The organism is Streptomyces sp. DH10, assembly GCF_029813805.1.
GTDB lineage: Bacteria > Actinomycetota > Actinomycetes > Streptomycetales > Streptomycetaceae > Streptomyces > Streptomyces coeruleofuscus.
In genome coordinates this window covers 57,672-288,357 of record NZ_JARVKU010000009.1, presented here as the reverse complement: position 1 = coordinate 288,357, position 230,686 = coordinate 57,672, and the positions used below count along the sequence as shown (strand labels likewise).

The following is a 230,686-nucleotide window of genomic DNA, read 5'->3' as shown; positions in this document are numbered from 1 at the left end:
TGGCGGCCACGCGATCCTGCGGTTCACACTGCGCCAGCCGCCGCCAACAGCGCCACCGGGAACAGCAGTGTCCATTGCGGCAGGCGCAGCAGTGGTTTCGACCAGCTGGCCGCCAGGGACACGATGAGAAACACGCCGGAGTAGGCCAGGAAGTGGGCGGCCAGGAGCCAGGCGATGGTGTCACCGCCCGAGCGGTTGCCCAGGGCCAGCCAGATCAGGGCAGCGGCGGCCAGAATCAGGTCGGCCGTGACCATGTGCCAGACGGCGTGCAGCACACGGCGGGGCTCATCGGGCAGGTTGCCGGCCAGCAGTGGCCGGACGACATCCCGACCGCCCGCCATGGCATGGATGGCTGCGACCGTGCCGGCCGTTGTGCCAGCGGCGAGGAACCAAGCGTTCATCGGGTCTCGATTCCGCGGCCGACGATGGCCGCCAGTTGCGTGGCCAGCCGCCGGCTGGGCTGCTCGCCCACCAGGCCGACGTGGAAGAAGACAGCGCCTGCCAGCGTGTCCAACACCAGGTCGACCGGCAGCCCGGGGTTGACCTCCCCGCGCTGGACAGCTCGATCGAACACCGGTACCAGGCCGTACTTGGCCGGGGCCAGGAAGTCGGAGCGAATGCGGACCTGCAACTCCGGGCTGGCGGCGAAGTCGGCCAGCAGGCCCGGCAGGGCAGCGGCCGCGGCCGGGGTGGAGAACTCCTGGATCAGTGCCTCCAGCAGGGCGGTGAGATCGCCGGTCAGGCTGCCGGTATCCGGTGCTGGAGCTGCTTCGGTCTGGGTGAAGACCGCCTCGTACACCAACTCGGCCTTGCCCGGCCAACGGCGGTAGATGGTGTCCTTGCCAACGCCGGCCCGAGCCGCCACCGCACCGATGGAGGTGGCGGCGTAGCCGAGTTCAGCCACCAACTCGGCCGTGGCCGTCAAGATCGCCTGATGGGCCCGGCTGTCCCGGGGGCGCCCACGCGGGGCACTGCGAAGCGTCATGCGATTAACGATACAGGACGACCCGTTTGGTTAATGCGCCAGGTCCAGCTAGCCGAGAGGAGGCCGCCCCCCTTCAGCAGGTCGCCGACGCGGCGATCCAGGTGACCGGAGCCTCGGGCCGCGGCCCGGAAACGGCGCTGTCCGCCCTGCTTCCGCACCGGCAGAGCGGACCGGATCCTCGAGCTGCACATCACGTCGGTCGCGCGACGGGCCCTGCGCACGACGCAACTGAACAGGCAACGTTTCTGCTGTCGGCCACGGCACGCGGTCGCTGGTCGCGTCGTGCCGTGACCAGCAGGTGATCTTGTAAGCGGATCACGCGGGAGCTCAGAGCTACAGAACTGATCCGATCAGGACGCCTGCCAGACGGTGCCCCGTGCCTCGTACTCCAGCATGTTCTCCACACCTGTCACGGCATCCGAGCCGAGTTCGCGTTTCACCAGCCACAAGCCCCGCCGGTTCAGACGGTGTCCTCGAACGTCACCCCCTTGGTCCGGTAGTCGTTGACGACGCCCTGCACTTGGGCGGGAGTCAGCACCTGGTCCTTGAGGTGGTACACGTAGTCGACCCTCTGGTCGTAAGCGCGCGACCGCTTGCTGTTGGTGCCCAGAAGGTCGAGCAGCCAGTGGTTGAAACGGATGTCCATCGACGTCTCGGGCAGGTATGGCTCCGTGTGGGAGGCGAAGAGCCTGCCGTCGATGTAGTAGTTGATGCGTTCAGTGTCAACCGTGATGACCAGGTCGTGCCAGCCGGCGAAGCTGGCGCGCTCCTGGGTGGTGACGGCGACGGACTGCCAGGGGTCCTCCTGGTACGTCTCCCACGAGGTGGCAAGCAGGGCGCTGCCTGGGATGCCCCATCCACCGTTGGGCAGGTACTCGAAGTCGAGCTCGCCGTAGTCCGGGTCCATGGGGTAGTTCAGCGGCGCGATGGTGAAGAACGTCTGCACCATGCGGTCGCCGTCCGGTCCGAACGCCGGGGCGTCGCTGAACTGGACGCGTGCGGCATAGGTGCCGCGGTGGAACTTGCGCTGGTGGTAGATCTCCGTCTGCGTCGTGCCGACGGCCGTGCCGTTGCTGCCGGAGCGGAGCCTCATGATCGAGTTGCCGGACTCGGTGGCGAAGGTGATGTCCTGCGGTCGCCAGGTGGCGCCCGGAACACCGGGCCCGCCCTGACCGGACTTCAGGGTCCAGCCGCGCTGGGTGATCAGCGGATCGGTGTAGCCGGTGTAGTTGAAGTCGTCGAACAGCGCCTGCCCGACGACGGGTTGCGTGACTGCCGCGCTTTGGGCGGCATCGGCTCGCCCGGGGAGGGCGGCAAGACCTGCGCAGACCAGTCCGGTCGCGGCAAGCAGAGCGGTCTTTTGGCGCAGGGGCACGGCGAATCCGGTCATGGGTGGACTGCCTTTCGTGGGGGGCGGCAACGCGCGTGGTGGCCGCAGTCCGCATGCGCAAACAACATGCGGCCCAGATGCGGGTTGAAACGCGCCGAGCGTTGCACATGACAACTGAACCGCTGTCAGGAGACTGGCACAGGAAAACCTACGCAGAACAGGGCCTGGTGGCCGGATCACCCGAATGCCTGACGCGCCGTCACACCACGAACATGTGAATTATGAGTCTTCCTTGTCGTCTTCAGCAGGTCGTCTTGTTCGACATGCTGGCTGAGCGCACCCCGTACTCCAGGAGTCGGGTCAGCCCTCTGCGAAGCAATTGCCAGATAGGGGGCAGGTCAGGAGGTAGGGACCTGGCTGGCCAACCTTCGCAGGCCCGGCGCCCTGGACGGCCACCCCGAGTGGAAAGCCGCGCTGGAGGCCATGGATGAGCACTGGAACCCCCAGTGGCCTGCTGACTGGCAGCGCCACTACGCCGCAGAGGGCAACAGTCATGCCGGGCCCGGAGGCCAGCGGCACCATTGCGGAACCGCGAAGAAGATAACCGAGGGGGGAGGCCTCAGGCGGCACCTCGAACCCGGCCGCCGGCCTCTCCACCACGGTTTGAGCACAGCCCGGAGCGCTGGCAAGTTCGGCTATGAGGATTGCCGTGTTACGGCGAAGAGTGCCCGGTCGGTCGGCAGGCCGGCGGCGTCGAAAGCACGATGCCGCCCGAGGTGCTCAACGTGCCCCCCGCTACAGGTCTCCCGCAGATACTCGGTGAGCCAGGCGTCCGGCGTCGGCAGCATGGCCGGAAGACCGAACGACTCTGGCATCTCGTTCTCGCCGCTGTCGAAGAACATCACTTTGCCGGTTCGGGCCCAGATTCCCCGCACCAGCTGTGCAGCGGTGGTCAGGCCCTGTTGTCGGACCAGGTGATGCCACAGGGACAGCATGAGTGTGCAATCGGTCGCCGGCAGGAGGCAGAGAGTGTCAAGCCGAAGCTCGAGCTCCATCACTGCGACGTTGTCCAGCTGGTTGCGTCGCACGGCTGTCGTCGTCGTCCGGACATACTTCGGTACGGATTCAACCGCGACGGTCGGCACTCCACGGCTGGCCAGTTTGATCGGGTAATAGCCGACGTTCGCGCCGACATCCATCGCGCTCTGTACGCCCAGCCGCTCGATGACCGGCTCCATGGCCACCCAACGCGACCTGCAGCCCACCGCTCGCTTCGCCTTTCGAACCGGAAGGCCGGGCACTGGCTGATACAGCCCATCGGGCAGACAGTCGAGCCCGAGGCGGACCACATCGATCACGCCATTAATTCTGCGGCGGGCACGGTGCATCAACCCGGACACCGGGATCCCCTGATGGATGCGCACAATGCGCGTCGAAACCTGAGTCCTGTCCGTTTGGCCCATGGTCACCTCGACTCAGCCTATGAAATGCCCTGCGTCCGATCCATTGGGTGGACGACACGGACATCAATCGAATCACCCCAAACAGTAGCGAGTGAACCGTATCGCACCATAACTGAAGGAGAGGGACAGCGACGGCATCAAGAAGCCGCTGTGGCGCACCCGCTGACGACCGCTGCTCCCCAGCGTTCGTCAAGGCTCGTGCGAAGTCCGCACACCCGCTTCACGCACAGCAACCTGGACCGCTCCGTTCCCGGCGAAACCGCACGCCCGTAAACGCCACGGATCGCAAAGCAGCGTCGAAGCCCCCCGGGCGCGGCGATGATTCGAATGCGGTCAGAGGCGGAAGATCCGTCGGGCTTTGCCGGACAGGAACAGCTCGGTGGCTTCCTCGTCTGAGGGCTGCCCCCTAAATGATCTTTTGACGTGTTGGGTGACCAGCTGGTTTCTGCGTCACCCGGCAAGGACGAGGTTGTGCAGGCGGGCGATGCCGAGCATGGCGTGGTGAACGCCGTCGCCTTTCAGCCGGCAGTCGCGAAGGATCTTCCAGCCCTTCATCGGGCGAAGACGTGCTCCACGCGGGCGCGGACTTCCAGGCCGGGAGGGTCTGGCCGCGCTCGCGGCGGTGCGGGGTGACCAGGCCGGTGCCCCGGTAGCCGCCGTCCGCGATGACCGTGGTCTTGCCGACGGCGTCTTTCGCGCCGGACAGCTCCCATGCCTTGCAGTCGTTGCGGTTGCCGGGCAGCGGCCGGCCGACGGCAATGACGAGCCGGGTATCGGCGTCGATGACGACCTGGTGGTTGGTGGAGTACCGGTAGTTCTTGGACTACTCGGCGATGGTGTGGTCGCGGGTGGGGACCAGGGTGCCGTCCACGATCAGCACGGTGTCCTTGCGGAACCGCTTGCGCTGCTGGAGCGCGAGCGCGGGCCCGAGGTGGTCGATGATGCGGTCGGCGGCCGACTTGGACACCCCGAACAGCGGAGCCAGTTGGCGCAGGGTCAGGTTCGTCCGCCAGTACGCGGCGGCCAGGAGCACACGGTCCTCCAGCGGCAGACTCCAGGGCCGGCCCTTGCGCACCGCCGGGGTCCGCGCCCTCACGCCGCAGAGCGGTGATCAGCTTGCCGAACTGGCGCGGGCTCAGCCCGGTGAACGGGGCTATCCAGGAGGGCTCCGACGCCGTGATCACACCAGACACCGCAAGATCATCTCACCCGTCACCAGCAGTTACGGGACAGCCCTTAGGAGGCGAAATGAGTCTGGCAATGCGATTCGTGACATCTGCCCTCGGTACGGCTGTCATTGCAGCGATCATCGGGGCGGTGGCCACTGCAAGTGGCCACCGTGAACGTTCGCGGTCACGGCATGAGGAACTCGGCACGGCAGGCACTTGAACCGCAGCGGCGCCGGGACAGAACATGTACGCCACAAGAAGGCGTCGGAACATCGAACACGAGGTGGGTCACCGGAGATGAACAGCACTGGATCGGTGACCGACCTGGCGCCCGGGGCGTTCGCCGTGGATTCCAGGGTCCCGGGTGCCGCACCGCGAGGATTCGATGCCTTCCGTCGTGGATGGCAGACGCAGATCGGCGATGTCTTCCCCCTGCCGGCCTTCAGCCCGGCCACGATCGCCGACTTCCGGCTCAAGGGATCCGTCGCCCGGGTGCGCGATGTGGTGATCGCTGATCTCCACATGGCGTCGGCCACCCGGATCGCGGACCCCGCGGGCGGCGATCGGGACCTGGTGGAGATCCACGTATTGCGGCGCGGCGCATGGACGTTGGGCGGCCTGCCCGATCGCGACGAGCACACCGTATCGACCGGGCAGTTCCTTTTCCGGCACTTTGGGCGGCAGATGCCCTTCGAGACGGCGCCGCACACCACGGCGCAGTTCCTTTTCCTGCCCTCCGCGACGCTCAGATCCCTGCTCGGGAACCGGACTGTCATCGGGCCGGCGGACTCGGCCGAGATGCGCCTGCTGACGGCCCACACGCGCATGATCCAGAAGACGGCCACCGATCTCGGCCCGGCCGGTGTGCACGCCGCCCACAGCACCCTGATCGAACTGGCCAAGGCCGTGGCGGTGCGCCGCTTCGACGACGTGGAACCACAGTTGGCTCCCGCACTCACCCGGGCCGCGAAGGACCTCGCCAACAGCCATCTCGCCCATCCCGAGCTGTCCCCGACGATGCTGGCACGCGAGCTCAACGTCTCCGTACGCACCCTGCAGCGGGCATTCGCCACGGTAGGAGAGTCGGTGACCGCCTACATCCGCCACCGGCGGCTGGAAGAAGCCCGGCTCGCCCTCACATCGCCATCCGGCCGGTGGAGCGTCTCGGAGCTCGCCGCCCACTGGCACTTCGTCGACAGCAGCCACTTCATCCGCGCCTTCAAGAAACACTACGGCCAAACGCCCACCGAATATGCCCGCTCGACCGGATCGGCCGCACGCTGAACCGACCTGAAGCAGCGCCTGACACATGAACTGACCGAGGACGATCATGAACGAAGACCCCGCCCGCTTCTTCGGACAGTCAAAGTACTACGGAGCGGCTTTGCCATCTTGGTCACCATGGGTCAACGAGACCGCTCCAGTCCCCTGGCTGTGCACCACAACTTCAGCGACGATGAAATCGAGCACGGACTCAAAGCTGTTCGCCGCTACGCCAGTTTGGCACTTGGCGTTCGCGACGCGTCCCAGCCCAATGAGCACTGTGCATCGTGAAGTTGCAGGTCACGGGGCTGGCGTGCGCCGGGCTCGGGATGCTGTCGCGGGCGGATGACTTCGGGGAAGATCGCCGGTCAGCGGGAGACTTCGCGGTTCGTCAGGACCAGCATGGCCCTCACCAGGCGGTCGCCCACTTCGGGTCGGTGCGGACCTTCCGGAGGACCCGCCGGTTCTTCAGGTGTGCGAAGCCGTGCTCGACCGGCGCCCGGACCGCGGCCAGCGCCGTGCTGGACAACTTCTGACCACGTGTCAGAGGAGGGTTCCGGGCGGCCTTGTAGCCGGTGTGCAGTGTTCACTCGGGCTCAGCACGGCCCACACCGATAACGCCGACGTTCTCGGCTGACTGGACACGCGCGGGTGGATGGCTGTTTCCACGTGCCCCTTCTGTGCTCGACTGATCAAGCATCGCGTGAACCAGGAACCGGATGAAGGCCGTACTTATCCACGGACAAGTTGTCCGTGGCAACCGTGCGATGCAGGAGAGATGACCTGCCTGTCGTCATACAGCACCGGATGTTCGTTCCATGTCATCCACAGCGCTGCGGTGCTCCGAGGCGACGCCTCGCGCTGCGAGCAGGGCGTCAGACTGGGCAGCGTCAAGCGGCCGCACGACGATTTCGGCGACGAGCGGCGCTCAACAGGGATCCAGTGACCATGCGGCATCGGGGCGATCCTGCCTGCGATGACAACGAGTGCACCTGCGCGAGCTGCAGCATGAAGGTGTTGCGCAGCCACGGTTCGAGCTGCTGACAGTGCTCGAAGGAGTCAAGGAGCAGGACAGTGCCGGATTGCACGCACGCCGGAGCGGCGGGCCTCCTCGACGCAGCGCGACTCCGCGCCGAGGAAGCGGACGTCGAGATGCACCACGTTGCGGCCGGCGAGTTCCGCCTGACCGGGCGGCATGACGCAGCAACGTGGACTTACCGATACCTCCCGGGTGTACAGGTACGCAACAAGGGGAGCGTCTGCCGCTGCCGACAGCATCCGGTCGAACATGGCTCGCTCCGGTTACCGGGCCACCGGCGCATCGGCTCGTGTCTGCCGCCAGCCTGTCCGCCAGTCCCCTCACACCCAACGCCGCTTTCCTCAAACAGGTCGCGGTTTTCCAGTCCGGTCAGATGCGCCCGGCGGGCCGGGGCGGGGCAGACAGGAAGGGGAGCAGCTTGCGGGCAAAGGCATCCGGACGTTCCTCGGGCACGAAGTGGCCACTGCCCGGGATCACTGCGCCGGTCAGGTGCGGCGCGGCCGTGTTCAGACTGTCGGCGAGTCGGGCACCTGTGCTGTGCTCGCCGCCGACCGCGAGTACGGGCATGGGAAGGGTTCCTCCGGTTTCGTGCCAGGCCCGGTTGACGCGGCCGTCGTCAAGGAGGGTGCGGTAGTGCGCGAAGCCGGCGCGCAGTGCCTCGTATCCGCGGTAGGAGGAGGCGATGGTGTCGACCTCTTCCGGCGGGAAGGTTCCGGGTACCGCGGACAACCAGTCGAACCACCAGGTGAGGAAGTCGCTCTCCCGGCCTTCGAGGAGCAGCTCGGGCAGTTCTTCGGTCATGAAGAGGCCGAAGTGGAACAGACCGCCGGAGGCCACGTCCATCGCCTGCTCCAAGCCGAAGCCGGGGAGGGCGAGTTCGACGAGGACGAGGTGTTCGACTTCCTCGGGGTGACGGCGGGCGTAGGCGAAGGCCACCATGCCACCGATGTCGTGCCCGACGATGCGCACGCCGCCGTGGATGCCGAGCTGGGCGAGGAGTTCGCGCATGTCCTCTGCTTGTGTGTCCTTGTCGTATCCGTTCGGGGGACGGTCAGAGGCACCCATGCCGCGCAGTTCGGGTACGACGACGCGGTAACCGTGCGCGGCGAGGGCTGGCATGAGGTGTCGCCAGGCCCGCCATGTCTGGGGCCAGCCGTGCAGAAGGAGTACGGGTGCACCGGACCCGCCGACCACGGCATGCAGCCGGGTGCCGTTCGCCCTGACGGTGATGCTCTCGAATCCGTCGGGGAGGGGTGTTTCGTCGCTCATGGGATCACCTGGGGCTGGGGCGAAGAGAAAGACCAGGAATTTCTGTCCGTCAGGGCCGGCCGAGCCAGCGGCGAGCTTGGTCAGTACCTGGTCGGTGGAGGTGACGCGGGCTCCGGTGCGCTCGACGGCGCAGCGGATGCGGGCATCGTTGGGTGGTCGGCGTTGTTGAGGGCAGGGTGGACGGGGGCAGTTCACCGTGCCGCCCTTGTGGCCGGTGAGAAGCAAGACGCTGCTCTGAAGGAAGGAAGGACCCTGACGGGTACAGCCGGTGCCGTTGTGCCAGGAGTGCTGCCCGGCCCGAGGACACGGAGTGGTCAGGTCTTCCGTGCGAGGGCTTCGCGGACTGCGGGTACGACTTCGGCGGCGAACGCGCGGATCTGCTGGCCGTGGTCTCGTTCGGGCCAGATGACGAAACCGTTCATTCCGACGGTGCGCACGAGTGTGACTAGGTGCTCGGTCCACTGGACGGCGGGCCCCTGGAACGGGCCGGCCGACTCCGGTTGGATGACACCGGCGATGTTGTAGACCCGGCGGATCGTGTCCGGATCGCGGCCCGCCGCCAGAGCTGCGTCGTCGATGCGGCGGACGGCCGTGGGCAGTGCGTCGAGTCCGAGGTAGGCATGCGAGGGAAGCCAGCCGTCCGCTTTTGCACCGGTCAGGGCCAGCATGCGGGGTCCGTACGAGCCCAGCCACAGCCCCAGACCGGGGGCCCGGCGCCGGCCCGGGGTGGACGCCGGCGAGCGAGTAGTGCGCGCCGTGCGTCCGCACACTGCGCTCGCCACTCCACATGGCCCGGATGACGGTGATCGCCTCGTCAACTGCGTCGACGGCCTCCTTCGGCGTGCGACGGGAGCCGCCCATGGCCTCGATGGCTTCCCAGAAGGCGCCGGCACCCAGGCCGAGCTGGACCCGGGAGCCGGTCAGTCTGTCCAAGGTCGCTACAGCCTTCGCCAGCACCGCCGGCGGACGCAACGGCAGGGAACTGACCGTCGGGACGAGCGTGACATGTCGCGTCCGCGCGGCCAGGAAGGTGAGCAGTGTCCAGGCGTCGTCGAACGCCGCTTGGTACGGGTGGTCCTGGACGGTGAGAAGGTCGAGGCCGAGACTGTCGATGAGTAGTGCCTGCTCACTGGAGCGGCCGACGGGGAGGGCCTTCGGCTCTACGTTCGCGCCGAACAGGACAGGGAGGGGCATGAAAGTCTCCTGAGCGACCGGCGCTTGCTCGATGTCGGCCGCGGTGGTCGGGAGCGGGAAAGGGAACGGGCTCGCCGTCGGCTCGGAGGCAGTGCCTTCGAGACCGGGCGGCAGTCAGGAATGGCGGCTGTTCCGGCACGGGCACTCGGGTCCGTGAGCGGTTCAGCGCGGCGGGCCGAGGATGCACCGCCGTAGAGTTCTGATGCTTCCGCCACGAGGGATGTGGGGATGTCCGTTCTCTTGGAGGTCGGCGGGGGAAACTGGTTCCTGAAGGCCGGGGGGCGGGCCCCGCAGGGTGGGGCGGGCCCGGAGCCCGCCCCCAGGGGTTCAGACGGCCGTGGCGGCGCGCTTGCCCAGTTCGAGGGCGTGAAAGAAGGTCCGGGCACTCATGCCCATGGACGGCACGTTCTCCTGCATCAGCCGCATACGGTGCGGGGCGTCGTGGAACTTGGGGTCGAGCTGGAACTCGGCGGCCAGGGAGAACCAGGTGACCGGTACTGCGCCGGCTTGGACCATTCGCTGCACCGCCGCGTTGTGTGCCTCGAGCGAGGGGCTGGCGGAGGCGTCGACGGCCACGTGCACGCGGTAGCCCTCGCGCAGGCCGCCCAGCACCGTCTGCAGCACGCATCCGTCCGTGGCGATGCCGCCGACCACCAGGTTCTCCCGGCCTTCCTGCCGGACCGCCTGGGCGAACGACTCGTCCAAAAAGGAGTTGAAGTCGACGGCACGCTCGATGACCGGCTGGTCACCGATGGCCTCCAACAGCTCCGGGTACAGCGGGCCGGACGGCTTGCTCGACTGGCCGTTGGTCACGACCAGACCGCTTTCGTACCACTTCGCCGTCTTCGCCAGGCCCACGACGTTGTTGATGTGTTCAGCGAGGTTGTGGGAGCGCAGAAGGTTTGCGAAACCGACTGCGTAGTCGACGAGAACGACGGTGGTGTTGGCGGGGGTGAGGGGCTCAGGAGTCATGACATGACTTCTTTCTGATCAAAGAGGAGGACAGCGGCGCGTTGCCGGCGATTCCAAGTCGTTGCCGACGCGCGGCGCCCGGTCATACGTCCGACGCATGACCCTCAGCGGCGGCAACGACTCCTTGTGGCTTGTGGGCCGTTCAGCTACGGGGCATTCAGCGGCCGATGTCGTCCAGCTCGGTCAAGTCCTCATGCGAGAGGGACAGTCCCGCGCCGGTGATGTTCTCGCGCAGGTGCGCTGTCGATGACGTGCCGGGGATGAGCAGGATGTTCGGTGATCGCTGCAGCAGCCAGGCCAGTGCGACGGACATCGGTGTCGCCTTCAATCGAGCGGCGACCGTCGAGAGCGCCGAGGACTGGAGCGGGGTGAAGCCCCCGAGGGGGAAGAAGGGCACGTACGCGACGCCTTCGGTGGCGAGCCGGTCGATGAGCTTGTCGTCGTGGCGGTGGGCAAGGTTGTACATGTTCTGTACGCACACGACCGGCGCGATGCTCTGTGCCTCGGTGACCTGTTCCTCGGTGGCGTTGCTGACCCCTAGGTGGCGGATCAGGCCCTGCTGCTGGAGTTCCACGAGCGTCTCGAACGCCTCGGCGAGCGAGCCGGGCTGGGGACCTTCGGCGTTGCCGAGTCGGAGGTTGACCAGGTCGAGTACGTCGAGCCGGAGGGACGTGAGGTTGTCGTGGACCTGGCGGCGCAGATCTTCGGGTCGCCGGGCCGTGGGCCAGCCACCCTGTTCGTCGCGGGTTGCGCCCACCTTGGTCACGATGTGCAGCGACTCGGGATAGGGGTGCAGTGCCTCGCGGATCAACTCGTTGGTGACGCGCGGCCCGTAGGCGTCGCTGGTGTCGATGTGGGTGATACCGAGGTCGACCACCGCTTCGCGCAGAACGGCCAGGGCGCCCTCGCGATCGGTGGGCGGCCCCATGACCCACGGGCCGGCCAGTTGCATGGCGCCGTAGCCGAACCGGGTGACGGTCAGGTCACCCAGAGTCCAGGTGCCGCCGGGAAGAGAGAGGGAGGGTGTGCTCATGCCGCTGCCTTTCGTCGTGCACGTGGGGGTGCCCCTATGTGGTTCGTCAAGGAAATCGGGCTGCATCAGAGGCCGAGGCGCTTCAGGGGCGACCGCTTCAAGTTCCGTATTGCGCGGCTTGTCGCCGCCACCTGAAACGGAGGCGTCTCCTCATCACCCCTGTGTAGGCGTGCGGTGGTGCAGCAGCGATCGTTTTTACTGAGAGTCGTCGAGGAAGTGCAGCGATATGTGGCTGGAGATGTGGGTTGGTGAGTGACAGCAGGCCGCTGGTCACGGCTCAGATCGACTTGAGCACCCGGACCCGATCGGCGATGGCACGTCGCGCGACGTCGGCGCCGAAGGCGATGGAGTCGAACTCGTGCGGGACGCCGGGGTGGAGGTGGAACTCCACCGGCACGCCGGCGCGGCTGAGCTTGGTCGCGTAGGCGGTGTCCTCGTCGCGGAACACGTCGAGTTGGCCGACCTCGATGTAGGCCGGCGGCAGGCCGGTCGCATCCTCGAGACGGGCGGGAGCTGCCGTGGGCGGGACATCGGGGCCGCCGGCGGCCCCGCCGAGCAGTGCCGGCCATGCGGTGCGGCTGTCGTCGTAGGACCACAGCAGGTAGGGCTCAATGTGCGGGTCGGGCGTGGTGGTGCGGTCGTCGAGCATCGGCATGAGCAGGATCTGCCGGGCGATCCGCGGGCCGCCGCGCTCGCGGGCGAGGATCGCCAGGGCCGCTGCCATGCCGCCTCCGGCGCTGTCGCCCATCACGCCGATGCGGTTGGCGTCGACATCCAGCTCGGCGGCGTGTTCGTGCAACCAGCGCAGTGCGGCGTAGGCGTCTTCGAGCGGTGTCGGGAAAGGGTGCTCGGGGGCGCGTCGGTACTCGACCGACAGCATCGGCACGCCGCTGGAGGACACGTAGCGGGAGATCGGGCCGTCGAACAGGTCGATGTGGCCGAAGATGTATCCGCCGCCGTGGAAGAACATCACGGCCGGGCCGGGCTTGGCGCCGTCCTTGACGTACCAGCGCATTTTGATGTGTGCGCCGTCGTCTGCGGTCGCGTAGTGCTCCTGAGTCGTCACGTCGGCCGGGATCGGCTGCGCGGCTCCCGCGGCCCCGATGATCGGTTCCCACATGGCGCGGCGGCCCGCGATGTCGCCCACAGCCGGCGGCTTGGCCTCGGCCATCGCGCCGGCCATCGGGGCCATCGCCTCGGCGATCTCGGGATCCAGGGACAGTGTCATGGTCGTTTCCTTTCGAGGCTGGTCGGCCGGTGTCAGGCGGCGGGCGCGACGATGACGGCCTTGCCGTGCAGCTCGCCCGTGGCGGCCTGGGCGTGGACTGCCGGCAGCTCCGCCAGCGGCACTCGCTGCGCGACGTCGACGCGCAGCTCGCCGGAGTCGATCAGTGCCACCAGCCGCGACAGCTGGTCGGCGTCGCTGCGGACGAACAGGTCGATGCCGCGCACGCCGCGCTGTTCGTCGCTGGGTGCGGGCATCCACACCGTGGTGTTCACCAGCGCTCCACCGGGACGGATCAGGGCGGGCAGCGCGGCCAGCTGCGACGGGTCGATCGGCGCGAGGTTGAGCACGACGTCGACCGGCTCGGTCACGGCCTCGTTCACTTCGGTGGTGGTGTGATCGATGATCTCGTCGGCGCCCGCCGTCTTGACCTGCTGGCTGCTGCGCGGGCCGGCGGTGGCCATGACGTACGCGCCGGCGTTCTTGGCCAGCTGCACGGCGTAGCCGCCGACGGCTCCGCCCGCGCCGTTGATCAGCACGCGCTGACCCCCCGTCAGCTTGGCGTGGTCGAACAGCGCCTGGTACGCGGTCAGGCCCACCAGCGGCAGCGCTGCGGCGTCGGCCAGCGGGACGCTCTTCGGCGCCGCCGCGAGGGCCTCGGCCGGGGCGATGACGTACTGCGCTGCGGCGCCGGGCTTGTCCATCGACAGGAAGCCGACAACCTGGTCGCCGACCGCGATGCCGTCGACACCCTCGCCCAGCGCGTCGACCGTGCCGGCGACGTCGATGCCGGGAGTGTGCGGCAGCACCACCGGGATGGGGCCTTGCATGAAGCCCCCGCGGATGTTGCCGTCGACGCCGTTGAACGACGTCGCGGCGACGCGGATCCGGACCTCACCGGCACCGGGGACGGGCTGCTCCACGTCCTCGTAGCTCAGGACGTCGGGGTCGCCGTACTCGTGGAAACGTACTGCCTTCATGTCGGTTCTCGCCTTCACTGCGATCGATGTTGCTTCGAATTCGAAGCAACTGTTGACGACGGTACCTCTGCTTCGAATTCGAAGCAAGTGTTTGTCGGTCACTGCCGGTGCGAGCTCATCGCCACGGCGAGTTCGGCGGCGGCCTGGTCGATGCACGCGCGCAGCCGCGCCGCGTCGCGGCGCGCCGTGGCCTGCCAGTCGGCGGGGTCGGCGACGACGATCGTGGGCACGGGTTCGGCGTGCACGTCGGTCAGGCCTCTGCGCATCACCTGCGTGAGGTCGGGCGGCTGCCGGCGGGAGCCGCTGTTGAGCGCCAGCAGCACCGGCATGCCGGAGAGGATTCCGTCCCCTAGGACGGCGAAGAACGAGTCGAATACCTCGCTCGGGGATGCGGCGAGAACCGGGGTCGCCACCACGAGCCCGTCGGCCGCCACGACCGCCGCGATCGCCTCCCGCAGGTCGAGGCTGGCGCGGTGCTGGGCAAAGTGCCGAGCGAGGTCGGGCGCCAGCCGGTGCAGCTCCAGCACCTCCACCTCGGCGCGCGCACCTCCGGCCGCCAGTGACCGGCACACAGCCTCCGCCACCCAGTCCGCGAGCCGGCGAGTCGGACGCGGACAGCCGGCACCGGCGCTCACCACAGCCAAGGACACCGGGCTCCACGCGGCGGTGCTCATCTCGGCATCGTGTTCTCGGCTGCTTCCCCGCGGCCGGGCTGTGGTGCCGTCACCGGGGAGGGCCGAGGACGACGTTGCCGGACAGTTCCGCGGCTTCGGCAAGCAGCTGAGCAGGGATCTCGAAGCCCTCTGAAGCGATGCGGCAGCCGTGCGGAATGCGCCGGGGCAGGAAGACGATGCCGCCCTCCCGCAACTCGTGCTCCTCCTCGCCGGCCCCCACCAGCGCCGAACCGGACAGCAGGAAGACCTCATCCTCGTTGTCGTGCACGTGGAACGGCGGCGCCTCGCCCTTGCTGAGGTCGAAGCCGCCGACGGTCAGCTGCCCACCGGTCGCCTCGGCGTCGAGAAGGAAGCTGAAGACACTCCCGCCGATCCACTCGAGCTGCTGCTGGGCCTCACGTTGCGCGAGATAGGAGATACTCATGGCCGGTCCTCGGGATCCGTGGGCGGCGGCGCCGTCCTCCCTTCCGCAACCCTGCACCGCACCACTGCCCGATCTCCACCTTCCGCGGTGCTCACTCGGGCCCAACACTGCCCACACCGTGCGCTCACGAGGCCACCGCATCGGACCGGTGAGACCGCCAAGGTGGCTGGAACGGCGGCACTCCACACTCTTCGAATTCGAAGCAGTAGACTCCAGACATGCCTGATTCACCGCCGTCGCTCGACCGTGTGCAACTCGGCGCCTACTTCGACCTCGTCGAGGTGAGCAGCCTGCTCCGGCATGCGGTCGAGCAGCAGCTGCGCGAGACCGGTGATCTCAGCTATGTGCAGTTCCAGCTGCTGGCCCGCCTCGGAGACTCGCCGACGGGCAGCCACCGCATGACCGACCTCGCCGACGGCGTCGTCTACAGCCGCAGCGGCCTGACGTACCAGGTAGGTCTACTCGAAAAGGAGGGCCTGGTCGTCCGCGCTCCCTCGCTGGACGACGAGCGGAGCATCACCGTCACCATCACCGATGCCGGGCGTGAGCTGCTTGCGAAGGTGCTGCCGGGGCATGTCGAGGTGGTCAGCGGCCTGTTGTTCGAGCCGCTTTCGCGCGACGACGTCAAGGCTCTCGCGAGCCTGCTGGCGCCGGTACGCGACCACATGCGCTCCACACCGCCCCGCTCGGCCACGCCTCGCCGCCGCAAAGGCGGGGCATAAGGACTCGGCAGGCTTCGGAGCCCCGCAGACCGCAGCGGAACAGGACGCGGCGAGACGCCGGGCCGGCCGCGGCAGTCGCCGGTCAACCGACCGGGACGGGGGAAGCCGAGGCGTCAGGTTGGTCGGCGGGTGAACTGGGCGGGTGCTTCTTGAATGCGCGGATGAAGTGGCTGCTGTCGGTGAAGTGCCGGCGCGCGGCGGCTTCGGAGACAGCCAAGGGCGAAGAGCCCGGAGCTCGTTGACAGCGGTGTGCTGCGGGGTCACCCAGCGCATCGTTCCCTGGAAGCCGTCGATCGTGGAAGCGCTGAATTCCGGCCGAGGGTACAGGTCCCCCAAGCGGTGTTCCATGCGTCGATGAACGGCTCCCCCCTCCCCCGGCCGGTGCCGGTGGAGTCGGCGTCGACAGTGAACGTACCCATCGTGTCGCCCGGGCCGAGGAAACGGGCCCTGCTGCTCATGTGTCCTCCGCGCCGACGAAGATGTCGCCGCAATCCCATCCGGTGTCGCACACGTACACGCTTACTACGCACAGCCGTTCCTACTCTTGGCTGCACTTCCTCTTGGCTGCACTTCAACCGTCAACAATCAACCGCCCGCGGGTGCACCCGGCTGAGCCGTCGCCCCTGCACGCCGACGCCGCGGGCGCTCTGCCCAGCGGCAAGGTCGTCGTCGCGCCAGGCGACCGACTCCCACCTGACCGACATCTGAGGAGACGACCACGATGATCCCCGACGACGATCCGTCCCGGTCGCTGACCGTCGCGAACCCCGACGACCCCGGCACGACGTACATCTCGCTGGTGGGCAACACGTACGCCATGCTGGTCACCGGCGAGCAGACCAACGGCCAATACTGCCTGATCGACATGCGCATCCCCGACGGCGGCGGCCCACCGCCGCACCGGCATGACTTCGAGGAGATGTTCACGATCCTCGAAGGCGAGATCGAGTTCACCTTCCGCGGCGAGAAGCACACCGTAAGGGCCGGGTCCACGATCAACATCCCGGCCAACGCGCCGCACTACTTCCGCAACGCCTCGGGTGCGCCGGCCCGCATGCTGTGCATGTGCACCCCCGCCGGCCAGGACGAGTACTTCCTGCGCATCGGCGATGTTGTCGCGGGCAGGGACGCACCGCCGCCGCAGCTGTCGGAGGACGAGCTCGCGGAACGCCGCCGCCGCGCGGCCGAGCTGGCCTTGACCTACCGAAGCGAGTTCCTGTAGCCCGCAGGGGCCGACAGGCCCGGCCGTCGGCCGAAGCTCAGCGAGCCTGGGCAGCCTCGCCGACAGCCTTGGCGAGGTGTGATCGCGCCAGTGACGCCGGGCCGCGCCGAGTTCTGTGGTCGCCATGCCCCTGAGCGTGCCAAGAGCGGCGATTGCCCTCTCCTAGTACGGGACTGGCTTCCACGAAAAATGCTTTCCCCTGACCATCCATCTCCTGCCGACCGTGGAGGCGGGACAAAACCAATGGAGCGCGGATTGGAAGCGGTGGGCCTGGCGGGCCGGTTGGCGGAAGCTCGAGCCGGTGCGCTGGTGGGCAGGGAGCCGGAGCGGGCGGTGCTCGACCGGATGCTGTCGGGCGCGGCGGACGCTCCGCTCGTGGCGTACATGCACGGTCCCGGCGGCATTGGCAAGTCCTCGCTGGTGCGCTACGCCGCCCGGCAGGCCGAGCTCACCGGCCGCCGCGTGGTGCACGTGGACGGACGGTTCCTCGACGCTGATCCGCGCCGGCTCGAGGAGACTGCGGCCCCGGCGTGTGCCGAACCCGGTGCGGTGCTGCTCATCGACACCTTCGAGCAGTGTCAGTCACTCGAAGCATGGCTGCGCGAGACCTTTCTACTGCGGCTCGCCGACCACGCGATCGTGGTGGTAGCCAGCAGGGTCGCCCCCGACGCCGAATGGTCGCTGGACCCTGGATGGGCGCAGTTGTTCACCGCACTGGCCGTGCGGCCGCTCGACGCCGCTCAGTCCCACGCCCTGCTCGCTGCCCGGGGTGTCCCCGCAGAGCAGCGCGGCGCCTTCGTCGCCTTCGCCGGAGGCAGCCCGCTCGCCCTCTCGCTGGCCGCCTCCGTCCCGGCCGCACCCGGCGCACCGTGGGAGCCGACCGGCGACGTCCTGAGGACCCTCGTCGAGCGGCTGGTGGGCGACCTGCCCAGCGCCGTCCACCGGCGCGCCCTCGAGGTGGTCGCGCAGGCCTACGTCACCCGCGAGCCCCTGCTGCGCGCACTGCTGGGTGACGAGGAAACCGACAAGGTGTTCTCCTGGCTGCGCCAGCTGCCCTACATCGAGGCCACACCCGAAGGGCTGCACCCGCACGACGCGGTGCGGGCGACCCTTGAGGCCGACCTGCGCTGGCGGGACCCCGAGCGCTACGACGACGTCCGCGCCCGCATATCGCTCGCGGGCCTGCAGGCCGTGCGCGGCGCCGCCGAGGAGGACGTGCTGCTGCGGGTCGCGGAGTGGATGTTCCTCTTCCGCAACCGGGGCGCACCGGATGATCTGTACAACTACCGAACGCACCCGCACATCGAAGACACTCCGCTCCGGGCCGAAGACGTCCCCGGTGTGCTGCGCATGGCCGAGGAAGCGGAGGGCCCGGCATCAGCGGCAGCGGTCGCGCACTGGGTGCGCCGCCAACCGGAGGCCTTCCGCGTCCATCGCTATGCGGGCTCCTTCGCACCAGCGTCGTTCATGGCCATTCTGCGGCTGGACTCACCGCTGCCCGAGGACCGCGCTGAGGACCCGGTGATCGCGGCAGTATGGGACCTTGTGGAGGCGGCCGCTCCCCTGGGGCCGGGCGAGCACTTGGGCATCCGCCGCTTCGCGGTGCAACCCTGCGGGCACCAGAGGCCCTCGCCCCTGATGGAGCTCACCAGCCGGCGCGCCATCGGCGAGGAGATGCGGACCCACAATCGCGCGGTGACCTTCACCGTCTTCGAAGACGCCGACCGGTGGGGGCGCTACCTCGCCGAGGCCGGGATGCCGGAGGTCGCGGCCGTGGACGTCGACGGCCTGCGACAGCACGTCTTCGGCCGGGACTGGCGACGGCAAACAGTGGAACAGTGGGTGCAACACCGGGCTCGCACCGCGGTCATGCCCGTAGCAACATGGCCCGCGACTGCCACCGCGAGTGACCCGGGCGACCAGCCGGCGCGCGCCGCGTTCGCGGAAGGCGTGCTCGAGGCACTGCGCACCTGGCACACCCCACGCGAATTCGCCACCAGCGTCCTGCTGTACTCCCATCTCGTGCCGCCGGGCTCACCCGACCCGGCCACGGATCTGCGCGGCGCCATCATCACCGCCCTCGACGCACTGCAGATCGATCCCGCGGGCGTCAAAGCCCACGAGGCTCTCACCGCCACCTACATCACTGCCTCCCGCACCCACAAGGCCGCCGCCCGGCGCCTCGGGATTCCCTACGGCACCTACCGTCGCCACCTCGCAATGGCTAAGGAACGCCTCATCGAACAACTGCTGCGACAACCAAACACGACAATCACCCCGGCCCCGCCACACTCGCGAAGCTCCGCCACACCAGCCTGTGTGGCGTCTGTCCAGTGAACTTTGCATTCTCCAACGTGGCTATCACAATTCAACGTCCTGGGTGACAACACGGAATGGCAGAAGACGATTTTTTATGCAGCCGAAGAATTCACAGTGGCCAGCACCAAGCACCTCCTTGCGTCACGGTAGCGCCGAGGACTGACACCGGACGCTTCTCCCCAACCCCGAACACCCGACGACTACGGGATCGAGTTCGCCAGGCGCTCGGCATCGCCAACGAGGAACTGGCTCACCCCGTTACTCACCACAGTGAGTTCTGCTCGGCAACGTGACGGTTGCGGTGTGTGATGGGGGTCGGTGCCCGCTCGCGGTCTAGGTCTGCGGTGCCAGGGTGCGTAGGACGCAGAACTCGTTGCCCTCCGGGTCTGCCATGACCACCCAGTTTCGGTCTGACCCCTGACCCACATCCGTCTTGGTGGCGCCGAGGCCGAGTAACGTCGATCTGCCGCAGCGTGTGGTCCGCGTGGATCTGGTCGTCCATGCCGACGGGCGTCGGCCAGGGTGAGCGAGTTGACCTGACCCGTGCGGGTTCACGCCGCTCGGGTCTGTCTACCGAGCCGGCTCGGCCGCGTCGGCCGACCCGGCGTGCCCGCCGCCGAACACCTCCTTGACGAGTTTTTGCGTCGCCTTCTGGAACGCCTCTGCCATGGACAGTGCGGCGTCGTCGACATAGTTCAGCGCGGCGGTCAGGGTCTTGCTGCCGTCGGGCGTGCCGTACATCAGCGCCGCGTGGCCCGCCATGCCGCCGTTGTGGGTGATGACGGTGCCGCCGTTGTCGCCCGCGTCCTGCACGAACACCCCCAGGCCGTAGCCGACCTTGGGATGCGGCGTGCACATCTCGGCCAGCAGCGGGGCAGGCAGGAGCTTGCCGCCCGTCAGCGCGGAGATGAACGTGTGGAGGTCCTGGGTGGTCGAGATCATGTCTCCGCCGGTCGAGATCCAGGAGGGGTCCTGGCGGGTGACGTCGACAGTCTTCTGCCGGCCGGCGTCCTCGTACCGGTAGTAGGCGTGGGCGTGCGGCTCCGGGACGTCCTGCTGGGTGTACGGCGCCACCGTGCCCGACAGCCCGAGCGGGTCCAGGATCAGCCGCTGCATCTCCTCGGCCAGTGAGCGGCCGGTGACCTTCTCGATCAGCAGCCTGGCCAGCACGTAGTTGGTGTTGGAGTAGCTCCAGTCCGTCCCCGGCTCGAACCGCGCCGGCTTGGACAACGCCAGCCGTACCAGCTCTTCCGGCCGGTAGGTCTTGAACCGGTTGTCCACCCACTCCTGGCCCGCTGTCGTGGCGGGGATCCCCGGTGCGAACGTCCCGTCGTCGTAGTACTCACCGGTGAAGTTGAACACGCCGCTGGTGTGCTGCAGCAGCATCCGCACCGTGATCTTCGTGTCCAGCCCGAACTCGGGCAGGTAGTCGGCCACCGGGGCGTCCAGCCCTAACGTGCCCTCGTCCACGAGTTGCAGCACCACGGTCGCGGTGAAGGTCTTGGTGTTGCTGCCTATCCGGACGTGCCCGTTCGTCGGCGGCTTCGCGGTCTCGCCCAGCTTGCGCACCCCGGCGCTGCCGACCCACTCGCCCCGCTCATCGTGCACGCGCATCGTCACCCCGGTGAACCCGGACTCGACCATCTCCTCGATGGCCTTCTGCAGCTCCGGGCGGTCCTGGTCGGTAAGAGTGATGGACATGGTGGTGTGCTCCTTGAGAACTGTTGTGGGATTCAACTGCACGGACATCGCCGCGGGGTGCCCCTGTTAGAGGCTGCCGGCGCTGATGTCGCCGTAGGCGGTGGTCGCATGGATGTTCAGGACGGCGTCGGCGCCGTCGGTGTTCTTGAGCGCGTTGTGGATCCGGCCGTAGGAGGCGCTGGCGTCCAGGGATGCGGAGACCCCGCGGGCGGCACCGACCGAGATCTCGCCGTGCTCGGTGCGCAGCGTGACCGTGCCGCGCACGGCCTCCGTGACGCGGAGGTCGCCCTTTTGGGTGCTGATCTGTGCGGGGCCGCCCAGGCGGCCGACCGAGAGGTCGCCAGACTGCAGGGTCAGGTGGGCGCTTGCGGCCTCGTCGAGCTTGACCGCGCCCTGCGCGCCCTCGAAGGAGACGTCGCCGAGCTGCCCGACGCCCCGGAACTCGGCGAGGGCCGCCTTCACCTCGACGCGGGAGCCGGCGGGCAGTTGGACCGTCACCTCGAGGGATCCGGCAGGGCCGAGGCTCTGGTTCTTGGCCTCCGGGGCCTTGATCCGCAGGACGCCGTCGCCGTATACGACCTCGGTCTGCTCCGCAGCCTTCACGTCGCGGCTCTTGGAGGCGTTCGCGGGGAGGACCTCGACTGTGGTGTCGGCTCGGTCGGCGGCGATGCAACGGATGTGGCCGACGGGTATGTCGAGGACAACGGTCATCGGTGTGGGGGTGTCGAACTTCTGCATCATGCTCTCCTTCGGCTCGTTGTTTCCGACGATGGAAAAGCTACGTTGCATTTCTTGATGTGGCAATCGTTTCGTTGCGCATGGTTGGCGTCACCGCAGGTAGATGTAGCAATTTCGTTGCAATGGCTTGGAAATTCAACGCAACGAGCCTCACCTCGTTCGTTGCAATGAGTCGGCGGTGAACGCTATCCCGCAGACACCACAGACCCCGAAGGAGACCTCGACGCCGGGAGGCAGACTCACCCAGCAGGAACGCCAGCAGATCGCGCTGGGACTGGCCGACAGCCTCCCCTACGCGGAGATCGCCAGACGCCTCGACCGCCCGACCTCCCGGGACCCCAACACTCCCCCACAGGACCACGGACGCGATGCCGAAGCCGTACGCGAGTACGAGGAGACGTTCACCACCGTCTTCATGCAATCGGGCCTGCCCAAGATGACGGCCCGAGTCCTGGCCAGCCTCTACACCACCGACGCCGGCAGCCTCACCGCCTCCGAACTCGCCGGGCGCCTCCAGATCAGCCCGGCATCCGTCTCCAAAGCGGTCACGTTCCTCGAAAGCCAGGGCCTCATCCGCCGGGAACGCGACGAACGCCGCCGCGAACGCTACGTCGTCGACGACGACGTCATGTACCAATCCACGATGGCCAGCGCCCGATCCACCGCCCACCTCGGCGAGGTCGCCCGGCAGGGCGTCGGCATCCTCGGCCCCAACACCCCGGCCGCCGCCCGCCTGGAGAACATCGCCCGCTTCGTCGACTTCATCTCCGAGAACATCGCCCGCGCCGCCGACCAGGCCCGCGAGGTCCTCCACACGAAACCCGACAGAACCTCGGACAGCGATACCTGAGTGAGTGTTTTGAACTCTGGTCGTGAGGTGCGTACGGCTGGATGATCTGGTTCGTGGCGGATGGCGGGACGGCTCGGCGGTACTGCCGGGAGTGCAGTGATCCGCTGCCAGTGTCGATGGCGGCGGAGACGGTGTTCGGCTCGGGCCGGTGCAGGTCACGGCGGTGGCGGAGGCTGCGGCGGACCCAACAGCGAGTGATCGCGATGCAGCGGGGAACGGATCGGATCTGCTGACCACGAGGATGGTTGCCACTTCAAAACGCACCCGATGTGGACCTCTTTGCCAGAGCTGCTCGACATGACGGCCACGGCAATCGAGACCGGCGGTCTTCTGGACTGCTACGAACGAGTCGTCATCGATGAGCGAGAGCTGGCATGGGAGTTTTGACCGGACAGCCCGGGACGGCCCCAGAATCAGTACCCCAGTTCACGGACACACGACTGGAAATTCAGCCTTAGCCCAAAGAGCTCGGACAGCGGCGGCGGGCTTGTCGTCGGTGTCGGCGTCGGCGTGGTTGTCGGTACTCCACATCTTGACCTCGGTGGTGGAGCCGCAGACCGGTGGCCACCCCGGGCTTCCGGTGGCGGCGAAGTCGGCCCAGGCGCGCACCATACGGCGTGCCAGTCCCTGGTCCGCAGTGGTGGGTGCGCCGCCGATGAGAAATGCCAGGCGCTCGTCGTCCAGGTTGCCGAAGGCGAAAGGAACGTCCGCACAGTGCCAGGCGCGCACGACTCCGTGCGGGTCGGTGCGCCGCCGGTCGAAGCGGGACAGGAACGCCCGGCCGCCAGCCTGGGCGTGGAGTTCGGCGAGTCGGTTGCCGTACTCACCGAACAGCAGATCGCTGTAGATGGCGAGGTAGACGTCGAGCACCGTGGCCTGGGGCATCGCGGCGCGGTAGCCGGCCACCAGGCCGTCGGGGAGGCCGAAGTCCTCGGCGAAGCGGGCAAGCTGCTCGTCGGTGGTGACCTTTGCGCTACTGCCGACGGCGTCGAGCAGCCAGTACTCCTCCGTGGTGTGGCAGACCAGCAGGTCCACGTCCCGGGTCGCACCGGCCGCCATGCCCGTGAGGGGGTCGGTGGGCAGGACATCGCCGTCGAGGACGGGAGCGTAGAGCGAGGGGTCGTAGTGGCGGGATCCGGAGGCGGGGTCACGCCGGTAGTGGTCGACCACCTGGTCGGCGGCGACGACCAGGGCCTGCGGAGTCGCGGAGGCCAGGCCCTCGGACGTGGCTGGACAGCCCGCCGCGGCGGCGACCTCGCGCGTGGTCGCGGCGGCGATGTCGTGCGTGTAGCAGGGGCTGGCGGGGCTGTGGGCGATGACACGGTGGAACAGGCCACGGGCGCGGTCCATCACCATGAGGCAGGCGACCGAAGCGGCCCCGGAGGACTGGCCGGCGATGGTGACGTTGTCGGGATCGCCGCCGAAGGCGGCGATGTTCTCACGTACCCAGCGCAGGGCGGCGACCTGGTCGAGCAGGCCCCGGTTGTCCGGGGAGGCGATTTCCCCGTCTGCCGGGACATGGCCGAAGCCCTCGAAACCGATTCGGTAGTTGAGAGTGACCACGACCAGCCCAGCGCGGGCAAGCACGGTGCCGTCGAAGTCGGGCTGGGCCGAGGAGCCGAAGGTGTAGGAACCGCCGTGGATCCAGACGAGGACCGGCAGGCGGCCACCATCCGGGGACGGCGTCCACAGGTTGACGGTGAGGATGTCCTCATCGCCGGGAGACCATACGGGTGCCCCGGGCAGCCGCGCCGACTGCGGGGAGATCGGACCGAATCCCGTACCCTCCCGCACTCCGGTCCACGTCGGCGCCGGAAGAGGCTCCCGGAACCGGTTGGCGCCGAACGGCGGGGCGGCATAGGGGATTCCGAGGACGGCGACGACGTCGGCGGAGGCCCGAAACCCTCGGACCGAACCGTTCTTCGTCTTGAAGGTGTCCATCGAGACAGCCTCTCGCTACATGTCAACGGGTCTTGGAGGTAGGGGGCTTCAGCTTTGCATCGCTCAGCGAGCCAAGACCAACACCAAGATCAACTTGATTGACGCGCCGGTGATGTCAATCCCCTGGTGCCGTCAGGTAGGCGGCAACGAAGACGCGCACTGTGGCGTCAGTGAAGCCGTCGAGTTCGGCGCAGGTGAGGTGTTCGCCGGAGCCGCAGAACATGACCTTGTTCACTGAGACTCCGGGGCCAGGACGCCGAGCCCTGGTTTCCACAGCGAGCGGCAACATGCCGCGGGAGGAAGAGCGAACTGAACACTTCACCTGGGACAGCGAAGAGATGGCGAGGGACGAGACACGAGCAGCCCGCCGGGTCACTCGTGAGGGATGCGACCGGCAACCCGATTGTGCCTTTGTGAATCGCGCTGAGGTTGGCCGGGCCCCGGGGGCGCCTCCCCCAGGGCCCGGGGAGCACATGCGCGGCTGCCATGTCCCTCATAGCCTGGTGTTGCTCGGGGTAGCCGCGGAGGTCTGTCATGCCCCGGAACATCTGGAGCGGCGCGATCAGCTTTGGTTTGGTCACTTCTCTGAACTAAGGCTGGCTCCCGCGCCGTGCGGGAGGCTCTCCACTGATGAACGAATGACTACCGAGTGCCCTCCCGTCGTCCCGTCAGCTGCCGCAACCCGTTGTCGACGGCGTTTCCGATCCGGTGAGCCAGGCAGTCACACTCCCAGGTGACCGAGCTGGACTGCCCGGCCGACGGCACGGAAGACTGCTGCATCAGGGCCTCCTGCTGCTCGGTGATTCGACACGAACGAGCTGTTCAGGAGGCCCTGTCCGTATGCGCCAAGCGCCCCACGATCACCCAATCGGGACTCCCGTTCGACGCGCATCTCTCAAGATCGGAAAGACAACAACTACTCAGGTCGGGGGTGGCGAGCCCGGAAGACTCTCAAACTCCTGGCGGGCGCTCATGCCGGGGGCGGCGGGGCGCCCGGGATACCGGCGCGAACGAGCGGTGATCGCTGTCTTCTCGTCGCCCGAGAGCACCACCGCGCCCTCGGGCGGGTCGAGGTAGAGGGCGCACACATCCGCCGCGCGTTCCCAGAAGTCCCGGCTGTCGCGGCGGGTGAGCCAGCCGCGGACCTTGTGCGGCTTGAGGTCCAGGTCCGCCAGGATCCGCCCGACCTGCGAGGCTGAGACTGGCGCGAAGCAGGTTCCCGCAACCTGCGCGACGATGGTCCGGTGCGACCAGGTTGCTTCCGGATGCGGTGGTGCGCTGGTGGCCGTGGCCACGATCGCCACCCGCACGTGGGGCCCGTAGGTCCTCGGCCGTCCCGACCGCTCGGCGTCCCGCAGCCCGTCCAGGCCGCCGGCGGCGAACCGGCCCCGCCACTTGCGCACCGTGTTCACGCTGACCGCCAGCTCCCGGGCTATCACACCGTTGGCCCGCCCGTCCGCCGCCGCGAGCACGATCCGGGCCCGCAGCACCGCCCGCACCTGGGACTTCGGCGAGCAGATCGTTCGCACCAGCCGCTCGCCGACCTCCTGCTCGAGCACCACCGCGACCGCCGTCCCCGCCCGTCCCTCACCATGCACGGCAGACGATCATGGCGGATGGGCCCGTGCCGAAGAACCCCCCGGAATCCATGCAGCATCACCTGCGCCAGCGCCTGAACGCCCACGCCCAGGCACGCTGGCCGCAACTGGCCCGGGTCGACGTCCGCTTCCGCGCCGGATTCGCCTCCGTAACGGCCGAACTGAAGGACGGGGAGGAACTCCCCTTGTGCCGCCTGCGCTTCACCGGCGTCCTGCACACCTGGGGCTTCGCCCTCTACCTCGCAAGCCGGGGCGGCTAACAGGAAAACTTCCTCCCCACGGGACTGCCTTCCGGCAGTCCCGAAGACTGCCTCGACTGCGTCGGCGGCCTCTACCTCGACACCCCCGCCTGACCAACCGCAGCACCCCTCCACGAACTAACGCGGAGCAGCACCAGTTGTTGCTGGCCATGACGTTGGTGACGCACCACGTCGATGTTGACCTTCAAGTTGGTTGAAGCTCAATGATGGCGGGGTGCCAAGTTCCGATCTGATGCCCATCGGGGTCTTCGCGCAGCGCAGTGGCCTAACCTCCAGCGCGTTGCGGTTCTACGCCGACTCCGGGCTGCTGCCCCCTGCCGACGTAGACCCGGTCACGGGCTACCGCTACTACGCCGCCGCCCAGCTGGAGCGGGCGACCACACTGCGCCAGCTCCGCGAGATCGCCATGCCCCTTGCTGCGGTCGAGGCGGTCCTTGCCGCCGGGGCGGACGAGGCGGCACGGCTGCTCGACGAGTATGTCGCCAAGATCGAAGGGGATGCGGCGGCGGCGCGGCGGAAGGCGGCGGTCATCAAGTCCGCGCTCGGCGGCAACGTGTCTGGTCTGCTGATTGCCACGCTGAAGGGCCCCGTGCTGGCGGATGCGGTCGAGCAGGTTCTGACTGCGACCGCGTACGAGCTGGGGATGGCGGTGCTCGCCGGCCTGCACATCGAGGCGAGTGACGAGGCGATCGTCCTGACGGCGACCGACCGGTACCGGCTCTCCACTCGGACCCTGGTGCCGGCGCGGTCGGCGGAGCAGACCTGGGCCGGCACGGTCGACGGCGACGACCTCCGGGCTGCGGTAGCCGACGTCCGGCGCAGTGCGTTGATCCGCATCGAAGCGGTGCCGCACGGGATCTGGCTGCGCATGCCCGAGCGGGAGGACCGGCACTGCCGGACGCTGCCTGTGGAGTTCCCCGACCACCGTCTGATGCTTGAGTCCCTGGACGATGTCACTACCCGCGTGACGATCTCGAAGGACCTGCTGCTGCGGGTTCTGGAAGAGCACCCCAACGAACACGTCGTACTGCACATCACCGATCACAGCGTGAACGTCCGGTCCCCGAACGACGAACACCCCGGAATCCCGCTCTCCGCCACGGTGACGGGCGAGGCCCGCCAGATCCGGTTCGAGATGACCACGCTCTATCCCGCCGTGAGCACGGCGATTGGCCCCGACGTGCTGCTCGACCTTAGGGGACACAAGCAGCCCGTCACGATCCGCTCCGCCGACCGCGGCGACCTCACCACCCTGGCCATGCCCATCAAGCTCGACCACTCAGCCTGAGAACGACGACGAGGAACCTCATGACCACCACACCTGCCAGCCCCGATCCGACCATGGAAGCCATCGGCCAAGCCGTCGTCGAAGGTCGAACGGGCGACATCCTGTCCGCCCGCCACAAACTCCTGAACCTGTGGTCGGAGATCGGCGTTACCGGGGACCCGCTGCACCGTTGCTCACTCGCCCACTATCTGGCGGACCTCTACGAAGATCCCGCCCAGGCCCTCGCCTGGGACGTCCGGGCCCTGGACGCTGCCGACGCCGTGACCGAACAGCGTGCCCAGGAGCACCACGCCAGTCTCCACATCGCCGGGTTCTACCCATCCCTACACCTCAACCTGGCCGACAACTACCGCCGCCTCGGATCCTTCAACGCGGCCACCGAGCACATCAACGCAGCCCAGGAGCACGCCCACCACCTCCCCCAGGATGCATACGGTGCCTCCCTGCGCACCGCCCTCGACGAGGTGGCAGAGGCCATCTCCCAGCGGGACATCACCAAGCGGCCCTCCGCACCTGGTCCCACTGCGTGACGCATCGGAACGCGCCCCTCACCGTCGAGGGGCGCCGTCGGCTGGTCGAGCGTTGCCGGACGAGGCCGATTGCGCATGTCGCGGCCGAGATGGGGATCTCCCGGGCGTGTGCATCAAAGTGGGTCAATCGATATCGCAGCCACGGCGAACTCGGGCTGGAGGACCGCTCTTCTACGCCGCACTACCAGCCGACCGCGACGCCGTCCGAGGCCCGAAGTCAAGGCGCGGCAAGCTCACCGCCGACAAGCTCCAGCAGCTGGCCGACCTCGGGCTGGGCTGGGCGAGCGCGTAGCGGCGTGTGCTGCGGCCCCCGGCGGATCTGTCCGGGGCCGCTTCTACTCGTCAGTGAGCCTTTCCATCCCTCAGTTGAGCTGGCCAGACGGCCGGTAGGGGAGACGGACCGTGCCGCCTGCGCCCTGGCTGTCGAACCCGAGGCGGCGTCGGCAGCCTCGTTGCGGCCCACGCGCACGTATGTGCCGGAGCTGGCCACGGGGCGGGACTCCTTCGCTCCCTCTGAAGGGTGATCTCCTACCTGTCCGCATGCAGGCAGACACCCAGCGTGAAAGGGTGAATCGTCCGGCTATGCCCGATCACCCAGAGGAGAACTGATGGCTGTCGACGTGCAGAAGTGGTTCAACGAAGACTTCGGTGCCGGTCTTGGGCGCCACGCGGACGAAGCACGCAAGGTCGACGGCAAGTTCCATGTCGTCATCACAGGCGAGGACGGCGGGGACTGGTGGGTCGACCCGTCGGCCGGGAAGGTCGTGCAAGGAGACCTGGGGGGCGCCAACCTCACGATCACGATGAACTCCTCGACCTTCGCCAAGTTCCATGACGACCCGCGCGGAACGCTTATGCAGGGTTTTTTCGCTGGCAGGATCCATCTGGTTGGCGATCAGATGGCAGGGGAGAAATTCGCCCGCCTGACCGAGCTCGCCAAGCAGTAGCCGCGACCGAGGCTGTGTGGCAAGGGTCCGCGCGGGCTCATCCGGGTGTGAGCGAAGTTGGCGGGCAGGAATCCCGGCGAGGTTGATCATGGTTCGCAGTGCCCGGCCGTAAAAAGGCGACGGCCATCTCGGGGCGGACGTCGCCGTCAAAGTTCAGACTGATCCGCGCACCCGATCCGTCGGACCATTCGTTGCCCCCTTGCCGGCCGGGCACCACTGGACGAGACCGTGGGTGAGACGGGTTGCCCGCCTCACCCACGCCCAACGGCTCTCAGAACCCTGGGCTCACCCAGTGCGCCACGACCGAGGTGCGTCCGTCGCCGCCGCTGAGAACCTTCGCGTCTCCCTCTCCGGAGTAGCGGCCGTGGAGTGTCACGTTCTCCCCGGCCTGGAGAGCGACCAGGACCGTCTGTCCGCCCGTGTCCTGGACCACTTCGTTATCCGGGCCGTTGCGGCCGCGGAGTGCTTCGCTGCCCTCAATGGGCACGCCGTCCTTGCACAGCCACGTGGAGACCCACAGGGCCTTCTGATTGCCCCCCGTGCACGCGGTGCGGACGTTGTAGGTGAGTTCCCACACCCCGGGGAAGGGAATCGTGAGTTCCGGCACCTCGGAGATGCGCTCCGCGGCGGTGGTGAGGGCGCGCCTGAAGGAGAGCGGCCCGGTCTGTACCCATTGCGAGCCGCCCTGTACGGACGTCGCAGCCGTCGTTGCTGTCATGACTGAGAAGGTAGCTTTGATCACGCAGCGTAAGGGGCGTGGTCCTGGCAAACCCATCCTTCGAGTGGTCAGGAAGCACAAACCGGCTCAGAGGCCCAGGACTTCCTTCCCCGGGCCGTAGAGGCGGCGGATCGATAGACGCCAGCCGTCGCGGTCGACCGATCGCCAAGGCGAGCGAGCCATGCACGTGGGTGTCCATGGTGACGGCCTGGTGGGCCCAGTGGTCAGCGTCGCCGAGTTCGCCGAGGCCGAGGTTGTACAGGTGGAGGCAGTGGGCGGCGGTGGCGTTGCCAGGCGCCGGCCGCGAACTGCCACCATCACTGGGCTCCTTCAGCGGAGTCGGCGAGGCTGAACAGGCAGGCGAAGTACAGGGCGCCGTCGATGTAGGCGGGCTCTTCGGCGTGGATCCGCACCCAGCAACGAGTCTGGGAACAGCTCCACCCCGCCAACGACTCCTCCTGGCCGCCCTCGGCATCCACGGGCCCACCCCCCTGCACCGCTACAACAGCCACCCAGCGAAACTGTCCGACCAACCAACAAAATTGATCAACACCTACGAGACCAACCCAGAGTGAGAAAAGCGCAGTTCACAAGCCCGCCCAGCCCTGGCCCGCCAGCAACGCCAAGCACCTCGCCAGCACCCAGCACACCGCCAGCCCTAACCAGCCAACTGATCAGCCCAGCTCAACACACCACACAGCGATCAGAAGGAACGAACCGCGACATCCGGAGAGCCTCTGACCGCTTCCCGTGCCGTGACTGGACCCAGGGCCTCTTGAAGGCCCGGGGTCCAGTGCTGTGGCCGTGCGTTGGCCAATGTCCGGGCACGTCAGGGCACGAGGAGCGGTGAGCCGACGTGCGGTCCGGGTGGGGGCGGCCGTCAGGCCGGGTCGGACGCGAGCCCCAGCGCAGTGCGTGGTGCATGGTCGCGGTCATCCAGTCCGTCGGCCGGGCTCGAAGACCGGGACGTCGACAGGAGACAGGTCCGGACGCGTCCGGTGCCAGCGCACCGGGTGACGCCAACGTCCGGCACTGTCCCGCCTCGCCATGCACATACTGCGCCGACAGACGTGTGCGCTGCGCCCACTCGTTCGAGTGAGGCGGTGGCCTACTGACGGCGAGCCCCCTTCCGTCCTCGTTGGGGGGTGTGACTCAAGAAAAAGCGCAAGGCGCTGAGGATGACTTCGTTCTGCATATGCGCGAGGTGTGCAAGAGCTATCCACGGCGGCCGGTGCTGCGGGGGGTGAGTCTGGATCTGCCCGCCGGCAGCCTTGTCGGGATCGTTGGGGAGAACGGTGCCGGCAAGAGCACTCTGCTGCGGATCCTCGTGGGCGAACTCGCCCTGGACAGCGGGACGGTCGAGTTCCGGGGACGGGTGGGCTACTGCCCGCAGAACGTCGTCCTGCACGAGGCGTTCACCGTCGACCAGCACCTGCGCTACCTGCAGGTCGCCTATGGCTTGGACAACCTCGACCGGGCCGTCGAGCTACTGGAGACGCTGCGCTTCGCCGACTACCGACATGCCCGGCTGGGCACGCTCAGCGGCGGAACGCGACAGAAGCTGAATCTGACCCTGGCCCTCATGCACGAGCCGCAGGTGCTCCTCTTGGACGAGCCGTACCAGGGCTTCGACTGGGAGATGTACCTGCGGTTCTGGGAGCTTGCTGAGTCGTTGCGGGACCGCGGCCGTTCCGTCCTGGTGGTCTCGCACCTCGCCTACGACACCGAGCGCCTGGACCGCGTGTTCCGGCTGGAGGCCGGGCAGCTGCGCGAAGCGGACCGAGTCCGTGTCGGAGCCGTCGGTGGTGGCGTATGAGGAGGTGGGGGTTGTGTCTGGGCACGGCCGTGCGCTTCGCTCTGGTGGAACAGATGCGCAACCACCTGGCGCTCGTGCTGGTGATTTTCTTCGTCCCGTCGTGGCTCACGCTGACCTACACCGTGACCGCCAAGACCCCAGTGCGGTTCTTCCTGCGCGCGGCGGACCGCTTCCTGGTGGTGGACGGGGACAACCTCATGCAGCTCTCGGGGGCCTTGCACGCCCTCGCACTGATCGTTGGCTTCATGATGTTCCTGGCTGCGAAGCGGTCGGCCGACTTCGACCACCGGCTGGTGCTGGCAGGTTATCCCCGGCTGTGCCTGGTGCTGGCCAAGTACACCGCGCTGGTCCTGACCACGGCTGCGGTCGCCGCCTACGCCACGGCCTGGGTAACGGTCTTCTGGCAGCCCGAACAGCTGGGTGTGCTGGCGGCGGCGTTGTTTGTAGGGGCACTGGTCTACGGCGGCGCCGGAATCCTGATCGCCGCTGTGCTGCGCAGCGAACTCGCCGGGATGTTCCTGGTCATCATGATCAGTTTCGCCGATCTGGCGATGCAGAACCCGATCTCCAACCCGGCAGCCGACAGCCCCGTGCTGCGCTTCCTGCCCAGTTTCGGCGCCATGCAGTCCGCGGTGGCCGCCGCGAAGCTGGAGACGGTGCCGTGGTCCTACCTCGCCCTGGGACTGTGCTGGGCGGTCGGCACTGCCGGGATCGGCATGACCGCGTTCGCTCTGCGCACCCGGCACCGTCTTCCCCTCACCGGCCACCGGACTGTCCTGCCCGCAGTGATGCCTGAGGTCCGCGCACAGGGGGGCGACGCTTCCGCGGCCGCCGGGCGCACCGTCGGCCCACGGGGCCCGGAGACCCGGAACAGGACCCGTCGCGGCCCGGTCTGGCCGACCGTCTACCGCAGGGCAGGCATCCGGGACCGGGATCTCGTCCTCGGCTACCAGAGGTGCCGGCAACTGGTCCGCAGTTCCGGTCCGGTGGAGCACGCGATCGTGCAGTTGACGCCTGTGCGCCTGCGGCCACTGCTGTGGGTGACGTACGGCTTCGGGCGGGTGCTGGACGACCTCGCCGACGTGGAGACGGACAGTCCCGAATCGAGGGCGGCCCGCATCGAGGAATGGGCTCGCGCCCTGGAGAGCGACCTGCGCCAGGGCAGCAGCAGCGACCCCGTCCGCAGGGCCCTCGTGCATGCCATGATCACCTGGGACCTGCCGGACGACGATCTGCCCGCCCTGATCGCCACCTACAGCCAAGACGCGCGCAGCCAGACAGAGTTCGCCACCTGGGACGAATGGCACGCCTATCGGCGGACGATCAGCCTCCCCTTCGGTGTCACACGTCTCGCAGCCGTCCTGTCCGGCACGTCGGCCCCCTTCGCCGCCCGCGACGTGGAGGGGTTTCAGCGATGGACCGATGCATACAACCTCATCGACTGCCTGTGGGACCTGCGTCAGGACGCCGAACGCGGGCACATCCTGCTTCCACTGGAGGCCCTGGAACGATTCGGCGTAGCAGCCGAGGACGTCCGGGCCGGCCGGCCCACCGCTCAGCTCACTGAGCTGATCAAGGACCTGGTCGCGCAGGCACACCACTGGCTTGACCAGGCCGCAACCGTCAACTGGCAGCATCCCGGCCTCGCGGCCGCCTGGCGGACCATCATCGAGCTCGCCCGACTGCAACTGCTCAGCATCGAGCGGGCGCAGGACGTCCTCCTGGAACGAACCCCCGTTCTGCCGCGCGCCTCGTTCGCATGGATGCTGATGCGGGGCCGGATGCGCACAGCCTGGGCATGGCGCCGCCAGCTCCTGCCGCCGGCACCACCCCCTCTCCATCTGCCGTCCCAGCGCACTGGTGCGGCTGAACATGAGGTGTGCGCCGACGAGGAGCCGTTGCCTCCGGTGCCGCACCCCAGCGGCGCCCGCCCGCCCGAAATGCCGCCCGAGCGCATGCCCAGGCACGTGGCGATCATCATGGACGGCAACGGCAGGTGGGCCACCGCCCGCGGCCTGCCACGCCCTGAGGGCCACCGAGCCGGCCAGCAGGCCCTACGGGAGATCGTCTACGGGGCACTCGAGATCGGGCTGCCCTACCTGAGCGTCTACGCGCTGTCCACCGAGAACTGGCAGCGACCAGCCGCCGAGATCGACTCGATCCTGCAGATCGTGCTAGGAGGGCTGGACGTGCAAAAGGAAGAGGTGATGCGCCGAAACCTCCGGCTGCGCTGGTCCGGTTCACCAGAAGGGCTTCCCGCGGAACTCATCGATGCCCTGGCCCGAGCCGAGAACGCCACCAGCCACCGGACCGGAATCACCCTCAACCTGTGCGTCAACTACGGCGGACGTGCCGAACTCACCCACGCCGCCCGCGCCCTCGCCCGCGAAGCCGCCCAAGGCCGGATCGACCCCGACCGCATCACGGCACACCACCTAGCCCGCCACCTGCACCAACCCGACCTGCCGGACGTCGATCTGCTCATCCGCACCGGCGGCGATCACCGGACCTCGAACTTCCTCCCCTGGCAGTCCATCTACGCCGAACTCGCCTTCCTGGACACGCCGTGGCCCGACATCGACCGCCGCGACCTGTGGAACACCATGACCGCCTTCACCCAACGCGAACGCCGCTACGGCACCACTCCACAGCCCACACCGGCCAAGGCGAAGCCACAGACCGGCGACCGGCCTGAAGCGCTCTCAAACTGAGCGACACCCCCCCCCGGCGCCGTTCCACCGGATGCTGCGCCGGCGGGAGGTGTTCGCGAAGAACGCCGGGGTGCCGGCAGCTTCCGTCCCGGCCTCCGCCGCCGGGCTGCCGGCGGCACGGCGCGACGGCCCCGGCCCACGCACAACCGGCTGAGCGCGCCCGGTCCCCGGCCGCAGCCACGCCGCCCAACCCGCCCGTCCCATACTCCTTCACTGTTGTACGGCGCTCGCCGGGCGATGCGCAGCCACTCGGCTGGCCGACATAGCGGGTGGAAGGGTCAGGGCCGGGCCGTGGTCGCCTCCATGGCCGGGTCGGCAACGGCGGCCGCGGTGAGCTGGCGCAGGTCCAGGTAGCAGCGCAGCCGTACGCCGGGCTGACCGGCGTCCCGCATCGTGGTTTCGTAAGCGAGAGCGGACAACGTTTGTCGACGGTTTCGGACAGCACTTTGGCGATCAACGCCGCAGAAATGTTGACGAGAACCGACAACGCTTTGGCCGCCTGCCAGGACATCCTTGTCAGCCACGTCGGCACGTGGGGGCTGGCATACCCGTTGCCGCTGCGAGAGGCTGACCCATCACGGGTTGATCTTCAGCACACGGAGGCTACGAGCTCATGGCAGCATCAGGGAACCAGCTCTTACCAGCAGCAGGTGCATACGAGATAGATCAGGCGGCATCAACGGTCCGCTTCGACACACGCGCCATGTTCGGGCTGCTCCCAGTCCGAGGTACTTTCGCCATCGGTCATGGCCGCATTACTGTGGCGGACCCGGCAGACGAGTCGTTGGTGCACGTCGTAATAGAGGCAGGAAGCTTCGAGTCGGGCAATCAGCAGCGTGACAACCACGTCAGGTCCTCCGACTACCTCGACGTGGCTCGGCATCCCGAGATCGGCTTCCGGAGCCAGCGTCTGGAACGATCCGACGCTGATGCCACTTTGTACGGCGAGTTGACCGTATGTGGGGTGACTCAGCCGATTGCCGTCACACTCGGCACGATTGCCCACGAGGGCAAGCGGATGACGGCGAGCGGCACTACCACGATCGACCGGTACGCCTTCGGCGTCACCAAGGCCAAGGGCATGACTGGTCGGCATCTCAAGATCACTTTGGAAGTCGTCGCGCACTGCTGAGCCGATCGTGGTGCCAAGCAGCGCACGGATCAGCGTGACAATGATGAGGTCAGCCTGCGGCGTCCTGCGCTCGGGCCGCCCTGGTGCTGGCGAGCCGGTAAGAGTCGGTGCCGGTCTCGATGATGTTCCCGCCGAAGGTGAGGCGGTCGACGATGGCCGCGCAGAGGCGGGTCGATGAACGTCCTGGTCCACCCGCCGAACGATTCGTTGGAGGCGATGGCGACGCTGTTCTTCTCCTCGCGTTCGGTGAGCACCTGGAACAGCAGCTCAGCGCCCCTGCGGTCCAGCTCCATGTAACCGAGTTCGTCTATGCAGAGGAGATCGACGCGTCCGTAGCGGGCGATGGTTTTGGTGAGGACCTTTTCGTCCGCGGCTTCGACCAGCTCGTTGACCAGTTTGGTGGCGAGTGTGTAGCGGACCCGGAAGCCGGCCATGGCGGCCTCGGTGCCGAGCGCGATCAGCAGGTGGGACTCCGTGCCGGAGTCGCCTATCAGGCAGAGCGGCAGGCCCTTCTAGACCCATTCGCAGGTCGCCAGGGTGTGGATGACCGCGGCGTCGATGTTCCCGTTGGCCTCGAAGTCAAAGGCCCTGATCGACTTCTCCCGCGGGAACTGCGCCACCTTGATGCGCCGTTCGGAGCGGCGGCGGGCCCGGTCGTCGCACTCGGCCATCAGCAGTTCAGCGAGGAAGCCGCGATAGGACATCTGGTCGCGGGCGGCGGCTTCGGCCAGTTCGGGGAACTGGCCCCGGATGGTCGGCAGCCGGAGCATGCGGCATGCCTGGTCGACGGCGGCGTCGACGGCCTGTTCGGTCAGCCCGCGGTGGCGTTTGAGGGTCACGGCATCTCTTTCTGGATGGCGGGGCGGTCGGCCGACTGCCGTGCTCGCAGCAGCTGGTCGTAGGCCGCGACCGAGGGCGGCGGCCGGGTGTCGGGCGGCAGCTGGGCCAGCCGCCGTTCGGTCAGCGAGGTCACGTTCGTCCGGTCCGGCTTGGCCGGCACAGGATCCGCGACCTCGTCGGCTTCGGCCGCCTTCCGCGCCTCCAGGGCGACGGCGTCCGCGGTCAGGGCGCCGGCCCTGAGCGCGGAGGCAAGCCCGGCGACCAGGTGTTCGCGGGATACGTGGCGGCCCATCAGCAGGATTTCGATCAGGGCCCGGGTGCCGTCCCGCTCGCCGTGGGCAGCCTTCGCCGCCTGCCACCACGCGTCATGGACGGGCGTGAACTTCCCTGCCGAACCCCCGGGCCTGTTCGAGGGCGGTGGCCCCGGGAAACGCCCCGGGCTTGCGGACCAGGGCTTCCAGGTAGTGGTCCAGATCCAGCCGGGCCTGCCCCTTGGCGATCAGCCGTTCGTGACGGGCGACCTCCAGCTGACCGTCGTAGACCACCAGCTCAGCGGCGTGAAGCATGGCCCGAACGGTCCGCCCGATCAGCCGCACCGGCACCGAGTAGCGATTAGTGCGGACGCTGATCTGACTGAAGCGGTCCACCCGCAGGCTGAACAGCCTCCCCGTTTCGAAGGGTTCGTCCGGTAACGGTTGCAGAAGCGGCCGTTCAACGGCGAAGTACTCGCTCACCGGCCGTGGCCGGGAGCCGATCCGGCGCCGTTCGTCCTCCTCATCCCACCGCTCGATCATCGCGTTGAGCTCGGCGAGAGAGACGACCTCGGGGACAGGGACCATGTGATTGCGGCGGAACCAGCCGATCTGCCCCTCCACCCCGCCCTTCTCATGGGCGCCCTCGATCCCGGGCAGGCAATACGCAGCCTCGATGCCGAAGTGCGACCGGAACGCGGTCCACCTCTCGTTCTCCACGCGGGACCGCGAGCTCAGCACCCGGGAGACCGCGGAGCGGAGGTTGTCGTAACGGACCTTGCCGGTCGGCACTCCGCCGAGCACGCTCAGAGCGTGGACGTGGCCCTCGAGGAACGCCTCCTGGCCGCAGGAGGCGAAGACGCGGTGCACCGCCTTGCCCGAATACGACAGGCGCATCGCGAACACGAAGCAGGTGACCTGCTCACCGGCCAGGCGTACCTTCACGTCGCCGAAGTCCGCCTCCGCTTCGGCCCCTGGCCGGTGGGACTGCGGAATGAATGCGTGCACCACCCCGCGGCCGGCCTCAACAGCGAGCCAGATCATCAGGACGAGGGCGGCCAGGGTGAAGGCCACGGTGGCGATGACGAAGAGGCCGGTGAGGCTGGGCAGGCCGAGGGCGTCTGCCAGGTCGCCGGTGGGGCCGGCGAGGGCGGGGCCGGCCACGCCGCCGAGGGTGGTGGCGACCAGGACGGTGGAGATGGCGCGGGCGCGGTGGGCCGGTGCGGCGAGGTCGACTCCGGCGTAGCGGGCCTGGAGGTTGACGGCGGTGCCGGCGCCGTAGAGGAACAGGGCGACGAAGAGCAGGGCGGGGCTGTTGGTGACTGCGGCGGCGATGACGCCAGCGGCGCCGAATGCGCCGACGAGGTATCCGGCGGCCAGTCCGGGGCGGCGGCCGCGGGCCTGGGAGAGACGGCCGACGGCGATGGCGGCCAGCGCGGAGCCTGCGGTGAGCAGGCCGCTGCTCAGGCCGGCCAGGGCGGTGGAGTGGAGCATGTCCTGCACGAGCAGGGCGGCGACGGTCGTGCCCGCGGCGAGTCCGAGGCCGCTGAGGACTTGGGAGGCGAACAGCACGATGATGACGCGCTTTTGCGTGCGGGCGTCCGGCAGGCCGCTGTCCGGTGCGGTGAGTGGAGGGGAGGGGGTGTTCGGGGCGGTCGTGTGGTGGGGCATCGCTGTTCCAGGAGGGGGCGGGCCCGGAGGTGAGCCTGGCGGATGGCGTACCTCGCGGGCGGCGGGGGGAGAGGCCGGCTTTCTCGTTGGGGTGGAGTGGTCGGCTGTCTCGATGAGGTGGATGCGCAGGGGGTGGTGCTCCATCCGTCGGCAGGAGGGGGCGTAGGCGAGGGGCACAGGACCTGTGGGGGTGTCAGGCGAGCCGGACACCCCCACGGACAGAGGGAGAGTGGTCCTGCTCAGCTCAGCTGCAGGCGGTCGGCCAGACCGGCGGCGGTGAAGGCGGCCTGCAGTTCCTCGCGGCCCTCGGTGAAGTGGGACCAGCTGTCGAAGTGGACGGGCACCACGCGGCGGGCGCCGAGGATCTGGGCGGCCTCGGCGGCCTGGGCGCTGTCCAGGACGATCAGTCCGCCGTCGAAGATTTCGGCGAAGCGGGGCGCGCCGGCGAAGAGGATCGCGGTGTCGATGGGGGCGAAGCGCTCGGCGATCTCCCTGACGGCGTCGAGGGAGGCGTTGTCGCCGCTGACGTAGACGGTGGGCAGGTCCTCGCCGGTCAGGACGAAGCCGATGACCTGTCCGGAGATCGGTTCGACTTCGTCGCGGGTGCCGGGCCCGTGGATGGCGGGGACGGCGGTCACCGTCAGCGTGCCGCCGCCGGGGCGGTCCAGCTCGATGGACTCCCAGTCGGCCAGCCCCTTGGCCTTCTGGCCGAGGCGTTCGCCGCCGCCGGTGGTGGTGAGGGTGAGCGGGACGTCGGCGAGCAGAGCGCGGCCGGCGTTGTCGAGGTTGTCGTCGTGCTCGTCGTGGGAGAGCAGGACGACGTCGACGGGGCCGAGGTCTTCGGGGGTGCCGGTGGCGGGGGCGGTCTTGGTCAGGGCCGGGGCGCCGGGGGGCGCCGGGTAGGAGCGGGGGTCATCGAAGGTCGGGTCGGTCAGAAAGCGCAGGCCGCCGTACTCGAACAGGGCCGTGGGGCCACCGAAGACGCGGACGGGGAACTGCGTGGCCGCAGGGGAAGCAGACACCAAAACCTCACGGATAGATTCGCTTGAACCGTGAGTCGACTAAGCAGGCATCACGGATGAGAGCAATCTCAACCGTGAGTCACGGTTGCGCGCAGGTCGTACCATGAGAGGTATGGAAGAGGGCGTCATCACCGAGTCCGGGCTGCCGCCGGCGCCGGGGGCCGAGCAGCACCCCTCGCTCGCCCTGGTCAACAGCGCCGTCGCGCTGCCGGGGGGCACTACGTCGACCAGCTCGGCACGCCCGCCGGGGCCGACCAGTGGCTGACACGGCAGGGCCTCACCCCCGTCGACGCGGGCATGCTCGACATGTGCGCCGCACAGCTGCGCTCCCTGCGCGAGCAGGTCCGGGCGCTGTTCGCGTCCCGTGTCGCGGGTCTGCCCGCACTGCCCGCCGCCCTCGCCGCGATCAACGACACCCTGACCCGCGTACCCACCGCCCCGCTGCTGGCCTGGGACGACAAGACCGGCCCCTACCGCGCCATGCCCAACCCCACTTCGGAGCTCGTCGATCACGCCCTCGCGGCGCTGGCCGCCGACGCCGCCGACCTCCTCATCGGCCCCGAAGCGGAGCGCCTCACCGCCTGCGCCTCCACGCCCTGCAACCGCTACCTGCTCCGCCACGGCCGCCGCCACTGGTGCTCGACGCGCTGCGGCGACCGCGCCCGCGCCGCCCGCGCCTACGCCCGCCGCACCCAGCGCACGTAACGCCTCGACCGGAGGCTCCCGGGTGACCCTCTCCAGCAATGCACATACACGGAAGTTGCTTCCGCCGTGTCCCGGACGCGGCCCTGGACGAACGGGAGCGGCTGCGGCGGCTCGCGGACGTCCGCGCCTACCTCGCCCCGACCGCGACCCGCGCCGAACGCGTCGCCCGCCGCTATCACGTGCGCTGGCTGCTGCTGACGCGCTGGCACCCGGTGCCCGAGGAGGCGGTGGTGGTGGCGTGGAGCGGGCGGACGGGGGAGGTGTTGGCGCGGGTCGGATGAGATGCCGAGGTGGTGTGGGGTGTTACTCGATGACGAGGTCGACCTCGATGTTGCCCCGGGTGGCGTTGGAGTAGGGGCAGACCTGGTGGGCCTGCTCGACCAGCTTGCGGCCGGTCGCCTCGTCCACGGTGTCGGGCAGCTCGACGCGGAGGGCGACCTTGAGGCCGAAGCCCTCGCCCTGCTTGCCTATGCCGACCTCGGCGGTGACGGCGGCGTCGCTCACGTCGGCCTTGGCCTGGCGGCCGACGAGGCCGAGGGCGCTGCCGAAGCAGGCGGCGTACCCGGCGGCGAAGAGCTGCTCTGGGTTGGTGCCCTGCCCGTTGCCGCCCAGCTCCGCCGGTATGCCGAGCGCGAGGTCGATCTTGCCGTCGGAGGAGACGGCACGGCCCTCACCACCGTGGGTGGCGGTGGCGACAGCGGTGTAAAGCGCGTCCATGGAAATCCCTCTCAAGTCACGTTCCGGCGGCCCGATCGGGCCGCCTCATTACATTGATCCGCACCTGCCGGGGGCCGGGACGGGCACCGGGAGCTCGGTTGCGGCGGGTCGTTGGCTGGACGGAGTCCATCCACTGCGGTCAGCCCAGGTGTCCCCAGTCCAGGCGGTCGGCGAGCCCCGCGGCGGTGAAAGCGGCCTGCAGGGCATCTCGGCCCTCGGTGATGTGGGCCCAGCTGTCGTAGTGGACGGGGACCACCCGGCGGGCGCCGAGTATGCGAGTGGCTTCGGCGGCCGTAGCGCTGTCGAGGACGAGGGGTGCGCCGTCGAAAAGACCTTCGAAGCGGGGTGCGCCGGCGAACAGGACGGCCGTGTCCACCGGCCCGAAACGGTCGGCCGTCTTCCTCACGGCGTCTAGGGAGGCGTTGTCGCCGCTGACGTACACCGTGGGCAGTCCGTCACCGGTCAGGACGAAACCGACGACCTGCCCGCTGAACGCCTCGACCTCCTCCCGCGGACCGGGGCCGTGGACGGCGGGGACACCGGTCACGGTGACCGTGCCGCCGCCGGGCCGGTCCAGCTCGACCGACTCCCAGTCGGCCAGCCCCCTGGCCTTGCCTCCGAGAAGCTTGCCGCCATCAGGCGTGGTGAGGGTCAGCGGCACGTCGGCGAGCAGGGCGCGGCCGGAACGGTCGAGGTGGTCGGCGTGCTCGTGGGACAGCAGGACCACGTCGACGAGACCGAGTTCGGCGGGGCTGCCGGCGGAGGGGGCGGTCTTGGTCAGGACCGCGCCGCCCGGCGCCGGGTAGTCGCCGGGGGCGTCGAAGGTGGGGTCGGTGAGAAAGCGCAGGCCGCCGTACTCGAAAAGGGCGGTCGGGCCGCCGAAGACGCGGACGGGGAACTGGTCACGGGTCGTCTCGGCAGGAGTCACGGACGAAGGAGCGTGGAAGTAGTGGCCCCTGTTGAGATCTTCCAGGAGGCCGGGGTGGGTTGGCCGCCAGTCCAGCAGCTCCCGGGTCAGGGTGCTCGACGCCGAGACGTCGAGGTTGAGGAAGGGGCCCAGCCAGGTGAAGTGCTCGGAGGCGGCCTCGGGGGTCACGGCGGTGACCGGCACGTCCAGGTGACGGCCGATCACCTCCGCGATGTCGCGGATCGGGATGCCCTCCTCTGCAACACCGTGAAGCACCGATCCGGCGGGGGCCTTCTCGACGGCCAGGCGGAACAGCCGTGCGGCGTCGAGGCGGTGGACGGCCGGCCAGAGGTTGGCGCCGTCGCCGATGTGACCGGAGACGCCCTTGGCCCGGGCGATGGCTACCAGGCCCGCCACGAAGCCGTGTTCTCCCTCGTCGTGGCAGCTCGGGGACACTCGTACCACGGATGACCGCACACCGCGCGAGGCGAGTGCGAGTACCGCTTGTTCGGTGGCCATTCGGATCGATAGCGGTGAGCCGTCGATCATGGGCATGTCCCGCTCGGTCACCAGACGTCCCGGCTTGAAGCCGGCCAGGCCGGAGGCGACGACGAAGGGGCGGTCGGTGCCGGCCAGCGTGTCGGCGAGGGTATCGACGGCGCGGCGATCGGCCTCGGAGGCGCCCTGGTAGTCGCCGGTGAAGCCGATGTCGTGCTTGAAGGCGAGGTGGATGACCGCGTCCGACGCGGCGGCCGCGTCCCGCAGGACGTCGAGGTCGTCGAGGGTGCCGCGGACGGCCTGTCCTCCGGCGGCGGTCAGGGCGGCGGCGGAGGCGTCGGACCGGGCGAGCCCGACGACCTGGTGCCCCGCGTCGATGAGTTCGGGAACGACGGCGGAGCCGATCCAGCCGGACGCGCCGGTCACAAAGATGCGCATGGGGATTCCAAACCGTTGATGTCAGTGACTGTCATCGAAGGTAACACACCTGATGTCAGCCACTGTCATCACGTACAATCTGCGCATGGGTAGATGGGAGCCGAACGCGCGCGGACGCCTGGCTAAAGCGGCGTTGGAGCTCTACAGCGAGCGCGGCTACGAGCAGACCACCGTCGCGGAGATCACCAAACGGGCCGGGCTCACGGAGCGGACCTTCTTCCGGCACTACGCCGACAAGCGCGAGGTGCTGTTCGACGGCTCCGACATCCTGAAGGAGCTGTTTGCGAGCGCAGTCGCCGGAGCTCCGGAATCCGCAGCGCCAATCGACTTGATAGCGGCCGGCCTCGAGGCAGTCTCCACCGCGTTCGTCGACCGTCGCGAACACTTCCGCCAGCGACAGGCCGTCATCGTGGCCAACGCGGAACTCCAGGAGCGTGAGCTGATCAAGCTCGCCTCGATGTCAGCCGCACTTGCCGACGCCCTGCACAGACGTGGTGTTGCGAAGCCGGCCGCGAGCCTGGCCGCCGAGGCTGGGATCGCCGTCTTCAAGGTTGGCTTCGAGCGATGGATCGCGGCGAACGAGGAACGCGAGATGTCGCAGTTGATGCGGGAATCGCTGGACGAGCTCAAGGCCGTGACCGCGGGCGGCTAGGGCGGACCGGCAGTGATGCTGGAAAGGAGCCTTCGCCCCCTTCCCCATGTAGCGTGTTGAACAGCCCCGATCCGGTCTCGGGGGATGCCCGGTATGCCTGTGATCTGCGCTGACGCCAAGCACTGTGCATTGCAGCGCCGGACATCCGACCACGACACGCACATACCCGCCTAACCCGTGTCCGTCCTCTTGCCGCTTCTCGCGTATGTCCCACGCACCTGCTTCGAGCGTCGCCCCGCGAGGGCCTGCTGCCGCCTCTGACAGCCCGCGACATCCCTTCCACACCCCTGAGCACACCAACACCCATCGGCCAGCGGATCAGAACTCACGAAACTGAGACAGCGTCACCCCTCATCCAATAACGCCCCTGGAACAGCGGTCCCCACAAAAAATCTCGCCTCCAGAACAGTGGCCCCAACCCCCTCAACCACCAATGACCAGCAGCAACACACCCAGGATCGCTGTCACTCACCCACTGTCCCAAAGCCGAGAAATCGCAACTGGAGGACGGCACGGAGGTTCGGCTTGGGGTGTGGGCCATGAACCAGAAGGGCCGCCGCGGGAAGCTCACCGCCGACAAGCTCGCCGCGCTGGCCGGCTCGGGCTGGAGTGGGCGGCAGCGGAAGGGGCGGCGTGATGGCCTCGCGCGACGAAGAGCAGCGGGTGCAGGCAGCCGTGCGAGGGCACGTCCGCACCAGGGCGTTCGCGGAGGCGGAGCGGGTCATCTCGTTGGTGCTGGCAGATTCGCAGGTGCAGGAGGCGAGGGCCGGGATCGAGGCGACGGCGACGCTGCCCGGCTCATCGGGGTCTGTCCGGGCAAGCACGGCCGTTGGGGACGGATCTGTGTCTTGGACGACGGGCACGAGACCTCGATGGAGGAACCGCACTGGGGCCACAACAGCGAGGGGAAGCCGATCGCGTGGGTGGGCAGCGCGCCCGACGACTGGTGAGTGCACCAGGTCATGCCGCCGCCCTCGGACTGGAATCGGCGGCGGCGTAAGGCCGTTGAGCAGGACCCCGGGCACGCTGGGCGGCCCGGGGTCTTTCGCTGCCTGAGGCCAGCGGCATCGCACTGGAGTGCGTGTAGGGCCTGGGCTCTCGGTCCGCTCCCCCCTGGCGGCATTTCGGGGCCCGTTCTGCGTCTGAGGAGCAGGGGTTAGGCCTTGTGGATCCTCCAGTCGGCGACGCTGGAAGCGCGGTTGTAGTAGGCGTTGGTGCAGACGTCGAGTTTGCCTCCCTGCGTGTCGCCGTCGGCGTGCTGGTTGGTCTCCAGGAAGCCGCCGTTGCCGTCGTAGGTGTTCCACAGGTGGACGATGTCCCCCGCCCGGACGTTCTGGTCGCCGGGTGTGGAGGTCTGGGCGAAGATTCGCCACTGGCCGCTGCCCGAAATACGGTTGTTGGACTCCGCGGTGGCCACGTCGTACTTGCCGCCGGCGCTCTTCTGGACGGTGCTGGCGTGGTTGGCGGTGTCGAGGTAGCCGCCGTCGCCGGCGTAGAGGTTGCGCAGGTGGATCAGGTCCCCGCTCACGACCGGATCGCCGGCTGCCTTGCCCGAGGCGGAGAGGACCTCCCACGTGCCGGGTGTCGAGGTAGCCGCCCTTGAAGTCGTCGTACCCGTTCTGCAGGTGGATCTTGTCGCCGTACTTGAGCTCGTTCGCCATGTGTCTTCCTTCGCCGCCGGAGATCCGCTGTGACCGTGCCGGGCATACATGCCGTCGGCACAGCCTCATGAGAGCGGCAGCACAGGTGCGGGCGGTAGACGGCAGGAGGGCACCCAGGCCACTTCGGCGGCGCGGGTTTATCTGGCCCTCGCGGCCCGGCTGCAAGGGGGTCGCCGCGTGCAGAAACCGTCCTCCGTACGTTCGTTCACGACTTGGCGGCACTCAACAACGACGGGAAATCAGTGCTGATCGCTTCCCCGTCACCTTTCTCGCGAGTGAGTCCCGCGGCGCCGTGTTGACGCCCGTTGTCACCGGCACAGACCGGGGCGGGTGCTGGAGGAGCCGCAGCTGCCCACGGCGTGACCCCGGGGCCGCGCTGTCGTTGGACGTGAAGCACCGAAAGGCCCGACCGGTCAACAGGCCGGAAACAACTCGTTCACCGGCCCGTCTCGGCGTCGACGATGAGGCCGAAGCTTGCCGGGCGGCCCCCACCCCACCCCTCTGACCTGGGCGGTTATCGAAACCGAGACCGCCACTGCCAACGGGTCGGCGCGGTTCGCGACCACCGACGACAGCCGATGAACTGCCGGTCGTGCCGGAGCAATTGCGCCCGGACGGTTGACGCGGAGGCCGGATTGGGCTTCATAATCGGGCACTCGCTGTCATCGATGACACAAGTCAACGATGACACCCTCGGTCGACGGCACGGAAGCCGGCATCGGCCTGGGGTGCACTTTTCGGTCCGTCGCGCAGAAGCCGCAGTCACCGCTGCGTGGACGGCCGCGGGACTAGGAGACACCATGAGCTCTGCACGCGTATCCCGGCATGCCCGCATGCGGATGATGGCGGCGGTCGCGACCGTCTGCGCCCTGTCAGCAGCCCCGCTGGCCCCCCAGGCCGTCGCCGCCGACACCCCGACCTACACCGAGACCTACAGACCCCAGTTCCACTTCACTCCGCAGAAGAACTGGATGAACGACCCCAACGGGCTCGTCTACTACAAGGGCGAGTACCACCTCTTCTACCAGTACAACCCGAACGGCAACACTTGGGGCGACATGTCCTGGGGGCACGCGGTGAGCAAGGACCTCGTGCACTGGGAGGAGTTGCCGCTGGCCCTGTCGCACGACGACGAGGAGATGGTGTTCTCCGGCAGCGCGGTCGTCGACTGGAACAACACCACCGGCTTCGGCACGAAGAAGAACCCGCCCATGGTGGCGATCTACACCAGCGCCTACAAGAACGGCGGCAAGCAGGCCCAGTCGCTCGCCTACAGCACCGACCGCGGTCGCACCTGGACCAAGTACCAGGGCAATCCCGTGATCGACATCGGCTCCGACAACTTCCGCGATCCCAAGGTCCAGTGGTACGCGCCGACCAAGAGCTGGCTGATGACGGTGTCGCTGTCCGCCGAGCACAAGGTGCGGTTCTACTCGTCGAAGAACCTCAAGGACTGGGAGTTGCAGAGCGAGTTCGGACCGGCCGGTGCGACGGGCGGCGTGTGGGAGTGCCCCGATCTGTTCCCCCTCGCCGTGGACGGGGACAAGAAGAACATCAAGTGGGTCCTGGTCGTCAACATCAACCCCGGTGGTATCGCTGGAGGTTCGGCCGCCCAGTACTTCATCGGCGACTTCGACGGCAAGAAGTTCACCGCGGACGACAAGGGCACGTACACCCCGCCCACCGGGAAGGTCGTCCAGGACTTCGAGGGCACCGGCTTCGGTACGTGGTCGACCACGGGCACCGCGTTCGGCCAGGGACCGGCAGCCGGGGCGGTGGACGGGCAGGGGGCCGTCGAGGGCTTCGACGGCAAGGGCCTCGCCAACAGCTTCCACGGCGGTGACGGCGCCACCGGCATCCTCAGCTCCCCCGCCTTCACCGTCGACAGCCCCTACCTGAACTTCAAGATCGGTGGCGGGCGGCATCCGCACGAGGCCGGGACCGTCATGGACAGCACTCCACCCGAGGGCACGGTCCTCGCCGACTTCGAAGGCGGAACGTACGGCGACTGGACGGCGACCGGGGACGCCTTCGGCACCGCGCCGGCCACCGGCACCCTCCCCGACCAGGGACAGGTCTCCGGCTTCCTGGGAGACGGGCTGGCCAACACCTTCCTCAACGGCGACTCCACCACCGGCACCCTCACCTCACCCGAGTTCACCATCGACAAGAAGCACATCAACTTCCTCATCGGCGGGGGCAACCACCCGGCCGGCTCCGCCAGCCCCACCGCCGTCGAACTCCTCGTGGACGGCCAAGTCGTCCGCAGCGCCACCGGAAAGGACGCCGAGGCACTCAACTGGGCCTCCTGGGACGTCAGCGACCTCGCCGGCAAGCAGGCGCGGATCAGGATCGTCGACGACAACACCGGCGGCTGGGGCCATATCAACGTCGACCACATCATGCTGTCCGACACCCAGGCCCAGCGCGTCTCCCAGGAGACGTCCGTCAACCTGCTCGTCGACGGCCAGGTCGTGCGCAGCGCGACCGGCGCCGACAGCGAGACTTTGGACTGGGCCTCCTTCGACATGCGCCCGTACGCCGGCGAGAAGGCGCAGATCCAGGTCGTCGACATGAACACCGGCGGCTGGGGCCACGTCATGGCCGACCAGTTCACCGCCGCCGACAAGCCCGCCAAGTCCGTCGTACAGCGCGCGGACTGGACCGACTACGGCAAGGACTACTACGCGGCGGTGTCCTGGGAAAACGCACCGGGCGGCAAGCGCTACATGATCGGCTGGATGAACAACTGGGACTACGGCCAATCCATCCCCACCTCCCCCTGGCGCAGCGCGCAGAGCGTTCCCCGGGAAATGGCACTGCGCACGATCAACGGCCATATCCGGCTGACCAGCAAGCCGGTGGGCGGTCTGGAATCCCTCCGGGATAGGCGCCCGGCGACGGCGTCCGGCGTCACCGTGAAGAGCACCTCCAAGCCGCTGATCAGCCGCGCGGCCAAGGGCAAGGCTCTCGACATCGAGGCGACCTTCTCCCTCAAGGACGCCGACCGCTTCGGCCTGAAGGTGCGCACCGGCGCCGGAGGCGAGGAGACCGTCATCGGCTACGACACCACCACCCAGGAGCTGTACGTCGACCGCACCCGCTCCGGCGTCGGCGACTTCAACAGCACCTTCCCCGGCGTCCAGACCGCACCCCTGAAGCCCAAGAACGGCAAGGTGAAGCTGCGGATCCTGGTCGACTGGTCGTCCGTCGAGGTCTTCGGCGGCAATGGCGAAGCGGTGATCACCGACCAGATCTTCCCCGACCCCTCCAGCACCGGCGTCGAGGTCTTCGCCGAAGGCGGCACCGCCACCCTCGACCACATGCAGGCGTGGCAGCTGAAGTCCATCTGGCGGTGACGAGCCGCAGGTCCGCGGGCCGGTCGCCCAGGGGCGGCGAGCGGCCCGCGGCAAGGCAGGCGCCAAGAAAGCGGCGTGGAAGCGATCCCCATCCAACCTGGCCCGCACCGATGACGCCAGCCTGTGTCTCTTCCTCCCATCGTAGGACGGCCGAGGGGGAACCAGGCGCCGACGGGCATTGCCGTGCGGTGCCCAGTTCAGGAAGTGAGGATGGTGCGCGGCACTGAGTGCTGGGCGTCCCAAAGGCCCGGGTCAGCGTCCGACTACCGTGGCTCCGCATACCCATACCGAGATCGACATCACCGCAGATCTGGTCCGGGATCTGCTGCGCGACCAGCACCCCGACCTGGCCGGTCGTCCCCTGAAGCTCGGCGCGCGTGGCTGGGACAACCAGCTGTGGCGGCTCGGCGACGACCTCGCCGTCCGGTTGCCCTGGGCGACGCAGTCGGCGGACGCCCTGCTGCGCAAGGAGCACGCCTGGCTACCCGCTCTCGCCCCGCGCCTTCCCCTGCCCGTTCCCGTCCCGCAGCGCCTCGGCGAGCCCTCCGAGCGGTTTCCGCGACCCTGGATCGTCACCACCTGGGTGCCCGGCTCGCCCGCCGACCGCGCTCCCGCCACACGTGCCGCGGAGGCGGCCGGCACCTTGGCCGCCTTCCTGACGGTGCTTCACCGACCTGCCCCCAACGGGGCGCCCGTTGGCCGTGGCCGCGGGGGGCCACTGGCCGACCTTGCCGAGCAATTCGCCGAGCAGTTCGCCGCGGCCATCGAGCTGGGGCTGCTTCCCGAACCGGATGCCGTCCGAGCGGTCTGGGAAGAAGCCGTTGCCGCGCCCGAGTGGGCGGGCCCGGCGCTGTGGCTCCATGGCGACCTGCATCCGGCCAACGTCCTCACCGCGGACGGCACCTTCTGCGGCGTGATCGACTTCGGCGACCTCTGCGCGGGCGATCCGGCCTGCGATCTCGCCGCCACCTGGATACTGCTGCCGGACGGGGCGGCCGACCGCTTCCATGACGTCTACCAGCCGGTGGTGGACGCCGCGACCCTGCGCCGGGCCCGCGGCTGGGCGGTGCTGACAGCCCTCAGCGGCATCCTCATCGGAGAGGCCGGCCTTCATGGCCGCCCAGGCGGCAAGGCCACCTGGGGCCCGCCCGCCCACGCCGCGCTGCGACGCCTCATCGCGACGATCTGCCGATGAACGCCCTGTCCACCGCGGGTGACAAACGCCTCCGAGGTTCGGCGCTGGCCCAAGTCTTGTAGAGGGAGGCGGCCGGAAGATCTTCGGCGACCCAGCGATCTGCAGCAGCTCGGGACGCCCGTCAGCTTCCTGCACTTCCCGGACGAGGACCACTGGCTCAGGGCGCCGAACCACCTTCTCCTCGCCGCCCGCGACGCCGCGGACGGCGAGGAGTTTGGTCACTTTTTCCGGGCCTTGCTGCGGACCCCGATGGTCCACATGCCGAGCGATGCCACTCCAAGGGCTGCCACGATGAGCGGTAGGGCCTTGTTCGATCCCTCTGCCGTGAGGCCTTGCAGCAGCGCGAGCACGGTGACGACCGCGACTACGGACAGAAAGATGCTCATCTTGACCTTGTTGCTCATGGTTTATCGTGCCCTTCCGTCACGGGTCAGCCGTAGCTGATGAGGTCGGCGTTGTTGTAACCGAGGAAGCCTCCGACGGCGCAGCTGCCCACGACCGCGGCCGCCGTGCCCCACGGGCCGGCCATGATGCCGGCGGTGGCGATGATGCCGGTTTCACCCGCAGCGCCGATCCCGGCAAGGCAACCCGTGGCAGTGCTGAAGATGCTCTCTCCTGCATCGAGAGCGTCGGAGAGGCTGAAAAGTCGTGTGGGGTCGCTGTTGTTGATGGGGTCGCCGGCCGCGTAGAGGTAGGGGTTGGTTTCCTGGCCGGAGGGGTCGGGCTGGGTGAAGCGGCCGAGGGCGGGGTCGTAGAAGCGGTGGCCGATCTTGTACAGCCCGGTCGGATCCAGATAGGCGCCGGTGTAGCGGTGCGGCTGGGGGATGGCTTCGGTGGTGGTGCCGCGGGGCAGGCCGGTGGGGCCGTAGGCGTAGGTGTGGGTGCGCTTGCCCGCGTCGTCGACGAGGCCGAGGACGTTGCCGGTGGCGTCGGTGAGGTAGTAGTAGGACTTCCCCCCAGTCGTCATGGAGTTCAGGGTGCCCGCCGGTTCGCGGATGAATCCGGTGTCGACGCCGTTCGTCGTCGTGGACGCCAGGCCCAGCGCGGTGTGGTGGAACCACGTCGAACCCAGCTTGGTCCGCTCGGAGTTGTCCGTGGCCGCGTGGACCAGGTCATAGGACTTGCCGCTGGTGGTGATGCCGGAGAGCTGGCTGTAGTCCGTCCACGTCTCCTTCGTGCGGGCGGTGACGCTCGCGCCGGCGGTTTCGTTGCCGAGCTTGTCGTAGGACCAGCCCGTGGTGGAGCCGTTCTTCGCGGTCAGCTGGGAGGCGTCGTTGTAGGTGTAGGTGGTGCCGCCGGGGCAGGTGTTCTTGGTGCCGTCCTGGGAGGTGAGGTTGCCGGCCTTGTCCCAGCAGTACAGCCACGACGCCTTCCGCGCGCCCGCGGAGTCGGCTTCCAGCGCGTAGCGCAGGCGGTCCTGGGAGTCGAAGTCGTAGGTGGTTTTGTTCTTGGTGAGGTTGTCGGTGCGAGTGCGGATCTTGGTGGTGTCCTTGCCCGCGGTGTTCTTGTAGCTGTAGGCCAGGTCGATCAGCGTCGTCGTGCCGGAGGTGGTTTTGATGCCTTCGGGGCGGCCGTTGTCGTCGATGGCGACGGCTTGGGTGGTGCCTCCGGGGTAGACGATCTTGGTGCGCTTGTCGTTTTCGTTGTAGTCGAAGTCGGTCTTCTTGCCGTCCGGGGCGGTCAGGTAGTCCAGGCGGCCGGCCTTGTCCCAGGTGTAGTCGGTCTTGCCGGTCGGGTCGGTGTAGTAGTCGACGTCGCCGCCCGGGGTGTAGGCGAGGGCGGTCTGGGCGCCGTTCTGCAGGGTGCGGATGCTTTCGCGGTTGAGCTTGTCGTAGTCCCAGCCTGTGGTGCCGGAGGCGTCGGTGCGGGATTTGACGTTGCCGTCGCCGTCGTAGGAGTAGGTGACCGTGGCGTTGGTGGAGGACACCTTCGTCACGCGGTCGCGGTTACCCGGGCGGCCCCCGTTGCCGAGGCGGATGGCGCGGCCCCCTGCCCGAAGGCGGCCTTCCTGCGTCTCACGGCAGATACGGCCGGAGCGCATCACCGGGCCCTCCCCGGCACCGGACCGGGCCACAGAAGAGGCCGCCGCACGCAACAGGCCAGAGCCACCGCGCCGCTCACCGGCCTGAAGCCGCCGCACCCGGCAGGTATCAGCCGTCAGTGAGGGGCTGGCGGAAGTACAAGGTGCGGGAGACGACCGAGGCGATCGTCGGCGCGGTCACCGGCGCCGCCGGCTGCGCGCCCAGCTGTTCCCTCAGCACCCCGGCCCGGCCTACAGCGGGTCGACCGTGTTGCGCGCCATCACCGAGCGCCCGGTCGAATTGGCCACCGACTTCGAGCTGACCTGGGGCAGGGGCGCCGAGTTCGGCCACATCGCGTTCGCCAACGGCCGGGCCGAGTGGCATGCGGTGCTCAACTCGCCGCCCGGGGCGCGGCACACGGACCCCCTCGCCGCGATGCGCCGCCGCTTCAGCGACTGGCACGATCCGATCCCCGAGCTGCTGGGCGCGAGTCGACCGCTGCTGGCAGTCCTTCCTCCGCCGCTTCGACATCGAGCACACATTCCGCCTGTTCAAGCAGACCCTCGGGTGGACCAAGCCCCGGCTCCGCAGCTCGGAAGCGGCCGACCGGTGGACCTGGCTCGTCATCGCCGCCTATGCCCAGCTCCGGATCGCCCGCCCGCTGGCCACCGACCTTCGCAGGCCCTGGGAAAAGCCGACCGAGCCGAACAAAATGACACCCGCCCGCGTCCGCAGAGAGTTCAGAAACCTGCACGCGAAGACCGGCTCACCCGTCGGCGCACCGAAACCCTCCCGTCCCGGCCCAGGCCGACCGCCCGGCTCGAAGAACCGCTATCCGGCTATCCGTCATGACGTGGGACGCGTCCTCGCCACCGGCGAGGCATACAGCCGTCCCGCCCACCACAAGGTGGGCACCAAACCCCGCAGAACAGGCTGACGAGCGACACAGAGGGCCAGCACACTGAGCGCATGCGCTATGAGGAGAGAGCCAAGCTCACAGTCGTGAAAGTCCTGGTCCAGCTGGCCGTCCTTGTCGCCTCACCAGTGCTGCTGATAGCAGGAGCGCCGATCCGCCGCCGCTATCTCCGCTACGTCTATCGCGATGAGGCCACGAAGATCCTGGACAAGGAGCTAGGTCGGGTCAGCGCCCACTACTTCGTGGTCACCAACCCAGTCCTGCAGTGGCTCTGCTGGCCCACAGAATCACTCGCCCGTCTCATCGAGAGCCGAGGTTAAACGACAAGCTGAGCACCCCGAGTACGCGCAGCGCATCAGCGCGGTGCCCGGTCGACGATCCCGCCTCGTTCGTCTTGCGCTTCGCCATCAGCCCCGCCCTCCTCCCGTGCAATCGCGACCGGCCACCGGCCGGGCGCCGGCTCCGCCCGGCCGCAGAGGGCACCAGGCGCGCCGGCGGTCAGCTCCAGGGCCTCCAGGTCGGTGCGCAGGGTTGCGAGGTCGACCGCCGGGCGGGCCGCCGTGGGCGGTTGCTCCTGGGCGAAGAGGAGCAACTGCTTGTACGGCGCTGTCGGTTGGTGCGCGGCCTGGCCGTACAGGGGTCGGCCGGTGCGGCGCGCGGTGCGCAGCCGGGCGGTGAGGATGCGTGCGGCGATGACGGCGCGGTCGCGGCGCAGCGGCACGCGCGGGATGTCCCACTCCCCCGGCTCCAGCGACAGGAAGGGCGCGGCCGGTTCGGCGGCCGGCTTCCGGTCCCAGCGTGGCGCGGCGGCCGGTGTCCGGGAGGGCGGCGGGTCGGTGGGTGCCCAGTGTGCTCTTAGACACCTCAGGCGTCTAACTCGTCAAGCTGTGCCTGTCTCCGGCGTCTTCAGCATCGAGCGCCTCCAAAGTGTCTCCGATCCGGATGAGGTCTTCTGCAGATAGCTTGGGTGCAGTCCAGTCGTGTGCGCGGGCCTGATCGATGAAGGTTTCGTCCAGCGGAACGTGGTAGCGCTCGACGTAGTGAGCGAGGTCTGAGTACCAGAACCACTCGCCGTCGGTGTGCAGCTCCAACGCGCAGATGAGCTCGTTGCTCAACGCGTCGTGGACTGGTGATCCAGTGACGGCAAGGGCCGATCCTGAACGGAGATAACGCACCAGCTTCTCCTCCCCCGGCGCGGCGTGGTCGCGGACCGAGTCGCGAAGTGCAGGGCCGTCGGGGCGGCCATGTGCCAGTTCCTGGAACTCACCAAGGAACCGGTCGTAGGGAAAGGATTGACTGGCCTTGCGTGGAAGCTTATTCACGCTCCGCAGCCTGGTCACGCCGACTCTAGAGCTTCGGCCGCAGTGGAAGGAAACGCGGTCTGTTCATCGAACAGCGCGTGCTGCTGGAGACAGTGGTAGAGCTGTCCGAGCATGCGGTTGAAGAGGTTCCTCTGAGCTGCTGCGTGCCAGTCCCCGGCGTCGTGACGGCGTTGATAGTGAGCCTTGGCGCCGGGCGAGGCGGTGATCGAGGAGAAGGCCCAGAGGTATCCAGCATGGTTGAGGCGGTCATTCTTGACCCGTCGGTCGAGGCCCCTCGCCCGGCAGTTCACCGCCAGACAGGCGGAGTCCGAAGGCTGGATGCGGGGTTCACGCAGCCTCATCCACCTCACGAAGGGTGAGCTGGACGCGTTCCATGACGACTATCTGGCCCTGCTCGCGTGCTATGCCCGCGGGCCCGAGGACGCCCCCGACGACGCACGACCCGTACTCCTCCGCTGGTTCGGCCTGCCCGCCGACTGACCGGCAGCAGGCCGACGAACTGTCTGATCGGCCGACTGGCCGTACGGGTGAGCTGAGGGAAGAGACCAGGTCGGGCCGACGTCCTCACGCAGCCATGGTCTCCTCATTCGGGCGACGCTTTGCGCGGACCTCGAACGAGAAGAAGATCAACAATCAGTCACGCCGCCCATCGAGACTGCGGGCCTGACCGAGATCGATCCACAGGTCTTGACAATTGCTCGTGATCCGGTCTCGGTCATCTCACTCTCGCTCTGGACCAATACACCCATTCGATCGTCGCGTTCCGTCTGACGCCGGTTGCCGACACGTCGGTGGACATCGCGATGCTGCTGCGGGAGTTCATGTGGCGCCCGCGCAGTGCCGCGACACCTGCCGCAACGCTTCCAACAACGCAGGGGGACCGTCCACGGTGAACGGCAGGCCGAGCGCGGCGAGGTAGACGGCCAGCGTCAGCGGCGTGGCGGCGCCTATGTGGAGCAGGCACCGGTGGTCGTCGAGAGGCTCGACCCTGGCTACTGGCGGTACCCGCTCGCTGACGGCCGCAGCCGGCGCTTGCACGGTCGCGACCGTGCGACAGGGTCCCAGTGTCGAGGCCACGCCTTTGGTCACGAAGTCGATGGCGTCCCCCGGCGGCAGAGACCGGCCCGGAAAGGAAGGCCCCAGGGGCGTGCGTGGCCTGAGCCGATCGATGCGGAAGGTCCGCCAGTCGTTGCGATCGACGTCCCACGCCACCAAATACCAGCGTCGCCCGGTCGACACGAGGCGGTGCGGTTCGGCGTCGCGTATGGTGGCATTCCCCTCGTGATCGCGGTAGTCGAACCGCACTCGCCGCCGGTCCCGGCAGGCGGCGGCCAGCGTGGTCAGCACGTCGCCCTCGACGGCCGGGCCGTTCCCAGGCAGGGGCACCGTGGAGGCCGCGAGCGCGGCCACACGGGGGCGCAGTCGGGCCGGCAGCACCTGTTCGAGCTTGGCCAGCGCTCGTAGAGACGTCTCCTCGATGCCGCCCACCGCCTGGGCTGTGGCCGTACGCAGGCCGATCGCCACCGCAACGGCCTCCTCGTCGTCCAGCAGTAAGGGTGGCAGCCGGGCGCCGGGCCCCAGCCGGTAGCCACCCGCGGTGCCGGAGGTGGCCGCCACCGGGTAGCCGAGGTTGCGGAGCCGTTCGATGTCGGAACGGACGGTCCTGGTGCTGACACCGAGCCGGTCGGCCAGCTCCGGTCCAGGCCAGTCGGTGCGGGCCTGGAGTAGCGACAACAGCCGCAGCAGCCGCGCCGCAGGATCTCTTTGGGTCATGTCCCCAGTCTTTCTCCCATCGCGGAAGTTCAGTTTCCGCAACGGCTGCCATGGTGAGGGCTCCTCGAACAGAAAGGGACATCCATGCAAGCGGCACTGGTGACGGGCGGGTCACGCGGGATCGGGCGGGCCGTGGTCGAACGGCTCGCGGGCGACGGCGCCACGGTGGTGTTCAGTTACGCCGCCGACGAACGGGCAGCTCGGCAGGTGGAAGAGACGTGCGGAGGGCGTGCCGTCGCCGTGCGCGCGGACGTGGCCGACCATGACCAGATCGAGCGACTGTTCACCACAGCGGACAAGGTATTCGCCGACAGAGCCGCGGGTCCGCTCTCGGCACTGGTGAACAACGCGGGTGTCATCGATCATGCGCCGATCGACGAACTGACTCCGGAGAGGTTCGAGCGGGTGATGGCGGTCAACGTACGCGGTGCATTCTTCGCAGTGCAGGCTGCGGCCCACCGAATGGCCGACGGCGGCCGGATCGTCACAATCTCCTCCACCAGCACTGCATGGCCCAGCGCGGGCGAGTCGGTCTACGCCGCGAGCAAGGCGGCAATCGAGCAGCTCACCCGGGTCGCATCCCGGGAACTGGGGCGGCGCGGGATCACGGTCAACGCGGTATCGCCTGGCCCCACCGACACCGACATGCTGCGCGCCAGCGCCCCGCCGGAAGCGGTGGCTGGGGTGGCGCACATGACGGCTCTGGGCCGGGTGGGCACTCCGGCCGACATCGCCGCCGTTGTCGCACTGCTGCTCAGCCCAGATGGCGCGTGGCTGACCGGTCAGAACCTCGTAGCCGACGGGGGCCTGGTGTGACAGCGGGCGCTCCATCGTGTCGCTCGATTCCGGCCCCCCAGAAGGACGCCGGAGCTGCCCTTCCTCGATATGGACACTCATGCATACACGTGCCGCGGCGGCTGCTTCTCGCAGCATCTGTCTGTTGGCGACTATTTCGTCCGCAGCATGAGGGCGTGTCGAGTGTTGTCCCCGTAGACGCCAATCTCGTCTCCGTGGATGCCGTATGCATTCTGAAATCGGCCCACTGCCTGCCGGACGTTCGTGTCGAAACGGCCGTTGATGGCGCCGCCGTCATAGACGTGAGGGATCTGGAGCAGCCGTACCTGCAACTCGTAAACACCGTGGCCAGTGTCACCTTGGCGCAGTAGCCCGGTGCCAGGGATCTCGGGAAGCAAGGCGTTGCCAGGAGCTGGCCGGTTCGATTCCCCGGTAGGCGGGGAGGGGACTGCAGGGGCCGGATTCTCAGGCAATGGCCGGTCCGGTTGCTCCAAGGACGCAGGCGGCGTCGCCGGTGCAGAGTCGCCGTTGCTGAGCAGCGAAGAGGCAAGGACCAATCCGCTCACGGCGCCCAGGCCGAAAACTCCGGCGAGCCGGCTGTGTCGCCGGTCGGTGAAGCGGCGATGTCGTTGGCTTCCCCTGGGCTCAGGCGGGCGGACCGGTTCTGGCCGCAGTGGCGTCTGGGAGGGCGGGGAGACGAAGCGGCTCGGCTGCGCGGCCTGCGATCGGTAAGGGGAATCCTCCGTTGAGTTGGTCCTTCGGTGGGCACGGTCCTGTAGAGCGCCTGGGGGCGTCGGGAAGGCTGCCGGCGGTTCGGCCTGCGCCGGGCCCCCGCCGCTCGCAGTGGATGGCTGTCCCGTCTTCGGTGGTGCGACCGCGCCGGGGAACGTGACCGCCTCCTGCCGCACACCGCGTGACCACAGCGGCTCGACCACGGCGTTCTCGGCGACTGGCCGGTCCCGAGCGGGTTGAGGCGGGTCGGCAGATGGTAGGAGGCCTTCCGGACGAACCGAAACCAGTTCGGGCCGGGATCCCACGCCCTGCGTCCCTGAGTGCGGTGGCGACAGGGGCGGGCCGGGATGAGTGGAGCTGCCGTATTCGACTGTTGCGCTGGGGTGGTCCAAGGACGGTAACGGGCTTCCGGACCGTTGGTGCTCCTCCATCGCGTAAAGATCGGCGCGAGCGGCATCCAGGGCTTTCAGAACTTCCTGAAATGAATCTTGGATCTCTTGCGCGGGCTCGCGCCCCCAGTTGAGCGCCCGGGGCGGTTCGGCCTCGTCAAATCCCATCGGTAGTCCTCCTCGACGAACCAGGTCCGGGGCGGGGCGCCACCACGGCCCGCCTAGCGCTGCGTGGAATCCGTGCCGGCAGACCAGTGATGTGCTGAACTGGCCGGTCTACGCGGGAGATCGGCTCGATATCGTCTGTTGGTGAGCCGGACCGCAGAGGTGTGTCTACGGTCTCCTTGTCAAGCGATACGCACTCGGCGTGGCGTTGTCTCAATCCTTTGGCAGGCGATAGCCGCATCTCTGGGTTCCGAGGCGTCCGGCAGGACCTAGGCCGACTTGACGAAAAGGAGGACTTACCGGCCATGATCACGGACTGTGACCGCTCACCTATGGCGTCCCCGCCGCGCGCACCGACCGTGTAACGCGCCTTCTTCGGGCGGTCGGGCGCGCCCAACGGCGTGCTGCTCCTGCCCTGGTGTCGGCGCCGTTGGCGGCAGGGACGATCGGCGGCTGAGAGACGGCCGTCTGGCGCCGGCGTCGCTGCGGCTGCACCTGGGAGAGAAGGAGCGGTCTACGGGCTCCTCCCGGCCATCCCCCAGCCCAACCAGACCGGCGGCCCACAGGGTGACGTCTACTTCAGCCTGGGCTCCAGCTTGGCGGACGTGCGCCTGTCCGTCGCGCTCCTCACCGTCCCGTCCCCCTCACCACCTCACCGCCTGCCCACACGGCCGAGACCGTTCCCCTCCCCGATGCCGTCGCGAGTCTGCCGCTGGCCACCGAATCCCGCGGCGGCTACACCCGCGAGGCGTTCGAGCATTGGAACTCCGGCGACGACCCGGCCGACGGATGGACGACCACGACACTGGCGGTGACCGGGCCGGGGTCGGCTGCCGGCGTTTTCGACGACGGTGCGGGCCGCTTGCACGTAAGGACACGCCTGCCGTGCTGTTGATCACCGCACCCAAGGCTGACATGTCATATTATCTGATCTTCACCTCTCCCTCCACAGGAATATCGAGGTCTGGCCGTTATGCCCGATAGACAGCTCAACAGGGCGTATGAGGAGCTCAGAAGACCCCGTCGCGTCGCTCTCCGCCCGCACGCCGTGGCGGTCTGCGCCACCGCCGCGGTCATGGCGTCGCTCACCGCCTGTTCTTCTACCCGCACGCTCGACGACGTCCAGACGTCCCCAACGCACAGTAGTGCGCCGGCCGCCGCAGTGGCGGGGCCGCCGTCAGCCAGCCTCGGCGCGGCTCTTGCGCGGTCGCTCGCGCCGGTGCTGACGGACGGTGAAACCCGGTTGGCGGTTGCCGTGCTCGACCTGAACAGCGCTGACCGGGAGATCGCGTCTTACCAGGGCGACGTGTTGTTCACCACGGCGAGCATCAGCAAGGTGGACACTCTCGCGGCGTTGCTGCTTCAGGCGCAGGATGAGGGCCGCGAACTGACGAATGAGGAGCGCCAGGCCGCCGAGGCGATGATCACGACGAGCGACAACGACGCGGCGGACCTCCTGTGGCGGGCGATCGGCGAGGGAGAAGGCCTCGACGCGGCGAACGAACGGCTGGGGCTTTCCTCGACACATGGCGGGCCCGGCGTCCACTGGGGCCTCACCCAGACGACAGCGAAGGACCAGATCCGGTTGTTGCAGTCGGTTTTCCCCCATGGGCTGGCGGACCCAGCCCGCACGCGCGAAGGGCTGAACCCGGAATCCCAGGCCTACATCCGGGAGCTGATGGGTGACATCGTGGAAGGCCAGGACTGGGGAGTGTCGGCCGCATCCTCCCGCTGGTCACTCAAGAACGGCTGGCTGCAGCGCACTGCAACCGGGCTGTGGGTCATCAACAGCATTGGACAGGTCAGGCTGCCGGGACACCGGTACCTGGTCTCGGTTCTCAGCAGCGGCAACACGTCGAAGCAAGGCGGCATCTCGCTGATCGAACGGGCGGTGAAAGCGGCGATCGACGCAGCCAGCGCCCATGCCCGTCACACGCCGACTGCCGCAGATGCCACGAGGCCAGTAGGGCTCCGTTAGGTCAGTCTTGATCCCGCCCGTGTGGGCCTCGTGGCCGGAGTAGCTTCGTTTACTTCGAGCAGCAGCTGTCTGTGCATGCGGGAGGCATCCGGCGTGTGGACGCATCAGGTCACCGCGGTCATCAGGGCCGGGATGGCGAACAGCGGGGCGAAAGCGAACCCCCGGAGGCGATTCGCGGAACCTTCCTGGTCGTGGACAACGGCAAGTCGAAGTTCACCACGCAGCCCAAGGACGGTGAGGCCGAGCTCCGGCACGCGCGCCAGCACCAGCACCGCTCCGCTCGCGTCTGCTTGGCGCCACGCTCTGAGCAGGATGTTGAGCCCGGCGGAGTCGCAGAACGACATCCCGGACAGGTCCAGCACGATGAAGCGGTCACCGCGGGCGATCAGCTCCTTGAACTGTGGGCGGAACGCCGGGGTGGTCAGGTAGTCCATGTCGCCGCTGACCCTGGCGACCACGCAGTTGTCGGAGGCGATCGTCTCGACCAAGGGATCAGCCATCACGCTCTCCAACCGTCTCGCCGGAAGAGGGCAGCGGGATCTCGACATGGGACCTACCGGCCGCCTGCCCGGTCCTTGACGTCCTACACGGCCGTTCACTCCTTCCGGGGATCCAGGCGCGTCCGCGACACACACTGGCTAAGATCCCCAGGTCTGCCGGACCGGACGGCACCGCGCTCTGGCAACGTCCGGTCCGACAGACCTACCCCGGCCCTCGCCCGCCGCTCGCTGCGGCACTCAGCCACGGTGACCAATCCCCGCCAGAGAAACGCCTGGGCACTTAAGGACGCCGTACCAGGCCGGCTGCGTCGCGGTCCCCACCCGCAGCTGAGTCACCAGCCCCGACGTCCACCATCAAGTTGACGTGACCGTGTCGTTGTCCGAGCGGTGCCCGTTGGACCGGTGACACTGGTGCAGCGTGTTACCAGCGGTCCGGAGCTGGCGCCCCTCCGAGCGTTCAGGTCAGGCCGCGCTTCTCATCCGGTTGCACCGGCCGGTGGTCGGCGGGCCCCGGGACGTCATGGCCGATAGCACCCGGGGCCCGCCCTCCAACGGCCCGCAATCCGCATGCCGTCCATCGGGGCGACTGCAGCATGGGCGGGCGGTTCAGCCTCATTGACACGGGTGAGGCCGGGCAGGCTGACAGTGTGTTCCGTGTGCTGCTCCGGGTGGGCTTCGAGGAGATCGAGGTTGAGGCCCGGCTCGGCACGTTCACCGCAGGTGGCTGGCCCAGTGGCCGCAGTGGGGTGGCATCCTGCACGACGTGCCGGCCCGACTCGCCGCTGCCGTGCACCACGGCGATGACGTGCACCACGGCGATGACGTGAGCATCCGCTTCGTTCCCCGTGGGCAGGAGCGGCGGATTCACGCTGTGGGTCGCATCACTGAGGACCAGGAGCTCTTCGATGTGCTCTTCCTCGGACGGGGACCGTCCCGTCGGACCTGGAATGACGCCCTGCCCGGGGGCCAGCGGAGGGTGCAGCGCCAGTTGTTCAGTCCCGCCGTGTGACGCCCGTGGGGCACGGCACGATGGCCGTCACGGTCTTCCCCGCCGCGTGGGCCTGCACGCGTACGTCGACCGACAGGTTCTGCACCAGGTGCCAGCCGAACCCACCCGGCCTGGTCAAGTTCATCGGCAGGGGCTGCGGCGGGAGGGGGCTGGCACCGTCCACCGCCACCGCCCCGGCATCCAGCCGGAACCCGGTCACCCCGCCGGCATTCAGCACCGCATTGGTGAACAGCTCCGACACCACCAGCAGCACCGCATCCGTTGCGCTGCCGGCCATCCGGCGCGGCCACCAACAAGAACCCACGGGCCGCATCCCTCGCCTGCTCAGCCGTGCGCATACCGCCGTCATCGCCGGGCTCGTGGTCTTTCTCAGGCGGCTGCACCATCACGGTCTCCGGCGGCTCGGTACTTTGACCACTAGCGACTGCCCCCGATGGACCGCATCATCCCGCAGCCCACTCCCCCGCCAGACTCCCCAACAACCCTGCCCGCCAGGTGGGAAGCACCGATGCCACCCGTTGAGATGGAGGCAGACATACAGCTACGGAGCCTACGAAAATCCCTTGCGGCCAAGGGCGTTGATCGCCGTACGGTTGCTCCCCGTGACCATCGAGATGCCCTACCAGCCACTTCCGATCAACCAGTCCGACGTGCGCTACATCCACGGACCCGATTCCGCCCCACAGCAGGGCGTGCCCGCTGGCGAGACGGTCGAGCTCGAGTGGAGGGACAGCGAGGTCTACCCGGGAACCTTCCGGAAGTTCTGGGTACACGTGCCTGCACAGTACGACCCAGCGGAACCGGCATCCTTGATGGTGTTCCAGGACGGATGGTGGTACCTGGACCCTGCAGGGGAGGTACGCGGCGCGATCGTCCTGGACAACCTCATTCACCGCGGCGACATCCCCGTCACCATCGGCGTGTTCGTCGATCCCGGCGTCTTCCCCGATGCGGAGAACCCGAAGAACCGCAACACCGAGTACGACGCCTTCGACGACCGGTACGTCACCTTCCTCCTCACCGAGATCATCCCGCAGGTTGCGGAGCGCTATACCATCGCCCTGTCGCCCGACAGGTGGGGTATCTGCGGTGGGAGCAGCGGCGGCAACTGCGCCTTTACCGCCGCGTGGCTGCGTCCGGACAAGTTCCGCCGCGTCATCGGATACCTGTCCAGCTTCGCGCAGATGCCGGACGGCAACCCTTACCCAGACCTCATCTCCCGCGTCCCCCGCAAGCCGCTACGCATCTTCATGCAAGGCGGCCACCGCGACCTGCACTGGAATGAGCCACAGTGGAACTGGCTCGCCGAAAACCTGCGCGTGGCAGCCGCTCTCGCTGAAGCGGGCTACGACTTCCGCCTTGTCCTGGGAGACGGCGGACACAGCCCCAACCACGGCGGCGTCCTGCTGCCGGACGCTCTGCGCTGGCTGTGGCGGCCCAACGAAGATTGATCGATACCTGCTCATCCAACCTGGCGCCGACGGCGGTGAGGTGGGCTGCACCCTGGTCACATAAAGGCGTGAAGCTCCTGGTAGGCGAGTTCCCAACTGAGATCACTCGCTTGACCAGGAGCGTCGTCGTGCTTGCCTACCCGTCCGCGATCGACCTGTCCAGCTCACACTTGCGCTTCCTGACCAGGCAGCTCGCCGAGCGCCGCCGACAGGTCGGCACCCGCTGGCGGCGCCTGCCCCCGAACCGGCAGGCCCTGCTCGTCCTGGCCCACCTGCGCTGCGGTGACACCTACACCCGGCTCGCGGCCTCCTTCGGCATAGGTGTGGCCACGGTCTACCGCTACATCCGCGAGGCCGTGGACCTCCTGGCCGCGCTGGTTCCCACGCTTCAACAGATCCTCAAACGCGCGGCAACCAAGGCGTTCGTGATCCTGGACGGCACCCTGCTGCCCATTGACCGGATCGCCGCCGACCGGCCCTTCTACTCGGGCAAGCACCGCAAGCACGGCATGAATGTCCAAGTCCTCACCGACCCATTCGGCCGCCTCCTGTGGGTCTCCGCCGCCCTGCCCGGCGCCGTGCACGACATCAAGGCGGCCCGCACCCACGGCATCATCGACGCCTTGGCCGAGGTCGGCATGGTTTGCTACGGCGACAAGGGTTACCAGAGCGCAGGCGGCACCGTGCGAGTGCCCTTCCGCGGCAAACACCGCGACCTCTCCGTCGGTCAGCAGGCCGTCAATGTCGCCCACGCGCGCATCCGCGCCGTCGTGCGAACAGGCCATGGCCACCCTGAAGAGCTGGCGTCTCCTGCGCAAACTGCGGTGCAGCACCACCCGCATCACCGGCCTCGTGCAGGCCGTCCTCGCGCTTCACATCGGATGGGCCTGAGGTTGGAAAAGGCTCAGTGACTCACTTACCGCACAGTTGCCGGGCGTGTGGCCGACTGCTGCGTCGGACGGAGTGAACGGGCGCGGGGCGGAGACGTGACCTGCACCCCATTCGGGAACACCGTCTTCATGGGACGCCGGCACCCTCGCGAGAAGGCAGCGAGGAGCGCCCAGGTGGGCTGGCCCATGCCCGTCACCACAACGCTTCCGCGACTACCTCCTCCTGGCCGAGGTCGAGGCGGGGATTCAGCCACCGGCACTGGTCGGCCGCTTGGAGAAGCGGTGCCACCAGTGGCGGCGTCTGGGGTGCACGGCGCGGCCGAGCCGACGACCGATCAGCAGGTAGCCCAGCAAGGCGCCCGCCGTGTTGAGCAGAACGTCGTCGATGTCGAAGGCCCGCCCGGTGATCAGGGCGCCTTGGACGAGTTCGACCAGCAGCATTACCAGCGCCGTGAGCCCTGCCACGCGCAGCAGCCCGCGGGCTTTGGGAACCAGCACCGGCAGCAGCACGCCGAACGGAATGCCCAGCACGATGTTGCCGCCGAGTTGCTTGATGGTGTCGCGGAAGGCGGGCTGCGCGAGATAGTTGCGGATGGAATCCCCGGGGCGCAGATTGGTGTGTGTCAACGACGCGGAGGCGGCCGACGGTTCCAGAGTCAACCGGGCCAGCAACACCGCGAAGGCCACCATTGCGGCGAAAGCCAGCAGCATGGCCACCGCCCGGCCCCACCATGGGGGGCCGGTCGTGCCATGGCCCGCCCGGCCCCCTGCCTTCTTCGCGGTTTCCTCGTGCAGAACTGTGCGCGCCATCACGGCCCCCAGTCGGTTGATTGCACGTTCCGTTACCCCCGATGAGAAGCGGCACGCGCCCCGCGGTTCACACGGGTCCCGTGCGGCCGAGCGTGAAGAGCCCACTCCGGCGGCGTTGGAGGCGCTGTTCGCAGAGCGCGGCGTGGCGGCGCCGTGGGTGCTGTGCCCGTCGACGACCGACCAGGCGAATTGCTGGCAGGTCGGCTCTACCGCTGATACGGACCCTGCCGTTCTGCGGGCCCCGGTCTCGATGGCAGCCGGAGGTCCGACGCCACGCGCCATGTTCGCCGAGGCCTTCGGGGTGGGTGCTGGCGAAGGTGCGCGAGGGGCGGGGACCGGCCCCGGGTGTGCTGCACGCGCCGGACTGCGAAGAGGCACCGCAGGGCGCACTGCTGCTCGATGTGGAGCACGTGTTGAACCTCGCGGAAGACCCGGGGACGCGGCTGTGCCGCGCTGTCCCGCCCAGCCCCCTGGTCGTCCACAGCGATGTCCAAGCGCCGACGCGCCTCGGCGGTAGCGGCCGCAGCCTCAGCAAGAGCCTGGGCGAGTTCCGGCCCGGCGCCGCCAAGGGCCTCGATGAGGGTGTCGATCGCGTCGAGGACGTCCTCAGCGGCCACCGTGCTCCAGCCACCCGGGCCCGCGAGGTCCGCGAGGTGGCACGCGGTCTCCACAGCCTGCTCGGCTGCCTTCTCCACCCCGGGCCCGGCCTGCGCCGACAACTCCATAACCACTCAACGACCGTTCCGCTCGAAAGGGACCGGTGTCCTTCGACATCGAAGATAGTCCCGTGCAGTGCGCTGATCTGGGGCGACTGGGTGGGATGTCAATGGGTGCGGCTCGTCTCGAGTGAGCCAGGCGTGCTGTCTCGTGAGGTTGGTGCCGCTAGGCGGAACTAGTGGTGCTGGTCGGCAGGGCCTGCTGATAGAGCGCCACCAACACACCGTGCACGGGCTGGCCCTCTGCATCATCGTCGGCCTCATCGACCAATTGGGCGAGGGCCTCGCCGAGTTCTCTTGCCTTCGCAGGGCTCAAACGCAGGTGGCGCAGTGTCAGGTGAGTCGCGACGGGAGAGCGGTCCAGCTCCTGGGCGACCGCGGCGAGCATCGCGGCGGTGCCTGCCGCTTGGGGTTCGGCGACGACCATCTGGCGGGCCGTGCGCTGGTAGTACTGCTCGGTGCCGCCGCGGACCTGGCGGGTCCAGGCGATGTGGACCAGCGCGGCTTCGCGGAGCACTTTGAGGTGGTGGGCCACGTTGCCCTTCTTCGCGTCGAGCTGCGCCGCAAGCTGGCTGGTGGTGGCAGGCCGGTGGCCCAGGGCGAAGAGCAACCGCTGACGCAATGGGTGAGAGAGCGCCGCGAACTGCTCAGGCGCACCGATCTCCAGGACGTCCTCAGGAGGCGGTGAATAGGGAGGCTGATCACGCATACCGAAAGCGTCTAAACTCTTTGACGCTTTCGCAAGGGCAGTGCTCTACTCCCTGCCATGACGACTCCGACGAAGCTTGCGCCGGCCCCTGTCATCGACGAGACGGCCCGGCTGCTGACCGAGCACTACGTTTTCGCCGAGATAGCTGAGCAGCTGGCCGGCCTGCTGCAACGACGCCTCACCGGGGGCGCCTACGACGTCGACGACGCCGAGGAGCTCGCCCGCCTGGTCACCGCGGACCTGCAGTCCGTCAACGGCGACCGGCACCTGAGACTGAAGCACCACGCCGCCCCGGTCTCCCCGAAGCAGGGGGCGGCCACCCGGGACGCCATGCGCCGGGACTTCGATTCCTCTCTGGGCGGTGCGCCCCGGGTGCAGTTGCTCGACGGAGGGGTCGCTCTGGTGGAGCTGGCACCGATGCTGTTTCCGCTGGAGTGGGCCGCCGAACCGCTGAGCGCCGCGCTCACCCTGGCCTCCCGCGCCCAGGCGCTGATCGTGGACCTGCGCGCCAACCGGGGCGGCGACCCGGACGCGGTCGCCTTCGTCTGCAGCTACCTGCTCGATGAGCGCACCCACCTCAACACCATGTACTGGCGCGGCGGCGAGCGCAGCGAGCAGTCCTGGAGCCTGCCGCACGTTCCCGGCGCGCGCTTCGGCGGCAGCAAGCCGTTGTATGTGCTGTCCAGCGACAGCACCTTCTCTGCCGCTGAGGAGCTGGCGTACGACCTACAGCAGCTCGGCCGCGCCGTAGTCGTCGGCGAGCCCACCCGCGGAGGCGCGCACCCGTGCCAGGGCTGGACCCTGCACCCACACCTTGAAGCCACCGTCCCCGTCGGCCGCGCCATCAACCCCGTCTCCGGCACGAACTGGGAGGGCACCGGTGTGCAGCCGGACATCCCCTGCGCCGCTGCTGACTCCCTCGACCACGCCCACGCCCTGGCCCTCGCCCGACTGGCAGGCTGACCAGTCCAGCTCATCGACAGCACTGCACGCCCCCAACGGTCGTAGGGGACGCCCTGAAGGCAGCTTTCGAGCGCCGGAAGCAGACGCATGGGGAGGTCGTCGCAACTGGCTTGGTACACAGCGGCGAGCGTGGCTTCCCACACGGAGAACTGCAGGAAGAAGCTGCTCAGCGCTTCCTGCTCGGGCACGGGGTGGCTGTCCTCGAACCATACGGTGGGGTCGGCGCGGGCCGACAGTGGGGCCCGTCCGGTGGCAGGACGGACGTTCGCCTTCAAGGGCGGAGGACCAGCTTCCCCTTCGTGTGACGGCCAAGCAGGTCCTCGTGCGCGTCGCGGGCCCGCGCCAGGTCGTACTCCGCGCCGACCAAGGGCCGCAGGCGACGCCGCGCCGTGAGGTCGAGCAGCTCCGCCAGCTCCGCACCGCCGGCGCCGTTCCTGGCGATGAGCGGGATGACCCAGAAGCCGGCGACGGTGATGTTGTCCACCGCCAGTCGGCTCGGCGCAATCGCGGAGGCTGTCTGCCGGGACGAGGCGCCGTAGGTCACCAGTCGGCCGAGGTGTCCGAGTGTGTCCAGGCCGGCGTCGAGGACGGGGCCGCCGATGGCGTCCAGGACGATGTCGACCGGGTGTCCGTGATTGGCGTCAAGGACCCGCTCTCGATAGCCTTCCGCGTCACCGTCGATCGCCGCGTCCGCGCCGAGTTCGAGAGCAAATGCGCGCTTCTCGTCGGACGACGCCGTGGCGATGATCCGTCCTGCCCCGAACTCCCGGGCCAGTTGGACGACGAGACTGCCCGTCCCGCCCGCGGCGGCATGGACCACCACGCTCTCACCGGGCCTGATACGCGCGACCGACCGCAGCAGATGCCACGCCGTCAACCCCTGTACGAGAACTGCCAGCGCTTCGCCCGCACTCACCCCCTGCGGTAACGCGACCAGGTGGCGGTCGGCGACGACCGTCTTGGCAGCGTAACCGCCCTGCGGAACATAGCCGAGGACTCGTCGGCCGGCTGGGGTCCGGCCGACAACCTCCATGCCAGGAATACGGGGCAGCGGACCTTGGGGGGCGTACGGACCGTCGGTGTGCTCGCCCGCGATCTGCTTGATGTCGCCGAAATTGACACCCGCGGCCTCCACCTGGACCAGAGTCTCGCCCGGCCCCGCCAACGGATCCGGCACATCGGCCTCCTCCAGGACCTCCGGCCCACCGAACCTCCCGAACCTCCCGAACCGCATGGCACGCATGAATGCCCTCCTGTGAGATCACTGTTTCCAGCCCGTCTGAAGAGCTGTCCCGCACTGCTGGTCAACGGCAAAGCATGTGCGGAGTGCGGTCACCGGGCCGGGAAGCGGGTGCCCCAGGGTTCCTCTTCCAGGAGGAGCCCATTGGTCATGTAGCTGATCGTGCGGTACCAGCCGGCCAGAACGAGGAGTTCGAGCAGCTGGGCATCCTCGTAGTGCACAAAGCCAACCTTCCGGCCACAAACTACGGCCGGTGTACGGAGACAACCTCGTACGGTACGAGGTCGAGCGTCGCGATCTCCAGTATTTGCTCCATGCACGCCCGCACATCGGCGTCTTCGCGCGCGGCCGCCAGATCCGCTTGCGAGCGCCACTGGTTGTAGTTGGCCACTCGAGTGCCCTCAAGACCCCGGTGAATATTGGCCTGCACATAGCCAGGCTGCTTCGGCATGACCTCCCGCGCCATGTACTGGAGCAGCTCGATGAGACGTTGCTGATTCTCGGGAGCGACAGTGAAGACATTGATGTAAGTGACCAGGTCCCCGCCCGTGCTGATCTCGGTCATGCTCAATATCTCCTCGCAGGCCCTGTGAGAGATGGTGTCTTTCACAGGAAGCAACACGGATCGGCACCGCGTTTCTTCCAGGCCCTGGCACTGCCCAACGGTTCTTAGGCAGTTGAGCAGGGCAGTGTTCCGAGTCCGCGCTATTGGGGGATGGTGACCAGGATGCGGCCGTGGCCACCGCCGGCGTCGACGTGGTCGTGGGCCTTGGCGATGTCGTCCAGCAGGTAACGGTCGCCGACGGCGACGGTAAGGGCGCCGTCGGCGGCGGCGGAGGTGAGGTCGCGGGCGGCCTGACGCTTGGCCTCGGCGGGGAAGTCGTCACTGCCGAGCAGCCGCAGGGTGACGTTGTTGAACAGCAAGGGCCAGAAGGGGATCGCAGTGCGGTCCGTGCGGGTGGCGTAGGCGGCGATGACGGCTCCCTGGGCGGCGACGGCGTTGTCGAGGTCGGCGTTGTCGGACAGCGCGACCTCGATGATCCGGTCGACGCCCCGCGGCGCGTACGAGCGGATGGCTGTGGCGGGGTCGCCGGTGTCCAGGGCGACGGCGTGGGAGACGACGGCCGGGTCGACGCGGTCGAGGTCCGCGGTCCGGCGGACGGTGGCGATCACAGTGGCGCCGACCCAGTGGGCGAGCTGGGCGGCCAGGGAACCGACGCCGCCGAGAACTCCGTGGACCAGGAACAGTTGGCCGTCGACCGGGCCGTCGGCGAAAACGGTGCGGTGGGCGGTGATGCCAGGGATGCCGAGGCTCGCGCCCAGCTCGTCACTGAGGTGGTCGGGCAGGGGTGCGGCCTGGTGGTCGGGTACGACGGTGTACTGGGCGGCGGTGCCGAAGGGGCGGTAGGACTGGGCGCCGTATACCCAGACCCGTTGTCCGACGCGGTGGGCGTCGACCTGGGCGCCCACGGCGTCGATGACTCCGGCGGCGTCGCTGTGCGGGATCACTCGCGGGTAGGGCATGGACGAGCCGAGCCAGCCGCGCCGTTTCTTGGTGTCGCCGGGGTTGACGCCCGAGACGGTGACGCGGACGCGGACCTCGCCGGGGCCGGGGACCGGATCAGGGAGTTCGCCGACGTGCAGGACGTCGGCGGCGGGGCCCTGGTCGTCGTACCAGGAAGCAAGCATGGGGGTACCTCCGTGGGCCGTCAGCTCGCGGGAGCGGCGGGCGCATGTGGATCGCTGTCGGTGCATGCGGTGTCGAATGCGGGCGGCTTCTCCCCGAGGGTCTCGCGCAGCCACGTCCGTTCGGCGCGGCTGGTGGCGCGGGCGGTGAGCAGCATGCCCCGCCGGTAGGGGTCGGCGATCTCCTCGGCACGCAGGGGCCGCTCGTTGTCGTAGAAGAAGCTCGCCGGTTCTTCCAGGAACTCCAGCCGTCTTCGCAGCACCGCGTGCTGTTCGGCCACGTCAGGCAAGTGAGAGAGGAATGCCAGAACGACGTAGAACCGGGTGAAGTCGGTGATCTCATGGTCGGCGGGCTTGCGCAGGCGCTGAAGCATTTCGGCCCGTCCGGCCGCGGTCAGGCTGAGCACGTACCGGGCCGCCCCGGCGGCCGGGTCGGCGCGCCGCTCGATCAAGCCCGCCTTGGTCAGACGGTTGATTGCCGGATACAGGCTGCCGTCACTGACCGGCCGCGTGTAGCCGGTCAGCTGTGAGAGGCGGCGGCGCAGTTCGTGTCCGGGCAGGGGAGTCTCGGCCAGGAAGCCGAGTATCGCGAGTTCCAGCATGAATTCATCTTCGCACGCAGACATCGAATCGATGTGAACATCGAATCGATGTTACGCTCGCAGGTCCCCGCTCAAACGTCTCTGGAAGGGCACAGCAAGATGCCGTCGCAGTCCACCGAGTCAGTGATGAACCGCTTCGTCGAGTTCATCAACACGGGCAACGAGGATCTCGCCCGCGAGGTCATTTCTCCGGACGCGGTGTTCCACGCACCCAGTCACCCGGAACCACTGCGGGGGCCCGATGGGTACATGGAAGTCCTCGGGATGATGCGCGGCGGCTTCTCGGATGTCGAGTGGACGCTGGAGGAGACGGTCACCGAAGGCGACACAGTGGCCGCGCGGTTCACGATGCGAGGAACCCACGACGGTGAATTCTTCGGGATCCCGGCGAGCGGCAACAAGATCTCGGTGAAGGCCATGAACTTCTACTACCTGGCCGACGGCCGGATCGTCGGCGAACGGGGCCAGCCCGACCTGCTCGGGGTGATGCAGCAGATCGGTGCCCTGCCGGCGTCGTGAACCTCGTAGCGCCGCATGAGATCGGTCTTCTTCTTGATCCGGCGCCTTCGCGCAGGCAGCGCCCGTCGCGGTGATAGCTGCATGGGGTGTCTTGTCATCGCTGACGTGACCGGACCGGGCGTGGGAGTGCTCGCCGCCCTGCGGCGAATACTGCAACCCTCGAATACCGACACTCCACCAGTGGTGCGCGAGACGACCGAGGCGATCGTCGGCGCGATCACCGGCCCCTTGGCCGCTCCCAGCAGTCTGCTGCTCGGCAGTTACGGCGACGGCGGCCGTCTGCAGTACACCGGCCGCACCACCGCCCTCGCCCAGGCAGCGAGCAGCACGGTCGCCGGGCTACTCGCCCGGGCGCGGCGCGGTCATCCGTGGACGGGCCGGTCGTTCTCCGCCGAGTGGGGCAGCCGGGAGACGCTGAACGTCACGCTGGTGGAACCCGAGCTGGTGGTGGAAGTCGGCGTCGATGTCGCCCGCGACGCCTCCGGCCGGTGGCGCCACCCCGCCCGCTTGCACCGTGCCCGCCCTGACCTCTCCCCCGGCGACGTCCCCCGCTGGTCGTCGCCGCCTCGCTGACGGTGGCGCGGGCGCGGCGGCCCCGCCGACGCGCAACCGGCTGAGCACGCCCCGATCCCCTCGCCGGCCGCCCAGCCTGCCCCACCCACCCACTTTCCTTGTTCTTCCTGCTGTGGGGCTGGTCCGGGGGGCATAGAGGGGATGTCGGGCCTCCGACCACGGCCTAACCGGCGTGGTGACCTGCACGGACACGGGGACGCTCCTGCGGGGCGCGCAACAGTAGGCGCAACCCCTGGCGCAACATCCAGCGCACCGATAGGCGCAACCTCGTGCTCGCGGTCGACCGAGGCGCCCGGTCACGCGGCCTGGACGGCTCCCCGGGCGCGGGCCAGCTGCCGCAACTCCGAACGCGCCGCCGGCACCGAGGGGGCGGGGGACCGACGGTTATGGACCGTCGGACCGCGACGTCCCACCGGCAGTCCCCGGCACTTGGGCACCGTGCACAGCTGACGGACGAATGTGGTCAGCGTGCACCGTGGTACCGCGAGTGCGGCTGCTTCTAACGTCCTACCTGATGGTCCGGCCCCCGGCCGGAAGGTTCTGCCAGAGAGGCCGTTCACTCATGTTCGCGTCCATCGGTCACAGACGGGCCGCCACCCTGGCGGGCTCGTTCCTCGCGCTCGCCGCCACCTCCGTACTGGTGGCATCTCCCGCCAGTGCAGGCGACTATGACGTCTTTGACGCAAAGTCGTGTTGCAGCAACGGATCGCTCGTCACGTTCACGGCGTACGGCGAGCACCTCTACGTCATGGACGGGTCCCGGGACGACCACGGTGCGGTCGGGCAGTGGCGTTACACCGTCAGCGGCGCCACGATCCACTCGTACTACAACGGCCGTGGCTACGGCTTCCAGGACGACAATGACCTGGACCTGGGAGAGAACCTGTCGATCCAGATTCGGGGCTGTCTCCAGGACGGCTCCGGCGGCACCCCTTGGAATTGCGGCTCCTGGGTGAACGCCCACACGTGAGCCTCCCCAGGCGGCCACGGAACGGTCACGGGCTCCGGCAGAACGCGTCTGCCCGGAGGGCGGTGTGCGGGCGGCCGGTCACGCTCAGGGCGTGAACCAGGTCGTGGATGCCCGATCCGGTGGTCAGCAGATCGCGGTTGAGCAGGCTTTCGGCGGCACGCAGATGAGCCCGGACGGTATTCCGGCTCAATCCCACGCGTGCCGCCGTCCGCCGGGCGTCGGTGTCGGCGTCAATCCATGCGCTCACGGTGATGTGGAGGGTGGAGGGCCGGGCACCGTGAAGGGGGCGCAGAAAGGACTCCGCCCAGTCGACGGCGGGTCCCGTGCGCAGCAGGTCTTCCAGGTGCGGCGGCGCGAGGTGCGGCAAGCCCGTGGCAACGGACTGGGGTCCTGCGAGGGACAGGGCCAAGTCGACGGTGGCGCGGGCGCGGACATCACTGAGGTCCACTCCCAGGGCCTCCTCCGCCCTGCGGCAGTGGGCCGCGACCGTGGTGCGGCTGATGTGCAGCAGTCGGGCCACGGCGGATCGCGGGAATGTCACAGCGAGGCGCGTGACGTCCACGGTGGTCTTCGGCAGGTCGCGCAGCGGAGCCAGGAAGGCGGTCGCCCAGGCCAGGGCCTCCTGGCGGGGCAGGAGGTGTGCCAGCGAAGGCCGGCCGCGGTAGGCGGCCATCCGCCGGGGGGAGTTGCGGGCGACGGCCAGGGCGTGCAGAGCCTCACCGTATGCCGTGGCTGTCAAGGTGAGCGGGTGGGCTCTGCTGATGCCCAGTGCATACCCGGGGTTGTCCCCTATGAGCCGGCGCAGCACCTCGGCCTGCTCCGGGCGGCCATCGGGCTCCGCATCCTCGGCGATCGGGCAGATCAGGTGGTCCTTGAAGGCCGGGCAGTGCACCATCAGGCCCGACCCGTGGTAGCCCGAAGAGTCCAGATGAGCTCTGACCAGCCGGTCCCGGTCAGCGTCCGGGCAGCTCAGCAGGTACACCCGCACCCGCTCCGCATCCAGCAGCGGCGGCACGTCGCCAGTGGTCATCCGTCTGGCCAGGGTGATATCCCCGGTCATCAGCGCCGTCAGCACGGCGAAGCGCAACTGCCGGGCCTTGTCCTCGTATTCGCGCAGGCTGCTGTCGGCCGCCGACGCTCGCCCTTGCAGCTCGAGGAGAGTGCCGACGTAGGACGCCAGCGCCGCCGACTCCCGCGACAGCGCCGAGGCTCCGACCGTGACCAGCACCGGGTGTTGTGCGCGTAGGCCGAACGCCTCGATGTGCACTGCGCGCGTACCCACGCGGAGCGTGGCCGCGGCCAACCGCCCGTCCGCCAGACGCTCCAGCTGCTCTCTCAGTGCACCCAGGATCTCCGCAGGGAACCGGGCCGTTGCGGCCTGCACCGCCAACCCGCGCCCCACCCACGCGGCATCCACGTCGATCCGGTGCTCGAGCCAGGCCAATACCTCGCGCGGGGGCGACGGCCGCCTTATCAACCGCAGCAGTTCGCCGAGGCTCTCCGAGTTCTTCTGCATGGTGAACAGAAAAGCAGGAAGAGAGGCGAAAGTTGCACGACTTCGCGTGGCGCCCTGGGGATGAGTGGGCCGTACGCCTGCCGCGCACGGAAGGTGCCCCGGATCTCCTGCGCAAGGAGTGCCGTCGGCTGCCTGTCCTGGCCCCGCGCGTCTTCCGCACGACGTCGCCATGGTGATGGAGGGGTTGGTCTTCAAAAGGCTGGACGAGGCCTACCGCCTCGGTCAGGGGCTGGCAGAAATACAAGGTCCGCGAGACGAGCGAGGCGATCGTCGCGCGATCACCGACTCTTTGGCCATTCCCCGCACGCTGCTGCTCGGCAGGTACGACACCGAAGGGCGCTTTCAGTACGTCGGCCGCACCACCTCCCTCGCCCAGGCGGCAGGTACGGCGGTCGCCGGTCTGCTCGCTGCGGGGCGGCGCGGTCATCCATGGACAGGCTGGTCGTTCTCTGCCGGGTGGGGCAGCCAGGAGAAGCTGAACGTCACGCTGATGGAACCCGAGCTGGTGGTGGAAGTCGGCGTCGACGTCGCCCGCGACGCCGCCGGCCGGTGGCGCCACCCCGCACGCCTGCACCGCCCTCTCCCAAGTCGACCCGCTCCAGCCACTGCTCGCCCACGGCCGTTCCTCCCCCTTCGCGCCCATCATCACAATCTTCGTACGCTAGAAGATCGATAGGCTCAAGATGTGACGGCAGAACGGTCTTTGGCGACCCATCAGCGCTCGCTGGGCGATCCCAAGGTCAGGTACCCGTTGTGGCCACCGATGACCAGCGGAGCCCGCGCACCAGCACCGACGAGATCTCCTACCCAGTCGAGGTCGATTACGCCTACGCCCGGGCCGACCCTGTCATGTTCGCCATTGGCGCGGGGCGGAGCGGCGGGCTGGACCGCTGGGCGCCGCTGCTGCCGCCGCTGGCCGCACCCGGGCTGAGTGAAGGCGGTACGCCGCTGATCGAGGTGGAAGCCGGTGTCTTCATCAAAGATGAATCTCGTAACCCCACTTGGAGCCACAAGGACCGGATGAACCGGTGCACCGTCAGCGCCGCCGTCGCCTCCGGGGGCCCGGGAATTGTCGTAGCGTCGTCCGACAACCATGGGGCCTCTGCGGCCGCCTACGCTGCCCGCGCCGGCCTGCGGTGCGTGGTCATCACGGGCCCCGAACTGCCGCCCGCCGTCGATTCTTTCCTGAACGCCTACGAGGCGGTGGTTCTGCCGGTGCCCTGGGAAGCGCGGTGGCCGCTGATGCGCCGGATCGTTGACCGCACGGGCCTGCACCCGGTCAGCAGCCTCACCACCACCCACACCGGTCACGCCTTCGGTCCCGAGGGATACAAGACCATCGCCTACGAGGTCTACCAGGACCTCGGCGTCCCCGCAGCTGTGTTCGTCCCCACGGCGTACGGCGAACTCCTCTTCGGCATCTGGAAGGGATTCACCGAACTTCGGCGCCTCGGCCTGACCGAGCGGCTGCCGCGGATGTATGCGTGTCAGCCGACCGCGGCAGCACCGCTCGCCGAGGCCATACGGCACGGCGTACCCGCGGCTCACGTCACGGTGGGGCAGACCGAGGCATACTCCATCGTCTCCCCGGTCAGCAGCTACCGCGGCGTGGTCACCATCCAGGACAGCGGCGGCCAGGTCCTCGAACTCAGCGACGCACAACTCGAGGCCGCTCGCCAGGAGCTCGCCCGAGCCGGCCTGTGGACCGAACTCTCCAGCGCCGCCGGACTCGCGGGACTACGCATCCTTGGCGACGTCGACGGCCCGGTGGTCTGTATCTCCACCTCCAGTGGCTTCAAGAACCGCAGCGTCGGCCTCCGCCGAACCGAGGCGATCGCCCCGGATTGGGACGACGTGCGCAGCACACTCGACGCGGCGGGAATTCGCGACTGACGCTCCGGCTCTCCTGGGCACGTAACCGAACGGCGACAGGGCTAGGTGCTGTTCGAAGTGCTGAACAAAGCCACCGCTCATTCAGGCGAACGGGTAGGTGCGATGGGACATGGCTTTCCTGGTCTGCGGTCACTACCACTCTCTCACTGACGCGAGGCCGACACATCGCAGTCCGGCTTGGGGTATTTCTGAGTAACAGCAAGAGCGGGTGCGGGAAGCTGAGCGCCGACAAGCTCCGGCAGCTGGCAGACCGCGGGGTGGAGTGGGCGACGGCATAGAGCCGCATGGGAGGCCGGCTGCGCGAGGGTCCGTGCCGGACGCAGACGGCACGGACCTTTGCTCTCCCCCGCTTACCGCGGGGGCCGTGACGCCGCCTTCCGATGACGCTCCCGGGCCCGAGCTGCTGCCGGTTCCGGTCCGTGTCGTACTGCCCCCCGACCCAGTGCTGCGGCAGCCGCAGCAGGAAGTCGTCACGCGGCTGTGGAAGCGGCGGCAGACGGAGTCTGGCCAGCCCACGGACCCGGCCCGATTGCGGCGGGCCGGGGTCCGAGTGCCACAGGCAGGGTTGTCGCAGCCCTTGGTACTCGTGGGTCAGTGGTGTTTGTCGATTACTCGGAAGCTGCCTACGAGCGCGAATGGCACCACGGCCCCGTCGAAGACCATCGTGCCGGGGATTGCGCTGCTGGAGCCTCGGGGCCCAATAGTCGCAATTGGAGCGCCAGCGTCGCAGGTAATCCCGTTAAAGAATTCGACGGTCTTGTCGCTCTCGTTCCGGACGTTGAAGCTGCTGGCGGGACTGCTGATCACAGCGGTGCACACACCCGGCTCTGCTGAATACGTTCGCTCGTTGACGTGGATCCGTCCATCGTCGTCGTTCCTGTCGTGGTGGTTCGTCCGGCCGTCGCCTCCGAAGTTCGTCTGGCCGTCGCCTCCGAGCGGAACAGACGCAGCGGCATCCTGCACCGACGGGGCGGACTTCGGAACGGAACTGGATGCCGAGGCGTAGTTCACACCGGTTGCAGCCAGGGCCGCAATTCCCACCGACACTGCGATCGCGACAACGGCACGCCTACGCGCTCCGAATCTCATTCTCTCAGACATTCCGTTTCTCCATCTCTCAGGGATGCCAGCTGAGTGGCCGAACAGAAAGGAACATACTCACGCCCTATTCATGACGCCACTTCAGAAATGACTGAGGGGGACCAAAAAGGGGCCGTTCGGGTGTTCGAAGCCCCAGGGATACTCTTGTGATGATCCATCAGGAAGCCAGAACTGAGAGCGACTTGGCATAAAGTTGAGCCACCCGAAGGGCCGGGCTGACGCTCCTTCACACTGCTGTCGGCGTGTCGTTCCTTGATAACACTCCACACAACGACTAGGACCTGTCCGGGCGATCTCGCGGCTGGGCGCTGACCTCAGTTTGCTTGCGGTATCAGAGTGATCTGCATGGACACCGAAACGGCAGATCACAAAGCATCGAACAGGTCTGGACGACCGGCCGCGGCAAGGTCCTGATCGGCTTTGACGCGATCACCGAGTTCACCCGCGCCGTGCGGCAGAGCCTGCTCGCCCGCCTGATGGAGGTGGTGCTTGAGGTGAGGGCCCGGGCCGCTCGCGCGGCGGGTTCGCCAGCAAGCTGCACCTGAGCGCGGACGGCCGCTGCCGCACAAAGCCCGGCAGCCTAGCCGCCGGGGAATACAGCAGTCCAGAATCACCCCATGACGCTCCGCCCGGGAAGCCAGCAGGAGAACCTTACGCAGCCAGTCATAAGGCAAACCGGTCTCCACACGGCCGAACACGGTATGCGGCAAGGCCAGACAGAGCTGAGCCTGCGCATCGACCAGACCGTGCCCGGCGAAGTAGACCACCAGCGTGTCGGTAGCCTCGGCGGCCGCCTGCCTCACCGCACCCACCACGGTATGCGCGGCCACCGGATGCCCCGCCGCTGTTGCCTGGCCTCGAGGAGTTCGATGGCCTCCGCCGTCGAGTCCGCCAGGCTCGGTGTGCCCGGTGGGCGGTTCGGGTTGGAAGTGACACAGCGCTGCCACTCGCTGCCGTCGCGCGTTGCCGGCTTGCCCGTCCACTCCGTCGGCAGGTTATCCCCCGCAAACAGGCCGAGCACCGGCCTGGCGGGGGTGACGGCTTTCATCGAGGCGCTGTTGGTGACCACCTGGTAGCCGAGCATGCGCGCCTGCTCGGTCACGGTCATGCCCTTGTACCTGCCAGCGGTGACCTCCTGGTCGAAGCGCTGCTGCCCGCCGCCGAAGAGGACGTCCACCTTGTGGTTGACCAACTGCTCGGCGATCGAGCCCGGCCCTTTCTCACCAAGGGTGTCGGTGGGGCACTTGGCCATGTCGGCCGGGCCCTGGCAGGAACGGTCGGTGACATGCGAGGCCATCACCGCCGGGTGGCATCGGTCAAATCGGCGGTGGTGACATTGCCGGTCGCGTAGCCGTTGTCCTGCGCCAGCTCCAAGATCGTCGGAACGGCCTGGTCGGTGTTCGGCGTCTTGGAGATCCGGCCGTTGATCGTCTTGCGGCCGGTCGCGAATGCGGTGCCGCTGGCGGCGGAGTCGGCCACATAGTCCGGGGTACCGTCCTCGTGCACGGCGTACGTGGTGTAGGTGCCGGTGAGCGGAAACTTGTCCATGTCCAGGCGGCCGCCCTCCCCGACCGTGTAGTTGCGGGCGAGTGTGATCTCCGCGTCGCCCATGCCGTCGCCGATCAGCAGGATGACATTCCTGGCCTTGCCGTCCTCGATGGCCCGCACGGCCCGCTCCCACGGCTCCACGGAATCCCCGCCGGAGATAACGCCGACGATCACCGCCGACGCGGCCAGAGCGGCGACGGCCACCGCGGCGACCGCTGCCTGCCGACGGGACGGACTGCGCATGAACGGGACTCCTCAACGCACCCGCAGGACAGATGCCGACCATGCTTCAGACCATCATCCATGGGCCAATCGACGCTGTTCCCCTGGCACGCGGGCAGCTACGCCGAACGGCCACGGGATCTCGGCCGAATGGACAGACCCCTTTGAGACGCTGCCCACCCACGACTGCATCAGGGTCCGTGCCGGTCACGCAGTCGGCACGGACCCCTCTGTGCGGTGCGCGGCCGCCTGGCCGGATCGGGCCGCAACCGGCAACGGGTGCAAGGCGGTCCTGTTGATCGTGAGACTCTCCTTGCCCCGGCGCCCGGCTGAACGGCGCGGCCTGCGCCTGTGGCACGTCTTGATCGTCCTGAGTTGCCCGGTGCCATCGAGCAGGCCACGGAGGTCTGCCGGGCCTTCGTCGCCCGCCGCGTGGCCGACGGTGGCCCCGTCTATCTCCAGGCGCTGGCCGAGCGTGGTGGATGGGAACGCTGGGACCGCATGCAGACCTGGCTGGTGCTGCCTGGACCCACAGGTCAGGCGGCCGGCCCCGGATGGCGGGCCGCCCTCTTCACGTCCGCCTCGACCTGGCGCCGCACGGTGCCCTGCGCGACGGCGTATTCGCTGACCGCCGCCTGAACGTCGCAGACAGCGTCGACCCAAGCCCTCCAGGCGGCGTGCCAGGCGGTGCCCCGATCCTCGGTCCACTCGCTCGCCGCTGTTCGGCCGTATTCGGCTTGGAGCAGCTGAACCTGGGCGTGTGCCTCATCGGCGGTGCGCTGAAGTGTCACGAGGTCATCGAAAGTGGGGGCCACGTGCCGGACCCTAAAGGGGACGAGAAGCCCCCGGGGAGCGCCGCGCCCCCCGATCGCCGTCCGCACCCGATGCACCTGGCCCCACTCCCCGCCCTGCTCGCGTTCGGCGTGCGCCTCAACTCTTCGGGGCCACGGCGGCGACGTCGTCCGGGCTGGCGAAGACGCTGTGGAGCGGGGTGAAGGGGCTTCGAGGAGGACATCGCGGGGTGCTGGGTTCGAGCTTGGCATAGGGCCAGCCGGTCTCGTCATGCCAGGTGAGCCTGACACCGTCCCGGGCGCCGGTGCGACTGACATCCCAGGTAAGGGCCTGGGCAGGCGCTACTCGGGGTTGCGCCCGGAGGGGTCACCGTCGGGGTCGTCCAGCAAGGCGATGCGGGCCGTGATGCGCTTGCCGACCGGCTCCCGCTGGACCTCGAAGCCCTGCGCGACGGCCATCACGATCTCCAGCCCGTGCTGCCCCACCCGTCCGGCATCCGCAGCCCGGGCTACCGGCAGCACAGGCTCGGAGTCCCACACCACCACCTCGACCATGTGACCGGTGATCCGCAGATCCATCAGCACCGGGCCGGGCGCGTACTTGCGGGCGTTGGTGACCAGCTCACTGACCACCAACTGCGTCAGGTCCATCGCGCGTGCGGACACCGGCAGACCGTGCTCGGCCTGGACGCGAGTGAGGAAGTCCACCGCGCGGTGACGCGCCTCGGCAATGCAGGATCCGTCGCCGTCCAGGGCGATGGTGGCCTGTATCGGAGGGGTGCCAGGCATGACCGGGTCCTCGCCATCGGGGACTGATTCCGCCAGATCCACCCTTTTCCCCCGTTCATCCGACTGCGCGTACCCCGGACTCTGCCTCGCATGCCCGTGAGCTCGGTTACGCAGAGGGCCGAACGCGTGTTCACCGTAGTATCGGGGCAGGCTGCCAACGCACATCGTGTCGAGGCCCCGAGCCCCCATCAGCAAGCGCAGTCGAGGAAAAGCGGGACAGACACCCACGGAGCAGCCCGGCCCGGCCTGTCGATCGACCACACCACCATCGACGGCAGCAGGGGTGCTCACCCTGCGCGGCGAGATCGACCATGCCGTCACGAACGAGCTCACCGAGGCCCTGTTGGCCTCTGACGGCGCGACGCGGCCGCGGACGGTGGTGGACCTCAGCGGCGTGACGTTCATGGACTCCGGTGGCATCAACGTCCTCATCACCGCCCACCAGGCCATGAGTGACGCTCAGGGGTGGCTGCGTATCGCAGGCGCCCAGGCATCGGTGCTGCGGGTCCTTGAGCTCGTCGGCCTGGACCAGGTCATCGGCTGCCATTCCACCGTCGAGCAGGCTCTGAACGCCTGACCCACGCCGTGCCCGGCGCTGCGCTCTACCCGGCCTCCGCGTCAGGAGCATCCTGCTGGTGTGAGCGCCGCTGCACGGCCGCGTCCAGTTGCCGCCCCACCGGCTCCGGCAGCGGCTGCCCCAGCGCCCAGGCGATCACCGTCTCAGCCACCGTGTGCAGCTTGATGTTGGTGTGCTGGGACACCTCACGCAGCACCTCGAACCCGGCCGCCGACGTCAGCCGGTGGATCGCGATGAGGACACCGATGGCCTGGTCCACCCTCGCGTGGGAGTCGACGGCGTGCCGCAGCTGCGCATTCTCCTGCTCCAGGCGGGCGGTCGTGGAGTCATCACGTGTGCCGTCGAGTGAGGACCGCGGCACGCGGGAAGTCGTCATGCTGGTCTCCATACAGGGGCAAGGCTTCCCCGTACGCCTGCCCCCTGCCGCAACAGCAAGACACCCCCACCGTGGCGAGAACATCACACAGGAGGACTGCTCTTCGCCGTTCCAAGAACGGCGAAGAGCCCAAGGGCTGTAGACCGAACGTGCGTGGAACTCGGCTGAAGCGACAGCCGCCCACCGGCCCGGCAGTGAGGTGAACGCCGTGGAGAAACTGGGTTCAGTGCCCGCAAGAGCAGTGGAGAAACCAGGGAAATCGACCGTGTGTTCCTGCATTCGCCGGGCACGAGGAGCGACGGAGGTTGATAACTATGGTTCCCCTGCTTCTCGTTCTTCTCCTGGCTCTGATCCTCTTCGGCGCGGGCTTCGCGGTGAAGGCACTGTGGTGGATCGCCGTCATCGTGCTGGTCGTCTGGCTGCTGGGCTTCGTCATGCGCTCCGCGGACACAGGCGGCCGCAAGGGCCGCTGGTATCGCTGGTAACAGCAGCATGCGCGTGGGCTCCGGTACATCCGGGGCCCACAGGCATGTCCCGGAACAGGACATCCCTCCGCGTAAACGGTGTAACTACCACCTTCCCGGGAACCGGGCCTCATAGCTGGGGCCCGGTGAAGCAGTGGAACCCGCGCCTCCAAACCACCGGGCCCCAGCCACCCCGACACCCCGCACCGCGCCCCACTTCAGCCGGCCACTCCTGCACTCAGCAGGCCGTTGTACCGACACCACATCTCCGGGCGGTGGGTCACCGACTAGCGCACCCCCGGAATACTGCCTCTTGGCTATGCAGGCGTCATGACGGGCGCTTGGGGAGCGGCGCTCGACCTCCCCAGGCGTTGCGCCGCTCCCGGCCAGCCCACGTCAGTTACCCGCGAACTTCCGTCCTACGCTCACTCAGCCGGCGGGCACGCCACTGCGCCACCGCTGTGGTCAGGTGTTCGTGAAGATGCGCCGGCATCGGCTCCTTCGAAGGCCATGCCGTGCACGGGCCACTGCCCCCTGTCTGGTGTCACCGCACCAGCGACCGGCGCCGGCCAGCGGCTCCGCCGCCCGGAAACGGCCGGTTGAGCAGGTCGGTTACGTGACCGGCTCGTACACGCGCGTCCAGGGCTCGTCTCAGGGTCGTTCGTTTCGGCATGCCCCGAACACCGTCATGTGGCTGCCAGGAGGATGGCGGTGTAGTGCGCGGTGAAGGCGGCGATGGTCAGGGCGTGGAAGACCTCGTGGAAGCCGAACCAGGCCGGTGAGGGGTCGGGGCGCTTGAGTGCGTAGACGACGGCTCCGGCGGTGTAGAGAAGACCGCCGGCGACGACGAGTACGACGACCGCGGTGCCCCCGGTGCGCGCGAATTCGGGCAGGTTGAAGACGGCCACCCAGCCCAGCGCGATGTAGCACGGGGTGTACAACCAGCGGGGAGCCCCGATCCACAGGACGCGGAAGGCGATGCCGGCCAGCGCGCCCGCCCACACCACGGCCAGCAGCACCCGCTGCTGTCCCGTGGGCAGCAGCAGTACCGCCAGCGCGGTGTAGGTGCCGGCGATGATCAGGAAGATGTTCGCGTGGTCCAGCCGCCGCAGGACCGCCTCGCCGCGCAGGCCCCAGGTTCCGCGGTGGTAAACGGCGCTGGTGCCGAACAGCAGGCAGGCCGACACCGCGTACACCGAGCACGCCGCCACCCCCGCAGCCGAGCGTGAGACGGCGATCAGTACGATCCCGCCGACCAGCGCCAGGGGGAACACGCCGGCGTGCAGCCAGCCGCGCATCCTCGGCTTCAGCGCAGCCGCCGCGCGCTGCACCCCGTCTTCCAGGCCGGCGGCTATCTGCCCGCCACTCAGCCGGCCGGTTGCGCCGGCAGGCGCATCTGCCGCCGGGGTGCGTAGGGCGTCGGGCGCCTGGGGCTCCCGTCCGCGTGCCGACGGCTGAGGGTCTTCGGCGATCATGCGCTCATATTCTGAATCGGCGGAGGAATTGGGGTCCGGCGCGTCGCCGTGGAGTGCGGGTCAGACACCGGCCGTGTGTCGGGCTTCGGCGCGGCGGTATTCGGCGTTGAGGCGCCGGGCTTCCTCGAGCTGGTCTTCGAGGATGATGATGCGGCAGGCGGCCTCAATGGGGGTGCCCTGGTCGACGAGTTCGCGGGCGCGGGCGGCGATGCGTAGCTGGTAACGGGAGTAGCGGCGGTGCCCGCCCGCGGAGCGCAGCGGCGTGATGAGGCGGGCGTCGCCGATGGCACGGAGGAAGCCCTGGGTGGTGCCGAGCATTTCGGCGGCCCGGCCCATGGTGTAGGCGGGGTAGTCGTCGTCGTCGAGACGCCCGAAGGAATCGTCTGCTGTCATCTGACCTCTCTGTGAAACGCGTGGAGGGCCCTGGCGCCGTACGGCGCCAGGGCCCGAAGGAACTGCTACACCATCTGCCGGCCCTACTACTGCGCCGGCCTTCTCTCACCGCACACCCGACCGGAATGCTGCCGGGGATGCTGGGATCGCGGTTGCTCGACCGGAGACCACCTCACTATCGATGTCCTGCGGTACCCGGACTCGAAAAGCCGCCCGGGCGATCCTGATGGCGTCCACTTCCTCCGTTCATTCCCTCATTGCTGGTACTGCTCTACTGCGTACTGCTGGTGATGCGAACTACTCGTGGCCTGTTACAACGCCACTCTTCGGCAGCCAGCCCCGCCGCCCGTCCTGCGTCTGCTCTGGCTTGGAACCCCACTGCCGAACCTCCCGGTGCGCGCGCCCGCAGCCGACGCCTTCACCGAGGTACTGCTCACTGACTCCACTGCTGCGTACCGCTCACGGCGGCCCCTGAACACTGCGGGCCGCCCGGTCCGGTCGTCAGTCCCGTCGCCGTCCTGCAACAGCCCTGGCTTCGGAACTCCACCACCGCACCGTCCTGCGCACTGCAACTGCGGTACTTCTCCCCGGCAGTTCGTGTCTGCCGGGCCCTGCGGTCTCTCTGGGTTACGAGAGAAACCATAACCACACCACCAAGCAATGTCTACTCTGGCCAAGATAGATTTTTGTGTGTGGGTGGTGAGGTTTAGTCTCGAGCGGCGATGGAGGGGCCGCGGGAGCGCAGCCTCAACTCGGTTCCCCTGCTGCTCGTCCTGCTTCTGGCTCTGATCCTGAGCTGCTGAGTAGGCGCCTTAACCGGTGCCTACGGTGGCGAAACGCAGAATCGGGCCTCCGGTCCCATCCGTCACCCGTGACCCGGCGGGCCCTCGATCTCCGGGTGCGGCGGGCGCCAAGGGTTGCGACCGTAGGAGTGAAGGAGGCAGGTCCGAACGGGCCAGGAAGGAGGCAGCCCGCATGCTCAGACCACATCCTTCGCTCCTGCGGGAACTCGTCGAACGCTGCGAGACGCTCAGGCAGCGAGCGGCGTCCAACGGCAGTGAGAAGACCAAACGCCAACTTGAGGACGCCTCCTACACGCTGTGCGTGGTCACCGGAACCCGCCAGTTGGACACAGCGCTGTACGTAGCCCGCCAGCACCTGGCCGACGCGATGCGACGAGAGCAGCCTCTCCATCGCTGAGCATGCCCGGGCCCCGACGACTCCCGCGCCCAGCCGTCGCACCGTCGGCGGCGGCGCGGCTGTGGTGCCGCCACGCAACACGGCGAGCGCGCCCGACTCGTCCTCCTTCCCCTCCGGGGCACACCGCCGCCGCGGTCGCCTTCACAACCACCGTTGCCCCAGCGTGGCCACTGGCCGGTGCCCTGTGCACCGTGCCGGCCGCCATGGTGGCCATCGAACGCGTGCAAACGGCGCCCACTACCCCAGCGACGTCACCGTCGGCGCCGCCATCGGCCTGACCAGCGCCTGGCTCACCCGCCGCGCCCCGCACCTGATCCTGCGCCACTGGCTCTAGCGGTGGGCACTCCCGTGCCGTGCGGCCTGCGGGTAATGCCGGTCGGTGGCGCTGCCCCGCGGCTGCTGGGCGTGGCGATCCGGCACACGGCGTGACGCAGGCTGGCACGCATGACAGTGCCGTACTGCCTGCTGAGGCAGCGTCACCAGTAGTGCCGGCGGCCGGCGACCGCGTGCCCCATGGAACCCATGATCCACAAGACCGCGCCGATGACCGCGAGGATGATCCCGATCGTCCACAGGATCGATATGCCGGTGATGAAACCGACTACCAGCAGGATGATGCCGAGGAGGAGCATGACCGCCTCCGGTGTGAAGTAGTGCTGCTTTCACTGTGGACCGCAGCACCATGCTGGGGAAGTGGCCGGTGTCCACGTATTCGGGACCGGATCGTGCGCCTATGCGCCTACAGGTGGCTGCGGACAGGCGGTCATCGCCGATGTGATCGGGTGATCGATGCAAAGCCGAGCGATGAGAGCTGTGTGCCCGTGTGGGATAGGGAAACCCGGAAGTTGCGACAGCACGTGCCGCCTCAGGAATCGCGGGCGGCATGGCTGTCCGGATCCGGCAGAGTCGGGACTGCCTCCTGATCCCCGTAGCCACCAGCCCGGTCGCGGGGGTCGTTCCTGAGGCTTCGCAAATCCTTACCCGTTCGGCTGGGCTGCTGCGGCTCCGAACACTTCCGCGCTACCGCCTTCGGCCTCCTGGGACTCGGAGGTGTCGACGAAGCTGTAGGGCGGCAGCGGGCCGTTGACACGCAGCTCGAGATGCGGGTGCTCCTGGCGGAGGTCGTCGACCGCGGCCAGGAATTGCTCCGCTGAATCGCGGTCCACCAGGAAGGAGAGGTTGGCCAGCCAGCCGGTGCTCTGCGGCCCGGAGCTGACTGCCTCGGCCCTCGGCTCCAGCGCCTGCCAGAGCAGCTCCGCATCGGTCGCCTCGCGTGCCTGGACGGCGGCGGCGATCATCTCCCCGAGCCGGATCTTCTGCTCCTGCGTACCGCCGCCGGCCTCGCGGTTCGCTTCCGCCAGGGACCGGATGTCGTCGTGGTCCGCCATGATCAGGCGGAGCACGGCCTCTTCGTCGTGGCTGGCTTTGATGTTGTACTCCGCCGCGCCGTCCAGGGCCCGCATCCGCTCGAGGAAGTGCTCAGCATGCTCGGCGAGCACCGTGGTCACCGTCTCGTCGTCCGGAGCAGCGCTACCGAACCGCATGGGCAGTACCACGCCGCCCGCTCCGGCTTCGGCCAGTACCTGCTGGTGGGCGAGCAGATCACGCCGCTTGGGCCGCAGCTGATCGGGGGCATCGCTGACGATCGCGGCCAGCTCGCCCTGGCGCAGCACGCGTACCGGCCGCGGAGGGTCGCCGATGCCGTCCAGGTCCTCACGGAGAGGGGTATGTGAGGCGGGGATGATCCCGTAGACGTAGGTGCTCATCTCTCATTCCCCTCTCCGGCGCGCGGGCCGGTCGCCCTGTCGTTGCCGACCGTCGTCACGTGCCTGCTGGAAGGCGTCCGATATCGTCTCAGCGGCGCCGGACAGGGCTCCCTTGGTCTTGCCGCGAGCCCCGGATTCGGTGAGCTGGCCTGTGAGTTCGGTAAGCCCGGCCGGCTTGCGCGGCCCGGCTTCCAGGTCGAGGCGGTTGCATGCCTCGGCGAAGCGCAGGTAGGTGTCGACGCTGGCGACCACGATCCGTATGTCGATCTTGAGTATCTCGATCCCGACAAGGGAGACCCGCACGAACGCGTCGATCACCAGCCCGCGGTCGAGAATGAGTTCCAGAACGTCGTAGAGGCCGCTGGAACCGCCCCCGCCCCCCTGCTGTGTCGCGATGGTCATCGCGACCAACTCCTTGTCGTCTGTCTCTGCACGGTCCTGTCGGCGCTGTTCCTCGCTGCGACGCAGGCTTGCAGGTGCGAGTAGCCCCCACCACCTGAGACCAAACACGTGTACGAGCTTGGCGAGGTGGACGCCATCTCCGGCCCGGGGAGTGAGAGCAGCCTCCGGAACATGCTTGTCGCTTCGCTATTCAACATGCTTATTCCTGTTTCACACCCTTTGGGATGGTGAGCCGGACATGGAGCGAGTGCCTGCACCTGCGCGCTGCCGCTCGGCGGACTTGAAGAGGGGATCCGGACAGCCGCCGGACACCCAGCCCCGGGCTTCGAGACGCGGCCCCACAGACAGCGGACTTCAGGCGGCCGGGAAAGGCGCGGGCAATCAACACAGGAACAGAAAGGGAGTCGGCCGCCATGACCCAGGTCGAGCAGCCCCTGACAGACGCCGCCATCAAAGTGCGCCAGGTCAACCACTACCAGTTCAGCTGGGTGGCCGGAGACCCCGGCCAGCGCGGCACCTTCACCCTGCAGCTGGTCCTGGACGAAGGCGCCGGGGAAGAAGTCCTCACGGTCGACGCCGACGACGCCGACGTGCTGAAGGATCTCCTGGAGCACAATCAGACGGTCCAATACGACGTCCCACGCCACACCCTGATGTTCGGCGTGACGCCCGCCGGCAGCTGACACCCAGCAGCCCACCGCAACACGCCACGACGAAGATCGGCGCGGCTTGGCCTAGTGCACGGAAAGGACCGGGCATCGGGAATGGCCGCCGGGCAGACCGTGGGCGGCTTGCACGTCATGCGGTGCATGAGGCCGATCAACGAAGCACACCTGGCGGCGCCGGGCCTCTGGCGCAGGTCCAGGTAGCAGCGCAGCCGCACGCCCGGCATGCCGGGCTCCCAGGTCGTACGGTCCGCCGACGCGGTCGCCACCGCCCGGCGAGCAGCTCTTGACGGCGAACGCGGTCTGTCGTCACCCGCCGCGACACCGCGGCGTCCCATACGACCAGCTCACCGTCCGTTCACGCTCGCCCTTCACCTGGTGGTCCGAGTCGAGTGCCGGCCAGCTCGCCTTCGAGCAGCTGCAGAACCGGCTTCAGCGGCGCGGTGCCGGGGCGGCCCCGGGGGGGCGGGCGAGTGGCCGGCTCACTTCGTCGCGTTCGATCTGCTGCGGCTGTCCGGGACCGACCACCATCTGGATCCCGTGTACGGCGAGCGCAACCGTCCCGCCTTCGACGCCGTGGACGACTACGACTGCGGCGCTGCGTTCCCCCAGGGCAAGCCATGAAGACCGTCGGCAGACCCCCCACGGCAGTGAGCCGGCCGCTGATCGGACAGGCCGGGACGGGAGCGCTGTCTGCTACTGGGGGGCGGCGTCCAGTGACGTCTCCGCCGGAGTCGTCGGGCAGGGCGATGCGGACGGTGATGCGTTTGCCGACCGGCTCCCGCTGGACCTCGAAACCCTGAGCGACGGCCATGACGATCTCCTGGTTCGGGGGCGCAGGCCTTGCGCACCCGTCGGCGCGCTTTCGTCTCCCCGACGGTGGCGAAGCTGTGCCTACCCGGCGAATCTGGTCGGCGGTCAGCGCCAGGGCCTCCAGGTCGGTGCGCAGGGCCGCGAGGTCGACCGCCGGGCGGGCCGCCGTGGGCGGCTGTTCCTGGGCGAAGAGGAGCAGCTGCTTGTGCGGCGCGGTCGGCTAGTGCGCGGACCGGGCCGTACAGGGGGCGGCCGGTGCGGCGCGCGATGCGTAGCCGGCCGGTGAGGACGCGTGTGGCGAACGGCGCGGTCGTGGCGCAGCGGCACGCGCGGGCTGTCCCACTCCCCCGGCTCCAGCGGCAGGAAAGGCGCGGCCGGGTCGGCGGCCGGCTTCCGGTCCCAGCGTGGCGCGGCGGCCGGTGTCCGGGATGGCAGCGGGCCGGCGGGTGCCCAGCGTGCGGTGTAGAGGCGGTAGCCGGGTTCCTCGCCGCGCTCGGTGCGGGCCTCGGTGATGTCGGTGCAGTGCGCCGCGAGTGCTTCGTTCATGATCCGGTTGTCCTGGCCGGGTTCGCGGCGGCGGCCGCGTTGGACCAGGACGAGGTGTCGGCGGGTTTCGGCGTGGAGGTGGATGCTGGTACGACCGCCATCTCGGCGCTTCCTGCTCCTCACTTGGCATGTGCTGCCTTCTCGCCCATCTGGTTCTTCCGCGGTTGACCCGGCGGTCCGGTCGGAGCCTTTGCCCTGCCCTTCCCTGCTGTGATGGGCGTTGCCTGCTCAGGATGGTTGGGCGTCGAGGCGGGGTGGGTGGCGGGCCGTGTGCGTGTGGGGAGTGGCTCGCTCATGGGCTGAGCGGGCGCGGAGGGGCCGCGCGAGGGCGGGGCGGCCGAGGCGGAGGGCGCGTCATGGTTGTGAGCCGGGGTGTCCGAAGGGATGGAAGGGGCGGCCTGATCAGGGGTGGATGGGGCCGCTTCTGGCCCTGCCTTGTCTGCGGCGTCGGGATGTGAGAGGCCGTCGGTGACGATCAGGCCTGCGGCGACGAGCGCGGCGAGTGCAGCTGCCGCCCCACGCGTTCGGAGGCGGCCGCGAACGGTCCCGGACCGACACCCTTCCTCATGGAGACCTGTTGAGGCGCTCGGGCTCCAGGGCGCTTTCGCGGCGGGGGACGAGCTCCGGTGTGTGGTGTCGGCGTGGTCCTCGGCTGCGGGCGGTGTGACGCTGAGCGCGGGCCGGGCACCGGGCGCGGCAGGGTTTGCCGTGCTCGTTCCGGCGAGACGGGTCAGGGCCTGAGCGCAGTGGCGCGCCATGGGGCGATCTTGTTCATCCAGACTGGTCATGTCCCGCAGGAGGGTGGCAAAACCGTCGGGCAGGAAGTCCGGGAGGGCCGGCCGGCGGTGCAGGCGCGCGATGGCGGACTCGAGAGGACCGCCGGCGTACTCGAGTCGACCGGTGAGGCTCTCGAGGAGGACCAAGCCGAGGGCATAGATGTCCGCGGGCCGGCCGACGGAGCGGCCCAAGACCTGTTCAGGAGAGAGATAGGCCGCCGTGCCGGTCAGGGTGCCTGTGGCGGTGCGGGTGGTCGCGTCCAGCAGCCGGGAGATGCCGAAGTCCGTCAGATGGGGATAGCCGGAGGAGTCCAGGATGACGTTGGACGGTTTGACATCCCGGTGGACGATCCCCGCCTCGTGGGCGTGAGCCAGGGCATCGGCCAATGCCGCGCCGAGCGCTGCGGCAGCCTCGCACGACAGGGGAGCCTCGGCGATGCGAGATTTCAGGGTGGGCCCGTCGATCAGCTGCATGACCAGGAAGGCATCGCCGTCATGGTGCCCGGCGTCGAAGGCGGTCACCAGTCCCGGATGCTGCAAGCGGGCCAGGATCACGGCCTCGCTGCGGAAAGCATCCTCCGTGTCGAAGCCGGTACCGGCGCGGAAGACCTTCACAGCGACCGGCCGCCGCAGCCGCAGGTCGAATCCGCGGTGTACGTCAGCGGCGCCACCCGAACCGATCAGCGCATCCAGACGGTAGCGGCCCGCCAGAACCCGGGTGCAGCCTTGAAAGGCCCGGGCGCCCCGCACCTCGCGCAATCCCACCTTCGATCTCCCCACTCCGCGCACTCGCACCGCTCGGACGCCCGTTCGTCGACGGGCCGCCGAACGCAGGTACCCGTCCATCCGCCGCTTGCACCACAATGAGTGGTGGCCCGCCTGACCGACCGTCGGGCCGGACGGCGAGCACTGGGTGGGACAGCGCTATGGGCGAGGACGCGGCCCACGGAGGACTGTGGTGCGGTTCGCGCAGGAGGAACACCAATCTGACACACCGTCACTGACGGCAACCTCGTGCCCCAAATCCGGCATAGCAGTCACACCAGCCTTAGCGCCACAGCGGCGACGTCCGCGTCGGGGCCCACGTCGTGACCGTGGGTGCCAGAGCCGTCGAAGGTTTCACAGGACGGCGCATGTGCCACCGGGCGGAGACACGAGTGAAAGGAGGCAGGGTGGCCAAGCAGCTGTGCCCGGCAGCGCGCCATCCGGCCCCAGCCTCCTCAGCCGCAGTGACTGATCGAAGTAGAGCTCAGCCGGCACACCCCACCCAACGGCTCGGCTGGTCCGACTGGCGACGCCGCCCGCCAGGCACGATCAACGGCCAGCCGTTACCGCTGGCAGAAGGTCGTATGTAGGCGGAATCCTGTGCCGGCATCCACAGGGCCGCGTCGGTGGCGGGAAATGCCGCCAGACACCTCCTTCGAGCCGGTCAATGCCGTGGACCTGCGGCAGAACTGGTGCACCTCAATGGAAGATCAGTGAGCGAGACGCCTGCCGCCAGGCCGCCTACCGCCGCCGCATTCACGGCGACCCGCCAGGCCGGACCCCGGTGTTCGTCGCCCCTGCGGAGGCCACGGCCGAAGCGGGGCCTGCGCCTCGGCCCCAGGCTCCCCGCCCTGCCGCGCAAGGCATGACGGCGGGCGACGAACTCCTTGTCGAGATAGCCAGGGACATCCAGGACGCTGCCCGCGACCTTGCGCGGCTCCTTCCGTCCTCGGACGGAGAAGAACCCCTCCGCCGCATCGCCCGGCTGCGCGAACGGCTCGATGGCCTGACGGCGCCGGTGGTCGGCCGGGCCCGCTACCGAGGCCTCACCTGGTCCACCATCAGCTCCATCCTGCGTGCCAGTGAGGACACCGCTCGCCACCGCTACACCGAGCGGTACATCCTGCGGCGCCTCGTACGCTTCAACCGTTCCGAGGCGGTACTCACCTCGCTCGCCAGCCTCTTCAACAGCACTCCCCCGCATGCCGCCGATCTCCGAGGGAAGCCGCCGGCGGACGCGACTCAGGTCCTGAACGAGGGGAAGGCCCCGATCAATCCGCCCCGATCGAACCATCCGGAGCGGCGCACAACCGCCTGGCACCAATCCTCTCGTGCTGATCTGCACCGCTCAGCTCACCAACAAGGAGGTCAGCAGCCGCATCGGATGCTCCGCCTTCTACTTCGGCTGGCTTCCGTACCCGGAGGAGCGCGGCACCTCAAGATCGCTAAGTGCTGCCTAGAGCCGCCGATCAAGGTTGCCCGCTCCCACCTACAGAACCATGCACTCGAACGGCGACCGTCCAGCGTGGAAGGCATGGTGCGTGACGTGGACGCTGTCGGAGCCGATGCTGAGCTCCCCGTGCCCGATCCCGTTCTGCGGCCCAGCCGGGCCGCAGAACCTCTGCACGAGGCACGCGATCACCGGGACGGTGTTCCCGCCTGCCGAGACCCAGCAGCATCATCGATCGGCGGAAACGCACCATGCTGGTGCTGCCCCGCCGCACGATCTGCTGCAGCTTCTGCTCCTCCTGCACTCAGCCTTCGGATCCTGACCGGCTCTGCCATCGTGACTCCTCGCACCGATCAGACGTGTCATCACATCCAACCGAGGTGAGGCAAGTCAGCGCCGACCCGGAGACCATGTCCCACACATGGCCTGATCTCTGCGCGCAGTTGAGGTTCAGTCCTTCCACTCACGGGCGAGCACCGCGTAGATGTACTCGCTGCCCCAGCGGTCTCCGTCAAGGTCGTTGTCGACCAGATGCGCCTCACGACGCATGCCCAGACGCTCGCACACACGCACCGAGGCGCTGTTGAGGACGTCGAGCCGGGCAAAGACCCGGTGGACCCCCAACCGGCCGAAGGCCAGCGAGCCCAGGGCGCGCGCAGCTTCGGTGGCGTAGCCCTGTCCGGAGTGCTGCGGGTTGAAGATCGTCCATCAACTGGTAGTCCACGGCGCGCAGATCGTCGCCGTGGCCGCCGACCGGGCTCGCGGTATCGACCCGCGTCCCGTCGTGTCACACTCCCTGCCCGAGTCGGTGACCGTACGCCGCGCCTTCCTCCGCCACGCCTTGGCGGGGCGGAGGTTCGCGCCGCGCTCCCCGCGCTCGTGGTTTGCCTGGGCCGGGTGCTGTGCCGGCGCGGCCAGGAGACCGCACCGCGGGCCGGGGGCCCGCCGCGAGCGGGGCCCGGGCCGGTGTCACACCGGACCGATGACCTTCTTGCGCATGTGCCCGTAAACCACTGACGTCCGTACGTCGGCGAGTTCCGGGCGCTTCGCCAGCTTCTCCAGCACCACTGCGTGCAGATGATCGGTGTCCCGGACGGCGACGTGCACGAGAAAGTCGTCGTTTCCGGTGAGGACGAAGATCGAGATGACCTCGGGCATCCCCTCCAAGAAGGTTTGGAAGGCCTCGATCACAGCACGTGTCGGCGGGCGGACCCGTACGGCGATCACCGCCTGCAACCCGCGGCCGATCGCCGCGAGGTCTGCCTCCGCATGAAATCCCGTCAGGACGCCGCTCCTGCGCAGCGACCGGATTCGCTCCAGACATGTGGACGGGGCGATACCGAGTTCCTGGGCCATGTCCCGGTTGGTGCGCCGACCGTCCTCCTGGAGCATCCGCACCAACGTCGAATCTAGTTCGTCCACGCTTGCCTCATCCCGCCGGATTCCGAAGGTAATTCGGACTCTTCACATCACCTTCGGTGATGTTGTTAGCCTCCAGCCTAGTTGACCGAGCTTTGTTCGGTCATAGCGCGATGGGCGGCAGCGGGCAGCGGAGAGGGGCGACTTGCTTTGCGCAAACGAGGACCCACGGTGTGGGCGGTGTGTGCGGTCATGGCGGCCGCGCTTTTCTGGAGCAGTTCGTACGCGGTGACCAAGCAGGTGCTGGAGGATGTCGGCCCGCTCAGTATCGGCGCCATCAGGTTCACCCTCGCGGCGTTAGTCCTGGGCGTGATGGTACGGCTGAGCAGGCACCGCCCGGCCCGTCCGGACCCCCGGCAGCGGCGCCAGCTCTACCTGAGCGGGTTCCTCGGCATCACCGTGTACTTCATCCTTGAGAACGTCGGCGTGGACCTGTCCACGGCATCCGACGCGTCGCTGATCGTGGCCACGTACCCGCTGATGACGATGCTGGTGGAACTGGTCGTCTTCCGCACCCGGATGCCGCTGCCACGTGTGACGGGTGTGCTGCTGGCCACCGTCGGCGCCTTTCTCGTCGTACGCAACGGGGCCGAGGTCGGCGGCAGTTCGCGCTGGCTGGGGGACGTCCTGTTGCTGCTCGGTGGGCTCGCCTGGGCCGGCTACAACGTGCTCGGCAAGCGCGCGAGCGCTGGCCAGGACGCCGCGAGCGTCACCTACTACCAGACCCTGGCGGGCGCGGCCGGCTTCCTGCTCGCGTCCCTGCTGGAGGCCGACGACTGGCGGATGCCGGGCGCGACCGCCTCATCACTACTGGTCTACCTGGCCGTGGCGTGCTCGGTCGGCGGCTTCCTGCTCTACAACTACGGCCTGCGCCGGATCGCGTCGAGCGTCGCGGTCAACATCCTCAACCTGGTACCGGTCTTCGGCGTCATCGGCGCCGTCGTGATCAACGGGGAGTCGATCCGGCTCGCCCAGGTGACGGGCGGCGTGATCATCATCGTCGGGGTGGCGCTGGGCATGATCGAGCGGGGGCACGAGGCCACGGCGAATCCGGGCGCGAGGGGGAGCGAGCCTTCCGGGACTGCGACCGCTCGGACTACGGCAGAAGCGGGGCCCGTGCCGGACGAGCCCGAAGCGGCTGTACCAACCGCGCGTGGAGTGATCAAGAGGGCTCGGTAGCCGCTGGGGGGTGTCGCTGCGACAGTCTCCGGTGGTGCAGCGGCGCCGTAGGTCATGGACGAACGCGACGGCTCTAGGCCACATCTGTCGCCGACACCCCGTCAGCGGCATATCAGGGGTCTCAGTCCCGAATAGCGCATCCTCGGAGTACTGCCTCTACACCAGTTGGACAGGGGCGTGGAAGCGGCGAAGTGCCGGGGCTGATGCGCGCACCGGAGCATGTGCGGCCGGTCGACGGCGCCGACTACGACCAGGTCGTCACCGAGAAGCTGGAGCCGCCGCAGCGGTCGGTCGCCCACGAGGTGCTCGGGGAGCGCCGGCCTTCGGGGCGGGTCCGGCTATCGGGGGGGACCGCTGCCAGGTGAGGGCGCCCACGCTCTGATGCTCGAGCAGGGGTTAAGGGCCGCACGCCACCTCAGCGTGCGGCCCTGCGTATGTGCTTACGAGGTCCAGCCGCCGTACGGCACGGTGATGAGTTCCATGGCGTGGCCCGCCGGGTCCATGAAGTAGACGCCGCGGCCACCGTCGTTGTGGTTGATCGCGCCGGGCTGCTTCCGGTGGGGATCGGCGTAGTGCGGCGGATCTCCCGGCTCACCGTGGACGGGCTGCGGCCGAGCTCGGCGGCCATCGCATGGACCAATGCAGCTTCTTCCCCAACCGGTCGGCGATGTAGATCCGCTCATCGACCCGGAGGTACCGGGATACATCAGAAGGCGGCGCCACCGGTCGAACCGGGGGCGCCGCCTTCTGATTGGTGTCCGCTCTGCGACGGTTGCGCCACCGGCGCCCGGTCTTGGCGTTGATGCCGACGATCCGGCACGCCTGGTTGTTACTGAAGCCCTGCTCCATGAGCCGGAAGTACGTCTGCCGCTCACGCAGCAGCTTCTTCCGCCCCTGCGCTGTCCGGATCACCCGGATCCTGAAGTCCACCGCATCCCCTGAGCCGGGGTGTTGCGACGACCACTAGAACGGAAGGCTTCGGACGGCGGCGAGGGCCTTGTTGGACAGTTTCTGACCGCAGGTCAATGGGCGGTTCCGGGCGGCCTTGTGACCAGTGATCACGGCCGGTTCGGCGTCGGGGGCGCTGTCGTCGAGGCCGACGACTCCGGCGAACCCCTGCACAGTGAGGGTCGACTTGGCGCCCGGTAACGACGCCGGCGAGCGCGGGGCCCGCGTACGCGAGGCGATCCAAGGCAGCTGCCCACGGTGCGATCGGGCCGGTCGGCGATGTGGACGGCCTCGCGCTCGGCGTAAAGCGCTGTTGCTTCGGTAGCCGCCGAAGCGTCCGAGAACCTGAATGGACGGTCGTTTCGTCTCCCTGATCGTGAAAGGGATGACAGACCTCGACGAGGCAGAACTCGTGCGTCGCGTCGCCGGTGGTGACCGGGCAGCGTTCGACGAGTTGTATCGGCGTACTTCGCCCTGGTTGGCGGTGCGGCTCCGCCGCCGCTGCGCCGACGACGACGTCGTCGCCGACGTGCTCCAGGAAACCTACCTGGCGGTCTGGCGTGCGGCCGGCAGCTATGCGGGCTCCGTGACCGAGGGCAGTGCGGTCGGCTGGCTCTGGGCGATCGCCGCGAACCGTCTCGTCGACGCGTTCCGCCGACGTGCCCGGCAGGAGCGGGTGCCGACGGTTGCCCTGCTCGATACGACCGCGCCGGCCGCCGAGGACGAGGTGATGGCGAACCGCGTCGACCAGAACTTCGAACAGGCGCTGCTGCGGCTGCCACCGGAGTTGCGGCAGGTGCTGCAGGCGATGGTGCTCGATGACCTGTCGGTCCGTCAGACGGCGGTGCTGCTCGGTATGCCGGAGGGCACGGTGAAAACCCGCGCGCGGCGGGCTCGGATCGCGTTGCGGAAGGCGCTCTCATGACTCATCCCACCACCACGATCCTGGCCCGCTACGCGGACGGCGGGCACGGACTCGACGACGCCGCGCTCTGGTCGATCGAGGTCCATCTCGACGCGTGCGCCAACTGCCGTGAGTCACTGGCCGCCAAGGCCACCCCTGCCACGACGGATCTGCTCGACCGTGTCGCCGTCTCGCTCGGCCAGGAGATCGAAGCGAGCCCGTCGCCGACCCGGCAATGCACACCAGCAGCGGCCGTGCACCGACGCTGGCTCGCGTGGACGCTGCTGCCCTGGCTCGCGGTGACCGTCGCGGTGCTGGGCTGTGGCGTACTCCTGGACTCCGCCGAGCCGAGCCTGCCGTCGCTCGTGCTGCTGCTGGCCCCGGTGGCTCCGCTGCCCGGCGTCGCGGTGGCCTGGAGCCGGCGGATCGACCCCGCCTGGGAACTGATCGCCACCACACCGGCAGCCGGCCTGGCCATGGTGCTGCGGCGGACGCTCGCGGTGCTCGTCGTCGTGCTTCCGGCATTGCTGGTGGCGGGTGTGAGCACCGGAACCTCGCTGGCCCTCACCCTGCTGCCGTGCCTGGCGTTCACCGGGGCCACCCTCGTGCTCGGCGCCCTCATCGGCGTACGGCGCGCGGCGATCGGACTCGCGGTGGTCTGGTCCGCGGCAGTCCTGCTGCCGAGTGTTGCGGCCCAGTCCCTGTCCCCGGTACTGCAGCCGGGCAGCACCACCGACTGGGTGGTGGCCACCGTGGCCCTTGCCGCGATCACACCGCTCGCCGCCACGCACTTCCGCCGCCTGACCAGTGGCAACTGACCCCCCTCCCATCAACAGGATCAACAGGAGAGACCTATGCGAGCGGTGCGTGCTGCCGAAACGGCTCCCACCCTTCATCCCTGGCTCGTCCACGCAGAAGAACTGCGTGTCCGGGCCGACCGGCACCTGGCCGTCGACGGGCTCGACTTGACGCTGACTGCCGGCGTGCACGGTGTACTCGGCCCGAACGGCGCCGGCAAGACCACGCTGATGCGCGCGCTGTCCACCGTCGTCAAGCCCGCCAGCGGCTCATTGACGCTGCTCGGCGCGCAGGTGGACGGCCGTGCCGACCTGCGCGAGGTGCGTCGCAAACTGGGTTATCTGCCGCAGCAGTTCGGCTTCTACCCGCGGTTTACCGTCCGCGAGTTCGTCGCGTACATGGCCTGGCTCAAGGAAATGCCCAAAACCGCGATACCCGACGCCGTACAACGCGCGATCGATCGGGTGGGTCTCACCGCCAAGGCCGACGCCAAGATGAAGACGCTGTCCGGCGGCATGCTGCGCCGGGCCGGCATCGCCCAGGCCATCGTGAACGACCCCGAACTGCTCCTGCTCGACGAGCCCACCGTCGGACTCGACCCCGAACAACGTCTCGACTTCCGCGACCTGCTGCGTGACCTCGGCGCCGACAGCTGTGTCCTGGTCTCCACCCACCTCGTCGAGGACGTCGTCGCTGCCTGCACCGACGTCATCCTCATGAACGAAGGCCGACTCCTCTTCCAGGGCACCCCCGACGACCTGATCGCCCGCGGTGGGCAGGGCGACGCGGGCGACAGCCCTGCAGAGCGCGGCTACTCCGCACTCCTGCGCCGGCACCGGAGCAACGCATGAACCACATCCTCGGCATCGAGCTCCGGCGCTCGGCCGCCCTCGGCGCCGCGCTCCTGATCGCCGTCGCCAGCACGATCGTCCTCCACGCCACCGCGGGGCGATGGTCCACGGGGTGGATGGCGCTGGCCATGACGCAGCGCGAATACCTCGCGGTTCTCTCCCCCCTTGCGATGGCCGCCGGCGCCTGGCAGTCCTATCGCGAGCACCGGGCGAACGTCGCCGAACTGCTCGCCGCCGTGCCCCGCCCGAGACCGCAGCGCGTGGTGCCGATCCTGGCCACGACGGCCCTGGCGGTGCTCGTCGCCTACCTGGTCACGCTCCTCGCGGCGGCACCACGGATCGCCGACACGGCGCGCTACCTGCCGCCGGCCGCGTTTTTCGTCGTGGCCGTCGGGCTGGTCGCGATGATCGCCTCGGTCTGGCTCGGGTTGGCCGTCGGACGCCTGGTGCCGGCGCTCGCCACCGCACCCGCGCTGGCCGTGATCGGCTTCGCGCTACTGATCCTCGCGCCCCACGCCCTTCCGGACGGCGGATTCACGGCGGCGTTCTCCCCAGCCATGGGGATGAGCATGTTCAGCGACTACGACACCGTCGACGGCGGAGTCAGCGCCGCCCAGGCACTCTGGATGGCCGCGGTTGCGGTGGCCGGCGTCGTGCTCTTCGTCGTCCAAAACCGTAAGTTCGCGTTCGCCGCGCTGCTGCCGCTGGCCATCGGGGCCACGGCCACGGCCCTGGTGGTGCCGACCGGCGATGCCTACGACCAAGGGACGCTCGATCCGGTGGCCCAGGAATTGGTGTGCACCGACGACACCCCGCGGGTCTGCGTCAGCCGGGCGCACAAAGGGTTGCTGCCCGAGGTAACCCCCAAGGCCCGGCGCGCATTGGAACTCCTGACGAAAACATCAATCGTCGAGGCACATGAGGACACCTCCACGTTCTCTCCTCCTACGTCACCGAGGTCGCGGGCCGACACCGCGCTGATGAGTATCACGGTCGACAAGCACGGTCACCTCGCCCACCCGGGACGGCTCGAACCGACGATGCTCACCGGAGTGTTCACCGGCCCTCTCAGCTGCGGAGACAACCGGAACTTGACAGTCGCCACCGCTGCGGCCTACTGGCTGCTCGACCGGGAGCCGACCGCCGGTCCCGATGGCCTCGAATTCGATGACCCGGACGCCGTCAAGCTCTGGAAGGGACTGCAGGCACTGCCGCGAGCCGAGGCCGAAGCCCGGGTTATCGCCGTCTATCAGGCCGCCCAGAAGTGCCAGGACACCACCGACCTCCTGAGCGGAGGCGCCCGATGACAGGACTGACGCTCTACGTCCGCTCGCGCCAGGTGCCGGCGGCGCTCGGCGCGGCCGGCGCGGGCACTGCCATCGCGTGGCTGCTGGCGACGGCCTTCAGCGTTGAGGGCGAGGTGAGCAGCGCCGTACTCGCCCTGACGGTCCTGCTCCTGGTAGCCGTCGCCACCACCACGCTCGGAGGCCCCGACGACATCCTGGACCGCACGGCGGCGAGGCCGTGGGGGTGGCTGCGGATGTCCCACCTGGCCACGGCCCTGGGATGCGTACTCATGCTGCTGCTGGCCACACTGCTCACCGGCACGCGGTTCGGGCCGTTCGGATGTGTCGTCCGCGACGCGGCCGGCCTGCTGGGCCTGACCGCCCTGGGGACAGTCACGGTCGGCACCGCTCGCTCGTGGTTCCTGCCTCTCGGGTGGACGCTCGGCGCGGCGGCGTTCCCGGGCATGGGCACCGCAGGGGAGGCACTGACCTGGCAGACACAGGCCTCCGACAGCCGACCCGCGGCCGTGGTCGCGGCGGTACTCACCGTCGCCGGAACCGCCGCCTACGTCAGCCGGGGCCCACGTACTACAGCCGGAGATCTGTGACGGAGCCTGTGTGGTTCAACGGCGGCATGGTCACTTTCGACCATGCGAAGTTCACCGGTGACACAGTCACCTTCGGCGGTGCGAAGTTCACCGGCGGCACGGTTGATTTCTCGGGTGCTTCAGGTGTGGCCCCGGATGGCCTGCCGCGGAGCGGGTCTCCGCTGCCGCCGCGACGAAGAGCTGCGGGACCTGCCCCTGCCCGCTGCGAAAGCCATCGAGATCGTCGCGTTCGTACCGCTGGACTCCGTCGACCCCCTGAAGCTCGGCGAGGGCTACTACCTGGCACCGGGCGGGCAGGTCGCCGCGAAGCCGTACAAGCTGCTGCGCATGGCCCTGGACCGGAGCAGCAAGGTGGCCGTCGCGAAGTACGCCTGGAGCGGCAGGGAGAGGTTGGGCCTGCTCCGCGTTCGCGAGGACGTCAATCTTCTGCATGCGATGCGTTGGCCGGATGAGATCAGGTCGCCGCTCGGCGACGGTGGCGTTGAGGTGGTAGTCGAGGGGCAGGTTGGTGACGCGGCTGGCTGGGGTGTGGCCGCCGACGCCGGTGTGGGGCCGGAACGAGCCGTTGATGCCGGCCGATCCAGTCCGTGGTCGGCGATGGGCCGACCATCGTCGAACCCTGGAGGCCATCGTGTGGAAGTGCCGCACCGGCTCGCCCTGGCGGGACCTGCCGTACGAGCTGGGCTCGTTCCAGGCCGCTCACAAACGGCTGCTCAGTGGGACGTGGACGGCACCTGGGAACGGATCCTCGCCGTGCTCCTGGAGGCGGCCGGATAAGGGACGCCATTTCGGGCTGAGCCCGATGACCATGCGCCTCGTCATCCCCTTGCCGTTTGACGACACCGTGGAGCGCGTCTCAAGGGTGCTCAATCAGGTAGGGCGAGCAGTCGAGACCAGGCAGGTTGCCCCTGGCAGGGACGGAGAGACCATCCGTGTCGTAGCGAGTGGCGGCGCTGGCGGCATGAATCCTGTGGTGGTGACTGCGCTGGTGTCGAAGGGCGGGGAGAACAGCTCGGTGGTCCGGCTTCGTGCAGCTGCCAAGGAAGGCCTGATCAAGCAGCGAGCAGGCGAGAAAGCCGCCACCCGCGTTGCAGCCCTGCTGCACAAGGCGAGATAGGACGGATGGATCGGCGGCGCGCTCGATCGCGTCCTCAATCTCCCCCACAGCCCTACTCCTTCGCCCAGGAGGGGGGGGCGTCGCCTCCCATGATGTGGCGGGCAGGGTTGAGGCCCTGCTCCATCACCTCCGCCGCCCACAGGATCGACTGGACACCCTCCAGCTTCGCCGGGCCGGGCGTGGCCCGAGGCGGAAGGCGCCGGGCTCGGGCTTGCCGGCCGTGTAGGTGGCCACCGAGCACCTCCGGCGGCCGTGCGCTGCCTGCATCGCCGCAGGGTGCCGCCGAGCACAGGACGCGCCGTAAGACGCGGACGCTGTCCAACTCTGTGGCTCTAGGCGAGGACGATCGCAAGTCCGAAGAAGAACACGGCTGCCGCGAGTTGGTAGTTCAGTGCGGCCCTGCCGTTCATCAGCGCAACCCATTTTGGCATCAAGTCTCGGTCCAAATCCCACAGTTCACGGCGGGACCAGGTGTTGAGAGCCAGTACCAGGTTGCACACCCCGACGAGAACAAGGCCGACGACCACGTTACCGCTGGACAAGGTCGCTTCCCCTCTTCGGCGAACAGCACGTCGAGCAAGTATGCCCTGCGCAATCGGACAGCCCGAGCAGGGACGGCGACCCGGCCGAAGGTGGGCATGGCGCCGCTGGTCTCGCTCGGGCGTGAAACGGGTTGCTCTGGGTGGGGTGTCTCAGCTGCGCCGCAGGGACGCATGGGGCCCTGCCGAGCCGGTCGCGCTCCCCCGTCGACGGTGCGCACCGCGCCCCGCACCGGTTCACGCAGCTGAAGGACTCAAGAGCGGGTGCGGGTAGGAGAGTTCGCCCCCGGGTGCTGGGCATGGATGGGGATCTTGGTGATGTCAGGGCGTCAGGGGAGGCTAGCGAGGTGCCGCGAGTACGTCCCGGAGTACGTTCTCGAGCGTGACTCGGGCCGGTTCGTGTCTCAGGGTCTCCTCGATACCCTCGTAGATGCTCTGCATCGCCGGCTGGATGCCGTGACCCCGTAGGAGCGGATCGCCGTCGCCGGCCGCGAGCAGGCTTGGAGCTCTGAGAAGAACGCCTCTACCGGCCGACGATGGCGCCTTCCGCGTCGAGCAGGACGCATGGCCGCAGCGGGTTTGTTGTCTCGATCAGTGCACCGGTCCCCGGCAGCACGAAGCCCGCTGAGTCCCGGGCAGCATCGTCCGTCTCAAGCCTGGCCGGGAAGCTGGCAGATAGGGCCTCTGACCAGCGAATATTCCGGGCTCGGTTCAGTCGACCGCACCGTGCCGATCAACGTCCAGAGCGCCACCGAGGACCACTCGGTCAGATTCCACCGGTACCACCTGGAGGACACGGGCCGGGTGCGGGTCAGGGGTTCTGCGAGGCCGAGGACCGCGAGGTCACGAACGACGAGATCGGCAAGGGCTACCAGCTCAGCAAGGAGCAGGTCATCCCCATCAGCGACGACGAGCTGCGGGACCTGCCGCTGCCGACGGCCAAGGCGATCGGGCTCGAAGCGTTCGTCCCGCTGGAGTCCGTGGATCCGATCCGCATCGGCGAGGGCTACTACCTCCAGCCGTCCGGGCAGGTCGCGGCCAAGCCGTACAAGCTGCTCCGGGGAAGCGCCCGCCCGCTCGTCGAAGGTCGCCGTCGCGAAGTACGCCTGGTCCGGCCGGGAGCACCTTGGCCTGGTGAGAATCAGGGACGACGTCATCGTCCTACACGCGATGCGCTGGCCCGACGAGATCCGCGATCCCTCCGAGTTGCTCCCGCCCGCCCCCGGTCGAGCTGACCGACGAGGAGATCGACACCGCTCTCGCCATCATGGACACGCACGTGAGGCAAGTAGTCGACGGTACGTGAGACTCATGCCTTCGGGGGGCTGGTGGGCTCGCCTCATTCGAAAGGGCGTCGTCGTACGTCAGCCGAAGCCGCGGAGCGAGGTGGCGACACGTATCACCGGCCGACCGCAGGTTCAGGGTGCTTGGTCACTGGCCAGTAAAGCCGGGAGCCCCCGTCTTCACATCGATCGTGACCTGCGGCTATTGTTTCGCCGCTGTCGTGCGGACGAACGTGAAGCCGTCCATTCGCCTTGGGGAGGGGATCGGCAGCCATCCATTCACTGTGGGGAGCACATTGAACCTGCGCACGCGCCGCAGATCCGCGGCGCTCACTTCTGCCGCCGCGCTCGCGGCGGGCCTCATCGCCGCGCTTCCCGGGCCGGCCGCCGCCGTTCCCGGCAACTGGCCGGCCACCGACGGGAAGCTGCTCTACACGGACGTGGGCGGTCAGATGGCGTTCGTCCGTCCCGACGGGTCATCGTGGTCCCAGTTCCACCCGACCGGAGACCAGGGCGCCTGGTCCGCCGACGGCAGCCAAGTCGCCTTCGTGAACCACTACGACGACCACCTCCGCACGGCATGGGCCGACTCCGAGACCACCGGCGCCGACATCGCCATGCCGTCGGGCAGTGGCTGGCATCCTGCCGATCCGACCTTCTGGAACGGCGGCGGTGACATCGTCTTCACGGCCGGCGGCCGGCTGCGGCTGACCGCGGCCGACGGCACCCGCGCACCGAAGGCCCTGTTCGGCACCGATGTCGACGGCTGCGACTCCGAGCCCAGCGGCGCGGTGAACGGCATGCTGGCCTTCGTACGCACGGGCACGAGCTGCGGGACCGCGGGCGCCCCGGCTGTCTGGGTCTACAACGGCCGCTCCGGGGCGTTCACCAAGCTGGCCGAGAACGCGAAGGACCCGAGCATCTCCCCGGACGGCCGGTCGGTGGCCTTCACACGGTCGGTCGGCGGGCACAGGCAGCTCTTCAAGGTCAACACCGACGGCACCGGGCTCACCCAGCTCACCACGGACGCCGTGGACCACAACCGGCCCGCCTGGTCGCCGCAGGGCAACCGGATCGCGTACGACGTTTTCGTCTCCGGCGACCCCGAGATCCCCAGCGGACCCCAGGTGCGGATCCACGACCTCGGCACGGGCACGCAGACGCAGGTGCCCCAGGGCACCGGCACCGACGTCGCCTGGCAGCCGCTCAGGGACAACGCGATCTCCCGGGTCTACGGCTCCGACACCTACGACACCAACATCGCGTCGTCCAAGTGGACCTGGAACACGGTCGGCGCCGGCGCAACCGGCCTGCCGAACGCGAACGCGGCCGTGCTCATCAGCAAGTCCGACGCGGCCTACGCCACCACCGCGACATCGCTGGCCGGCAAGAAGAGGGGGCCGGTGCTGATGACCTCCGGGACGGGCCTGGACTCCTCGGTGCAGACGGAGCTCAAGCGCATGCTGCCCAAGGGCAGGACCGTGTACCTGGTCGGCGGCACCAAGATCCTCAGCAGCGCGGTGGCGTCCAAGGTGACCTCGCTCGGGTACGTGGCCAAGCGGCTGTCCGACGTCTCGCGCTACTCGACCTCGGTGGCCGTGGCCAAGGCCATCACCAGCACGCCGAAGTACGTCTTCCTCGCCACCGGCGCCGACTACCACAACGCCCTCGCGGCGAGTTCCGCCGCCGGTTCCATGGGCTCGGCCGGTACCGCGACCGTCCTGCTGACCGACGGTTCGACCATGACCGCGTCGGTCTACGGGTACCTCAACAAGTACAGTCCCGGCACGACGAAGATCATCACGGTGGGGATCGACGCCGAGTCGGCGCTGACCAAGGCGTACAAGGCCGGGAAGATGCCGAACTGGCCCGGCTCGTACAGCTACTACCGGGTCGCCGGCTCTACGCCGCAGTCGAACGCCGTACAGCTCGCCAACCTGTGGTGGTCGCTGCCGTCGAACGCCGCCGTGGCCTCCGTGGGGAGCTGGCGGGGCGGTGTCTCCGCGTCCTCGGCGATGACCACCTACGGCCCGCTGCTGTGGACCGACGTCACCTCGCTGCCGTACGACACCAAGCGGTACCTGATGCGGATGTCGTCGAGCATGTACCACGTGGCCGTCTTCGGCGGCTCGGGATCGGTCGACGCCTCCCTCATCCCCAAGGTCGGTGCGGCGATCGGCGTGGGCACACGCTACGTTTACACGCCGTATTACAAGGGCGTGGCGCCGCAGACCACGACCGCGCAGCCGCTGTCCGGCGGCTCCGGGTCCGCACCGAGCCCGGATCTCGCGCCACTGCGGGTGACGGCAACGAAGTAGCCCTCGCGGACTTCAGGGCCCCGATCGGTCAGCCGGTCGGGGCCTTCGTCGCGGCCGCTCGGACGATGCTGCGGGGACCGGCCTGGCGTTCGGTCGGCTCGGCCGGTACTCGCTCGTCAGAACGTTGCGCTTCTGGCACGTGAGGCAAGTAGTCGGCGGCACCTGAGACTCATGTCTTCGGGGTGGTACTGGTGGGCTCGCCTCATTCGAAAGGGCGTCGTCTACGTCAGCCGAAGCCGCGGAGCGAGGTGGCGACGTACCCCAGCAGGATGAGGCAGAAGCTGCCGACGGCGACGAGCATCTGCGGAAGGCTCGGCTGGCTCCCCAGCATCAGGGGACTCCAGCCCCAGAACACCAGCACGGTCAACGCTGTGCGCACGGTCTGGAACGGCGCCGACCAGGCCACCTCCTGAAGGTCGTCGGCGTCGGGCACGAGGGCGAACACCGGGGTCAGGATCGCTCCGATGAGCGCGACGACGATGAAGGCGATCAACGAGCCCACGCCCAACTCGTCGTCCTGGAAGGCCTTCCACCGGTTCTCGGCGAGCGTGTGCAGGTCCTTGCTCTCATTGACGTAACCGCCGAGACCGGGGTCCGACCGGGCCCACAGGACGTCGACCTCGGTTCCTTTGCCGGGCTTGTCGTGCGTGAAAGCACCGCGCACGGTGAGCCGTTCGGCACCGCCGGGCACGGAGACCACGAGCCGGGACACGTATCCCTTCACGACGCCATCGCTCAACTCCTGTCGTGTCGACTGCCGTTCCACGACCACCGCGGTGCTCACCTCCGCGCCCGCGTCTCGCAGGGTGTCGAGCTTGTCGCCCGCGTTGGACGAGGTAAGGAGAGCGACGGCGAGCACGGCGGAGGAGAACGCGACGAGGACCCAGAGGACAGCGGTGCGAAGCTTGACCCAGAATTCGTCCGTGAACCCGTCGTGCTTGGGCTCACCGCGCAGCATCCACAGCGCCACAACCCGCACCACCGCACACCCTACGGCGACGGCACCCCACACGAAGGGTTCGCGCCAGGGCCGGGCCATGGCGGTGGCCCCCAGCAGCCACATGCAGGCGACGCCGGCCGCGACCCACGCCGCGAGTGAGCACAGCCGTACGAGCCATATCAGCGCCGAACGCACAGATCCTCCCGATGAACATGTGAAACGGCCTCACCGCGGCGCGCTCATCGACGTGCCGGCGTACTCGGCCGGGACGAGCAGGAAACCATCCCCGGCGAACGCCATCTCCGACGGGGGTGGTTTCCTGCCCCAACAGCAGCTTCGGGTCGCGCTCGCTACAGGCCACCACCCGCCCCATGGCCCAGCGCGGTTCGATGGTCAACGGAGGGAGCAGGCCCCGGGCGGCGCGGATGGACTTCAGCGCGGCCAGTGTGTTCGCCGCACCCTTCTTGCGGCGGTTGACGCCCCACAGGCGGTCGTCGCCGACCGAGTAGCAGCCGTGGAAGTAGCGCACCCCGTGAGTGCGGTGATAGGTGGCCGGCACCCGGTCGGGATGCTTCCGGTTCGGCCCAGCACGACCCTGCGGTGGGCCGGATGCCGAGCGGTCCGAACTCGTCGAAGGCGAACACCCGGTCGGGGAAGCGGTCCAGGACCTCCTCGATCCGGTCCAGCTTCGCCTCGCGGTCCGGGTCGGGTGATTCTTTCCCGGCCTTGGTGCGCTGGAAGGTGACACCGCGGCGGGCGAGCAGGCTGCGTAACGCCTCGCGGCCGATGCGGATCACCCGGCCGTGGACATTCCGCAGGTAGGCGACGAGTTTGCGCAGTGACCAGCGAGTGAAGGGCTGGCCGAGCTTGGTGGGCGGGTGGTAGCCGTCTGGATGACGAAGTCCTCTATCCAGGGCCGAGTTGGCGGGGACGGCCTCCCGCCCATTGAGGGTGCAGGCAGGCCAGGCCGATCTCGTTGAAGCGGTGGATCACATCGCGGACGGTGTCCTCGTCGGCCTGTACCAGCTGGGCGATCACCGGCACCTGGTTCCCGCCGGCCGAAGCCAGCAGCATCATCGCGGTGACGGTCTGGGACAGCGAACCGCGCCTGCCCATCGCCCAGGCCGCGGGTCCGAGGCGGGCCGGACAGCACGGCTTGGAGATCGTGATGGCCGTGTGCCGGAGCTTTGAGATGCACCGCGAACCGGTGAGCAAGCGGATCACCGCGACGGTGGTACTGGCCGACGACCCGATCGGAGACGAGGCGGCCGCCAGGTTCGCTGAGTCACGCCGCCAGACGCAGATCGCCGGATCTGCTCACCGGGCGGGTCAGACGGCGTGCTCTACAACCGCGGTAAGGCACCGCGGGGGTGCGCGCCGCGATCTCCGCCGCCAGCGCCGGCTCCGTTGTGCAACACGCCTCAGGCCGTTGCCACAGCTCATACCTCCTCGGGTGCCGGGGTCAGCCGGGGTTGCGCGGCAGCGACGGTTGTGGGCGCAGTTCGGAGTTCGTGGAGGTCGGCGGGTCGCGGCGCCGACGGAGGTACGAGCCCGTGCCGGCTCAGGAACGGGCGGTTCCTGAAGGGAGGAAGGCGACGACGGCGGCGGCGATGCAGACCGCCAGGGGGATGGCGAAGGCGAAGTGCGCGCCCAGGGGGAGCAGGGCGGCGACGGCGAAACCGGCCAGGCCGTACCCGGCGCCGTTGGCGGCGTACAGGGCGGAGAACCCGGCGCTCCACGCCGACTCCGGCAGGTCCCGCTGCAGGGTCAGAGAGCGGGCGGTGAGCTGCGGCGCGGCGAACAACCCCGCCGCCACGATGCTCACCGCGATGACTGGCAGGCTGGGCACCAGCGCCGCCGGCAGCAGGACCAGGCACAGGACCGCCAGCAGTGCCGCCGCCTGGCGGTGGATCCTGCCCGGCCAGCGCCGCAGCCCGTAGATCAGCCCGCCCACGACGCTGGTGATGGAGTAGCCGGTGAACAGGACCCCGGCGAGCGAGGCGGGGGAACCGGAGGCGTCCAGCACAGGTGGCACCGCGGTATCCAGGACGCCGCCGGCGAAGCCGCCGACCAGCGCCAGTGCGAGGGAGGGCAGGGCCGCGCGCAGCAGGACCGGGCCCAGCGTCAGTCCCGAACGCCGGGCGCCGTCGGCCCCGTCGCCGTCCGACGGTGCCGCCGGCAGGCGCAGCGAGGCCAGTGCCGCGGCGGCGGCCAGCACGGCCATGGTGGCCACCGCCAGCCGGGGGTCGCCGACGGCGACCAGCACGGACACGCCGACCGGGGCCACGGTCCAGGCCAGCTCCAGCAGCGTCGTGTCCAGACTCATCGCCGGGTGCAGCAGCGGCGGGTCCATGGTGCGGGCGAGCAGCGCTCTTAGCTGTCCGGGCACTCCGGCCCCGATGCCGCCCGCCACGCCCGCCAGGATCACTAGGGCCGCGGCGGGCAGCACCGTTGCGGTGGCGGCCAGCAGGGTGTAGGCAGCGGCGCGGACGACCAGCGCCACCCGCACGTAGCGGTGGCCGCGCCACCGATCGGCGAGCACGCCGAGCCACGGCGCCAGCGCGGCCTCGGTGATGGCGTGGGCGCCGGAGGCCAGTCCACCGACGGTGAACGATCCCGTCTGATGGCCCAGCAGCACCAGCGCCAGCGGCGCCATCGCGTCGGGGATCCGGCTCAGCAGTGTGGTCAGCGCCCAGGGCCGCCACCCGGGCACCGACATCACCTGCCGGTATCCCGCCGGTCGTGCGGTCACTTCCCTGCCCAACAGGGCCCTCCCTTCCACGAACGCGGCCAGTGCCCGCACCGGCCCCATGGACGTGTCGGGTTCCCCCGTGGACGTCAGTACGCGCCCCCGACAAGCACCTTCAGCGGTCCGTACGTATGTCCCGGAGGCCCGGACCGAGCCCGCGACGCCTGGGCGGCCTTCGCCACGGGCCACCGCCACGGACACCGACGCGGCACTGTCCCGCCCGGCCCTCTGGGCGTCCACGGTGATACCCAGGCGCCGGCGCGGCGCAGGACAAGCAGAGCTGCCTGGTCGGGGGCCTTCGCCTATCCGACCGGGCATCACACGCCCGCGTGGGTCAGCTCCGCGACCTGGCCCAGGCCGGTTTCACCGCCATCATCTGGGCTGTCTTCGCCGGATCGCGGTCGATGAGATCGCCCAGAGCCTCGTCGATCCGCCGGAATACGTCCTCAACGAGGGGCTTGCCGGCCCCCGTCGCATTCTCTTTAACCTGCTCGGGCCTGGTAGCGCCCACGACGACGGAGGCGACTCCCGGCCTGCTCAGCACCCAGGCGATGGCGAGCTGAGCGAGGGACAGACCGGACGCCGCGGCGATCGGGCGCAGGCTCTCGACACTGCTGAGCAGCTCCCGGCCGAGGACCCGGTTGATGAAACTGGGCGCCCGGCCACCGGCGTTCGCCCGTGAGTCCTCGGGCCAGTCCTGTCCGGGCCCGTACTTGCCGGTGAGCACGCCCTGCGCGAGAGGCTGGAAGGCCAGCTGACCGATGCCCTCACGCAGACAGAGCGGGACGATCTCCGGCTCGATGATTCGCCACACCATGTTGTACTGCGGCTGGTTGGACGCGATCCGGCTGCGCAACCCGAGCTCGCCCGCCATGGTGAGGGCCGATTCGATCTGCGGGGCGGTCCACTCCGAGACACCGAGGTAAAGGACCTTTCCCTGCCGCACCAGGTCGTCGAAGGTGACCAGTGTTTCCTCGACAGGTGTCCGCTCGTCGAAGCGGTGGGCCTGGTAGACGTCGATGTAGTCGGTCCGCAGCCGGCGCAAGGAGGCCTCGCAGGACTCCATGATGTGCTTGCGGGACAGTCCGCGGTCGTTCGGACCGTCCCCGGTCGGCAGGCACACCTTGCTCATGATCACCAGGGAGGAGCGCCTGACGCCTTGCAGGCTTGCTCCGAGCAGCTCTTCCGCGGCCCCTTGGGCGTATACGTCGGCGGTGTCGAACGTGGTGATCCCCGCGTCGAGTGCCGCCCGGATACAGGCCACAGCCTGCTCGCGGCCGGTCAGTTCGCCGTGGGTGAGCCAGTTGCCGTACGTGACCTCGCTGACCATCAGGCCGCTGCGACCGAGCTGACGATGTTCCATTGACCTTGCCTAGCCTCTCTCCTCATGGTGGCGCGCCGCAGCCGCGTCGACCGGCACCAAGGTGTCGGCAGGGTGACGGTCGGCGAGGAGACGCATGGTCCTGTCGTGATACACCTGCGGTATTCATTCGCCGATGCGGACCGTCTCGACCGCCCCGGTGACCATCTCGTGGTCACCGACCGGGAATGTCCGGCGCACGGCGCCGTCCATGGCGAACAGCGCGTCCGGCAGCACTGGGGAACCGTGCGGCACCAGCGCCGTCCATTCGCCGTTGAACTTGTCGGTCCCCTTTGTAGCGAACAGGCTTGCCACCGCGCGATGTTGCTCGCCAAGATGGCTGATTCCGAAGCGCCCCGCCTCGTGGATGGCGGTCAGCGTCCGCTCCGACCGTGCCTCACCGGCCAGAACGAGCGGTGGGTCCAAGGACACGGGGCGTGCGAGCACGGTCCGGAGCTCATTGGCCGAGACCATGCGTGCTCGTTCAGGACGTGAAGGGCCGGAGGACCCGCTCGACCGCCCGGTCCTGGAGCGTGAACGTGGCGGTCTGGCCCGCCTCGGCGTCGTCAAGCCAGCGGCAGAAATCCTCCATTTCCTTCAACCCGCACTGCTAGCCCATCAGGCACATCGACAAAGATCACCCTGACGAACCGAGGTGACCCCCTCGGACGGCGGCAGTGACTCTGTGGCATGAGCGGGTGAGGAGACGGTGGCAGTCAGTATGACGAGGGCGGCGGCCGGGCCGCGCAGCACCGCTTTTGGCCATGCACCCGTGACAGCGACGCTGGCCCGTGGAGCGCTGCCTGGCGTTGTGGGACCCACTCCTGCATCTCCGCGAGAGCCTTGGAATACGGGACGTCTCCCAAGTCGACCCGTTCCAGCCACTGCTCGCCCGGCTCAAGATGTAACAGCAGAACGGTCTTTGGCGACCCATCAGCGCTCGCTGGGACATCACCCTTGCCCAGGCAGTTAGCGTGTCCGGATGCCATCCGTGAACCTGCGTCACTCAGTACGCGCGATCATCCTCGACGAGGAGGACCGCATCCTTCTCTGTCGGTTCGCGATTCCGGAGCCGGCGGGAACGGTGGTGTGGGCAGCTCCGGGCGGAGGAATCGAACAGGGCGAGATGCCGCTTGCCGCATTACGTCGCGAACTGCGGGAAGAGGTGGGCCTCGCCGTCAGGACCGACCCCCCGCACGTGTGGCACCAAGAAGTGGTGGCGCCTGGGCACGCAGCGGGTTACGACGGCGTCGTCAATGACTACTTCCTCGTGCGCACTGCAGGGTTCAACCCGCGCGGGGCGCTGTCCGACGACGAGCTCGCCGAGGAGAACATCACCGGTCTGGAGTGGTGGCACCCACAGGAAATCGCCAGCTATGACGGTCCGGACCTGTTTTCCCCCCGCGACCTTGCGACTCCTTTGAGGGCGTTGCTCACCTCCGGTGTTCCAGCCAGACCTGTGCTGCTCGGCCTCTGAACCGACCGCCCGCGTCATGGCGTGAGCAGGACTCGTTTTCCCCGGAGGGCGAAGCCTGCGGGGCCGAACATCTGGCGTTTGAGCATCTTGATCCGATTGACATGGCCTTCGACGGGGCCCGAGGCCGACTTCGAGCTGGCCGCCTCGCACAAGGTCAGCGAACAGCTGATCCTGGATGTTGGGCTGCCGTACACCTTTCTGCGCAACGGCTGGTACACCGAGAACTACACCGACCAGCTCGCCCCCGACTGCAGTACAACGCCGTCGCCCAGAGCGCGGGTGAGGGCCGGGTGGCCTCCGCCGCCCGCGCCGACTACGCGGCCGCGGCGGCTGCCGTCCTGACCGGCGACGGCCACCTCGGCCAGGCGTACGAGCTGAGCGGCGACGTCGCCTGGTCCCTTGCGGAGTACGCCGCCGAGCTGTCCCGGCAGCTCGGCTGCACGATCACGTACGACAACGTCCCGGCCCAGACGCACCTGTCCATCCTGACGGGCGCGGGCCTGCCGCAGCCGTTCGCCGAGATCCTCGTGGACCCGGATGCCGCGATCGGCGCGGGCTGCCGGCGACCACGCCGGGCGACCTGGCACGGCTGACGGGCCGTCCCACCACTCCGCTCGCGGACACGGTCGCGGCGGCGCTGGCCGCCATCGCGTAACCGCTGGACGACCCGACGCTGATCGGCCGCTGCCGGGCCGCGATGCACGGCCTGGCCCTCATACCCTTCACCTGGCCGCTCACTGTGCACGGCTACGCCCGCGTGCGCCTGACCGCCGCCGAAGCGGGACGTCGGCGGGCCACCGCCTTCATCGACGCCGACCTGCGCGTCGGCACCTATCGCCGAGCTGATCGAACGCCACGGTGAGACCCTCGACCACGGTATGACGCTCTTGAGGCTGCCTCGGGCGAAGGTGAGAAGCGGCTCCGCCTTCCACCGGCTCACCAGGCGGGGACCGCGAAGGCCACGCAGACCGCCGCCGTCATCCCCTTCAACACCGCGCAGCGGGGATGACGGCAACCCCGCCCGCCGGCGTGGATTCGCCGCCCGCACGGGCTCGATCTCGTCGGCGACGTCGCAGGCCGATCCCTCCGCCTCGCGTGCCTTCACATCCGGGTGAACGGCTCCGCAGCTCTCGCATCGATCCGGTCCGGTCGGGAGGTCTGCGGTCTACGCGGCAGACGGTCAGGCCGGGGCGATGAGGACGCCGGGAAGGTCACCGGCCTTCACGACGTCCTGGTCGATGGCCGCGCCCGTGTAGGCGCCCACGGCGGTGAACACCAGCTCGGACAGGCGCTCGCCATACTCCTCGGAGTACGCGACGACTTCGGCCTCACTGGCCTCAGGCATCGACGGGAACACCGCGCCCGCGGCGCTGAGGGCGGCATCGAGGGCCGAGCCCTGCCCGGTGTCGGTGCCGAAGTCAGCCCGGAACGCGCGGGCATCGGGCGCATGGATGATCACCGCCGGGGGGCTGAAACGGTTGGCGGTCAGGCAGAGGATCTCCTCGCCCCCACAGGGAAGCATCGACTCGACCTTGCCCTGGTAGCCGGTCGCCCAGGTAGCCATGCCCCAGTCCTCCAGCACGTACGTCCACTCACCGCACGTGCCGTACATGGCGCGGTTGAGCCGGGGGGAAGGCTGGCCCGGCTGTCCGGCCGGTGCGCGCAGCTCCCTGCACGGGGTGCGCGCGGCCAGCTCGTCGAGGTCGGCGCCCAGGTTGATGAGGAACTCGTCCGTCTCCACGCCTCGGGCCAGGGTCAGCGAGATGCCGCCGAGCATGCCGGGCACGGCCGATGGAGGGGTGTGGTGGTGTGCGCCTATCCACGCGATGCCGTCACTCACGCCGGTCACAGTATCGGCCTGACACTGGCGGCGGTCCTGGTGGTGCAACTGCCGGCACGAGGAGTGCGGCCGGACTGCAGCGTTTCGCATCCTGGGAAGAACCGCCGCGATCAGGTCGTGTGCACGGCACGGCGACTTGCCCACCAGGACAACCGAGGCGCGGTGGCCGCGTTGCCGGGCGGGCCGCCTCCTGGGAAGCCTCCAGGCGCGCGGTGTCCTCCATGTCCGATAGGGCGTTCAGCAGCTGCTTGGTGGCGGTGACGACGGCCGGGTCGGAGCAGCGCATGAGCGGGGCGGCGGCGGTGGCGGTCCGGGTGAGCGGCTCCCGCATGGCGGCCGCGCTCTGCTTGCTGGCCACCCGCTCCCGGCTCAGCAGCTCGACCGCGCGCCCGAAGCCCACCTGTACGCGCTGCGCGTCCGTTCCGCCGGAGATCCGTGCCCGGACGGCCCCGTCGACGCAGGCATGGCCGGCAGAAACGTCCTCGCACGCTCAGCCGGCCCTACGTTCCGGTCGCGGACCGGGATGAGCGTGCCCTCTACGATCGATAACCGCTCGATGGCCTCCCGGGGTGCACCTACCGGCTCGAGTGCGAGCAGGGGCCCAGCCTTTGGACCACCCGGCTGCTGTTGTCCAGCTTCTACACGCCACTCTTCATCGTCGCATCGGTCTGTTCGCCGTCCGGTCAACGCGTTCGCGGCCGGGCAGCAGCCCGACCTCCTCACAACTGGCGGAGTGGGCAGGAGCGCCGGACGGCCCGGTGAGTTCCAGGCTTTGGCTGCTACGGGTGAGCGCGAGCCAGAGTGCGCTTCTTCCTCGCGTAGCGCGGTCCCGCCGCGGCTTGTCTAGGGAAGGATCTTGATCGAGCTTTGCCAGTTCAGCTGAAGTGGCTGCTGGAGGGAGATGTGCAGGAATCCCATCGCCTCCAGCTCCCGGGCTCTGCGCAGGGGTCCTACGTCGAACGGGCGCATCGCGCCGGAGCGGACAAAGTCCGCGATCTTGTCCTTGGCTGCGGAGTCGTCTCCGGCGATCAGGACGTCGAGCGGGAAGTCATGGCCTTCGCCTGTCGTCAGCGGACCGGCGAAGGTGGTGTTGAACGCCTTGACGACCATCACGTCGGTGCCGACGATCTGCTGGATCTCCTCGGCCGCCGAGCTGTCCGGGGGTGTCACCCGCCCATCCATGGTCGAGACGTCGATGGGGTTGCAGATGTCCACCAGAATCTGCCCGGACAGTGCAGCCACCGAGGATCTCGCGACCTGCAAGGCCGGGTCGTACCACAGCGCGAGCACGGTGACATCGGCCGCCTCCACCGAAGCGGCCCAGTCGCACTCACCGTCCGGGAACCGCTGCCTGAGCTCCTCCGCCAGTGCCCGGGCAGGGTCAGAGTCGGGGTGGACGATGCGCACTCCATGGCCGCCGGCAAGGGCACGGGTGGCGATGGCGCGGCCCATGTTGCCGGGCCCCACAATGTTGATCCTCACTGCTGCTGCCTTCCGGTTCGACGGAGCGTAAGACGCCGTCGGGTCCAGGGATGCCGAAGGGCGCCGTTGCATCCCTTTCCCAAGGCCCGAAGGCTGTGCGTGAAGGAAGGCCACCGTCACCCGGATGACGGACACGAGGCGAGAAGTTCATCAGCGTCGAGCGGGGCTTGCCCTCGATGACGCCGGCGGCACCGTGCCACACCTGCCTGAGCTTTGGGACGACGACTCGGGCACACGGGATGAGTGAGGGCGGCTGTGATCCCGACGGCCGCCGCCAGGCGTTCTTGGCGCAGGCCCCGGCGTTGTCAGTCAGGACTCGCTCGACGGTGATGCCGCGTGCGGCGAACAAGGCCGTTTCCCGTCGCAGGAAGTCCGCGCAGGTGGCGGCCTGCCGCGCAGGTGGCGGCCTTCTCGTCGGGCAGGTCTTCGGTGCAGGCCAGGCGGGAGTGGTCGTCCAGGGCGGTGTGCAGGCAGGCGTATCCAGTGCCGTTGCGGCGGTCCTGGTTGGCCCTGCCGGCTGCGCGGCCGAGGCCCTTGTGGCCGCCGCCGTCGGGGATGCGGCCGGGCTTCTTGACGTCGATGTGGAGCAGTTCGCCGGGGCGTGCGCGCTCAAAGCGGCGGACGGATTCGCCGGTGGCCCGGTCGGTGGCGGCCCATCGGAAGTACGGGGCCCGGCAGTCAGCGGCTGCGTGGTGTGGGCGCGAGTGACCAGAAGCAATGCCGGAGGCAGGCAGCGGGTCCGGGGACTCCGGCTGCGTGCCCGCTGGGGCGGTGCGTCAGACCACGGCAAGCCGGTCCACCAGCAGCTCAACCCTGCGCTCGGTGTCCTCCGGCGGGAGCCGCCGCGCCCGGGTCAGGGTGGCCAGCCCGTGCAGGGCCGCCCAGAACACCTCGGTGAACAGTCCTGGGTGGACGCCGTCCCCAGCGACCTCGCCGAGAGTCTCCAGCAGGGCGGCGAAGGCGTCCTTCAGCGGCTCGGGGGTGTCCTCGTGCGCGAACGCCAGGCCGCCGTCGAGCTGGAACATGGCGTCGTAGACCGCCGGGTTGCGTTCGGCGAAGTCGAGGTAGGCGCGGGCGAGGGCGGTGACCCGGGTGCGGGGGCCGTCCGCGGTGGAGGTCGCGGCCCGCAGCGCCGCGGCCATCTCGGCGGCACCCTCGAGGGCGACGGCGCCGATGATCTCGCGCTTGCCGCGGAAATGGCTGTAGAGGACGGGCTGGCTGTATTCGATGCGCTCGGCGAGCCGGCGGGTGGTGACCGCGTCCCAGCCCTGCTGCTCGGCGAGTTCACGGGCCGTCGCCACGATGAGGCGCTCGCGACTGGCCCGTTCGCGCTGCTTGCGTTCATGTACCGACATGATTCGATCCTAGCACCGCTAGACAATCGAGCGGCAGCAGCGCTAGCGTTGCCTCATCATCTAGCAGCGCTAGATCCCTGGAGGGGTCATCATGCTCAACGCACTCGAGGTGTTCACCACCGTGGTCGTCGGCCTGATGGTGGGGGTGGAGTTCTCCGTCGCCTTCGTCATCAACCCGATCCTCAACGCCCTCCCCGAGGACAGTGGCCAACTCGGCCGTGCCCACGGGGGCCGGATGCTCGGCGCCGTGATGCCGGTCTGGTACATCGGCTCGCTCGTCCTCGTCACGGTCTGGGCCATCGCCGGATGGCACCACGACGGCGCCGGCCTCGCCGCCACCGCCGGCGCGCTGCTGATCCTCAGCGTGATCATGTCGCTCCTGCTGCTCGTCCCGATCAACAACCGGGGCAAGACATGGACCCCCGAGAACCGGCCCGCCGACTGGAAGCAGCAGATGAACCGCTGGGACCGCTTCCACTACGTTCGCGTCGCCGTCATCATCACCGCCTTCACCCTGCTCGTCGCCGCCCTCGCCTGAGACCGCGGGCCGACACCGCGATCAGCGCAATCGGAGTTCGCGGCCCCCTGCGCTGATTGTGGCCAGCGCCGCGCAACTGCCGGTGGCGACCGCGCTGGATGGCGGGGGTCGGCTGGCTGTTGAGCGAGGTCAGGGCGCGTCGAACAGCGCGCTCACTGATTCGCCGTTGTGGATGCGCCGGACCGCTTCAGCCAACGCCGGGGCGATCGACAGGACCCGCAATTTGTCGGTGCGGTGCTCGATCGGTATGGGCACGGTGTTGGTGCACACGATCTCCAGCACATCGGGCTGTTCCGACAATCGTTTGAGGGCTCCCGCCGAGAACAGTCCGTGCGTACACGCGACGCGGATCGAACGCGCTCCCAACTCGCGCAGCCGGTCCAAGAGCTCAAGAACTGTGCTGCCCTTGGCGATTTCGTCGTCCAACACGATGACATCCCGGTCGGCAATGTCCCCGATGACAGAGCTGATGCTCACCCGGTCATCGGCGAAGCGCTGCTTGGCCCCAGCAGCCACCTTCGTGCCCAACAGCCGGGCGAAGGCTGCCGCTTCCTTTGCGTTGCCCAGGTCCGGGGACACGACCGTGGTATTGGACAGGTCGTACCGGCGGAAGTGCTGCGCAAGCTCCCTCAGCGCGTGCAGGTGGTCCACCGGGACAGAGAAGAACCCGTGCACCTGCGGCGAGTGCAGCGTCAGCGCCAGAACACGGCTTGCTCCCGAGGTGACCAGCAAGTCCGCCACCAGTCGTCCGCCGATGGAGATCCTTGGCGCGTCCTTCTTGTCGGACCGGGCATAGGCGTAGTGCGGCATCACCACAGTGATACGGCCGGCGGACGCCCCGCGAGCGGCGTCACACATAAGCAACAGCTCGACGAGGTTCTCCTGCACGGGAGTGACCAGCGGCTGGATCAGGAAAACATCCCGCTCGCGGCAGTTCGCCTGCAGTTGCACCTCGAGACAATCGTTCGCAAACCGGTTCAACCGCACCGGATTCAGAGGAACCCCGAGGTGGGCGCACACCTCGGCCGCCAGCTCGGGGTGGGCACTACCGCTGAACACGGCGATCTCTCGCACGACACTCCTCGCTTGATCGACTCGGGGCATGCCACATGCTAATGGCCCCTCGGCGTGGGCGCCCCCAGACGGCGCGAACTGCGGGGGCGGGTAGACGGCGCCGCAGGAGTGCTGGCTGGGGTTAATCAACGGCGCCAGTTCCACCCGAGCCTGGAGGCGCTCGTCGAGGCCCAGGCGCAGCTCCTCGAGGAAGGTGCGGTCGGGGCGGAAGCCGGTCAGCACGGTGCCTCGTCGACGGGGTCGGGGTGGCGCCCGTCCTCGCCGACGAGCGGAAACCACGTCGACGATCGCCGAGGTCCAGTCCACCTCGCCCCGGGCCCCGAGTTCGGTCCAGCACCGCCCGGTGCACACGACGCCACCGGGCGGCCTCGGTCCATACCGTGAAGCGGCGATGCGCGGTGACGGGCGACATGCCGAACGTCGACGGCGAAGCGAATGACCGCAGCAACGGGGCGGCCCGCTCCCAGAGTTCATCAGGAACCAGACGCTTCTATAGATCGGCACCCAGGACCGGCATCATGCCGCTCGAACATCAAGTCACGTGAGACAACCTCTCAGCCTTGATTGGTGCGGCCGACATGGCGGCCTGCTCGATCTTCGCGCAGTAGGCTGCACGGGCTTCCTCGTCGATCGGCTGCTCGTTTTCGGGGCGCATCCCGGTCCGGCCGTCGAGGCTTTCGCGCAGGATATCGGCGTGCCCGGCATGCCGGATGGACTCGCCGAGGACATGGACCATGATGGCGAACAGGTTCGTGTTGAGATAAGGCTCCGGCCACCACGGCACATGGCCGGGGGCGTCGAGGGGAAGCTCGTTGATCGTCGCGTCCGAGTGTTCCGACGTGCGCCGGTAGAACCCGATGATCTGATCGCGGGTCTCGTCCTCCGTCGCCCACAGATCGCTGCCGTTGGAGTCCTGCCACCGGGGCAGCGGTTCCGGGGAAGGGCGGTCGAAGACCTCGCCGAAGTACCTGGCCTCGACGGTGGCCACGTGTTTGACCAGGCCGAGGAGGTTGGTCCCGGTCGCTGTCAAAGGTCGACGGGCGTCGTATTCGGACAAGCCGTCGAGTTTCCAGAGCAGCGCCTTGCGGTCCCGTCGAAGTCTCCCGTGCAGGTTGTCTTTCGCGAATTCATCGATCATGCGGCATGAGCCTGCCATGGGCTGCTCGTGGTCTCAAGATCCCGTAGATGGCCCGCAACCATTCAGGGTGGTCGACGTCTGCGTATTCCAATTCCACTTCCTGTCCGTGGGCGCGTCGCCCGCCGTCGCGGAGGTAGGCCTCGACGAAGAGGCGGGCCGCGTGCTGCGGGGGCAGGGCGGTGGTCAGGTGGCGCAGCGGGCGTCGTCGGTGGTGCCGGTGCGGCGGTGAAGCCGAACCGAGCGCGGGTGTCGATAACTAGGCCGGTGTTGGTGGCCGCCTGCTTCCTACCCTGAGCCCCCGGATGCAGGGCTGCCGCCGCTCGCGTACCGCGTCCTCCAGGCGCTGCCCCGCGAGGCCGGCGCGAGGCCGAACGGATCTGGTCCTCACGTAACGCTCCACGGTGCGCCGGGAGATATCGAGGGCGTCGGGGCCACGGCGCGGGTTCCGTGGAGCTGCTTGACGAGTAACGCACCTGAGCGCCGGCCGACTTGGGGATGGCGCGGGTGAAACGCCTGATGCCCCTCCAGGGCTGCCGCATCACGAGCGTGCCGCAGCGCTGGGTGGATCTCGGACCGAAGCGAGGACCGGAAGCTCACCGCACTTCAGGAAGGCCAGGGTGACCCGTTTAACCTGGCCACATGGTGGATGGGGAGGAATTCCGGGCCGGCGACGTGCTGTCGGTCGCTTGTCCCTACACGGCGACCAGGGTCGAGCAGGGTCTCAAGTGGGGTCACCTTGCGGTTCGATGGCCGTGGTGGGAAATCGACACCGGCAGCGAGTCCGCGCACTGGAACGGGGTCGTCGCGCTCGGCGTAGGCAGCGGCGGACACGCCTCGCCTGATGTCGAGTTCGAGCTGTTTCGAACCGACCCGCCGCCCGAACAGCTGAAGGAGGGAGACGTCTGCCGGGTCGGTGTGCCACCCACCGTGGTGCACGTGACGGCTGTCGACCACCACGATCCTCCGCTGGCTACGGCCTGGCTGCCGTATCCCACCCAGACCGTGACAGTGCTGCGCCGAGGTCTGTCGTACCGCGAGTTCCCGGACGGGAGCCATCTCGATGGCTGGGGATACACCATCCACCCTGGCGACGGGATCCCCTTCACCTTCGAACTGCTGATGCGTCCGTACGCCTCTCCAGGTGGGCGACGAGGTCGCCGACGCCGCAGGCCGGGCATGGCGGTTCGACGGGCCCTGGAACTGGATCGCCTTCGACGGAGAGTCAGCCGGCGCGGGCCCGGAGTGGCCCCTCGTCCTGCTGACCCGGGCAGGGGCACCGTGCTCTGTGGCGGACGCGAAGGCAGTGGCTACGAGCACAGCGAAAGGTTCGCATCAGGAGACGGTCCGAGACTGGATGTCCCTTACCGAGGCCTCGCCGACACCCTGATCCTTCGGGCCGCCCCCGGCCGCGAGTGCCCTTCTGCCTCCGCCGCGGACGCTCCCCTGTGCTCCACCCCGGGAACGGCCGACGGAGCCCGCTCGGATCCCACCTCTACCTAGGATTTCGAGGCTCACCGGACCCCAGGCCGGTCGCGCACACTACGACCGCTCGCTTCCTGCCGAGAGCAACGGCAATGGGCGGCCGTGGGTGGCGGCATGTCGGTCATGGCCGGGTGGTAGACGTGCAGGCTCACCGCCGGCTCCAGTGCGTCGTTGTCGACCTGGTGCACGTACCCCGGCGCGAACACGCGCTGCGCGCCCGGCCGCAGTACACGTCTGCCCACGTGCGTCCGCTCCGTTAGCGTGCCGTCCAGGACGGTGAGCACGCCGGAGGAGCGGCCGTGGTCGTGCGGCCCGCTGCCCTGCCCGGGTACCCAGGACAGCAGCCATACCTCGTAGCCCGGGCCCGTGCGCAGCCGGTGGTGCCAGCGGCCGGTCGCGTCGTACCGGACGAGGTGTTCCCACTGGGAGCGGTCCTCGGCGAGGGAGCGGGCCAGTCCGACGAACCCGGCGACAGTGACCGGGTGCTCCTGCGGTGGCCGCATGAGGTGTGGGACGTCGAGGATGTCACCGGCGATCTGGAGGTCGCTGTCGCTCACGCACCGACCGCCCGGGGCGCGGACAGCCGGACCGCGGTGGGCTCGGCGGCTGTCGGGGACTCCGAGGTCCGTTTCTCGGCCGGGAGACCAGCGGGGACGGCGGCGTGCGTGGGGGCCGTGAAGGGGCCGTCGTCCCAGGACATGAGGTGGGCGCAGCACCGGGGAAGCGTCAGGCCGAAGGCCTCCGTCGTGGTCATGGCTGTTCCTTTCGTTCGGGGCGGTCCATGGGGTCGATCGGGTGTTCCGCGGCTGTGGACGGCTGCCCGGCCGCGGCCCTCAGCGCGGCGCGGACCGTGTCCAGGAGCGTGTCTCGCGCGCTGTTCAGGAAGAAGTGGTCGCCGGGCAGGAGGTGGCGGGTGAAGCCGCCCGTCGTCTGCTGGAGCCATGGCGCCACCTGGTCGGGCCGCACCTCCCGGTCCTCCGTGCCGGCGAAGGCCACGACGGGGCAACCGAGTGGTGGTTCGGGCCGGTGCACGTGTGTCTCGACGACCGAGAAATCCGCGCGGATCGTGGGCATGAGCAGTTCGAGCAGCTCCGGTTCGGCGTAGACGTCTTCCGGGACGGCGCCCAGGTCGCGCAGTCTGGCCACCACGACGTCGTCCGGCTGGTCGTGGACCTGTTCCCAGCGGCGCGGGAGCTGGGGTGCCGGGCCGCCGGAGACGAAGAGGACCTGCGGTTCGCAGGCGCCGCGTCTGCGCAGCGTCCGGGCCAGTTCGAACGCCAGGAGGGCGCCCATGCTGTGGCCGAAGAGGGCGTAGGGGACGTCGAGTTCGCCCGCCAGTGCGGTGGCGAGCGTCTCGACGAGCGGCTCGGCCCGTGCGAAGGGTTTCTCGCTCCAGCGGGTCAGCCTGCCGGGCAGTTCGACGGGGCAGACTTCGATGTCGTCCGGGAACAGGGCCGGCCATGCCGCGTAGGTCGAGGCTCCGCCTCCGGCGTAGGGGAGGCAGAAGAGTCGGACGGACGGTGCGGCCGGGCGCCGCGCGCCCACGATCCAGCCGTGGGCGCGCGTCGCGCGGGGGTGTGCGGTTCGCTTCACGTTGAGGTCTCCGTGACAGATCGGCTCAGTTGGCGAGCAGCGCCTGGGCTTCTTCCTCGGACAGTTCCTCGATCTCTGCGAGGAGGTGGTCCTCGATGACGAGCGCGGTGTCCTCCAGCGTCTGGCTGTCGAACAGGACGCGGATCGGCAGGTCGGTGCCGAGGGCCTTGCGCAGGTGGACCACGGCACGCATGGCCATGAGCGAATCTCCGCCGAGGGCGAAGAAGTTGTCGTGGATGCCGACGCGCTCGATGTCGAGCATGCTCGCCCATACCTCGGCGACGACCTCCTCGACCGGTGTCCGCGGGGCCTCATAGGGCGCTGCGGCGTCCTCGGCCACCTGCTCGGGAACCACCAGTGCCCGCCGGTCGACCTTGCCGTTCGCGGTGAGCGGCAGGGCGTCGATCTCCACGTACACGTCCGGCACCATGTAGCGCGGCAGTTTGGTGCCGAGGAAGTCGCGGAGGTCCTGCGGCAGGTCGTGGGCGTTCTGCGGGACGACGAAGGCGACCAGTTGCTTCGCGCCGCGCGGTTCCCCGTGGACCACGGCGACCGCCGCCCGGACGTCCGGATGCTGGGTGACGGCGGTCTCGATCTCGCCGAGTTCGATGCGGTAGCCCTGCACCTTGACCTGGAAGTCCTCGCGGCCGAGGAACTCGATTTCGCCGCTCGGCAGGAAGCGTCCGAGGTCTCCGGTGCGGTAGAGGCGCAGGCCGGTTTCCGGATGGACCACGAAGGCGCCGTTCGTCTTGGCCTCGTCGCGCAGGTAGCCCTGGGCCAGACCCACGCCGCCGATGTAGAGCTGGCCCGGGACGCCGGTCGGCCGGGGCCGGAGCGCGTCGTCCAGGACATGAAACGTCTGATTCCGCATCGGCCTGCCGTACGGAATGCTGGGCCAGTCGGCGGGCACCTGACCGATCGGGTAGAGGATGGACCAGATCGACGCCTCCGTCGCGCCGCCGAGGCTGACGACCTCGGGGGCGCCGAGCACCCGCCGGATGCGGTCCGGCAGTGTGACGGGCAGCCAGTCGCCGCTGAGCAGCACCAGCCGTAGCGCCGTACCCGTCACCTCCTTCACGCTCATGTGCTCGACGAGCAGTTCCATCAGCGCCGGCACGGAGTTCCAGAGGGTGACCCGGGCCGTCTCCATCAGGTCGAGCCAGGCCGCCGGGTCGCGGTGCGCGCTCGCGTCCGGCATGACGACGGCACCGCCGACCGCCAGCGGGCCGAAGATGTCGTACACCGAGAGGTCGAAGCTCAGCGAGGAAAGGGCCAGGATCCGGTCGTCGGCGCCGACGCCGAAGCGGTCGTTGACGTCCACGACCGTGTTGAGGGCGCCTCGGTGGTCGATCATCACGCCCTTCGGGAGACCGGTGGAACCCGAAGTGAAGATGACGTAGGCGAGATCGTCCGGCGCGGCGGGACCGTCCGGCTTCAGACCGTCGACCGCTTCCTCGTCCTCGTCCAAGGGGAGTTCGTCCACCCGGAAGACGGCCGGCACACCCGCGAAGCGGTCCTCGCCGCCCTGTGCGACGCGGCTCTGGGTGAGGACGGCACGGGCCTGGCCGTGCTCGAGCAGCAGCCGGACGCGCTCGTCGGGCAGCTCGGGATCGATGGGCAGGTAGGCGGCGCCGGCGGCGAGGATGCCGAGGACGGCGGCGCACTGCTCCCAGCCCTTCTCCATCACCACGGCGACGAGGTCGTTGGGGCGCACGCCGAGACTGCTCAGCCGCCGGGCGATGCCGCCGGCCCGCGCCGCCAGTTCCCCGTAGCTGAGCGTGCGGCCCGCAGTGACGACGGCGGTGCGCTCGGGTGTCCGGGCCGCCGTGGCGAAGAACGGCGCGTGCAGGAGGCCCGACGGCAACGGCCCGTCGGTCCGGTTGTACGCCTCCCGCTCGGCGAGTTCGGTGTGCGGCACGAGCGACGGCGCGGGCCGGCTCCAGTTGTCCTCGTCCCGGGCGAGCCAGCGCAGGAGCTCCAGCGTGGCCGCGTGGATCGCGGCGACCAGGCCCTCGGGGAAGAGCTGCTCGACCGCGTCGATGTCGAACGCGAGCGCGCCGTCCACCTCGTAGACCTGTGCGTCGATCCAGACCTGCGGCGTCTGCGAGATGCTGAAGGCCACCTCACCGATCGGAGTGTCCTGACCGTGGTCGAGGAAGAGGCTGGTGAACACGACCGGCATGGCCGCCGCCGCGTCGCCACGCGTCTTCTTCATCTCCCGTATCACCCGTACACCGCTGAACACACGGTGGTCGATGTCGTTGATCAGCCGGTCCCGCACGGCGCGGGCACGCGCCTCGAAGGTCGTCTCGCCCGCCGCGTCGACCTCGAGCAGCGTCACCGAGGTGAAGTCACCCACGATGGCGTCCACCTCCGGATGGAGCGGAAGCCGGTTCGCCATAGGCAGGTTGAGCGTAAAGCGGCGGTTCTTCGACCAGGTGGCCAGCGCCTCGCTGTAGGCCGTCAGGAGCAGCGCCGTGGGCGTGATGCCGCGCTGCGACGCCCTTCCCTTGACGCGTTCCCAGGTCTCCTGGGGCAGCAGACCCTCCACCCGCTTGAAGCGCGGGGAGTCGACGGTTCGCGGGTCGCAGACCAGCGGCAGCTCCGGGGCGAGCGCCAGACCGGGGATCCGCTCGCGCCAGTAGGCCTCCGCACGGCGGAAGAGCTCGGAGGACTCCAGGCTCTTCTCCGCCAGCACGTAGTCGCGGAACGACAGTTCCAGCGGGGGCAGCTCGACGTCCGGCCGCTCGTAGAGGTGAGCGAGTTCGCGCAGCAGGACGTTGGAGGCACGGGCGTCGGTGACGAGGCCGTCGATGCTGTAGTGCAGTCGGGTACGGTCATCGTCCAGGACCGAGGCGCGCAGTTCGAACAGAGGCCACCGGTCGGCCTCGAAGTTCTGGTGGGACATGGCCGCACGCGTACTTTCGAGCGCCGCTTGCGCCTCGCTCCCGGGCAGCCCCCGCAGGTCCGCCGTCTCGATGACGTAGTCGGGAACGTCCGTCAGGATCTGCTGCTCGCCGTGCGGGAGCACCACGGCGCGCAGCATGCCGTGCCGCTGGATGAGCCGGCGGAACGCACGTTCCATGCGGGGCAGGTCGAGGTCCCGGACGTCGAACTCCTCGTACCCGTGCATGCCGACGTTGCCGATTTCGAAGACTCCGGTGCGGCCGATCCAGTACGCCTGCTGGACGTCCGTCAGCGGGAAGGGCACACCCTCGTTCCCGGGGTCCGGCACGACGGCCGGCAATGCCTCCAGCAGGGTGTCGCCGGCCTCGGCGCGGGCGGCGCGCACGGCGGCGGCCAGACCGCGGATCGTCGGCCGGCCGACGAAGGCGCGCAGCGGGACCTCGGCACCGCAGACCGTGCGGACCTGCGCGACGAACTGCGCGGCGAGCAGGGAGTGTCCACCGAGTTCGAAGAAGTTGGTGTCCGGTGCGATGCCCGGTACGCCGAGGAGGTCCGAGAAGATCGCGGCGACCTGACGCTCGGTGTCGTCGGCGTAGTCCGGGCGGGCCTGGGCGGTCGCGCCCGGCTCGTCGGGCGCGGGGTCCTGCGCGAGGTCGGCCGCCGGCTCCACGACCGCCTGGCAGGCGCCGGGAGCCGCGCCGACCACGCGGGACGCCCACCGCTCGACCATGGCGTGGTCCGCGTGCGACCAGACGAAACCGGCCCACGCGACCTCGGACTCGCGGCACACCAGCGCGAGGTGCGTTTCGACGACGGCGGCCAGGGGTGAGTGGGACGGCTCGAAGCCGGAGTCACCGACGAGATGGACCTCGCAGCCGAGCACGGTGCCCTCGGGCGCCTGGGCGGTCGTTGTGATGGCGCGCTCCAGTGTGTCGAGCACGAGGGCCTGCGGAGCGGCTGCGTCGAGCAGCACCAGGACAGTGGACGGTCCGGCCGCGGCGGCGGACAGCGGGGTCACCGTGGCGCCCGCGCGGGTCAGCGCGCGGGTGAACACGGCCGCGACCCGCTCGTCGCCGGTCGACGTGTAGTGCGCACCGGCGTGCCGGCCGGGGCCGGCGCCCGCTGCCGCGGCAAGGGGCTCCAGATCGGGCACGAAGCGGTGCCCGCCGCGGCGCGCGACCACGGGCTCCGCGGGCGTGCCGTCGAGCTCCGCGACCAGTGTGCCGGTCAGACGGCGGGCGGCTGCGGCGGTCACCGGAGCGGGTACGTCGAGGAGGGCCCGGGAGCCCGGCCGGCCCGTGCGGGCCCATGCGAGCAGTGCGCTCCGCTCGGGGAACAGCGGTTCCTCACCGGTGACGTCGAGCGCGCCGGAGACCACGGCGATGAGCCGTGCGCCCTCGTCGCCACGGGCCGCCAGGGCCTGCTCCAGCGCCTCCAGTTCCCGGGCTGCGCGGTTGCCGGAATCCTCGGTCGCGGTGCCGAGCAGCGCGGTGTGGAGCACGCCGCCGATCCGCTCGCCGGCGGGGAGCGAGGATGCGAGGTGCCGGGTGAAGTCGTCCCGGGTGCCCAGGGCGGCGGACGGCACCTCGACCACGCGGCGGTGTTCGGAGCGCAGGCGCTCGGCGAGGCCGTGCAGGGTGCCCGCCTCGTCCGTGACCATCAGCCAAGCGGCCGGTGCCGCGTCGTCGAGCGCGGCCCCGCGGGTCGGCGGGCCCGTCCTGCGGAAGCCACGCACCGCGAGACCGTCCGGGTTCACTCGCGCCGTGCGGGTGCCGCGCGGCGGGTCGACCCAGCACCGCTCGCGTTCGAAGGGATACGTCGGGAGCACGGTGCGGCGCGGCGTCTCCTCGCCGTGCAGCGCCTCCCAGGCCACCGGCGCACCCAGCCGCCACAGCTCGCCGGCGGCGGTCAGCACCTCTTCCTCGGCGTCGGCGGCCGGGCCGGCCGAGGGCAGCGAGGCGACCGCCCCGTGCATGTCGTTCCCGGCACGGGCGAGGCTGACCAGGACGCGGCCCGGACCCACCTCGAGCAGCGTCGCGCCGGGGTGGCACACCGTGCGCAGACCTTCCCCGAACCGCACCGTGGAGCGCAGGTGACGGGCCCAGTACGCCGGGCTGGTGGCCTCCTCGTCCGTGATCCACGTTCCGGTCACGTTGGAAACGAAGGGGATCTGTGGCGCCGTCAGCGCGACGCGTGCGACCTCCGCCTCGAAGGCGTCGGCGGCACTGTCCATCATGCGGGAGTGGAAAGCGTGCGAGGTGCGCAGCCGCTTCGTGGTGACCCCGCGTTCGGCGAGGCGCGCTTCGACGGCCTCGACCTCTTCGAGTGGGCCGGACACCACGCACTCGCGCGGCCCGTTCACCGCGGCCAGGGCCGCCTCGGGGCCCAGGACCGGCGTGATCTCGTCCTCCGGCAGCGGCACCGCCACCATCGCGCCGGAGGGCGCGTTCTGCATCAGCCGCCCGCGTACGGCGACCAGCCGCAGTGCGTCCTCGAAGCCCATGACGCCCGCCAGGCACGCGGCGACGAGCTCGCCGAGGCTGTGTCCGAGCATGGCCGCGGGCCGGATTCCCCAGGAAGCCCACAGTGTGGCGAGGGCGTACTCCACGGCGAAGAGAGCGGGCTGGGCGTACTCGGTCCGCCGGATCTTCTCCTGGGCAATCTCCCGCTCCGGCTCGCCGGGGTACAGCAGAGCACGGATGTCCTCGCCGAGCACCGGCAGGAGGATCTCGGCGGCGCGGTCGACCTCGGCGCGGAAGACCGGCTCGCGCTCGTACAGCGCGCGGCCCATGCCGATGCGCTGTGCACCCTGCCCGGGGAAGGCGAGGATCACCTCGCGGTCCCGGTCCGTCTCGGGCCCTGCGGGGTACACCGGGACGGGCCCGCTCAGCGCTTCGGCCGCCTCCTGTGTGCTGCCGGCCACGACGAAGCGCCGGAACGGCAGGGTCCGGCGGCCGCGCTGCAGGGTGTAGGCCACGTGGTCGAGGCGCTCCTGCGGGTGTGCGCGCAGATGGGCGGCGAGTTCTGCGGCGGCGGTGTCGAGCGCCGTGGGCGTGGCGGCCGAGAGGGGCAGTACGTGCCGCGCTCGCCCCGGTTCGGTGAGTGGACGATACGGCGCCTGCTCCAGGATCACGTGGGCGTTGGTGCCGCCGATCCCGAAGGAGCTGACCCCGGCACGCAGCACCTCGCCCGGCCACGGGGTGAGTTCGGTGTTGACGTAGAAGGGGCCGTCGGTGAGCGCGAGGCCCGGGTTGGGACGGGGGCAGTGCAGCGACGGCGGGAGTTCGCGGGCTCGTATGGCCAGGGTGGCTTTGATCAGGCCGACGACGCCGGCGGCGGTGTCCAGATGGCCGATGTTGGTCTTCACCGAGCCGAGGGCGCAGCGGTGGTCCCCGCCGGTGTCGCCGAAGGCGTGGTGCAGGGCTGCCACCTCGATGGGGTCGCCGATCCGGGTGCCGGTGCCGTGGGCCTCGACGTAGGTGACGGTGGCCGGGTCGACGTCGGCGATGGAGAGTGCCTCGGCGACGGCGTCGGCCTGACCCTCGATGCTGGGGGCGGTGAACCCGACCTTGCGTGAGCCGTCGTTGTTGATGGCGGTGCCGCGGATGACGGCGTGGATCACGTCTTTGTCGGCGAGCGCCGCGTCGAGGCGCTTGAGGACGACGACGCCGGCGCCGCTGGCGGGTACGGCGCCAGCGGCGTTGTCGGCGAAGGCCCGGCAGTGTCCGTCGGGCGACAGGACGCCCCCCTCCTCGTACCGGTAGCCGAGCTGTTGCAGGGCATTGACGGTCGCACCGCCGGCGAGGGCGACGTCGCACTCGCCGTTGATCAGCGCCTGGCAGGCCACGTGCACGGCGACGAGGGACGTGGAACAGCCGGTCTGGACGCTGACGCTGGGGCCGCGGAGGTCGAGCTTGTACGACACCCGGGTCGGCATGAAGTCCTTGTCGTTGCCGAGAGCGCTCTGGAAGGCGCCGATGCGCTCGACCAGGCCCTCGTTGGCAAGGAGGTTGTGCTGAAGGTAGGAGCTTTCGCCCACTCCGGCGTACACGCCGGTCACGGTCGACTCGGGGTCGGCGGGACAGCCCGCGTGTTCCAGGGCCTCCCAGGCGCATTCGAGGAAGAGGCGGTGCTGCGGGTCGAGCATCTGCGCCTCACGCGGGGAGAACCCGAAGAAGCGCGGGTCGAAGTCGCCGACGCCTTCCAGGGCTCCGAACGCCTTGACGTAGGCGGGATCGGCGAGGTCCTGGGCGGCCACGCCCGCGGCGAGCAGCTCCTCGTCGGTGAAGAACCTGATGGATTCCACGCCGTCGCGCACGTTCCGCCAGAACTGCTCCGGGGTGTCCGCGCCCGGGACGCGCAGGGCCATCCCCACGACCGCGACGGCGTCGGCGGGCATCGAGCTGTCGTCAATCATCACTTGTCTCCACTGTTTCGGGGCGCGACCGGCCGCCTGCGCGGCGTGCGCGTGCCTTGTTGCAGCTTTCGTTCCTCGGCACGGCGCCGCCCTTCGGCGCCTGATGCCGATCGGGGGTGGCCATCGCCGGCGAGGTGCCTCGCGAGTGTGCGTACCGTCGGGTACCGGAACAGGTCCACCACGGGGATGTCCCGGCCCAGGGCCTCGGCCAGCCGGGCCTGTACCCGCACCATGAGCAGGGAGTGGCCGCCGAGATCGAAGAAGTTGTCGTCGGAGCCGACGTGTTCAAGACCGAGCACCTCGCACCAGACGGCGGCGACGGTCCGCCCGAGTCCGGTCTCGGGACGGTCGCCGGGCCGCGGTACGCCGGGGCCCGCGGCGGCCGGGGCGGGCGCGGGAAGGGCGCGGCGGTCGGTCTTGCCGCGTTCTCCGCGCGGCAGCTGGTCGAGGGGCACGACGACGCCCGGCACCATGTAGCCGGGCAGGCGTTGCGCCAGGTGGGCCGGCAGGTCCGGCGGCGACGTGCCGCCGTCGACGGCTATGTAGCCGACCAGTCGGGGCCTGCCCGGGGTGTCTTCGCGCAGGAGGGCGGCGGCGTCGCGTACGTCCGGGTGCGCGCTGAGGGCCGCCTCGATCTCTCCGAGGTCGATCCGGAAGCCGCGCAGCTTGATCTGGTCGTCGCAGCGGCCGAGGAACTCCAGGTCTCCCTCGGCGTTGCGCCGGGCGCGGTCGCCGGTCGCGTACATGCGTGCGCCGGGGCGGCCCCACGGGTCGGGCAGGAAGGCCGCGGCGGTTCGGGCCGGATCGCCCAGGTAGCCCTGGGCGATGCCGTCGCCGGCCAGGTGGAGGTTCCCGGGGACGCCGGGCGGGGCGGGCCGCAGCGCAGCGTCGAGCACGTAGGCGCGCACGCCGGGCAGTGGACGGCCGATCGGGACGGTCGGGTCGGCCGCCTGGCCGGGCCCGGGCCGCACTGCTGCTCGGTCCGGTTCGTACAGGGTGGCGGTGATGGTGGCCTCGGTGGGGCCGTAGGCGTTGAGCCAGCGGACGTGGGCGGGCTCGGCGGCCTGCCAGAGGGCGAGTCTGCCGCCGTCGACGCGTTCACTGCCGGTGACGACCAGCCGCAGGGTCGGGCAGGACGAGGGCGGGAACCGGTCGATCACGGCCACCCACTCGTGCCAGTACGAGGCGGGCAGGTTGAGCACCGTGAGCCGTTCGCTCCGTACGAGCGAGGTCAGTTCGTCGATGCCGGGCACCGGTCCGGCGGGCGGCAGGACGACCGTGGCGCCCCGCACGAGTGCGGAGAACAACTCCTCGGCGGCCACGTCGAAGGTGAGCGCCGCGAACTGAAGAACGCGGTCCTGCGGGCCGAGGCCGTACCGTTCGGCGACCGCCTGGATGGTGTGCGTCAGGTTTGCGTGGCCGACGACGACGCCCTTGGGCAGCCCGGTGGTGCCGGAGGTGTAGAGCACGTACGCGGGGGTCTGCGGGTGCACTGTCGTGGCGGTCTCCGGTGCGGGCGCGGCGATCGACTGCAGCGCGTCCTCGACGGCGGCGAAGGGCACCGCCGTACCGGCCGGCGGGGTGTCGGCGCGCGAACCGAGGACGAGGTCGGCATGAGCGTCCTCGACCATGGCCGCGAAGCGCCGCTGTGGGGCTTGCGGGTCGGTCGGCACGTATGTCGCCCCGGCCTTGAGGACGGCGAGCAGGGCGACGGGCCAGAGCGGGGTGCGCTCGAGGCGGACGACGACGGTGGCGCCGTGACCGACGCCCCGGGCACGCAGGAACGCGCAGACCCGGTCGGACTGCTCGTCGAGTTCGGCATAGTTCAGGGTGCGGCCGGACTGGCTGATCGCGACGTGACCGGGCCGGGCGGCTGCGACCGCGCGGATCAGCCCGTGCACCGGCTCGACCGCTTCGGCGGCTGGGAGTGCACACCCGTCGGCGGCACCGACCAGGGCCCTGGTCTCCTGCTCGTCCATGGTGGGCAACCCGTGCAGCGGGGTCTGCGGCGCGGCGAGCGCGGCCTCCAGCAGGTGGAGGTAGTGCCCGGCGAGTCGCTCGGCGGTCGCCCGTTCGAACAGGTCGGCGTCGTACTCGAGGTAGCCGCCGAGGGCACCGGACGACAACGTGCCCTCGTCCCAGACCACGGTCAGGTCGAACTTGGCGAATCGGACGGCCGATTCGCTGACGGACACGCTGAGTCCGGGCAGGGCATCGGTGGTCTGCGGCACGTTCTGCATCGCCAGCATCGCCTGGAACAACGGTGCCCGGCCGGCCTGGCGCGGCGGCCGGACCGACTCCACGACCTGCTCGAACGGCACGTCCTGGTGGGCGTAGGCGCCGAGGGTGATGTCCCTGACTCTGCCGAGCAGGGCGGCGAAGGTCAGTTCCTCTTCCCACTGAGTGCGGATGACCAGCGTGTTGACGAAAAACCCGACGAGTTGCTCGAACTCGGGGCGCACTCGGCCGGAGACCGGCGTCCCGACGCTGACGTCGCGCGTGTCCGAGTAGCGGCCCAGCAGCACCTGGAACACCGCGGTCAGGACCATGAACCTGGTCACCCCGTGGGCGCGGCAGACCTCCTCCAGGCGGCGGGTGAGCTCCGGTCCGAGCCGCACCGGGAGGGTGTCGCCCCGGTGCCGGGGCACGGCCGGGCGGGCGCGGTCGAGGGGCAGCTCGAGCGCGGGCGGCGCGTCGCGCAGCCGTTCGCGCCAGTAGCCGAGTTGTTGCTCACGAGCCTCGCCGGCCAGATGTGCGCGCTGCCACGCGGCGTAGTCCGCGTACCGGACGGCCGGCGGGGCCGGGGCCGGCCGGTCCCCCTCGACGACGGCCCGGTAGAGCGTGCCGAGATCGGCTACCAGCACGCCCACGGACCAGCCGTCGCAGATCGCGTGGTGCATCGTCAGCAGCAGGTGGGCACGGTCCTCGGCCAGGCGCAGCAGGCGGGCGCGGAAGAGGGGGCCCGTGGCGAGATCGAAGGGGCGTTGTGCCTCTTCGCGGGCGAGCCGGTCCGCCTCGCGTGTGCGGGCGACTTCGGGAAGATGGGCGAGTTCGGTGACCTGGAGCCGATCGGCGGCCTCGTCGACGAGCTGCCGGGGCATCTCTCCCCCGCCGAAGCGAGTGCGCAGCGCCTCGTGACGGTCGAGCAGTTGCCGGAGGGCGGCGCGCAGCGCGGGCAGTTCGAGCGGTCCCGTGATGTCGAGGACGAGCGGCACGTTGTAGAGCGCGCTGCCCGGGGTGAGGCGGTCGAGGAACCAGAGCCGTTGCTGGGCGAACGAGAGTCGGTGCGGCCCGGCTCCGGCGCGGGGTAGGGGGGTGTGCGCGGCGGCCCGGGGGGCGTTGGCGGCCCGGGCGGCGAACCGCGCCGCCGTGGGAGCCTCGAACAGGTCACGGACGCCGAGTTCCACGCCGAGCCGGTCCGCGACCCGGGCGACGGCCCGGGTGGCGAGGAGCGAGTGGCCGCCGAGGGCGAGGAAGTCGTCATGGACGGAGATCCCGGGCAGGCCGAGCAGTTCGGCCCAGACCAGCGCGACGGTCTCCTCGACGGCGTTGCGCGGGGCGACGTGTTCGGCGGCCTGGACACGGTCGCCGCCCGTCGGCTCGGGGAGGGCCCGGCGGTCGACCTTGCCGTTCGGGGTGACGGGCAGCTCGGGAAGGCGCACGTACCAGGAGGGGACCATGGCTGCGGGCAGCCGGGCGGCGAGGCCGGCACGCAGCGCGCTCGGGTCGGCGGGGAGTCCGTCGTGAGTGGTGACGTAGGCGACGAGGCGGCGGTCGTCGCCCTCGCCGCGTACGTCGACGACGGCGGCGCGTACGGCCGGGAGGTCGATCAGTGCGCCGGCGATCTCGTCGGGCTCGATCCGCACTCCGCGGATCTTGACCTGGGAGTCGGCGCGGCCGAGGTACTCCAGTTCACCGTCCTCGCGCCAGCGCACGATGTCACCGGTGCGGTAGAGCCGCTCCCCCGTGCCGAAGGGGCTGGGCACGAAACGCTCGGCGGTGAGGTCCGGCCGTCCGACGTAGCCGCGGGCGAGGCCGGCGCCGCCGAGGTGGAGTTCGCCGGGTACACCGACACCGGCTTCGCGGCCCGACGGGTCGAGCACATGGAGCCGGGTGTCGGCTATCGGGCGGCCGATCGGCAGGCGGACGCCGTCGGGCGGGGTGTCGGACACGGGGTGGACGGCGGCGATGGTGGTGCCCTCGGTGGGGCCGTAGGCATTGACCAGACGCAGTCCGGGGTTGGCGCGGCGCAGGGCGGCCACCCGGCGGGTGTCGGCGGCCTCACCGCCGAAGAACAGGGTGCGCAACGGGGCGAACATGGCCGGGTCGTGTTCCGCGCAGCGGTTGGCGAGGACCGTCGTGAGCAACATGGCGGTGACACCGTGCTCGGCGAGCCGCTCGCGCAGCCGCTCGGGTGCGAGGACGTCTTCCTTGGCGACACCGACGAGCCGGGCGCCGTTCAGCAGAGCGCCCCAGATCTCGAAGGTGGCCGCGTCGAAGGAGGTGTTGGCGACCTGGGCGACGACATCGGACGAACCGAGCCCGAGGTACTCGGCGTCGCAGACCAGCCGCACGATTCCGCGGTGGGTGATGGCCACGCCCTTTGGACGGCCGGTGGAACCGGATGTGTAGAGCACGCAGGCACGCTGGTCCGGATGGGAGGCCGGGAACGGGCCCGCGAAGGCACGCTCCCGCCCGGCGGCGCGTGCTTCGGCCGGTGCGTCCTGAGCGGGACGGTCGGTGCGCAGGACGGGGGTGTCGCCGGCGAAGCCCAGGTCACGGTCGGCGAGGACCAGGCGGGCTCCGCTGTCCGCCAGCATCAGGGCGAGCCGGGCATCGGGGTGACCGGGGTCCAGTGGCAGATAGGCGGCACCGGTGGTCAGGACCGCGATCATCGCGGTGATCAGCGCGGCGGAGGACTCCATGGCCAGCCCGACGACGCTCTCGGGGGTGATGCCGTGTCCGGCGAGCCGCTCGGCCAGCCGGGTGGCATGCTCCTGGACTTCGCCGTAGGTGAGTGTCCCGTCGGCGAAGTGCAGCGCGACGGCGTCGGGAGTCTCCTCCGCCCGGGCGCGGAAGGTGTCCACGACGGTTCGGGCGCTGGTCCCGGCGGGACGGTGGCCCCAGGCGGCGAGGAGCTCGCGCTCCTGCGAGGTGGTGTGGGTGAGGTCGCGGACCGGCGCGTCGGGCGTGGTCAGGGCGGAATCGAGCAGGGCCAGGTAGTGCCCGCGGAACCGCTCGGCGCTCGCCCGGTCGAACAGGTCGGTGTCGTAGACGAGCAGCCCGTGTGGTTCGCCCGAGTCGAGCAGCGACTCGTCCCACAGGCACGCCAGGTCGAACCGCCCGCCCAGCGGCAGGCCCGGGCCGCCGACGGCGGCGAAGAGCAGCGCGCCGGATGCGGCGGTGCCGTCGGCCCCGTCCCGCTCCTCGCGGGGACGGTCGAGCAGCGCGGCGAACGTCGTCCCGTCGTCCCATGCCTGCGCAGCCGGGCGCAGGCCTCCTCCGGGGGGCCCGACGACGACGGTGACGTCGCTGGTGCCGGTGCAGCGGCCGATCAGCAGCCGATAGACCGTCAGCAGGACGGCGAACCGCGTCGTGCCGCGGGCGCGGGCCAGCTCGGCGAGCCCGCACGCCCGCTCCTCGCCCAGGGTGAGGGCGAGCCGGCCGCCGGCGGGGCGGCGTACGGGCGGCCGGGTCCGGTCGGCGGTCAGCTCCGGGGTGTCGCTCATGCCGAGGCCCCTGTCGCCGCGTGATGGTCGTCGCCTTCGGCGATCCGCTCGACGCGGCCGCCGTCCAGCCGCACGACGCGGTCGGCGTCGAGCAGGGCATCGCGCCGGTGGGCGATGACGAGGACGGTGGCGCCCTTGAGTTCCGTCTCGAAGGTGCGCTGGATACGTGCGTCCGTCTCGGCGTCCAGATTGGCGGTCGCCTCGTCGATGAGTACGATCCGGGCGCGGCGGAGCAGGGCGCGGGCCAGGCAGAGCAGTTGACGCTCACCGGTGCTCAGCTGCGCGCCGCCCGCCGTGACGGGGTGGGCGAGGCCGTCGGGCAGGGCGAGCAGCTTGTCGGCGAGGCCGGCCTTCTCCAGCGCGGCTTCCAGCTCCGCGTCCGAGAAGGCGTTGTAAGGGTCGAGGTTTTCGCGCAGCGTGCCGGGCAGCAGCACCGGGTCCTGCGGGATGGCCTCGATCCGCGAGCGCAGCTCGGGCAGTCGCAGGGTGGAGACGTCGACGCCGTCGATGAGAATCCTGCCGCGCTCGCACTCGGTGAACCGCAGCAGCGCGGTGAACAGACTGGACTTGCCGCTGCCGGTCCGCCCCGCGATACCGGTCTTGCGCCCGGCGGGAGCGTGGAAGGTGACGCCCTCCAGCGCGGGCGGCGCACTCGGCGCGTACCGCAAGGTGACGTCCTCGAAACGGATGTCACCGGCGGACGGCCAGCCCTCGGGCGCTGCCACGCCCGCTTCGGACTCGACGGCGAGCTCCGTGTAGTCGTGGACGCGTTCGTAGCTGGCGAGGGCGAGGTCCATCATCTGCACGGTCATCAGGCTCATGGCCAGCGTTTCGATGAGCATGTAGACGAAGCTGATCCCGACCCCGGCGTAGCCTGCGCCGATGCCGCCTTGGACGACGAGCAGCGCGGCGTAGCCGAACAGCACGACTGCGCCCACCAGGTCCAGCCGCAGGTTGAAGTGCCGGGACAACGAGTTGACGGTGTAGTCGGCGTAGTGCGCGGCCTGCGCGCGGCTGCGGAAGGTGGCTTCGTAACCCTTGACCCGCGCTTCGCGGCCCTCGATGGACGCAACGCCCTCGATCGCCTCGGAGAGCAGCGCGATCACCGGCTCCTTCGCCTGTTTGGCCAGGCGGGAGGCCTCGACCGTGCTGGTGCGGGTGCGTCGCTGCCACCGGAGGTAGACCAGCAGCACGACCGGGGCGAAGATCGCGGTGAGCGGGCTGGTGACGGCGAGCATCAGCAGCGGGACGCCCATACCGACGGCGATCTTGAGGGTGTCCATCGTGTACTCGGGCAGTTCGAGGTCAACGGTTTCGGTGTCGGCGGAGAAGCGGGTCAGGACGCGCCCGGAGGAGTGCTTCTCGAAGAAGGAGAGCGGTGCGTGCAGCACCCGCGTCAGCATCGAGTTGTGCAGGGTCTTGCCGGCCTTGACCCCGCGCGAGAACCCGAAGGTGAACAGGGTGCGGTCGAGCACGAGGGTGAGCAGGCCGATGCCCGCGAAGACGCCGGCGTACAGCGCGGTGTTCCCGTCCGGGTGCTCGGTCCAGTGCCCCAGCCAGAAGGAGGAGGCGCCGAGCATGCTCTGACCCACCACGGCGAGACCGACCAGGGCGAAGAGCAGTGCACCGGGGGTCAGCACCCGCAGGTAGCCGCGGTAGGTGTCGCGGAGCACGTTGCCGCTGCGTACGGGCTGTGCCGCCTCGTCCGCCGCGTCCGCTTCCGGGGCCTTTCCGGCCGCGTCGGCGGCCTCCGCCGCGGTGGGTTCGGCCGTGCCGCCCTGGGCCTCCGGCAGCAAATCGGGCATCCGGGCCCGGATGTCCTCGAAGGCGCCGACGGCGACCACCCGGCCGCCGTCGAGGACGACGACGCGGTCGGCGCGCCGGGCGAGGTCGAGTCGGTGGGTGGCGACGATCCGGGTCCGGCCGCCGAGCACCTCGGAGAGGAGCGCGTTCATGATGCGGGTGGCGACGGCGTCGTCGACGGCACTGGTCGGGTCGTCGACGAGGTAGACGTCGGCGTCCTCGTAGGCGGCACGGGCGAGTGCGATGCGCTGGCGCTGGCCGCCGGAGAGGGTGGTGCCGCGTTCGCCGAGGACGGTCGCGTCCCCGGCCGGCAGGACGGCGAGATCGGTGTCGAGGGCGGTGGCGCGCAGGACGGCGGCGTAGCGCTCGGGGTTGTGCGGGGTGAAGCAGCGGATGTTGTCCGCGACGCTGGCCTGCATGACCCAGGGCCGCTGCGGCAGGTAGACGATGCTGCCGTGGGTGTGGGCGGTTCCGGAGAGGGTGCGCAGGGTGCCGGCCAGCGCGCCCAGCAGAGCACTCTTGCCGCTGCCGACCTTGCCGAGGACGCAGACGAGTTCCCCTGGCGCGATCCGCAGGTCGAGGTCCTCCAGGCAGGGAGTGGCCTGCTCGTCCTTTCCGGGCCACGCGAAGGCGGCTCCCGCCAGGTGCACGGTGCCCGCGGGTGCCTGGGCGGTTGCGGCGTCGTCGACGGCCGGTGCGTCGGCGTCGGGTGTGTCGAGGAAGGTGGAGATCTTGCCGAGCGCGACCCTCCATCCGTTGCGCAGATCGAAGTAGCGGACCAGCTCGGGCAGTTGGGAGCGGAGCACCGAGAGCACCGCGATGGCGGCGAAGACGTCGGCGGCGTGCAGTCGGTGGCCCAGGGCGACGTAGGTGACCAGCGTCGCGGTGACCATGAGGACCGGCGTGGCGGCATTGACCAGGTAGAGAGTGGCCAGGCGCCTCTGCCGGCCGACGAGCAGGCCGTTCAGCTTGGCGCGCTCGCGGGTGACGGCCTGTTCCGCGACGTCCTCCCAGCTGTGCGAGCGCAGGGTGCGCATGGCACCGAGGTACTCGCCGACCAGACCGATGCGGACGCCGTTGGCGTCGCGGATCTCCGGTTCGACGGCGTACAGGCGCTCGTTGGCCATGTTCGACAGCTGGAGTCCGCCGATGAGCACGGCGATGCCGACGAGGCCCGCCCAGCCCAGCAGCACGCACAGGATGGCGCAGGAGCCCGCGATGCCGAGCGGCACCGCCCACGCCATGTGGGAGAAGGCGAGCTGCCCGGCCTTCAGCGAGTCCCTGGACGCGAGGGTGATGACATCGCCGGTGGGGTGCGACAGCCGCGCACCGCGGTCCATCCGCAGGTACTTGCGCAGGATCTGGGTGCGCAGCAGAGCGTTGATCGAGTGGGTGGTCTTCCATGCTTCCGACCACTGGTGCTTGTGCGCCAGCGAGTCGGCCACGTGGAAGAGGCCGAGGGCCGCGGCGATGAGCAGGCCTTGGCTCATCACCCCGCTGCCGCCGCCCTCGAACCACTGGATGAGCTCACGTACGAACAGTGGTCCGACGGTGGCGCAGACCTGATAGCCGAGGAAGATCAGTGCGGCAAGCCAGAAACGCCGCCGGTACGTGTCGTACAGTGCCCGGCGCAGTCCGTTCTCCTGGTGGCGTCGCTGTGCCCAGGCGTGTTCGAAGGCGGGGGCGACGCGCTCCAGGTGATCGTAGGTCGGGGGCACCAGCCTGTCCGACGGTTCGAGTGACCGTTGGGACCCGGTGGCCACGAGAGCGGAGGGCCAGTGGATGAAGATGCGGGAGAACAGTCCCGCGCTTCCCTCGGCACTGGGACGGCTCGGCAGCGTTTCTGTGTTCGCCACGTCGTCTCGTTTCAGGTCGCCGGCTGGGTCAGCGGGGTGAAGCGGTAGGCCTCTTCCAACGCTTGCCGGGGGGTGGTGGGCAGGAATGGACGCATGGTGCGGAACTCGCGCGCCCGGCTGTTCCGGCTGGATTCCGGGAAGCGGGGGCGCTGTTCGAGCCAGTTGGCCACGGTGAGCACCGCGAGGTCGGTGTACTGCTGGTCGGTGATGCCGACCTGTCCGCCCGTACGGGTCTCCAGGAGAAAGGGGGCGCCCTCGAAGGCGGCATCGAAGATGCCCGCCCGCGACACGGTGCCGAAGAGGTGGACGAGGGTCTCGGCCTCCTCTCCGATCAGGCCGCGCACCACGGGCCGCAGTTCGATCGGCACGGCGCCGGTGGGGAAGATCTCGGTGCCGTAGACGGAGTGGAAGAGGCCCGCGTCGCACAGCTGCGGGCGGGAGTCCCACGCGCGCAGCAGATCGTGGACCCCATGCAGGTGGGCGAGGAGATCGGCGCTGGAGTGCGCCAGTTCGTCAACACCGTGCTGCTGAAGGAAGGCGACCTTGTCCTCGAAGGACGTGGTGGTGGTCATGATCGGCCGTCACGCTTCCGAGCGGCTGGACAGCGAGCCGGTCATGGCCACGAGCACCTTGCGGGGGCCTTCGAAGTGGTTGCGTCCGTGGGAGAGCGTCAGGTTGTCGATGACCATGAGGTCTCCGGCCTGCCAGGGGAAGGCAAGGATCTCCGCCTCGTAGGCCTTGCGGACGGCGGCCAGGTCGGCGTCGGGGATCGGGCTGCCGTCGCCGTAGTAGGCGTTGCGTGGGAGGTCTTCCTCCGGCATCAGCTCCATCAGCGCGAGCCGGGTCGCCTCGTTGAGGTTGGACACGTGGAAGAGGTGCGCCTGGTTCATCCACAGCGTTCTGCCGGTGACCGGGTGGACGGTGACGGCCTGACAGGTCTCGGTGGTGCGCAGCGAGTCGCCGCCTTCCAGCCACTCGACGGCGATGTCCCGTTCGGCGCAGAAGCGCTCCACCGCCGCCCGGTCCATGTCGGGGAAGGTTTCCTGCCAGGAGATGCCGAGGCCGGCGCGGTAGTTGCGGACGTAACGCACGCCGTGCCGTTCGAAGCGTTCGCGGACGTCGGCGGGAATGCGCTGGTAGACCGCGTGGCTGTCGGCCAGCGGGGTCTCACCGCCGGAGCGGGCCGCGACGGCGGAGTAGAACCAGAGCCGCTCGGGCCATGTGCTGGTGTACGCCATCTCGTTGTGCTGCGGTATGACTTCGCTGGCCGGGTACTCCGTCGAGGTGTAGACGTCACCGACCTTGGTGCGGGGGGTCGAGCGGTAGGTGTACTCGTTGAGCTCCTCGCCGAAGACGCGCACGAACCGGGAGAAGACGGTCTCGTCCGGGACGTCGAAGCCTCGCAGCAGGCAGGCGCCGGCCGTGGCGAGCCGCTCGGCGATTAGGCGGGAGTGCTGTTCGGCCCAGGTCACCGGGGAGAGGCCGGGCTCCGTGGCCTCGAAGAGGGCTACGCGCTCCTGCTCGGGGAAGAGCAGGGATTCCTTCACGTGCTCGGTCATGTCGTGTGGTCCTTGTCTGGGTTCGTGTGGTCAGGACTCGGCGCCGTGCGCCATCTCGCGGAGAACGCCCTCCACGAGGGCCGCGAGTTTGGCGATGTTGTCGCGGTCGTTGAGGTTGCGGCTGAAGCGGAATCCGAGGCGCAGCGCGCCGTCGTACACCCGGCCGTCGACGATGAGCCGGTGCATCCGCTGGAGTTCGGGTGCGGGCCAGGCGTCCTCGATGGGCGCGCCGAGCAGCGGCGAGTCATCGGTGAATGTCCCGACCTCACCCCAGTTGTTGACGAGGATGTCCGGCTTGCCGAGCGGGGCGAGGGCCCGGGCGACGTCCGGCCGGGCGCCGGTGTAGCGGAGCAGGCCGAAACCGAGGCCGCTGCGCGGTACGGCCCGCAGCTGTTCGGCGACCGAGTCGAGCAGGGCACGCGTGCCCGGGGCGGCCGGCAGGTCGAGCAGTCGCGGCGAGGTCATCGAGAACCGGCCGATGGCGCGCGAGAGATCGAGGTCCCCACCGCCGAGTTCACGCCCACGGGAGACGAGGTCGACGAGGACCGAGTTCTGGCCGGTCCACTCGGCGAAGCCCTTCAGTACGGCGGCGAGCAGCAGGTCGTTGAGGGTCAGCCCGTAGTCGCGCCGGATCAGCCGGCGCAGCGAGGCGGTGTCCGCGCCGCCCAGTTCGACGAGCACCGAGTCCTCGGACGCCATGTCGTCCGCGCCGTCCTGATGGTCGAGCGGCCAGTGCGGGACGGCCTTCTCGGCGAGGTCGCTCCAGTAGGCGGCGTCCTCGTCCAGTTCGGCGGAGTGTGCGAGTGCGTCGAGATTGCGTGCCCACTGGGCGAAGGACGCGGTGGGCGGCGTGAGTTGCGGCTCGGTGCCGTTGGCGAGGGCGAGGTAGGCGGTCTGGAGATCCTCGGTCAGTACGCCCCAGGAACTGTTGTCCATCAGCTGGTGGTGGACGATGGCCACGAGCCGGTCGGGCCGGTCGGCGCCGAAGCGCACCAGGGCGATGTGCAGGAGCGGCCCGTGTTCGAAGTCGACCTTGCGGTGCAGCGTGGCGTCCAGCCGCCGGAAGGCGACGTCCTGGGCGGCCGGGTCGAGGGCGGAGAGGTCGGCGAAGGTGAACAACCGCTGTTCGAAGCGCTCGTGGATCTTCACCCGGTAGGCGCCGGCCTTCTTGGGAAAAGAGATGCGCAGTGAGTCGTGGTGGGCGGCGACCGCGGCCACCGCGCGCTCCATGAGCTGCGGGTCGAGTCGCTGGAGCGTCTCGAACATGAAGATGTGCGTGTAGAGGTGCTTGTCGGCGAAGTCCCGCTCCTGGAACGCGAGGTTCGAGGGCACCAGGGGGACGGCACCGGCCTCGGCGGGCGCGTCGCCGGACTCGGTGCGGTCGGTGGCGACGGCGGCCAGGCCCGCGACGGTGGGGTTCGCTATGAACTGCGCGGGCGTGATCGCGATACCCGCCTTGCGCGCCCGGTCCACCACCCGGATCGCGTGCAGCGAGTCTCCCCCGAGCTCGAAGAAGTCATCGTCGTCGCCGAGCTCCGACAGGCGCAGCACCTCTTTCCAGATGCCTGCCAGGGTCTCCCGGTGGCGGGCGCCGGGCGCTTCGGGAGCGGCGGCGACGGCGAGGCCCGCGACGGTGGGATTCGCTATGAACTGCGCGGGCGTGATCGCGATACCCGCCTTGCGCGCCCGGTCCACCACCCGGATCGCGTGCAGCGAGTCTCCCCCGAGCTCGAAGAAGTCATCGTTCGTGCCGACCTTCGGCAGGCGCAGTACTTCCTTCCAGATGGCGACGAGTTCGACGACCCGGTCGAGGTAGCCGGGGTCGTCGGGGGCGAGGCCGGGAGCTCCGGCCGCAGGTGTGGTGCGGGTCTGCACGGGTGTCGCCTCCGTTGCGAGGAGCGCCACGCGGTCGATCTTGCCGTTGGACAGGCGCGGCAGGGAACCGACCGTGACGATCGTGGGAACCATGTAGTCGGGCAGCTTCTGGGCCAGGCCGGCGCGCAGGGCCGCTGCCGTGGTGCCGGCGCCCGGTCGGAGGGTGGCGTAGCCGACCAGACGCCGCTCGTCCGCTCCGTCCTCGACGCACAACACGGCGCACTCACGCACGCCGTCGAGTGCGGCGAGCGCGGAGGCGACCTCGCCGGGCTCGACCCGGTGTCCCCGGATCTTGGTCTGGTCGCCGATGCGGCCGAGGAACTCCAGCGCACCACCGGGCAGGAACCGGCCGCGGTCGCCGGTGCGGTAGAGGCGGCCACTCGCCGGCCCGTACGGGTCCGGGACGAACCGCTCGGCGGTCAGCTCGGGGTCGCCGAGGTAGCCGCGGGCGAGACCGGGGCCGCCGACGACGATCTCCCCGGGGTGGCCCGGCGGGACTCGGCGCAGGTCCTCGTCGAGGATGTGGATGCGCATGCCGTCGAGCGGGCGGCCGAGCGGCACCACCACACCGCGGCCGGCTCGTTCGGGGGCGACCGGCGCGACGGCGACGATGCCGGTGGTCTCGGTCTGGCCGTACATGTTGACCAGGCGCGCCCTGCCACCGGACCCGCTGCGCATCGCCGCCGGCACGTCGTGGAGCAGTGGCTCGCTCGCGGTCAGCACGAGCTCCGGCCGCCAGTCCTGGCGGTCGAGCGCCGGTGCGACGACCCGCAGGTAGGAAGGCACGAGGTCCAGCACCTGCACCCCGTTGCGGGCCGCGTAGGCCAGGAGTGCGTCGGGGGAGGCGAGCTGCTCCCGGGTGGCGACGACCACCCGGCCGCCGTGGGCCAGCGGCACCATGAGCTGGCGAACGGAGGAGGAGAAGGCGAAGGACGCGGTGTGCAGGACCACCGGACGCTCGGGCAGGGCCAGCGCACGGGGGAGAGAGTGCACGTAGGCGTCCAGCCCGGTGTGGGTGAGCACGACGCCCTTGGGCTTCCCCTTGGTCCCCGAGGTGTAGACGACGTACGCGGGGCGGTCCGGCGACAGGCACTGCGCCGGCGGCAACTCGCCGGCGGCCGCGCTGCCGCTGTCCTCCACCACGAGCAGCCCGCCCGGCGCGGACGGTGCCTGCGCTTCCAGGGCGCGCGAGGTCAGGACCAGTGCGGGCCTCGCGTCGGAGAGGATCTCGGCCACGCGTTCGCGCGGGTAGGCCGTGTCCAGCGGCAGGTACGCTCCGCCGGCCTGGAGCACCGCCAGCACCGCGACGACGAGGTCCGTTCCCCGTTCCAGGTACACCGCGACCGTCGTCTCGGGGCCCACGCCGCTGGAGCGGAGCACCCGGGCGAGCCTCTCGGTGCGGATGCCCAGCTCTCCGTACGAGAGCGTGGTCGCGCCGCACGTGACGGCGGGCTCCTCGGGCCGGTGCGCCACCTGCTCCCGGAAGCGCTCCAGGAAGGTGCGGCCGTCCGCGTCGGCGTGCGCGGCGGTGCCGGCCAGCGCATCCAGCTCGGCGTGCTCGCCGGGCAGCAGGAGCTCCGTGTCGAGGACCCGCTGTGCCGGGTCGGCGACGAGGCGTCCCAGCAGCGCCTCGAACCGCTGCATCAGACGGGCGACGGTCTCCGCATCGAAGAGGTCGGTGCTGTATTCGGCATGCCCTTGGAGGCCGTCCTCGGTCTCCCACAGGTCGACGACGAGATCGAAACGCGCCGTGACCTGCTCGCTCTCGATCTCGGTGAGCGTGAGCCCCTCCCCCGCCCCGGGCATGCCACCCGGCATGTTCTGGAGCGCGAAGCGCACCTGGAACAGCGGCGAATGGCTGAGGCTGCGCTGGGGCGCGACGGCGTCGACGACCATGTCGAAGGGGACGTCCTGATGCGCGTAGGCGCCGTTGGCGGTCTCCTTGACGCGTGCGAGCACCTCGGCGAACGTCGGGTTGCCGGCGAGGTCGACACGCAGCGCCAGGGTGTTGGCGAAGAAGCCGACGATGCTCTCCAGCTCGGTCATCGTCCGGTTGGCGATGGGCGTGCCGACGGTGACGTCGTGCCGGCCGCTCACGCGGGCCATGAGGACGTCGAAGCCGGCGAGCAGCGCCATGAACAGCGACACACCCTCGCGGCGGGCCAGCTCCGCGACCGCGTCGGACAGCTCGCGCGACCACGCCACCTCGTGCCGGGCACCCCGGTAGCTCTGCACCGCCGGCCGCGGCCGGTCGGTGGGCAGGTCGAGCATGGGTGCCCCGGCGAGTTGCTGTTTCCAGTAGCCGAGCTGCGTGCCGAGGGTCTCCTCGTCCAGCCAGGAGCGCTGCCAGAGCGTGTAGTCCACGTAGGTGTGGGGCAGCGGGGCGAGCGGCGAGGGCCGGCCGTCGGCGAACGCCCGGTAGAGGACCATGAGTTCGTCCAGCAGGATGGAGACGGACCAGCCGTCGGACACAGCGTGGTGCAGCGTGAGGAGGGCCACGTGGGTGTCCGGGGCGAGGCGGAGGAGCCGTCCGCGCAGCAACGGCCCGCGCGACAGGTCGAAGGGCCGGCCGGCCTCCTCCTGGACGAGCGCGTCGAGCCGGGCCTCGGTGACCGCCGCGCCCGAGAGGTCGGCCTCCTCGAAGGGCACCTCCTCGGCCGGCAGGAACTCCTGGACCGGGTCGCCGTCGGGCGACGGGAAGCGGACGCGCAGCCCCTCGTGGCGGCCCCAGAGTGCGGCGAACGCGGCCCGGAAGGCGTCCGGCCGGAAGGTGCCGTCGAAGCGCAGGGCGATCGGAACGTTGTAGAAGGAACTGCCTTCGGCGAGACGGCTCATGAAGTAGAGGCGTCCCTGTGCGTACGACAGCGGAACCGGGCCGGTGCGGGGGGCGGTCACCAGGCCGGGGCGCGGCGCACGGCCGCCGAGGGCTTCGATCCGCCGAGCGAGGTCGGCGAGGGACTGTGCCTGAAGGAACACCGACAGCGGCAGGTCGATGTCGAGGGCCTTGCGAAGGCGGGCCGCGGCCTGCACGGTGAGCAGTGAATGCCCGCCCAGCGCATTGAAGTTGGAGTTCCGGCCGACCGAGGTCAGACCGAGGACGTCGGCCCAGATCTCGGCGATGACCTGCTCCAGCGGCGTGGCCGGGAGGTCTGTCGTCACATCGGGGGTGTCCGTGCCCGGCTGGGGCAGGGTACGCCGGTCCACCTTGCCGCTCTGGGCGAGCGGCAGTGCCTCCAGCACCACGAAGTGGTCCGGGACCATGTACTCGGGCAGGCGGGCGCTGAGTTCGGCGCGCAGCCCCTCCTCGACGCACCCGGTGGCCCCGTCGCTCGCCGCGGTGACGTAGGCGGCGAGCCTGCGCTCACCGGGCCGGTCCTCGCGGAGCAGGACCACGGCCTCGCGGACGGCGGCCAGGCGGGTCAGGGCAGCCTCGATCTCCTCCAGTTCGACGCGGTAGCCGCGCACCTTCACCTGGGTGTCGACCCGGCCGAGGCACTCCAGCTCGCCGTCCGGGCGCATCCGGACGAGATCGCCGGTGCGGTAGAGGCGGCCGCCGGGCTCGGCCGCGAACGGGTCGGGAACGAAGCGCTCCGCCGTGAGATCGGGGCGGTTCCAGTAGCCGCGTGCGACACCGGCACCGCCGATGAAGAGCTCACCGACCGCGCCGCGGGCGACCGGCTTCAGGTTGGTGTCGAGCACATAGAGCCGGGTGTTGGCGATGGGGCGGCCGATGGGAACGGTGCCGGACAGGTCGGTGCACTCGTCCACTTCGTACACGCAGCAGCCGACAACGGTCTCGGTGGGTCCGTACTCGTTGACCACACGCAGGCCGGGGGCGCGCTCGCGCCAGGCGGCGACGGTGGCGCCGTGCAGGGACTCCCCGCCGACCACCAGGTAGCCGTCCGCCTCGATCCCGGCTGGCGGTAGCGATTTGTCGAGCGCGTCCAGGTGGGCGGGCGTCAGCTTCAGCAGCCCGAAATCGAGGTCGCGCCCGAGGATGCCGGACAGCCGGTCCAGCTCCTGGCCCTCCTTCACCAGCACCACGGGCCGGCCCGCGAGCAGCGGGCAGAAGAGCGTCGTGACGGACAGGTCGAAGCGCAGCGACGAGACGAGGGGAGCACCGCCGCCGTCGGCCACCCGGTAGGCGCGGACGCTCCACTCCAGGTAGTTGCCGAGCCCTCGGTGGGTGACGACGACGCCCTTGGGGCGGCCGGTCGAGCCCGAGGTGTAGATGACGTAGGCGGCGTTGTCCGGGTGCGGGCCGCGGTGGGCCGGGGCGACGGCGGGGGCCGGGGTATCGGCGGGGGCCGGGGTGTCAGGGGCGGCCGGGGTCGCGAGGGCTTCCTGCGCGATCAGCACGCGCGCTCCGCTCTCCGGGAGCGCGGCGGCGCGGCGGGTGTCGGTGACGACCACCCGGGCGTCCGAGTCGGTGAGCATGTAGGCGATGCGCTCGGCCGGGTCGGCCGGGTCCAGCGGCACGTAGACGCCGCCGGCCTTCAGCGTCGCCAGCACCGCGACCACCAGGTCGACACCACGCTCGAAGAAGAGCGCCACGCGCTCCTCGGGGCCGACGCCCTCGCGTCGCAAGCGGTGGGCGAGCCGGTCGGCCAGCGTGTTGAGCTCCGCGAAGGTCAGGCGGCGCTCGTCGGTGACGAGTGCGACCGCGTCCGGTGAACGGCCCGCCTGGTCCTCGAACAGCTCGTGGACGGGGCGGTCACCCAGGGACGGGTCCTCGGTGCGGTTCCGGTCGACGACCACCTCCCGCAGCTCCTCGTCCGCGAGGAGGGGCGCGTCGCCGATCCTGGTCCCGGGATCCTCGGTGACCGCGCCGAGGAGGATGCCGAGATGTGTACCGATCCGGGCCACGGTCGCTGCGTCGAACAGGTCGGTCGCGTACTCGAAGACGCCGTGCAGGACGTCGTCGGCGCCGGGCCAGACTTCCAGGCTCAGGTCGTACTTGGCGGTCGCGGTGTGATGTTCGACCACGCTGACCCGCATCCCGTCCAGGGCGGCGTCCAGCGCAGGATCCTGGACCAGCGCGAACAGCACCTGGGCGATCGGCGTGTGGCTGGGGTCGCGGGCCGGGTCGACCGCCTCGACGACGCGGTCGAAGGGCACCTCGCCGTGCTCCAGGGCCTCCTGGGTGAGGTCACGGACCCGGCCGACCAGCTCGCGGAAGTCCGGTTCCCCGGACGTGTCCACGCGCAGCGCCAGGGAGTTCGCGAAGAAGCCCACCAGGGACTCCAGTTCGGCGCGGGGACGGTTGGCCACGGGAGTCAGTGCCGTCACCTCGTCGTGCGAGGTGTAGCGCGACAGCAGCGCGGCGAAGCCCGCGAGGAGCACCATGAACGGGGTCGCGTGCTCGTCGGCCGCGATCTCCTTCACACGCGGCCAGATGCCGGCCGGCAGTGAGAAGTGGTGGCGGGCGCCGCGGAAGCTCTGCACCGGCGGGCGGGGCCGGTCGAAGGGCAACTCGATGACGGGGACGGCACCGTCCAGGGACCGACGCCAGAACGCCAGCCCGTCGTCCGTCCGCGCGGTGCGTTCGGGGCCGGCTTCCCAGGCGGCGTAGTCGGCGTACTGGAGCGGAAGCGGCTTCAGACGGGCGGCGGCACCGCTCGCCCCGCTCCGGTAGAGCGCGAGCAGTTCGTCGACGACGAGGCTCATGGACCAGCCGTCACAGACGCTGTGGTGGACGACCAGTTGCAGGACGTGGTCCTCGGCCGTCCTGCGGAAGAGGGTGGCGCGGGCGAGCGGCCCGTGTTCCAGGGAGAAGGGCTGTGACGCTTCGGCGATCAGAGCATCCCGCAGGTCGTCCTCGACGCCCCCGGCTTCGGGCGCCGGCACGTCGACGGGCGTGAGGTCCACGTCGAGGTCCGGCAGGATCCGCTGCACCGGGCCGTCGCCGACGGACGGGAAGACGGTGCGCAATGACTCGTGCCGGCGGAACACCTCGCGGATCGCCCGCTCCAGGACGTCCGGCCGCAGCGCCCCTTCGAAGCGCAGTGCCGTCGAGACGTTGAACATGGTCCCACCGGGGTTCATCTGGTCCATGAACCACAGGCGGCGCTGTCCGGGCGACAGCGGCAGTTGTCCGTCGCGCGGCACCGGCCTGATGGCGTCCTCGTTCGGACGGCGTCGCCCGGCGATCCGCTTGGCGAGGAGGGCGCGCTTCGCCGCGGACATCGCGTCCACACGGGATCGGGTGGTGCTCAGCTCGCCCGGCGCGTCGGGCGCTCGGTGCCCGGAGGCCGCCGCCCCGGGGAGGGCGCCGGTGCCGTCGGCGGTCATCGCTGTTCCCCTCGACCGTCGGCGGAGGTCCGGGCCATGTGGGCCACCAGACTCAGTGGACGCATGTCGGTCCAGTGCGCGTTGATGTACTCGAGGCAGGAGGACCGGTCGGCCGCGCCGTGGCACACCGTCCATCCGGCCGGGACGTCCGCGGTCTCGGGCCAGATCGAATACTGGCCTTCACCGTTCACGACGACGTGGAAACTGCCAATGGGGTTGTCGAGCTGGTTCGACATCACACCTCGCTTCGCCTGATGTTCCATGGGATGGCGCCGACCGCCGGGCCGGTCTGGTCAGGCCGTCCGCGCTGGGCTGCGGATCGGCCGGGTTTTTCGACGGGATGAGCCGGTCGGCTCGGTCCCGGGCTCAGTTGCCCATGTCCGCCGCACCGGTCCGGTGCCGATGCGGTCCGGCGCCGGCACACCGGGCGACGCTGCCCCATGAGGACAGCGGTGGCCGCGGGGATGGGCCGGCGGATGGCAGACATGGCTGATCGCCTCTTTGCGGGGGCACGTATGCGGAGGGCATGGTTTTCGCGGGGATCGCGGCTGTCCCCCAGGAACAGCCGACGCGGCGGGGACGCGCGACAGCGCAGCGCCTGCGGCGCGACGCACTGCGAGGACGGGGTGCGGACGGCTGTCCGCGGGAACGGCGGTCTCGGGCACGGACGAGCCGCCGGGGGCGTCCCCTGAAGGTGGGTCAGCTACGGCTGCGCCGGCGCCTCAGGCGGCAGATAACGGTGCCGCATCAGCGGTGAAGCGGCATGGCAGCGGCGCAGCAGGGCGCCGGCGCGGTGGGTCACGCTGCGGAAGCCGGGCGCGGCGGGATCGAGCGTGAGCAGACAGATCATCAGGTCGACACGGTCACACTCGGAACGGCCGGAGGCGTGCTCCAGGCCGTCCTCGGGTGTCGTATGAGCCCACAGGACGCCCAGCACCTCGGAAACCTCGTTCATCGGTTCACCGAGGACGCCGGTGCGGCGGTTCAGGCTGGCATAGACCATGTCCATCGGCGGTTCACCCCCAGGTGGCGCTTTCGAGGGTGGTTTCCTGGCCGACGGGAGCCGGGGCGGCTGCCGCGGTGGTGGAGGGTCCGGCAACGGGAAGGAGGAAGACGGTGCCCAGCACGAGGGCGGCGACCGCGGCAGCCTGGGCGATACAGGTGCGGATCATGGTGATCGTTCCTTTCGAAGCCATGGGGCGGGGTGTCCTGTCCGGTCTCGCGTCCCGCGGTTGACGCTTCGTCCGGCTGCCGTTCGGGCTGCTCCCTGCCGGCGATGGACAGCTTGCCTCAGATCAACGCCCCAGGAAGGCATTCCGGGAGTCCTGAACAGGGCCTATCCGGATCAGGACACGCGCCCGCGTTTCGAGGTCCCTGAGCAACGCGCCGCACAGGTCGGCAGGTGATCGAGAAGAGTGGCGATGCCGGCGCATGCCTCAGGATGTCGTCGCATTCCCGGCGGATGCCTGGGCGGACGTCGGTGTCCGACTGATCTCGGCCACGCTTTGCCGAAACTTCACCCTCCTGCGGACCACGAACGGCCCGCCGCGCGGGGCCGGTTCGGGGCTGTCGGCAAGGCACTGGGGAACGGCTGGACCCAAGCCCAGCGGGCATCGCACCCGTTGCCGCGGTACGGACGACGCACACTCATCCATCACACCCCGCAACGGCCGCCGGCACCACCGATCGCAGGCCCCGTCAGGACACCGGCCTCACAGTTCACGCCCTGAATTCCGCGAACATACCGATTTAACCCCTGGGACGATTCTGGATAAAACATCCGTACAGCACCGTCCGAGTGCCCGTCCACAAGCCCTGACCTGCATGCCTGTCTCAATCGCACCTTGAATGGTGGCGCCGGGGACTGTGAGCATGACGCCCGACGCGCGGCCGGGGGGCGGCGTTCACTAGGGGGACCACAAGAGCATGCTTCAAGCACTCGGAATAAGCACCCACTCCATCGCCGTCTACCAGGCGATGCTCGACCAGCCCGGACACGGAGTCGCCCAGATCGCTGAGGCGACCGGTCTGACTTCCACTCAAGTCCACAACAGCCTCGACGAGCTCGGACAGTTGATGCTGGTGCGCGCCTCCAGCGAGCACCCCGGAAAGATGCGGGCCGTCGACCCCGATATCGGCCTGGCCGACATGTTGGCCAGGCAGGAGGCCGAACTCGCGGTCAGGCAGGCGCAGTTGGCCGCCTCCCGCGCCACGGTCACCCGCATCGTCGCCGACCGCGCCGAACACCGCTCCGCTCACGGCGAGCGCCTGCTGGGCATGGACGCCATCCACAACAGGCTCGAACGCCTGGGCCGCGCCGCCCACTCCGAGATCATCGGCGTCCAACCCGGCGTTCAGAGCTCCCAGGACCTCAACGCCGGGCGCGACCACGACCTCGCCGCCCTCCTCCGCGGCGTCGCCATGCGAACCCTGTATCAGGAGCATGCCCGCCGACACACCCACATCGTCGCCTACGGTCACACGCTGCTCGACCACGGCGGAGAAGTCCGTACCGCCCCGACCATCCCCCAGCGCATGGTCATCTTCGATCGCACCCACGCCCTGCTGCCCATCGACCCCGCCAACACCCGCAAAGGCGCACTCCACGTCACCGAACCCGGGATCGTCACCGCACTCCTCGAACTCTTCGAGCAGGCCTGGGGCACCGCCGTTCCCCTCGGAGCCACGCGCCCCGACGATCCGCAGACGGGCCTCACCGACCACGAACGCGAACTCCTGCGTCTCCTCGGCACCGGCCTCACCGACGAAGCCGCCGGACAGCGCCTCGGCCTCACCGACCGCACCATCCGCCGGCAGGTCGCCTCCATCATGGAACGCCTCGGTGCCTCCAGCCGCTTCGAAGCGGGCATCAAAGCCGCGCAGCGCGGCTGGCTCTGAGCCCAACCGGCAAGCCCAACCGGCAAGCCCAACCGGCAAGCCATACACGGCAGATGTCTCACACGGCGCGTGCCGCTCCCGCCCACGACGAACCGCGGAAACATGTGACCGCTGGGCTGCCCGTATATCCGGTGCCCAGCGGCGTCCGCACAGGTAGCGTCGCACCATGACTCCAGAAGATCTCGCCGCCGTGATCTCCGACTGCGTGCACACGGCCATCCGGTCCGGACGCATCTCCGCAGAGGTTCCCCGGGAGATCCGCGTGGAACGCCCTCGTCACCGCCACCACGGCGACTACTCGACCAATGTCGCGATGCAACTCGCCCAGTCCGCCGGTCAGCCCGCTCGCGCCATCGCCGAAGTGCTGGCCCCGCTGGTGAACATGGCCGACGGAGTCGCGAAGGCCGAGGTCGCGGGCCCCGGGTTCCTCAACATCACCCTGGAAGGCGGGGCGATCGGCGCCCTGGCGCGCGACATCGTCCTCGCCGGTGACGCCTACGGTCGTACGGACCGGCTCGGCGGCCTGCGGCTCAATCTGGAGTTCGTCTCGGCGAACCCCACCGGGCCGGTGCACATCGGAGGGGCCCGATGGGCGGTCGTCGGCGACGTACTCGCCCGGCTGCTCAAGGCCGCGGGCGCGGATGTGTCGCGGGAGTACTACTTCAACGATGCCGGCGTGCAGATCGACCGCTTCGCCCGCTCGCTGTTCGCCGCGGCCAAGGGCTCGCCGGTGCCCGAAGACGGCTACAGCGGGGCGTACATCGACGACATCGCCGGCGCGGTACTGCGGCGGCGGCCCGGAGTTCTGGAGCTGCCGGAGGCCGAGGCCCTCGCCACCTTCCGGGCCGAGGGCACGGAGCTGATGTTCGACGAGATCAAGGCGTCCCTCGCCGCGTTCGGTACGCGGTTCGACGTCTACTTCAACGAAAAGGACCTGCACGACCGGGGCGACCTGGACGCCGCCGTCGCCCGCCTGCGGGAAGGCGGCCATGTCTTCGAGGCAGAGGGCGCCGTCTGGCTGCGCACCACGGACTTCGGCGACGACAAGGACCGGGTCCTGGTGAAGAGCGACGGTTCCTGGACCTACTTCACCGCGGACTGCGCGTACTACCTCAACAAGAGGGCCCGGGGGTTCGAGCGGGTCGTCATCATGCTCGGCGCCGACCACGCGGGTTACGTGGGCCGGATGCGTGCCATGGCGGCCTGCTTCGGTGACGACCCGGACACGCACCTGGAGATCCTCATCGGACAGTTGGTCAACCTGGTCAAGGACGGGGCGCCGGTCCGGATGAGCAAGCGGGCGGGCACGGTCCTCACTCTGGACGACCTGGTCGAGGCGGTCGGCGTCGACGCTGCGCGGTACGCGCTCGCCCGGGCGAGCGTGGACGCCATGATCGACCTCGACGTCGACCTCCTCACCCGGCAGTCGAACGACAATCCCGTCCACTACGTCCAGTACGCGCACACGCGACCGTGCGCCGTACAGCGCAGAGCCGAGGAAGCCGGGATCGGCAAGGGCGCTCCGGAGGACTTCGACCCCTCGTCGCTCACCCACGAGCGGGAAGCCGACCTCCTGGCCATGCTGGCCGAGTTTCCCCAGGTCGTCGCCACCGCCGCCGGCCTGCGCGAACCGCACCGGGTGCCGCACTACCTGGAACAGCTGGCCGGGACGTACCACCGCTTCTACGACGCCTGCCGGGTCCTGCCCCGAGCCGGCGAGGACCCGGACGACCTCACCAGGGCCCGCCTGTGGCTGACAGAAGCCAGCAGGCTGGTGCTGCGCAACGGGCTGCATATGCTCGGTGTCTCGGCCCCGGAACGCATGTGAGTGACCGGCGGCGTGGCCGGTGCGCCGGGTGCGCTGACGGCTTCAGGCCGGGTGCGCCGGGTGCGCTGACCGCCCCAGGCCGGGTGCGCTGGCCGCCTCAGGCCGCGTGCGCCGGGTGCGCTGACCGCCCCAGGCCGAGTGCACCGAGTGCGCTGACCGCCCCAGGCCGCGTGCGCCGGGTGCGCTGACCGCCCCAGGCCGAGTGCACCGAGTGCGCTGACCGCCTCAGGCCGCGTGCGCCTGCGGCGATCCGCCGTGCGGCCGCGCGTCTGCCCTCGTCGCCGCGCGGGGTGTCCACCCAACGCCGCTCGACCGACGCCGCCTTGAGGTTAGCCTGCTGCCGCGCCGGCCGGCCTCGATCATGTCCGTGGGGGCGCGCACGGCGCTCCGAGGCCTGGGCGCAGGGCCGTATCTGCTGCCGTCCAGGGCGCCCACCGCGGATCAGTCGCGGCGCCGCTGTAGAGCTCGCACTCTGCGACCAGGACACCGCCGCGCGTCTCACACCGCCGAGCCCCGGTCGGTCCTGGCGATGGTCACGTTCCGGCTCATACACTGTCACGGGCGGTGCTGAACGTGCCATTCCGTGGTGCAGTCGGGTCATGGCCTCACCGCCCGCAGATGACCAGGACTCCCCGGCGCCTCCTCGGCGCGAACGCCCCTCCTGGCTGATCGACGTCGCCGTCGCACTGCTGCTCCTGGTCGCGGACGCGGTCATCGTCGTCGTCGCCGGGGTGCTGCTCCTCGCGGTCGGCCTGGGGACCGCGCAGCCGTCACACTCCCCGCGCCCGGTGCAGTCTCGTGACACCCCTGTCCTGACGTGGTTCGTCGTCTGGGGAGTTCCGGCCGTCGCGGCGATGGGCGCCTTCGTGCACGCCCGCCTGCGGATGCCCGTCACCGCCGTGGTGCAGGGCCTGTTCACACTCGCCTGCGCGTTCCTGGCCATCGCCTGGACGCGGATGCTGCTGTCGTGACGCTGTCACCTCACGGCAGAACGTGCGGGCCGGCCTCGTCGGCACCGGAACCAAGATCGATTGTCAGTGGTGGGTGAGAGGATAGAAGCATCAAGCCGGAACAAGGGGGAGCTGTGATGTCCGGAAGCCAGAATTACATCAATCACGTTGCTCTAGTGCTGGATGCCAGCTCGTCCATGTCGCACCTGAGCCACAAAGTCGTCGAGGTCGCCGACCAGCAGATCGCCTATCTCGCCCGTCGTTCGAGGGAATTGGACCAGGAAACACGCGTCACGGTGTACGTCTTCGCCGACAAGGTGGAGTGCGTCATCTACGACAAGGACGTGCTGCGTATGCCGTCACTGAAGCAGCTGTACCGGACCGGTGGAATGACGGCCCTCCTGGCAGCCGCGTTGAAGTCGCAGCGGGAGCTCGCTCTGACGGCCCAGCTCTACGGCGACCACAGTTTTTTGACGTTCGTGCTCACCGACGGGCAGGAGAACGCGAGCCACCGCTGCCAGGATTCCCCCGCCAGGAATCCACGCCAACTGGTGCAGGCCGTGGCCCAGATGATCGAGACGCAGCAGGACAACTGGACGCTGGCAGTCCTGGTGCCCGACCAGATGGGCAAGCGCGAGGCCATGCAGTGCGGCTTCCCCAAGGACAACATCGCCATATGGGACGCAACCAGCACGCAGGGCCTGGAGGAGGCCGGGCAGGTCATCCGGCAGGCCACCGAGAATTTCATGATGGGCCGCACCCAGGGCATCCGGGGATCGCGGGCGGTGTTCTCCACGGGGGCGGAAGCGGTCAACGAAAACACCATCAAGGCAGCCGGCCTCATCCCGGTCGATCCATCGGCGTACCAGCTGATTCCGGTGGCTCGCAGCGCGGCGATCAAAGAGTGGGTCGTCGAATGCGGGCACACCTACCGGACCGGTGGGGCGTTCTACCAGCTCAGCAAGTCGGAGAAAATTCAGGCACAGAAGCAGATCGCGGTGCTGGAAAAGAAGACGGACCGCGTGTATTCGGGACCCGAAGCCCGCTCCCTGCTCGGTCTGCCTGACACGGAAGTCCGCGTCAAACCGGACCACAACGAGCACTTCACCATCTTCGTGCAGAGCACCAGCGTCAACCGGAAACTCGTACCCAACACACGGCTGCTCCTCATGCTCTGAGATTCCGTAATGCCGAGGGGCGCCGGAGGCTCTGCCACCCGGCGCCCCAGTCCGGCAACGGCGCTCCAGTTCGGCAACACCGCCGGCGACCACAGGCGAGGCAGACCGCCGGCGGATCGCTTCCTTCAGCCCACGGCCGGACCACCAGGTCGGGCTTGTCCAGGGCGGCGCAGGAGAGGCGGTACTCCTGGTTCAGGACCAGCTAGCTCCTGGGGGCCGTGTTCGCGGGCGCGGCACAGGGAGGAGGGTGACCTTCAGGGCGGTCGAGGACGTGGTGAGCAGGGTCCCGGTCTCCTTCGCGCCGGGGCCGCCGCGCGCGAGCAGCCGGCGGAGGATCTCCTCGACGGTGTCGGCGGCGCAGCAGGCGTCGGTCCAGTCGCACTGGGCGGCCATGACGCCTCCGGGGACATCCGCACGTAGCCGGCCAGGGCCTCCCCCACGGGCAGGTCGGCAAGGACATCGAGGAGATCCCGTAGCGAGGCGGTCGGCACGTAGTGGTCGGCGAGCCCGCACAGCAGCGTGTCCGGAGCGCCGATCTGAGCGCCCGTCAGGGCGAGGTGGGTGCCAAGCCCTCCGGAGGCAGCGGCGAGCAGGTGGGTGCCGCCCCCGCCCGGCACGAAGCCGATGCCGGTCTCCGACATGGCGACCCCCGGGACCGCTCGGTGACGACACGGACGCTGCGTGCGCCGAGACACCGGCACGCCGGCACCTTCGCCCATCACGATGCCGTACACCACGGCGACGTACGGCTTGGGGTAGCGGGCGATGCGGGCGTTCAGTCGGTATGCGTCGCGCCCGAAGACGGCGGAGGCCGTGCCGTCGCCGTCACGGGCGTCGTCGTGCATGGCACGGACGTCACCACCGGCACACAGGCCGCGCTCCCCCGCGCCCACAGGACACCGACCCCCTCACCGCGCTCCCGGACATCCTGGCTCCAGGACGTCCTGGCCCTCGTTCACCGCGACCCCCGCGGCCGCTGGGCCACCGTCCTCACTGGACCCAGCGGCTCCGTGTTCCCTCCCAGGCTCAACGGACGGGTACTGCACCTGGCAGATCTGCTTCACCTTGCACACCGCCTCGGAGAAGGGCTGTCGACGAGACGGCTGCTCCCGGCGTCAGCCATGGGGCTACTCGCGCTGTCTCGCGGGACCTGTCATGGCAGGCCGTCCTCATCAGCGGTTCCGGCTCGTCGCCCGCTCGTGGTCTTTCCCGTACCGCCCCCACGTTTCCCGGCCTCTTTCTCGAATCGCCGGACGTAACCACTTGCCATGGACCGACGGTCACCGCGCCGGGTGCGCACCGAAGCTCGCCGCCACCTACAACACGGCCGTGACGTCTATGGCGGCCAGGCGACGTCGACGCCCTGCCGTACCCGTGCCCGGACCGCCGCGGTTGCCGCGCTGGCCCGCTCCGCCAGGCGGTAGACGACTCAGGCGCCGAAGCGCCCGGATCGCCGAATACCGCCAGCCGTCGCGCAGCTCGGACAGCGACCGGGCCACCTTGCAAGCCTTCTGCGACGATGGACCTCACACGGGGGTGACTGCTGATGCGTCAGGCGTGGTGGATACGAGGGGTGCTTCCGGTCTCGGGTGCCGCCCTGGTGGGTCTGGTCCTGGGCGGGTGTACCCCTGCCGGGGACGCTCAGCCCGATAAGGGCGTTCGTACGACCGCGTCCCCGGTCCGCTCCGCCTCGGCCTCGCCCGTCGACGGACCGTGGCGTGCCTGGGTGCGCTCGCTCTCCGCCGAGAAAGCGCCCGGGCGCTGCGGTGCCACTCCCCACCAAGTCGTGTGCAGTACCGCCTCGGGCGGCCTCGTCGGCAGGTCCCGGGCCGACGGCACGGTCAACTGGGCCGTGCCCGGCAGCAAAAGCAGCGGCGGCAAGAGCGCCCTGCTCGTCCTCGACTCCGCCGACGAACGCGCCTTCACCAGTGCCGAACGGGTGCTGCGCGCCGCGAACCTGCGCACGGGCGTACAGGCCTGGTCCCGGCAACTACCCGCAGGACGGGAGGCCGTCGGCCTCGTGGCCGCGGCCGGGACCGTCTACGCGCTCGACGCCCCGAGCGACGTCGTCGACGACACGGACCTCGCCCTCGGTGCGTACCGGGCGTCCGACGGTTCTCCCGTCTGGCGCGAGGAACTCCACGCGGACCCCGACGGTGGCTTCGCTGCCTTCGGCAGCCGGATCTACACGACCGACGGCACCAAGGTCACCGCCCGCGACGCCCGCACCGGCACCCCGACGGCGACCACTCCCCCAGGCACCGAGTGCCCCCGCCTCCTGTCCGGTGGCGGCTACCTGGTCTGCACCGGCAGCCCGGTGTCCGCCTCGGACACCTTTCCGCCCCTGCAACGCCTCGCCCCCACCACCCTCCGTCCGCTCGCCACCGCTGGGGACAGCGGCATGAAACCCGGAAGCGGCCTGGTCTCGTCGAAGGGTGTGCTGGTCCTGTACGAAGACAGCGCGGAGGACCCGGGAGCCGGTGCCTGGAACGCGTACGACCTCGAACGCCCCCGCAGGTTGTGGAGCTACCCCACCTCCTCACAGGCGGCAGGTCTGGTCCACGGACGGTTCGTCACCTTCACCGACGCCTACGGTCCACCCAAATCCCGCCTGATCAGCATGGATCTGCGCGCCGGACCCGAGGGGACCGGAGCGGCGGCGCCACGCATGTCACCGCCCCCGCAACAGGCCTGGGACGGCGAACTCCCGGCTCTCATCGTGCCCGGAGGCGACGCCGGCCACGTCGTAGTCGCGGCACGGATCCACCCCGCTCTGCGCTCCGTCCCGCTGCCCTGAAGGCTGTCGCGCGGAACGGTCGACCCGTCGGGGCCTACCTGGAGGCGAGGCTCCTGCCTATGGGTGGCCTCGCAGGCGGGGCCAAGTGTGCGGTTGGCCTCATAGGATCCGCGTGACCTTGTGAAGCGCGGGGCCCGGACAGACCGGACCCCGCGCAAGAGGGTGCTCACGATCCCTCGTACATCGTGCCTACGGCTTGTCGAGCACCGTTCCCGTCAGCACCAGCCTGTCGGGCAGCGGCTCGGCGTTTCTGTCGGTCTGTGCGAGACGCATCGACTCGGCCGGCTCGGCCACCTGGTCCCGCACGGTCGGCACGACGAAGTCCACGCTGGTGCTCCCGGGCGGGATGTTCAGCCACACCCACAGGTGCGCGTCGGACAGCGGCCGCTCGGGGTCGGGCGCGTCACCGGACGAGTCCTCGAGCCACTGCGGGTCCACGTCCTTGGTGGACAGCTCGGCGCCCTCGGTGACCGGAAGCACCCGCACCGGCGTCCAGATGTCCACCGCCGTGGGAGCGTCCACGGACAGCCGCCAGGTCAGCGGCTCTCCCTCGGTCACCCGGTCCGCGACCGGCGACAGGGTGATCACCGGCTCGGGGTCGTCGTTCTCGACGGTGAGCCCGCCCCGGTGCTTGCCGACTACGGAGTTGCGGACGGCCTTGACGGCGATGTCGTGCTCGACGTCGTCACCGTAGACCGTGTCGCCCTTCACCTTGACCGGCACGTCGATCGCGTGGCTGCCGGGCCGTACGGTCACGAGACGGTTCTCGGCCCGGCCGCTGTCCGGGTCGAGGACGTACACGCGGACCTGCCCGCTGCCCTGCCCGGAGATCTCGACCGGGATCCGGTAGGTGCGGGTGCCCGAGTCGCCCTCCTTGACAATCGTGCGGCCCACGTCGACACGCGGCAATGCGGCCGCCTTCACCGCCGAAGTGCCGGGCGCCCAGCCCCAGGCGTCCATCAGCCAGGCCCGCCCGGACCGCGAACGGGGCGTCAGCTCAAGGGACTTGACATGCCGGAGATCGAGCCCGGCCCGGGTCGCGGCCGACAGCGGGACGCGCAGCTCCCGGGCCCAGTAGGAGGCGGTGTTCGCGGAGCCCGGGAGTCCGTCCACCTGGACCGACCCCAGCTTCACCCGACGGTTGGAGGAGTCGGTGACGGACACGTCGAACTTCGTGCCGGTCGTGTTCGGCGGTACGAAGACCCGGAGCGCGAGTTTCTGGGAGCCGCGGAGGGAGAGCGGCTTGGCCGGAGTGATACGCGCGGCCCGGCCCGGCGCGGACCACTTCAGGTCCACCGCGCTGCGGCCGGTCTCCTGTTCCGTCTCCCAAGACGCGAAGTGCGGTGACGATCCGGGGGTCTCCGGGTCCAGACAGGCCACGGCCGGGTCGGGGTCGATCGCCGAACACAGCCGGGCGCCGGTCACCTTCGCCCCGCCGTCAGGCAGAAAGCCACCGCTGCGGCGGCCGCCGACCGCGTGGGTCAGCACCCGGGCCGGGCCCGCGGACGGGGCCCGCTTGCCGGAACCGTCGAGCAGCGGACGCACCCGATCGTCCCCGGCGAGGAAGAGCCGGGCCGCCGCGGCGATGTACGTGGCGCCCGCCTTGTGCTGCTGGGCGGCGGTCAGCCGGGTCGCGGCACCCGGCGTGCAGACCGGGTCCGGCTCATCCGGGTCGGTCCCGAAGTCGTCCGAGGCCGGTGCGACGGCCTCGCCCGGGGTCCACTCGCTGTTGAAGTAGTTGTGGTTGGCGCCGACCATGTAAACCGCGCTGTGCAGCGCGGTGCCCCGGCTGATCCCACGGGTTCCGTCGACGAAGTCCTCGCCCTGCAGGTCCGACACGTCGCCGTCGCAGCCCGGCAGCAGCGTCACGGACGGCACGTCGGCGACTGGATTCTGGCCGAAGATCGTCGGTCCGACGAGCACAGTCCCGCGCACCTTCCAGCGCACCGGGCCCCGGTAGCCGTCCTCGGCGGCCGGCGGCGGGTAGAGGCTGTCCATGGCGGCCCGGTTGACGCCCTCGCCTCCGCGCGAGTGGCCGACGAGCAGGACACGGGAGAGGTCCGCCTTCGCCGCCTTGCGTACGACGGCCGGAGCGGAGGAGCGATGGGCGGTCCAGTCGGCCCAGCGGGCGAGGTGCTGCCGTACCAGCGAGGAACGCGCCTGCGCGCCGGCGTCCTCGGCCTCCCAGTCCTGGGCGTTGATGCCGTTCGCCGAGATCGACACCGTCACATAGCCCTGGGAGGCCAGCAGTCGCTGGTCGCGCAGATAGCCCCGGTGGCTCGGGATCGGCTTGTAGCCGTCCGCACAGGGCCAGTCTCCGGTCACGTCGTCCTCGGAGCCCGGCTTGTAGCAGGTGCCGTGGCGGCCGTGCAGGAACAGCGCGAGCGGCCGGCTGCCGGTGGCAGCCTTCGGCGCCACCACCTTGGCGGTCATCTCCACCGGGGTGTCGAACCCGGGCAGGCGCACCGGGTCGAGGTCGTACTCCCCGGTGACCGTGCGGTACGAGCCGGGTTTGCCCGGATCAACGCCGTTCGCGGGCGCCTGCGCGGGTATCCGTGGCACGCGCGAGCCGGGGCTGTGGTTGTCGTCGGCCGCCGCGTCCAGCCGGCGTCCCGCGGCCGTCACTTGAAGGTCCGCGAGCTGCTCGGGCCTCGCCTCGCCGAGGGCGAGCCGGAAGGTCCGCCCGTCCCTCGCCGGCTTCGGCACCCCGAGCAGCCGGTCCCCGGTACGGAACTCAACCCGCGCATCCCCCATGGGCACGGCCTTCGGCGCACGCCAGACCAGCTCCCGCGCCCCGCCCTCCCCGCCGATCCGCCACCCCGGCGGAAGGGGGTTGTCATCCATCGCGCTCAATGGCCCCGATTCTCGGGACTGTTCAGCCTGTGCCAGTCCGGGCGAGCCCGCCAGAGCCGCCAGCACCGCCACGGCGGTCACACATATTCGCCGGGTACGGATCAATGATTCTCTCCTCAAAACCCCGTGCGCAGACGTCCCTTCGGTCCCGGGCGTCTCTCGCGTCACCTAGGACGGGAGAGGGGTGGCTGTGGGTTGTCTGTGAGGAGACGCCCGTAGCGGGCGAGTGGTGTGATCAAGCCAGTGCAGCTGATCGCTCCCCGGTACGAGCACTTGGCGGATGACCAGGTGGGAGTTGGTTTCGCCTGCCCCAGCGGGCACTTGGGGCAGAAGCGGTGTGGTGAACTGACGGCCGCCGACAAGCTCCAATCACTGGCCGACCTCGGCCTGGGCTGTGGCCGTGTGGCCGTGTGGAAGCCATCGCCGCCGGCTTGTAATGGTGGCCGGGGCCGGCACTCTGGTCACCCTGGTCGTGGCCTACTGACGCCAGCGGGTCGACGAGGACGGCACCCTGCGCGAGGCGACCCGCCAGCCCTGTCTCTGCGTCGAAGCCGGCAAGGTGGTGCTGCGCTCCAGGCGCGGCATCGAGACGGGCCCCGCGTTCCCGGAGATCGCGGCCGACGCCGTGCAGTTGCCGGACGCGGCCGCTCTGGATGGTGAGCTCGTCGTGCGGGAGGAGAACCGGCTCGCCGTCGAGCACCTGCAGAACCGGCTCCAGCGCCGCGGCACAGCGGCAACCCGGGCCGCTGCACGGGACGCACAACGTGTCCTGGCGTACGGTGCGGCGGGCTCTGGACGGGCGCTGGCCCGAGGCCCGGAAGAAGCAGCGGCGCAAGGAGTCCCGGCTCGATGCCTACAAGCCGCTGATCGACGGGATGCTGCGCGCGGACCTGGACGCTCCGCGCAAACAGCGCCCGAGCTTTCGGGTGAGGGTGGTGCCTGTGGTGTGGCTAGGCGGCCGGCTTACGGATGCTCAGCGATGGCTGGGCCCGCCGGTCAGTCGATGCCGTCGATGATGCGGAAGTCGCGCTCGACGCCGTCGGGGAGGGCCACCAGCGCCTTCTGGTATGCCTCGCTCTCGTATGCCGCGACGGCCTGTTCAAAGCTGTCGAACTCGATCAGAACGACACGTTGCGTGATTCCGGCCTCGTGGGCGACGACTCGACCGCCACGGGACGGGATCCGGGACAGGGTGCGCCCGCCCCCAGCCTGGACAGCCGGACCGGCCAGCTTGTCGTAGGCAGTCAGCCTCTCAGGGTCGGAAATGGCGGGGTAGACACTGACCCAGTAGCCCTTAGCCATGGAAACCTCCTGTGTTCGGCCGGACACTTCCGCCTTGGAACTGACACTCAGATCGATCGATCCCGGCGACGGGTACTGCGGTCAGTTGAATCGTCATATGCGCAGGTTAGGGCTTGATGTGCGGTCGAGGGAAAGACCGGTACGGGATAGACTCAGAACGGATCGTTATCAATCGGCAGGGAGGGCACGTGGCGCCGGATACGGTGAGCCTGCGGTACTTCCTGGTGCTGGCGCAGGAGTTGAACTTCACCCGCGCGGCCGCACGGATCGGTATCGCACAGCCCGCACTCAGCGCCCGGATGCGCCGATTGGAGGCGGAACTCGGTACGGCCCTGCTGGTCCGCAACACGCGTAGCGTCGTATTGACCACGGCCGGTGCGGCTTTGGCGGAGTCCGCGCCGCCCGCGCTGGCGGCGCTGGACCGGGCGTGGGACACCGCCCGGAGCGCGGCGGCCGGTGAACTGGGCACGCTGCGCATCGGATACAGCCTCAGCACCGGGGCCGAGACGGCACCGGCCCTGGTGGACAGGCTGATTCGCGGCAACAGCGGACTTGAGGTCGGCGCGGTCCCTATGGCGACACCGGAGATCTCCCCCGCGGTCGCCGACGGCCGCATCGATGCCGGGATCACCCGCGGTGAACAGCCGGGCCGTGGCGTGCGCCGGTTCCTGCTGCGGCGTGCGCGCATCGGGGTCCAGCTGGCGCAGCACCATCCGCTGGCCGAACACCCGGAGATCGAGATCGCCGACGCGGCCGCGTATCCGCTGCGACTCCCGGACCGTGCGGCCAACCCCGTGATCCACGATCAGCTGTCCGCACTGTTCCGAGACACCCGACCACACCCCCGATTCCACACGCCCGCAGTCTCTTTCGACATGTCTCAGCGCGACCTGCGCGACGGGGTCACCCTCGCCCCGGCCTCAGAAGCCGCGGCCACGGCACAACCGGCCGGCCTCACCTGGCGACCGTTGCGAGGCGCGCCCAGCCTGACGATCCACCTGGTCCTCCCACGCGAGCAGTCGCCACTACACCGCCGCATCCGTGCCGTCGCCCAAACCCTGTCGCACGAGCTGCACTGGCTGCCGGACTGACGCGCAAGAGGTCAAGCGAGACGGACGCCTGCGGTGACGAGGCCGGAGATGGGTTCTCAGCGTGCTCTCGATGAGCAGGCGGGCTCGATCCATGCCGAGCAGGCTGCCCCGGCGGAACCCACCACTCGCACTCGCATGCGACACCAAGAGACGCTGACATTGATCATGCGCAACTCGCCAAAACGACTCCAGCGTGTTGAAGTCGGGGCGGGGCCTGGCGCGGGCGGTCGGCAGTACTTGAAGGCTTGGCAGGCCGCCGAAAACGGCGGCCTGCCAAGCCTTGGTGAACTCGGCCGGAGCTGACAGCGGTTGTGGTCAGAGGCCGATGTCGGCCAGCCACTGGCTTGTGGTCCGGGGGGTGACTCCCAGCAGCTTCTGGGCGGAGGTCTCCGGCGCGATCGAGCGGCCAGGCATGGCGCTCATCGCCTGGTAGGCCCCGGCGACGTCAGCGGCGGCGCTCTCCCCGATCAGGGGAGCGATTGAGGTACGAAACTCCTCGGCGGTGATCTGGTCGAAGGCCACGTCCCGTCCGAGCCGGGCGCCGAACGCCTCGGCCAGATCCGGCCCCGTGATCGCCGGGTACTGACCGACGGAGACCACGCCGGTGACGTCCGTGCGGTCGAGCAGGGCGACGACGGCGTCGGCGATGTCAAGGTGGGAGGCCCAGGAGACGGGGAAGTCGGCCCGGATCGGGTAGGGCAGTACGCCGCGCTCGCGGACCGAGCCGATGACGTGCGGCATGAGCAGGTTCTCGAGATAGAGCTCGGGCGCGACGACCGCGTGGGACACGCCGCTGTCGGCCAGGCCTGCGGCCAGGGTCGCGGCGGCACCGCCGGCCACGGGATCGATGGGGAAGCCGCTGGTGGAAAACACGACGCGGGCCGGCCGGGCCTCGCGGACGGCGGTGAGGATGTTGTGCGCGTAGGCCTGGCGGTCCTCCTCCGAGGCCACCGGCAGGTGGACGAAGACCCCCTCGGCACCTCGGTAGGCGTCGGTCAGGTCGGCGGCGGAGGAGTAGCCGGCGGCCACGACGCGCTGCGCGCCGGGCACGACGGCGTCGGGATTGCGGGTCAGAGCGGTCACGGTCTTGCCCGCGGCGGCGAGAGCGGCGACGACGGGGGCACCCTGGGCGCCGGTGGCGCCGTGAATCACGAAGGTCATGCCGCCATTAGTGCATGAGGTGCACCAGTTACATCAACTGCACTAATGGGGTACGGTCAAAACTGTGACTGATCCCTGTCTGCCCGAGTGCGGTGTCGCCCGGTTCCTCACGCTGCTCAACGGGCCGTGGGCCACCCTGATCGTGCGCGAACTGCTGCATGGTCCCCACCGGTTCACCCAGCTGCGCGAGGCCCTGCCCGGCATCAGCCCGCACACCCTGACCAGCCGGCTGCGCCAGTTCGAGCGGCACGGCATCGTCACTCGCACGACCTACGCGGAGATTCCGCCGCGCGTCGAGTACGCGCTGACCCCTCTCGGCGAGGGACTGCGCGAGGTCCTGGAGGCCATGGGGACGTGGGCCATGGCGGTGCCGGATCCCGAGGCCGACGTCACCGCCTGACGTACCCCTAGCCCGGCGACCCGGACACGGTCACGGTCACCGTCACGCCGAGGATGCGAGCCTCTCCCGCAGGGCGTCGTTGTCCTCGTGGTGGACGACCTCCTCGAAGCGCAGCCGCAGCCCGTGCTTGTCCAGCAGCTCCGCCACGATCGCGTCGAGCTGTTCGCGGTGCTCCTTCGCCCGCGCCTGGAGGTATACCTCGCGGACGTCTTCGGGCTCGTCGGCGAGGACCTGGTCCATGCGCTCGCGGATGTACCGCTTGAGGTTGATGTGCTCCATGAACACCTCACCGACTCCCGCCTCGACGAGCCGGCCGAAGAGGTCGTCCAGGAGTTCGGGCTGGGTGGCGAAATGGGGCAGGAGCGGGCCGACGAAGGCATAGGTGGGGATGCCGGCCTCGTTGAGTTCGGCCAGGGTGCGCAGGCGGCGGGAGGCGAATGGGGCGCGCACCTCCAGCCAGCGGCTGACCTTGTCGTCGGTGGTGGTCACGGTCACGCCGACCTCGGCGCGGGGCAGACTGGTGAGCAGGTCGATGTCGCGGGTGACGACGGGCGACTTGGTCAGGATGCGGACCAGGCCCGGATACTCGACCGTTTTCAGTTCGCGCAGGATGCCGCGGGTGAGCCGGTACTTGGTCTCGTGACCCTGGTAGGGGTCGGTGACCGAGCTGAGCAGCATCGTGCCCCGGCGCTTGTCCTGCGGCATCTTCGCCAGCTCCTTGCGGGCGAGTTCGACCGCGTTCTTCTTCACGTACAGGTAGTCGCCCCACTCCTTGACGGACCGGCCGAACTGGCGCCCGGCGAAGCTGGCGAAGCAGTAGGCGCAACCCAGTACGCAGCCGGTGTAGGGGTTGATGACGTAGTCGTTCGACGGGGTCTTCGACTTCTGGATCAGGGTCTTCGCCTCGATCTCGACCGGCTCCATGACGTACTTCCTTCCTGCGGTCCGGCGTCCGTGTGTCCGACAAGCCGGGGTCTTGTGCTGTCCGAGGGTCGACTGACGGTGGCCGAACCCATACGCACGGAACAATAATCGATGGAAGTTGCTTCCATGGAATGTAAATGATTTGCTGGTCACCAGGCCGGTCCGGAGCTCGCCATCCCGGCCAGGTCCCCACGGGCCCCCTCCACGGGGCGATGGTCGCCGCCTGGATCCAGCTGGCCTCAGAGAGTTACTTGTCTCCCTTTTCTGGGGGTTAGGAGTGCGTGTCATGACCGTTCCCGCCTTCAACTCGGTCGCCTGGTTCGAGTTCGGCACGGACCAGCCCGAGAAGGTCAAGGAGTTCTACGGCGAGCTCTTCGACTGGAAGTACGCCCTCAACACCAACACCCCCGGCGTGACCTACCACTCCGTGATGACGCCGGGAGCCGGGCAGCCGACCGGCGGCGTATGGGACTCGGAGGGCAACTTCCCCAACTACGCGATCTTCTACGTCCTGGTCCAGGACGTCGCCGCGACTGTTGAGCGCGGCCGGGAACTCGGCGCCACGGTCCTCATGGAGCCGGTCTCCGACTCCGCGGGCCTCACCTTCGCCCGGCTGGAGGACACCGCCGGCAACCACTTCGGCGTCTTCTCCGTACCCGCCCCGTAAGCCCGGCCATCGGCAGCCGGCCGTCCCCGGCCGGCCGCCCTTTCAGGGAGCGGGCGGCCCCGTAACCCGTGCGGCTTCCGCCCTGTCTCCCCGCCGGAGCGTGCCGCAGGGCCTCGTACCAACGTTCCCACGACCGAGAGGTTCCCCGATGTCCGGCGCCAGCGCCACCAGCGAAGACTTCCCCGTCCGCGTTTACGGCGGCCCCACCGCACTCTTCGAGTACGGCGGACTCAGGGTCGTCACCGACCCGACCTTCGACCCGCCCGGCGAATACCCCATGCCCCTCCCGGGCGACCACAAGCTCGTCAAGACGGACTCCTCGCCGGTCACCGCCGCCGGCCTCGGCCGCGTCGACGCCGTCCTGCTCTCCCACGACGAGCACGACGACAACCTCGACAACGCCGGCCGGGCCCTGCTGGCCGAGGTGCCGGTCGTCTTCACCACCGAGAGCGGCGCCGGCCGCCTGGGCGGCAACGCCCACGGCCTCGCCTTCTGGCAGACCGCCGAGCTCAAGCGGCCCGACGGCGGCACCGTGACCGTCACCGGCGTGCCCGCCCGGCACGGCCCCGTGGGCTGCGAGCCGATCACCGGCGACGTCATCGGCTTCATGCTCACCTCCGACGACCTGCCCTCGGTCTACGTCAGCGGCGACAACGCCGCCCTGGAGCACGTCAAGGAGATCGCCGAGAGGTTCGCCCCGGTGGACACCGCGATCCTCTTCCTCGGCGGCGCCCGCATGCCCTTCGCCTTCGACGGCGCCCTGCTCACCCTCGACAGCGCCCTGGGCGCCGAGGCCGTCAAGATGCTCGGCGCCCGACGCGTCGTCCCCGCGCACTACGACAGCTGGGCCCACTTCCACGAAGGCCGCGGCGAGATTGAGGCCGCCTTCACCGAGGCCGGCCTGGCCGACCGCCTCGACTTCGCCCGATGACCCCGACCGAACCCGCGGAGACCACGATGACCACCGCCAACCTCGACCTGGCCCGCTCCTACTTCCGGGCCGTTCGGACCGGAGACATGGCCGCACTCGGCGGCCTCCTCGACGAGCAGATCGTCTGGCACCAGCCCGGCGTCAACAAGAACGGCAAGATCACCGAGATGTGGCTCTTCTCCGGCGACCAGAACGCCGAAGACGCCTTCTGGGGCCGCTGACACCCACTGTGCACCCCCGAGGCCGGCCCGGCCTCGGGGGTGGCGAACGGTCCCACCAGAGTGAAAGGCATCGCATGCGGAAGATGACCGACGAGCAGTGGCGGGCGTTCGTCACGCACGGCACCCGCACCGGCAAGCTGTCGACCGTCCGAGCCGACGGCAGCCCGCACGTCACACCGGTCTGGTTCCTTCTCGACGGCGACGACATCGTGCTCACCACCGAGAAGAACGGCGTCAAGGGCCGCAACCTCGCCCGCGACGGACGCTTCGCCCTCTGCGTCGATGATGACCATCCCCCATACGCGTTCGTCATCCTCCAAGGGCGCGCCGAGACCTCCGACAACCCCGACGAGATGCTGCACTGGGGCGGCCTCCTCGGCGCCCGCTACATGGGCGAAGACCGCGCCCAGGAGTACGCCGCCCGCAACGGCGGCACCGGCAACCTCCTCGTCCGCGCCCACATCGACAAAGTCATCGCCTTCAACGGCATCGCCGACTGAACGAGACGCTCTGGCTCACGAGGCCGACCGGCCGGGCTGCTTCGGCGCCCGCATCGCCGGAACCGGCGTCTGGCCCGCGGCCTTCCGCTCCGCGTCCAGAGCACGTCCTGCCGCCCGCAGCGTACTGAGGACCGCGGTCACCTCGCGTACCGACTCCTCGGGAATCACCGCCCCGATCCGCAGTCGCAGTTCCTCCTCGAAGACCTTCAGCGCCCCGTCCACCAGCTTCCGCCCCTCAGGGGTGAGCTCGACGATCGAGGAACGGCGGTCGTTCGGATTGGCCCTCCGCCCACACAGGCCCGCCGCCTCCAGACGGTCGACGACCTTGCTCGTGCCGCCCACCGTGATCGAGAACTCCTCCGCGATGTCCTGGATCCGCCGCCCAGGCTGCCGCAGCAGCAGGTGCAGCACCTCGAACGAGGTCAGCGCCAAGTCGTACTCGGCCCGCAACCGCCCCTCGATGCCGCCCCACAACTCGATCTCCAGCGAGACCAGCTCCCGGTACAGCAGCTTCAGGTCACTGTCAGCCATCACTCATCTTCCAGAGAATTATCTTCCATAGACAGTTAATTGTAGGTCACCGGTCTCGGGACTCTCGGCAACGCCAGGGTTTTGGCACCGATGCTGGGGCAAGTGACTGTCTTCCATCTGACCTGGTGCAGGACGCCGACCAGTGCTTCGACGTCGGCCTTGAGCTGGGCGATCTCCTCGGCGTCCGCTGCTCGCAGTTCCCCGGCTGCCGGTCGACCTGCCCGGTGATCGCCACCGACAGTGGACTGGGTCGCGGCTAGGAGTGCTGTTCGGAGAGGTTGCTAGGGTCCAGGCATGACACGCCTGAAGATCGAGATATCCGTCCCGGAGAGTCATGCGGAGGCTGTGATCGAGGCTCTCCACGTGGCCGGTGCAGGGCGGGTGGGCGAGTACGCACGGTGTTCCAGCATCTGGAAGGTGACCGGAAACTGGCAGGCCCTGCCTGGCGCGCAGCCGTACGACGGCGAGGTGGGCGTCGTACAGCACAGTGAAGAGTGCCGGATCGAATCGGTCTGTGACGCGGCTCAGGCCAGCGCCGTCCAGCAGGCTGTTCGCGATGCGCATCCCTACGAGCAAGCGGTCATCCACTTCCTGCCGCTGTACGAGCCGTAAGCAACGTCGGCGGGTGTGCCCATCACAGCCATTCGCTGATGGCTGCGACCAGCACGGTTGCTTCGAAGCGGACGGCGGGTTTGTCGTACCTGGTGGCGACGGCGCGGCGGCGCTTGAGGCGGCTGATGCCGCACTCGACGGCGTGCCGCTGCCCGTAGTCGTCCTTGTCGAACTTTGGTGGCCGCCCGCCCCGCGATCCGCGCTTGAGCCGGTTGCGGACCCGGTCCGTAGGCACCGGAATCTGGCCTTGATCCCGCGCCTGCGCAGGTAGGTGCGGTTGCTACGGGAGTCGTACGCCTTGTCGGCCCGGGCCCGGTCCAGTCGCTTGCGTGGTCGGCCGAGCCCCAACCGCGGCACCCGGATAGCTTCCAATACCGGCTCGAACTGCGGCGACGTCCCTCGTTGCCCAGCTGTGAGCACCACCGACAGCGGCTTCTGCCCCTGCTCAACCGCGAGGTGGACCTTGCAGGTCGGCCCGCCGCGGGACCGGCCGAGTCCGTGGTCAGCCGGTTCGACGGAGACACCGCCGGACGGTTCCTTATGGAGGTCCCCTTTTTCGCCGCCCCGGCGCGTGTGCTGTCGTGCTAATGGAACACACAACGAGCGGCGCCGAAGGGCTCGGTCGCGGGTGGGGGCGACCCGCAGATCCGTGAACTGCTGATGGTCAGGGGCGCAGTGCCAAAGCGCGGCCCGGTAGCGACTGCGGGAGGAGCTCCCAAAGGTGCTGCGCCTGGGCTTTCCCCGCCACAGGCCACGCCGGGCTGGTTGCTACTGGGGGCAGCGTCCGGTGACGCCACCGCCCAAGTCGTCGGGCAGGGCGATGCGGACGGTGATGCGCTTGCCGACCGGCTCCCGCTGCACCTCGAAACCCTGCGCGACGGCCATGACGATCTCCAGGCCGTGCTGCCCGACCCTGCCCGCATCGGCGGCCCGAGCCACCGGCAGGACCGGATCGCTGTCCCACACGACCACTTCCACCAGGTCCCCGGCGATGCGCAGCTCCATCAGCACCGGCCCGACAGCGTACTTGAGCGCGTTGGTGACCAGCTCACTGACCACCAGCTGCGTCAGGTCCATCGCACGTGCGGACACCGGCAGGCCGTGCTCGGCCTGGACGCGGGCAAGGAAGTCCACCGCGCGGTGACGCGCCTCGGCGATGCAAGAGCTGTCGCCGTCCAAGGCGACGGTGTCCTGTATCAGCTGGGCACCAGGCATCACGCTGCCCTCACCCTCCACGCTGCCCTCACCCTCGGGGACTGATTCCGCCGGTTCCATCCTTCCCCCCGTTCACCCGCCTGCGCATACCCCAGACTCTGCCTCGTATGCCCGTGAGCTCGGCTACACAAAGAGTCGAACGGGTGTTCAGCATAATATCGGGGAAGGCTGCCAGCGCACATCGTGCCGGGGGCCCGAGCCCCGATCAGCGAGCGCAGTCGAGGAAAACGGTGACAGACACCCACGGATCCGCCCGGCCCGGCCTGTCGATCGACCACACCACCGTCGACGGCATCCGGGTGCTCACCCTGCGCGGCGAAATCGACCACACCGTCAAGAACGAGCTCACCGAGGCCCTGCTGGCCTCTGACGGCGCGACGCAGCCGCGGACCGTGGTCGATCTCAGCGGCGTGACCTTCATGGACTCCAGCGGCATCAACGTCCTCATCGCCGCCCACCAGGCCATGAGTGACGCACAGGGATGGTTGCGTCTGGCCGGCGCTCAGAACTCGGTGCTGCGGGTCCTTGGACTCGTCGGCCTGGACCAGGTCATCGACTGCCATTCCACCGTCGAACAGGCCCTGGCTCCCTGAACCACGCCATGCCCAGTCGCGGGTCCTACCCGGCCTCCGCGTCCCGGGCACCCTGCTGGCGTGAGCGCGGGCCGGGGCCAGGGACTGTTGGGGAAGTCAGACGGTAAGGCCTCACGGCTACTCGTACTCGTCGTCGGGGCAGTCCGTTCGCTGGAGATGTCCCAACGCTTCGTGACGCACGGTTCGTGGCAGAGTCACTTCCGTCCAGTCCCCGTCCAGGAGCATCCACATCCCGAAGAGGGCGTCGTTCTCGACATGCAGCAAGAGTTGCACTGCATGGGGGCACTTCCCTGGGCGAAGATCGTCACCCAGTCGCAGGCGGAGGCTGACGCGAGGCGCCTATCACTCGAGAGTGAGTGTCGACCCACCGTCTGTCGGGCTCACCAGCAAGCCGCAGGTGCGGCGGACAAAAGCCCGCTCACCCTGCGCTGACGCTCAGGACCGCGATAGCCCTGCAGACCCTCACCCTTTTCTTCCAGGCGGTCACCGCGGGCATGCTGCTGACCTCGTCGCACGGCTGTCCGATGCACGACGTCGGTTCGAAGGTGATGTAGGCAGCCGCCATGCTGTACGTGCTCGCCGCGATTCTGGCCTGGCGCCCGGGCGGCGGATCCCCCCGCCCCGTCCTGTACGCCACCGGCTTCCTCCTCCTCGCCTCGGCGCAGGTCGTGCTGGGCATCGCGCACGTGCCCTCGTTCCATGTCCCCTTGGGCGTGGTGATGTTCGCCCTCAGCACTCTGGCCCTGATCCAGACACTGTCCCCGCGCGTGCTGCCGCGCCCCCACTGCCAGGCCGTAGCCGCGCCGCATGTCATCGCGGGTGAACAGGGCGTCCCGGCTGCCGTCCGAGTCGTAACTCGTGACCCGCGCGGACAGAAGACAAAGAACAAGCTCTGTGCGGCGGCCGTACCTGGTTTTCGTCGTGCTGCCGGTTCACGGCTGGAACTTGATCGGAGTCTCCGTCGGCCCACCACCGTCGGTGACGAACTGCCAGATGGTGATGGCGGCGACGATCTGGGCGATGAGATACGCCGCCTGCAAGGCGAGGTAGCGCATCTGGTAGACGGACAGCAGGAGGCTGAGCCGTGACGGCCAGTAACGTCGTTCTCCGCGGAAGGTCTCCAGGTCCATGGCGAGGGCGGTGACCGTAAGGATCAGCAGGGTGAGGGACACGTCCAGCGCGGCCTCGCCGTGGCCTTCGTCGGTGGCGAGGCGCGCCAGCGCGTCGAGTCCGATGGGCAGGGCGTACGCCAGTCCGAGGCCCAGGGCGCGAGCGGGTCCACGGCGCCCGGGCAACAGCCGCCACAGGGCTCCCAGCAGGAAACCGGCGCCGACCCACCCCAGTCCCCACAGCAACAGCGTGAGCGCCGTGTCCGCGGCGCCCCATGACGTCTGCTCCCACGAGCCGTTCTGGATCCAGGTCCGCCATGTCATCAGCGCGCTCGCCGGGGCGGCGAGGAAGGCGGCGTACGTGGCGGCCAGGCGGCCGTTCTCCCACCACGTCGCGCGCGGCCCCCAGGCCAGGACGACATCGACGACGGTCACGTCGGAGGGAAGCCGGTCCGAGGCCTGTCGGTTGGTGTGCCCGGGTGTACGCCAGCGGTGGAGCCCGCGCAGCCGACGCTCCACCGCAGCTCGGGTCATCGTCGTCTCGTCGGATTGGCCGTGGTCCAGCCGTCGCAGGGTGGCGTGCAGTTCCCGGTACTGGCGGGCGCGATGGAGAAAGTCCACGCGGTGCGCCTCGGCGAAGACTTCGCGCAGTGGCCGTCCGGAGACGTCCAGGCGCTGCGCGAGCGTCGATCGCCGGCCGCCGACGATGAGGAGTAACCCCAGCAGGGCGATGTCCAGGCCGATCTGGAGCCATACAAGGGTGCCGTTGTTGAGGTAGGACCCGATCAGGGGTGTGATGAAGGCGGTGTAGAGCAGCATCATCAGCAGGATGTCCGGTGCGGCTGGGGCAGCGTGCTGGGACTGCGGCGCGGTGCCGCGTGCCCGCAGCAGTGCGACGATCGCCAGCGCTGTCAGGACGGTGTCGTAGCCGAGCAGCCAGCCGGCGCTGTCGGCCGCCAGTTCCTGCAGCCCGCTGGTCAGATGCTCGCCGTGCCGCGTGGCGTACTCGTCGGTGGCCGGGTCACTGAGCCAGGACACACGGTCCCATCCGCGCTCCGACAGCCACAGATGACAGCCGACCAGTACGCCCGCCAGCGCCACGGACAACGGGACCAGCACGGGCAGTCCGGGCCGCCGGTGCGGCGCCGACAGCTGCCGGGCCCAGACGAGGGCGCCGCAGAGCAGGGCCGACTGAGCGAGCACGTTCGCCGTGATGAGGGCCTTGGTGGAGGAGGAGACAAGGATCGAGGTGACGGCCGCGGCCCCGAGAGATCCGGTCACCGCTACGACGGCGGGTCCCCGGTGGCACAGCGCGGCCATGGCGACCGCCGCCACCGCCGACAGGGCGACCCCCAGGACGGCCTCGTCGTTGGGCGGGCCGAGCGCGAACCCGTTCAGGACGGCGAGGGCGGGGCTCAGCCACACCCAGCCGACCAGTCGTCGAGCGGCGCTCGTCTCCTCCGGCGTGCCCAGAGCGCCCGCCGGTCGGCGCCGGGCCGATCGGGCCGCCGTGGTGGCGACCGCGGCGATCCCGACCATCCAGACCAGGCCGCCCAACACACCGACGTTGTTCATGTCTCCGTCGTCGCGTGCCGCCCACGCCCGCTGCCAAGGCGGGGTCGTTCGTACCGCGATCTCGGGAATCGATCGCGCGGACCCCGTCGAGGGCTTCCACACCAGGGCGTGGGCGCCTCGGCCGGCCGCCGGCTCTGGCCGCGCCCACTCCGCGCCCTGCGCGCCCGGGTCGATCTCGATGGTGTCCCACCGCGCGGCCCGCAGGGCCTCGGGTGCCTTGAACCGGATGGTCCAGCGGGTCAATCCCGTCTCGATCCGCCAGGGCCCGAGCGCCACATGGCTCGCGTCGACCCAGGCGTGCGTCTCCATCCGGATGCGCACCTCCTTGCCGTCGGAGGTGATGCGGGGAGGGGCCTTTCTCCACTCGTCCGGGCGGAGCGGCTGGGCACCGGCTTCCTCCCGCACCAGGCAGCCCAGGGCCTGCCGGTACGCTCCGCTGTCCTCGCCCATCAGGAGTTTCGGCGCCAGCGGCCACGACGTTGGCACGCGCACGGTCATCACGCTCTCGGCCCTGCTGTGCGTACGGCCGTGGTGGAGCAGACGCAGCGACGCGGAGGCGCGTGCGGAAGCGAGCCGGTGAACGGCACAGTCGCCCGCGATTCCCACGGCGCCGTACGCCTCCGCCGGCGCCGTCAGCCAACACGCCAGAGTCACCAGCGCCACGACGATCAGCCGCACAATCCGCCCCCGCTCCCCACCGTCCCCTCAGGGTCATGCCACCGGAATGTTCGTCTCACTCCCCCGACTGGGGATCGCGGCCGAGCGTGCCAACTGGCCGATCGCATCGGCAGCCTGCGTGTGTCGGCGAGAACTCATCGAAGAACACCGGTAGTTGCATCGGCGGGATGGGAAGGCATTCGCGGCGCCGGTCGGACCACACCGGCCCGTGTACCGCACCTTGCGGGACTCCGGTGCGACGGGACGGCCGGGCCGCAGGCGGAGCACAGCGGCTCCCTGCCGCAGGCGCCTTCAGGCCTCGTGAACCGTGGCGCGGCTGGTGCGGCCGGGAAGTTACAGCGGGAGCCGTATGCCGAGTTCCCGCATGGCCAGGGAGAGTGGGCCGCCTGGATCGTTCGGTTCTGGATCCTTTGCCGCGGGGCTCTATGGTGCGCTGGTAGGCGGTTTCGGCGGGAACTCTCCTGGCGTGCAGCCCTGATGGCCGACAGTTGACCGCGACCCCGTTTGCCGGGACCGCTACCGGACCGGGCCGGCCAGGGTGCTGATGGGCAGCGGAGGGCACCTCTCCGGCGTCCAAGTGAGGTCAACCAGCTCCTCCGGGGGATCGTCTCCGTCCCGGACGGCCATGACACAAGCCTTCGCCTGCTGAAGCCCCAACAGCGGGGCCTGCTGCCGCAGGTGGCGCATCGCGGCCATGGTCCCCTCGGAGTGCACGAGCGCCGCGGCGGCCGCGACCAGCCGGTCGGGCGGCCGGACGCCCCTGATCTGCTGGAGGTAGAGCTCTTCCCAGACACCGGCGACGTATGCGGTGGCAGGGATGTGGTGGATACTCCCGTCCCGCCGGTCCACCAGGTAGGGCCCGTGGCCCACCAACATCTTCCCGATGTCACGGCTGCGGTTGTACTCCACCGATTGCCAGACGACCAGCCACCCGAGAGCGTGCTCCTTGATCTCGCAGACGGCGAGCTCGGGGAGTCGTGCCATCCATGGTGACTCCTGCCGCCGTCTCGACAGCAGGGCCTTGACCAGCTCCACGGCGCGCTCCTTGGTAACCACGCTCCTCATCTTTCACCACGGCGCAACCGGTTTTGATCCCCGATCTGACCAGTCGCGTATGCCTAGATCGAGATCCAAACCGCGGTCTCGGCAGTGCCCGGACACCGCGTACGCGGTCTGGATCCGAACAGGCCTGCGCCGCAGGCCTGTTCCGGCGTGAAGAGGCAGGCGTTCGCGCCATCGGCAGGGGGTACGGAACAGGGGCGGGCAATGTGCCCTCCGGCCTGGGCGTTCGGAGTTACGCTGCCCCGGACAGCGGTGTGAACAGGGAAGCGGGGGTCCGGATGGCGGATGCGGACGACTTGTTCCCGGGTGGGCGTGCCAGCCGGGAACTGCGCGGTGCGTTTGAGGACGGTTCCGAAACCCCAGTCGCCCTCTCGGCGCTCGGGGCTTCTCTTCGTCGGGCCGCGGCGGCGCTCGCGCAGATCCGCGATGACGACGGCGTCGCCGCACTCGAGGGGCTCTTCGGTCTCTTCGACGCGCTGGACGACGTCCCGGTGCTGGCCGCCGAGGTCCCCCGTCTCGTGTCAGCCGCTCGGCCCGGACAGCGGCCGGCGGAGCAGTTGGACAAGCGGCTCGCCGAACTCACCGAACTCGCGGAACAGGTACGGAGCAACCGAACCGTACTGAAGCGGCTCACGGCCGCCGAGGACGAGTTGCGCCGCCGCCTGGCTGAACACGCGGAGTTGCGGGAGAGCATCGACGAGCTCCACCGCCTCGAACGCCTGGTGGAGACGCTGGACGAGCTGAGCGGACAGCAACAGGTGGTGGCCGAACGACTGGAGGTCCTGCGCTCGCGGGACACCTCGGTCGAGCAGAGCCTGACCGCTGACTGCGAGGCGTTGGTGCGGCTCAGCGAGGACCAGTTGGACGCGCTCGGCCCGCGAACCCGTGAGGCGCTGCGCCGGGCCGAGGCGAGCGGCGAGCGGCTCGCCTCGGAGGAACGGAAGCTGGCCCGGGTCACTGCTGAACTGGAAGAGCTGCACCAGCGCGTCGAAACGGTCCGCGCCGAGCTCGGGGAGCGGGTACCCGAGTGGGAGCGCTACGCGCGGGCGGACCGGGAGCTGGCGGAGGCGTTGTCCGCGTGGGAGCGCGTCGACGGCGACGACACCGGCGTCGGTCGCGGGGGCCGGCCGACCGAGGGCGGGACGGCGCTCGAGCAGGCGCGCCTCGCGGCCGCCGATGTGGAGCAGCGCCTCGCCGCGATCGATCGGGTACTGCGGGAGGCGCTGGAGCCGCCGGACAGATCCGGGAACGCCGGACAGGTCTGATCTTGTGACGATCAGCCTGCGGGCGGCGGGACGTCGGCGTCTGTGAACGTGGAGTGGTCGGTGGTCGGGGCGCTTCGGAGGCGGCGCGCGAGTCGGGTCTCCATGGCGGCGAGGAGGCCCCGTACCTCGCGGGCGCTGCCGAACCTGACGGGGTCGGCGCGCCGTCGGGCGTCGAACCATAGCCCGGCGCGCTCGGCGGCCTCCGATGTGAGGATGTAGCCCTCGGTCTCGGCGGCCCGGCGCAGAATCGCGACGAGCTCCCCGGTGCTGTACGACGGAAACTCCACGCGGTGCGTGAAGCGGGATGCCAGACCGCTGTTGCTGCGCAGAAACGTGTCCATCTCACCGGGATAGCCCGCGGCGATCACCACGAGCCGGTCGTTCCAGTGCTCCATTTCCCTCACCAGGGTGTCGACGGCCTCCTTGCCGAAGTCGGCGCCCTGGAGGCCGGAACCGGCGGTCAGGCTGTAGGCCTCGTCGATGAAGAGCACCCCGTCGAGGGCCTCGTGCACGGCTTCGCGGACCCGGGGCGCGGTCTGGCCGACGTACTCGGCGACCAGGTCGGCGCGTGTGGTCTCGACGAGATGGCCCTTGCGCAAGAGTCCGAGGTCCCGGAGCATCCCGCCGACGGCCCGCGCCACGGTGGTCTTGCCGGTGCCGGGTGGCCCTGTGAACAGGAGATGCGGGGGCGCGGGCAGGGCCCTGCCGCGGGCCTGGCGGAGCCGGATGCGGTCGGCGAGGTCGGTGATCGCCTCGCGCACCGGGGCGAGGCCGACCATGTCGTCCAGCTCGGACAGCAGCGTGCCGTTCTCGGGGGCGGGCCGGGACAGGAGAGCACGGGTCTCGGCCGGCAGATCCTCGACGGTGAGCGGTTGTTCGGTGTCGTCGCCGACCCGGACGGCCCATTCGGTGAATATCTTGTCGCCGAGGTTGCGCATGGTGCCGGCATTGCCGAAGTCGGGGCGGCGTGTGACATGCAGTTCGGTGACGACCTGCAGCAGCTGATCTGCCAGCGTCTCGTCCCATCGCAGGCCTCGTTCCGCCAGGAACCGCAGCAGGATGGTGTGCAGCACGTCCGGCGGGTAGTCGGGAAACGCGATGCGCTCGTGGAACCGGCGGGGCAGGCCGTCGTCGGAAGCCAGGAATTCGTCGATCTTGTCCGGGTATCCGGCCGCGATCACCACGAGCCGGTCGCGGTCGTTTTCCATCCGGGCGAGCAGGACCTTCAGGGCGCCCCGGTCGAAGCTGCCGCTCTCGTCGCTCAGGCCGTGCACCTCGTCGAGGAACAGCACTCCGTCCAGGGCGTCGTCCACCTTGCCGTGGGCGCGAGGCGCGGTCTGTCCGACGAACCCTGCGATCAGGTCGTCGAGCCGGGCCTCCACCACATGGCCACGGCTCAGCACGCCCAGTTCCCGGTACATCTCGCCGACGAGCCGGGCCACCGTGGTCTTCCCGGTACCGGGCGGACCGGCGAACAGCAGATGCCGGGAGTCCGTTTCGGCGTTCGTGCCGCGACCCTGCGCGCGCAGCCGCTGTTCGGCGGCCACCCGCTTGCGCAACCGCTCCAGATGGCTCTTCACCGGCTCCAGACCCGGCAGCTCAGCCAGCTGCTCGTGGGCGGAGCGCGGGTCCCGGTCGCGGGGCGACCTCGACTGGGCGGAGCGGGGCAGCCAGCCGCGCTCGGCCAGCGCCTTGCCGCTGAACGGGGTGTCGCCGAGGGACAACAGGTGGCTGCGCCAGTTCTTCACGGTGAGCGGCTGGGCCGCCATCGCCCGCACCACAACGTCGAGTTCGCGCCAGTCGCCGATGCGGAGACCGTCGCGCAGTCGCAACCGCTGGATGAGGCGGTGCAGTTCGGCCTCGTCGGGGAAGCCTACGCGGACGGAGGGCGTGGCATGCCGACGCAGTCGGGCGGCCAGGCCGGGGTAACCGTGCAGGGATTCGACGTACTCCACACATGCATCGAACGTCGGGCGGGCGAAGACCAGGACGACCGGATGGTCGTAGTCGCCGTGCCGGGCCCAGTCACTGAAGAAGGTGTTCAGGGGGCGCGTGGCGTCGGTGTGCCGCAGGGTGCTCTCCGCCTCGGTGAACACCACGGCCGTGCGGCGCGGGGGATTCGCCAGGTATCCGGACAGGGCCATGACGGTGAACGGGTCGGAGAGGGCGCGGGGCGGCCCGGGCTCGCCGGGCGGGACGGTCCGGTCCGGGGCGAAGGAGACGCGTGCCTCAACGGGCGCGGCGTTTCGCTCCGCTGCCGGCGGGCGGACCACCAGCCGGCCGAGCGGGCCGCGCAGCTTGGGATGGTGCATCTCGCGCCCTGCGGAGTGCGACGATTCCGTCGACGTCTGCGACGGCGCGTCGGCCCGAGCGCGCTGGGACGGCCGGGACCGTGCCTCGGAGTCCGGGTCCAGGAAGTACAGGGGCCGACGCTGGGAACTGTAGGCCACATACGCACAGGACTGGGCGCGCAGCAGATGCCACAGCGCCGCGTCCAGGTTGCGTTCCCGGTAGTCGGTGCCGATGAAGGTGTCGTCCACGCCCGGCCCGAACACTACGGTGAACGGCTCGCCGACGCTCAGCCGCAGACCGGCGAAGCGGGAGCCGAGCCGACCGGTCATGAGGCGCCTTCGGCCGGGCGCTCGCGCCGTGGGGCAGCGCTCTGGCGGAACCGGTTCAGGTCGGCTTCACGCAGATCCGGGACGCCGGGCTCGCTCTCCAAGGCCCCGGTCGGGTGCCCCTCCTCCCCTAGTGCGTGCTGTACCGCCTCGGCCCGGCCCCGGAGTTCGTGTTCCGCGGCCGTGTCGTGGTCGTAGGAGAGGACCCGCAGGACCTGTCCGGTCTCCCCTTCTGGCGCGGGCAGGACCTGCACCACGATCTTGTTGCCGTTCGCGTGCTCCAGGACGGCGTGGAACGAACGACGCTCGTCCTCGTCCTCGTACTCGCTGTCCGTCAGCTCATAGGCGCCGATCCGGGAGAGCGTCGCGGCCACGGAGTCGGCGAGGTTCACGCGGAGCTGTGAGGCGAGCAACCGCATTCCGGCCCGGTCCACGACCTCGCCGAGCCGCTGCTCCAAGTCCGCTGCCTCGGCGAGCAGTTCACGTTGCTCGGCGGCGGTCGCGGCATCGTCCCTCGCTCGGGAGAGACGCTCGGCCACCTCCTCCCGCAGCTTCTCGAGCTCTCCCTCCGACCAGCGGTCCACGTCGAGTTCGACCCCGGCGAGCGGCCGGCCGTCGGGGCCCAGGACCGGCCTGAGCTCGTTCTGCGTGATCAGGGTCTCGACGAGGACGAGGGCGCCGGTGGCCGCGTCCTGGGCGAGCCGCCGCTCCAGCTCCCGGTGCTCGATGTCGAGGCGCAGTTCGCTGAGGTCGAGGTAGGCGCTCTGTGCGAGGGAGAGTGCGGCCTCGTGCTGGCCGGCGTCGCTGTTGCGCCGCGCCGTGTCGAGGTCGAGGCGGAGTCGGTGGAGTTTGCCGGGGGCGTGCCGCTCGTGCGGCAGGGTGGTGGCGATGAGCTCGGCCATCGTGGCGCCGTCGGCGAGCCACTCCCGGGCGGCAGCCGCGGCACGGTCGCGGTGCCCGGCGATCTCGTCGACGCGTCCGGTCAGGTCGGCGATGTCACGGCGGCGCTGTTCGCGTTCGGCGGCGAGCTCGCCCTCCAGGGCCGCGCGCTGTTCCGCGAGCATGGTGCGGGTGTCGCGTTCGAGGCGGTCCGCAGTGCCGCGCAGCTCCTGGTGCAGGCGCTCGGACTGCTCGCGGAGCCTGCGCCCGGTGTCCCGCTCAAGCCGCTGAGTGTGGGCCGCGAGGCGTGAGAGCGCGTCTTCCGTCCGGCGGGCACGCTCCTCCAACGCTGCGCGCGTGCGGGCCTGGTCGGCTGCGGTCTGCCGCCGGACCTCGTCCAGGAGCCTGGGAACGTCGCGCCGGACCTGTTTGAGGTCCTGGGCCGCCCGCTGGGCTCGGTACCACTCGGTCTGGTCCACCAGAATGCGCTTCTTGCCGCTCATGGTCAGTTGTCCTCACCTGGTCGGTTGGCCGCGATCCGCGCCCGGGCTGCCGGGGGCGTCGCGTCGGGTATGTCGGGAAGGCGCAGCCCCGAACGGGCCCCCTTCACCGCGGAGTCGAAAGCTGCGAGCAGCCCCGGAGGCGGGACACCGACCAGCAGGGCCGTGTTCCCCTCGAGGGTGATCTCGGACGTACGCGGTCCGCCAGTGAAGTCGTGTTCGCATGTGGCGAGCCGAGGCGTGAGGTGGTGGACACGCTGGTTGCTGCTTCCCCGCAGCCCCTTGCCGTCGTCCAGGCCTGTGACGTACTGGCCGTCGATCAACACGTCCAGGAGGCCGAGCAACTCGGGGACTTCCGGTGCGGGCGGACGGGCTCGCAGCCGTTCCAGGCGGTAGCCGGTGAAGCAGATCACCGTGAGGTCGCGCCGTGCGCGGGCCGCGCGGACCAGCGCGACGAGCCCGGCGGCCTGTGCCATCGGCTCGCCGCCGGAGAGCGTCAGACCCGTCACGTCGGGATCGGCGAGCAACTCGTCGGCCAGTTGGGCGGGGGCCACGTGTCGGGCGGCGCGGTTCGGGATCCAGTCGGGGGCGAGGCAGCCCGCACAACGGAACGGGCAGCCCTGCACCCACACCACCGACCGGCGCCCCGGCCCCAAGGCGTGGGTGCCTACCCGGGTGGCGGCGACGTTGAGGTCGTGGCCGGTCACGGCAGGTCCCGTTCCGCGGGCGCGGGTCGGTCGTCCTGTGCCGTCGGTCGCGACGGGGCGCTGCGCCAGGGACCCCCCTCGTCGGGAGGCAGTGAACCAGGCCGCGGGATCGGCAGGGGGTCGGGCACCTCACCGGCTCGCGGTGCCGCCGACGGCTGCCCGTCGCGGTCCTGCCGGTAGGCGAAGCGGATGCCGTTGATCACCACCGCGTCCCCTGGTGGGCAGACGGCGTCCGCGCTCCGTGCCGGAGTGCCGTCCGGGCTGTAGCGCAGGTGCAGCGCGATACCGCGGCGGCCGTCGTCCGCCCGGAACCGTCGGCCGTACACGCGGCCGCTGCCGCCGATCTGTGGCGGGACGAACGCCAACTTCTGTCCGCGCAGGACAATCCGGTCCTCCGGGCCGTCGCCGAGCGCCGGGGACAGTACCAGTAGGCCGCTCAGGGCCGCCCGGTTCCGCCGCAGCCACAACAGCAGGGCCGCGAGGAGGGCCGCCACCGGAACGCCGAGCAGCAGGGGCAGGGCCAGGGGTGAGCCGACCTCGGCTCGCAGGGGAAGACCCTTGGCCGGTCCGTCCACCGCCGTCGGCACCGCGAACTTCACGTCGTCGAGAGTGGCCGCCCAGGGCGTCGTGACCTTGCCGCGCACCGTGAGGCCGGCCTCGGTCGTCCAGGTCCGGCGGACCGGCAGCGGACCCGCGTCGGGCTCGCCCCGCACCTGGACCTCGAACTGCCGTGCCTCGCCCGGCTTCAAGGACACCCGGTCCGGCAGGCCGGTGACCACGAGCGGCTGTCCCTTCAGGGTCGCTCCGAGGCCGGTCACGGTCAGCGGCAGCCGGTTGGTCGTGGCGGTCAGCGTCAGGGTGGCCGCCGCACCGCCGCTGTCCAGGTCGAGTGCCCCGGTGTGCGACAACGTGGCCGCTACGCCCTTGCCCGCGTCCTCCGCGATCATCCGCGCGGCCTTGCGCGCCCGGGACCGTTCGGCGGCCCGCCCGAGATACTCGGGGAGGTCCTGTACCGATTCCGGACGCAGCTCGCTGGTGTTCGAAACGACACGGGCCAACTGCGCGCTGCCCGTTTCGTCGGTTGCCAACGGCAGGGAGTAGGCGGCCAGTTCGTGTCCGGCGGCCAGCTTGTCGGCCCGGGCCCGTAGCGCCTTCCAAGCCGACCCGTCGGACTTGGGGTACTTGGAGCCCTCCGGCGGATCGTGCTTGCCGTCCGTGAACATCACGATGGAGCCGACCTCCGCGGCGTCGGGCCGCTCCAACTCCCCGAGGCCGCGGTCCAGGGCGGCTCCGATGTCGGTTTGCACGTTCGAGGGACCGGCTTCGGCGGGCAGCTTGCCGATGATGTCCTTCGGGTCGGACGGGTGTCCCAGATAGACCGGCTCAGCCTTGTCCCCGAAGGTGAACAGGGCGACGTAGTCCCGCGGCGACAGGCCCTTCAGGAACGGCAACAGCGCCGACCGGACCGACGAGTACCGCCCGTTGCTCAGCATCGAACCCGAGATGTCCACCAGGACGACGTAGTCGGCGGGAACTCGGTCCAGGCCGAGCTCGGAGTAGATCTCGGAGCGGCTGGGCTCCGATCCCGCCCGGACCGGATCGGCGGCCGTGCGGGCGACCGTGGGAGTCGTCCCGGACGCCGTGGTGGCCAGGGCCGTGAGTACCAGGGCGGCGAGCCCGGCGACGGTGCGGTGGACGGCACGGGCGCGTGTTCCTCCCGGCCTCGGACTCAACGGCGGCTTGTTCATCAAATGAGAGCTCCTCGGGCACGGCGGGGCGGTGTGGCGGTGTGGCGGTGTGGCGGTGTGGCGGTGGGGAAGGATCAGGTTTCTGGCGGAACGGGCAGTGGGCCGAGTGGAAGGCGGGTCTCGGTGTCCGGGCCTTCCGCGACCGGGCGCAGCACAAGAGCCGCCACCCCGTCCGCGCCGACCCGGACACCGACCTCGCAGAGCCCGTGCGGTGTGCCGGTGGGCAGCGCGACGTCCGGCAGCGGGACGGGACGGCCCTCGGGCCCGACGGCCTCGATCCGCAGCGGGCGCCTGGCCACCGCGTCGGGAAGCACTTCGGCCGGCCGGCCTCCCCGGGCGGCGAACACGGTGTCGCCGCCCGGCTCCAGGGCCCCGGGGGCGGCCAGCTCGAGCTCCTCGGTGTGCAGTCGGCCGGCCCTGCGGGTGTGGGTGCTGATACGGACGGCGTACGGGTAGCGGTCGCCGGGGTCTGCGAGCGCTGCCGCCACCAGGGCACCGCCCGTCACCGCCGCGTAGCCGGCGTCCACCTCCGCGGGCAGTGGAACCAGCCGGTGGCTCTCCTCCAGCCGCCGGGTGAGCGGCTCGAGCCGGGCCAGACCTCCGGCGAGCAGCAGCGGGGGCCGCTCGGTGGCGCCGGGCGGTGCCGCGATCTCGGCCAAGGCCCGCCGTACCGCGTCGATCAGTGACGGAAGAACCGTACGTACGGCCCCCGCGGTGACGTCCCGGTCACCCAGGCGGTAGACCACGGTGTCGTCGAAGGGATCGGGGCGGAGCATGGCCTTGGCCACGGTGAGCCCCAACCGGCGGCCGCCGGGGTCGTCCAGGCGCGCGGCGGCGAGCCGGCAGTGACCTTCCTCGTCGTCGGGCAGACCGGCGGCGTCGAGGAGTGCCCTGTCGAATGCCGTTCCCATCAGGCCGCTCGGCCCGGTCGCCTCGGCGGTGGCGCGAAGGAGCACCGAAGGGCCGGTCCGTGAGCAGCGGGCGGCGTCGACGGCGCGGGCCCCCGCATCGCACACGAGATACTCGCCGGTGCCGGCCGCCGCGCCAGTGGCGTGCCGGACCAGGGCGAGCAGGGCGTGCGCGGCGCCGATCACCCGGACGCGTGGACAACCGTCCGCGGCGAGGGCGGCCGTCGCGGGACCGGCCAGCTCTCGGGCAGTGCGCCGCGGCAGGACGACCACGGCCCCGGTGGGCGGACCGTAACGGGCGAGATAGGCGCCGTACGCCTCGCGCAGTGCGGCCACGGGCCGACCACGCGCCTCGGCGGAGAGCGGCAATCCCTCACCAGGTACCTCACCGGGCAGTTGTACCGGACGCGGTGGCCCGGTGCCCGGCCGCGCGACGGCGAGCCGGGCGTAGCGGGTGCCGACGTCGAGGGCGAGGGCGTGCGGTGCGTTCATAGGCGGTCATCACCTCGGCCCCACGGCCAAGACAGCCGGGACTTGGTGCCTCGGTAGGGTTCGGAGTGGGTGCCGGGCACCGGGCGGGTCGGGTCGCTGTACGGGGGGTCGTCCGAGGACCACGGTGCCCCCGGCGGGGATTCCGGCCGGTCGGTGCCGCCAGGGCCGCCCTGGCCATGGAGCGGCGCGGGTGCTGTCGGCTGCCGTCGGGACGACGGCTTCTGGCGCAGGATTCTGATCGCTTGCTCGACGCTGTCCTTCAGCTGCTGGTGGCCGTCCAGTGCCCGCTGCCGGACAAGGTCACCGAACCGCAGCTGGGAGATGGACTGGTAGAGCAGGTCGCCGAGGGCCTGCTGCGGGGCGGCGTGGTTGAGGTGCCCGGCCAGTCGGTGGAGCGAGTCGCCGCGTCCCGCGTAATCCTGAAGCCAGGGTGTGATCGCCTCCACTACGGCCGAGGGGAACTCGACGGCCTGCTGCACGCGCTTGGCGTACCGGGAGTTGGGGCTGGCCCGCACGATGGCGTCGGCCAACTCCTTGGGAGCGGCCGTACGCGCGGTGACGAGCTTGCGGATCTCGGCCGTGTGGGCCAGCCACTGGAGGTCGGAGCGGTTCCTGAGGAGGTGCTCCCACGGTGCGGGCATGCCCGGGGTGATCCAGTCCCCGGCGTGTGTCAGCAGCTCGGCGACACGGTTGAGCAAGGGCCCCTCCAGAGCCACCAGATCGCCCGCGTCCGGGACGTCCTGAGGGTGGGTGAGCTCCCACAGGATCGCGTAGGGGATGCGGTCGAGCCGTTCACCGACCAGCCCCGAGGCGACCGCCTCCTCCCATCCCCGTGGCCACACGCTCGGCAGATGCCGACTGAGGACGCCGGCGTACGCGGCGGCCGCCTCGTCGTCGTCCGCGAGAAGACGAGAGCGTGGCAAGTCACGGCCGAGCAGATGAAGTTGCAGCAGATCCGCCCAGGCGGCGTGGTTCCCCGCAAGGCCGCGCTGCCGCGGTACGAGGACGTCGACCCGGCGGAACAGGAAACCCCGGTCCTCGTCGGTGCCGCTCCGCCCCGCCGCGACGTCGTACAGCTCCGGGTGGAGCCAGGCGAGTACGTCCGGATTGCCGACGTGACAGGCGAGGTGCAGCCCGGTGCGCCAGGCCGTCTCGGAGATCGCGGCAAACGCCTCGATGCTCTTCCGGTCGGGCGATCCGGCCGGCGCTTCGCGGTGGATCAGGGCGGCGCCGCGCAGCCAGTCCGGCGCGTTCGGTTCGCTCACGGTGCCGGGTCGGCTCAGCAGTTCCCGGACTAGCCGGTCGTCCAGGGTATTCCGCTCGGCGTTGACGTCGAGCCAGGCCAGTGTCAGTTGAGGGCGGCGGACAAGGACGGCGTGCACGGCGGCGGCGCTGTTCTCGTCCAGCTCCTGCTGCATGGCCTGCAGCAGCGCGCTCCGGGAGCGCAGGTCGTCCGGCGTTCCGGCCGCCGTGCCTCCGTCGAGGTAGCCGGTCAGGACCGCGGTGTGGGCCTGACCGTCCAGCGGCGCCGCGGCGGCGGCCAGGTGGAGGACGCTACGCACGCGCTGCGGTGTCTGGCTTTCGACGGGCCAGGAGTTGAGCTCGTCCGCGAGGGCCTGGCCGGCCCGAGGGGACCAGTGCTCCAGAAGCAGGCTCCGGGCCTGTTCTCGTTCCTCCTCGGAGCCTCCGCCGGGCAGGGTGCAGCGCGCCAGATGACGCGCGACCGTCGCGGCGTCCGGCTCGGTCAGGCTCTCCAGCGGGTTCCGGCTCAGCAGCCTGGCCACATCGCGCAGGAGGCTCGTGCCCCGCTCGATGCCCCCCATCACCACCGCCGGGAGGTCGAGGTCCTGCAGGTGCCGCAGCGCCTGCTCGGAGTCGTGCGCGGTGAGCGGGGTGCGATGGGAGAGCAGGTGGGTCAGCACGGCCTCGGTGCCCTTCTTTCGCCGCAGCCGCAACAGTTCCGCGAGATAGGCACGGCCCTGACTCGTGCCGGGCTCCTGCGGTGGCTGCCCGGCCAGTACGGCGTGGCATTGGCTTCCCCTGGGCCGGAGGGCGAAGGTCAGCCGGAGCTCGTGGTCGGCGCCGTGGCCGGCCCAGGTCGCGGCGGACAGCCAGGCGCGGCTGCCGTACGGCAGGAGGGCGCAGATCCCGTCGAGCACGGCGACCCGGGTGACGGCGCTCAGACCGGCGTGCTCCGGGGGCAGCGTGATGGCCACGTGCCGTCCCTCGAGGAGCAGCGCGGCGGACCGCGCGGCCCACTCGAACCCGATGTCATTCTCGATGTACCGGGCCAGCTTCGCGACCATGGTGGGGGCCGCGTCGAGGACGATGTGCGGCGGGTGTCCGACTTCCGAGTCCATGGTCGGCCACTCGGTGTCCAGGGCGGCGGTGTAGAGCGAGGACCAGGTCAGCTCGGCGTCGCTGGTCGGCTGCCAGTCAAGGAGCAGCAGGCGGGCCGAGTAGCTGATCCGGCCGGTGGCGTCCCGCCCGCCCGACCAGGTGGTCTCCACCAGGCCGGTCACGGGCCCGCCGGCCTCGATGGAGCCGAGGAACGCCACCCAGGGCAGCGCGTCGGGGGCGTGAGTGCGGTCGGCGCGTGGCGTCTCCGTGGACGCGGCCCAGAAGTACTTCTGGGCGATCCGGGGTTGCACACTGCCCGCCTGCACGTCGTAGGCCACTTGCCCCGGTGCCTTGCCCTGGAGGGACCAGGCGGCGGGCACCGAGGCCCTGGCCGGCGGCCCGCTCACTTCCGCCTCCACCAGGGCTTGCCATCGCGCGGCGGCCGTCCGGCCGTGCCTCGCAGACCTGCCTCGAGGGCCATCAGCGGCTCGATGACGTTGATCGGTGTCGGCGGAGAGCCGCAGATCCGCTGGCCGTCCGGCTCCACATTGACGTAGCTGCGGTAGTCGAACTGATTGTTGGCGTTGAGCTGGAAACCGATGGCGGAGCTGGCGTGGTAGGACATCCGTTCGGGGTGGAAGAAGTTGCCGAGGGCGTCACGGACCAGGCGGGCGCTGCCGCCGCGGAAGTTGTTGCAGATCCAGTCGAAGAAGCCCGGCGCCTGGTCGTCGGGGACCCGCGGGATGGCGCCGACCTGCTCCTGAGTGACCCAGCGGGCCCGCAGTGCCGGCTCGAAGACGTCCGGGTGGTCGAACTTCGTGATGCACACCGCGACGTGGTGGGGCAGCCTGCCGTTGCCGAGAAGCCGGCCCTCGTCGCGCACCCGGGCTGCCATCTGACTGGCCATCCCGTAGAAGTAGTTGATGCTGGCGGTCTGCTGGTTGGCGTCCAGGAGCGGATCGAACAGGTAGACAAGGCCACCGCAGCTCGTCAGATGGGTCACGGCCTGCTCGTGCAGGTCCTCGGCGACCTGGTTGGACCTTGGGTTGAACGCCTCTCCGGGAAGGTCGAGCACCTCGAGCGCGAAGGACATCTGCCGACCGGAACCACGGCCTCGTGCGCCCTGTGTCTCGCCGGTGAAGGACCATCTGAGGTCTCGTTGCGCCCGGGTCGCCTGGGGGAACCGCTGCTCCGACACGAGCTGATCCACGCTGTCGTGCAGAAACTCCGTGGAGGAGGCGTCCATCCCGGCGACCACCCAGTTCACCCCGCGTCGCCGGTGCTGCATCGCGGCGATCGGAACGGCGCCCAGGAACGTCGTCTTCCCGGAACCGGAAGCTCCCCACACGCCGATCCGGACACCGGCGGGAGCGGAGCCGTTCAGGTTCGGTATGGCCGTCGGTGGCTGGATCCGGTCGGTGACGGTGTGGCTGTCGGGGAGGACGGGCGACCGCGGCAGGTGTTCGGGGCGAGGTTGCGGGACGGGAGCCGGTCCCCCGGCGTCTGCCCTGCCGTTGAGGGCGAGCGACTGCCAGGTGCGGTCCGCGTCGGGGTGCCCGTTGCGGTGCTGCCCCTGGTCCGGGGAGCCGGCCCTGTCCCCGTCGTCCTCGGAGTCCTGGCCAGGTCGATAGTGCGGTGTCGTCATGGACTGGGTCAGCTCCTAGTGGGTCGGATTGCCGTGGGGGGGAACAACGGGTGCGGCGAACGCCAGCGGGCTGCCGTGGGTGTCGCGGGAAGGCCCGGCGGCGAGGGCCAGCGCCGCCTGCTCCGCCGAGTCGCTGCCGGGCCGGAAGAGGAGGCGGTCCGTGGCCGTCAGCTCCTGCCAGGCCCGGGAGAGGTAGTAATGCAGCCGGTGCCCGCTGGGCACGCCGGGAGTGGTGGTGGGGGCGGCGAAGGGCTCGGCCCGGACGCCGACCCGCACGCCCCGGTGACGCAGGGTCCACAGCTGCTCCCGCCAGTCCACGGCGCGCGGGCAGCCGGGGACCAGGCCGTCCTGCGTGGGCAGTGCCGGCGGCCGGCCCCCGACGACCAGGAGCACCCGGTCGACCGACTCGGCGGGTTGCCCGGTGGTCATTCTGGCGGCGGTCTTCAGCGCGTCCTCCAGCGAGGAGGTCAGGGCCTCACGGGGCCGTACCTCGCAGTTCAGCTCCCGCAGTTGCTGCAAGGCCCGGGCGGGTGGCCCGGGCGGCACGGACTGGATGAGCTTCCGGGAGGGCTGATGCTCGTTGCGGGGGGCGTGATCGTAGTAGCCGATCACCCCGACCCGGAGGCCGCCGCCCGTGCGCGCATGACGTTCCGCAGCGCGGATCAGGTCGCTCGTGAAGCCGACTCGCTCGGCGGCTTCGGCCCGGTCGGTGCCGGACATCTCGACCGCGCAGATGAGCTCCACGGGCCTGGGCCGCGGAAGGCACCGCGGCATGCGGGCGAGCAGGGCGAGCAGGTCCGGTCGGGGTCCGTCCGGTGCCTCGTCCAGGAGGTGGTCGCCGTCCGTGCGCACCTCGATCTCGCCCGGTCCGTGAAGGACGAAGGTGAGGTGCGCGGAGCCGTGTACGGGCAGTTCGGCACGGGGCAGGCCAAGGAGCGGGGGGCGGTGGTCTGCCGAGCGGTAGTGACCGGCGAGCAGTGGCAGTACGACGGTCAGGGTCTCGGACGGCGCGGCGGTGCCACCTCCCGGGGGCAGCACCGGGGGGCCGCCGTGCACGGTGACCGCCGCCGTCCGGGTCTCACCGGGGGCGAGCCGTAGACCGGCCTCGAACAGGACGTGGTGCACGAGTTCCACCGGTACGTGGTCGCCCATGCCGGTCCCGGCCCGCCCCAGGAGCAGGGTGTGCGGTTCGCGCAACGGTGCGCCGCGCAGCAGCCGGCGGACCCTGGCCGTGGTGGCGGTCAGCTCGCCCGAACCGGGTGCGGAGGCCGGGGCGCTGTCCGTACTCGCCGCACAGGAATCGTGCAGCACGGCGGCAGCCCGGTCGAGAAGAGCCCAGCCGTCGCCACCGCGCAGCAGCACCAGCGGAGTGGTACGGGTGCCCGTTCCCCCGCACGCGCTGGGAACGACCGCGTGCAGCCAGTCGCGCACGGCCTGGTCGAAGTTCAGGCGGTCCACCGGCTCGATGGTGCCGATGCCTCCGGCGAGTTGGAAGCGGCACAGGGCTTCCCCGGGGCCGAGCTCAGGGACCACCTCGGTCCAGGGCGTCTCGGTGCACGGGCGCGCGTGCGGCAGACCGGCGGCGCCGGCGTACGCCCGTACCACCGCTGCCCGTTGGGTGCCGAACTCGACGAACAGCACCTCGGGCAACTCACCGGTGGTGAGTCTGTGCAGCAGATCGGCCAAGGCGTGCGGTTCGGCGGCCACCGCGGGGGCGGGGGCGACCGGACGGGGGCTGTCGGCGGGGTGCGGGATGTCGGAGGGAGCCGGGCGAAGCAGCCCGGCGATCTCCGCCTGCCCAGCTGGATCGCTCAGCGTACGCTGGGCCGCGTCGAGGTCCCAGGCGTGCGCGGCGGCCGCCAGCTCGGCGGCTGCGGACCGGTGGTCCTCCTCGGTCGCGGCCCCCAGAACCGGGTCCCCGAAGAGCAGGAATCCACATATCCGGCAGCGTCGTTCGCCCCGTCCAGGGTGGAAACAGACAGGGCAGCGCACCACGAGGCCGGACCGCTTCTCGTCAGCTCCGGAAGAAAGCAGCACGTTCGCAGTGCCCTCTCACAGCAACCTGGAGAAGCACCCGGTGCCACTCTCGATGGATGTCACATCCGCCCCCTTGCCTTGCAGCTGCGGCTCCCCCTCGCAGCGGCAAAGAGCGGTACGCCGCGAGGCCGGAAGCCGGTCCGAGATCAGCCCGAGGAGTTGTTCAGGCACACCAGGCTCTGTAGTCAACTCCTGAATGACCAGCGTGATTCGCCGGGTCCCCCTCCAGCGGACGGCCTATTGTTCGCGAGAGCGTTCGCACGCCGCAACCGGTGTGCCCTGCGTTCAGGAGTCTCGTGAGCGCACTTGGGGGGCGCGTTTGTGCGCACCCTCCTACGCGATGAGCCCCCTCGCGCCGTGTCGTGCGGCACGCTTCCAGGGCCGCCGACCAGAGCTCCATCGGCGTTGCCGCTCCAGGGTGATGACAGCCGTGGCGGTTGACGACCTGCCATCCCATGCCGAGCAGGTCAGCCGCATGCCGTCGGCGTCGGTGAAGCGCAGTCGGGCGCCGGGGTGCGGCCGTTCCCTGCGCACGGTCAGCCGCAGTCCCTGGGCTGGCCGGTCAGGCAGTGGCTGCCGGCGTCGAGTTGGGCGGCCCCGCCGCCGTCGCGGCTGTCGCCGTCGGACTCCACGGCCGGTGTCCGGTCCGGGGCCGGGCCCTTCAGGACGGTCGCGTGGATGGCGTCGGTACGGAGGTCAGGGGGACCGCCGTGACCTCGATGAGGCGGATGTGTCCGCCGGGGATGATGACGTAGTCCGCGTCCGAGGGCTGCGCGCGGTCCTCACCGGGACTGCGGATGGAGATGGGGTGATGGAGCGCGATGTCACGGTAGTAGGTGTCCCGCTCGTCAGAGACTATGTGCCCACTGCCGCATACCAGCGTGCCATCGTCCATCAGCACCTGCACCTCCGGATCGGCCTCGCCCCGTCCGGGCTTGAGTAGTTCGGCCCACGCGGTGCCGGGCGCGGTGGACCAAGTGCTTGCGCCGCTGCGACGCCCCCGCAGCTCCCCCAGCACGGTGCAGCCGAGCGTGCTCAGGGTGAGGATGAGGATGCCGGACCGCACGAAGTGCCAGGCATGCGAGCGGGCGTAGGCCGCTCCGGACAGGGCGCCGTCCAGCGTGGCGAGGCCCGGCACGTGCTCGGCGAGCGCTAGAACACCCGTTGCGATGGCCAGCGTCGCGAAGGTGCCGACCGTGAACAGTTCTGCGATCTCCCGTGCAGCGCCGGGGCGTTCGCGCAGGCCGTGGCGTTCGTAGCGGACGAGGTAGAGATAGCCGGGGACGGCCGCATACAGCAGGGCCGCGAGTCCGACGAGGCTGGAGGGCACGGACGGTCACTCGGCGGGTGGTGGTGTCGGCGGGGAAGGCGGGGAGGGCGGGGAAGGGGGGCGGCGGTCGGTGGGCCGATACCGGCCCTTGATGATGCCCAGTGGGCGGTCATCGTCCGGTTGCGCGTCTTCGTCCAACAGGTTTCGCAGCGCCTTGGCTACTTCCTCGGCGGAGAGCGCGAGTGGTGTCGGCTCCGTCTCGTCCGTCATCGTGGTCCTTCCCGCTCGTTGTCGAGCGTCATCGTCCTTCTCCGGGACTGTGGTCACCTTGCTCCATAGGCCGTGATGCCGGCCCACTTGTCGGTCTGCTCAGGTGAGTCGTCCTCGCCCAGCAATGCCACCGCGGCCCGTCGGGCGGCTTCCAGCGGGGCGCGGCCATGACAGCGGTGGACGATCCACTCGACGCTGTGGTGGGTTGCCAGCCTTGACCACATGGGGAAGGGGCTGGCCAGGACGAAGGCAGCTCCCGCTTCGTGGAAGGCGTGCACCAGCGCGTTGGCCGTGTCCCCGGCCAGTTCGAGAGGGCGGGGCGTCAGAGGCGTCGGCCCGGGGAGTGCTCCGTGCCCACCGGTGCGGTCGACCGTGGCGCGCAGACCGGTGCTGCAGGCAGTGAGCAGCACCTCCTGGAAGCACATCCGGCTCAGGAGGACATCCCCTGTTTCGAGTATCCCGTCGGTCATTTGCACACCGGCGCCGAAGGGCGCCCCGGGGGCGGGCAGGCCATGGGTGATGATCTGGAGCACGTCCGTACGGCTGCGGTCGGGCGGCCCGGAGTTCAGCAGGCCCCGCAGCGTAGCGACAGTGGCATGGCGGCCGGTGATCGGGTCTTCGCGCAGCCGTTGCGCTCCCAGGAATCCGGACAGGCGGCGCACGGCCTGCTGTGCCTCTGGGAGCTGCTCACCGTTGGGCTGTCGGGTGACGCCCAGCAGTGTGGCACGGACCGGTCCGTCGGGTCGGTGGTCCAGGAGCGGCACACAGGACAGGTTGGGGACGATACCGATGGCGGTTCCACGGATCACGTGGCGGTCATCGTGGCGGACGACTGTCCAGGGCAGGGTGTGCAGGCGTCCGTGCGGGGACAACAGGCACGTGCCGCTGTCCGCGATCTCGTCGGCGAAGGCCGGGGGGATCAGGTCAGCGAGACCGATGCGGTGATGGCCCCAGAAATCCAGGCGCCCGCCTGCTTCCCGGAGTTCGCGCTGGTGTGCCTCCAGCGCACCGAGGGCTTTCCCGCCAAGCCGGCGGATGCCCGTGTCAAGCCTGCCGTCCGGTCTGGCCAACTGGGCCAGGATTCCGTCCGGGCGTTCGTACAGGCTCAGGGCCACGCAGCGGCCGGGATTGCTGCCTGGGGCAGTGGTGCCGTAGGCGGCCAGGAAGCGGGTGAGCCGATCCGGGTCGAAGGGCGGGTCGTCCCTGATGAGGTGCCAGCGAGGGTCGGTCGCGCGAATCCTGGTGAGCAGCTCGGCTCGCTCGACGTACATCCGGTCGGCTTCCCGCGGAGAGCCGGGTCGCTCGGCGTCCTCGATCCGTTCGGTCAGGTCGGCGAATGCGCCGTGATCCGGTCCGTTCCGTCCGTCCTGTTCGGTGGTGTCGGCCAAGACGTCCGGTGCGCTCGGCACGTCCGAGCGGGCCAGGGACAAGTGTGCCGAGAAGGCGCGAGCCTTGAGGAGATCGGTGATGACGATGCACAGCCGTGCGTCGCCGGTCTCTTGGGCGAAGACCAGCGCCTCCTCGAGCAACGGCAGGCGATAGCGTAGATGCAGCGTGTCGAAGCGGTGACCGAGCGGCACGCGCAGCACTCGGTCGAGGGCGAGGGCCATCTCGTGATAGGCACGCGCCGCACCGGCTCGGTCGTTACGGGCGTGATGGGTCCGGGCGCGCTCGGCGTGCAGACCGGCCGCGAGGGCGTGGTCGGGATGGTCGGCCGTGCAGCGCGCCCCGCGGTCGCACCAGTGCAGCGCCTGATCCCACCACCCTTCCGCCTTTGACAGCCGGGCCGCCTCGGCACGCATGCGGCAGTATGCCGCGCCGCGCACCAACCGCAGATGCGCCCGCATGGAGCTCTGGTCCCCGGCGTGGGTGTTGTCGAACAGCGGGGCGGCCAGATCCAGCCGCCGGCATGCCTCGGCTGCCGCGCCCCGGTCGAGCGCGCAACGGGCCAGTTGCAGCAGTCCTGCTTCCGGCAGGCCGGACGCCGTGTAGAGCGGCATGCCCATCAGATACGCCTGCTCGGCCGCATCCGGGCGGCCTGTGTCTCGTAGTGCGCCTGCTTTGACGTCCAGCAGGCGGAAATAGACGGTGGAGGCCTGGAGTTGCCGGGCGGCCGTCGCCCGTCCGGCACCGCCGCGTGCGAGTTGGGCCGCGAGAGGGCGCATGGCTTCGGGGTTGCTCTCGTCGATCGGCCCGTTCGGGAGAACGGCCGCGAGATCCCTCTCCAGTGGGGCCAGCTCCTCCAGGGCGGTTTCGGCGTCGTACAAGCGGAGCAGCGCCTCGGCACGCAGCACCCGCAGGTCACCGTACGGCGGAGGCGGTGTGCCATGTGGTGCCTGGGACGGGCCGTGCGGCACGTTCGTGGCCCGATCCACGAGCGCCAGGGCTTCACTGGCCCGTCCTTCTTGAAGCTCGTACTGGGCCCTGCCCGCCAGGAAGTTGCGGAGCTGTTCGGGCGTTGCGTGGGGCGTGACCTTCTCGGCCTCCGCCCAGAGCTCCTTGACCTGCTGGTACGTACGGACTCGGTACTGGTGGGTGGTGAGCTCACGGCCGTAGGCGTCGAGCAGGAGGCCTGCGATGTCGGACGCCTTCACCAGCCCCTGTGCGGCGCCACCGGACCGCTCCAGTGTCCCCAGGATCGCTCGTCCGAGGATGGTCAGCTGCTGGAACAGCGGTCCGGTCGGCTGCCCTGTGTCAGCCGCCTGCCAGTACTGCGCCCGCAGCTCGAAGAAGCGCGTGGCCAGGTTGTGGAGTTCCACCCATGCCCCCGAAATCCCGGGTGTCTCAGATCCCCGATGCCGCCGACCGCCACCGTACGACCGCCCGGGCCGAACGGGAACCGTCGGATTGGAGCCGCCGGAGTGCACGGTGCGGCAGCGTGCGCTCCGCGCCTGGCGCTGTGCGCCCCGGGTCGGCCACATGGCCGGCCGATGAGGTCCGCCGGCGACGGGCGGGTGCGGAGGATCTCCTGCACGATCTCGGGATCTCAGCGTCTGTGGGAGGCCGAGCCCCGCCTCGAGCACTGGGGAGGTGCCGAGCGTTACTGTGCACCGCTCGATGGCGATGGAAAGCGGGCCACGATCTGGTGTGCGTACTGATCGTCCGGGCCGAGGTCTTGGACCACTCGACGGGCCTCTTCGGTCCGACTCGTCTCGCACAGCAGCCGCACAAGGACGTACAGGGCACCAAGATCACCGTCTTCGGCACGGTTGCGCAGCGCCGCCTCCATACCCCGCTCGCGAAGCGATGCGTTGAGTCTCCGGCGCGCGTGGACATCCGTGCGAGCACGCTCTGTGAGTTCCGGGAGCCGTTCCGCACGGGCGAGCAAATCCATGTGCCACAGATGGCTGTCGTGCCTGGAAAAATCGGCGGAGTAGCACTCGGCGTGGGCGCTGACCAACGCGATGGCCGCATCCCAGTCACGGCGCTGTTCCGCTGCTTGGGCCTCCTCGAACCACTCCACAGGACTAGTTTCGCGTAGCACTGCCTCGTACAGCATCGACTGTTTACGGCACGGCCAGGCCCCGGGTGCTTCACGCGGCCGCCGCGCTCTGACATCTGTCATCGTGCATCGGGCACATCAGCATCTGGCCGATCGCCTGCTCGCGGGTGCGGGGCTGAGGGCCGGGGCGGGCAGGCGACGGGGGAACGCCTGCCCGCCCCGGAAGGCAACGACCCGCACAACGGGGGACGCGGGCCTTGCGGAGCCGCATGTACGGCTCACCGGTGACAGCGCACCGGTGACCGGGAGTGTGTCACACCCCCAGCGGCGACGGGTCCGTGCGCGGCACTGTGGTCACGCCGGTCGGATGTTCTCCGCCTGGGGTCCCTTCTGGCCCTGCGTGACGTCGAACTCGACCTTCTGCCCCTCCTGCAGCTCACGGAAGCCCTGAGCGGCGATGTTGGAGTAGTGGGCGAAGACGTCAGGTCCGCCGCCCTCCTGCTCGATGAAGCCGAATCCCTTTTCGCTGTTGAACCACTTCACGGTGCCCTTGGTCATGACCTGCTCCTTCGAGGAAACCCGAGCCGGCACCCTGCTGGCCCGGGAGGTGATCGCCCTGGTCCGGAGAGGCGCTGAACAGCAAGAACGCCCATGATCGTGATCACGGGCGAACGGGACTTCGGAACCACGACTGCTATATACCGACGCTACACCGCGCGGTCGCCGGCCGCTAACGGCGCGGCCGTGGATGGTGCCCGTTCCTCGGCGACCGGCACCGCGTCAGCGGCCACGGACTACATCTGGTGCACGCGGTCAGCGACCATCTGCACCACACCGTGCGGGACGGGAGAGCAGATCACCGCCTGCCTGCGCCTCCCGGAGGTCGCCGAGGCGGTCGACCGCACCGAGACGGCGGTACGGCAGCTCGGCAGCCGGGCCCGGCGCCATGTGCGGCTACGCAATCGGCGCTTCGAGCCGGATCGCCGGCAGGTCCATCAGATCACCGAGCGCTTCCTCGCCGCCTGCCTCGACGGCGACGGGGAGGCGCTCATGGCTGTGCCGGCACCCGACGTGACGATGTGGGCGGACGGCAACGGCCACGCGGAGACCCCGCGCGTCCCGCTGCACGGCGCCGCCGCCATCGCCGAGTACCTCGCGTCCACGGCGGGCCGGTACCCGGCCGGGCTGGTGGTCCGCATGCACAAGCAGGTCGAGCTCGGCGAGCTGGGCGGGGAAGGCGGCCTGGTACGCCGTTCCCGGACGAGCCAAGGGTCGCAGGGGGATCCTCAGAAGAGACGGTGGCCCATCTTCGCCGCCCGGTGTTCGTCCTGTCGCCCGGGCGTTCCACCGTGAGTCGGTAGCTCGGTGTCTTCGCCTGACCGGCATCACTCGCGCCGTCTGTCGCGCCTTCAGCGCGTCGCGCGGTCTGCCGCTTCTCGGGTGATGTCGGCGTAGAGGCGGAAGAGGGTCGGCCGGGCTTCGCCGTGGTCGGGTTCGGGCAGGGCCGCCCAGCACCGGGCGATCAGCTCCCGGGCCTGGGTGCCGGGCCAGGGCTGGGGCAGGAGCTGGGGCGGCAGCAGTGGGTCGGGCTCCATGGCACGGGTGAGTTCGGCCGCCAGCTCGACAGCGATGGTGAGCAGTTCGGACGGGGAGAGTCCGGCAGAGCCGGTGAGCCGGTCGAGGCGGGGCTGGGCGATGCGGCTGAGGCGGTGGTAGCGGTCGGCGATCTCCCGCAGGGGCCACAGGTGGCGGGTGAGTTCGGCAGGCTCTTGGGTGTCGCCCCTGCGGAGGTCCGTCGTACTGAGGAGGGTGAGCGCACTGTAGGCGCCCAGGCGGTGCGCCGCGTCTTCGACGTACGGTTCCCAGGCGTTGGCGCAGACGTACAGTCCGCCCTGGAGCGGGGCGCCTCCGAGGTGGACGAGCGTCTCGCGCAGGGCGTCCCGGGCCGTGCGCGCCGATTCGGGCACGGCGAAGGCGGCCAGGTGCCAGACGCCGTCCCAGGGGGCGAGCCCGGCGTCCTGGCGGAACGCGTGCCGCAGGAAGTCCGCGTTGGGGGCCAGGGCCTGAGTGGTGGCTTCCGTGGCGTGCAGCATCGCTTTGCGACCGCGGCCTTCGTGGGTGAACCGGCCCTCGGCCACGAGGCGTTTGACGCACAGCCGTACCTGCTGGTCGCTCATGCCGAGGGTTGCGGCGACGGTGTACAGCTCGTCCGCGCTGACCGTGCCGTCCTCCCGGATCAGCGCGTGGACGAGCATGCGGGTGGGGATCTCGACGTGGTCGGTCACGGTGTGCGCGCTCCTCTCGGCCCGGCCGCCTCTACGGGGCGGTGCATGGTGGTCACCGCGCCGAACCCCAGCAATCTGCGGAGGTACGGCGTGCGTTCGGTCCGCACGGCCGTGAAGCCTCGCCGCTCGTACAGGGCTCGGGCGCGCGGGTTGGTGTCGATGACGTCCAGCCTGATCTCCCGGCAGTGCCGCTCCGCCGCGACGGCGGCCACTTCCTCGATGAGCAGGCTTCCGACGCCGCGGCCGCGTACGTCAGGGGCGACGGCGATGCCGTCCATGACGAGCTGTCCGGGGGTCGGTCGGCGTTCGAACAGGGCGAGGAGCAGGAGTCGGTGCAGTCCTCCCAGGCGTCCGTACGCGCGCAGCACGGCGGCGGCCGATCCCCCGGTGAGGGCCCGCCCGCCCAGCTGGTAGCCGGCGAGTCCGACGAGCTGCCCGTCGAGGAGCGCGCAGACAGCGCGATCGGCGTTCAGGTGGGCGGCGATGAAGGGCACCGCCTTGCCCGGCGGGTTCAGTGCGGGACCGAGTTTGCGGCCGAAGGCGTCCCAGTACAGCTCGGCCGCCCGCCGCTCGGCACCCGCCGGAACGCCTCGCTGGACCGCCACCGGTCCGGTTCCAGGGCTGGTCGCCTCCATTGCCATGCCGTGCCCCCCTTCTGGCTGCAACTTCTCGCTGCAACCTGGACCTTAAATCTATCAGATTCACAACGACCGTTCCCATCCTGATAGTTTGAGTGCCTGTCCGAACCCGAACAGAGGCGGTCAACATGTGTGCAAAGACCCAGCGCCGACGGCGCGGGCTCCGCATCGTCGTGTGGTCACTCGTCATGGCCCTGGTCGTGGCCGCCGGTCTCGTCGGTGTGGTGCTGTGGCAGCACTCCGACATGGACGAGCAGCGGGTCTCGATCCGCCACGGCGGCCACACCCTCAACGGCGTACTGGCCACCCCCAAGGACGGCCGCAAGCGGCACGGCCTGGTCGTGTACGTCCACGGCGACGGTCCCATCGACGCCACCCACGACGACGGTTACAAGCCCCTGTGGGAAGCGAACGCAAAGGCCGGTTACGCCTCTCTGTCCTGGCACAAGCCCGGCGTCGCGGGCGCACCCGGCAACTGGCTCGACCAGTCCATGGAGGACCGGGCCAAGGAGGCGGCCGCCGCCATCAGCTGGGCGCGCGCCCGCCCGGACATCGACGGCGACCGGATCGGGCTCTGGGGCGCCAGTCAGGCGGGCTGGGTCCTGCCGAAGATCGCAGCGAAGACTCCGGTGAAGTTCGTCATCGCCGTCTCCCCCGCGATCAACTGGCTCCGGCAGGGCCGCTACAACCTCCTCGCCGAACTGCGCGCCGACGGCGCATCGGCAGCCCGCACCGAGGCCGCGATCGCCAGGAGCGACAGCACCCGCCGCCTGCTGGAACGCCACGCGACCTTCGAGGAGTACGTCAAGGCCACGGGCGGTGACACGGACGGCATGACCGCCGACCGCTGGAGCTTCATCTCCAAGAACTACACCGCGGACGCCACGCGAGACCTGCGCGCCCTGCGCGGCACACCGGTGCTGCTGACCCTCGCAGGCCATGACATCAACGTGGACACCGCCGACACGGAGCGCGTCTACCGCGAAGTGCTGGACACAGGCGGCGCGTTGACGGTCGAACGCTACCCGCACGCGACGCATTCACTGCTCAAGCAGTCCGTCGAGCAGTCGGGCCTCAAGACCGCGCTCACCGCGCTCTTCTCCCCCCGCTCGCTCTTCGCGAACGGATTCCTGGACGACCAGCGACAGTTCCTGAAGGACGCCGGCTGAGGCACGTTCGCGCCGCTTCACTGTGACGTCGGGTCCGTTGCCCCCGTGGGGAATTCCTCGACACCGATGACCCGCAGCAGCTCCAGCCGCTCGCGGGTCTCGTCGTCCGCAGGGGTGAGCACCAGCAGCTGCTGTCCCTGGTCGGGAGTGACCAGGGTTTCGCAGTCCAGCACCAGGTGGCCGACCCGCGGATGCAGCAGGGTCTTGCGGTCGGCACGCCGGACCGCAACCTCGTGCTCGGCCCAGATCCGGCGGAAGTCGGCGCTCGCGGCCTGCAACCGGCCGACGAGTCCGGCGACCGTGGAGTCGCCGGTCCGGCGGCCGGCGGCCGCACGCAAGTCGGCCACGAGCTGGCGGGCGTAGCGTTCTTGTTGATCGGGCGGGGTGACGGCGCGGGCTGCGGGGTCGGTGAACCAGCGGTATACGGCGTAGCGGCGGTCGCCGGCGAAGCCCGTGTGGTCGCCCGTGAGCAGGAGGGCGGCCCGGTTCTGGGCGAGGACCTCGCCCAGGTCGGACAGGACCAGGGCCGGGGTGTCGCCGAGCAGGTCGAGCATGCGGATCAGGCCGGCGCGGGCCAGGCGAGCCACTCCGTCGGCGGGTGGGGGCTGGTGACCGGCCAGGTGAAAGAGGTGGTCGCGCTCGTCGTCGGAGAGGCGCAGCGCCCGGGCCAGCGCGCCGAGCAACTGGACCGAGGGCTGGCTGCTGCGGCCCTGCTCGAGGCGTACGACATAGTCCACCGACATGCCGGCGAGCGTCGCCACCTCTTCCCTGCGCAGACCGGAGGTGCGGCGCCGGGGGCCGTCGGCGATGCCGACCTCGGCCGGACGCACCGCCTCGCGGCGGCGGCGCAGGAAGTCGGCGAGCTGGTCACGTTGCATGTTCCCCATGGTCCTCGCGGCGGCCCAGCCGATCCAGGGAGCGCCTCTCCCAGGATGAACGCTCCGCTCCCGTACGTCGCGGCGCGGACGCAGGGTGGGTGGCGGATCGACGACGAAGGAGAACGTGATGCAGACACGAACCCTGGGCACCACCGGCCCGGCCGTTTCCGCGCTGGGTCTGGGCGCGATGGGCATGTCGGGCGCCTACGGCGAGGCCGACCGCGCGGAGAGTATCGCCACCGTCCACGCCGCGCTGGAGAGCGGAGTCACGCTGATCGACACCGGCGACTTCTACGCCATGGGCCACAACGAACTGCTGATCGCCGAGTCGCTGCGTGGCCGGGACCGGGACAGCTACCGGTTGAGCGTCAAGTTCGGCATGCTGCGCGGGCCGGGCCCGGCGTTCGGCGGGGTGGACGGCCGCCCGGAGGCGGTGAAGAACTTCCTGGCCTACTCGCTGACCCGCCTGGGCACCGACCACATTGACATCTACCGCCCCGCCCGGCTGGACCCGGCGGTACCGATCGAGGAGACGGTGGGCGCGGTCAAGGAGATGATCGACGCCGGGTACGTCCGGCACCTCGGCCTCTCGGAGGTCGACGCGGCGACGATCCGCCGGGCGCATGCCGTGCACCCGGTCGCCGACCTGCAGATCGAGTACTCGCTGATCTCCCGCGCCGTGGAGGCGGACATTCTGCCTACGCTGAGGGAGCTCGGCATCGGCCTGACCGCGTACGGAGTCCTCAGCCGCGGCCTCATTTCCGGGCACTGGTCCGCCGGTCACACCGCCGGCCCCGGCGACATCCGCGGCTTCAGCCCGCGGTTCTCGAGCGGGAACGTGGAACACAACCTCGCCCTCGTGGAAGCGCTGCGCCGGATCGCCGGCGCGAAGGGATGCACGGTCGCTCAACTGGCCATCGCCTGGGTGGCCGCACAGGGCGACGACATCGTGCCGCTGGTCGGCGCTCGCACCCGCGAGCGGCTGGCCGAGGCGCTGCCCGCGATGGAGCTGACCCTCACCGCGGACGACCTCGCCCAGATCGAGAAGGCGGTGCCGCCGGGCGCGGCGCGCGGCGACCGATACCCGTCCGCGTTCATGTCCGGCCTCGGCGTCGGCAACTGAGTCCGCCCGTCACCGTGCTCGTCCAGGTCACCCTTCGGGGGCGCTCAGCAAGGCCTGGGGCAGGTAGGGGGATTGGACGCGCAACGCCCAGCCGTGCACCTGGACCGCCAGTGCGGCCAGGGCGGCGGTCTTCAGCGGGAGCAGGCTGCGGGGCGCCGCATCGGGAGGTGCGCTCTCCCGGTGCTGGACAAGACGACGCGCCAAAGCCTGCTCGAAGGCCGACTGGTTGTCCTCCAAGAGCACGCGCAGCAGCTGCTGATCCGGCGTCAGGTCGCCAAGGGCGTTCAGACGCAGCGCGCCGTCGAGACGCTCGTCGACCTCCGGCATGCACAACGTCACCGAGGGCCAGTCCCGAGGCAGGTGCCCACGAGCTTTGGTCAGGTAACAAGCAAGGGTGTCCATCTCCGCCAGTTCCCCAGGATCCGACTTCGACTCCAGCTTCGAATACGGCACCCCCTCGTGGATCGCGGACGCGTGGTCACGCAGCAGCAGCCCGATGACGCGGTCCCGTTCCCGGACCACGCCGCTGATCACACCCAGCGCGAAGGCGTCCAGCCAGTCCCTCGCGGTGGACGCGTGCTCCACCACGGCCTCGAAGTCCGTGTCTTCGCTGCTGATGCTCTCGTCGATGAGGGGGAAGAGGATCTTCTGGTCGCCGTTGGGATAGCAGCCCAGGTCCAGGAATCCCAGGGCGCACTCCGCCGCGGTGCGCAGGACGATGCGTGACGGAGCGGTGCCCAGTCGGGGATCCGTCAGCGTGCGCGCGGCGAGGTGATCGAGGAGGTCGTCGCGCATCGCCCGCAGTTCCTCATCGGAGTAGCAGTCGTATCGCATCGTGTGCCAGCGGCCAAGGGTCCGCCGCTCTATGTCCTCCAGGGCCTGCTCAATCCGCTGCCGGCTCACGTCATGCCGGGCTACATCCTTGATCGTCATGCACTCATCCTGGCAGCCACCACTGACATCGGCAGAGGCATGCGGGGCGTACTCCATCGACCAGGACCCGATCCGGACCGCTCAGCCCTTGACGGCGGAGCTGGCGACGCCTTGGACGAACCACCGCTGGAAGAAGGCGAAGACCACCAGCACGGGCAGGACCAGGAGGACGCCGAAGGCGAGGATCTGGCCCCAGTCCGGGGGCTGCTGGCCCTGGAAGACGCTCATCTCCAGCGGCAGCGGGCGCACCGACGGGTCGGAGACCATCAGCACCGGCCACAGGAACGAGCCCCACTGGATGAGGAAGGTCAGGATCGCCACGGAGGCGAAGGCCGGCTTCGACATGGGGACGATGATCGCGAAGAAGGTGCGCCAGGGGCCCGCGCCGTCGATGCGGGCGGCTTCTTCGATGCTCGGCGGGATCGAGCGGAAGAACGTGTGGAACTGGTAGACCGAGAAGGCGTTGGCGATGAACGGGAGCGCCAGGATGGGGAGGGTGTTGCGCTGGTCGCTGAACATGTAGAAGAGCGGCACGGCCACCGACTCGAACGGGATCAGCATCAGCAGCAGGACGAGTGTGAAGACGGCGTTCCGCCCCCGCCACTTCAGCCGGGACAGCCCGTAGGCGGCCATGGAGTTGACGAACAGGCCGCCGGTGACGACGACGAATGCCAGCAGCAGTGAGACGCCCATGAAGCGCCAGAAGTAGCCGGTGCTGTCGGAGTTGAGGCTGTCGAGGACGGCGGAGTAGTTGTCGAAGGACAGGTGGGTGGGGAGGAAGCCGGACAGGCCGTTCAGGACCTCGTCGGACGGCTTGAGGCTGCCCAGGAACAGGTAGATCACGGGCAGCACGAAGATGAAGGCCAGCACGCTGAGTACGGCGTAGTCCGTGAAGCGGCGCAGGGGCGTAGGGGTGGTGCGCATGGTCAGTCCTCGTTTCCGGGCCGGACGACGCGGCGCTGGATGAGCGTCAGGACGACGACGATCAGGAAGAAGACGACGGTGATCGCGGACGCCTGGCCGATGTTGTTCTGGTCGAAGGCGGTGGTGACGGCCTGGTACATCACGGTGCGGGTTGCGTCCTCCTCCAGGCCGCCGCCGCGGACGAGGACGTACACCTGGTCGAAGACGCGGAAGGAGAGCACCGAGGTGAGCATCCCGACGAAGACGAGGGTGCCGCGGATGCCGGGCAGGGTGACGTGGCGGAACTGCTGCCAGCGCCCGGCGCGGTCGAGCTCGGCGGCCTCGTAGAGCTCACCGGGGATCTGCTGGAGGCCGGCCAGGAGGATGACCATCTGGAAGCCGACGCCCTGCCAGATCGACAGCACGATGAGCGAGGCCATGGCGGTGGCGCCGTCGCCGAGCCAGTCGAAGGCACCCCAGTTGCCGAAACTCACCGCGTCCAGTGCCGAATTGAGCATGCCCTGGTCGCTGCGGGCCAGGATGAGACGCCAGATCACGGCGACCAGCGCCATCGGGAAGACGACCGGCATGAAGAACAGGGACCGGAACAGGCCGATCGCCTTGAGCTTGCGGTTGAGCAGGATCGCCAGCCCGAGCGCCAGGGCCGTCTGAACCGGTACGACGACCACGGCGAACGTCAGGTTGTTCAGCAGGGCCCGCAGGAACGGGCCGGACAGGTCCGGGTCGGTGAACAGCCGCCGGTACTGCTCCAGACCGAAGAAGGTGGGCTCCAGTGGGGAGCCGAGGCGCACGTTGTAGAAGGAGAGCACCACGGCGTAGCCGAACGGCACACCGACGAAGACGATGAGTCCGACGACGGCCGGTGCGGACATGAGCAGCCCGTGCAGCCAGTCACGGTTCTTGCGGCCCGGCCGCGCCGACCGCGTCGATGGTGTCGATCGCTTCGACCCCGCGGGCTTCACGGATGTCATGGACGGGGCCTGCTCCGGGCCGGGTGGCACGGCGGGTGCGGGTTCCACGGATGTCACGGGAGGGTCCTGTTCCCGGCGGGGCGGGCGCGCGGTGTGCGGGCCCGCCCCGGCCGACGGGTCCTACGGGATCTTGTAGCCGGCGTTGTCGGAGAAGTCCTGGTCGATGGCGCGGGCGGCCTTTTGCAGGGTGCTCTTGGGGTCGGCGCCGCCGTAGACGGAGTTCAGGGCCTCGCTGAACTTTGAGGTGATGACGGGGTATCCGGCGGTCACCGGGCGGGTGACGGCGACGCAGGACTTGGTGATGTCGCTGTCGCCGCAGGGCTTGGCGAGCTGGTCGGCGAAGAGCTGGAGGGGGCCGCCCTCCTTGTAGAGGCTGCTCTTGGCGAGCGCGGTCTTGGTGGCTGGCACCGCGCCGTTGGCCGTCGTCATGGCGGTGACGTTGGTGTCGTTCAGGAGGGTGTCCAGGAACGTGCCGGCGGCCTTGGCGTTCTTGGTGTCGGCGCCGATGCCCCACGCCCAGGAGCCCTGGCCGGTCTTGGGGCCGTTGCCGAAGTCGGGCAGCGGCAGGACGACGAGGTCGTCGCCGAGGGCCTCGCTGTAGGCGGGGTACATCCAGTGGCCGACCCAGCTCAGCGCGACGCGGCCCTTGGCGAAGGCGTTGCCGTCGGTGTTGGGGTCGACGTAGGTCTTCCAGGACTGGAAGGTCTTCAGGGCCGAAACCACCCCCGGGGTGTCGAGGGCGCCTTCCGCCTTGCCGTCCTTGAGGAGGGAGCCTCCGGCGGACCAGACGATCGGGGCGAAGCCGTAGGTGCCCCACTCGGTGGCGTAGCCGTTGCTCTCCTGGAGGTCGAGGGTCTTGCCGTCGGAGTCCTTGGCCTTCAGCGCCTTGAGCGCGGCGGTGAACTCCTCGGCCGTCCAGTCGTCGGACAGGCCGGTCGGATACTTCACCCCGGCCGCGTCCAGCAGTTTCTTGTTGCCGTAGATGCCGAGCCCGGAGTCGAACATGCCCAGGCCGTAGTGCTTGCTGTCGACCTCGCCCTGCGCCTTGCTCGCGGCGGTGGCGTTGTCCAAGGTCTTGGCGGAGACATAGGTGTCGATCGGGGCGAGCTTCTTGTTGTAGACGAAGTTCGCCATGGTCGGGCCGTCGAACTCCAGCACGTCCGGCAGCTTGGCCGCGTCGGTGGCGGTGATGGTCTTGGTGTAGTCCTTCTCGGGTATCAGCTTCAGGTCGACCTTGATCTTGTTCTGGGAGGAGTTGAAGGACTTCACCGCGTTCTGCAGCGCGGCGGCCTCGCTCTTCTGGCCTTGGTGGGCCCAGACGCTGATGGTGCCTTTGCCGCTCCCGGCCTCGGCGGAGGCATCGGTGCCACTGCCCCCGCCGCAGGCGGCCAGCGCCACCAGGGGGGCCAGGGCCAGGCCCGTACAGGCGGTGCGGCGGTACTTTCTGCTGGTCGGGCTCATGGCTGTGCCTCCGTGCTGTGGCGAGGGTTGGACTGACTGATGTGCTGTGTCGGCGTGAGTGTGTGGGGGTGTGGGGCTCAGAGGGTTACTGCGGTCCGCGGGGGCGCGGCGGGGCTGTGGTCTCGCGCAGGACGAGGCGGATGGGCATCCGAACCTGCTCGGCGGGGGGTTCGGCGTCCGGGTCGTCCAGCTGCCGCAGCAGCAGCCGGGCGGCCTCCGCGCCCTGCTCGGCGACCGGCTGGGCGACGGTGGTCAGGCCGACCACGTCGGCCAGTTCGTGGTCGTCGAAACCGACGACGGACACGTCGTCCGGCACCTTCAGCCGGTGGCGGCGCAGGGCACGCAGGGCGCCCATCGCCATCTCGTCGGACTGCGCGAACACGGCCGTCGGCGGCCGGGAGACGGCCAGCAGTTCGGTCATGGCCCGTTCGCCGCCCTCGACGGTGTAGTCGCCGTCCGCCTCCAGGGCCGCGTCGTGTTCGATACCGGCGTCGGTGAGCACGTCCAGGTAGGCGTTGCGCCGCTCGATGGGAGTGGTCCAGTGCAGCGGACCACTGGACCCGCTGATCATGCCGATCCGGCGGTGGCCGAGGTTGACCAGATGCCGTACGGCGCTCTCGGTTCCGGCCCGGTCGTCGATGCCGACGACGGTGAAGCCGGGCCGGGTGCCGCCGACCGTGGTGGCCAGCGGCACCCCGAGCGAGCGCAGTGCGGCCGACTCCTCCTCGTCAGGGATGAGCAGCGACAGCACGGCGTCCACCCGCTTGCGGACCGGGAGCCTGGTGAAGAAACGCTTGCGTGTTTCCGGCGATCCGAGGTTGTACAGCAGCACGTCGTACCCGGCGGCGCTGAACACCTGCTCGGCGGAGTCCAGCACGGTGCCGAAGAACCAGCGGCCGACATACGGGACCACGACGCCGATGGTGAAGGTGCGCCCGCTGGCCAGGCTCGCCGCGGAACGTGAGGCTGTGTAGCCGAGTTGTGCGGCAACGGCCGTGATCTGCGCCCGCACCTCCTCCGACACCCCCGGCCGGCCGCGCAGCGCGCGGGACACGGTGGATGCCGAGACTCCGGCGGCGCGGGCGACATCGGTGATGCTGGCCGTCACGGCTTGTTCCTCCGTTGATTTCACGTCGGTGTGATCTGTGGGTGACGTGACCGTAAACCCGCCCTCCTTGTTGCGCAAGCGTTTGCGTTCATATTTACTTGGGCCGATCCTCAAGAGATCCTTTTGTTATCAAGCGTCAGCGCACGCGTTTGAGCGCTGCGGAGCGACAGGAACTGTGCATGCGATACGCCCCGCCCGGCCTCTGCGTGAACGACTTCGCCCTGCTGCGGGACGGGGACGGCACCTACGCGGTGCTCCATCTGCAAGGGCCCTGGACAACGGAGTTCGACCATCTGCGGATGGAGACCTCCTACGGCCGGGCGACCTCCGCCGACCTGGTCCGCTGGGAGCCGCAGGGCACCGCCTTCGGCAACGGGCTGCCCGGCCGGTTCGACCAGCAGGCGGTGTGGACCATGCACCCCCTCCGGCACGGCGACGGAATGGCGATGTTCTACACGGGCGTCCGCGGGCTCACGCCGGGCGGCTGGCCGGTCCAGTCGGTCGGGCTGGCGTACTCCGAGCGCACCGACGGCACGGCCTGGCGGCGCCACGGGACCGGACCGGTCGCCGAGGCGGACCCGCGGTGGTACCGCACCGGTGAACGCATGGGCTGGCGCGACCCGTTCGTCGTACGCGACGACGAGTCGGACGGCTGGGTCATGGCCGTCTGCGCCAGCGACGCCTCCCTCCCGGTCGAGGTCAGCGGCTGCGTCGCCTGGGCCACCTCCGACGACCTGGAGCACTGGACCGTTCACCCGCCGCTCATCTCCCCCGGCGACGTCGACGAACTGGAGTGCCCGGTCCTCGAACGCCTCGACGACGGAAGCTGGCTGCTGCTCGGCTCCATCGGCGCCACCCGCGGCTTCGAGGCATGGACCGCGCCCCGCCTGCGCGGGCCCTGGACCCGGCGCGGTCCTCTCGGCCCGACCGGCGCCTACGCTCCGCGCGTCATCGCCGCGCCCGACGGCTCCCGCGTCGTGCTGCACACCACGCCCCGCCGCGTCGGCCTCAGCGACACCGGTGACCGCTGCCGCGGCATGCTCGCCCAGCCGAAACTCCTGGTCACGGCCGAGGGTGTGACGCCCCGTCTGGAATGGTGGCCCGGCCTGGACACCTGGCTCGGCGAGGAGACGGACCGGCCCGCCCTGCACGCGGTCGGCGACATCGGCATAACGGGGCCCGTCGAGATCACCCTGCGCACCGCCGGTCCGGACGGCGACCGTCCCGCCCTCGTCGTGGGCTGCGACGGCAAGAGCCTCTGGGCCACCGGCCCCGACGGGAGCCGGCTCGGCGAGACCATCCTGACCGAACCCGCCACCTCCCTGCGCATCCTCACCATCGGCGAGTACGTCGAGGTCTACGCAGACGGTGTGTTCGCCCTGACCACCTTGTGCTACTCCGGCCACCCCGCCCCGTGGAAGGCCGTCGCCGACGGACGCGAACGCACCATTCCCGTGCGCCCGATCCGGCTGCCCGACCCCCACCGCGACGACGCCTCGGCCATCTGGCCAGGCCCGTCGACTCCCTGACGGGCGAGAGCCGCATCCGCTGACCGCCACCCGGCACGACCCGGGAAGGGCCCGGCCATGAGCGTCACCGCCGACGGTCTCCGTCAGGAAGCGGCTCGGGGCAGTGTGCCGATGCGGACCAGGCCGCCGAGCCGGACTATGGAGGGCTTGGGGGTGGCCGCGTCGCCGTACCTGTGCGGGTCATGCGGGCCCCGAGGCGGCGACAGCCGGCCGGCCAGGGCACGGCCGGGGTCCTGGGACGAGAACCTTGATCCTCTTCAGGGGAGCCCGGCCACCGGACTGCTCGTACAGTGGGGGTGTACACAGCCGCGCTCGCAGGCACTGAGGGCGCCCGAGGACAGCAGACCGCGATGACGGCGGACATCGACTTCACGGCGTTCTTCGACGCCACACCAAGCCCGTACCTGGTTCTGGACGCGGACCTGGTGATCCGCTACGTCAACGCGGCGTACCTGACGGCCACCGGGCGGACCAGGAAAGACCTGGTCGGGAGGCACTTCTTCGATGCCCTGCCCGAGAATCCCGGCGCCCCCGACGACGCGGAACGGGGTCCGAAGGCGTCACTTCTCCGGGTCCTGGACACCGGGGTACCGGACACCCTGGTACTGCAGCGTTATGACATCTCCGCTCCGGGCCGGCCGGGTGCGTTCGAGGAGCGATGGTGGTCCAAGATCCACACTCCGCTCCCCGGGCCGGACGGTGCGGTGAAGTGGATCGTCCAGCGGGCCGAGGATGTCACCGCCTTCGTCCAGGCGCGCCGAGCGCGCGAGCCCACCACTGGCCTCACCGAGCGTGAGGAGGGCATGGCCTCCGAGCTGTACGTGCGGGCCCGCGAGCTGTACCGGCTGAACGAGGAACTGCGTCAGGCCCACGCCCGTGAACGTCAGGTCGCCGTCACCCTCCAGGAAGCCATGCTCTCCGTGCCCGACCTGGACCGGCACCCCGACACCATCGCCGTGCGCTACCTGCCGGCGACCACGTCACTGAACGTGTGCGGCGACTGGTACGACGTCGTCGATCTGCCTCCCGACCGTCTTTCGGCGGCGGTCGGGGACGTCGTCGGCCACGGTCTGCACGCCGCGGCGGTCATGGGCATGCTGCGCAGCGCCCTCAGCGCGGTCATCCGCGCCATCCCCAGCCCCGCCCAGGCCCTGGAGGTCCTCGGCCTGTACGCCCGCTCCATGGAAGGCGCGACGGCCGCCACCGCGGTCAAGGTACTCATCGACACCCGCAGCAGGCTGATCATCTACAGCAACGCCGGACATCCGCCACCCGTCCTGCTCCGGGGCGACGGGACCTGCGAGCTGCTGGACCAGGCGACCGATCCGCCGCTGGGAGCCCGCCCGCACCACGTTCCCCGCCCGCAGGCCGGGCTGCCCTACGCCCGGGGAGACACGCTCGTGCTGTACACCGACGGTCTCATCGAACGCCGCGGCGAGGACATCGACGTAGGCCTGGCCCGCCTGACCACAGCCCTCGCCCAGGACGGCACCCTCGCCCCCGACCAGCTGGCCGACGCGCTGCTGACCCGCCTCGCCGTCGCCGACGGCGGTCCGGACGACATCGCCCTCGTCATCATCCGCCTATGACTGCCTACAGGTGCGGGACGGGTCAGGGTGTGATCGGGGATCGCTCCGGGATGTACCCCGATGCCCGGGACGCGTGCCCGCTGACAGTGTGAGGGCATGACCTCACCTCGCATGTCACGAAGGGCCTTCACCGGCGCCGCCCTGTTAGGGACGGCCGCGCTGGCCGCCACCGCAGCACTGCCCGCGGGCCGCGCCAACGCCTCCTCGGCGCTGCTCCCCCCGCTGGATCCCATGGCCCTGCGGGCGGCGATCGACGACCTGGAGCACCCGCCGTCGACCGCGGCCCAGCTGCGAGTCGGCGGCACGGCCGGCCACTGGTGCGGCACCTCGGGCGTGGCCGACATCAGCACACGGCGGCCGGTGACGGTACGTGACAAGGTCCGGATCGGCAGCATCACCAAGGTCTTCGTCGCCACGGTGGTGCTCCAGCTGGTGGCGGAGGGCCGGATCGACCTGGACGCGCCGGTGCGGCGCGTCCTGCCGGGGCTGCTGCCCGCCCGCTTCGCCGCTGTCACCGTAGAGCACCTGCTGAACCACACCAGCGGACTGCCCGACCACGTCGGCATCCCGGAGCCCGACACCGCCGAGGAGGTGTTCCGCCACCGCTTCGACCACTGGACACCGCGGGAGTGGGTGGCGACGGCGACGCACGGGCCGCTGAAGTTCGCACCGGGCACCCGGCAGGAATACCGCGGCATCAACTACGTGCTGGCCGCACTGATCATCGACAAGGTGACCGGCCGCCCGTACGGGGAGGCCGTCACGGCCCGCGTCCTGCGCCCGCTGGGCCTCACTCGCACCGTCGTGCCGGGCGACGACCCGCGCATCCACGGCCGGCACGTGCACGGCTACCTGCGGATGGCCGACGGCACCCTGCGGGACATCACCACCTACGACGAGTCCTCCTCCCGCGGCGAAGGCGACATGATCTCCACCACGAGCGACGTCGACCGGATGCTCGCCGCGCTGTTCTCCGGCGAGTTGCTCCCGCCCGAGCTGCTTGAGCTGATGTTCACGCTGCCGCCGAACGACGTGCGCATGCTGGACGGCTCCCCGGCCCGCTACAGCACCGGCCTGCAGCAGGCCACCGTCAACGGCGTGACGCTCTGGGGCAAGACCGGCGAGACGTACGGCTACAAGAACGCAGCTTTCTCCACTCGTGATCAGCGCCGCCGCTTCGTGCTCGCCTACCACCCGACGACCGCCCGCGACGGCGAGGAGAGCCAGATGATCGTTCGGGTCGCCGACCTGCTCACCCGCGGCCCGAGCGCACAGGCCAGGTAGAACTCGGGGCAGGGGGGCCACGCCGGTGACGCACGGCTGGAGGTACCCGATCTCCTGGGTCGACAGCCCGGCGTCGAGCGGCTTCCTGATCTGGGCGACGGTCAGCACGGCGTCGTCGCCGTACTCGCGGTAGCCGTTGTCAGCGCGGTCGGGCGCCAGCGGGCCCTGCGCCTCGTAGTACCGCAGTTGGTGCGGGTTCACCCCGGTCCGCCGACTCAACTCCCCGATCAGCATTGGGCATTCCCCCTTGACCTTCACACCGGTGTGAATGTTGACGATTGTGTCACCGAGCAGAGAAGGAGCACATGATGCGGACCGGCACACCCGTCACGGTTCTGGGCCTCGGACTGATGGGAAGCGCCCTCGCCGGGGCGTTCTTGCGCGCGGGGCATCCGACGACCGTGTGGAACCGCACGACGGCCAGGGCCGACGACCTCGTGGCCCGGGGTGCGACGCTCGCCGAGTCTGCGGCGGCCGCGCTCGCGGCCGCCCCGCTCGTGGTGGTCTGCGTCTCGGACTACGACGCCGTGGCGGACGTCCTCGACGGGCCGCTCGACGGCCGTGTCGTGGTGAACCTGACCTCGGGCACGCCCTCGCGTGCCCGAGCGCTCGCCGAGGAGGTGGCGCGCCGCGGCGGCGGCTATCTCGACGGCGGGATCATGGCCGTCCCGGAGGCCGTCGGCACGACCGGCGCCGTGCTCGCCTACAGCGGGCCTCGACCGCTGTACGACGCCCACGAGTCCACGCTGGCCAGTCTCGGCACGGGCCTCCACCTCGGCGATGACCCCGGACTCTCGGCCACGCACGAGATGGCGACGCTCGTACTCATGTGGGGCATGCTCGACGGTTTCCTCAACGGCGCCGCGATCCTCGGCACGGCCGGTGTGTCCGCCACGGCGTACCTACCCCTCGCCCAGACGGCGATCGACACGGTGGCCGGCTGGCTGCCGGGCTACGCCCGGCAGGCCGACCGCGGCACCTACCCGGCCGACGACGGCACGATCGACACCCACCTGGCGGCGATGGCGCACGTCGTCGAGGAGAGCGAGTCGCTCGGCGTCAACGCCGAGCTGCCGAGGCTCGTCAAGGTGCTGGCCGAGCGCGCGGCGGCCGCCGGTCACGGCGCCAGCGGATATACGGCGCTGGTGGAGCAGTTCCGCAAGCCGGCTCCGTCCTGAAACGGGCAGCCGGGCGTCGGGGAGGTGCGCCGCTCACAGGTCTGCGGCGTCCACCACGTCGCCCAGGTCGACGAACTTGAATCCGGTGGCGGTGCGCGTGCCGCCTTCGCCGTCGGGGACCCCGGGGGTCTCGTGACCGTCCTGGACGACCAGCAGACCGTTCGGATAGCGGCTGCCGAGCGGGGCGTTCAGGACGGCGGCGCCGTCGCACTCCTGCGCACCGTCCAGGGTCGTCGAGGCGGCGCCGACGCGGAAGCCGCCTTCGTACTCGTTGTCCTCGCTCACCTCGCGGTCGTACAGGGCGAAGGTGTCGTCGCCCTGGCTGGAGGCGAGCAGGTAGCCGTCGCCGTCGGACTCCTGGAACAGGGTCAGACCCTCGACATCGGCGGACAGCCGGTCACCGCCGTAGCCGGGGTCGGAGCCCGCCGCGCACTCCTCGGTCTCCTCGTCGTAGACGCCGGGAACGCCGAACTCGCGGACCTTGTCCACCAGGACCGGCTTGCCGGTGAGGTCGGCGCGGATCCGCCAGATGCCGATGTCCTCCTGCCCTGCGTAGAGCGTGCCGGTGGCGGGGTCCACCACCATGCCCTCGACCTGCGGGAGTTCGCCGGGCTCCGCGCACGGGGACCAGGTCGTGCCGTTCGGGAGGCGGAAGGAGGCGGGCAGGTCAAGTGTGCGGACCTTCTGGTAAGTGACCGTTCCGCTCTCGGTCGGTTTCAGCTCGACCAGCGCGACGCGCGTCCGCTCCCGCTGGCTGACCAGGGCGTAGGTGCGCCCGGTGGACTTGTCCCGCCAGGTGGCGAGGCCGTACGCGGTGCGCTGGTCGTTGATCTCGGCCTGGTCGGTGGAGAAGACCGGGGTGGCTGCCGGGTCGGTGATGTCGGTCAGCGGGCCGCCGGGCTTCGAGGGGTCGATGCGGTAGATCCGCAACCGGTCGTTGCCGCGGTCGCTGACCACGGCAACGTCGGCCCGGCCGGTGGAGGTGCGCAGACCGGTGACGAGGTCGACGTTGTTGTACCGGCCCGGGGCGTCGTCCTCGGCGGGCGGGCGGGGCGCCGGCAGCGACTGCACCAGGCGGGCGTCCAGGTCGTACACCCGCAGGCCGCCCTCCTTGGCGGTCGCGATGACGAGGCTGCGGTCGGGGTCGGCCGCGTTGCGCCAGATCGCCGGATCGTCCGCGTCGGAGCTGCCGCCCGCCTCGTCGTCGTAGAGGGCCGGGGTCTCGCTGACGGGTGTGACCGTCGGCAGGCCGTCGTCGGCCCCGGCCTGGGCGGGGGTCAGGAGGGTGAGCACGGCGGTGCCCAGGGCGAGGGCGGCGGTTCTGCACGGAATGCGGTGTGTTCTCACGAGCACTTCCTTGGTCGGGGTCGAGGACATGCCGATCGTGCGGGGAGAACTTTGCGCGCAGGAGACTGTGATCTGTACACGTGATCACAGAAGGAGCGCTTGCCTGCCAACTGCCGTTCAGGAAAGCACAGTAGGACCGGTACGGCTCAGGGGGAGGTGACGGCGGCATGCGCGAGGGCGGCGGTCTCCTCCGGGGTGCCGTCGATCGGGATGGCCGCGCCCGTTTCGTCCTCGCCCATCGGTTCGAGGTCGGCGAACTGGGTGCGGAGCAGCTCGGGCGGCATGAAGTGACCCCGCCTGGCGGTGATGCGTGCGGCGATCAGCTCGGGCGAGCCGTCGAGGTGGAGGAAGAAGACGTGCGGCGCGGCGGAGGCCAGCCGGTCACGGTAGCGCCGCTTCAGCGCCGAGCACGCCACCACGCCCCCGCTGTCCGCATGACCGGTCAGCCACCGTGCGATCTCGTCCAGCCAGGGGCGGCGGTCTTCGTCGTCCAGGGGGTGACCGGCCCGCATCTTCGCCACGTTGGATGCGGGGTGGAAGTCGTCCCCCTCGGCGTAAGGGACACCGAGACGCTGTGCCAGCAACCGGCCCACCGTGGTCTTCCCCGAGCCGGACACGCCCATGACCACCACCGAGGGAGCAGTGCGGTGAGACATCCAGAACCTTCCCTTCGCGTCCTGTCGCCTAGAGCTCGATGACTACTTTGACGTCGTCCGGTCGCGGCGTGAACGCCTCCGTCGCGCGCTCCAGCGGCACCCGCCGGGTGATCATGCGCTCGAGCCACGACAGGTCGGCAGCGGCCAGCGCGTCGGCGGCCTGGCGGTAGTGACGCAGGTTGGCGTTGACCGAGCCCACCACCGCGTCGTTCTGCAGCACGATCTCCCTGTTGATGGCACCCGCGTCCACGGTCATCCTGCGGCCGACGGGCGACACACCGGTCAGGCACACCACTCCGTAGGGCGCGGTGCCGGTCAGCGAAGCGAACACGGGCCCGTTGGCGCCGGTCGCTTCGATGACGACGTCCGGGCACACGGCGGAGATGACCTGCTCGATGTCCTTCGCGTGGTATGTGGCGCCCAGATCCTGTACGAGGGAGGGCTTCGGCCCCTCGGTCACCCGGTCGAGCACATGCACGTCCAGTCCGCGCTGTGTGCCCAGGAGGGCGGCCAGCAGACCGATGGGCCCCGCACCGGTCACCAGGACGCGCTGGGGCTCGAACCACGAACGGGCACCGACACGCTCCACCTGTTCCCATGCCTTCGCCACCACGGTGGCCGGCTCCATGAGCACACCGGCGCGGCCCAGATGCGGCTCCAGCTTCACGGCGTAGTCGGCCTCCACGCACCACGCCTGCGCGCCGTAACCGTCGATCTCCTTGATGCCGCGTTCGGTGTAGCGGCCGTTGCGGCACATGTCGAACTCACCGCGGGCGCAGGCACCGCACGGCTCGGGGTCCGGGCGGCGCACCACCCCGGCGACCAGGTCACCGGCCGAGAAGCCGGCGGAGGGCGGCGCCTGCCGCACCCGGCCGAGGGACTCATGCCCCAGGACCAGCCACTCACGGCCGGGCGGGGCCCAGCCGTACTCGCCTCGGGCGATCTCCTTGTCCGTCCCGCACACCCCCACCGCCAAGCCCTCCACCAACAGCTCGCCGGCAGCCGGGGCGGGGTCGAGTACATCCCTCACCTCCAGGGAATCCCTGGCGCCGGGCCGCACAGTCAACGCTCGCATCGCCCACCTCGTCCCTCTCGTCGGGCGGCGCGTGACAGTGCGCGCCGCTGCCTGATCGTGTGTCCCGTTCAGAGGTTTTCAGCACCGACCAGAGGTCTTCGGCACCGACCGGCCGACATGAAGGGACACGACCGGCCCAGTGCCGCTGTTCCGTACCCTGACGGCATGCGCATGCGCCCCACCTTGAGCTGGACGCCCCCCGAGGACCTGCCGCCGGGTACCACGGATCCCGAGCCGGTCGCCGATGTGCTGAGCACCGGCGGTGTGCTGGTGCTCAGCGGAGCGGGCATCTCCACGGAGTCGGGCATTCCCGACTACCGGGGCGAGGGCGGGAGCCTCAGCCGGCACACACCGATGACCTACCAGGACTTCACCGGCAGTGCCCGGGCCCGGCGCCGGTACTGGGCGCGCAGCCACCTCGGCTGGCGCACCTTCGGCCGCGCCCGCCCCAACGCCGGGCACCGGGCCGTGGCCGCTTTCGGGCGGCACGACCTGCTCTCGGGGATCATCACCCAGAACGTCGACGGGCTGCACCAGGCCGCCGGCAGCGAGGACGTGGTGGAACTCCACGGAAGCCTGGCCCGGGTCGTCTGCCTCGCCTGCGGTGCCTTCAGTCTGCGCCGCGAACTCGCCCGGCGCCTGGAGGAGGCCAATCCGGGCTTCGATCCCGTGGCCGCCGGAATCAACCCGGACGGTGACGCCGACCTCACCGACGCGCAGGTCGGAGACTTCCGCGTGGTGCCCTGCACGAGCTGCGGCGGCATCCTCAAGCCGGACGTGGTGTTCTTCGGCGAGGCCGTTCCGCCACAGCGGGTCGGGCACTGCCGCGAGCTGGTCCGTGAGTCGGCCTCGCTGCTGGTTCTCGGCTCCTCACTGACGGTGATGTCCGGGCTCCGCTTCGTCCGCCAGGCGGCCGAGGCCGGGAAGCCGGTGCTGATCGTCAACCGGGAGCCGACCAGGGGCGACCGGCACGCCGTCACCCGGGTCGCGCTCCCGCTGGGAGCGGCACTCACGACCGTCGCAGAACGGCTGGGCATCGCCGTCGACGACCAGAGTGCGGTGCGAGGCTGACCGCGGTGGGGCGACGTCGGGGCACGTGCCGGCGCGTGGGCTGAGGCCCGCTCCGTGTCAGGTCACCGCGGGCTCGCGCCCCGCGGAGCGCATGGCGACGAACGCCCCGAGGTACAGGGCCGCGACGACCAGGAGCAGTGCCTGATAGCCCGTCACCAGGGCGAGGTACTCGATCGCGCCCCCGGTCATCGCGCCCAGCAGGTTCGCGCCGAACGCGGAGGTCGGGTCCGGGGCGAGGGCGAGGCGGTCCGAGAAGATGAGGTTGGCGCAGAAGATCGGGGTGAAGGCCAGGGCGATGGCGGCGGCGAGCCGGGCGGCGAAGGGCAGCGACAGCACCGCGCCCGCGGGGACGAGCCAGACCACCGCGAGGGAACCGAAGAGCAGCACTTGCAGCAGCAGTTGGTTGACCTTCCGCAGCCTGCGCCGGACCTCCACCGCCGCGAGGACGGCGACCAGGACTCCGAAGAAGACGAGGGCGTTGACCAGCCAGGTCGTGCCGAAGTATAGGGCGAAGCCGATCACGTTCTTCGTTTCGAGCAGCATGAAGGCCGCACCGAGCAGGAACATGTCGGTGTAGCGCAGGGTGCCGCGGATGCGGACCCCGGTCAGGCGCACCGACAGGAGCGTCACCAGCAGGATCGCGCCCAGGGCGCCCAGGTAGAGCGTGGGGATGCTCCGGTGCAGCAGGTACGGGAAGGGGTGGTCGTCGCTCGCGGCCGCCGGAACCGCGCCGCTGGGCCGCCAGTCCTGCGCGCAGGACTGGTCGGCGGGCGTCATGCCGGCCACCAGCACGGCCGCGTTCCTCTTGAACGTCGTCATGCAGGGGGCATGACCGTAGACGTCGTCGAGGCTCCCTGCGAAGCGGTCGACCAGCCAGCTCTCGCGATAGTAGTTGTACATGGCGAACGCGCCGTTCGGCGCCAGGTGGTCGCGCGCCGCCTCGAAGGCCTGCCGGGTGAACAGGTAGCTCTCCAGGCGCAGGTTGCTCGCACCGGCGACCAGCGTCAGCGAGTCCGGCAGGGCCAGGACGATCAGGTCGTACTTGGTCTTCGTCCGCTCCAGGAAGGCGCGCCCGTCGTCGATGTGCGCGTGCACCCGCGGATCGTCGTAGGGCAACGCCGGGTGCAGTTGTGAGCCGATCTCCTGGAGCCGGGGGTCGATCTCGACCGCGTCCACGTGCTCCGCTCCGTAGGCGAGCGCGACCGCGACGTCGTTGCCGTTGCCGGCGCCGATGATCAGCACGCGCTTGTGCGGGTTGCGGGGCGTCTGGTCGTACGCCTGGCGGTAGGGCGAGTCCTCCCGCATCAGCACCGCTCGCGGGGCGGTGCTCTGGTGGGGGACGCCGTTGGCCGAGATGTACCAGGTCCGGGTGGTGGTCGGCGAGGGTTTGAGTTCGATCTTGTAGTAGGGCGACCAGGAGATGCCGCTCGTCGTCGTCTCCAGGAACAGCGCGGCGACCATCGCCGTGAGGGGGATGCCGTACCGCAGGGTGTTGCGCCGTCCGCCGAGGACCAGCAGGGCCGCGGTGGCGAGGACGCCCCATACGACCGAGGGAGCGCGCAGCCAGGACAGCACGGCGAAGGACAGCGAGCCGGTGATGCTGCCGAGCAGGTCGTAACGGTAGGCGTCGAGCGAGGGAAGCAGGCGGAAGAGATCCGCGGTGATCTTTCCGATCCCGGCCATGATCACCGCGGTCAGCAGGAAGATGGCCGGCAGCGTCACCCACTCGGGAAGGCCGGTGGTCTTCACGGCGGTGAAGTACAGGACCTCGCTGCTGCTCTGGCGCACCTGCACCGGGTACTCGCGCACTAGAATGACCAGCAGCGCGAGCGGAACGGGTGTCCAGCGCTTGAGCCACTGCCCGCGCTCGGCGGGGATCAGGAAGCCGACGCCGATCCCCAGGAACGATCCCAGCAGGATGAAGTTGGAGAAGTAGCTCAGGTGGACGACGTTGGCGCCCGCCCATCTGATCAGCGCCAGCTCGACGAAGAGCATGGTGGTGCTGGCCAGCACGAGCCTCCAGCGCACCGATGCTACTGATTGCCCTGATTCAGTCCACTTCATGGAGGTTTACGGTGCCATCCTCGATGCGGTGAGTCGAGGTGCCGTGCCGCACTGTGGGGGTCACTCCCACGCGGCGCCCGTGCGCGCGGGCGGCGTCACACCCGGAACGTCCCCTCGCTCATCGCGAGTCGAAGACCGTCCTCGGCCGACGCGCCCTGGGACCAGGCCGCCGTGTACTCCTCGGCGTCCAGGGACGCGCGCACCCGGCGCTCGGCGGCGACGTGCGCCTCGTGGAACGGGCGCAGGCCGATCAGCGCCACCCCTGTCTCCCGGCGCATGCGATGGGCCGCGCCCAGGAGCCGGGCGGCCCGGGGGCAGTCACCGGTGGCCGCCACCGCCCAGGCGAGTGTCTCCAGGCCCCATACCGGCCCCCAGCTGTCCCCGATGACATGCTGCCGCGCCAGGGCCTTCCGCAGAGGGGCCAAGGCCCGCTCCGCTTCGCCGTGTCGCAGCTCGACGAGCCCGGTACACCACTGGGCCCAGGTGCGGGCCCATTCGGCTCCGCTGGCCTCGGCCTCCGCGACGTACACATCGCGAGCCGCCGAGGCCGAGGTGCGGGTGCCGAAGAACGCCTCTGCCATCGCCCACAGCATCGTCGCCATGTGGGCGTCACCGCCCTGCCCGATCGCGAGGAACCGGTCCCGCGCCTCGGCCAGCAGCGAGATGCCGGCCGGGTCCCCTCGCACGAGCATGGCGTGCGCCCCCTCGATATACGTCACCGGCGCCACCGACGGGCCGTCCGGCAGTTCCCGGGCCACCGCACGGCACTCGGCCAGGAACACCTCGGCCGCGGGGTTGTCTCCCTGGCAGAGAGCGATCCACGCTTTCATCGCCAGCGCGCCGACGATCAGCGTCGGCGCACCCACGGCCGTCACAGCCGATGCCTCCGGTACGCCCCGGGCGTGAGGGCCGTCCGGGTCGGTGGCGAGCAGCCGTTCCAGCCAGTGGCGGCCCTCCCCCAGCGTGCTGCTGAAGAACCAGCACCGGGTGCGGGCCAGGTTGACGGCGATCTCGGTACCGGCCTCCGCCAGGTCGCGTCTGCTCGCGCAGTAGTCGAGGGCTGTGCGGAGGTTGGGCAGTTCGGTGCGCAGCCGGATCAGCCAGTCGACTTCACGCGGCCCGCACCTGTCCCGTCATGAAGCCATGGCGAAGAGGTCCTCGGTGCGAGGGGCTGGCCCGCCCTCACCCCGTATGCAAGCGCCGTTGATCCCGGGAGCCCGACTACCCGGCCGGCCGGCCGGGCCCGGACTGCTCGTCCGCTGGGCGTGCCAGCACGGCGACGGCTGCGGAGAACAGCCACGGCAGCCGTTGCGCGACGGGCAGCAGCGCTGCGCGGGCCGGGGGCTTGCGCGTCGCGCCGAGGAGCGCGTGCGTCAGCCAGCGGTAGCGCCGGGTGAGCCGCCGCCACTCCCCCTCATAGGCCGCCGGGTCACCGCTGGTGATGGCCCTCACCGCGGCGGGCGCCTGCGCGAGCGCCAGCGCGATGCCCTCACCGGTCAGGGCATCGACGTAGCCGGCGGCGTCACCCACGAGCAGCACCCGGCCGGCGGTACGCGCGCTCGCCGCCTGGCGGAGCGGGCCCGCCCCCCGTACCGGTCCGGCGACGCCGGCTCCGGCCAGCCGCTCCCGCAGCTCGGGGAAGGCGGCGAGGTGGTCGTCGAACGGCCGGCGGGTGGTGGTGAGCACCGCGACGCCGACGAGGTCGTCGGCCACCGGCGTCACGTAGGCCTCCGCTTCGCGGGCCCAGTGCACCTCGACGTGGTCGCTCCAGGGGGCGAGCGCGTAGTGACGCCGCAGCCCGTGCCGCAAGGGGGACCGGCGCGGCCGGTTCAGCCCGAGGGCGCGGCGGATCGGCGAGTGCAGGCCGTCGGCCGCTACGAGGTGACGGGCGCGCGTGCCGTCGACCACCACCCCGTCCCGGTCCTGCTCGACGTGACGCGCGGTGCGCTGGTCGACACGTACGCCCGCTGCCAGCACCGCCTCGCGCAGCAGCGCGTGCAGTGTCGTACGACGCACCCCGCGCCCGGGGCCCGCTCTGAAGTCGGCGTCGACGCGGCGGGGTCCGGCGACGTAGCGAATGCCCCGCAGGGAGTGCCCCGGCGGGTGCACGCCCAGTGCGGCCAACGCGGAGACGGCGCCCGGCATCAGGCCCTCGCCGCACGCCTTGTCGACGACGCCGGCGCGCTGCTCCCAGACGGTGACGTCGAGCCCCGCACGGGCCGCGTGCAAGGCCGTGGCCAGGCCCGCGGGTCCCCCGCCGACGACGAGCAGATCCATGCGTGCCTCCTCAGGCCAGCCGCGTCAGGGCGGCGTCCTCGGCGCGGACGCGGGTGGCGAGCAGGAGCCCGTTGAGCGCGGTGAAGACGACCGCCGTGATCCATGCCGAGTGCACGAGGGGAAGCGCGAGCCCCTCGACGACGACGGCGACGTAGTTCGGGTGCGGGATCCAGCGGTAGGGTCCGCCGGTCACCCGCGCGGCACCGGGTACGACGATCACCCGGGTGTTCCACTGCCGGCCCAGTGTCGCGATGCACCACCAGCGCAGCCCCTGCGCGAGCACGACGAAGGCGAGCATCGACCAGGCCAGCACCGGTACGACGTCCGGCCGGCGCAGCCACACCTCCGCGAGCGCGCCGACGAGCAGGCCGGTGTGCAGCACCACCATGAACGGGTAGTGCCCCCGCCCGGACTCCACGCCGCCCCGCGCGAGGCTCCAGGCGGCGTTGCGCTGGGAGACGACCAGCTCGGCGACCCGCTCCAGGCCCACGGCCAGCACCAGGACGGTGAACCAGGTCTCGCTGCTCACTGTCCACCACCCGGGGCGCGGAGGAGTACGAGTTCGGAGCAGAATCCCGGGCCCATGGCGAGCATGAGCCCGTAGGAGCCGGGCGGGGGCGGGCGGTCGGCGAGCGTGTCCGCAAGGACATGCAGCACCGAGGCGGAGGACAGATTGCCGATCCGGCGCAGCGAGTCCCAGGTCACGCCCAGCGCCTCCCGCTCGACGCCGAGGGCGTCCTGCAACGCCTCGAGGACCTTGGGGCCGCCGGGGTGCGCGACGTACCAGTCGATGTCGCGGCTGGTCAGTCCGTGATCGGCGAGGAAGCCGCGGACGTCGTCGCCGACGTACCGGCGCACCAGATCGGGGACCGCGGAGTCCAGGACGACTCTGAAGCCGCCGGAGCCGACGTCCCAGCCCATCATGCGTTCGGAGTCGGGGTAGAGGCGGCTGCGTGAGGCGAGCACTCCGGGGGCGGCGGGGTCGTCGGTCCGTGCGAGGGGGTGCTCGTGGCCGACGGCGACCACGGCGGCGGCACCGTCGCCGAACAGGCCGCTCGCCACGGCGTTGGCGACCGAGGTGTCGTCGCGCTGGAGCGTGAGCGAGCACAACTCGACCGACATCAGCACCGCCACGGCGTCGGGGCGGCCGCGCAGCAGGTCGTTGAGGCGGGCGATGCCGGCCGCGCCGGCGACGCAGCCGAGGCCGACGAGGGGCAGGCGCACCACATCGGGGCGCAGCCCGATCTCCGCCGCGACCCGGGCCTCCAGGGAGGGCACGGCCAGGCCGGTCACCGTGCACGAGACGATGTAGTCGACGTCGGCCGGTGTGAGGCCGACGCTCTTGAGCGCGTCGACGACCGCACGGCCGCCGAGTTCTACGCCGGCCCGGATGAAGACGTCGTTCGACTGGCCGAAGTCCTCGATCCGGCCGTACTCCTCCAGCGGCAGCACGGTGTGCCGGGTCTCGACGCACACGTTGCGGTGGAGCCGCTCGACGACACCGCGGTCGACCGTTTCCCCGACCAGCGTGGCGGTGAAGGACTCGGTGATCTCCTCCTGTCGGTGGCGGTGCTCGGGCAGGGTGCCGCGGACACTGAGGACGCGCATGGTCATGCTGGCTCCTGGGACGGTGCGGTGGGGCACGGGGGAGGGCCCGGACGAGGCCGGGCATGAGGTCCACCGTGACGGTGAGCGCAGGACTTGGGGCGGGAGGGCCGGGGCGGTCGCGGCGCGAGCCGGGCCGGCGCCGGCCGGAGCGGTGTGTGCCGGTGCCATCAGGCGACCGTCAGCAGCACGACATCGAGCAGGGCGATGGTCACCGCGGCACGGAAGGGGGCGCGCCCTCGGCCGAACCAGGAGAGCACCGCGAGGACGGTGACCAGTGCCAGGGCCGTCCATGCCCACGCCGGAGGGGATCCGGCGGGACCGGTCACGGCGAGCACCGAGGCGGTCGTGAGCAGAGCGGCGGCCAGGGCGCGCGAGGGACGTTCACCGATCCGGTGCGGCAGGCCGCGGACCCCGGTGGCTTCGTCGTCGGCGAGGTCGGGCAGCACGTTGAGCAAGTGCGCTCCGACGCCGAGCGCGGCGCCGGCGGCGGTCATCCACCAGGGCGCCCAGTGAGGGGGCGAGGCGGCGAGGGTGACGACCGAGGGCAGGATGCCGAAGCCGCACATGTACGGCACCCATGACCAGGGGGTCGCCTTGAGCCCGGCGTTGTAGGCATGGCCCGCGCCGGTGGCGAGGACGACATTGACCAGGGCGCTGCGCCAGCCGGCGAGCGCTGACAGCACGAGGGAGGCGAGAGCGGCCACGACGAGAGCGCGTGCCACCCAGCCGGCCGGGAGGGTGCCGATGGCCAACGGCTTGTCGGTGCGGCCCACGGCGCGATCGCGCGCGAGGTCGAGCAGGTCGTTGCCCCAGCCGATCGTGAGCTGGCCGGCGAACACCGCCGCGGTGACGGCGGCGGCGTCCAGCGGGTGCAGGCCGCCGCGGAGCGTCAGCAGGCCCGTGACGGCGGTGACGGCCAGAGCGGGCCCGCCGTGGGCGGCGGAGAGCAGCGCGAGCGCACGCGGTGGTCCGGGGCGCGCCGGGGCAGTGTCGGCGGTCACGGGCATCGCCCCTCCGCGTCCAGCGCCTGGCAGCTCGCCCCACCGAGGGCGCGGGACACCGTGCGGGGGCGCGGCACGGTCCCTGTGCCGCACTCCTCCGCTCCGTTTCCGGTCGCCCAGGACCACGGCCCGTCGTCACCGGTGATCACGTTGCGCATGCACCATCGGTCCCACGTTGCCCGCCCGCTCACACGGGGTGGTCCGGCATCCGGTGGAACGGGCATGTCGCCCGCCCGAGGAGGAGTGCACGACGTAGTCGGACGGCGGGTTGGCGTCCTTGCGCCGCTCCGGAGGCGGGGGGGGGTTACCCCGGAGCCGTGACGCCGGTCCACGTCTCCCCCGCGCGCTCGGCCCACTCGCGGGCCGCCTCCGGACGGCCGGTGAGCAGCAGGAGCAGGGCCGCGACAGGACCGCGCACCTCCGGGCCCTCCCCGCGCGTGAACTCGATGTCGGTGGCGACGAGCCGGGCCTTCGGCAGGGGCCAAGGACGTGGCGGGAAGCGCATGGTCCATACGCGGTCGGCGGCGTCACGGGCGGCGGACAAGGGCATCTCGCGTGTCCGGCCGAGCGCGAGGGCGATGTCCTGGCCGTGGACGAGGAGGTCGAGGAGTGGCTCGCGGGGTGAGGTGGTCGGTGCGAGACGGCGGGAGCCGACGATCGAGCGGAGGTCCGCGACGATCTCGGTGACGGGCCGCTCCCCCTCGCGCACCGCCGAGTCGTGGATCATCCGGTTCCAGTTCCCGCGGGCCCGGAACATCTCCCTTACGACCTGCCCGTACGAGAAACGCGCCGCGATGGTCAGATGCGCGGCCACGTCCCGCACCCGCCAGTCCCCGCACCGCTAGCGCGCCTGCCACTCCTGTGGACTCAGGCCCTCCAGCAGGTCGGCCAGGCACGTCCGCTCCTGGTCGACGATCTGCCAGAGCTCGTCGGTGTCCAGCACCGCACCCACGACCATCACCCACCTCAAATGGTAAGCTTCTCTGACCAAAGTAGTCAGTGAATCTGACCAATGTCAAGAATCGGGACATGCACGACGGTGGTGCGGGAAGTGAGCCGGAGATGGTGACGGAACGCGAGCTCAACACGGGCGTGCTCCTGTTCCTGCCTTACCGGGCCCTGGAGAACCGCGTCTTCGCCGCGCTCGCCGAAGCCGGATTCGACGATTTCACGCCCGCCCAGGCCCGCGTCATGCAGCGCATCGGCCCTCACGGCACGCGTCTCACCGAACTCGCCGAACAGGCCCAGATCACCAAACAGACCGCGGGATTCCTCGTCGACCAGCTGGAGAAGGCGGGCTACGTCACCCGCGTACCCGATCCGACCGACAAGCGGGCCCGCCTGGTCTGTGGCGCGGAGAAGGCCTGGGCGGCCAAGGAGATCGCCGACGCGGTGGTCGCCGAGGTGGAGAAGGAGTGGGAGCAGCACATCGGCAAGCGGCGGATGAAACAGCTGCGCGAGGCACTGACTCTGCTGAGGCAGATCACCGACCCCTGGGGGTAGCCGTTCAGCGGGTACGCCTGCGGCGGCGGACCACGAGGACGACGGCGCCCAGCAGAGCGGCTCCGGCCGCGGTGGCGATGAGCGTACGGCCCGCGCCCGTGGCGGCCGGAGTGTCGCCGGAGGGTGCCGCGGCGGTCGGTGGGGCCGGCGTGCCGAAGGCGAAGGTGACACGGTCGTTGGAGGTGTCCGGGTCGTGAAGGGGGATGCCGGCCGGGCCGGGACGCACGGTCGCCGTGCCCCTGGCACCGTCGTAGCCCTTGGCCGACTTCACCCGCAGTTCGAACAGCTGGCTCTTGCCTGCGGCGATTCCGAACGGCGCGGTGCACACGTAGTGCCGGTGGCCCGCCTCGAACGGTGCGGTCGTGGTGCTGCCCCTGAGACGGCAGGGGCCGTAAGGGCTCTCTTCCTCCTCCATGTGAGCGGTACCGGTGGCGACCACACCCTTGGGCAGGACGACGTCGATCTCGGCGACGGCCTTGTCGCCGATCCCGTAGGCGGAGGCCGGTCCGTGGTTCACGGCGTTGATGCCCAGGGTCCATTCGCCCGCCCTGCGTCCGGGCTTTGCCGTGGCATCGGCCGCGAGATCCGCGGAGTTGTCGGCCGCGACGGTGAACCGGCCCTCGGCACCGTTCTCGAATCCGCCTCCCCCTCCGGACGCGCGCACCAGGGTGAGCGCCGGCCCGGTGCCCTGGTGACCACCGCCGCCGGGTTGTTCGCGCGGCTTCAGCAGGCGGACCGAGTAGTCGGTCACGGCGGTCAGGACGCGCTTGCCGACCGTGGCTGTCAGGGGGCTGCTCAGCTCCACGGTGCCTCCCGCGGGCACGGCGTCCGAGGAGACCGGGAAGACGCACGTGACGGACGCCTGGCTGCCGGGTTCGCCGGGATCATCGCCTTCGCCGTAGGCGCAGTTGGAGAACTTACGGTCGAAGACCAGACCGCCCACCGATTCCCAACGCACCATGATGCGCCGGTCGGTGGCGAGATCACCGGTGTTGCGCAGCCGGAGCGGCACCTTGATCCGGGAACCGATCCTGGCGTGCGTCACGTCCGGCACCCTGCCGACGACCAGGTCCGGGGTGCCGACGACCACCTTCGCCTTCGCGGTGGCGCCGGTGGCACGGTCCGCGGTGAGGGTGTATCCGATGGTGCCGCTGACGCCGGATGCGGCGCCCGGGTCCGCACGCAGGGTGAACTCGACCGAACGGCTCTGCGAGGCACCCTTGTTGGCGCAGGTGAAGACTCGCGCGTCCTCCTCGCACCGCGGGTCGTCGACCGTGACGCTCGCGATGCCCGCCAGGTCACGCGCATCGATGACGAGCGAGTCGTTCTCGGGAACGGGGACCTGCGCCCCACCGTCCCAGAACATCCAGCCCACGGTGGCCGACCGCGCTTCCGACCCCACGTTGATCTGCTCTTCGGCGCTGATCGTCGCGTAGGCCCGAGTTGGCAGGGGGGACGGTGTCACAGCCGGATTGTCGTCTCCGGCGATCGCACTGGGTGCCAGGGCGAGCACCACGACGGCCGGCACTGCCCCGAACACCGTGCGCTTAGGGTTCATGCACGTTCGATGCGCGAGGCGTCCCCAAGGTTGCGTCTCGCGTTGCGTCCCGGAACCAGCCGGCGAACGTCACCCCGTGCATCCGCGTGCCCAGGATCAGTCCAGGCCGTTGCGATCGACTGCCGCTCGGATCCGGCCGAGCCACTCCGTGCCCATCCGGCGCCCGTTCGGGAACTGGTCGCCCCGGTCCCAGCGCCACGTCGTGATCATCGCCAGCACGAGGAGCCGGCATTGGCGCAGCAAGTCCTGATCGACTCCCGGATAGTGCTCGCCGACTTCCTCGGGCGCATGGGCGAGGTCGAATTCGACCGGCCCACGGCAACACGTCTCAAAGTCTATGAACAGCAACCCGTTCTCGGTGGTGAGCACATTGCCCGGGTGCGGCTCGCCGTGCAGCAACTGCTCGGCGGCGCCGCGCTCGCCGATCACTCGTCTCAGGCTTCCCAGCGTGTCGCCGAGCAGTTCCCGGTCCGCGTCGGCGAGCGCCGGAGTGCGGTCGCGGTTCGCCACGAGCTGCTGGGCCTGCTCGACTCGATCCGTGAAGTGCGGTGTCGGGACGTCGAGCTTGCGCATGCCGGCGTGCAGCCGCTCGAGCGCATGGGCGTAGTCGGCTGGTGGGGCCTCGCGGGGCGCCACGGGTTCGTAGTAGGTCCACAGCGTGACCACGAAGCCGTCACGCTCATGGACGCGTGGCTCCACTCGGGGCTCGAGGGCAGCCACAGGGCACCCGGACTCGGCGAGCCGCTGAGCGAGCTCGACTTCGAACCGCGCGACCTGGTCCGCTACGGGTGCCACCCGGGCCAGGACGTCACAAGGCAGCAGCCGCAGGGTGAGCTTGTTCGAGTCATGAAGAACGATCGCGTCGTCGGCTGTCAGGCCAAGTGATGAGGCGGTCGACATGGCCGCGGCCACCGCACGCGGGACTTCCGACGCCTGCATCGTCGCCCGGCCCCTCTCCCCTGAGCGCTGTGCTGCCCTGACTCTCCAAGCGGTGAACCTGCGGCACCTTAGCAAGTGTCGGCGGTCTGCCCCCTCAGGGCGGCTGGAACGTGGGGGTGGGTTGCGAGGCGGCGGGCTTCGGCCGTGACCTCGGCATCGACCCGGTCCACAGTTTGGTTGCCGTATTCGAGGACGTCGTACTCGTCATCGAGTTCGGCGAGCCGCTCGGTGAGGGGCAGTTCATGCCCGAAGCGCTGGTGAAGTCGGGAGGTGAGCTCCCGGGGTGTCAGCTCGCCGGCGAGCATGCGGCGTGCGAGCGCTCGGGCGGCGTCCTCTCGGCCGGCATCGCCGGCGGCCGGGTAGAAGGTGAGACCGAGTTCGTCGAGTGCTACGGGGAGCAACTCGTGGACGTCGTAGTCCGCTTCGGCGCGCGTGCAGGCGGCGAGGGTCCGAAGGCCAGGGGTGTCGAGTCCGGCGACGAGCGCGTCACAGGCGGCTTCGACGACATCGCTCGCGCGGATTTCTCCCACGCTCCAGAGGGCGGCATGGTCCTGTAGAGCGATGGCTGCCGCTTCGGTCGATGTCACTCGCCCATGATTGCCTCTACGGTGCGTCCCGGTCGACCGGGTTTCACCCCGACTCTTGAGAGAGGGCCGGGGTGCCGGGGCCGAGCCCGGTAAGGCGCGTTCAGGCCATGGGCGACATCTGACGTTCGGCTGTTTGTACGCTGTACCTCCACCTCGTGCCCCTGGCGACCCGGGGAATGCGGAAGCACGTCAGGTGCACGGGGCCCCCTCTGGTCCTCGCGACTTCCCCACCGAGCATTGGATTCCATTGCGCGCCACGAACCCCATCCGGCGGTGGCGGACCGTGAAGGCGCCCCACCTCGCCGAGCACCCCGAGGCGGTCGTGGCGTGAGCACCATCGCGGCCCAGGCCATCAGCACTCGGCGACTGGACCTGCTGCCGCTTCGGGTCGAGCACGCCGAGGAGATGACCGGGGTGCTGTCCGATCCGGCACTGCACGCCTTCATCGGCGGCGCCCCGGACACCCCCCGAGCTCTGCGCTCGCGCTACCAGCGCATGACCGCGGGCTCTCCCGATCCGGCAGTCTCCTGGCTGAACTGGGTGATCAGCCTCCGCGAGGAGGCATGCCTGACGGGCACGGTCCAGGCGACGATCAGCCACTCCGGCCGCGACTCCCTCGCCGAGATCGCCTGGGTGACGGGAACTCCGTGGCAGGGAAGAGGCATCGCCACCGAAGCCGCCCGAGGACTCGTCGACTGGCTCAGCCGGCAGCCCGTGCGGACCGTCATCGCCCATATCCACCCCGACCACCAGGCATCCGCCGCCGTAGCCACCGCCGCCGGGCTCACACCCACCGACGAATGGCACGAAGGCGAGATTCGATGGCACCGGAACATCAGGCGATGACCGCACCGCACCACGGGTCTTGACTGTCACCGCCCCAGGCGGGCGCCGAAGACGGAGTTCGCGGCTCGGGGCTACAGCGACAGCCATCCGCACAGTCGTGCGACGTGATCACTCGATGGTGAGTTGTCGCGCTCTCGCGCCCGGTTCGCCCCGATGCTCGGAAGGACGGCGCGTGACCGGCGCCGCCCGGATGCGTGTGGGTGGGGGAGCATGACGCGAGAAGCGGGACGTCGGGACGGGTTGGACCAGCAGGCGGTGTTGCTGGTGGCGGGGCTTGCCGATCTGGCGGTGAGCACGCTGGGTTCTGCCGTCGGGTCGGTGCGGGGGCTGTTGCGTCGCTCGGACACCGCGGAGCTGGCGGCGGAGGCCGAGAGCGAGCTGCTGGCGCGTGGGCGCCTGGTACTGGACCGGTACGCGGCCGTACCCCCGGCCCATCTGGAGATCCTCGCCCGGCACGCCATGGACCGGAAGGCCGCCGATGGGGTCTGACCGGTGGGAACCGGCCGCGTTCAAGACCCGCGTCGACGAGGTGCTGCACCGGTTCGTCGCGCAGGAGGCCGACCAGTTCGCGGCGATCGATCCGCTCCTGGGCCCGGTGGCCGAGCAGTTGGAGTCGGCTGTCGCGGACGGTAAACGGCTGCGGGCCGCGTTCTGCTACTGGGGCTGGCGCGCGGCGGGACAGCCGGACAGCGACGCGCTGGTGCGGGCGGCGGCCTCGATGGAGCTGGTGCACGCCGCCGCGGTCGTGCACGACGACCTCATCGACGACAGCTCCTTGCGGCACGGACGGGCCACGGTCCACGTCGCCCTGCGTGGCGCGCTGCGGCGGCGTCCGCGTGCCGACGCCGCCGCCAGGTCGTTGGCGATGCTGGTGGGTGAGTGGCCGGGCAGTTGTTCACCACCAGCGGTCTGCCCGCCGCGTACCTGGCCCGGGCTCGCCCGTTGTGGTCGGTGATGGCCCGTGAGCTGGTCGCCGGCGAGTGCCTGGACATTCTGAGCACCGGAGCCGGTCCGGACACGACAGCGTCGCTGAAGGTGGTCCGCTACAAGACCGCCAAGTACACCGTCGAGCAGCCCCTGCTGATCGGCGGCGCCCTGGCGGGCGCGAGCGGGCGGCTGCACGAGGGCTACTCGGCGTACGGGCTGCCTCTGGGCGAGGCGTTCCAGCTGCGGGACGACCTGCTCGGCCTGTTCGGAGACCCGGAACGCACCGGCAAGGCCAACGCCGACGACGTGTGCGGCAACCGGCCCACGGCCCTGCTGGCGGAGACCTGGCGCCTCGCCGGCGACGCCGACCGCGAACGGCTGCGCGCCCTGCTCGGCCGGCGCCGCCTGGACGCGGAGGAGCTGAACTCGGTGCGCGAGGTGATGCGCGGGCTGAAGGCACCCGACCGCATCGAGGGCATGATCAGCGCACGCGTGGAGCAGGCGCTCGGTGCCCTGCACGAGCTGGACGCACCGGCACCCGCCACCAGCGCCCTGACCG

General features: G+C 69.9%; 185 protein-coding genes and 35 pseudogenes (1 of these 220 running past the window's edge). 84 read left to right on the top strand and 136 right to left on the bottom strand.

Going from position 1 to position 230,686, the window contains the following annotated elements; translation table 11 throughout:
• Nucleotides 1–23: 23 nt before the first annotated feature.
• The 5 genes and pseudogenes from QC385_RS20995 to QC385_RS20970 form a co-directional block, all read right to left on the bottom strand.
• Nucleotides 24–401, bottom strand: a complete 378-nt coding sequence (locus QC385_RS20995) for a hypothetical protein (RefSeq protein ID WP_279542830.1) — start codon at nt 399–401, stop codon at nt 24–26.
• Nucleotides 398–985, bottom strand: coding sequence for a TetR/AcrR family transcriptional regulator (locus tag QC385_RS20990; protein ID WP_279542829.1), 588 nt, complete (start codon nt 983–985; stop codon nt 398–400). Before QC385_RS20990 ends, QC385_RS20995 begins: the two co-directional genes overlap by 4 nt.
• A gap of 460 nt (nt 986–1,445) precedes the next feature.
• Nucleotides 1,446–2,375: a glycoside hydrolase family 16 protein gene (locus QC385_RS20980; protein WP_336621311.1), complete on the bottom strand. Its 930-nt coding sequence runs from the start codon at nt 2,373–2,375 to the stop codon at nt 1,446–1,448.
• 635 nt (nt 2,376–3,010) lie between these two features.
• Entirely contained in the window at nt 3,011–3,784 is a 774-nt protein-coding gene (locus QC385_RS20975; RefSeq protein ID WP_279542828.1) for a hypothetical protein, read from the bottom strand.
• A 444-nt stretch (nt 3,785–4,228) separates the two neighbouring features.
• Nucleotides 4,229–4,971, bottom strand: a pseudogene (locus QC385_RS20970) (transposase).
• Nucleotides 4,972–5,244: 273 nt separating this feature from the next.
• Here QC385_RS20970 and QC385_RS20965 point away from each other — a divergent pair.
• Entirely contained in the window at nt 5,245–6,231 is a 987-nt protein-coding gene (locus tag QC385_RS20965) for a helix-turn-helix domain-containing protein (RefSeq protein WP_279542827.1), read from the top strand.
• A gap of 347 nt (nt 6,232–6,578) precedes the next feature.
• On the opposite strand, the pseudogene QC385_RS44265 reads toward QC385_RS20965, so the two are convergent.
• From QC385_RS44265 to QC385_RS20920, 10 genes and pseudogenes are all read right to left on the bottom strand, one after another.
• A pseudogene (locus QC385_RS44265) lies at nt 6,579–6,787 on the bottom strand (IS5/IS1182 family transposase); the annotation flags it as partial.
• A gap of 482 nt (nt 6,788–7,269) precedes the next feature.
• The gene (locus tag QC385_RS20960) at nt 7,270–7,407 is read right to left on the bottom strand and encodes a hypothetical protein (RefSeq protein ID WP_279542826.1); all 138 of its coding nucleotides are present in this window, start codon (nt 7,405–7,407) and stop codon (nt 7,270–7,272) included.
• Nucleotides 7,408–7,618: 211 nt separating this feature from the next.
• Complete coding sequence (locus tag QC385_RS20955) at nt 7,619–8,518, bottom strand: alpha/beta fold hydrolase (RefSeq protein ID WP_279542825.1); 900 nt, start codon at nt 8,516–8,518, stop codon at nt 7,619–7,621.
• Between the two features lie 314 nt (nt 8,519–8,832).
• Nucleotides 8,833–9,712 (bottom strand): annotated as a pseudogene (locus QC385_RS20950) (LLM class flavin-dependent oxidoreductase).
• A gap of 327 nt (nt 9,713–10,039) precedes the next feature.
• Nucleotides 10,040–10,684 carry an isochorismatase family protein gene (locus tag QC385_RS20945; RefSeq protein WP_279542824.1) on the bottom strand — a complete coding sequence of 215 codons (645 nt, stop codon included), beginning with the start codon at nt 10,682–10,684 and terminating at the stop codon, nt 10,040–10,042.
• Nucleotides 10,685–10,841: 157 nt separating this feature from the next.
• The gene (locus tag QC385_RS20940) at nt 10,842–11,717 is read right to left on the bottom strand and encodes an aldo/keto reductase family oxidoreductase (protein WP_279542823.1); all 876 of its coding nucleotides are present in this window, start codon (nt 11,715–11,717) and stop codon (nt 10,842–10,844) included.
• 277 nt (nt 11,718–11,994) lie between these two features.
• On the bottom strand, nt 11,995–12,945 hold the full coding sequence (locus QC385_RS20935) for an alpha/beta hydrolase (RefSeq protein ID WP_279542822.1): 951 nt from the start codon (nt 12,943–12,945) through the stop codon (nt 11,995–11,997).
• Nucleotides 12,946–12,977: 32 nt separating this feature from the next.
• Nucleotides 12,978–13,922, bottom strand: coding sequence for an NADP-dependent oxidoreductase (locus QC385_RS20930; protein ID WP_279542821.1), 945 nt, complete (start codon nt 13,920–13,922; stop codon nt 12,978–12,980).
• A 98-nt stretch (nt 13,923–14,020) separates the two neighbouring features.
• Nucleotides 14,021–14,596, bottom strand: coding sequence for an NAD(P)H-dependent oxidoreductase (locus QC385_RS20925; RefSeq protein ID WP_279542820.1), 576 nt, complete (start codon nt 14,594–14,596; stop codon nt 14,021–14,023).
• Nucleotides 14,597–14,645: 49 nt separating this feature from the next.
• Nucleotides 14,646–15,020, bottom strand: coding sequence for a cupin domain-containing protein (locus QC385_RS20920; RefSeq protein WP_279542819.1), 375 nt, complete (start codon nt 15,018–15,020; stop codon nt 14,646–14,648).
• Nucleotides 15,021–15,238: 218 nt separating this feature from the next.
• Between QC385_RS20920 and QC385_RS20915 the strand changes: the two genes are divergently transcribed.
• The 3 genes from QC385_RS20915 to QC385_RS20905 all read left to right on the top strand — a co-directional run bounded on the left by QC385_RS20915 (nt 15,239) and on the right by QC385_RS20905 (nt 19,301).
• Entirely contained in the window at nt 15,239–15,742 is a 504-nt protein-coding gene (locus QC385_RS20915) for a MarR family winged helix-turn-helix transcriptional regulator (protein WP_279542818.1), read from the top strand.
• 721 nt (nt 15,743–16,463) lie between these two features.
• A complete protein-coding gene (locus QC385_RS20910; RefSeq protein ID WP_193510560.1) occupies nt 16,464–16,964 on the top strand; it encodes a cupin domain-containing protein in 501 nt (166 codons plus the stop codon).
• Between the two features lie 243 nt (nt 16,965–17,207).
• Complete coding sequence (locus QC385_RS20905; protein WP_279542817.1) at nt 17,208–19,301, top strand: ATP-binding protein; 2,094 nt, start codon at nt 17,208–17,210, stop codon at nt 19,299–19,301.
• A gap of 315 nt (nt 19,302–19,616) precedes the next feature.
• Here the strand turns inward: QC385_RS20905 and QC385_RS20900 are convergent.
• From QC385_RS20900 to QC385_RS20890, 3 genes and pseudogenes are all read right to left on the bottom strand, one after another.
• A pseudogene (locus tag QC385_RS20900) lies at nt 19,617–19,739 on the bottom strand (VOC family protein); the annotation flags it as partial.
• Nucleotides 19,740–19,853: 114 nt separating this feature from the next.
• Complete coding sequence (locus tag QC385_RS20895; protein ID WP_279542816.1) at nt 19,854–20,984, bottom strand: serine hydrolase domain-containing protein; 1,131 nt, start codon at nt 20,982–20,984, stop codon at nt 19,854–19,856.
• A 66-nt stretch (nt 20,985–21,050) separates the two neighbouring features.
• The gene (locus tag QC385_RS20890; protein ID WP_279542815.1) at nt 21,051–21,773 is read right to left on the bottom strand and encodes a DUF4097 family beta strand repeat-containing protein; all 723 of its coding nucleotides are present in this window, start codon (nt 21,771–21,773) and stop codon (nt 21,051–21,053) included.
• Between the two features lie 136 nt (nt 21,774–21,909).
• Between QC385_RS20890 and QC385_RS20885 the strand changes: the two genes are divergently transcribed.
• Nucleotides 21,910–22,572, top strand: a complete 663-nt coding sequence (locus QC385_RS20885) for a MarR family transcriptional regulator (protein WP_443032951.1) — start codon at nt 21,910–21,912, stop codon at nt 22,570–22,572.
• A 426-nt stretch (nt 22,573–22,998) separates the two neighbouring features.
• Here the strand turns inward: QC385_RS20885 and QC385_RS20880 are convergent, their stop codons facing one another.
• Nucleotides 22,999–24,513 carry a carboxylesterase/lipase family protein gene (locus tag QC385_RS20880; RefSeq protein ID WP_279542813.1) on the bottom strand — a complete coding sequence of 505 codons (1,515 nt, stop codon included), beginning with the start codon at nt 24,511–24,513 and terminating at the stop codon, nt 22,999–23,001.
• A 920-nt stretch (nt 24,514–25,433) separates the two neighbouring features.
• On the bottom strand, nt 25,434–26,111 hold the full coding sequence (locus tag QC385_RS20875) for an IS630 family transposase (protein WP_279542812.1): 678 nt from the start codon (nt 26,109–26,111) through the stop codon (nt 25,434–25,436).
• A 26-nt stretch (nt 26,112–26,137) separates the two neighbouring features.
• Here QC385_RS20875 and QC385_RS20870 point away from each other — a divergent pair, with 26 nt between their 5' ends.
• The 5 genes and pseudogenes from QC385_RS20870 (at nt 26,138) to QC385_RS20850 (ending at nt 29,136) form a co-directional block, all read left to right on the top strand.
• A complete protein-coding gene (locus tag QC385_RS20870) occupies nt 26,138–26,371 on the top strand; it encodes a hypothetical protein (protein ID WP_279542811.1) in 234 nt (77 codons plus the stop codon).
• Between the two features lie 214 nt (nt 26,372–26,585).
• Nucleotides 26,586–27,659, top strand: a complete 1,074-nt coding sequence (locus QC385_RS20865; RefSeq protein WP_279542869.1) for a DNA polymerase III subunit beta family protein — start codon at nt 26,586–26,588, stop codon at nt 27,657–27,659.
• 20 nt (nt 27,660–27,679) lie between these two features.
• Nucleotides 27,680–28,189 (top strand): hypothetical protein, encoded by a 510-nt coding sequence (locus QC385_RS20860; protein ID WP_086854671.1) that lies wholly within the window; start codon nt 27,680–27,682, stop codon nt 28,187–28,189.
• Nucleotides 28,186–28,398 (top strand): annotated as a pseudogene (locus QC385_RS20855) (helix-turn-helix domain-containing protein); the annotation flags it as partial. The gene QC385_RS20860 and the pseudogene QC385_RS20855, both read left to right, overlap by 4 nt.
• Before the next feature lie 399 nt (nt 28,399–28,797).
• A complete protein-coding gene (locus tag QC385_RS20850; protein ID WP_279542810.1) occupies nt 28,798–29,136 on the top strand; it encodes an SCP2 sterol-binding domain-containing protein in 339 nt (112 codons plus the stop codon).
• Between the two features lie 271 nt (nt 29,137–29,407).
• Here QC385_RS20850 and QC385_RS20845 read toward each other — a convergent pair whose 3' ends face one another.
• The gene (locus QC385_RS20845) at nt 29,408–29,854 is read right to left on the bottom strand and encodes a hypothetical protein (protein ID WP_279542809.1); all 447 of its coding nucleotides are present in this window, start codon (nt 29,852–29,854) and stop codon (nt 29,408–29,410) included.
• Between the two features lie 317 nt (nt 29,855–30,171).
• A complete protein-coding gene (locus QC385_RS20840) occupies nt 30,172–30,333 on the bottom strand; it encodes a hypothetical protein (RefSeq protein WP_279542808.1) in 162 nt (53 codons plus the stop codon).
• 716 nt (nt 30,334–31,049) lie between these two features.
• Here QC385_RS20840 and QC385_RS20835 point away from each other — a divergent pair.
• Together QC385_RS20835 and uppS are read left to right on the top strand one after the other, a co-directional pair.
• Nucleotides 31,050–31,670 carry an ABC transporter ATP-binding protein gene (locus tag QC385_RS20835; protein WP_279542807.1) on the top strand — a complete coding sequence of 207 codons (621 nt, stop codon included), beginning with the start codon at nt 31,050–31,052 and terminating at the stop codon, nt 31,668–31,670.
• 11 nt (nt 31,671–31,681) lie between these two features.
• The gene (gene uppS, locus QC385_RS20830; protein ID WP_279542806.1) at nt 31,682–34,381 is read left to right on the top strand and encodes a polyprenyl diphosphate synthase; all 2,700 of its coding nucleotides are present in this window, start codon (nt 31,682–31,684) and stop codon (nt 34,379–34,381) included.
• Between the two features lie 278 nt (nt 34,382–34,659).
• Here uppS and QC385_RS20825 read toward each other — a convergent pair whose 3' ends face one another.
• A complete protein-coding gene (locus QC385_RS20825) occupies nt 34,660–34,773 on the bottom strand; it encodes a DUF6207 family protein (RefSeq protein ID WP_279542805.1) in 114 nt (37 codons plus the stop codon).
• A 221-nt stretch (nt 34,774–34,994) separates the two neighbouring features.
• Here QC385_RS20825 and QC385_RS20820 point away from each other — a divergent pair, with 221 nt between their 5' ends.
• Nucleotides 34,995–35,513 carry a YceI family protein gene (locus QC385_RS20820; RefSeq protein ID WP_279542804.1) on the top strand — a complete coding sequence of 173 codons (519 nt, stop codon included), beginning with the start codon at nt 34,995–34,997 and terminating at the stop codon, nt 35,511–35,513.
• Between the two features lie 49 nt (nt 35,514–35,562).
• Here QC385_RS20820 and istB read toward each other — a convergent pair.
• The 4 genes and pseudogenes from istB to QC385_RS20800 all read right to left on the bottom strand — a co-directional run bounded on the left by istB (nt 35,563) and on the right by QC385_RS20800 (nt 39,297).
• Nucleotides 35,563–36,352: pseudogene (gene istB, locus QC385_RS20815) on the bottom strand (IS21-like element helper ATPase IstB).
• Nucleotides 36,349–36,645, bottom strand: coding sequence for a hypothetical protein (locus tag QC385_RS20810; RefSeq protein ID WP_279542803.1), 297 nt, complete (start codon nt 36,643–36,645; stop codon nt 36,349–36,351). Before QC385_RS20810 ends, istB begins: the two are co-directional and overlap by 4 nt.
• A 73-nt stretch (nt 36,646–36,718) precedes the next feature.
• Entirely contained in the window at nt 36,719–38,275 is a 1,557-nt protein-coding gene (locus QC385_RS20805; RefSeq protein ID WP_279542802.1) for an MFS transporter, read from the bottom strand.
• 239 nt (nt 38,276–38,514) lie between these two features.
• Nucleotides 38,515–39,297, bottom strand: a complete 783-nt coding sequence (locus QC385_RS20800) for an MBL fold metallo-hydrolase (protein WP_279542801.1) — start codon at nt 39,295–39,297, stop codon at nt 38,515–38,517.
• A 103-nt stretch (nt 39,298–39,400) separates the two neighbouring features.
• On the opposite strand from QC385_RS20800, the pseudogene QC385_RS20795 reads away from it, so the two are divergent.
• Both QC385_RS20795 and QC385_RS20790 read left to right on the top strand, forming a co-directional pair.
• Nucleotides 39,401–40,002, top strand: a pseudogene (locus QC385_RS20795) (CGNR zinc finger domain-containing protein).
• 71 nt (nt 40,003–40,073) lie between these two features.
• A pseudogene (locus tag QC385_RS20790) lies at nt 40,074–40,283 on the top strand (hypothetical protein); the annotation flags it as partial.
• Between the two features lie 22 nt (nt 40,284–40,305).
• Here QC385_RS20790 and QC385_RS20785 read toward each other — a convergent pair.
• From QC385_RS20785 to QC385_RS20775, 3 genes and pseudogenes are all read right to left on the bottom strand, one after another.
• Complete coding sequence (locus QC385_RS20785; RefSeq protein ID WP_279542800.1) at nt 40,306–40,719, bottom strand: organic hydroperoxide resistance protein; 414 nt, start codon at nt 40,717–40,719, stop codon at nt 40,306–40,308.
• A 139-nt stretch (nt 40,720–40,858) separates the two neighbouring features.
• Nucleotides 40,859–41,647: an MBL fold metallo-hydrolase gene (locus QC385_RS20780; RefSeq protein WP_279542868.1), complete on the bottom strand. Its 789-nt coding sequence runs from the start codon at nt 41,645–41,647 to the stop codon at nt 40,859–40,861.
• Nucleotides 41,648–42,562, bottom strand: a pseudogene (locus tag QC385_RS20775) (SDR family oxidoreductase); the annotation flags it as partial. It lies immediately after the preceding gene.
• A gap of 85 nt (nt 42,563–42,647) precedes the next feature.
• Between QC385_RS20775 and QC385_RS20770 the strand changes: the two are divergent.
• On the top strand, nt 42,648–43,214 hold the full coding sequence (locus QC385_RS20770) for a TetR/AcrR family transcriptional regulator (RefSeq protein WP_279542867.1): 567 nt from the start codon (nt 42,648–42,650) through the stop codon (nt 43,212–43,214).
• A 1,156-nt stretch (nt 43,215–44,370) separates the two neighbouring features.
• Here QC385_RS20770 and QC385_RS20765 read toward each other — a convergent pair.
• The gene (locus QC385_RS20765) at nt 44,371–44,742 is read right to left on the bottom strand and encodes a hypothetical protein (RefSeq protein WP_279542799.1); all 372 of its coding nucleotides are present in this window, start codon (nt 44,740–44,742) and stop codon (nt 44,371–44,373) included.
• 933 nt (nt 44,743–45,675) lie between these two features.
• Between QC385_RS20765 and QC385_RS20760 the strand changes: the two genes are divergently transcribed.
• A complete protein-coding gene (locus QC385_RS20760; protein ID WP_279542798.1) occupies nt 45,676–48,234 on the top strand; it encodes a GH32 C-terminal domain-containing protein in 2,559 nt (852 codons plus the stop codon).
• Between the two features lie 268 nt (nt 48,235–48,502).
• A complete protein-coding gene (locus QC385_RS20755; protein ID WP_279542797.1) occupies nt 48,503–49,429 on the top strand; it encodes an aminoglycoside phosphotransferase family protein in 927 nt (308 codons plus the stop codon).
• Between the two features lie 218 nt (nt 49,430–49,647).
• On the opposite strand, the gene QC385_RS20750 is transcribed toward QC385_RS20755, so the two are convergent.
• The gene (locus QC385_RS20750; protein WP_279542796.1) at nt 49,648–49,833 is read right to left on the bottom strand and encodes a hypothetical protein; all 186 of its coding nucleotides are present in this window, start codon (nt 49,831–49,833) and stop codon (nt 49,648–49,650) included.
• 26 nt (nt 49,834–49,859) lie between these two features.
• Nucleotides 49,860–51,365: an RHS repeat-associated core domain-containing protein gene (locus QC385_RS20745; protein ID WP_279542795.1), complete on the bottom strand. Its 1,506-nt coding sequence runs from the start codon at nt 51,363–51,365 to the stop codon at nt 49,860–49,862.
• Between the two features lie 295 nt (nt 51,366–51,660).
• Between QC385_RS20745 and QC385_RS20740 the strand changes: the two are divergent.
• The 3 genes and pseudogenes from QC385_RS20740 to QC385_RS20730 all read left to right on the top strand — a co-directional run.
• Nucleotides 51,661–51,948 (top strand): annotated as a pseudogene (locus QC385_RS20740) (FAD-dependent oxidoreductase); the annotation flags it as partial.
• A pseudogene (locus QC385_RS20735) lies at nt 51,935–52,387 on the top strand (NF041680 family putative transposase); the annotation flags it as partial. The pseudogenes QC385_RS20740 and QC385_RS20735, both read left to right, overlap by 14 nt.
• Nucleotides 52,388–52,419: 32 nt before the next feature.
• Nucleotides 52,420–52,686 (top strand): hypothetical protein, encoded by a 267-nt coding sequence (locus QC385_RS20730; RefSeq protein ID WP_279542794.1) that lies wholly within the window; start codon nt 52,420–52,422, stop codon nt 52,684–52,686.
• 35 nt (nt 52,687–52,721) lie between these two features.
• Here the strand turns inward: QC385_RS20730 and QC385_RS20725 are convergent, their stop codons facing one another.
• From QC385_RS20725 to QC385_RS20715, 3 genes and pseudogenes are all read right to left on the bottom strand, one after another.
• Nucleotides 52,722–53,087: a hypothetical protein gene (locus QC385_RS20725; protein WP_279542793.1), complete on the bottom strand. Its 366-nt coding sequence runs from the start codon at nt 53,085–53,087 to the stop codon at nt 52,722–52,724.
• 151 nt (nt 53,088–53,238) lie between these two features.
• Nucleotides 53,239–53,688, bottom strand: a complete 450-nt coding sequence (locus tag QC385_RS20720) for a hypothetical protein (protein ID WP_279542792.1) — start codon at nt 53,686–53,688, stop codon at nt 53,239–53,241.
• 14 nt (nt 53,689–53,702) lie between these two features.
• Nucleotides 53,703–53,951 (bottom strand): annotated as a pseudogene (locus tag QC385_RS20715) (IS110 family transposase); the annotation flags it as partial.
• A gap of 55 nt (nt 53,952–54,006) precedes the next feature.
• Here QC385_RS20715 and QC385_RS20710 point away from each other — a divergent pair.
• A complete protein-coding gene (locus tag QC385_RS20710) occupies nt 54,007–54,168 on the top strand; it encodes a hypothetical protein (RefSeq protein ID WP_279542791.1) in 162 nt (53 codons plus the stop codon).
• A 339-nt stretch (nt 54,169–54,507) separates the two neighbouring features.
• On the opposite strand, the gene QC385_RS20705 is transcribed toward QC385_RS20710, so the two are convergent.
• Complete coding sequence (locus tag QC385_RS20705) at nt 54,508–55,461, bottom strand: helix-turn-helix transcriptional regulator (protein WP_279542790.1); 954 nt, start codon at nt 55,459–55,461, stop codon at nt 54,508–54,510.
• Nucleotides 55,462–55,545: 84 nt separating this feature from the next.
• Here QC385_RS20705 and QC385_RS20700 point away from each other — a divergent pair, with 84 nt between their 5' ends.
• Entirely contained in the window at nt 55,546–56,277 is a 732-nt protein-coding gene (locus tag QC385_RS20700) for an SDR family oxidoreductase (protein ID WP_279542789.1), read from the top strand.
• A 131-nt stretch (nt 56,278–56,408) separates the two neighbouring features.
• Here the strand turns inward: QC385_RS20700 and QC385_RS20695 are convergent, their stop codons facing one another.
• A complete protein-coding gene (locus tag QC385_RS20695; RefSeq protein WP_279542866.1) occupies nt 56,409–57,419 on the bottom strand; it encodes a peptidoglycan-binding protein in 1,011 nt (336 codons plus the stop codon).
• Between the two features lie 1,198 nt (nt 57,420–58,617).
• Between QC385_RS20695 and QC385_RS20685 the strand changes: the two genes are divergently transcribed.
• A complete protein-coding gene (locus tag QC385_RS20685; protein ID WP_279542788.1) occupies nt 58,618–59,520 on the top strand; it encodes a serine hydrolase in 903 nt (300 codons plus the stop codon).
• Between the two features lie 104 nt (nt 59,521–59,624).
• Here the strand turns inward: QC385_RS20685 and QC385_RS20680 are convergent, their stop codons facing one another.
• The gene (locus tag QC385_RS20680; RefSeq protein ID WP_279542787.1) at nt 59,625–60,020 is read right to left on the bottom strand and encodes an STAS domain-containing protein; all 396 of its coding nucleotides are present in this window, start codon (nt 60,018–60,020) and stop codon (nt 59,625–59,627) included.
• Between the two features lie 647 nt (nt 60,021–60,667).
• Between QC385_RS20680 and QC385_RS20675 the strand changes: the two genes are divergently transcribed.
• On the top strand, nt 60,668–60,847 hold the full coding sequence (locus QC385_RS20675) for a hypothetical protein (protein WP_279542786.1): 180 nt from the start codon (nt 60,668–60,670) through the stop codon (nt 60,845–60,847).
• Between the two features lie 165 nt (nt 60,848–61,012).
• Here QC385_RS20675 and QC385_RS20670 read toward each other — a convergent pair whose 3' ends face one another.
• Nucleotides 61,013–61,306, bottom strand: coding sequence for an ATP-binding protein (locus QC385_RS20670; protein ID WP_279542785.1), 294 nt, complete (start codon nt 61,304–61,306; stop codon nt 61,013–61,015).
• Nucleotides 61,307–61,631: 325 nt separating this feature from the next.
• On the opposite strand from QC385_RS20670, the gene QC385_RS20665 reads away from it, so the two are divergent.
• Both QC385_RS20665 and QC385_RS20660 read left to right on the top strand, forming a co-directional pair.
• Nucleotides 61,632–62,480 carry an alpha/beta hydrolase gene (locus QC385_RS20665; protein WP_279542784.1) on the top strand — a complete coding sequence of 283 codons (849 nt, stop codon included), beginning with the start codon at nt 61,632–61,634 and terminating at the stop codon, nt 62,478–62,480.
• Between the two features lie 128 nt (nt 62,481–62,608).
• Nucleotides 62,609–63,371: pseudogene (locus tag QC385_RS20660) on the top strand (transposase family protein).
• Nucleotides 63,372–63,616: 245 nt separating this feature from the next.
• Here QC385_RS20660 and QC385_RS20655 read toward each other — a convergent pair.
• Nucleotides 63,617–64,180 carry a VanZ family protein gene (locus QC385_RS20655; RefSeq protein ID WP_279542783.1) on the bottom strand — a complete coding sequence of 188 codons (564 nt, stop codon included), beginning with the start codon at nt 64,178–64,180 and terminating at the stop codon, nt 63,617–63,619.
• 41 nt (nt 64,181–64,221) lie between these two features.
• Here QC385_RS20655 and QC385_RS44070 point away from each other — a divergent pair, with 41 nt between their 5' ends.
• The gene (locus QC385_RS44070) at nt 64,222–65,076 is read left to right on the top strand and encodes a DUF6233 domain-containing protein (RefSeq protein ID WP_336621310.1); all 855 of its coding nucleotides are present in this window, start codon (nt 64,222–64,224) and stop codon (nt 65,074–65,076) included.
• Here the strand turns inward: QC385_RS44070 and QC385_RS20645 are convergent.
• Complete coding sequence (locus tag QC385_RS20645; protein ID WP_279542782.1) at nt 65,063–65,605, bottom strand: ArsR/SmtB family transcription factor; 543 nt, start codon at nt 65,603–65,605, stop codon at nt 65,063–65,065. The genes QC385_RS44070 and QC385_RS20645 overlap by 14 nt on opposite strands.
• A 57-nt stretch (nt 65,606–65,662) precedes the next feature.
• Between QC385_RS20645 and QC385_RS20640 the strand changes: the two genes are divergently transcribed.
• Nucleotides 65,663–66,568 carry a S41 family peptidase gene (locus QC385_RS20640; protein ID WP_279542781.1) on the top strand — a complete coding sequence of 302 codons (906 nt, stop codon included), beginning with the start codon at nt 65,663–65,665 and terminating at the stop codon, nt 66,566–66,568.
• A 271-nt stretch (nt 66,569–66,839) separates the two neighbouring features.
• Here the strand turns inward: QC385_RS20640 and QC385_RS20635 are convergent, their stop codons facing one another.
• The 5 genes and pseudogenes from QC385_RS20635 to QC385_RS20615 all read right to left on the bottom strand — a co-directional run bounded on the left by QC385_RS20635 (nt 66,840) and on the right by QC385_RS20615 (nt 70,096).
• Nucleotides 66,840–67,811, bottom strand: a complete 972-nt coding sequence (locus tag QC385_RS20635; protein WP_279542780.1) for a quinone oxidoreductase family protein — start codon at nt 67,809–67,811, stop codon at nt 66,840–66,842.
• 89 nt (nt 67,812–67,900) lie between these two features.
• Nucleotides 67,901–68,026 (bottom strand): annotated as a pseudogene (locus tag QC385_RS20630) (carboxymuconolactone decarboxylase family protein); the annotation flags it as partial.
• A 26-nt stretch (nt 68,027–68,052) separates the two neighbouring features.
• The gene (locus tag QC385_RS20625) at nt 68,053–68,373 is read right to left on the bottom strand and encodes an antibiotic biosynthesis monooxygenase family protein (protein WP_279542778.1); all 321 of its coding nucleotides are present in this window, start codon (nt 68,371–68,373) and stop codon (nt 68,053–68,055) included.
• Nucleotides 68,374–68,513: 140 nt separating this feature from the next.
• A complete protein-coding gene (locus QC385_RS20620) occupies nt 68,514–69,497 on the bottom strand; it encodes an NADPH:quinone reductase (RefSeq protein ID WP_279542777.1) in 984 nt (327 codons plus the stop codon).
• A 20-nt stretch (nt 69,498–69,517) separates the two neighbouring features.
• Nucleotides 69,518–70,096: a PadR family transcriptional regulator gene (locus tag QC385_RS20615; RefSeq protein ID WP_279542776.1), complete on the bottom strand. Its 579-nt coding sequence runs from the start codon at nt 70,094–70,096 to the stop codon at nt 69,518–69,520.
• A 33-nt stretch (nt 70,097–70,129) separates the two neighbouring features.
• On the opposite strand from QC385_RS20615, the gene QC385_RS20610 reads away from it, so the two are divergent.
• The 3 genes from QC385_RS20610 to QC385_RS20600 all read left to right on the top strand — a co-directional run bounded on the left by QC385_RS20610 (nt 70,130) and on the right by QC385_RS20600 (nt 72,158).
• Entirely contained in the window at nt 70,130–70,615 is a 486-nt protein-coding gene (locus QC385_RS20610; protein WP_279542775.1) for an ester cyclase, read from the top strand.
• A 180-nt stretch (nt 70,616–70,795) separates the two neighbouring features.
• Nucleotides 70,796–71,188: an ATP dependent DNA ligase gene (locus QC385_RS20605; protein ID WP_279542774.1), complete on the top strand. Its 393-nt coding sequence runs from the start codon at nt 70,796–70,798 to the stop codon at nt 71,186–71,188.
• Between the two features lie 562 nt (nt 71,189–71,750).
• Complete coding sequence (locus QC385_RS20600; protein WP_279542773.1) at nt 71,751–72,158, top strand: hypothetical protein; 408 nt, start codon at nt 71,751–71,753, stop codon at nt 72,156–72,158.
• Nucleotides 72,159–72,183: 25 nt separating this feature from the next.
• Here the strand turns inward: QC385_RS20600 and QC385_RS20595 are convergent, their stop codons facing one another.
• The gene (locus tag QC385_RS20595; protein WP_279542772.1) at nt 72,184–73,674 is read right to left on the bottom strand and encodes a helix-turn-helix domain-containing protein; all 1,491 of its coding nucleotides are present in this window, start codon (nt 73,672–73,674) and stop codon (nt 72,184–72,186) included.
• A gap of 169 nt (nt 73,675–73,843) precedes the next feature.
• Between QC385_RS20595 and QC385_RS20585 the strand changes: the two genes are divergently transcribed.
• Both QC385_RS20585 and QC385_RS20580 read left to right on the top strand, forming a co-directional pair.
• Nucleotides 73,844–74,350 (top strand): hypothetical protein, encoded by a 507-nt coding sequence (locus QC385_RS20585; RefSeq protein ID WP_279542771.1) that lies wholly within the window; start codon nt 73,844–73,846, stop codon nt 74,348–74,350.
• 87 nt (nt 74,351–74,437) lie between these two features.
• Nucleotides 74,438–75,567 (top strand): annotated as a pseudogene (locus QC385_RS20580) (threonine synthase).
• Between the two features lie 591 nt (nt 75,568–76,158).
• Here the strand turns inward: QC385_RS20580 and QC385_RS20575 are convergent.
• From QC385_RS20575 to QC385_RS20565, 3 genes and pseudogenes are all read right to left on the bottom strand, one after another.
• Nucleotides 76,159–76,668 (bottom strand): hypothetical protein, encoded by a 510-nt coding sequence (locus QC385_RS20575; protein WP_279542770.1) that lies wholly within the window; start codon nt 76,666–76,668, stop codon nt 76,159–76,161.
• Between the two features lie 365 nt (nt 76,669–77,033).
• Entirely contained in the window at nt 77,034–77,498 is a 465-nt protein-coding gene (locus tag QC385_RS20570; protein WP_279542769.1) for a hypothetical protein, read from the bottom strand.
• 5 nt (nt 77,499–77,503) lie between these two features.
• Nucleotides 77,504–78,459 (bottom strand): annotated as a pseudogene (locus QC385_RS20565) (alkaline phosphatase); the annotation flags it as partial.
• Between the two features lie 342 nt (nt 78,460–78,801).
• Here QC385_RS20565 and QC385_RS20560 point away from each other — a divergent pair.
• A pseudogene (locus QC385_RS20560) lies at nt 78,802–79,077 on the top strand (hypothetical protein); the annotation flags it as partial.
• Between the two features lie 494 nt (nt 79,078–79,571).
• On the opposite strand, the gene QC385_RS20555 reads toward QC385_RS20560, so the two are convergent.
• The gene (locus QC385_RS20555) at nt 79,572–80,018 is read right to left on the bottom strand and encodes an ATP-binding protein (RefSeq protein ID WP_279542768.1); all 447 of its coding nucleotides are present in this window, start codon (nt 80,016–80,018) and stop codon (nt 79,572–79,574) included.
• Nucleotides 80,019–80,301: 283 nt separating this feature from the next.
• Between QC385_RS20555 and QC385_RS20550 the strand changes: the two genes are divergently transcribed.
• Entirely contained in the window at nt 80,302–80,595 is a 294-nt protein-coding gene (locus QC385_RS20550) for an STAS domain-containing protein (protein WP_336621309.1), read from the top strand.
• Between the two features lie 25 nt (nt 80,596–80,620).
• On the opposite strand, the gene QC385_RS20545 is transcribed toward QC385_RS20550, so the two are convergent.
• The gene (locus QC385_RS20545) at nt 80,621–80,971 is read right to left on the bottom strand and encodes an ANTAR domain-containing protein (protein WP_279542767.1); all 351 of its coding nucleotides are present in this window, start codon (nt 80,969–80,971) and stop codon (nt 80,621–80,623) included.
• A 314-nt stretch (nt 80,972–81,285) separates the two neighbouring features.
• Between QC385_RS20545 and QC385_RS20540 the strand changes: the two genes are divergently transcribed.
• Nucleotides 81,286–81,456 (top strand): DUF5670 family protein, encoded by a 171-nt coding sequence (locus QC385_RS20540; protein WP_279542766.1) that lies wholly within the window; start codon nt 81,286–81,288, stop codon nt 81,454–81,456.
• Between the two features lie 665 nt (nt 81,457–82,121).
• Here the strand turns inward: QC385_RS20540 and trhA are convergent.
• Complete coding sequence (gene trhA, locus QC385_RS20535; RefSeq protein ID WP_279542765.1) at nt 82,122–82,910, bottom strand: PAQR family membrane homeostasis protein TrhA; 789 nt, start codon at nt 82,908–82,910, stop codon at nt 82,122–82,124.
• Between the two features lie 60 nt (nt 82,911–82,970).
• Nucleotides 82,971–83,303 carry a helix-turn-helix domain-containing protein gene (locus QC385_RS20530; RefSeq protein WP_279542764.1) on the bottom strand — a complete coding sequence of 111 codons (333 nt, stop codon included), beginning with the start codon at nt 83,301–83,303 and terminating at the stop codon, nt 82,971–82,973.
• A 975-nt stretch (nt 83,304–84,278) separates the two neighbouring features.
• On the opposite strand from QC385_RS20530, the gene QC385_RS20525 reads away from it, so the two are divergent.
• The gene (locus QC385_RS20525; RefSeq protein WP_279542763.1) at nt 84,279–84,503 is read left to right on the top strand and encodes a DUF5133 domain-containing protein; all 225 of its coding nucleotides are present in this window, start codon (nt 84,279–84,281) and stop codon (nt 84,501–84,503) included.
• 163 nt (nt 84,504–84,666) lie between these two features.
• Nucleotides 84,667–84,837 carry a hypothetical protein gene (locus QC385_RS20520; protein WP_279542762.1) on the top strand — a complete coding sequence of 57 codons (171 nt, stop codon included), beginning with the start codon at nt 84,667–84,669 and terminating at the stop codon, nt 84,835–84,837.
• Nucleotides 84,838–84,979: 142 nt separating this feature from the next.
• Here QC385_RS20520 and QC385_RS20515 read toward each other — a convergent pair whose 3' ends face one another.
• The 3 genes from QC385_RS20515 to QC385_RS20505 all read right to left on the bottom strand — a co-directional run bounded on the left by QC385_RS20515 (nt 84,980) and on the right by QC385_RS20505 (nt 86,671).
• On the bottom strand, nt 84,980–85,135 hold the full coding sequence (locus tag QC385_RS20515) for a DUF6131 family protein (protein WP_279542761.1): 156 nt from the start codon (nt 85,133–85,135) through the stop codon (nt 84,980–84,982).
• A 345-nt stretch (nt 85,136–85,480) separates the two neighbouring features.
• Nucleotides 85,481–86,269: a GvpL/GvpF family gas vesicle protein gene (locus QC385_RS20510; RefSeq protein ID WP_279542760.1), complete on the bottom strand. Its 789-nt coding sequence runs from the start codon at nt 86,267–86,269 to the stop codon at nt 85,481–85,483.
• Between the two features lie 3 nt (nt 86,270–86,272).
• Nucleotides 86,273–86,671 (bottom strand): gas vesicle structural protein GvpA, encoded by a 399-nt coding sequence (locus QC385_RS20505; protein WP_279542759.1) that lies wholly within the window; start codon nt 86,669–86,671, stop codon nt 86,273–86,275.
• Nucleotides 86,672–87,084: 413 nt separating this feature from the next.
• Between QC385_RS20505 and QC385_RS20500 the strand changes: the two genes are divergently transcribed.
• A complete protein-coding gene (locus QC385_RS20500; protein ID WP_279542758.1) occupies nt 87,085–87,354 on the top strand; it encodes a hypothetical protein in 270 nt (89 codons plus the stop codon).
• Here the strand turns inward: QC385_RS20500 and QC385_RS20495 are convergent.
• The 5 genes and pseudogenes from QC385_RS20495 to QC385_RS20470 all read right to left on the bottom strand — a co-directional run bounded on the left by QC385_RS20495 (nt 87,288) and on the right by QC385_RS20470 (nt 93,108).
• The gene (locus QC385_RS20495; protein ID WP_279542757.1) at nt 87,288–87,674 is read right to left on the bottom strand and encodes a DUF6207 family protein; all 387 of its coding nucleotides are present in this window, start codon (nt 87,672–87,674) and stop codon (nt 87,288–87,290) included. The genes QC385_RS20500 and QC385_RS20495 overlap by 67 nt on opposite strands.
• Before the next feature lie 1,140 nt (nt 87,675–88,814).
• The gene (locus QC385_RS20485; RefSeq protein ID WP_279542756.1) at nt 88,815–90,236 is read right to left on the bottom strand and encodes a serine/threonine protein kinase; all 1,422 of its coding nucleotides are present in this window, start codon (nt 90,234–90,236) and stop codon (nt 88,815–88,817) included.
• Nucleotides 90,237–91,857: 1,621 nt separating this feature from the next.
• Nucleotides 91,858–92,021 (bottom strand): annotated as a pseudogene (locus QC385_RS20480) (IS630 family transposase); the annotation flags it as partial.
• A gap of 115 nt (nt 92,022–92,136) precedes the next feature.
• Nucleotides 92,137–92,388, bottom strand: a pseudogene (locus QC385_RS20475) (GNAT family N-acetyltransferase); the annotation flags it as partial.
• 267 nt (nt 92,389–92,655) lie between these two features.
• Nucleotides 92,656–93,108, bottom strand: a complete 453-nt coding sequence (locus QC385_RS20470) for an Lrp/AsnC family transcriptional regulator (RefSeq protein WP_279542755.1) — start codon at nt 93,106–93,108, stop codon at nt 92,656–92,658.
• Between the two features lie 147 nt (nt 93,109–93,255).
• On the opposite strand from QC385_RS20470, the gene QC385_RS20465 reads away from it, so the two are divergent.
• Together QC385_RS20465 and QC385_RS20460 are read left to right on the top strand one after the other, a co-directional pair.
• Nucleotides 93,256–94,284 (top strand): DMT family transporter, encoded by a 1,029-nt coding sequence (locus tag QC385_RS20465; RefSeq protein WP_279542754.1) that lies wholly within the window; start codon nt 93,256–93,258, stop codon nt 94,282–94,284.
• A gap of 203 nt (nt 94,285–94,487) precedes the next feature.
• Nucleotides 94,488–94,649 carry a hypothetical protein gene (locus QC385_RS20460; RefSeq protein ID WP_279542753.1) on the top strand — a complete coding sequence of 54 codons (162 nt, stop codon included), beginning with the start codon at nt 94,488–94,490 and terminating at the stop codon, nt 94,647–94,649.
• A 75-nt stretch (nt 94,650–94,724) separates the two neighbouring features.
• Here QC385_RS20460 and QC385_RS20455 read toward each other — a convergent pair.
• Together QC385_RS20455 and QC385_RS44260 are read right to left on the bottom strand one after the other, a co-directional pair.
• Nucleotides 94,725–94,859: pseudogene (locus QC385_RS20455) on the bottom strand (VOC family protein); the annotation flags it as partial.
• Nucleotides 94,859–95,214, bottom strand: a pseudogene (locus QC385_RS44260) (helix-turn-helix domain-containing protein); the annotation flags it as partial. The pseudogenes QC385_RS20455 and QC385_RS44260, both read right to left, overlap by 1 nt.
• Before the next feature lie 403 nt (nt 95,215–95,617).
• Here QC385_RS44260 and QC385_RS20450 point away from each other — a divergent pair.
• The 8 genes and pseudogenes from QC385_RS20450 (at nt 95,618) to QC385_RS20415 (ending at nt 100,796) form a co-directional block, all read left to right on the top strand.
• Nucleotides 95,618–96,157, top strand: a complete 540-nt coding sequence (locus QC385_RS20450) for an RNA polymerase sigma factor (RefSeq protein ID WP_279542752.1) — start codon at nt 95,618–95,620, stop codon at nt 96,155–96,157.
• On the top strand, nt 96,154–96,954 hold the full coding sequence (locus QC385_RS20445) for a hypothetical protein (protein ID WP_279542751.1): 801 nt from the start codon (nt 96,154–96,156) through the stop codon (nt 96,952–96,954). The genes QC385_RS20450 and QC385_RS20445 overlap by 4 nt, the downstream gene beginning before the upstream one ends.
• A gap of 36 nt (nt 96,955–96,990) precedes the next feature.
• Nucleotides 96,991–97,785, top strand: coding sequence for an ABC transporter ATP-binding protein (locus QC385_RS20440; RefSeq protein WP_279542750.1), 795 nt, complete (start codon nt 96,991–96,993; stop codon nt 97,783–97,785).
• Entirely contained in the window at nt 97,782–99,092 is a 1,311-nt protein-coding gene (locus QC385_RS20435) for a hypothetical protein (RefSeq protein WP_279542749.1), read from the top strand. The genes QC385_RS20440 and QC385_RS20435 overlap by 4 nt, the downstream gene beginning before the upstream one ends.
• Nucleotides 99,089–99,679 (top strand): hypothetical protein, encoded by a 591-nt coding sequence (locus QC385_RS20430; protein WP_279542748.1) that lies wholly within the window; start codon nt 99,089–99,091, stop codon nt 99,677–99,679. The genes QC385_RS20435 and QC385_RS20430 overlap by 4 nt, the downstream gene beginning before the upstream one ends.
• Before the next feature lie 171 nt (nt 99,680–99,850).
• Nucleotides 99,851–100,144: pseudogene (locus QC385_RS20425) on the top strand (Ku protein); the annotation flags it as partial.
• Nucleotides 100,145–100,247: 103 nt separating this feature from the next.
• Nucleotides 100,248–100,450: pseudogene (locus tag QC385_RS20420) on the top strand (transposase); the annotation flags it as partial.
• 31 nt (nt 100,451–100,481) lie between these two features.
• Nucleotides 100,482–100,796, top strand: a complete 315-nt coding sequence (locus tag QC385_RS20415) for a hypothetical protein (RefSeq protein WP_279542747.1) — start codon at nt 100,482–100,484, stop codon at nt 100,794–100,796.
• A 332-nt stretch (nt 100,797–101,128) separates the two neighbouring features.
• Here the strand turns inward: QC385_RS20415 and QC385_RS20410 are convergent, their stop codons facing one another.
• Together QC385_RS20410 and QC385_RS20405 are read right to left on the bottom strand one after the other, a co-directional pair.
• Complete coding sequence (locus tag QC385_RS20410) at nt 101,129–101,338, bottom strand: hypothetical protein (RefSeq protein ID WP_279542746.1); 210 nt, start codon at nt 101,336–101,338, stop codon at nt 101,129–101,131.
• A gap of 336 nt (nt 101,339–101,674) precedes the next feature.
• Nucleotides 101,675–101,797: pseudogene (locus QC385_RS20405) on the bottom strand (Rrf2 family transcriptional regulator); the annotation flags it as partial.
• A 74-nt stretch (nt 101,798–101,871) separates the two neighbouring features.
• On the opposite strand from QC385_RS20405, the pseudogene QC385_RS20400 reads away from it, so the two are divergent.
• Nucleotides 101,872–102,336, top strand: a pseudogene (locus QC385_RS20400) (Ku protein); the annotation flags it as partial.
• A gap of 578 nt (nt 102,337–102,914) precedes the next feature.
• Nucleotides 102,915–104,936, top strand: a complete 2,022-nt coding sequence (locus QC385_RS20395) for a cell wall-binding repeat-containing protein (RefSeq protein ID WP_279542744.1) — start codon at nt 102,915–102,917, stop codon at nt 104,934–104,936.
• Between the two features lie 226 nt (nt 104,937–105,162).
• On the opposite strand, the gene QC385_RS20390 is transcribed toward QC385_RS20395, so the two are convergent.
• The gene (locus QC385_RS20390; protein WP_279542871.1) at nt 105,163–106,071 is read right to left on the bottom strand and encodes a hypothetical protein; all 909 of its coding nucleotides are present in this window, start codon (nt 106,069–106,071) and stop codon (nt 105,163–105,165) included.
• A gap of 217 nt (nt 106,072–106,288) precedes the next feature.
• Nucleotides 106,289–106,986, bottom strand: a pseudogene (locus tag QC385_RS20385) (helix-turn-helix domain-containing protein); the annotation flags it as partial.
• Between QC385_RS20385 and QC385_RS20380 the strand changes: the two are divergent.
• Nucleotides 106,952–107,143 (top strand): annotated as a pseudogene (locus tag QC385_RS20380) (ATP-binding protein); the annotation flags it as partial. The pseudogenes QC385_RS20385 and QC385_RS20380 overlap by 35 nt on opposite strands.
• 294 nt (nt 107,144–107,437) lie before the next feature.
• On the opposite strand, the gene QC385_RS20375 reads toward QC385_RS20380, so the two are convergent.
• The 3 genes from QC385_RS20375 to QC385_RS20365 all read right to left on the bottom strand — a co-directional run bounded on the left by QC385_RS20375 (nt 107,438) and on the right by QC385_RS20365 (nt 110,459).
• Nucleotides 107,438–108,628, bottom strand: coding sequence for an MFS transporter (locus QC385_RS20375; RefSeq protein WP_279542743.1), 1,191 nt, complete (start codon nt 108,626–108,628; stop codon nt 107,438–107,440).
• A 331-nt stretch (nt 108,629–108,959) separates the two neighbouring features.
• A complete protein-coding gene (locus QC385_RS20370) occupies nt 108,960–109,988 on the bottom strand; it encodes an aldo/keto reductase family protein (protein ID WP_279542742.1) in 1,029 nt (342 codons plus the stop codon).
• 123 nt (nt 109,989–110,111) lie between these two features.
• Entirely contained in the window at nt 110,112–110,459 is a 348-nt protein-coding gene (locus tag QC385_RS20365) for a flavin reductase family protein (RefSeq protein WP_279542741.1), read from the bottom strand.
• Between the two features lie 508 nt (nt 110,460–110,967).
• Between QC385_RS20365 and QC385_RS20360 the strand changes: the two genes are divergently transcribed.
• Nucleotides 110,968–111,462, top strand: coding sequence for an NUDIX hydrolase (locus QC385_RS20360; protein WP_279542740.1), 495 nt, complete (start codon nt 110,968–110,970; stop codon nt 111,460–111,462).
• A gap of 114 nt (nt 111,463–111,576) precedes the next feature.
• Nucleotides 111,577–112,117, top strand: a pseudogene (locus tag QC385_RS20355) (KR domain-containing protein); the annotation flags it as partial.
• Nucleotides 112,118–112,642: 525 nt separating this feature from the next.
• Here the strand turns inward: QC385_RS20355 and QC385_RS20350 are convergent.
• From QC385_RS20350 to QC385_RS20335, 4 genes and pseudogenes are all read right to left on the bottom strand, one after another.
• A complete protein-coding gene (locus QC385_RS20350) occupies nt 112,643–113,302 on the bottom strand; it encodes a hypothetical protein (RefSeq protein ID WP_279542739.1) in 660 nt (219 codons plus the stop codon).
• Nucleotides 113,303–114,145: 843 nt separating this feature from the next.
• Nucleotides 114,146–114,784 carry an NADPH-dependent F420 reductase gene (locus QC385_RS20345; protein WP_279542738.1) on the bottom strand — a complete coding sequence of 213 codons (639 nt, stop codon included), beginning with the start codon at nt 114,782–114,784 and terminating at the stop codon, nt 114,146–114,148.
• A gap of 280 nt (nt 114,785–115,064) precedes the next feature.
• Nucleotides 115,065–115,443, bottom strand: a pseudogene (locus QC385_RS20340) (IS481 family transposase); the annotation flags it as partial.
• Between the two features lie 117 nt (nt 115,444–115,560).
• Nucleotides 115,561–116,139 (bottom strand): TetR/AcrR family transcriptional regulator, encoded by a 579-nt coding sequence (locus tag QC385_RS20335; protein ID WP_279542737.1) that lies wholly within the window; start codon nt 116,137–116,139, stop codon nt 115,561–115,563.
• Between the two features lie 91 nt (nt 116,140–116,230).
• On the opposite strand from QC385_RS20335, the gene QC385_RS20330 reads away from it, so the two are divergent.
• Nucleotides 116,231–116,677, top strand: a complete 447-nt coding sequence (locus tag QC385_RS20330) for a DUF1772 domain-containing protein (protein ID WP_279542736.1) — start codon at nt 116,231–116,233, stop codon at nt 116,675–116,677.
• Between the two features lie 129 nt (nt 116,678–116,806).
• Here QC385_RS20330 and QC385_RS20325 read toward each other — a convergent pair whose 3' ends face one another.
• From QC385_RS20325 to QC385_RS20255, 15 genes and pseudogenes are all read right to left on the bottom strand, one after another.
• Entirely contained in the window at nt 116,807–117,751 is a 945-nt protein-coding gene (locus tag QC385_RS20325; protein WP_279542865.1) for a ribose-phosphate diphosphokinase, read from the bottom strand.
• A gap of 532 nt (nt 117,752–118,283) precedes the next feature.
• Nucleotides 118,284–118,889, bottom strand: coding sequence for a DinB family protein (locus tag QC385_RS20320; RefSeq protein ID WP_279542735.1), 606 nt, complete (start codon nt 118,887–118,889; stop codon nt 118,284–118,286).
• Nucleotides 118,890–118,947: 58 nt separating this feature from the next.
• A pseudogene (tpg, locus tag QC385_RS20315) lies at nt 118,948–119,428 on the bottom strand (telomere-protecting terminal protein Tpg); the annotation flags it as partial.
• 972 nt (nt 119,429–120,400) lie between these two features.
• Nucleotides 120,401–120,874 carry a cysteine dioxygenase gene (locus tag QC385_RS20310; protein ID WP_279542864.1) on the bottom strand — a complete coding sequence of 158 codons (474 nt, stop codon included), beginning with the start codon at nt 120,872–120,874 and terminating at the stop codon, nt 120,401–120,403.
• Nucleotides 120,875–120,924: 50 nt separating this feature from the next.
• Nucleotides 120,925–121,125: a hypothetical protein gene (locus tag QC385_RS20305; protein WP_279542734.1), complete on the bottom strand. Its 201-nt coding sequence runs from the start codon at nt 121,123–121,125 to the stop codon at nt 120,925–120,927.
• Nucleotides 121,122–121,964 (bottom strand): thioesterase II family protein, encoded by an 843-nt coding sequence (locus tag QC385_RS20300; RefSeq protein WP_279542733.1) that lies wholly within the window; start codon nt 121,962–121,964, stop codon nt 121,122–121,124. The genes QC385_RS20305 and QC385_RS20300 overlap by 4 nt, the downstream gene beginning before the upstream one ends.
• A gap of 25 nt (nt 121,965–121,989) precedes the next feature.
• Nucleotides 121,990–129,288: a non-ribosomal peptide synthetase/type I polyketide synthase gene (locus tag QC385_RS20295; RefSeq protein WP_279542732.1), complete on the bottom strand. Its 7,299-nt coding sequence runs from the start codon at nt 129,286–129,288 to the stop codon at nt 121,990–121,992.
• A complete protein-coding gene (locus tag QC385_RS20290; RefSeq protein ID WP_279542731.1) occupies nt 129,288–135,017 on the bottom strand; it encodes a non-ribosomal peptide synthetase in 5,730 nt (1,909 codons plus the stop codon). Before QC385_RS20290 ends, QC385_RS20295 begins: the two co-directional genes overlap by 1 nt.
• The gene (locus QC385_RS20285; RefSeq protein WP_279542730.1) at nt 135,014–138,676 is read right to left on the bottom strand and encodes an ATP-binding cassette domain-containing protein; all 3,663 of its coding nucleotides are present in this window, start codon (nt 138,674–138,676) and stop codon (nt 135,014–135,016) included. Before QC385_RS20285 ends, QC385_RS20290 begins: the two co-directional genes overlap by 4 nt.
• Nucleotides 138,677–138,687: 11 nt before the next feature.
• Complete coding sequence (locus QC385_RS20280) at nt 138,688–139,248, bottom strand: DUF6817 domain-containing protein (protein WP_279542729.1); 561 nt, start codon at nt 139,246–139,248, stop codon at nt 138,688–138,690.
• Between the two features lie 9 nt (nt 139,249–139,257).
• Nucleotides 139,258–140,235: a TauD/TfdA family dioxygenase gene (locus QC385_RS20275; protein WP_279542728.1), complete on the bottom strand. Its 978-nt coding sequence runs from the start codon at nt 140,233–140,235 to the stop codon at nt 139,258–139,260.
• Between the two features lie 30 nt (nt 140,236–140,265).
• Complete coding sequence (locus QC385_RS20270) at nt 140,266–148,401, bottom strand: non-ribosomal peptide synthetase (RefSeq protein ID WP_279542727.1); 8,136 nt, start codon at nt 148,399–148,401, stop codon at nt 140,266–140,268.
• Entirely contained in the window at nt 148,398–148,637 is a 240-nt protein-coding gene (locus QC385_RS20265; RefSeq protein WP_279542726.1) for an MbtH family protein, read from the bottom strand. The genes QC385_RS20270 and QC385_RS20265 overlap by 4 nt, the downstream gene beginning before the upstream one ends.
• A gap of 467 nt (nt 148,638–149,104) precedes the next feature.
• Complete coding sequence (locus QC385_RS20260; protein WP_279542725.1) at nt 149,105–149,410, bottom strand: hypothetical protein; 306 nt, start codon at nt 149,408–149,410, stop codon at nt 149,105–149,107.
• Between the two features lie 7 nt (nt 149,411–149,417).
• The gene (locus tag QC385_RS20255; protein ID WP_279542724.1) at nt 149,418–149,573 is read right to left on the bottom strand and encodes a hypothetical protein; all 156 of its coding nucleotides are present in this window, start codon (nt 149,571–149,573) and stop codon (nt 149,418–149,420) included.
• Nucleotides 149,574–150,327: 754 nt separating this feature from the next.
• On the opposite strand from QC385_RS20255, the gene QC385_RS20250 reads away from it, so the two are divergent.
• The 4 genes from QC385_RS20250 (at nt 150,328) to QC385_RS20235 (ending at nt 155,255) form a co-directional block, all read left to right on the top strand.
• Entirely contained in the window at nt 150,328–151,299 is a 972-nt protein-coding gene (locus tag QC385_RS20250; RefSeq protein WP_279542723.1) for a LuxR C-terminal-related transcriptional regulator, read from the top strand.
• 166 nt (nt 151,300–151,465) lie between these two features.
• Nucleotides 151,466–153,127: an arginine--tRNA ligase gene (gene argS / locus QC385_RS20245; protein WP_279542722.1), complete on the top strand. Its 1,662-nt coding sequence runs from the start codon at nt 151,466–151,468 to the stop codon at nt 153,125–153,127.
• A 599-nt stretch (nt 153,128–153,726) separates the two neighbouring features.
• Nucleotides 153,727–154,098 (top strand): hypothetical protein, encoded by a 372-nt coding sequence (locus QC385_RS20240; RefSeq protein WP_279542721.1) that lies wholly within the window; start codon nt 153,727–153,729, stop codon nt 154,096–154,098.
• Nucleotides 154,099–154,214: 116 nt separating this feature from the next.
• A complete protein-coding gene (locus QC385_RS20235; protein WP_279542720.1) occupies nt 154,215–155,255 on the top strand; it encodes a vWA domain-containing protein in 1,041 nt (346 codons plus the stop codon).
• Between the two features lie 254 nt (nt 155,256–155,509).
• Here QC385_RS20235 and QC385_RS20230 read toward each other — a convergent pair whose 3' ends face one another.
• Nucleotides 155,510–156,100 (bottom strand): enoyl-CoA hydratase/isomerase family protein, encoded by a 591-nt coding sequence (locus QC385_RS20230; protein ID WP_443032947.1) that lies wholly within the window; start codon nt 156,098–156,100, stop codon nt 155,510–155,512.
• A gap of 941 nt (nt 156,101–157,041) precedes the next feature.
• Here QC385_RS20230 and QC385_RS20225 point away from each other — a divergent pair.
• A complete protein-coding gene (locus QC385_RS20225) occupies nt 157,042–158,052 on the top strand; it encodes an outer membrane protein assembly factor BamB family protein (RefSeq protein WP_336621308.1) in 1,011 nt (336 codons plus the stop codon).
• Between the two features lie 189 nt (nt 158,053–158,241).
• Here the strand turns inward: QC385_RS20225 and QC385_RS20220 are convergent, their stop codons facing one another.
• Both QC385_RS20220 and QC385_RS20215 read right to left on the bottom strand, forming a co-directional pair.
• Complete coding sequence (locus tag QC385_RS20220; RefSeq protein WP_443032946.1) at nt 158,242–161,010, bottom strand: hypothetical protein; 2,769 nt, start codon at nt 161,008–161,010, stop codon at nt 158,242–158,244.
• An 891-nt stretch (nt 161,011–161,901) separates the two neighbouring features.
• Nucleotides 161,902–162,207: a DUF1330 domain-containing protein gene (locus QC385_RS20215; RefSeq protein ID WP_243382301.1), complete on the bottom strand. Its 306-nt coding sequence runs from the start codon at nt 162,205–162,207 to the stop codon at nt 161,902–161,904.
• Between the two features lie 188 nt (nt 162,208–162,395).
• Between QC385_RS20215 and QC385_RS20210 the strand changes: the two genes are divergently transcribed.
• Complete coding sequence (locus QC385_RS20210; protein ID WP_279542718.1) at nt 162,396–163,298, top strand: LysR family transcriptional regulator; 903 nt, start codon at nt 162,396–162,398, stop codon at nt 163,296–163,298.
• Nucleotides 163,299–163,613: 315 nt separating this feature from the next.
• Here the strand turns inward: QC385_RS20210 and QC385_RS20205 are convergent, their stop codons facing one another.
• Nucleotides 163,614–164,459, bottom strand: coding sequence for an SDR family oxidoreductase (locus tag QC385_RS20205; RefSeq protein WP_279542717.1), 846 nt, complete (start codon nt 164,457–164,459; stop codon nt 163,614–163,616).
• Between the two features lie 64 nt (nt 164,460–164,523).
• On the opposite strand from QC385_RS20205, the gene QC385_RS20200 reads away from it, so the two are divergent.
• Nucleotides 164,524–164,859, top strand: coding sequence for a winged helix-turn-helix transcriptional regulator (locus QC385_RS20200; RefSeq protein ID WP_086847441.1), 336 nt, complete (start codon nt 164,524–164,526; stop codon nt 164,857–164,859).
• A 42-nt stretch (nt 164,860–164,901) separates the two neighbouring features.
• Here QC385_RS20200 and QC385_RS20195 read toward each other — a convergent pair whose 3' ends face one another.
• A complete protein-coding gene (locus QC385_RS20195; protein WP_279542715.1) occupies nt 164,902–165,783 on the bottom strand; it encodes an SPL family radical SAM protein in 882 nt (293 codons plus the stop codon).
• A 286-nt stretch (nt 165,784–166,069) separates the two neighbouring features.
• Here QC385_RS20195 and QC385_RS20190 point away from each other — a divergent pair, with 286 nt between their 5' ends.
• From QC385_RS20190 to QC385_RS20175, 4 genes are all read left to right on the top strand, one after another.
• A complete protein-coding gene (locus tag QC385_RS20190; protein ID WP_279542714.1) occupies nt 166,070–166,450 on the top strand; it encodes a VOC family protein in 381 nt (126 codons plus the stop codon).
• A 148-nt stretch (nt 166,451–166,598) separates the two neighbouring features.
• Nucleotides 166,599–167,381 carry an MBL fold metallo-hydrolase gene (locus QC385_RS20185; protein ID WP_279542713.1) on the top strand — a complete coding sequence of 261 codons (783 nt, stop codon included), beginning with the start codon at nt 166,599–166,601 and terminating at the stop codon, nt 167,379–167,381.
• Complete coding sequence (locus tag QC385_RS20180; protein WP_443032945.1) at nt 167,378–167,602, top strand: nuclear transport factor 2 family protein; 225 nt, start codon at nt 167,378–167,380, stop codon at nt 167,600–167,602. The genes QC385_RS20185 and QC385_RS20180 overlap by 4 nt, the downstream gene beginning before the upstream one ends.
• 74 nt (nt 167,603–167,676) lie before the next feature.
• Nucleotides 167,677–168,102, top strand: a complete 426-nt coding sequence (locus QC385_RS20175) for a PPOX class F420-dependent oxidoreductase (RefSeq protein ID WP_279542712.1) — start codon at nt 167,677–167,679, stop codon at nt 168,100–168,102.
• Nucleotides 168,103–168,117: 15 nt separating this feature from the next.
• Here QC385_RS20175 and QC385_RS20170 read toward each other — a convergent pair whose 3' ends face one another.
• Entirely contained in the window at nt 168,118–168,633 is a 516-nt protein-coding gene (locus QC385_RS20170; protein WP_279542711.1) for a MarR family winged helix-turn-helix transcriptional regulator, read from the bottom strand.
• A 125-nt stretch (nt 168,634–168,758) separates the two neighbouring features.
• On the opposite strand from QC385_RS20170, the gene QC385_RS20165 reads away from it, so the two are divergent.
• Together QC385_RS20165 and QC385_RS20160 are read left to right on the top strand one after the other, a co-directional pair.
• A complete protein-coding gene (locus QC385_RS20165) occupies nt 168,759–168,893 on the top strand; it encodes a hypothetical protein (protein WP_279542710.1) in 135 nt (44 codons plus the stop codon).
• A gap of 34 nt (nt 168,894–168,927) precedes the next feature.
• Complete coding sequence (locus tag QC385_RS20160) at nt 168,928–169,245, top strand: hypothetical protein (RefSeq protein WP_279542709.1); 318 nt, start codon at nt 168,928–168,930, stop codon at nt 169,243–169,245.
• Nucleotides 169,246–169,267: 22 nt separating this feature from the next.
• Here the strand turns inward: QC385_RS20160 and QC385_RS20155 are convergent, their stop codons facing one another.
• The 3 genes and pseudogenes from QC385_RS20155 to QC385_RS20145 form a co-directional block, all read right to left on the bottom strand.
• A complete protein-coding gene (locus QC385_RS20155; RefSeq protein WP_279542708.1) occupies nt 169,268–169,480 on the bottom strand; it encodes a hypothetical protein in 213 nt (70 codons plus the stop codon).
• A 59-nt stretch (nt 169,481–169,539) separates the two neighbouring features.
• Nucleotides 169,540–169,665: pseudogene (locus QC385_RS44065) on the bottom strand (IS5 family transposase); the annotation flags it as partial.
• 348 nt (nt 169,666–170,013) lie between these two features.
• Nucleotides 170,014–170,460, bottom strand: a complete 447-nt coding sequence (locus QC385_RS20145) for an ATP-binding protein (protein ID WP_279542707.1) — start codon at nt 170,458–170,460, stop codon at nt 170,014–170,016.
• Nucleotides 170,461–170,690: 230 nt separating this feature from the next.
• Between QC385_RS20145 and QC385_RS20140 the strand changes: the two genes are divergently transcribed.
• Together QC385_RS20140 and QC385_RS20135 are read left to right on the top strand one after the other, a co-directional pair.
• Nucleotides 170,691–171,053, top strand: coding sequence for an STAS domain-containing protein (locus QC385_RS20140; RefSeq protein WP_279542706.1), 363 nt, complete (start codon nt 170,691–170,693; stop codon nt 171,051–171,053).
• 428 nt (nt 171,054–171,481) lie between these two features.
• Nucleotides 171,482–171,799 (top strand): annotated as a pseudogene (locus QC385_RS20135) (hypothetical protein); the annotation flags it as partial.
• A gap of 186 nt (nt 171,800–171,985) precedes the next feature.
• On the opposite strand, the gene QC385_RS20130 reads toward QC385_RS20135, so the two are convergent.
• Both QC385_RS20130 and QC385_RS20125 read right to left on the bottom strand, forming a co-directional pair.
• Nucleotides 171,986–174,415: a DUF6185 family protein gene (locus QC385_RS20130; RefSeq protein ID WP_279542705.1), complete on the bottom strand. Its 2,430-nt coding sequence runs from the start codon at nt 174,413–174,415 to the stop codon at nt 171,986–171,988.
• 516 nt (nt 174,416–174,931) lie between these two features.
• Entirely contained in the window at nt 174,932–175,471 is a 540-nt protein-coding gene (locus QC385_RS20125; RefSeq protein WP_279542704.1) for a YrhB domain-containing protein, read from the bottom strand.
• Nucleotides 175,472–175,755: 284 nt separating this feature from the next.
• Between QC385_RS20125 and QC385_RS20120 the strand changes: the two genes are divergently transcribed.
• Nucleotides 175,756–176,742 (top strand): hypothetical protein, encoded by a 987-nt coding sequence (locus QC385_RS20120; RefSeq protein WP_279542703.1) that lies wholly within the window; start codon nt 175,756–175,758, stop codon nt 176,740–176,742.
• 11 nt (nt 176,743–176,753) lie between these two features.
• Here QC385_RS20120 and QC385_RS20115 read toward each other — a convergent pair whose 3' ends face one another.
• The 12 genes from QC385_RS20115 to QC385_RS20060 all read right to left on the bottom strand — a co-directional run bounded on the left by QC385_RS20115 (nt 176,754) and on the right by QC385_RS20060 (nt 196,156).
• Nucleotides 176,754–179,363, bottom strand: coding sequence for an AAA family ATPase (locus QC385_RS20115; protein WP_279542702.1), 2,610 nt, complete (start codon nt 179,361–179,363; stop codon nt 176,754–176,756).
• On the bottom strand, nt 179,360–180,742 hold the full coding sequence (locus tag QC385_RS20110; protein WP_279542701.1) for a hypothetical protein: 1,383 nt from the start codon (nt 180,740–180,742) through the stop codon (nt 179,360–179,362). The genes QC385_RS20115 and QC385_RS20110 overlap by 4 nt, the downstream gene beginning before the upstream one ends.
• 2 nt (nt 180,743–180,744) lie before the next feature.
• Complete coding sequence (locus QC385_RS20105) at nt 180,745–181,446, bottom strand: 4Fe-4S single cluster domain-containing protein (RefSeq protein WP_279542700.1); 702 nt, start codon at nt 181,444–181,446, stop codon at nt 180,745–180,747.
• Nucleotides 181,443–183,194, bottom strand: a complete 1,752-nt coding sequence (locus QC385_RS20100; RefSeq protein ID WP_279542699.1) for a vWA domain-containing protein — start codon at nt 183,192–183,194, stop codon at nt 181,443–181,445. Before QC385_RS20100 ends, QC385_RS20105 begins: the two co-directional genes overlap by 4 nt.
• 74 nt (nt 183,195–183,268) lie before the next feature.
• A complete protein-coding gene (locus tag QC385_RS20095) occupies nt 183,269–184,594 on the bottom strand; it encodes a hypothetical protein (protein ID WP_279542698.1) in 1,326 nt (441 codons plus the stop codon).
• A complete protein-coding gene (locus QC385_RS20090) occupies nt 184,591–187,341 on the bottom strand; it encodes a hypothetical protein (protein ID WP_279542697.1) in 2,751 nt (916 codons plus the stop codon). Before QC385_RS20090 ends, QC385_RS20095 begins: the two co-directional genes overlap by 4 nt.
• Nucleotides 187,338–188,579, bottom strand: coding sequence for a hypothetical protein (locus tag QC385_RS20085; RefSeq protein WP_279542696.1), 1,242 nt, complete (start codon nt 188,577–188,579; stop codon nt 187,338–187,340). Before QC385_RS20085 ends, QC385_RS20090 begins: the two co-directional genes overlap by 4 nt.
• A 15-nt stretch (nt 188,580–188,594) precedes the next feature.
• Entirely contained in the window at nt 188,595–190,616 is a 2,022-nt protein-coding gene (locus tag QC385_RS20080; protein ID WP_279542695.1) for a hypothetical protein, read from the bottom strand.
• Between the two features lie 661 nt (nt 190,617–191,277).
• Nucleotides 191,278–191,946 (bottom strand): DUF6338 family protein, encoded by a 669-nt coding sequence (locus QC385_RS20075; RefSeq protein ID WP_279542694.1) that lies wholly within the window; start codon nt 191,944–191,946, stop codon nt 191,278–191,280.
• A gap of 263 nt (nt 191,947–192,209) precedes the next feature.
• Nucleotides 192,210–194,915, bottom strand: coding sequence for a CHAT domain-containing protein (locus QC385_RS20070; RefSeq protein WP_279542693.1), 2,706 nt, complete (start codon nt 194,913–194,915; stop codon nt 192,210–192,212).
• Nucleotides 194,916–195,196: 281 nt separating this feature from the next.
• A complete protein-coding gene (locus QC385_RS20065) occupies nt 195,197–195,619 on the bottom strand; it encodes a hypothetical protein (RefSeq protein WP_279542692.1) in 423 nt (140 codons plus the stop codon).
• A gap of 333 nt (nt 195,620–195,952) precedes the next feature.
• A complete protein-coding gene (locus QC385_RS20060; protein ID WP_279542691.1) occupies nt 195,953–196,156 on the bottom strand; it encodes a cold-shock protein in 204 nt (67 codons plus the stop codon).
• Nucleotides 196,157–196,249: 93 nt separating this feature from the next.
• Between QC385_RS20060 and QC385_RS20055 the strand changes: the two genes are divergently transcribed.
• Complete coding sequence (locus tag QC385_RS20055; RefSeq protein WP_279542690.1) at nt 196,250–196,951, top strand: hypothetical protein; 702 nt, start codon at nt 196,250–196,252, stop codon at nt 196,949–196,951.
• A 56-nt stretch (nt 196,952–197,007) separates the two neighbouring features.
• Here the strand turns inward: QC385_RS20055 and QC385_RS20050 are convergent, their stop codons facing one another.
• Together QC385_RS20050 and QC385_RS20045 are read right to left on the bottom strand one after the other, a co-directional pair.
• Nucleotides 197,008–197,883 carry a PaaX family transcriptional regulator C-terminal domain-containing protein gene (locus tag QC385_RS20050; RefSeq protein WP_279542689.1) on the bottom strand — a complete coding sequence of 292 codons (876 nt, stop codon included), beginning with the start codon at nt 197,881–197,883 and terminating at the stop codon, nt 197,008–197,010.
• A complete protein-coding gene (locus QC385_RS20045) occupies nt 197,880–198,518 on the bottom strand; it encodes a GNAT family N-acetyltransferase (protein ID WP_279542861.1) in 639 nt (212 codons plus the stop codon). Before QC385_RS20045 ends, QC385_RS20050 begins: the two co-directional genes overlap by 4 nt.
• Nucleotides 198,519–198,649: 131 nt before the next feature.
• Here QC385_RS20045 and QC385_RS20040 point away from each other — a divergent pair, with 131 nt between their 5' ends.
• A complete protein-coding gene (locus QC385_RS20040) occupies nt 198,650–199,690 on the top strand; it encodes an alpha/beta hydrolase family protein (RefSeq protein WP_279542688.1) in 1,041 nt (346 codons plus the stop codon).
• A 17-nt stretch (nt 199,691–199,707) separates the two neighbouring features.
• Here the strand turns inward: QC385_RS20040 and QC385_RS20035 are convergent, their stop codons facing one another.
• Nucleotides 199,708–200,568, bottom strand: coding sequence for a helix-turn-helix transcriptional regulator (locus QC385_RS20035; protein WP_279542687.1), 861 nt, complete (start codon nt 200,566–200,568; stop codon nt 199,708–199,710).
• Between the two features lie 127 nt (nt 200,569–200,695).
• On the opposite strand from QC385_RS20035, the gene QC385_RS20030 reads away from it, so the two are divergent.
• Nucleotides 200,696–201,691 carry an aldo/keto reductase gene (locus QC385_RS20030; RefSeq protein WP_279542686.1) on the top strand — a complete coding sequence of 332 codons (996 nt, stop codon included), beginning with the start codon at nt 200,696–200,698 and terminating at the stop codon, nt 201,689–201,691.
• Between the two features lie 27 nt (nt 201,692–201,718).
• Here the strand turns inward: QC385_RS20030 and QC385_RS20025 are convergent, their stop codons facing one another.
• The 5 genes from QC385_RS20025 to QC385_RS20005 form a co-directional block, all read right to left on the bottom strand.
• Complete coding sequence (locus QC385_RS20025) at nt 201,719–202,624, bottom strand: immunity 49 family protein (protein WP_336621307.1); 906 nt, start codon at nt 202,622–202,624, stop codon at nt 201,719–201,721.
• Nucleotides 202,625–202,705: 81 nt separating this feature from the next.
• A complete protein-coding gene (locus tag QC385_RS20020; protein ID WP_279542685.1) occupies nt 202,706–203,548 on the bottom strand; it encodes a carbohydrate ABC transporter permease in 843 nt (280 codons plus the stop codon).
• Nucleotides 203,549–203,550: 2 nt separating this feature from the next.
• The gene (locus QC385_RS20015) at nt 203,551–204,576 is read right to left on the bottom strand and encodes a sugar ABC transporter permease (RefSeq protein WP_279542684.1); all 1,026 of its coding nucleotides are present in this window, start codon (nt 204,574–204,576) and stop codon (nt 203,551–203,553) included.
• Nucleotides 204,577–204,639: 63 nt separating this feature from the next.
• Nucleotides 204,640–205,980, bottom strand: a complete 1,341-nt coding sequence (locus tag QC385_RS20010) for an ABC transporter substrate-binding protein (protein WP_279542683.1) — start codon at nt 205,978–205,980, stop codon at nt 204,640–204,642.
• Between the two features lie 85 nt (nt 205,981–206,065).
• Nucleotides 206,066–207,088, bottom strand: coding sequence for a LacI family DNA-binding transcriptional regulator (locus QC385_RS20005; RefSeq protein WP_279542682.1), 1,023 nt, complete (start codon nt 207,086–207,088; stop codon nt 206,066–206,068).
• A gap of 179 nt (nt 207,089–207,267) precedes the next feature.
• Here QC385_RS20005 and QC385_RS20000 point away from each other — a divergent pair, with 179 nt between their 5' ends.
• The 3 genes from QC385_RS20000 to QC385_RS19990 all read left to right on the top strand — a co-directional run bounded on the left by QC385_RS20000 (nt 207,268) and on the right by QC385_RS19990 (nt 211,490).
• Complete coding sequence (locus tag QC385_RS20000; protein ID WP_279542681.1) at nt 207,268–208,617, top strand: mucin-1; 1,350 nt, start codon at nt 207,268–207,270, stop codon at nt 208,615–208,617.
• Nucleotides 208,618–208,967: 350 nt separating this feature from the next.
• On the top strand, nt 208,968–210,206 hold the full coding sequence (locus tag QC385_RS19995) for a PP2C family protein-serine/threonine phosphatase (RefSeq protein WP_279542680.1): 1,239 nt from the start codon (nt 208,968–208,970) through the stop codon (nt 210,204–210,206).
• Nucleotides 210,207–210,302: 96 nt separating this feature from the next.
• The gene (locus QC385_RS19990) at nt 210,303–211,490 is read left to right on the top strand and encodes a serine hydrolase domain-containing protein (protein ID WP_279542679.1); all 1,188 of its coding nucleotides are present in this window, start codon (nt 210,303–210,305) and stop codon (nt 211,488–211,490) included.
• A 60-nt stretch (nt 211,491–211,550) separates the two neighbouring features.
• Here the strand turns inward: QC385_RS19990 and QC385_RS19985 are convergent.
• A pseudogene (locus QC385_RS19985) lies at nt 211,551–211,724 on the bottom strand (MerR family transcriptional regulator); the annotation flags it as partial.
• Nucleotides 211,725–211,798: 74 nt separating this feature from the next.
• Between QC385_RS19985 and QC385_RS19980 the strand changes: the two are divergent.
• Nucleotides 211,799–212,668, top strand: coding sequence for an NAD(P)-dependent oxidoreductase (locus QC385_RS19980; RefSeq protein ID WP_279542678.1), 870 nt, complete (start codon nt 211,799–211,801; stop codon nt 212,666–212,668).
• A 33-nt stretch (nt 212,669–212,701) separates the two neighbouring features.
• Here QC385_RS19980 and QC385_RS19975 read toward each other — a convergent pair whose 3' ends face one another.
• From QC385_RS19975 to QC385_RS19965, 3 genes are all read right to left on the bottom strand, one after another.
• Nucleotides 212,702–214,015 carry a phytase gene (locus tag QC385_RS19975; protein ID WP_279542677.1) on the bottom strand — a complete coding sequence of 438 codons (1,314 nt, stop codon included), beginning with the start codon at nt 214,013–214,015 and terminating at the stop codon, nt 212,702–212,704.
• Between the two features lie 146 nt (nt 214,016–214,161).
• Nucleotides 214,162–214,671, bottom strand: coding sequence for a gluconokinase (locus QC385_RS19970; protein WP_279542676.1), 510 nt, complete (start codon nt 214,669–214,671; stop codon nt 214,162–214,164).
• Nucleotides 214,672–214,699: 28 nt separating this feature from the next.
• The gene (locus QC385_RS19965; RefSeq protein ID WP_279542675.1) at nt 214,700–215,746 is read right to left on the bottom strand and encodes a glucose 1-dehydrogenase; all 1,047 of its coding nucleotides are present in this window, start codon (nt 215,744–215,746) and stop codon (nt 214,700–214,702) included.
• Nucleotides 215,747–215,911: 165 nt separating this feature from the next.
• Here QC385_RS19965 and QC385_RS19960 point away from each other — a divergent pair, with 165 nt between their 5' ends.
• Entirely contained in the window at nt 215,912–216,817 is a 906-nt protein-coding gene (locus QC385_RS19960) for an NAD-dependent protein deacetylase (RefSeq protein WP_279542674.1), read from the top strand.
• 57 nt (nt 216,818–216,874) lie between these two features.
• Here QC385_RS19960 and QC385_RS19955 read toward each other — a convergent pair whose 3' ends face one another.
• From QC385_RS19955 to QC385_RS19925, 7 genes and pseudogenes are all read right to left on the bottom strand, one after another.
• Nucleotides 216,875–218,830 carry a spermidine synthase gene (locus QC385_RS19955; protein WP_279542673.1) on the bottom strand — a complete coding sequence of 652 codons (1,956 nt, stop codon included), beginning with the start codon at nt 218,828–218,830 and terminating at the stop codon, nt 216,875–216,877.
• A gap of 146 nt (nt 218,831–218,976) precedes the next feature.
• Nucleotides 218,977–219,756 (bottom strand): hypothetical protein, encoded by a 780-nt coding sequence (locus tag QC385_RS19950; RefSeq protein WP_279542672.1) that lies wholly within the window; start codon nt 219,754–219,756, stop codon nt 218,977–218,979.
• A 346-nt stretch (nt 219,757–220,102) separates the two neighbouring features.
• Complete coding sequence (locus tag QC385_RS19945; RefSeq protein ID WP_279542671.1) at nt 220,103–221,158, bottom strand: NAD(P)/FAD-dependent oxidoreductase; 1,056 nt, start codon at nt 221,156–221,158, stop codon at nt 220,103–220,105.
• A 10-nt stretch (nt 221,159–221,168) separates the two neighbouring features.
• Nucleotides 221,169–221,687 (bottom strand): isoprenylcysteine carboxyl methyltransferase family protein, encoded by a 519-nt coding sequence (locus QC385_RS19940; RefSeq protein ID WP_279542670.1) that lies wholly within the window; start codon nt 221,685–221,687, stop codon nt 221,169–221,171.
• Nucleotides 221,684–222,772 (bottom strand): type III polyketide synthase, encoded by a 1,089-nt coding sequence (locus QC385_RS19935; protein WP_279542669.1) that lies wholly within the window; start codon nt 222,770–222,772, stop codon nt 221,684–221,686. The genes QC385_RS19940 and QC385_RS19935 overlap by 4 nt, the downstream gene beginning before the upstream one ends.
• A gap of 161 nt (nt 222,773–222,933) precedes the next feature.
• Nucleotides 222,934–223,773 carry a UbiA family prenyltransferase gene (locus QC385_RS19930; RefSeq protein ID WP_279542668.1) on the bottom strand — a complete coding sequence of 280 codons (840 nt, stop codon included), beginning with the start codon at nt 223,771–223,773 and terminating at the stop codon, nt 222,934–222,936.
• 298 nt (nt 223,774–224,071) lie between these two features.
• Nucleotides 224,072–224,725: pseudogene (locus QC385_RS19925) on the bottom strand (maleylpyruvate isomerase family mycothiol-dependent enzyme).
• Between the two features lie 104 nt (nt 224,726–224,829).
• Here QC385_RS19925 and QC385_RS19920 point away from each other — a divergent pair.
• Nucleotides 224,830–225,270, top strand: a complete 441-nt coding sequence (locus QC385_RS19920) for a MarR family winged helix-turn-helix transcriptional regulator (RefSeq protein ID WP_279542859.1) — start codon at nt 224,830–224,832, stop codon at nt 225,268–225,270.
• A gap of 4 nt (nt 225,271–225,274) precedes the next feature.
• Here the strand turns inward: QC385_RS19920 and QC385_RS19915 are convergent, their stop codons facing one another.
• From QC385_RS19915 to QC385_RS19905, 3 genes are all read right to left on the bottom strand, one after another.
• A complete protein-coding gene (locus QC385_RS19915; RefSeq protein ID WP_279542667.1) occupies nt 225,275–226,828 on the bottom strand; it encodes a hypothetical protein in 1,554 nt (517 codons plus the stop codon).
• Nucleotides 226,829–226,924: 96 nt separating this feature from the next.
• Nucleotides 226,925–227,767: a phosphotransferase enzyme family protein gene (locus tag QC385_RS19910; protein ID WP_279542666.1), complete on the bottom strand. Its 843-nt coding sequence runs from the start codon at nt 227,765–227,767 to the stop codon at nt 226,925–226,927.
• A gap of 68 nt (nt 227,768–227,835) precedes the next feature.
• Entirely contained in the window at nt 227,836–228,354 is a 519-nt protein-coding gene (locus tag QC385_RS19905; protein ID WP_279542665.1) for a hypothetical protein, read from the bottom strand.
• Between the two features lie 327 nt (nt 228,355–228,681).
• On the opposite strand from QC385_RS19905, the gene QC385_RS19900 reads away from it, so the two are divergent.
• The 3 genes and pseudogenes from QC385_RS19900 to QC385_RS19890 all read left to right on the top strand — a co-directional run.
• Complete coding sequence (locus QC385_RS19900; RefSeq protein WP_279542664.1) at nt 228,682–229,200, top strand: GNAT family N-acetyltransferase; 519 nt, start codon at nt 228,682–228,684, stop codon at nt 229,198–229,200.
• 210 nt (nt 229,201–229,410) lie between these two features.
• Nucleotides 229,411–229,689 carry a polyprenyl synthetase gene (locus tag QC385_RS19895; protein WP_279542663.1) on the top strand — a complete coding sequence of 93 codons (279 nt, stop codon included), beginning with the start codon at nt 229,411–229,413 and terminating at the stop codon, nt 229,687–229,689.
• Nucleotides 229,679–230,686, top strand: a pseudogene (locus QC385_RS19890) (polyprenyl synthetase family protein); it runs 35 nt beyond the window's last position. The gene QC385_RS19895 and the pseudogene QC385_RS19890 overlap by 11 nt, the downstream one beginning before the upstream one ends.

Coding starts and splice junctions, on each gene's coding strand:
- QC385_RS20995 (WP_279542830.1), bottom strand. CDS start 401: ATGAACGCTTGGTTCCTCGCCGCTGGCACAACGGCCGGCACGGTCGCA.
- QC385_RS20990 (WP_279542829.1), bottom strand. CDS start 985: ATGACGCTTCGCAGTGCCCCGCGTGGGCGCCCCCGGGACAGCCGGGCC.
- QC385_RS20980 (WP_336621311.1), bottom strand. CDS start 2,375: ATGACCGGATTCGCCGTGCCCCTGCGCCAAAAGACCGCTCTGCTTGCC.
- QC385_RS20965 (WP_279542827.1), top strand. CDS start 5,245: ATGAACAGCACTGGATCGGTGACCGACCTGGCGCCCGGGGCGTTCGCC.
- QC385_RS20960 (WP_279542826.1), bottom strand. CDS start 7,407: ATGCCGCCCGGTCAGGCGGAACTCGCCGGCCGCAACGTGGTGCATCTC.
- QC385_RS20955 (WP_279542825.1), bottom strand. CDS start 8,518: ATGAGCGACGAAACACCCCTCCCCGACGGATTCGAGAGCATCACCGTC.
- QC385_RS20945 (WP_279542824.1), bottom strand. CDS start 10,684: ATGACTCCTGAGCCCCTCACCCCCGCCAACACCACCGTCGTTCTCGTC.
- QC385_RS20940 (WP_279542823.1), bottom strand. CDS start 11,717: ATGAGCACACCCTCCCTCTCTCTTCCCGGCGGCACCTGGACTCTGGGT.
- QC385_RS20935 (WP_279542822.1), bottom strand. CDS start 12,945: ATGACACTGTCCCTGGATCCCGAGATCGCCGAGGCGATGGCCCCGATG.
- QC385_RS20930 (WP_279542821.1), bottom strand. CDS start 13,922: ATGAAGGCAGTACGTTTCCACGAGTACGGCGACCCCGACGTCCTGAGC.
- QC385_RS20925 (WP_279542820.1), bottom strand. CDS start 14,596: ATGAGCACCGCCGCGTGGAGCCCGGTGTCCTTGGCTGTGGTGAGCGCC.
- QC385_RS20920 (WP_279542819.1), bottom strand. CDS start 15,020: ATGAGTATCTCCTATCTCGCGCAACGTGAGGCCCAGCAGCAGCTCGAG.
- QC385_RS20915 (WP_279542818.1), top strand. CDS start 15,239: ATGCCTGATTCACCGCCGTCGCTCGACCGTGTGCAACTCGGCGCCTAC.
- QC385_RS20910 (WP_193510560.1), top strand. CDS start 16,464: ATGATCCCCGACGACGATCCGTCCCGGTCGCTGACCGTCGCGAACCCC.
- QC385_RS20905 (WP_279542817.1), top strand. CDS start 17,208: ATGGAGCGCGGATTGGAAGCGGTGGGCCTGGCGGGCCGGTTGGCGGAA.
- QC385_RS20895 (WP_279542816.1), bottom strand. CDS start 20,984: ATGTCCATCACTCTTACCGACCAGGACCGCCCGGAGCTGCAGAAGGCC.
- QC385_RS20890 (WP_279542815.1), bottom strand. CDS start 21,773: ATGCAACGTAGCTTTTCCATCGTCGGAAACAACGAGCCGAAGGAGAGC.
- QC385_RS20880 (WP_279542813.1), bottom strand. CDS start 24,513: ATGGACACCTTCAAGACGAAGAACGGTTCGGTCCGAGGGTTTCGGGCC.
- QC385_RS20860 (WP_086854671.1), top strand. CDS start 27,680: ATGACCACCACACCTGCCAGCCCCGATCCGACCATGGAAGCCATCGGC.
- QC385_RS20850 (WP_279542810.1), top strand. CDS start 28,798: ATGGCTGTCGACGTGCAGAAGTGGTTCAACGAAGACTTCGGTGCCGGT.
- QC385_RS20845 (WP_279542809.1), bottom strand. CDS start 29,854: ATGACAGCAACGACGGCTGCGACGTCCGTACAGGGCGGCTCGCAATGG.
- QC385_RS20835 (WP_279542807.1), top strand. CDS start 31,050: ATGCGCGAGGTGTGCAAGAGCTATCCACGGCGGCCGGTGCTGCGGGGG.
- QC385_RS20825 (WP_279542805.1), bottom strand. CDS start 34,773: ATGCGGGACGCCGGTCAGCCCGGCGTACGGCTGCGCTGCTACCTGGAC.
- QC385_RS20820 (WP_279542804.1), top strand. CDS start 34,995: ATGGCAGCATCAGGGAACCAGCTCTTACCAGCAGCAGGTGCATACGAG.
- QC385_RS20810 (WP_279542803.1), bottom strand. CDS start 36,645: ATGGGCCGCCACGTATCCCGCGAACACCTGGTCGCCGGGCTTGCCTCC.
- QC385_RS20805 (WP_279542802.1), bottom strand. CDS start 38,275: ATGCCCCACCACACGACCGCCCCGAACACCCCCTCCCCTCCACTCACC.
- QC385_RS20785 (WP_279542800.1), bottom strand. CDS start 40,719: ATGGACGCGCTTTACACCGCTGTCGCCACCGCCACCCACGGTGGTGAG.
- QC385_RS20770 (WP_279542867.1), top strand. CDS start 42,648: ATGGGTAGATGGGAGCCGAACGCGCGCGGACGCCTGGCTAAAGCGGCG.
- QC385_RS20760 (WP_279542798.1), top strand. CDS start 45,676: ATGAGCTCTGCACGCGTATCCCGGCATGCCCGCATGCGGATGATGGCG.
- QC385_RS20750 (WP_279542796.1), bottom strand. CDS start 49,833: ATGAGCAACAAGGTCAAGATGAGCATCTTTCTGTCCGTAGTCGCGGTC.
- QC385_RS20730 (WP_279542794.1), top strand. CDS start 52,420: ATGCGCTATGAGGAGAGAGCCAAGCTCACAGTCGTGAAAGTCCTGGTC.
- QC385_RS20710 (WP_279542791.1), top strand. CDS start 54,007: ATGCGGGGTTCACGCAGCCTCATCCACCTCACGAAGGGTGAGCTGGAC.
- QC385_RS20705 (WP_279542790.1), bottom strand. CDS start 55,461: ATGACCCAAAGAGATCCTGCGGCGCGGCTGCTGCGGCTGTTGTCGCTA.
- QC385_RS20700 (WP_279542789.1), top strand. CDS start 55,546: ATGCAAGCGGCACTGGTGACGGGCGGGTCACGCGGGATCGGGCGGGCC.
- QC385_RS20695 (WP_279542866.1), bottom strand. CDS start 57,419: ATGGAGGAGCACCAACGGTCCGGAAGCCCGTTACCGTCCTTGGACCAC.
- QC385_RS20685 (WP_279542788.1), top strand. CDS start 58,618: ATGGCGTCGCTCACCGCCTGTTCTTCTACCCGCACGCTCGACGACGTC.
- QC385_RS20680 (WP_279542787.1), bottom strand. CDS start 60,020: ATGGCTGATCCCTTGGTCGAGACGATCGCCTCCGACAACTGCGTGGTC.
- QC385_RS20670 (WP_279542785.1), bottom strand. CDS start 61,306: ATGGCCGGCAGCGCAACGGATGCGGTGCTGCTGGTGGTGTCGGAGCTG.
- QC385_RS20655 (WP_279542783.1), bottom strand. CDS start 64,180: ATGGCGCGCACAGTTCTGCACGAGGAAACCGCGAAGAAGGCAGGGGGC.
- QC385_RS44070 (WP_336621310.1), top strand. CDS start 64,222: ATGAGAAGCGGCACGCGCCCCGCGGTTCACACGGGTCCCGTGCGGCCG.
- QC385_RS20645 (WP_279542782.1), bottom strand. CDS start 65,605: ATGCGTGATCAGCCTCCCTATTCACCGCCTCCTGAGGACGTCCTGGAG.
- QC385_RS20640 (WP_279542781.1), top strand. CDS start 65,663: ATGACGACTCCGACGAAGCTTGCGCCGGCCCCTGTCATCGACGAGACG.
- QC385_RS20635 (WP_279542780.1), bottom strand. CDS start 67,811: ATGCGTGCCATGCGGTTCGGGAGGTTCGGGAGGTTCGGTGGGCCGGAG.
- QC385_RS20625 (WP_279542778.1), bottom strand. CDS start 68,373: ATGACCGAGATCAGCACGGGCGGGGACCTGGTCACTTACATCAATGTC.
- QC385_RS20620 (WP_279542777.1), bottom strand. CDS start 69,497: ATGCTTGCTTCCTGGTACGACGACCAGGGCCCCGCCGCCGACGTCCTG.
- QC385_RS20615 (WP_279542776.1), bottom strand. CDS start 70,096: ATGCTGGAACTCGCGATACTCGGCTTCCTGGCCGAGACTCCCCTGCCC.
- QC385_RS20600 (WP_279542773.1), top strand. CDS start 71,751: ATGTTCGCGTCCATCGGTCACAGACGGGCCGCCACCCTGGCGGGCTCG.
- QC385_RS20595 (WP_279542772.1), bottom strand. CDS start 73,674: ATGCAGAAGAACTCGGAGAGCCTCGGCGAACTGCTGCGGTTGATAAGG.
- QC385_RS20585 (WP_279542771.1), top strand. CDS start 73,844: ATGGTGATGGAGGGGTTGGTCTTCAAAAGGCTGGACGAGGCCTACCGC.
- QC385_RS20575 (WP_279542770.1), bottom strand. CDS start 76,668: ATGTCTGAGAGAATGAGATTCGGAGCGCGTAGGCGTGCCGTTGTCGCG.
- QC385_RS20555 (WP_279542768.1), bottom strand. CDS start 80,018: ATGCCTGGCACCCCTCCGATACAGGCCACCATCGCCCTGGACGGCGAC.
- QC385_RS20545 (WP_279542767.1), bottom strand. CDS start 80,971: ATGACGACTTCCCGCGTGCCGCGGTCCTCACTCGACGGCACACGTGAT.
- QC385_RS20540 (WP_279542766.1), top strand. CDS start 81,286: ATGGTTCCCCTGCTTCTCGTTCTTCTCCTGGCTCTGATCCTCTTCGGC.
- trhA (WP_279542765.1), bottom strand. CDS start 82,910: ATGATCGCCGAAGACCCTCAGCCGTCGGCACGCGGACGGGAGCCCCAG.
- QC385_RS20530 (WP_279542764.1), bottom strand. CDS start 83,303: ATGACAGCAGACGATTCCTTCGGGCGTCTCGACGACGACGACTACCCC.
- QC385_RS20525 (WP_279542763.1), top strand. CDS start 84,279: ATGCTCAGACCACATCCTTCGCTCCTGCGGGAACTCGTCGAACGCTGC.
- QC385_RS20515 (WP_279542761.1), bottom strand. CDS start 85,135: ATGCTCCTCCTCGGCATCATCCTGCTGGTAGTCGGTTTCATCACCGGC.
- QC385_RS20510 (WP_279542760.1), bottom strand. CDS start 86,269: ATGAGCACCTACGTCTACGGGATCATCCCCGCCTCACATACCCCTCTC.
- QC385_RS20505 (WP_279542759.1), bottom strand. CDS start 86,671: ATGACCATCGCGACACAGCAGGGGGGCGGGGGCGGTTCCAGCGGCCTC.
- QC385_RS20500 (WP_279542758.1), top strand. CDS start 87,085: ATGACCCAGGTCGAGCAGCCCCTGACAGACGCCGCCATCAAAGTGCGC.
- QC385_RS20495 (WP_279542757.1), bottom strand. CDS start 87,674: ATGGGACGCCGCGGTGTCGCGGCGGGTGACGACAGACCGCGTTCGCCG.
- QC385_RS20460 (WP_279542753.1), top strand. CDS start 94,488: ATGCGCGCACCGGAGCATGTGCGGCCGGTCGACGGCGCCGACTACGAC.
- QC385_RS20450 (WP_279542752.1), top strand. CDS start 95,618: ATGACAGACCTCGACGAGGCAGAACTCGTGCGTCGCGTCGCCGGTGGT.
- QC385_RS20445 (WP_279542751.1), top strand. CDS start 96,154: ATGACTCATCCCACCACCACGATCCTGGCCCGCTACGCGGACGGCGGG.
- QC385_RS20440 (WP_279542750.1), top strand. CDS start 96,991: ATGCGAGCGGTGCGTGCTGCCGAAACGGCTCCCACCCTTCATCCCTGG.
- QC385_RS20435 (WP_279542749.1), top strand. CDS start 97,782: ATGAACCACATCCTCGGCATCGAGCTCCGGCGCTCGGCCGCCCTCGGC.
- QC385_RS20430 (WP_279542748.1), top strand. CDS start 99,089: ATGACAGGACTGACGCTCTACGTCCGCTCGCGCCAGGTGCCGGCGGCG.
- QC385_RS20415 (WP_279542747.1), top strand. CDS start 100,482: ATGACCATGCGCCTCGTCATCCCCTTGCCGTTTGACGACACCGTGGAG.
- QC385_RS20370 (WP_279542742.1), bottom strand. CDS start 109,988: ATGGAACATCGTCAGCTCGGTCGCAGCGGCCTGATGGTCAGCGAGGTC.
- QC385_RS20365 (WP_279542741.1), bottom strand. CDS start 110,459: ATGGTCTCGGCCAATGAGCTCCGGACCGTGCTCGCACGCCCCGTGTCC.
- QC385_RS20360 (WP_279542740.1), top strand. CDS start 110,968: ATGCCATCCGTGAACCTGCGTCACTCAGTACGCGCGATCATCCTCGAC.
- QC385_RS20335 (WP_279542737.1), bottom strand. CDS start 116,139: ATGTCGGTACATGAACGCAAGCAGCGCGAACGGGCCAGTCGCGAGCGC.
- QC385_RS20330 (WP_279542736.1), top strand. CDS start 116,231: ATGCTCAACGCACTCGAGGTGTTCACCACCGTGGTCGTCGGCCTGATG.
- QC385_RS20320 (WP_279542735.1), bottom strand. CDS start 118,889: ATGATCGATGAATTCGCGAAAGACAACCTGCACGGGAGACTTCGACGG.
- QC385_RS20310 (WP_279542864.1), bottom strand. CDS start 120,874: ATGCGGCCACCGCAGGAGCACCCGGTCACTGTCGCCGGGTTCGTCGGA.
- QC385_RS20305 (WP_279542734.1), bottom strand. CDS start 121,125: ATGACCACGACGGAGGCCTTCGGCCTGACGCTTCCCCGGTGCTGCGCC.
- QC385_RS20295 (WP_279542732.1), bottom strand. CDS start 129,288: ATGATTGACGACAGCTCGATGCCCGCCGACGCCGTCGCGGTCGTGGGG.
- QC385_RS20290 (WP_279542731.1), bottom strand. CDS start 135,017: ATGAGCGACACCCCGGAGCTGACCGCCGACCGGACCCGGCCGCCCGTA.
- QC385_RS20280 (WP_279542729.1), bottom strand. CDS start 139,248: ATGACCACCACCACGTCCTTCGAGGACAAGGTCGCCTTCCTTCAGCAG.
- QC385_RS20275 (WP_279542728.1), bottom strand. CDS start 140,235: ATGACCGAGCACGTGAAGGAATCCCTGCTCTTCCCCGAGCAGGAGCGC.
- QC385_RS20270 (WP_279542727.1), bottom strand. CDS start 148,401: ATGACCGCCGACGGCACCGGCGCCCTCCCCGGGGCGGCGGCCTCCGGG.
- QC385_RS20265 (WP_279542726.1), bottom strand. CDS start 148,637: ATGTCGAACCAGCTCGACAACCCCATTGGCAGTTTCCACGTCGTCGTG.
- QC385_RS20260 (WP_279542725.1), bottom strand. CDS start 149,410: ATGGACATGGTCTATGCCAGCCTGAACCGCCGCACCGGCGTCCTCGGT.
- QC385_RS20255 (WP_279542724.1), bottom strand. CDS start 149,573: ATGATCCGCACCTGTATCGCCCAGGCTGCCGCGGTCGCCGCCCTCGTG.
- QC385_RS20250 (WP_279542723.1), top strand. CDS start 150,328: ATGCTTCAAGCACTCGGAATAAGCACCCACTCCATCGCCGTCTACCAG.
- argS (WP_279542722.1), top strand. CDS start 151,466: ATGACTCCAGAAGATCTCGCCGCCGTGATCTCCGACTGCGTGCACACG.
- QC385_RS20240 (WP_279542721.1), top strand. CDS start 153,727: ATGGCCTCACCGCCCGCAGATGACCAGGACTCCCCGGCGCCTCCTCGG.
- QC385_RS20235 (WP_279542720.1), top strand. CDS start 154,215: ATGTCCGGAAGCCAGAATTACATCAATCACGTTGCTCTAGTGCTGGAT.
- QC385_RS20230 (WP_443032947.1), bottom strand. CDS start 156,100: ATGCACGACGACGCCCGTGACGGCGACGGCACGGCCTCCGCCGTCTTC.
- QC385_RS20215 (WP_243382301.1), bottom strand. CDS start 162,207: ATGGCTAAGGGCTACTGGGTCAGTGTCTACCCCGCCATTTCCGACCCT.
- QC385_RS20205 (WP_279542717.1), bottom strand. CDS start 164,459: ATGACCTTCGTGATTCACGGCGCCACCGGCGCCCAGGGTGCCCCCGTC.
- QC385_RS20195 (WP_279542715.1), bottom strand. CDS start 165,783: ATGGAGCCGGTCGAGATCGAGGCGAAGACCCTGATCCAGAAGTCGAAG.
- QC385_RS20190 (WP_279542714.1), top strand. CDS start 166,070: ATGACCGTTCCCGCCTTCAACTCGGTCGCCTGGTTCGAGTTCGGCACG.
- QC385_RS20185 (WP_279542713.1), top strand. CDS start 166,599: ATGTCCGGCGCCAGCGCCACCAGCGAAGACTTCCCCGTCCGCGTTTAC.
- QC385_RS20180 (WP_443032945.1), top strand. CDS start 167,378: ATGACCCCGACCGAACCCGCGGAGACCACGATGACCACCGCCAACCTC.
- QC385_RS20175 (WP_279542712.1), top strand. CDS start 167,677: ATGCGGAAGATGACCGACGAGCAGTGGCGGGCGTTCGTCACGCACGGC.
- QC385_RS20170 (WP_279542711.1), bottom strand. CDS start 168,633: ATGGCTGACAGTGACCTGAAGCTGCTGTACCGGGAGCTGGTCTCGCTG.
- QC385_RS20160 (WP_279542709.1), top strand. CDS start 168,928: ATGACACGCCTGAAGATCGAGATATCCGTCCCGGAGAGTCATGCGGAG.
- QC385_RS20145 (WP_279542707.1), bottom strand. CDS start 170,460: ATGCCTGGTGCCCAGCTGATACAGGACACCGTCGCCTTGGACGGCGAC.
- QC385_RS20120 (WP_279542703.1), top strand. CDS start 175,756: ATGGCGGATGCGGACGACTTGTTCCCGGGTGGGCGTGCCAGCCGGGAA.
- QC385_RS20115 (WP_279542702.1), bottom strand. CDS start 179,363: ATGACCGGTCGGCTCGGCTCCCGCTTCGCCGGTCTGCGGCTGAGCGTC.
- QC385_RS20110 (WP_279542701.1), bottom strand. CDS start 180,742: ATGAGCGGCAAGAAGCGCATTCTGGTGGACCAGACCGAGTGGTACCGA.
- QC385_RS20100 (WP_279542699.1), bottom strand. CDS start 183,194: ATGAACAAGCCGCCGTTGAGTCCGAGGCCGGGAGGAACACGCGCCCGT.
- QC385_RS20095 (WP_279542698.1), bottom strand. CDS start 184,594: ATGAACGCACCGCACGCCCTCGCCCTCGACGTCGGCACCCGCTACGCC.
- QC385_RS20085 (WP_279542696.1), bottom strand. CDS start 188,579: ATGACGACACCGCACTATCGACCTGGCCAGGACTCCGAGGACGACGGG.
- QC385_RS20060 (WP_279542691.1), bottom strand. CDS start 196,156: ATGACCAAGGGCACCGTGAAGTGGTTCAACAGCGAAAAGGGATTCGGC.
- QC385_RS20055 (WP_279542690.1), top strand. CDS start 196,250: ATGATCGTGATCACGGGCGAACGGGACTTCGGAACCACGACTGCTATA.
- QC385_RS20045 (WP_279542861.1), bottom strand. CDS start 198,518: ATGGAGGCGACCAGCCCTGGAACCGGACCGGTGGCGGTCCAGCGAGGC.
- QC385_RS20040 (WP_279542688.1), top strand. CDS start 198,650: ATGTGTGCAAAGACCCAGCGCCGACGGCGCGGGCTCCGCATCGTCGTG.
- QC385_RS20035 (WP_279542687.1), bottom strand. CDS start 200,568: ATGCAACGTGACCAGCTCGCCGACTTCCTGCGCCGCCGCCGCGAGGCG.
- QC385_RS20030 (WP_279542686.1), top strand. CDS start 200,696: ATGCAGACACGAACCCTGGGCACCACCGGCCCGGCCGTTTCCGCGCTG.
- QC385_RS20025 (WP_336621307.1), bottom strand. CDS start 202,624: ATGACGATCAAGGATGTAGCCCGGCATGACGTGAGCCGGCAGCGGATT.
- QC385_RS20020 (WP_279542685.1), bottom strand. CDS start 203,548: ATGCGCACCACCCCTACGCCCCTGCGCCGCTTCACGGACTACGCCGTA.
- QC385_RS20010 (WP_279542683.1), bottom strand. CDS start 205,980: ATGAGCCCGACCAGCAGAAAGTACCGCCGCACCGCCTGTACGGGCCTG.
- QC385_RS20000 (WP_279542681.1), top strand. CDS start 207,268: ATGCGATACGCCCCGCCCGGCCTCTGCGTGAACGACTTCGCCCTGCTG.
- QC385_RS19995 (WP_279542680.1), top strand. CDS start 208,968: ATGACGGCGGACATCGACTTCACGGCGTTCTTCGACGCCACACCAAGC.
- QC385_RS19990 (WP_279542679.1), top strand. CDS start 210,303: ATGACCTCACCTCGCATGTCACGAAGGGCCTTCACCGGCGCCGCCCTG.
- QC385_RS19980 (WP_279542678.1), top strand. CDS start 211,799: ATGCGGACCGGCACACCCGTCACGGTTCTGGGCCTCGGACTGATGGGA.
- QC385_RS19970 (WP_279542676.1), bottom strand. CDS start 214,671: ATGTCTCACCGCACTGCTCCCTCGGTGGTGGTCATGGGCGTGTCCGGC.
- QC385_RS19965 (WP_279542675.1), bottom strand. CDS start 215,746: ATGCGAGCGTTGACTGTGCGGCCCGGCGCCAGGGATTCCCTGGAGGTG.
- QC385_RS19960 (WP_279542674.1), top strand. CDS start 215,912: ATGCGCATGCGCCCCACCTTGAGCTGGACGCCCCCCGAGGACCTGCCG.
- QC385_RS19945 (WP_279542671.1), bottom strand. CDS start 221,158: ATGGATCTGCTCGTCGTCGGCGGGGGACCCGCGGGCCTGGCCACGGCC.
- QC385_RS19935 (WP_279542669.1), bottom strand. CDS start 222,772: ATGACCATGCGCGTCCTCAGTGTCCGCGGCACCCTGCCCGAGCACCGC.
- QC385_RS19930 (WP_279542668.1), bottom strand. CDS start 223,773: ATGCCCGTGACCGCCGACACTGCCCCGGCGCGCCCCGGACCACCGCGT.
- QC385_RS19920 (WP_279542859.1), top strand. CDS start 224,830: ATGGTGACGGAACGCGAGCTCAACACGGGCGTGCTCCTGTTCCTGCCT.
- QC385_RS19915 (WP_279542667.1), bottom strand. CDS start 226,828: ATGAACCCTAAGCGCACGGTGTTCGGGGCAGTGCCGGCCGTCGTGGTG.
- QC385_RS19910 (WP_279542666.1), bottom strand. CDS start 227,767: ATGCAGGCGTCGGAAGTCCCGCGTGCGGTGGCCGCGGCCATGTCGACC.
- QC385_RS19895 (WP_279542663.1), top strand. CDS start 229,411: ATGACGCGAGAAGCGGGACGTCGGGACGGGTTGGACCAGCAGGCGGTG.